At 66.0% G+C, this 227,638-nt stretch carries 201 protein-coding genes, 4 tRNA genes, 1 other RNA gene and 1 riboswitch (2 of these 207 running past the window's edge); of the genes, 100 read left to right on the forward strand and 106 right to left on the reverse strand.

Annotated elements, in window-relative coordinates; all coding sequences use genetic code 11:
* On the forward strand, positions 1-420 hold the 3' portion of the coding sequence (locus AC6BOR_RS03235; RefSeq protein WP_498059774.1) for a glycoside hydrolase family 68 protein. 699 nt of this gene lie to the left of the window's left edge; only the last 420 of its 1,119 coding nucleotides appear in the window; its start codon lies beyond the left edge, outside the window; it ends in the stop codon at positions 418-420.
* The gene (locus AC6BOR_RS03240) at positions 417-1,292 is read left to right on the forward strand and encodes an ROK family protein (RefSeq protein WP_498059775.1); all 876 of its coding nucleotides are present in this window, start codon (positions 417-419) and stop codon (positions 1,290-1,292) included. Before AC6BOR_RS03235 ends, AC6BOR_RS03240 begins: the two co-directional genes overlap by 4 nt.
* Here the strand turns inward: AC6BOR_RS03240 and AC6BOR_RS03245 are convergent.
* The gene (locus tag AC6BOR_RS03245; RefSeq protein WP_498059776.1) at positions 1,289-2,986 is read right to left on the reverse strand and encodes a class I adenylate-forming enzyme family protein; all 1,698 of its coding nucleotides are present in this window, start codon (positions 2,984-2,986) and stop codon (positions 1,289-1,291) included. The genes AC6BOR_RS03240 and AC6BOR_RS03245 overlap by 4 nt on opposite strands.
* Before the next feature lie 132 nt (positions 2,987-3,118).
* The gene (locus AC6BOR_RS03250; RefSeq protein WP_498059777.1) at positions 3,119-3,853 is read right to left on the reverse strand and encodes a response regulator; all 735 of its coding nucleotides are present in this window, start codon (positions 3,851-3,853) and stop codon (positions 3,119-3,121) included.
* Positions 3,854-4,207: 354 nt separating this feature from the next.
* On the opposite strand from AC6BOR_RS03250, the gene AC6BOR_RS03255 reads away from it, so the two are divergent.
* From AC6BOR_RS03255 to AC6BOR_RS03275, 5 genes are all read left to right on the forward strand, one after another.
* Positions 4,208-4,783 (forward strand): outer membrane protein, encoded by a 576-nt coding sequence (locus tag AC6BOR_RS03255; RefSeq protein ID WP_498059778.1) that lies wholly within the window; start codon positions 4,208-4,210, stop codon positions 4,781-4,783.
* Positions 4,784-4,840: 57 nt separating this feature from the next.
* Complete coding sequence (locus AC6BOR_RS03260; protein ID WP_498059779.1) at positions 4,841-5,701, forward strand: phosphate/phosphite/phosphonate ABC transporter substrate-binding protein; 861 nt, start codon at positions 4,841-4,843, stop codon at positions 5,699-5,701.
* Between the two features lie 154 nt (positions 5,702-5,855).
* Positions 5,856-8,258 (forward strand): PAS domain S-box protein, encoded by a 2,403-nt coding sequence (locus AC6BOR_RS03265; protein WP_498059780.1) that lies wholly within the window; start codon positions 5,856-5,858, stop codon positions 8,256-8,258.
* Between the two features lie 140 nt (positions 8,259-8,398).
* Positions 8,399-9,292, forward strand: a complete 894-nt coding sequence (locus tag AC6BOR_RS03270) for a haloalkane dehalogenase (RefSeq protein ID WP_498059781.1) — start codon at positions 8,399-8,401, stop codon at positions 9,290-9,292.
* A gap of 2 nt (positions 9,293-9,294) precedes the next feature.
* Positions 9,295-10,071: an alpha/beta fold hydrolase gene (locus AC6BOR_RS03275; protein ID WP_498059782.1), complete on the forward strand. Its 777-nt coding sequence runs from the start codon at positions 9,295-9,297 to the stop codon at positions 10,069-10,071.
* 3 nt (positions 10,072-10,074) lie between these two features.
* On the opposite strand, the gene AC6BOR_RS03280 is transcribed toward AC6BOR_RS03275, so the two are convergent.
* Genes AC6BOR_RS03280 through AC6BOR_RS03290 form a run of 3 tightly spaced genes read right to left on the reverse strand, consistent with a single transcriptional unit; the run spans position 10,075 to position 12,132 of the window.
* The gene (locus tag AC6BOR_RS03280; protein ID WP_498059783.1) at positions 10,075-10,860 is read right to left on the reverse strand and encodes a crotonase/enoyl-CoA hydratase family protein; all 786 of its coding nucleotides are present in this window, start codon (positions 10,858-10,860) and stop codon (positions 10,075-10,077) included.
* 26 nt (positions 10,861-10,886) lie between these two features.
* Positions 10,887-11,345 carry a MaoC family dehydratase gene (locus AC6BOR_RS03285; RefSeq protein ID WP_498059784.1) on the reverse strand — a complete coding sequence of 153 codons (459 nt, stop codon included), beginning with the start codon at positions 11,343-11,345 and terminating at the stop codon, positions 10,887-10,889.
* Positions 11,346-11,361: 16 nt separating this feature from the next.
* A complete protein-coding gene (locus AC6BOR_RS03290) occupies positions 11,362-12,132 on the reverse strand; it encodes an SDR family oxidoreductase (protein ID WP_498059785.1) in 771 nt (256 codons plus the stop codon).
* 215 nt (positions 12,133-12,347) lie between these two features.
* On the opposite strand from AC6BOR_RS03290, the gene AC6BOR_RS03295 reads away from it, so the two are divergent.
* Positions 12,348-12,950 carry a TetR/AcrR family transcriptional regulator gene (locus tag AC6BOR_RS03295; RefSeq protein WP_498059786.1) on the forward strand — a complete coding sequence of 201 codons (603 nt, stop codon included), beginning with the start codon at positions 12,348-12,350 and terminating at the stop codon, positions 12,948-12,950.
* Here AC6BOR_RS03295 and AC6BOR_RS03300 read toward each other — a convergent pair.
* From AC6BOR_RS03300 to AC6BOR_RS03310, 3 genes are read right to left on the reverse strand one after another with little or no spacing between them, the layout of a single operon-like run.
* Positions 12,925-13,299 carry a limonene-1,2-epoxide hydrolase family protein gene (locus AC6BOR_RS03300; protein WP_498059787.1) on the reverse strand — a complete coding sequence of 125 codons (375 nt, stop codon included), beginning with the start codon at positions 13,297-13,299 and terminating at the stop codon, positions 12,925-12,927. The two genes, AC6BOR_RS03295 and AC6BOR_RS03300, sit on opposite strands and share 26 nt — an antisense overlap.
* Before the next feature lie 21 nt (positions 13,300-13,320).
* On the reverse strand, positions 13,321-14,565 hold the full coding sequence (locus AC6BOR_RS03305; protein ID WP_498059788.1) for a cytochrome P450: 1,245 nt from the start codon (positions 14,563-14,565) through the stop codon (positions 13,321-13,323).
* Positions 14,566-14,620: 55 nt separating this feature from the next.
* On the reverse strand, positions 14,621-15,496 hold the full coding sequence (locus tag AC6BOR_RS03310) for a LysR substrate-binding domain-containing protein (protein ID WP_498059789.1): 876 nt from the start codon (positions 15,494-15,496) through the stop codon (positions 14,621-14,623).
* A 97-nt stretch (positions 15,497-15,593) separates the two neighbouring features.
* Between AC6BOR_RS03310 and AC6BOR_RS03315 the strand changes: the two genes are divergently transcribed.
* The gene (locus AC6BOR_RS03315) at positions 15,594-17,513 is read left to right on the forward strand and encodes a TonB-dependent receptor domain-containing protein (RefSeq protein ID WP_498059790.1); all 1,920 of its coding nucleotides are present in this window, start codon (positions 15,594-15,596) and stop codon (positions 17,511-17,513) included.
* Positions 17,514-17,521: 8 nt separating this feature from the next.
* Here AC6BOR_RS03315 and AC6BOR_RS03320 read toward each other — a convergent pair whose 3' ends face one another.
* The 3 genes from AC6BOR_RS03320 to AC6BOR_RS03330 form a co-directional block, all read right to left on the reverse strand.
* On the reverse strand, positions 17,522-18,286 hold the full coding sequence (locus AC6BOR_RS03320) for an enoyl-CoA hydratase-related protein (protein WP_498059791.1): 765 nt from the start codon (positions 18,284-18,286) through the stop codon (positions 17,522-17,524).
* Positions 18,287-18,288: 2 nt separating this feature from the next.
* On the reverse strand, positions 18,289-18,714 hold the full coding sequence (locus AC6BOR_RS03325; RefSeq protein WP_498059792.1) for a MarR family winged helix-turn-helix transcriptional regulator: 426 nt from the start codon (positions 18,712-18,714) through the stop codon (positions 18,289-18,291).
* A 567-nt stretch (positions 18,715-19,281) separates the two neighbouring features.
* Positions 19,282-21,303, reverse strand: a complete 2,022-nt coding sequence (locus AC6BOR_RS03330) for a sensor histidine kinase (protein WP_498059793.1) — start codon at positions 21,301-21,303, stop codon at positions 19,282-19,284.
* A 95-nt stretch (positions 21,304-21,398) separates the two neighbouring features.
* On the opposite strand from AC6BOR_RS03330, the gene AC6BOR_RS03335 reads away from it, so the two are divergent.
* Positions 21,399-21,704 carry an Hpt domain-containing protein gene (locus AC6BOR_RS03335; RefSeq protein ID WP_498059794.1) on the forward strand — a complete coding sequence of 102 codons (306 nt, stop codon included), beginning with the start codon at positions 21,399-21,401 and terminating at the stop codon, positions 21,702-21,704.
* Here AC6BOR_RS03335 and AC6BOR_RS03340 read toward each other — a convergent pair.
* The 9 genes from AC6BOR_RS03340 to AC6BOR_RS03380 all read right to left on the reverse strand — a co-directional run bounded on the left by AC6BOR_RS03340 (position 21,680) and on the right by AC6BOR_RS03380 (position 34,101).
* Complete coding sequence (locus tag AC6BOR_RS03340) at positions 21,680-22,471, reverse strand: response regulator transcription factor (RefSeq protein WP_498059795.1); 792 nt, start codon at positions 22,469-22,471, stop codon at positions 21,680-21,682. The two genes, AC6BOR_RS03335 and AC6BOR_RS03340, sit on opposite strands and share 25 nt — an antisense overlap.
* Complete coding sequence (locus AC6BOR_RS03345; protein WP_498059796.1) at positions 22,458-23,012, reverse strand: acyl-CoA thioesterase; 555 nt, start codon at positions 23,010-23,012, stop codon at positions 22,458-22,460. Before AC6BOR_RS03345 ends, AC6BOR_RS03340 begins: the two co-directional genes overlap by 14 nt.
* A gap of 3 nt (positions 23,013-23,015) precedes the next feature.
* On the reverse strand, positions 23,016-24,200 hold the full coding sequence (locus AC6BOR_RS03350; RefSeq protein ID WP_498059797.1) for a hypothetical protein: 1,185 nt from the start codon (positions 24,198-24,200) through the stop codon (positions 23,016-23,018).
* Between the two features lie 130 nt (positions 24,201-24,330).
* Positions 24,331-27,480: an outer membrane lipoprotein-sorting protein gene (locus AC6BOR_RS03355; protein ID WP_498059798.1), complete on the reverse strand. Its 3,150-nt coding sequence runs from the start codon at positions 27,478-27,480 to the stop codon at positions 24,331-24,333.
* A gap of 453 nt (positions 27,481-27,933) precedes the next feature.
* Positions 27,934-28,983, reverse strand: a complete 1,050-nt coding sequence (locus tag AC6BOR_RS03360) for an NmrA family NAD(P)-binding protein (protein ID WP_498059799.1) — start codon at positions 28,981-28,983, stop codon at positions 27,934-27,936.
* Positions 28,980-29,168 (reverse strand): hypothetical protein, encoded by a 189-nt coding sequence (locus AC6BOR_RS03365; RefSeq protein WP_498059800.1) that lies wholly within the window; start codon positions 29,166-29,168, stop codon positions 28,980-28,982. The genes AC6BOR_RS03360 and AC6BOR_RS03365 overlap by 4 nt, the downstream gene beginning before the upstream one ends.
* A 6-nt stretch (positions 29,169-29,174) precedes the next feature.
* Positions 29,175-32,279 carry an efflux RND transporter permease subunit gene (locus tag AC6BOR_RS03370; RefSeq protein WP_498059801.1) on the reverse strand — a complete coding sequence of 1,035 codons (3,105 nt, stop codon included), beginning with the start codon at positions 32,277-32,279 and terminating at the stop codon, positions 29,175-29,177.
* Positions 32,279-33,259 (reverse strand): efflux RND transporter periplasmic adaptor subunit, encoded by a 981-nt coding sequence (locus tag AC6BOR_RS03375; RefSeq protein WP_498059802.1) that lies wholly within the window; start codon positions 33,257-33,259, stop codon positions 32,279-32,281. The genes AC6BOR_RS03370 and AC6BOR_RS03375 overlap by 1 nt, the downstream gene beginning before the upstream one ends.
* A 203-nt stretch (positions 33,260-33,462) precedes the next feature.
* Positions 33,463-34,101: a TetR/AcrR family transcriptional regulator gene (locus AC6BOR_RS03380; RefSeq protein WP_498059803.1), complete on the reverse strand. Its 639-nt coding sequence runs from the start codon at positions 34,099-34,101 to the stop codon at positions 33,463-33,465.
* A 47-nt stretch (positions 34,102-34,148) separates the two neighbouring features.
* Here AC6BOR_RS03380 and AC6BOR_RS03385 point away from each other — a divergent pair, with 47 nt between their 5' ends.
* The 5 genes from AC6BOR_RS03385 to AC6BOR_RS03405 all read left to right on the forward strand — a co-directional run bounded on the left by AC6BOR_RS03385 (position 34,149) and on the right by AC6BOR_RS03405 (position 40,482).
* On the forward strand, positions 34,149-35,555 hold the full coding sequence (locus AC6BOR_RS03385) for an efflux transporter outer membrane subunit (protein WP_498059804.1): 1,407 nt from the start codon (positions 34,149-34,151) through the stop codon (positions 35,553-35,555).
* 160 nt (positions 35,556-35,715) lie between these two features.
* Entirely contained in the window at positions 35,716-36,330 is a 615-nt protein-coding gene (locus tag AC6BOR_RS03390; protein WP_498059805.1) for a TetR/AcrR family transcriptional regulator, read from the forward strand.
* A gap of 118 nt (positions 36,331-36,448) precedes the next feature.
* Positions 36,449-38,662: a TonB-dependent receptor gene (locus tag AC6BOR_RS03395; protein ID WP_498059806.1), complete on the forward strand. Its 2,214-nt coding sequence runs from the start codon at positions 36,449-36,451 to the stop codon at positions 38,660-38,662.
* 27 nt (positions 38,663-38,689) lie between these two features.
* Entirely contained in the window at positions 38,690-39,565 is an 876-nt protein-coding gene (locus AC6BOR_RS03400; protein WP_498059807.1) for an alpha/beta fold hydrolase, read from the forward strand.
* Entirely contained in the window at positions 39,562-40,482 is a 921-nt protein-coding gene (locus AC6BOR_RS03405; protein ID WP_498059808.1) for an alpha/beta hydrolase family protein, read from the forward strand. Before AC6BOR_RS03400 ends, AC6BOR_RS03405 begins: the two co-directional genes overlap by 4 nt.
* A gap of 170 nt (positions 40,483-40,652) precedes the next feature.
* Here the strand turns inward: AC6BOR_RS03405 and AC6BOR_RS03410 are convergent, their stop codons facing one another.
* Together AC6BOR_RS03410 and AC6BOR_RS03415 are read right to left on the reverse strand one after the other, a co-directional pair.
* Positions 40,653-41,555 (reverse strand): alpha/beta hydrolase fold domain-containing protein, encoded by a 903-nt coding sequence (locus AC6BOR_RS03410; protein WP_498059809.1) that lies wholly within the window; start codon positions 41,553-41,555, stop codon positions 40,653-40,655.
* Positions 41,555-43,648: a TonB-dependent receptor gene (locus AC6BOR_RS03415; protein ID WP_498059810.1), complete on the reverse strand. Its 2,094-nt coding sequence runs from the start codon at positions 43,646-43,648 to the stop codon at positions 41,555-41,557. The genes AC6BOR_RS03410 and AC6BOR_RS03415 overlap by 1 nt, the downstream gene beginning before the upstream one ends.
* A gap of 202 nt (positions 43,649-43,850) precedes the next feature.
* Between AC6BOR_RS03415 and AC6BOR_RS03420 the strand changes: the two genes are divergently transcribed.
* On the forward strand, positions 43,851-44,804 hold the full coding sequence (locus tag AC6BOR_RS03420; protein ID WP_498059811.1) for an AraC family transcriptional regulator: 954 nt from the start codon (positions 43,851-43,853) through the stop codon (positions 44,802-44,804).
* 7 nt (positions 44,805-44,811) lie between these two features.
* Here AC6BOR_RS03420 and AC6BOR_RS03425 read toward each other — a convergent pair whose 3' ends face one another.
* From AC6BOR_RS03425 to AC6BOR_RS03440, 4 genes are all read right to left on the reverse strand, one after another.
* Positions 44,812-45,738: a formylglycine-generating enzyme family protein gene (locus tag AC6BOR_RS03425; protein ID WP_498059812.1), complete on the reverse strand. Its 927-nt coding sequence runs from the start codon at positions 45,736-45,738 to the stop codon at positions 44,812-44,814.
* 72 nt (positions 45,739-45,810) lie between these two features.
* Positions 45,811-46,359, reverse strand: a complete 549-nt coding sequence (locus tag AC6BOR_RS03430) for a DUF1254 domain-containing protein (RefSeq protein ID WP_498059813.1) — start codon at positions 46,357-46,359, stop codon at positions 45,811-45,813.
* Positions 46,356-46,937: a DUF1214 domain-containing protein gene (locus AC6BOR_RS03435; RefSeq protein ID WP_498059814.1), complete on the reverse strand. Its 582-nt coding sequence runs from the start codon at positions 46,935-46,937 to the stop codon at positions 46,356-46,358. The genes AC6BOR_RS03430 and AC6BOR_RS03435 overlap by 4 nt, the downstream gene beginning before the upstream one ends.
* Positions 46,934-49,153 carry a TonB-dependent receptor gene (locus tag AC6BOR_RS03440; RefSeq protein ID WP_498059815.1) on the reverse strand — a complete coding sequence of 740 codons (2,220 nt, stop codon included), beginning with the start codon at positions 49,151-49,153 and terminating at the stop codon, positions 46,934-46,936. Before AC6BOR_RS03440 ends, AC6BOR_RS03435 begins: the two co-directional genes overlap by 4 nt.
* 160 nt (positions 49,154-49,313) lie before the next feature.
* Here AC6BOR_RS03440 and AC6BOR_RS03445 point away from each other — a divergent pair, with 160 nt between their 5' ends.
* Both AC6BOR_RS03445 and AC6BOR_RS03450 read left to right on the forward strand, forming a co-directional pair.
* Positions 49,314-51,305 (forward strand): CRTAC1 family protein, encoded by a 1,992-nt coding sequence (locus tag AC6BOR_RS03445; protein WP_498059816.1) that lies wholly within the window; start codon positions 49,314-49,316, stop codon positions 51,303-51,305.
* Between the two features lie 64 nt (positions 51,306-51,369).
* Complete coding sequence (locus tag AC6BOR_RS03450) at positions 51,370-52,014, forward strand: TetR/AcrR family transcriptional regulator (protein ID WP_498059817.1); 645 nt, start codon at positions 51,370-51,372, stop codon at positions 52,012-52,014.
* 3 nt (positions 52,015-52,017) lie between these two features.
* Here the strand turns inward: AC6BOR_RS03450 and AC6BOR_RS03455 are convergent, their stop codons facing one another.
* A complete protein-coding gene (locus AC6BOR_RS03455) occupies positions 52,018-53,088 on the reverse strand; it encodes a serine hydrolase domain-containing protein (RefSeq protein WP_498059818.1) in 1,071 nt (356 codons plus the stop codon).
* A 49-nt stretch (positions 53,089-53,137) separates the two neighbouring features.
* On the opposite strand from AC6BOR_RS03455, the gene AC6BOR_RS03460 reads away from it, so the two are divergent.
* The 3 genes from AC6BOR_RS03460 to AC6BOR_RS03470 are packed head-to-tail and all read left to right on the forward strand — an operon-like array spanning position 53,138 to position 56,569.
* Positions 53,138-53,818: a GntR family transcriptional regulator gene (locus AC6BOR_RS03460; protein WP_498059819.1), complete on the forward strand. Its 681-nt coding sequence runs from the start codon at positions 53,138-53,140 to the stop codon at positions 53,816-53,818.
* Positions 53,815-55,008: a zinc-binding metallopeptidase family protein gene (locus AC6BOR_RS03465; RefSeq protein ID WP_498059820.1), complete on the forward strand. Its 1,194-nt coding sequence runs from the start codon at positions 53,815-53,817 to the stop codon at positions 55,006-55,008. Before AC6BOR_RS03460 ends, AC6BOR_RS03465 begins: the two co-directional genes overlap by 4 nt.
* Positions 55,009-55,051: 43 nt before the next feature.
* Positions 55,052-56,569, forward strand: coding sequence for a sulfatase-like hydrolase/transferase (locus tag AC6BOR_RS03470; RefSeq protein WP_498059821.1), 1,518 nt, complete (start codon positions 55,052-55,054; stop codon positions 56,567-56,569).
* 55 nt (positions 56,570-56,624) lie between these two features.
* On the opposite strand, the gene AC6BOR_RS03475 is transcribed toward AC6BOR_RS03470, so the two are convergent.
* The 4 genes from AC6BOR_RS03475 to AC6BOR_RS03490 are packed head-to-tail and all read right to left on the reverse strand — an operon-like array spanning position 56,625 to position 59,719.
* Positions 56,625-57,380 (reverse strand): TorF family putative porin, encoded by a 756-nt coding sequence (locus AC6BOR_RS03475; protein WP_498059822.1) that lies wholly within the window; start codon positions 57,378-57,380, stop codon positions 56,625-56,627.
* The gene (locus AC6BOR_RS03480; protein ID WP_498059823.1) at positions 57,319-58,536 is read right to left on the reverse strand and encodes a S8 family peptidase; all 1,218 of its coding nucleotides are present in this window, start codon (positions 58,534-58,536) and stop codon (positions 57,319-57,321) included. The genes AC6BOR_RS03475 and AC6BOR_RS03480 overlap by 62 nt, the downstream gene beginning before the upstream one ends.
* A complete protein-coding gene (locus AC6BOR_RS03485) occupies positions 58,533-59,189 on the reverse strand; it encodes an anti-sigma factor (RefSeq protein ID WP_498059824.1) in 657 nt (218 codons plus the stop codon). The genes AC6BOR_RS03480 and AC6BOR_RS03485 overlap by 4 nt, the downstream gene beginning before the upstream one ends.
* A complete protein-coding gene (locus tag AC6BOR_RS03490) occupies positions 59,186-59,719 on the reverse strand; it encodes an RNA polymerase sigma factor (protein ID WP_498059825.1) in 534 nt (177 codons plus the stop codon). Before AC6BOR_RS03490 ends, AC6BOR_RS03485 begins: the two co-directional genes overlap by 4 nt.
* Positions 59,720-59,862: 143 nt before the next feature.
* Between AC6BOR_RS03490 and AC6BOR_RS03495 the strand changes: the two genes are divergently transcribed.
* Positions 59,863-61,035, forward strand: a complete 1,173-nt coding sequence (locus AC6BOR_RS03495) for a class I SAM-dependent methyltransferase (protein WP_498059826.1) — start codon at positions 59,863-59,865, stop codon at positions 61,033-61,035.
* Positions 61,036-61,043: 8 nt separating this feature from the next.
* Here the strand turns inward: AC6BOR_RS03495 and AC6BOR_RS03500 are convergent, their stop codons facing one another.
* Genes AC6BOR_RS03500 through AC6BOR_RS03510 form a run of 3 tightly spaced genes read right to left on the reverse strand, consistent with a single transcriptional unit; the run spans position 61,044 to position 66,948 of the window.
* On the reverse strand, positions 61,044-63,143 hold the full coding sequence (locus tag AC6BOR_RS03500) for an ATP-binding cassette domain-containing protein (RefSeq protein WP_498059827.1): 2,100 nt from the start codon (positions 63,141-63,143) through the stop codon (positions 61,044-61,046).
* Positions 63,140-65,806 carry a cysteine peptidase family C39 domain-containing protein gene (locus tag AC6BOR_RS03505; protein ID WP_498059828.1) on the reverse strand — a complete coding sequence of 889 codons (2,667 nt, stop codon included), beginning with the start codon at positions 65,804-65,806 and terminating at the stop codon, positions 63,140-63,142. Before AC6BOR_RS03505 ends, AC6BOR_RS03500 begins: the two co-directional genes overlap by 4 nt.
* On the reverse strand, positions 65,803-66,948 hold the full coding sequence (locus AC6BOR_RS03510; RefSeq protein WP_498059829.1) for an HlyD family secretion protein: 1,146 nt from the start codon (positions 66,946-66,948) through the stop codon (positions 65,803-65,805). The genes AC6BOR_RS03505 and AC6BOR_RS03510 overlap by 4 nt, the downstream gene beginning before the upstream one ends.
* Positions 66,949-67,107: 159 nt before the next feature.
* On the opposite strand from AC6BOR_RS03510, the gene AC6BOR_RS03515 reads away from it, so the two are divergent.
* From AC6BOR_RS03515 to AC6BOR_RS03525, 3 genes are all read left to right on the forward strand, one after another.
* A complete protein-coding gene (locus AC6BOR_RS03515; protein WP_498059830.1) occupies positions 67,108-68,949 on the forward strand; it encodes a hypothetical protein in 1,842 nt (613 codons plus the stop codon).
* Positions 68,950-68,977: 28 nt separating this feature from the next.
* On the forward strand, positions 68,978-69,115 hold the full coding sequence (locus tag AC6BOR_RS03520; protein ID WP_498059831.1) for a hypothetical protein: 138 nt from the start codon (positions 68,978-68,980) through the stop codon (positions 69,113-69,115).
* 108 nt (positions 69,116-69,223) lie between these two features.
* Positions 69,224-70,561 carry a TolC family protein gene (locus AC6BOR_RS03525; RefSeq protein WP_498059832.1) on the forward strand — a complete coding sequence of 446 codons (1,338 nt, stop codon included), beginning with the start codon at positions 69,224-69,226 and terminating at the stop codon, positions 70,559-70,561.
* A 549-nt stretch (positions 70,562-71,110) separates the two neighbouring features.
* Here the strand turns inward: AC6BOR_RS03525 and AC6BOR_RS03530 are convergent.
* The 5 genes from AC6BOR_RS03530 to AC6BOR_RS03550 form a co-directional block, all read right to left on the reverse strand.
* Entirely contained in the window at positions 71,111-72,526 is a 1,416-nt protein-coding gene (locus AC6BOR_RS03530) for an efflux transporter outer membrane subunit (protein ID WP_498059833.1), read from the reverse strand.
* The gene (locus AC6BOR_RS03535; protein WP_498059834.1) at positions 72,523-75,681 is read right to left on the reverse strand and encodes an efflux RND transporter permease subunit; all 3,159 of its coding nucleotides are present in this window, start codon (positions 75,679-75,681) and stop codon (positions 72,523-72,525) included. Before AC6BOR_RS03535 ends, AC6BOR_RS03530 begins: the two co-directional genes overlap by 4 nt.
* Complete coding sequence (locus AC6BOR_RS03540) at positions 75,678-76,811, reverse strand: efflux RND transporter periplasmic adaptor subunit (RefSeq protein ID WP_498059835.1); 1,134 nt, start codon at positions 76,809-76,811, stop codon at positions 75,678-75,680. The genes AC6BOR_RS03535 and AC6BOR_RS03540 overlap by 4 nt, the downstream gene beginning before the upstream one ends.
* Before the next feature lie 148 nt (positions 76,812-76,959).
* A complete protein-coding gene (locus AC6BOR_RS03545; protein WP_498059836.1) occupies positions 76,960-77,868 on the reverse strand; it encodes a helix-turn-helix domain-containing protein in 909 nt (302 codons plus the stop codon).
* Positions 77,868-78,809, reverse strand: coding sequence for an AraC family transcriptional regulator (locus AC6BOR_RS03550; protein WP_498059837.1), 942 nt, complete (start codon positions 78,807-78,809; stop codon positions 77,868-77,870). The genes AC6BOR_RS03545 and AC6BOR_RS03550 overlap by 1 nt, the downstream gene beginning before the upstream one ends.
* 215 nt (positions 78,810-79,024) lie before the next feature.
* On the opposite strand from AC6BOR_RS03550, the gene AC6BOR_RS03555 reads away from it, so the two are divergent.
* From AC6BOR_RS03555 to AC6BOR_RS03590, 8 genes are all read left to right on the forward strand, one after another.
* Positions 79,025-79,246: a DUF1427 family protein gene (locus AC6BOR_RS03555; protein WP_498059838.1), complete on the forward strand. Its 222-nt coding sequence runs from the start codon at positions 79,025-79,027 to the stop codon at positions 79,244-79,246.
* Positions 79,243-81,087 carry an amidohydrolase gene (locus AC6BOR_RS03560; protein WP_498059839.1) on the forward strand — a complete coding sequence of 615 codons (1,845 nt, stop codon included), beginning with the start codon at positions 79,243-79,245 and terminating at the stop codon, positions 81,085-81,087. Before AC6BOR_RS03555 ends, AC6BOR_RS03560 begins: the two co-directional genes overlap by 4 nt.
* Entirely contained in the window at positions 81,084-81,506 is a 423-nt protein-coding gene (locus AC6BOR_RS03565) for a DoxX family protein (RefSeq protein WP_498059840.1), read from the forward strand. Before AC6BOR_RS03560 ends, AC6BOR_RS03565 begins: the two co-directional genes overlap by 4 nt.
* Positions 81,506-82,483 (forward strand): SLAC1 family transporter, encoded by a 978-nt coding sequence (locus AC6BOR_RS03570; RefSeq protein WP_498059841.1) that lies wholly within the window; start codon positions 81,506-81,508, stop codon positions 82,481-82,483. Before AC6BOR_RS03565 ends, AC6BOR_RS03570 begins: the two co-directional genes overlap by 1 nt.
* 102 nt (positions 82,484-82,585) lie before the next feature.
* Positions 82,586-83,242: a hydrolase gene (locus AC6BOR_RS03575; RefSeq protein WP_498059842.1), complete on the forward strand. Its 657-nt coding sequence runs from the start codon at positions 82,586-82,588 to the stop codon at positions 83,240-83,242.
* Positions 83,243-83,274: 32 nt separating this feature from the next.
* Positions 83,275-83,754: a DNA starvation/stationary phase protection protein Dps gene (gene dps / locus AC6BOR_RS03580; RefSeq protein WP_498059843.1), complete on the forward strand. Its 480-nt coding sequence runs from the start codon at positions 83,275-83,277 to the stop codon at positions 83,752-83,754.
* Between the two features lie 13 nt (positions 83,755-83,767).
* Positions 83,768-85,159: an alginate export family protein gene (locus AC6BOR_RS03585; RefSeq protein WP_498059844.1), complete on the forward strand. Its 1,392-nt coding sequence runs from the start codon at positions 83,768-83,770 to the stop codon at positions 85,157-85,159.
* Between the two features lie 462 nt (positions 85,160-85,621).
* Entirely contained in the window at positions 85,622-85,993 is a 372-nt protein-coding gene (locus AC6BOR_RS03590; protein ID WP_498059845.1) for a MobC domain-containing protein, read from the forward strand.
* A 212-nt stretch (positions 85,994-86,205) separates the two neighbouring features.
* Here AC6BOR_RS03590 and AC6BOR_RS03595 read toward each other — a convergent pair.
* A protein-coding gene (locus tag AC6BOR_RS03595) for an IS3 family transposase (protein ID WP_498059846.1) occupies positions 86,206-87,356 on the reverse strand; the annotation gives its coding sequence in 2 pieces (ribosomal slippage) (positions 86,206-87,098 and positions 87,098-87,356; 1,152 coding nt in all).
* A 368-nt stretch (positions 87,357-87,724) separates the two neighbouring features.
* Here AC6BOR_RS03595 and AC6BOR_RS03600 point away from each other — a divergent pair.
* The 3 genes from AC6BOR_RS03600 to AC6BOR_RS03610 are packed head-to-tail and all read left to right on the forward strand — an operon-like array spanning position 87,725 to position 89,665.
* A complete protein-coding gene (locus AC6BOR_RS03600; RefSeq protein ID WP_498059847.1) occupies positions 87,725-88,069 on the forward strand; it encodes a hypothetical protein in 345 nt (114 codons plus the stop codon).
* Positions 88,070-88,079: 10 nt separating this feature from the next.
* Positions 88,080-89,402 carry a recombinase family protein gene (locus AC6BOR_RS03605; RefSeq protein ID WP_498059848.1) on the forward strand — a complete coding sequence of 441 codons (1,323 nt, stop codon included), beginning with the start codon at positions 88,080-88,082 and terminating at the stop codon, positions 89,400-89,402.
* Positions 89,399-89,665, forward strand: coding sequence for a hypothetical protein (locus AC6BOR_RS03610; protein WP_498059849.1), 267 nt, complete (start codon positions 89,399-89,401; stop codon positions 89,663-89,665). Before AC6BOR_RS03605 ends, AC6BOR_RS03610 begins: the two co-directional genes overlap by 4 nt.
* A gap of 314 nt (positions 89,666-89,979) precedes the next feature.
* Here the strand turns inward: AC6BOR_RS03610 and AC6BOR_RS03615 are convergent, their stop codons facing one another.
* Positions 89,980-90,450 (reverse strand): PRC-barrel domain-containing protein, encoded by a 471-nt coding sequence (locus tag AC6BOR_RS03615; protein WP_498059850.1) that lies wholly within the window; start codon positions 90,448-90,450, stop codon positions 89,980-89,982.
* Between the two features lie 325 nt (positions 90,451-90,775).
* Between AC6BOR_RS03615 and AC6BOR_RS03620 the strand changes: the two genes are divergently transcribed.
* The 3 genes from AC6BOR_RS03620 (at position 90,776) to AC6BOR_RS03630 (ending at position 93,528) form a co-directional block, all read left to right on the forward strand.
* Entirely contained in the window at positions 90,776-91,933 is a 1,158-nt protein-coding gene (locus AC6BOR_RS03620) for an OmpA family protein (protein ID WP_498059851.1), read from the forward strand.
* A 246-nt stretch (positions 91,934-92,179) separates the two neighbouring features.
* On the forward strand, positions 92,180-92,725 hold the full coding sequence (locus tag AC6BOR_RS03625; protein WP_498059852.1) for a hypothetical protein: 546 nt from the start codon (positions 92,180-92,182) through the stop codon (positions 92,723-92,725).
* On the forward strand, positions 92,722-93,528 hold the full coding sequence (locus AC6BOR_RS03630) for a sigma-70 family RNA polymerase sigma factor (RefSeq protein ID WP_498059853.1): 807 nt from the start codon (positions 92,722-92,724) through the stop codon (positions 93,526-93,528). The genes AC6BOR_RS03625 and AC6BOR_RS03630 overlap by 4 nt, the downstream gene beginning before the upstream one ends.
* 70 nt (positions 93,529-93,598) lie before the next feature.
* Here the strand turns inward: AC6BOR_RS03630 and AC6BOR_RS03635 are convergent, their stop codons facing one another.
* The gene (locus AC6BOR_RS03635) at positions 93,599-93,979 is read right to left on the reverse strand and encodes a hypothetical protein (protein WP_498059854.1); all 381 of its coding nucleotides are present in this window, start codon (positions 93,977-93,979) and stop codon (positions 93,599-93,601) included.
* A 215-nt stretch (positions 93,980-94,194) separates the two neighbouring features.
* Here AC6BOR_RS03635 and AC6BOR_RS03640 point away from each other — a divergent pair, with 215 nt between their 5' ends.
* Complete coding sequence (locus AC6BOR_RS03640; protein ID WP_498059855.1) at positions 94,195-94,872, forward strand: PEPxxWA-CTERM sorting domain-containing protein; 678 nt, start codon at positions 94,195-94,197, stop codon at positions 94,870-94,872.
* 57 nt (positions 94,873-94,929) lie between these two features.
* Here AC6BOR_RS03640 and AC6BOR_RS03645 read toward each other — a convergent pair whose 3' ends face one another.
* The 3 genes from AC6BOR_RS03645 to AC6BOR_RS03655 form a co-directional block, all read right to left on the reverse strand.
* Positions 94,930-98,844, reverse strand: coding sequence for a CheR family methyltransferase (locus AC6BOR_RS03645; protein ID WP_498059856.1), 3,915 nt, complete (start codon positions 98,842-98,844; stop codon positions 94,930-94,932).
* A 219-nt stretch (positions 98,845-99,063) separates the two neighbouring features.
* The gene (locus AC6BOR_RS03650; RefSeq protein WP_498059857.1) at positions 99,064-99,222 is read right to left on the reverse strand and encodes a DUF3309 family protein; all 159 of its coding nucleotides are present in this window, start codon (positions 99,220-99,222) and stop codon (positions 99,064-99,066) included.
* A 58-nt stretch (positions 99,223-99,280) separates the two neighbouring features.
* Positions 99,281-99,682, reverse strand: a complete 402-nt coding sequence (locus tag AC6BOR_RS03655; protein WP_498059858.1) for a CsbD family protein — start codon at positions 99,680-99,682, stop codon at positions 99,281-99,283.
* A gap of 90 nt (positions 99,683-99,772) precedes the next feature.
* Here AC6BOR_RS03655 and AC6BOR_RS03660 point away from each other — a divergent pair, with 90 nt between their 5' ends.
* From AC6BOR_RS03660 to AC6BOR_RS03680, 5 genes are all read left to right on the forward strand, one after another.
* Entirely contained in the window at positions 99,773-100,174 is a 402-nt protein-coding gene (locus tag AC6BOR_RS03660; RefSeq protein ID WP_498059859.1) for a glycine zipper 2TM domain-containing protein, read from the forward strand.
* A gap of 74 nt (positions 100,175-100,248) precedes the next feature.
* Positions 100,249-101,436 carry an SH3 domain-containing protein gene (locus tag AC6BOR_RS03665; RefSeq protein WP_498059860.1) on the forward strand — a complete coding sequence of 396 codons (1,188 nt, stop codon included), beginning with the start codon at positions 100,249-100,251 and terminating at the stop codon, positions 101,434-101,436.
* A gap of 34 nt (positions 101,437-101,470) precedes the next feature.
* Positions 101,471-101,617 (forward strand): lmo0937 family membrane protein, encoded by a 147-nt coding sequence (locus tag AC6BOR_RS03670; protein WP_498059861.1) that lies wholly within the window; start codon positions 101,471-101,473, stop codon positions 101,615-101,617.
* 80 nt (positions 101,618-101,697) lie between these two features.
* Positions 101,698-101,979: a hypothetical protein gene (locus AC6BOR_RS03675; protein ID WP_498059862.1), complete on the forward strand. Its 282-nt coding sequence runs from the start codon at positions 101,698-101,700 to the stop codon at positions 101,977-101,979.
* Positions 101,925-102,845, forward strand: a complete 921-nt coding sequence (locus tag AC6BOR_RS03680; protein WP_498059863.1) for a transglutaminase-like domain-containing protein — start codon at positions 101,925-101,927, stop codon at positions 102,843-102,845. The genes AC6BOR_RS03675 and AC6BOR_RS03680 overlap by 55 nt, the downstream gene beginning before the upstream one ends.
* A gap of 576 nt (positions 102,846-103,421) precedes the next feature.
* Here the strand turns inward: AC6BOR_RS03680 and AC6BOR_RS03685 are convergent.
* Positions 103,422-103,506, reverse strand: a tRNA-Leu gene (locus AC6BOR_RS03685).
* A 181-nt stretch (positions 103,507-103,687) separates the two neighbouring features.
* Here AC6BOR_RS03685 and AC6BOR_RS03690 point away from each other — a divergent pair.
* The 3 genes from AC6BOR_RS03690 (at position 103,688) to rsmD (ending at position 108,455) form a co-directional block, all read left to right on the forward strand.
* Complete coding sequence (locus tag AC6BOR_RS03690) at positions 103,688-106,810, forward strand: TonB-dependent receptor domain-containing protein (RefSeq protein WP_498059864.1); 3,123 nt, start codon at positions 103,688-103,690, stop codon at positions 106,808-106,810.
* 92 nt (positions 106,811-106,902) lie between these two features.
* Positions 106,903-107,922, forward strand: a complete 1,020-nt coding sequence (locus AC6BOR_RS03695; protein ID WP_498059865.1) for a pseudouridine synthase — start codon at positions 106,903-106,905, stop codon at positions 107,920-107,922.
* On the forward strand, positions 107,922-108,455 hold the full coding sequence (gene rsmD / locus AC6BOR_RS03700) for a 16S rRNA (guanine(966)-N(2))-methyltransferase RsmD (protein WP_498059866.1): 534 nt from the start codon (positions 107,922-107,924) through the stop codon (positions 108,453-108,455). Before AC6BOR_RS03695 ends, rsmD begins: the two co-directional genes overlap by 1 nt.
* Before the next feature lie 58 nt (positions 108,456-108,513).
* Here the strand turns inward: rsmD and AC6BOR_RS03705 are convergent, their stop codons facing one another.
* A complete protein-coding gene (locus tag AC6BOR_RS03705; protein WP_498059867.1) occupies positions 108,514-109,410 on the reverse strand; it encodes a prephenate dehydratase in 897 nt (298 codons plus the stop codon).
* 125 nt (positions 109,411-109,535) lie between these two features.
* On the opposite strand from AC6BOR_RS03705, the gene AC6BOR_RS03710 reads away from it, so the two are divergent.
* Positions 109,536-110,147 (forward strand): c-type cytochrome, encoded by a 612-nt coding sequence (locus AC6BOR_RS03710; RefSeq protein ID WP_498059868.1) that lies wholly within the window; start codon positions 109,536-109,538, stop codon positions 110,145-110,147.
* Positions 110,148-110,231: 84 nt separating this feature from the next.
* Here AC6BOR_RS03710 and AC6BOR_RS03715 read toward each other — a convergent pair whose 3' ends face one another.
* The 4 genes from AC6BOR_RS03715 to AC6BOR_RS03730 form a co-directional block, all read right to left on the reverse strand.
* Complete coding sequence (locus AC6BOR_RS03715; protein WP_498059869.1) at positions 110,232-110,537, reverse strand: hypothetical protein; 306 nt, start codon at positions 110,535-110,537, stop codon at positions 110,232-110,234.
* A gap of 109 nt (positions 110,538-110,646) precedes the next feature.
* Entirely contained in the window at positions 110,647-111,525 is an 879-nt protein-coding gene (locus AC6BOR_RS03720; protein WP_498059870.1) for an amidohydrolase family protein, read from the reverse strand.
* A 45-nt stretch (positions 111,526-111,570) separates the two neighbouring features.
* Positions 111,571-112,422: an LOG family protein gene (locus tag AC6BOR_RS03725; protein WP_498059871.1), complete on the reverse strand. Its 852-nt coding sequence runs from the start codon at positions 112,420-112,422 to the stop codon at positions 111,571-111,573.
* A 55-nt stretch (positions 112,423-112,477) separates the two neighbouring features.
* Entirely contained in the window at positions 112,478-113,278 is an 801-nt protein-coding gene (locus AC6BOR_RS03730; RefSeq protein ID WP_498059872.1) for an SDR family NAD(P)-dependent oxidoreductase, read from the reverse strand.
* Positions 113,279-113,338: 60 nt separating this feature from the next.
* On the opposite strand from AC6BOR_RS03730, the gene AC6BOR_RS03735 reads away from it, so the two are divergent.
* From AC6BOR_RS03735 to AC6BOR_RS03760, 6 genes are all read left to right on the forward strand, one after another.
* Complete coding sequence (locus AC6BOR_RS03735; protein ID WP_498059873.1) at positions 113,339-114,673, forward strand: APC family permease; 1,335 nt, start codon at positions 113,339-113,341, stop codon at positions 114,671-114,673.
* Positions 114,666-115,520 carry a class A beta-lactamase gene (bla, locus tag AC6BOR_RS03740; RefSeq protein WP_498059874.1) on the forward strand — a complete coding sequence of 285 codons (855 nt, stop codon included), beginning with the start codon at positions 114,666-114,668 and terminating at the stop codon, positions 115,518-115,520. Before AC6BOR_RS03735 ends, bla begins: the two co-directional genes overlap by 8 nt.
* Before the next feature lie 117 nt (positions 115,521-115,637).
* Entirely contained in the window at positions 115,638-116,759 is a 1,122-nt protein-coding gene (locus tag AC6BOR_RS03745; RefSeq protein WP_498059875.1) for a phosphoserine transaminase, read from the forward strand.
* Positions 116,760-116,882: 123 nt separating this feature from the next.
* On the forward strand, positions 116,883-118,463 hold the full coding sequence (serA, locus tag AC6BOR_RS03750) for a phosphoglycerate dehydrogenase (protein ID WP_094473785.1): 1,581 nt from the start codon (positions 116,883-116,885) through the stop codon (positions 118,461-118,463).
* Positions 118,464-118,665: 202 nt separating this feature from the next.
* Positions 118,666-119,763: an ATP phosphoribosyltransferase regulatory subunit gene (locus AC6BOR_RS03755; RefSeq protein WP_498059876.1), complete on the forward strand. Its 1,098-nt coding sequence runs from the start codon at positions 118,666-118,668 to the stop codon at positions 119,761-119,763.
* Positions 119,760-120,650: a 50S ribosomal protein L11 methyltransferase gene (locus AC6BOR_RS03760; protein ID WP_498059877.1), complete on the forward strand. Its 891-nt coding sequence runs from the start codon at positions 119,760-119,762 to the stop codon at positions 120,648-120,650. Before AC6BOR_RS03755 ends, AC6BOR_RS03760 begins: the two co-directional genes overlap by 4 nt.
* A gap of 29 nt (positions 120,651-120,679) precedes the next feature.
* On the opposite strand, the gene AC6BOR_RS03765 is transcribed toward AC6BOR_RS03760, so the two are convergent.
* The 3 genes from AC6BOR_RS03765 to ligA form a co-directional block, all read right to left on the reverse strand.
* Positions 120,680-120,829, reverse strand: a complete 150-nt coding sequence (locus tag AC6BOR_RS03765; protein WP_165768675.1) for a hypothetical protein — start codon at positions 120,827-120,829, stop codon at positions 120,680-120,682.
* Between the two features lie 130 nt (positions 120,830-120,959).
* On the reverse strand, positions 120,960-121,160 hold the full coding sequence (locus AC6BOR_RS03770) for a hypothetical protein (RefSeq protein WP_498059878.1): 201 nt from the start codon (positions 121,158-121,160) through the stop codon (positions 120,960-120,962).
* 123 nt (positions 121,161-121,283) lie between these two features.
* Positions 121,284-123,350 (reverse strand): NAD-dependent DNA ligase LigA, encoded by a 2,067-nt coding sequence (gene ligA / locus AC6BOR_RS03775; RefSeq protein WP_498059879.1) that lies wholly within the window; start codon positions 123,348-123,350, stop codon positions 121,284-121,286.
* Between the two features lie 79 nt (positions 123,351-123,429).
* Between ligA and AC6BOR_RS03780 the strand changes: the two genes are divergently transcribed.
* The 3 genes from AC6BOR_RS03780 to AC6BOR_RS03790 are packed head-to-tail and all read left to right on the forward strand — an operon-like array spanning position 123,430 to position 125,701.
* Positions 123,430-124,149: a J domain-containing protein gene (locus AC6BOR_RS03780; protein WP_086116656.1), complete on the forward strand. Its 720-nt coding sequence runs from the start codon at positions 123,430-123,432 to the stop codon at positions 124,147-124,149.
* A complete protein-coding gene (locus tag AC6BOR_RS03785; RefSeq protein ID WP_498059880.1) occupies positions 124,146-125,030 on the forward strand; it encodes a DMT family transporter in 885 nt (294 codons plus the stop codon). The genes AC6BOR_RS03780 and AC6BOR_RS03785 overlap by 4 nt, the downstream gene beginning before the upstream one ends.
* Positions 125,027-125,701 carry an N-acetylmuramoyl-L-alanine amidase gene (locus tag AC6BOR_RS03790; protein WP_498059881.1) on the forward strand — a complete coding sequence of 225 codons (675 nt, stop codon included), beginning with the start codon at positions 125,027-125,029 and terminating at the stop codon, positions 125,699-125,701. The genes AC6BOR_RS03785 and AC6BOR_RS03790 overlap by 4 nt, the downstream gene beginning before the upstream one ends.
* A 217-nt stretch (positions 125,702-125,918) precedes the next feature.
* Here AC6BOR_RS03790 and AC6BOR_RS03795 read toward each other — a convergent pair whose 3' ends face one another.
* Positions 125,919-126,212 (reverse strand): DUF6522 family protein, encoded by a 294-nt coding sequence (locus AC6BOR_RS03795; RefSeq protein WP_498059882.1) that lies wholly within the window; start codon positions 126,210-126,212, stop codon positions 125,919-125,921.
* A 49-nt stretch (positions 126,213-126,261) separates the two neighbouring features.
* On the opposite strand from AC6BOR_RS03795, the gene rnpB reads away from it, so the two are divergent.
* An RNA gene (gene rnpB / locus AC6BOR_RS03800) (RNase P RNA component class A) lies at positions 126,262-126,668 on the forward strand.
* A gap of 198 nt (positions 126,669-126,866) precedes the next feature.
* On the opposite strand, the gene AC6BOR_RS03805 is transcribed toward rnpB, so the two are convergent.
* The gene (locus AC6BOR_RS03805) at positions 126,867-128,672 is read right to left on the reverse strand and encodes a 2OG-Fe(II) oxygenase family protein (RefSeq protein WP_498059883.1); all 1,806 of its coding nucleotides are present in this window, start codon (positions 128,670-128,672) and stop codon (positions 126,867-126,869) included.
* Between the two features lie 11 nt (positions 128,673-128,683).
* Positions 128,684-130,741 (reverse strand): ATP-dependent DNA helicase RecG, encoded by a 2,058-nt coding sequence (gene recG / locus AC6BOR_RS03810; protein WP_498059884.1) that lies wholly within the window; start codon positions 130,739-130,741, stop codon positions 128,684-128,686.
* An 80-nt stretch (positions 130,742-130,821) separates the two neighbouring features.
* Here recG and AC6BOR_RS03815 point away from each other — a divergent pair, with 80 nt between their 5' ends.
* Together AC6BOR_RS03815 and mfd are read left to right on the forward strand one after the other, a co-directional pair.
* Positions 130,822-131,106: an FAD assembly factor SdhE gene (locus AC6BOR_RS03815; protein ID WP_498060607.1), complete on the forward strand. Its 285-nt coding sequence runs from the start codon at positions 130,822-130,824 to the stop codon at positions 131,104-131,106.
* A gap of 4 nt (positions 131,107-131,110) precedes the next feature.
* A complete protein-coding gene (gene mfd, locus AC6BOR_RS03820) occupies positions 131,111-134,722 on the forward strand; it encodes a transcription-repair coupling factor (protein ID WP_498059885.1) in 3,612 nt (1,203 codons plus the stop codon).
* A 122-nt stretch (positions 134,723-134,844) separates the two neighbouring features.
* On the opposite strand, the gene AC6BOR_RS03825 is transcribed toward mfd, so the two are convergent.
* The gene (locus AC6BOR_RS03825) at positions 134,845-136,548 is read right to left on the reverse strand and encodes a putative bifunctional diguanylate cyclase/phosphodiesterase (protein WP_498059886.1); all 1,704 of its coding nucleotides are present in this window, start codon (positions 136,546-136,548) and stop codon (positions 134,845-134,847) included.
* A 169-nt stretch (positions 136,549-136,717) separates the two neighbouring features.
* On the opposite strand from AC6BOR_RS03825, the gene moaA reads away from it, so the two are divergent.
* The 4 genes from moaA (at position 136,718) to AC6BOR_RS03845 (ending at position 140,182) form a co-directional block, all read left to right on the forward strand.
* The gene (gene moaA, locus AC6BOR_RS03830; RefSeq protein WP_498059887.1) at positions 136,718-137,767 is read left to right on the forward strand and encodes a GTP 3',8-cyclase MoaA; all 1,050 of its coding nucleotides are present in this window, start codon (positions 136,718-136,720) and stop codon (positions 137,765-137,767) included.
* Positions 137,768-137,794: 27 nt separating this feature from the next.
* Positions 137,795-138,559, forward strand: coding sequence for an NAD kinase (locus tag AC6BOR_RS03835; protein ID WP_498059888.1), 765 nt, complete (start codon positions 137,795-137,797; stop codon positions 138,557-138,559).
* 65 nt (positions 138,560-138,624) lie between these two features.
* A tRNA-Asn gene (locus tag AC6BOR_RS03840) sits at positions 138,625-138,699 on the forward strand.
* A gap of 106 nt (positions 138,700-138,805) precedes the next feature.
* Positions 138,806-140,182 carry a DUF6600 domain-containing protein gene (locus AC6BOR_RS03845; protein WP_498059889.1) on the forward strand — a complete coding sequence of 459 codons (1,377 nt, stop codon included), beginning with the start codon at positions 138,806-138,808 and terminating at the stop codon, positions 140,180-140,182.
* Here AC6BOR_RS03845 and AC6BOR_RS03850 read toward each other — a convergent pair.
* Positions 140,176-140,541: a ribose-phosphate pyrophosphokinase gene (locus AC6BOR_RS03850; RefSeq protein ID WP_498059890.1), complete on the reverse strand. Its 366-nt coding sequence runs from the start codon at positions 140,539-140,541 to the stop codon at positions 140,176-140,178. The genes AC6BOR_RS03845 and AC6BOR_RS03850 overlap by 7 nt on opposite strands.
* Positions 140,542-140,595: 54 nt before the next feature.
* Here AC6BOR_RS03850 and AC6BOR_RS03855 point away from each other — a divergent pair, with 54 nt between their 5' ends.
* From AC6BOR_RS03855 to lptA, 3 genes are read left to right on the forward strand one after another with little or no spacing between them, the layout of a single operon-like run.
* Positions 140,596-141,210 (forward strand): ribonuclease D, encoded by a 615-nt coding sequence (locus AC6BOR_RS03855; RefSeq protein WP_498059891.1) that lies wholly within the window; start codon positions 140,596-140,598, stop codon positions 141,208-141,210.
* An 18-nt stretch (positions 141,211-141,228) separates the two neighbouring features.
* Complete coding sequence (gene lptC / locus AC6BOR_RS03860) at positions 141,229-141,879, forward strand: LPS export ABC transporter periplasmic protein LptC (RefSeq protein ID WP_498059892.1); 651 nt, start codon at positions 141,229-141,231, stop codon at positions 141,877-141,879.
* Positions 141,876-142,367: a lipopolysaccharide transport periplasmic protein LptA gene (lptA, locus tag AC6BOR_RS03865; RefSeq protein ID WP_498059893.1), complete on the forward strand. Its 492-nt coding sequence runs from the start codon at positions 141,876-141,878 to the stop codon at positions 142,365-142,367. The genes lptC and lptA overlap by 4 nt, the downstream gene beginning before the upstream one ends.
* Here the strand turns inward: lptA and AC6BOR_RS03870 are convergent.
* The 3 genes from AC6BOR_RS03870 to AC6BOR_RS03880 are packed head-to-tail and all read right to left on the reverse strand — an operon-like array spanning position 142,342 to position 145,185.
* Entirely contained in the window at positions 142,342-143,202 is an 861-nt protein-coding gene (locus AC6BOR_RS03870) for an alpha/beta fold hydrolase (RefSeq protein ID WP_498059894.1), read from the reverse strand. The two genes, lptA and AC6BOR_RS03870, sit on opposite strands and share 26 nt — an antisense overlap.
* Positions 143,203-143,230: 28 nt before the next feature.
* On the reverse strand, positions 143,231-144,106 hold the full coding sequence (mtnP, locus tag AC6BOR_RS03875; protein ID WP_498059895.1) for an S-methyl-5'-thioadenosine phosphorylase: 876 nt from the start codon (positions 144,104-144,106) through the stop codon (positions 143,231-143,233).
* Positions 144,103-145,185, reverse strand: coding sequence for an alanine racemase (locus AC6BOR_RS03880; protein ID WP_498059896.1), 1,083 nt, complete (start codon positions 145,183-145,185; stop codon positions 144,103-144,105). Before AC6BOR_RS03880 ends, mtnP begins: the two co-directional genes overlap by 4 nt.
* 75 nt (positions 145,186-145,260) lie before the next feature.
* Here AC6BOR_RS03880 and AC6BOR_RS03885 point away from each other — a divergent pair, with 75 nt between their 5' ends.
* Entirely contained in the window at positions 145,261-146,232 is a 972-nt protein-coding gene (locus tag AC6BOR_RS03885; RefSeq protein WP_498059897.1) for a protochlorophyllide reductase, read from the forward strand.
* Between the two features lie 1,148 nt (positions 146,233-147,380).
* A complete protein-coding gene (locus AC6BOR_RS03890) occupies positions 147,381-147,968 on the forward strand; it encodes a hypothetical protein (protein ID WP_498059898.1) in 588 nt (195 codons plus the stop codon).
* Between the two features lie 380 nt (positions 147,969-148,348).
* Here the strand turns inward: AC6BOR_RS03890 and AC6BOR_RS03895 are convergent, their stop codons facing one another.
* The 6 genes from AC6BOR_RS03895 to AC6BOR_RS03920 all read right to left on the reverse strand — a co-directional run bounded on the left by AC6BOR_RS03895 (position 148,349) and on the right by AC6BOR_RS03920 (position 154,968).
* On the reverse strand, positions 148,349-149,587 hold the full coding sequence (locus AC6BOR_RS03895; protein ID WP_498059899.1) for a Coenzyme F420 hydrogenase/dehydrogenase, beta subunit C-terminal domain: 1,239 nt from the start codon (positions 149,585-149,587) through the stop codon (positions 148,349-148,351).
* A gap of 59 nt (positions 149,588-149,646) precedes the next feature.
* Entirely contained in the window at positions 149,647-150,693 is a 1,047-nt protein-coding gene (locus AC6BOR_RS03900) for a lipocalin-like domain-containing protein (protein WP_498059900.1), read from the reverse strand.
* Positions 150,693-153,245 (reverse strand): FtsX-like permease family protein, encoded by a 2,553-nt coding sequence (locus AC6BOR_RS03905; protein WP_498059901.1) that lies wholly within the window; start codon positions 153,243-153,245, stop codon positions 150,693-150,695. Before AC6BOR_RS03905 ends, AC6BOR_RS03900 begins: the two co-directional genes overlap by 1 nt.
* 12 nt (positions 153,246-153,257) lie before the next feature.
* Complete coding sequence (locus tag AC6BOR_RS03910; RefSeq protein ID WP_498059902.1) at positions 153,258-153,998, reverse strand: ABC transporter ATP-binding protein; 741 nt, start codon at positions 153,996-153,998, stop codon at positions 153,258-153,260.
* A gap of 152 nt (positions 153,999-154,150) precedes the next feature.
* The gene (locus AC6BOR_RS03915) at positions 154,151-154,564 is read right to left on the reverse strand and encodes a VOC family protein (RefSeq protein WP_086116770.1); all 414 of its coding nucleotides are present in this window, start codon (positions 154,562-154,564) and stop codon (positions 154,151-154,153) included.
* Positions 154,561-154,968, reverse strand: coding sequence for a DUF1465 family protein (locus AC6BOR_RS03920; protein WP_498059903.1), 408 nt, complete (start codon positions 154,966-154,968; stop codon positions 154,561-154,563). The genes AC6BOR_RS03915 and AC6BOR_RS03920 overlap by 4 nt, the downstream gene beginning before the upstream one ends.
* A 100-nt stretch (positions 154,969-155,068) precedes the next feature.
* Here AC6BOR_RS03920 and AC6BOR_RS03925 point away from each other — a divergent pair, with 100 nt between their 5' ends.
* Entirely contained in the window at positions 155,069-155,542 is a 474-nt protein-coding gene (locus AC6BOR_RS03925) for an Hsp20 family protein (RefSeq protein ID WP_498059904.1), read from the forward strand.
* Here the strand turns inward: AC6BOR_RS03925 and AC6BOR_RS03930 are convergent, their stop codons facing one another.
* Positions 155,543-156,097: a hypothetical protein gene (locus AC6BOR_RS03930; protein WP_498059905.1), complete on the reverse strand. Its 555-nt coding sequence runs from the start codon at positions 156,095-156,097 to the stop codon at positions 155,543-155,545.
* Positions 156,094-156,291, reverse strand: coding sequence for a YdcH family protein (locus AC6BOR_RS03935; RefSeq protein WP_498059906.1), 198 nt, complete (start codon positions 156,289-156,291; stop codon positions 156,094-156,096). The genes AC6BOR_RS03930 and AC6BOR_RS03935 overlap by 4 nt, the downstream gene beginning before the upstream one ends.
* Positions 156,292-156,507: 216 nt before the next feature.
* On the opposite strand from AC6BOR_RS03935, the gene AC6BOR_RS03940 reads away from it, so the two are divergent.
* Positions 156,508-156,666 carry a YdcH family protein gene (locus AC6BOR_RS03940; RefSeq protein WP_086116775.1) on the forward strand — a complete coding sequence of 53 codons (159 nt, stop codon included), beginning with the start codon at positions 156,508-156,510 and terminating at the stop codon, positions 156,664-156,666.
* 64 nt (positions 156,667-156,730) lie between these two features.
* Here AC6BOR_RS03940 and dksA read toward each other — a convergent pair whose 3' ends face one another.
* Both dksA and phaR read right to left on the reverse strand, forming a co-directional pair.
* Positions 156,731-157,096, reverse strand: a complete 366-nt coding sequence (gene dksA, locus AC6BOR_RS03945) for an RNA polymerase-binding protein DksA (RefSeq protein WP_498060608.1) — start codon at positions 157,094-157,096, stop codon at positions 156,731-156,733.
* Between the two features lie 293 nt (positions 157,097-157,389).
* On the reverse strand, positions 157,390-157,977 hold the full coding sequence (gene phaR, locus AC6BOR_RS03950; RefSeq protein WP_086116776.1) for a polyhydroxyalkanoate synthesis repressor PhaR: 588 nt from the start codon (positions 157,975-157,977) through the stop codon (positions 157,390-157,392).
* Between the two features lie 80 nt (positions 157,978-158,057).
* Here phaR and AC6BOR_RS03955 point away from each other — a divergent pair, with 80 nt between their 5' ends.
* The 4 genes from AC6BOR_RS03955 (at position 158,058) to AC6BOR_RS03970 (ending at position 161,365) form a co-directional block, all read left to right on the forward strand.
* Complete coding sequence (locus tag AC6BOR_RS03955; protein ID WP_498059907.1) at positions 158,058-159,056, forward strand: alpha/beta hydrolase; 999 nt, start codon at positions 158,058-158,060, stop codon at positions 159,054-159,056.
* 73 nt (positions 159,057-159,129) lie between these two features.
* Positions 159,130-160,305, forward strand: a complete 1,176-nt coding sequence (locus AC6BOR_RS03960) for an acetyl-CoA C-acetyltransferase (protein WP_498059908.1) — start codon at positions 159,130-159,132, stop codon at positions 160,303-160,305.
* A 123-nt stretch (positions 160,306-160,428) separates the two neighbouring features.
* The gene (locus AC6BOR_RS03965; protein WP_094473143.1) at positions 160,429-160,947 is read left to right on the forward strand and encodes a class I SAM-dependent methyltransferase; all 519 of its coding nucleotides are present in this window, start codon (positions 160,429-160,431) and stop codon (positions 160,945-160,947) included.
* Positions 160,948-160,963: 16 nt separating this feature from the next.
* Positions 160,964-161,365 carry a PaaI family thioesterase gene (locus AC6BOR_RS03970; protein WP_498059909.1) on the forward strand — a complete coding sequence of 134 codons (402 nt, stop codon included), beginning with the start codon at positions 160,964-160,966 and terminating at the stop codon, positions 161,363-161,365.
* 121 nt (positions 161,366-161,486) lie between these two features.
* Here AC6BOR_RS03970 and AC6BOR_RS03975 read toward each other — a convergent pair whose 3' ends face one another.
* From AC6BOR_RS03975 to metX, 4 genes are read right to left on the reverse strand one after another with little or no spacing between them, the layout of a single operon-like run.
* A complete protein-coding gene (locus AC6BOR_RS03975; RefSeq protein ID WP_498059910.1) occupies positions 161,487-161,870 on the reverse strand; it encodes a DUF1905 domain-containing protein in 384 nt (127 codons plus the stop codon).
* 15 nt (positions 161,871-161,885) lie between these two features.
* Entirely contained in the window at positions 161,886-162,479 is a 594-nt protein-coding gene (gene metW / locus AC6BOR_RS03980) for a methionine biosynthesis protein MetW (RefSeq protein WP_498059911.1), read from the reverse strand.
* On the reverse strand, positions 162,476-162,910 hold the full coding sequence (locus tag AC6BOR_RS03985) for a GNAT family N-acetyltransferase (protein ID WP_498059912.1): 435 nt from the start codon (positions 162,908-162,910) through the stop codon (positions 162,476-162,478). The genes metW and AC6BOR_RS03985 overlap by 4 nt, the downstream gene beginning before the upstream one ends.
* Complete coding sequence (gene metX / locus AC6BOR_RS03990) at positions 162,907-164,010, reverse strand: homoserine O-acetyltransferase MetX (RefSeq protein WP_498059913.1); 1,104 nt, start codon at positions 164,008-164,010, stop codon at positions 162,907-162,909. Before metX ends, AC6BOR_RS03985 begins: the two co-directional genes overlap by 4 nt.
* 61 nt (positions 164,011-164,071) lie before the next feature.
* Between metX and hisC the strand changes: the two genes are divergently transcribed.
* The gene (hisC, locus tag AC6BOR_RS03995) at positions 164,072-165,205 is read left to right on the forward strand and encodes a histidinol-phosphate transaminase (protein WP_498059914.1); all 1,134 of its coding nucleotides are present in this window, start codon (positions 164,072-164,074) and stop codon (positions 165,203-165,205) included.
* Positions 165,205-166,104, forward strand: a complete 900-nt coding sequence (locus AC6BOR_RS04000; protein ID WP_498059915.1) for a prephenate/arogenate dehydrogenase family protein — start codon at positions 165,205-165,207, stop codon at positions 166,102-166,104. The genes hisC and AC6BOR_RS04000 overlap by 1 nt, the downstream gene beginning before the upstream one ends.
* A 30-nt stretch (positions 166,105-166,134) precedes the next feature.
* Here AC6BOR_RS04000 and AC6BOR_RS04005 read toward each other — a convergent pair whose 3' ends face one another.
* The 9 genes from AC6BOR_RS04005 to fabD form a co-directional block, all read right to left on the reverse strand.
* Entirely contained in the window at positions 166,135-166,989 is an 855-nt protein-coding gene (locus tag AC6BOR_RS04005; protein WP_498059916.1) for an SH3 domain-containing protein, read from the reverse strand.
* 96 nt (positions 166,990-167,085) lie between these two features.
* Positions 167,086-168,048, reverse strand: a complete 963-nt coding sequence (locus tag AC6BOR_RS04010; protein WP_498059917.1) for a hypothetical protein — start codon at positions 168,046-168,048, stop codon at positions 167,086-167,088.
* Positions 168,045-168,806: a lysophospholipid acyltransferase family protein gene (locus tag AC6BOR_RS04015; protein ID WP_498059918.1), complete on the reverse strand. Its 762-nt coding sequence runs from the start codon at positions 168,804-168,806 to the stop codon at positions 168,045-168,047. The genes AC6BOR_RS04010 and AC6BOR_RS04015 overlap by 4 nt, the downstream gene beginning before the upstream one ends.
* Complete coding sequence (locus tag AC6BOR_RS04020; RefSeq protein ID WP_498059919.1) at positions 168,764-169,387, reverse strand: YdcF family protein; 624 nt, start codon at positions 169,385-169,387, stop codon at positions 168,764-168,766. The genes AC6BOR_RS04015 and AC6BOR_RS04020 overlap by 43 nt, the downstream gene beginning before the upstream one ends.
* The gene (gene mltG, locus AC6BOR_RS04025) at positions 169,384-170,346 is read right to left on the reverse strand and encodes an endolytic transglycosylase MltG (protein ID WP_498059920.1); all 963 of its coding nucleotides are present in this window, start codon (positions 170,344-170,346) and stop codon (positions 169,384-169,386) included. Before mltG ends, AC6BOR_RS04020 begins: the two co-directional genes overlap by 4 nt.
* 11 nt (positions 170,347-170,357) lie before the next feature.
* A complete protein-coding gene (fabF, locus tag AC6BOR_RS04030) occupies positions 170,358-171,620 on the reverse strand; it encodes a beta-ketoacyl-ACP synthase II (protein WP_498059921.1) in 1,263 nt (420 codons plus the stop codon).
* A 149-nt stretch (positions 171,621-171,769) separates the two neighbouring features.
* On the reverse strand, positions 171,770-172,006 hold the full coding sequence (locus tag AC6BOR_RS04035) for an acyl carrier protein (protein WP_086116788.1): 237 nt from the start codon (positions 172,004-172,006) through the stop codon (positions 171,770-171,772).
* A 437-nt stretch (positions 172,007-172,443) separates the two neighbouring features.
* Complete coding sequence (gene fabG / locus AC6BOR_RS04040; RefSeq protein WP_498059922.1) at positions 172,444-173,184, reverse strand: 3-oxoacyl-[acyl-carrier-protein] reductase; 741 nt, start codon at positions 173,182-173,184, stop codon at positions 172,444-172,446.
* Positions 173,185-173,210: 26 nt separating this feature from the next.
* On the reverse strand, positions 173,211-174,149 hold the full coding sequence (gene fabD / locus AC6BOR_RS04045; protein WP_498060609.1) for an ACP S-malonyltransferase: 939 nt from the start codon (positions 174,147-174,149) through the stop codon (positions 173,211-173,213).
* A 253-nt stretch (positions 174,150-174,402) separates the two neighbouring features.
* On the opposite strand from fabD, the gene AC6BOR_RS04050 reads away from it, so the two are divergent.
* Entirely contained in the window at positions 174,403-175,497 is a 1,095-nt protein-coding gene (locus AC6BOR_RS04050) for a tetratricopeptide repeat protein (RefSeq protein WP_498059923.1), read from the forward strand.
* 69 nt (positions 175,498-175,566) lie between these two features.
* Here AC6BOR_RS04050 and bfr read toward each other — a convergent pair whose 3' ends face one another.
* From bfr to mutL, 3 genes are all read right to left on the reverse strand, one after another.
* On the reverse strand, positions 175,567-176,046 hold the full coding sequence (gene bfr / locus AC6BOR_RS04055; RefSeq protein WP_498059924.1) for a bacterioferritin: 480 nt from the start codon (positions 176,044-176,046) through the stop codon (positions 175,567-175,569).
* A 104-nt stretch (positions 176,047-176,150) separates the two neighbouring features.
* Positions 176,151-176,324 (reverse strand): (2Fe-2S)-binding protein, encoded by a 174-nt coding sequence (locus tag AC6BOR_RS04060; RefSeq protein WP_086116792.1) that lies wholly within the window; start codon positions 176,322-176,324, stop codon positions 176,151-176,153.
* A 92-nt stretch (positions 176,325-176,416) separates the two neighbouring features.
* Positions 176,417-178,219 (reverse strand): DNA mismatch repair endonuclease MutL, encoded by a 1,803-nt coding sequence (gene mutL / locus AC6BOR_RS04065; RefSeq protein WP_498059925.1) that lies wholly within the window; start codon positions 178,217-178,219, stop codon positions 176,417-176,419.
* Between the two features lie 155 nt (positions 178,220-178,374).
* Here mutL and AC6BOR_RS04070 point away from each other — a divergent pair, with 155 nt between their 5' ends.
* The 10 genes from AC6BOR_RS04070 (at position 178,375) to AC6BOR_RS04115 (ending at position 187,145) form a co-directional block, all read left to right on the forward strand.
* A complete protein-coding gene (locus AC6BOR_RS04070; RefSeq protein WP_086116894.1) occupies positions 178,375-179,415 on the forward strand; it encodes a rod shape-determining protein in 1,041 nt (346 codons plus the stop codon).
* Between the two features lie 28 nt (positions 179,416-179,443).
* Positions 179,444-180,424: a rod shape-determining protein MreC gene (mreC, locus tag AC6BOR_RS04075; protein ID WP_498059926.1), complete on the forward strand. Its 981-nt coding sequence runs from the start codon at positions 179,444-179,446 to the stop codon at positions 180,422-180,424.
* On the forward strand, positions 180,421-180,981 hold the full coding sequence (mreD, locus tag AC6BOR_RS04080; protein ID WP_498059927.1) for a rod shape-determining protein MreD: 561 nt from the start codon (positions 180,421-180,423) through the stop codon (positions 180,979-180,981). The genes mreC and mreD overlap by 4 nt, the downstream gene beginning before the upstream one ends.
* A complete protein-coding gene (gene mrdA, locus AC6BOR_RS04085) occupies positions 180,974-182,962 on the forward strand; it encodes a penicillin-binding protein 2 (protein WP_498059928.1) in 1,989 nt (662 codons plus the stop codon). Before mreD ends, mrdA begins: the two co-directional genes overlap by 8 nt.
* Before the next feature lie 10 nt (positions 182,963-182,972).
* On the forward strand, positions 182,973-184,082 hold the full coding sequence (rodA, locus tag AC6BOR_RS04090; protein WP_498059929.1) for a rod shape-determining protein RodA: 1,110 nt from the start codon (positions 182,973-182,975) through the stop codon (positions 184,080-184,082).
* A gap of 98 nt (positions 184,083-184,180) precedes the next feature.
* Positions 184,181-184,256: transfer RNA gene (locus tag AC6BOR_RS04095), tRNA-Lys, on the forward strand.
* Between the two features lie 254 nt (positions 184,257-184,510).
* Positions 184,511-184,987, forward strand: a complete 477-nt coding sequence (locus tag AC6BOR_RS04100; protein WP_498059930.1) for a tyrosine-type recombinase/integrase — start codon at positions 184,511-184,513, stop codon at positions 184,985-184,987.
* A 253-nt stretch (positions 184,988-185,240) separates the two neighbouring features.
* Positions 185,241-185,618 (forward strand): DUF3768 domain-containing protein, encoded by a 378-nt coding sequence (locus AC6BOR_RS04105; RefSeq protein WP_498059931.1) that lies wholly within the window; start codon positions 185,241-185,243, stop codon positions 185,616-185,618.
* Positions 185,619-185,620: 2 nt separating this feature from the next.
* Positions 185,621-185,947, forward strand: a complete 327-nt coding sequence (locus AC6BOR_RS04110; RefSeq protein ID WP_498059932.1) for a hypothetical protein — start codon at positions 185,621-185,623, stop codon at positions 185,945-185,947.
* Positions 185,948-185,994: 47 nt separating this feature from the next.
* Positions 185,995-187,145, forward strand: a protein-coding gene (locus AC6BOR_RS04115) for an IS3 family transposase (protein ID WP_498058281.1) whose coding sequence is annotated in 2 segments (ribosomal slippage) — positions 185,995-186,247 and positions 186,247-187,145 — 1,152 coding nt in all. Because the reading frame shifts where the segments join, the coding sequence is not laid out codon by codon here.
* A gap of 728 nt (positions 187,146-187,873) precedes the next feature.
* On the opposite strand, the gene AC6BOR_RS04120 is transcribed toward AC6BOR_RS04115, so the two are convergent.
* The gene (locus AC6BOR_RS04120; protein ID WP_498059933.1) at positions 187,874-188,047 is read right to left on the reverse strand and encodes a M48 metallopeptidase family protein; all 174 of its coding nucleotides are present in this window, start codon (positions 188,045-188,047) and stop codon (positions 187,874-187,876) included.
* Between the two features lie 169 nt (positions 188,048-188,216).
* Here AC6BOR_RS04120 and AC6BOR_RS04125 point away from each other — a divergent pair, with 169 nt between their 5' ends.
* The 4 genes from AC6BOR_RS04125 to AC6BOR_RS04140 all read left to right on the forward strand — a co-directional run bounded on the left by AC6BOR_RS04125 (position 188,217) and on the right by AC6BOR_RS04140 (position 193,804).
* Positions 188,217-188,483, forward strand: a complete 267-nt coding sequence (locus AC6BOR_RS04125) for a hypothetical protein (protein WP_498059934.1) — start codon at positions 188,217-188,219, stop codon at positions 188,481-188,483.
* A gap of 689 nt (positions 188,484-189,172) precedes the next feature.
* Positions 189,173-190,306, forward strand: a complete 1,134-nt coding sequence (locus tag AC6BOR_RS04130) for a hypothetical protein (protein WP_498059935.1) — start codon at positions 189,173-189,175, stop codon at positions 190,304-190,306.
* A gap of 4 nt (positions 190,307-190,310) precedes the next feature.
* Positions 190,311-191,453 carry a hypothetical protein gene (locus AC6BOR_RS04135; RefSeq protein ID WP_498059936.1) on the forward strand — a complete coding sequence of 381 codons (1,143 nt, stop codon included), beginning with the start codon at positions 190,311-190,313 and terminating at the stop codon, positions 191,451-191,453.
* Complete coding sequence (locus AC6BOR_RS04140) at positions 191,450-193,804, forward strand: hypothetical protein (protein WP_498059937.1); 2,355 nt, start codon at positions 191,450-191,452, stop codon at positions 193,802-193,804. The genes AC6BOR_RS04135 and AC6BOR_RS04140 overlap by 4 nt, the downstream gene beginning before the upstream one ends.
* Before the next feature lie 132 nt (positions 193,805-193,936).
* Here the strand turns inward: AC6BOR_RS04140 and AC6BOR_RS04145 are convergent, their stop codons facing one another.
* The 5 genes from AC6BOR_RS04145 to AC6BOR_RS04165 form a co-directional block, all read right to left on the reverse strand.
* On the reverse strand, positions 193,937-195,307 hold the full coding sequence (locus AC6BOR_RS04145) for an McrC family protein (protein ID WP_498059938.1): 1,371 nt from the start codon (positions 195,305-195,307) through the stop codon (positions 193,937-193,939).
* Complete coding sequence (locus AC6BOR_RS04150; protein WP_498060610.1) at positions 195,304-198,477, reverse strand: DUF8426 domain-containing protein; 3,174 nt, start codon at positions 198,475-198,477, stop codon at positions 195,304-195,306. Before AC6BOR_RS04150 ends, AC6BOR_RS04145 begins: the two co-directional genes overlap by 4 nt.
* A 6-nt stretch (positions 198,478-198,483) precedes the next feature.
* Positions 198,484-198,891 carry a DUF4268 domain-containing protein gene (locus AC6BOR_RS04155; protein ID WP_498059939.1) on the reverse strand — a complete coding sequence of 136 codons (408 nt, stop codon included), beginning with the start codon at positions 198,889-198,891 and terminating at the stop codon, positions 198,484-198,486.
* Positions 198,888-202,256: a TM0106 family RecB-like putative nuclease gene (locus AC6BOR_RS04160; RefSeq protein ID WP_498059940.1), complete on the reverse strand. Its 3,369-nt coding sequence runs from the start codon at positions 202,254-202,256 to the stop codon at positions 198,888-198,890. Before AC6BOR_RS04160 ends, AC6BOR_RS04155 begins: the two co-directional genes overlap by 4 nt.
* Before the next feature lie 125 nt (positions 202,257-202,381).
* Positions 202,382-203,581, reverse strand: coding sequence for a tyrosine-type recombinase/integrase (locus AC6BOR_RS04165; protein WP_498059941.1), 1,200 nt, complete (start codon positions 203,579-203,581; stop codon positions 202,382-202,384).
* 364 nt (positions 203,582-203,945) lie between these two features.
* Between AC6BOR_RS04165 and AC6BOR_RS04170 the strand changes: the two genes are divergently transcribed.
* Positions 203,946-204,022: transfer RNA gene (locus AC6BOR_RS04170), tRNA-Pro, on the forward strand.
* A gap of 63 nt (positions 204,023-204,085) precedes the next feature.
* Here AC6BOR_RS04170 and AC6BOR_RS04175 read toward each other — a convergent pair.
* The 5 genes from AC6BOR_RS04175 to AC6BOR_RS04195 all read right to left on the reverse strand — a co-directional run bounded on the left by AC6BOR_RS04175 (position 204,086) and on the right by AC6BOR_RS04195 (position 211,184).
* Positions 204,086-204,853 (reverse strand): ABC transporter ATP-binding protein, encoded by a 768-nt coding sequence (locus AC6BOR_RS04175; RefSeq protein ID WP_498059942.1) that lies wholly within the window; start codon positions 204,851-204,853, stop codon positions 204,086-204,088.
* The gene (locus tag AC6BOR_RS04180; RefSeq protein ID WP_498059943.1) at positions 204,853-205,818 is read right to left on the reverse strand and encodes a FecCD family ABC transporter permease; all 966 of its coding nucleotides are present in this window, start codon (positions 205,816-205,818) and stop codon (positions 204,853-204,855) included. The genes AC6BOR_RS04175 and AC6BOR_RS04180 overlap by 1 nt, the downstream gene beginning before the upstream one ends.
* Positions 205,815-206,603 carry an ABC transporter substrate-binding protein gene (locus tag AC6BOR_RS04185; protein WP_498059944.1) on the reverse strand — a complete coding sequence of 263 codons (789 nt, stop codon included), beginning with the start codon at positions 206,601-206,603 and terminating at the stop codon, positions 205,815-205,817. Before AC6BOR_RS04185 ends, AC6BOR_RS04180 begins: the two co-directional genes overlap by 4 nt.
* A gap of 8 nt (positions 206,604-206,611) precedes the next feature.
* A complete protein-coding gene (locus AC6BOR_RS04190; RefSeq protein ID WP_498059945.1) occupies positions 206,612-208,495 on the reverse strand; it encodes a TonB-dependent receptor plug domain-containing protein in 1,884 nt (627 codons plus the stop codon).
* Between the two features lie 142 nt (positions 208,496-208,637).
* A riboswitch (cobalamin riboswitch) is annotated at positions 208,638-208,842 on the reverse strand.
* A gap of 35 nt (positions 208,843-208,877) precedes the next feature.
* Positions 208,878-211,184 carry a thiamine pyrophosphate-binding protein gene (locus AC6BOR_RS04195; protein WP_498059946.1) on the reverse strand — a complete coding sequence of 769 codons (2,307 nt, stop codon included), beginning with the start codon at positions 211,182-211,184 and terminating at the stop codon, positions 208,878-208,880.
* A 59-nt stretch (positions 211,185-211,243) separates the two neighbouring features.
* Between AC6BOR_RS04195 and AC6BOR_RS04200 the strand changes: the two genes are divergently transcribed.
* On the forward strand, positions 211,244-211,849 hold the full coding sequence (locus AC6BOR_RS04200) for a glutathione S-transferase family protein (RefSeq protein ID WP_498059947.1): 606 nt from the start codon (positions 211,244-211,246) through the stop codon (positions 211,847-211,849).
* Positions 211,850-211,977: 128 nt separating this feature from the next.
* Here the strand turns inward: AC6BOR_RS04200 and AC6BOR_RS04205 are convergent, their stop codons facing one another.
* The 7 genes from AC6BOR_RS04205 to tpiA all read right to left on the reverse strand — a co-directional run bounded on the left by AC6BOR_RS04205 (position 211,978) and on the right by tpiA (position 222,077).
* Positions 211,978-214,815 carry a TonB-dependent receptor domain-containing protein gene (locus AC6BOR_RS04205; RefSeq protein ID WP_498059948.1) on the reverse strand — a complete coding sequence of 946 codons (2,838 nt, stop codon included), beginning with the start codon at positions 214,813-214,815 and terminating at the stop codon, positions 211,978-211,980.
* Between the two features lie 120 nt (positions 214,816-214,935).
* Positions 214,936-215,643, reverse strand: a complete 708-nt coding sequence (locus AC6BOR_RS04210; RefSeq protein ID WP_498059949.1) for a type I pantothenate kinase — start codon at positions 215,641-215,643, stop codon at positions 214,936-214,938.
* Positions 215,640-217,268, reverse strand: coding sequence for a CTP synthase (gene pyrG / locus AC6BOR_RS04215; RefSeq protein ID WP_498059950.1), 1,629 nt, complete (start codon positions 217,266-217,268; stop codon positions 215,640-215,642). The genes AC6BOR_RS04210 and pyrG overlap by 4 nt, the downstream gene beginning before the upstream one ends.
* 78 nt (positions 217,269-217,346) lie before the next feature.
* Positions 217,347-219,572 carry a S8 family peptidase gene (locus tag AC6BOR_RS04220; RefSeq protein WP_498059951.1) on the reverse strand — a complete coding sequence of 742 codons (2,226 nt, stop codon included), beginning with the start codon at positions 219,570-219,572 and terminating at the stop codon, positions 217,347-217,349.
* A 43-nt stretch (positions 219,573-219,615) separates the two neighbouring features.
* Positions 219,616-220,881, reverse strand: a complete 1,266-nt coding sequence (locus AC6BOR_RS04225; RefSeq protein WP_498059952.1) for an MFS transporter — start codon at positions 220,879-220,881, stop codon at positions 219,616-219,618.
* Positions 220,882-220,929: 48 nt separating this feature from the next.
* Complete coding sequence (gene secG / locus AC6BOR_RS04230) at positions 220,930-221,277, reverse strand: preprotein translocase subunit SecG (RefSeq protein ID WP_498059953.1); 348 nt, start codon at positions 221,275-221,277, stop codon at positions 220,930-220,932.
* 80 nt (positions 221,278-221,357) lie between these two features.
* A complete protein-coding gene (gene tpiA, locus AC6BOR_RS04235; protein WP_498059954.1) occupies positions 221,358-222,077 on the reverse strand; it encodes a triose-phosphate isomerase in 720 nt (239 codons plus the stop codon).
* A 90-nt stretch (positions 222,078-222,167) separates the two neighbouring features.
* Here tpiA and AC6BOR_RS04240 point away from each other — a divergent pair, with 90 nt between their 5' ends.
* The 5 genes in view from AC6BOR_RS04240 to trpC are tightly spaced (at most 2 nt apart) and all read left to right on the forward strand, a layout consistent with a single transcriptional unit that may run on beyond the window.
* The gene (locus AC6BOR_RS04240) at positions 222,168-224,060 is read left to right on the forward strand and encodes a peptidylprolyl isomerase (RefSeq protein WP_498059955.1); all 1,893 of its coding nucleotides are present in this window, start codon (positions 222,168-222,170) and stop codon (positions 224,058-224,060) included.
* 2 nt (positions 224,061-224,062) lie between these two features.
* Positions 224,063-225,586, forward strand: coding sequence for an anthranilate synthase component I family protein (locus tag AC6BOR_RS04245; RefSeq protein WP_498059956.1), 1,524 nt, complete (start codon positions 224,063-224,065; stop codon positions 225,584-225,586).
* On the forward strand, positions 225,583-226,197 hold the full coding sequence (locus AC6BOR_RS04250; protein ID WP_498059957.1) for an anthranilate synthase component II: 615 nt from the start codon (positions 225,583-225,585) through the stop codon (positions 226,195-226,197). Before AC6BOR_RS04245 ends, AC6BOR_RS04250 begins: the two co-directional genes overlap by 4 nt.
* Positions 226,194-227,177: an anthranilate phosphoribosyltransferase gene (gene trpD, locus AC6BOR_RS04255; RefSeq protein WP_498059958.1), complete on the forward strand. Its 984-nt coding sequence runs from the start codon at positions 226,194-226,196 to the stop codon at positions 227,175-227,177. Before AC6BOR_RS04250 ends, trpD begins: the two co-directional genes overlap by 4 nt.
* A protein-coding gene (gene trpC, locus AC6BOR_RS04260) for an indole-3-glycerol phosphate synthase TrpC (RefSeq protein ID WP_498059959.1) crosses the window boundary here: on the forward strand, positions 227,174-227,638 show its 5' portion. The gene runs 327 nt beyond the window's last position; the window shows 465 of its 792 coding nt (coding positions 1-465); the start codon lies at positions 227,174-227,176; the stop codon falls past the right edge of the window. Before trpD ends, trpC begins: the two co-directional genes overlap by 4 nt.

Below are 227,638 nucleotides of genomic sequence, written 5' to 3' on the forward strand. Positions count from 1 at the left end.
CCGCTGGTCACCGCCGATGGCGTCAACAACGAGCTGGAACGCGCCCATGTCGTGGTTCACGCGGGGCGTTATCATGTCCTCTGGGCCACCCAGTCCAGCACCTTCGCCCCCGGTCTCGGCCATGCGCCGGGCGGGCTTTACGGCATGGTCGCCGATACGCTGTTCGGGCCCTACACGCCGCTGAACGGCTCCGGCCTGGTGCTGTGCAACCCGCCATCGGCGCCGCTGCAAAGCTACAGCTGGATCGTCACGGCCGAACTCACCGTGGCCAGCTTTGTCGATTTCATCGGCCTCGATGGCACGGCCGTCCCGGCCGATCCGGCGACAGCACGGCGCCATTTCGGCGGGGTGCCGGCGCCGCTGCTGCACCTGTCGCTGCTTGGCCACGGCGCCAGCCTGGTGCACACGCAAGCGGCATGACCAATATCCCCCTTCTGGCCGGTATCGAAGCCGGCGGCACCAAATTCGTGCTGGCCGTGGGCCATGCGCCCGATGCCATCACCGCCCGCCATATCATCCCCACCCGCACGCCGGCTGAAACCCTGGCCGAAGCCAGCGCCTGGTTCGCCGCCCAGGGCGCCATTGCGGCCATGGGCATCGCCAGCTTCGGCCCGGTGGCGCTGGATCCCGCCTCGCCGCGCTGGGGCCATATCACCAACACGCCCAAGCCGGGTTGGGCCGATTGCGATCTGGCCGGCCATTTCGCCCGCAGCCTGGGCGTGCCGGTGGGCTTTGACACCGATGTGAACGGCGCCGCGCTGGCCGAAGCCCGCATAGGCGCCGGCCGTGATGCCGGTTCGCTGGCCTATGTCACCATTGGCACGGGGGTGGGCGGCGGCCTCATGCTCGATGGCCAGCTGGTGCATGGTGCCGCCCATCCCGAAATGGGCCACATGCTGCCGCGCCGCCCGGCCAACGATGCCGATTTTCCCGGCATCTGCCCCCACCATGGCGATTGCCTGGAAGGGCTGGTGTGCGGCCCGGCGATCATCGCGCGCTGGGGCCAGCCATTGTCAGGCCTGCCCGCCGATCATCCTGGCCACGCCATCATTGCCGATTATCTGGCGCAACTCTGCCACACGCTGATCGCCACCACGGCGGTGGAAATCATCGTGCTGGGCGGCGGCGTCATGAACACGCCCGGCCTGATCGACCGGGTGCGCGCCCGCACCGACACCCTGGGCAACGCCTATTTCCCCGGCACCGGGCGCCATCGCATCCTGCCCCCTGCCCTGGGCGACAACAGCGGGATCACAGGCGCCCTGCTGCTGGCGCAGGCCGCCGCCCGTTAGGCCGTCGGCAGCGCCGCGCTCAACTGTTCGCGCAGCTCGCGCCGCAGGAATTTGCCACTGGCATTGCGCGGCAGCGGATCGGCCATGAACCAGATGTGGCGTGGCAGCTTGTAATTGGCGATCAGCGCCGCGCAGTGCTGGCGCAGGCCCTCGGCATCCAAAGCCTCGCCGGGTTTCAACACCACGGCCACGCCCACCTCTTCGCCCAGCCGTTCGTCGGCCACGCCGAACACGCAGCATTCGGCCACCGCCGGGTGGCGATAGATGGCGGCCTCCACCTCCGCGCAATAGACATTCTCGCCGCCGCGCAGCACCATGTCCTTCTTGCGGTCGACGATGTAGATGAAGCCATGCTCGTCGATGCGGGCAATGTCGCCGGTGTGCAGCCAGCCATCGGTGATGGAGGCAGCTGTGGCCTCCGGCCGGTTGATATAGCCCTTGATTACCGCCGCGCCGCGCACCCACAGTTCGCCCACCGCTCCCGGCGGCACCATGTTGCCATCATCGTCCACGCACTTCGCCTCATAGGCCGGCATGGCCGGGCCGGCGCTGTCCGGCTTGTCGACAAAGAAATCCCCGGAGCAGGAGGTGATGATCCCGCAGGTTTCGGTCATGCCGTAACCGGTGCTCGGCCGGGCGCTGGCCACCCGGTCCTCGATCTTGTGCACCAGATCGGGCGGCACCTGGGCGCCGCCGCCCGACATTGCGGTCAGGCTCGACACATCGGTGGTGGCAAAATCCGGGTGGTTGATCAGTTCGCGCGCCATCACCGGCACGCCGCCGATGGAGGTCACCCGTTCCTTTTCGATAATGCGCAGCGCTTCGCCGGCATCCCAGCGATACATCAGCACGATGGTGCCGCCCGCCGCCGTGGTGGCATAGGCGCCGCAATTGTTGGCGGTCACGTGGAACAGCGGCGTTGTCAGCAGCGTCACCGGCACGGGCGGCGTGGCCGGCGGCGCCACACCGGTGGCCAGCTGCACCGCCCGCGCCGTGGACGCACCGGCATAGAGCATGTTGAACAAATTGGTGATGCAGCCCCGGTGCGTCAGCTGCGCGCCCTTGGGAAAGCCTGTGGTGCCCGATGTGTAGAAGATGCAGGCATCGGCATCCGGATCGATCGCCACCTCGGGCATCGGCCCGCCATGGGCAATCACCTCGGCAAAGGGCGTCACGCCTGCCACCGGCTCCGCCAGCCGCACGCCCACCAGCTGCAGCCCGGCCGGCGGAACGGCAATGCCCCGGAACCGCGCCAGCCGCTCGGCATCCAGAAACAGCGCCTTGGGCGCCGCATCCGCCAGGCCATAGGCCATTTCCTCCGGCGTCCACCAAGCGTTCATGCCCACCACCGCAATCCCGGTCGACACGCAGGCCCAATAGATCAGCAGCCATTCCGGATAGTTGCGCATGGCAATCGCCACCCGATCGCCCGGCTGCACGCCGGCAGCGGCCAGCCAGGCGGCAATGGCATCCACCCGGGCATGGGCCTCGGCATAGGTCAGCCGCTCACCTTCATACACAAGATAAGGGCGCTCGGCGAACTGGCGTGTTGATTGCCACAGGGCCCGCACATCCGGCAGCGCATGGGCATAAGCCCGCACCGGCACACCGTCCACCTTGATGGTGACAATCTCGAACGCGCCGCCCGGCCCGGTCAACTCGTCGCGCGCCTGCGCCAGTTCCGCGTAGTGCATGGCCCTCCCCAGAGCAGCTTGATTGCTGGCCACGATACACGCACCACGGCCACTGGAAACCTATCTAGGGTCTGAAGCCAGACCCGATTTGCCTATGGCAAAGGCTGCACCCGTCTGGCCGGCATAGCCCGATCAGTTCCGGTCAATCGCCGGGTCATGGCCGTGCGGCACAAAGATATAGCCGGCGCCGCGCACCGTCTTGATAATCTGCGGATAGGCGGGATCGCGCTCGATCTTCTGACGCAGCCGAACGATGCGCGTGTCAACGGATCGATCAAAGGGCTCCATGTCGCGGGCATGGGCCAGGTCGAGAATGCGGTCACGTGACAACACCCGGCCCGGGTTCTGGGCGAACACGCGCAGCATGTCATATTCCATCGCAGTAATCTCCACCGGGCTGCCATCGGCGGCATAAAGCCGGCGGGAATCAAGGTTGAGGACATGGTCGCCAAAGCGTACCTCGTTCCCCATCGTTGCCGGGGCCTGGCCGGGCGCCGCCACCCGGCGCAGCACCGCGCGCACCCGGGCCAGCAACTCGCGCAGGTCAAACGGCTTGGCCACATAATCATCGGCGCCAAGTTCCAGGCCAACCACCCGATCAATGGTGTCGCCATTGGCAGTCAGCATGATGATGCCAATGTCGCCGCGGGCCTTGAGGCTGCGGGCGATGGTCAACCCGTCTTCACCCGGCATGTTGATATCCAGCAGCACCAGGTGGACCGGCCGCTCCGCCATCAGCAACCGCAGGCTGGCGCCACCATCGACCTGGGTGACCAGAAAGCCATGGTCCACCAGATAATCCTGCACCATTTCGCGCACATCGTCCTCATCATCCACGACAACGATGTGAGGGGTGTTCTGAGTCATCACTGGTCCTTCGCAAGCGCAATGCAAGGCTGCATCATCGCACCACCGCGTCATGCCCGCATGGCAAGGCGTCAGCGTTCATGTTGCAACTGTTACCGTCGTCACCTGCCCAGGCCCAACGCAACAGTGCTGCCGCCAGCGCGCCATACGCCGGATCGCCCGTCACCACAGCCGGTCTGAACGCCAACATATGGCGGTTGTAACCGATGCTGACGCTGGAAAACCAGCCAACACCGGCGCCACTGCCACAATTGCAACATACATTACGCCGCGCCGCCATCAGCGCGTGGCACGCCGGGTCTAAAGCGGTGCCGTCAGCACATGCTGCACATCATCACGAAAGGAACACCGATCATGACAATCCGCTCCATCCTGCCCCTCTCCCTGCTGTTGGCGGCCGTTGCGGCCGGCCATTCCGGCACCGCCTGCGCGCAAGGCCTTCGGCTGGAAGCGCACGGCGGCTGGGATCGCGCCCAGTCTGACAGCGTCAAGAGCAACGGCCTCGCCTACGGTCTCGGCATCGGTTACGATGTCAAGCTGGGCAAGGGCCTGTTTGCCGGTCTGGAAGCCAACGCCGATTTCAGCACGGCCCGGGAATGCGCCAGCGGCATCATCGCCGCCGGGGACCGACTGTGCGTGCGGGCCGGACGCGATCTCAGCCTGATCGCCCGCGCCGGTGTTGAGGTGAAGCCCGGCACCAGCCTCTATGCCCTCGCCGGCTGGTCTAATGCCCGGGTACGCGGCGAATACAAGCCTGCAACCGGCGCCCTGGTAAGCGAAGCCCAGAATCTCGACGGCTGGCGCATCGGTGCCGGTGTCCAGCAGGAACTGGGCAGCAGGCTCTATGCCAAGGTCGAGTATCGCTACTCCGACTATGACGCTGGCGACAATCGTCACCAGGTGATGGCGGGCTTCGGCATCCGCTTCTGATGGCAACGGCGGCACGGGTGCAGGCATCCGTGCCGCCGGCTCCTGAGGGAAATTGGCATGAACATCCACGCCTGCCTCGCGGCCGCCCTGCTCTCATCAAGTGCACCGGCGGCCGCCCCCGCGCCGCCGGTGCGCCTCGCAACCTATGCTTATCCAGCCTATGACCGGCGGGCTGCAATTGCGCCACTCGCGCGCCTGGTGGAACGGATCAGCGGCCGGCCGGTGATCATCCTGCTGTTTTCCACACCGGACCTGTTGGCCACGGCCGTGCAGAACGGCGAAATTGATCTGGCCGTCACCAATCTGGCCGTATTTGTCCGCGTTGCGCGCTTGCAGGGCGCCCATGCCGTCGCCGTGCTGGCTCCACCCCCGGCCACACAGGAACGCTATCGCGGCGTGCTGCTGGCACGGCGGGAAACCGGCCCGACAACGCTGACAGCGCTCGGCCCCATGGCGGCGCGGCTCCGCTATGCCGAAGTGTTGCCCGGTTCAACCTCTGGCGCCCTTGTTCAGGCTGAAGCCTTGCGGCGCGCCGGCGTTGGCCGGGGTGCCTTTCGCGAAACCGGCCATGCCGGAACGCACGAAGCCGCCCTCTCCGCCCTGATCAGCGGCGCAGCGGATGTGGCAGCGCTGGCCGAAGGGCCCTGGCTGGCCTTGCAGGCGCAATCACCTGACATTGCCAGCCGGCTTGTGCCGCTCTGGCGCTCGGCCCCGCTGCCGCCTGGTCCCATCGTCTGCATGGCATCCGCCACCCTGAACTGCGGCCGCATTGCCACCGTCCTGACAGCAAATCGCCCTGCCAGCCATGCCGCCGCCCGCATGCTGGCACGCGGCTGGAGCGAAACCAGTGGTGCCCGCCGCTTCGTCCGGGTCGATGCCCGCCGTTATGCCCCGTTCATCGCTGCGGCGACGCCGTGATTGCAATTGTCAAATCCCTCGGCGAGACTGATCAGCAGATCAACACTGCCCGGCAGGCATGCCTGACCGCCCGCGCCTTCGCACCCCTCTGAATCCAAAGGCGACCATGCCCATCCCCCACGGTGACCTGGCTCTTGTGTCAACAGATCGGTTCGTGACTGATCTTGTCGATCAGCTGCGCAGCCTCGCTGATGCAGACGCGATCCTGTCGGTCGCGGCCCAGATGCTGGCCGCACAGACGGGCGCCAATAGGGTCTGCTTCGCCGAACCCGGCTCCGCCATGCCAACACTGGCCCTGCTGCATGAGTGGACGGATGGCAGCTGCGATGCCAGCCCGGCCGACGTGCCGGCCGCGGCGCTGGGCATCGAACCGGCGGGCGCAAGCTTCTGCCATATCCTGGTGGCAAGCGACGTGGCGGCCGACCCGGAATTGCCGCCAAGGACAAAGGCGCTGTGCCGTGCCCGGGAGGCAGCAGCTCTGGTGACGGTGCCGATCATTCGGCACGGTCGTCAGGTGGCGCTGCTGTCGGTCTGCCGCGCGCGGCCCCATGGCTGGAGCCTGGCCGAACAATGGACCATCCGCGAAGTGGCCGAACAGACCTGGTCGCTGGTGGAACTCGCCCGCACGACATCGCGGCTGCAGCGCAGCGAGGAACGCCTGCGCGTCGCCGTCGAAGCCGCCGAAATGGGTACCTGGGATTATGATATTGTCAGGAACGAATGCTGGTGGTCACCCCGCACCTGCGAGATCTGGGGCATCGACTATGCCGAAACCCTGCCCGGAGACATGCGCTATGATTTCGTCCACCCCGATGATCGCGAACATTATCTGCGCGAAGTGGATGATGCGGTGTTCAGCGGCAAGCCGTTCCAGATCGAATATCGCATCATCCGCCCCGATGGCCAGATCCGCTGGGTGCTGCTGCGCGGGGTTTCCAGCTGCGATGCCGATGGCACGCCGGTGCGCGCCACCGGCATTGCGCTGGACAACAGCGATCGGCGCCAGGCCGACGAACGCGCGCGGGAAAGCCAGGCCCTGCTCGATGCCTTCATGCGCAACGCGCCGGTTGGCATGTATCTGAAAGACACCGGCGGCCGCTATGTGATGGTCAACCCGGAAATGGCCAAGGTGCTGGGCGTTCCGGTTGAAGGCGCCATTGGCCGAACGGCGACAGAGGTGCTGGGCACCGAGGAGGCTGCCCGGATCGACGAGGAGGAGCGGCGCGCGATTGCCACTGGCCAGTCCCAGACGCGCAGCCAGTTCTTCCCCGATCGCCAGACAAATTCCTCGGCGCTGCTGATCCGCTTTCCGCTCCTGCTCGATGGCCGCACGCCACAGATCGGCGGCTTTGCCATCGATACCACCGAACAGATGCGGGCCGAGGCAGAGCTCGAACGCTCCCGCGCCGCCCTCTATCATTCGGAAAAAATGTCGGCGCTGGGTTCGCTGCTGGCCGGCCTCAGCCACGAACTCAACAACCCGCTGTCGGTGGTGGTGGGCCAGGCCCTCATCCTCCAGGAAAAAGCTGCAGACGAACGGACATCGGTGCGCGCCGGCAAGATCCGCGCCGCCGCCGAACGCTGTGCCCGCATCGTGCAGACCTTCCTGGCCATGGCACGCCAACGCGCTCCCGAACGCCAACTGGTTGACGTGAACGACCTGATCGAGGCCGCGCTTGACATCACGGTCTATGGCCTGCGGTCAGCCGGGATCAGGGTGCATCGCGATCTGGCCCCCGGCTTGCCGGTGATTGCCGGCGATGCCGGCCAATTGCACCAGCTGTTCGCCAATCTGATCATCAACGCCCAGCATGCCCTCGAAACCATTGCCGGCCCCCGCGATCTGTGGATCTCCACCCGGCTGCAGCACGACCGCTTGGTCATCGACGTGCGCGACAATGGCCCCGGCATTCCGCCCGCCCTGCACGGCCGGATCTTCGAACCGTTCTTCACCACCAAACCCGTCGGCGCCGGCACCGGCCTCGGCCTGTCCTTTGCCTATGGCGTGGTGCAGGCGCATGGCGGCGACCTGTCGCTCGTCAAGACGGCCGCCGGTGCGCAGTTCCGGGTCATCATTCCCGTCAACGCCCATGCCGAAGCCAACGCGCCCGCGGCATCGTCACCGGCATCGCCGTTGGCCGGCCGGGCGCTGGTTGTGGACGATGAACTTGATCTGGCCGAAACCATCTGTGAGCTGCTGGAACAGCAAGGCTGGCAGGCCCAGGCTGCCCGCAGCGGCGCGGATGCCATCCGCCTGCTCGACCAGGCGAAGCCCGACCTGATCATCGCCGACATCAAGATGCCCGGCATGGACGGGCCGGCCCTGCACGACTGGCTGGTGCAGCACAGGCCGGAATTGGCAACCCGTCTGGTCTTCCTCACCGGCGACACGCTGGGCGAAGCCGCCAACGCCTTTCTCCAGCGCTGCGGGCGCCCCTATATCGAAAAGCCCTTCTCGATCGAGACACTGAGCAATCTGCTGCGCCTGCAACAGGGCGAAGGTGTGGCGGCAAGGCCGCCCGGTGACGGCGGATCACCATCTGATAACAGAATGTAAAGCCAGCAGGTCACGCGCAAGTCCAGACATTTGCCCTGCCCCGGAAAGCAGCCAATTTCCGCAAGGCGCACTTGTAGCAGTCGCTACAGATGCTAATCTCTGCCAACGCTGGCTGCCAGCGTCACAACGGGGAGACCGCCATGCACGCATTGCGCACCGATGATGCCCGGTTTCTCGGCTTGCCGGGCTTCGGCTTCAGGCCGCATTATCTTTCTGATTTGCCCGGCCGCCCCGGGTTGCGCATGCATTATCTCGACGAAGGCCCGCGCGACGCCGCCGTGACCTTCCTGTGCCTGCATGGCCAGCCGACCTGGTCGTATCTCTATCGCAAGATGGTGCCCATCTTCGCTGCGGCCGGTCATCGCGTGGTGGCGCCCGATCTCTTCGGCTTCGGCCGCTCCGACAAGCCGGTTGACGAGGCGGTCTACAGCTTTGATTTCCACCGCGAAACGCTGCTCGCCTTCATCATCGCGCTCGATCTGCGCAATGTCGTGCTGGTCTGCCAGGATTGGGGCGGCATCCTGGGCCTCACCCTGCCGCCGGCACTGCCTGAACGTTTCAGCCGATTGCTGGTGATGAACACCACCATCCCGGTGGGCGAACCCGTCAGCGAAGGGTTTGACCGCTGGCGCGCCTTCAACCGCAGCCGGCCGGATCTCGACATTCCGGCCCTGATGAAACGCTCCCAGCCCGACATGACCGATGCCGAAGCCGCCGCCTATGGCGCCCCCTTCCCCGATGCCCGCCACAAGGCCGGAGTGCGGCGCTTTCCGGAACTGGTGATGACCGCGCCCGACATGCCAGGCGTCGCCACCGCCCGCGCCGCGGCGCGCTGGTGGCAGCAGGAATGGCGCGGCCCCAGCTTCATGGCTGTCGGCATGGCCGATCCGGTGCTGGGGCCCGACGTGATGGCCCGCTTGCGCGGCATCATCAACGGCTGCCCAGCGCCACTCGAAATCGCCGATGGCGGCCATTTCGTGCAGGAAAAGGGCGACATCATCGCCCGCGCCGCCCTGCAGGCCTTCGGGCTCTGATCATGGCCAACGGCACCACCAACGGCATTGCCTGGATGGCGGCCGGCACTGCCGATCCGGCGCGGCCCAGCCTTCTCCTCATCCATGGCGCCGGCGGCAACAGCAGCGCCTGGTGGCAGCAGTTCGCCGCCTTCGCCGCCCACCGCCATGTCGTCGCCTATGATCTGGCCGGCTTTGGCCATTCGGCCGCGCTGCCGGCGGGTGCCGATGCCTATCAGGCGCTGGTCGGGGCAGCGGTTGACGTGCTGGCCGCCGCCGGCGCCAGCCATGCCGATGTCGTCTGCCAGTCCCTCGGCGGCTGGACGGGCCTGCGCCTGGCCCTGGCCCGGCCGGATCTGGTCAACCGCCTGGTGCTGTGCTGCACGCTGGCCGGGATCGCCCATCCCCCCGGCCTCGCCACCTTCCAGCAGGCCACCGCCCGCATGGACGCGCGTGGCCCGGCCGCCCTTGGCCTCACGCCGGGCTTTGAAGCCCGCGAACCCGCCAAGACCCTGCTCTACCGCCAGATCGGCGCGGCCAACCCGCCGCTGGACCCGGCGCTGGGCGCCGCAATGTTCGCGCCGACGCTGCTGATCCCGCCGGCAGCGCTGTCGGCCATCAAGCTGCCCGTGCATCTGATCATGGGCGCCGATGATCCGATCTGGCCGCCGGCCAGCCTGTCCGGCATGCTGTCCGCCGTGCCGTCTGTGGCCGAACATGTGATGCCAGGCGCCGGCCACTCGCCCTATTTCGAGCAGCCAGACGATTTCAACCGCCTGCTGGCCACCTGCCTGGCCTGACCATCACCGCCCCTGGAACACGGCCGGGCGGCGCTGCATGAAGCTCATGATGCCCTCGGCGGCATCGGCGCTGGCCATCACCCGGTCGCGGATGCCCGGGATGGCGGCGATGGCCGCCTGCTCGCCCTGCTCGATATAGGTGCGGCCGGCCAGCTTGGTGGCGCGAATGCCCAGCGGCGCGCAGGCGGCAATCTGTTCGGCCAGCGCCATCGCCCGCTCCACCTGCGTGCCGGGCGACACCACTTCTTGCACCAGCCCGATGCGATGCGCCTCGGCCGCACCGAATTCGTCGCACAAGAACAGGTGATACATGGCGTTGCCCCACCCGGCACGGGTGACATAGCGGAAATGCGCACCGCCCAGGGGTGCGATGCCACGCTTGGCCTCCATCTGGCAGAAGCGCGTGTCATCAGCCGCCACGATGATATCCCCGGCCAGCGCGATCTCGATGCCGATGGTGAAGCAGATCCCCTGCACCGCCGTCACGATCGGCTTGCTGCCCTGATTCTTCAGGCCAAATGGGTCGATCTGGCCATCGGCCAGCGGCTTGGCCGTGGCAGTGGGGCCAAAGAATTTCGGCATGTCGAGCCCGGCAGTGAAATGATCACCCACCGCGCACAACACCCCCACCCACAGATCGTCGTCCTCCTCCAGCAGGGTCAAGGCCGCGGCCAGCTGCTCCATCATCGCCGGCACAAAGCTGTTCTTCTTGGCGGCATTGTCGATGATGATCTTGAGGATATGGCCGTGCCGCTCGTGCCGCACCTGGCCTTCGCGGTTCTCGCTCATGATGCTCTCCTTGATGCTGCCCGGGCTCAGGCCAGGTGGGAAATGCCCAGCCATTCGGCGAACAGCGCGGGCTTGTTGCTGCCCTCGATCTCCACCGTGGCCTCGGTCTTCGACAGGAATTCCTTCGGCCCGCGATCAACGATTTCCTTCAGCACGAAGCGGCCACGCACACGGGCACCGGCCTTCACCGGGCTCAACAGGCGCACCCGGTCAAAACCATAATTCACCGCCATCGCCCGGCCGGCGATCTTCGGCTGAGCATCAAAGGCCATGGCGGCCAGCATCGACAGGCTGAAGAAGCCGTGCGCCACCGTGCCGCCAAAGGGCGTCGCCGCCGCCCGCGCCGGATCGACATGGATGAATTGGTGATCCTCCGTCACGTCGGCAAAGGCATCGATGCGGCGCTGGTCGAGCAGGAACCAGCGCGACACCCCAAGCTCCTGCCCCACCAGGGCGCGATAGTCGGCAAGCGAAATCTCGGACATCTGGACTCCCCTCTCGTCAAACCGCCGTCACGCCGCCATCCACGGCCAGCGTCTGCCCGGTGATATGTTTGCCGGCGTCGCCGGCGAACAGCAGCACCGTGCCCTTCAGATCCTGGTCATCGCCGATCCGGCGCAGCGGCGCGGCGTTGGCAAAACGCTCCACACCCAGTCTTTCAAACGTGCCCTTCGTCATCTTCGATGGGAACATCCCCGGCGCGATGGCATTGCAGGTGATGCCATATCGGCCCCAAGAGGCCGCCAGCGACCGGGTGAAATTGATCACGGCCCCCTTGCTGGTGTTATAGGCCACCAGGCCATCGGCGCCGCGCAGGCCCGCCATCGACGACATGTTGATGATACGGCCATAGGCATTCGGGATCATCGATCGCTTGGCGATGCGCTGGGACAGCACGAACAGCGCGCGGATGTTCAGATTCATGATCTTGTCAAACGCGTCGATCGGATGATCCTCCGCCGGCGCGCCCCAACTGGCGCCGGCGTTGTTGACCAATATATCCACCCGGCCCAGCCGTTCGATGGCCGTATCCGCCAGCGCAAAGGCCTGCTCATCCACGGCATTGTCGCAGGCGACATGGCTGACATCGATGCCGCGGGCCGAAAGATGGGCGGTCGCCGCTTCCAGATCAGCCGGCTTACGCGAAGAGATGACCAGCCGGGCACCGAAATCTCCCAGCGCCTCGGCAATCTGAAGCCCCAGCCCGCGCGATCCGCCGGTGATCAGCGCGGTCTTGCCGGAAAGATCAAACAAGGCCCGCGGATCCGTCATGGTGGCACCCCTTTTTCCCGCATCCATCTGACTGTTCATCATGCAGATTGATCGAACAGCCGCACTTCTCCGCCGATCGACACAGCCGAAATCATCGCATCGAGTCCCGAAAATCCATCAAAACATGGACTTTTCTATCGATCGATGCAAAACTTGCGGCCGTTGATGATCAGCATGATGGTCATCATGCAGAGAGTCAAGCGCAAGGATGCAGCATGGGCCATTCACGGGCGGAAAAAGCACAAAGCCGCGAGCGTATCATCACGGCTGCGGCACAGACCATCCGCGAACGCGGCATTGATGCGCTCAGCATCGGTGAGCTGATGCGGTCGGTCGGCCTGACCCACGGCGCCTTCTATGTGCATTTTGAATCGCGCGATGCGCTGGTGGCCGCGGCCCTTGAACGCGCACTGCTGGATGGCGAGGCCGCCGCCGCTGCCGCCCGGCGCGGCGTTGGGAAGCGCACGGTCAAATCCATCCTCAACAATTATCTCAGCCGTGCCCACCGCGATGCGCCGGGTGCCGGCTGCGCCGTGGCAGCGCTGGCCGGCGATGTGGCGCGCAGCGGCCCCGCCACGCGCCGCGCCATGATCCGGAAGATGGACAATTATCTGGCCGCGATGGCTGAAGCTCACGGCAACGGGCCAGACGACGCAGTCGCGGATTTCAGCCTGGCCGCCTGGTCAACCATGGTTGGCGCAATCACCCTGTCGCGGGTGTTCGCCGGCGATCCCCGCTCAGACCAGGTGCTGGCCGCCGCCCGCCAGATGATCTTGGACGCCGAACAGCGGCTCACCCCGCCGGCCACTGGCCCATGATCGTCGCCAGATCGAAATAATCCCGCCAATAGCGGATCAGTCCATCGCGCACCTCGTAAACACCGGTGACCGGCAATTCCACCCATTTGTCCGCAAGGCGGTGGCGGTCCAGCCGCTCCAGCATCACCACCGGGCCTTCGGCCAGCGCGCGGATCACGCGGAACTCGTTTTCCAGGGTCGGCGCAAAAAAGGGCGTCAGCACGGCCCGGATTCCCTCCGGCCCATGGACGGTGCCAAGCGGCGGCGGGTTGGTATAGGCGCAATCGGCGGCTACCAGCCGCAGGGCCCGGTCGTAATCCAGCGATTCCATGGCCTTCATGAAGGCCGTCACGGTTTCAAGCGGAGTCATCGGCCTTGTCCCCTCCGATCCTTAATAATGGGTTAATTCCACCGGCAAATGCTTGTAGCCATGGACGAAACTGGCCGGCACGCGCACGGGCTCAGCAACCGGGTTCACCCGCAGCCGCCGCTTCGCCAACTCCTCCAGCAGGGTGACCAGCTGCAGTTCGGCCACGCGCGCGCCAACGCATCGATGGATGCCATAACCGAACGACAGGTGCCGCCGGGCGTTGGGGCGATCAACGATGATCCGGTCGGCATCATCAAACACGCTCTCGTCGCGGTTGGCCGAGATATACCAGAGCGCCAGCATGTCGTGCTTCTTCAGGCGGTGACCGAACAGCTCGGTGTCCTCCGTCACAGTGCGCCGCATATAGGAAAGCGGCGTCTGCCAGCGGATGATTTCCTGCACGGCATTGGGGATCAACGCCGGATCGGCTTCCAGCCTGGCGCGCTCATCGGGAAACTGGGCCAGACCCCAGGCACAGGCCGTCATCGAATTGCGCGTGGTGTCGTTGCCGCCGACAATCAGCAGGATCAGATTGCCGATGAACTCCACCGGATCCATGTCGCGCATGGCATCGGATTGCAGCATCACCGAAATCAGATCCTTGCCGGGGTCGGCGGCACGGCGCTGCCACAATTCGGCAAAGGCGGCGCCCATGGCCTCCATCTCGCCGTTGAACCAGTCCCAGCCGCCTGGAGCAACAATGGCATCGATATTGCCACCGGCATCCGACCAGGCAGTCAGCTTGTGCCGTTCCTCCCACGGGAAACCGAACAGGCGGGCCAGCATGCCGGTGGTCAACTCGATCGAAACCCGCTCCACCCAGTCAAAGCGTTCGCCCACCGGCAACGCGTCCAGCACCGCGGCGGTGCGCTGTTGCACCTCGGCCCGCATGGCCGCCACCTCTGCCGGGCCAAAGGCCGGCGCCACGGTGCGGCGCTGGCCGGTGTGGCGCGGCGGATCCATGGCGATGAACTGCGGCAGCCGCCGTTCGCCCGGCCGGGCGCGGTCGGCCTCGATGCCCAGCGTGATGCCGCCAAGCTCAAAACTCGATGAAAACAGCTTGGGCAGCGCTTCCACGTGCACGATCGGCTTGTAGCTGCTGATCGACCAATAGGGCCCGAACTTCGATTCCGGCACATACTGGATCGGCGCCTGCGCTCGCAACTGGCGGAACGGCTCCTGCCAGCGGTCTTCGGCAAAAAGCTCCGGTCGGGCAACATCGATTGGGGCCAGTTCGCCCGCCATGGTCAGGGATTCCACGCGCATCCGCACCGCTCCTGTTCTGCCAGAACCGGGGCAGCCTATGCGATTGTAGCAAACGCTACAAGTCTTTGCCTGTGACCGCCAGTTGCTGCCGCGTGACGTCCACCTCTGCCAGCAGCCAGTCGCGAAACTGGCGGACGGCCGCGCCTGGACGCCGCCCGGTGGGCAAAACCAGATGATAATGCCAGCCGCTGGGCCGCGCCGAACCGACCTGCACGATGGCGCCGCTGGCCAGCTGATCGGCGGTGACCAGCAGATCGATCAGGCCCACCCCGCTGCCAGCCAGCACGGCGCTGATCGTCAGATCGCGGTTGGGCACGCTCATCTGGGCCGGGCCGCCCAAGCCTGGCCAATCTTCCCATTCATCGGCCTTGCCCTGCTGCACGATGAGCGGCCAGGGCCCATGGCCCAACCGATCCGCCCTTATGGCCGGCGCGATCGTCTGCGCCAGCAGCCGCTGCGCCGTCACGCCGGGCCAGCCCCCGGGGCCCAGCCGCAACGCGCAATCCACCAGTTCCCGATCCAGATCGACCAGCCGGGCCGTGGCGGCCAACCGCACATCGACATCCGGGCACTGCGCCGCAAACTGGCCGATGCGCGGCAAGAGCCAGTGCGCCGCCAGGCTGTCATGCGCGCTGATCGTCAGCACCGAACGCGCGGCGCGTGCCTCGGCCACAGCCCGATCGATGCTGGCAAAGGGTGCCGCCAATTGCCGGGCGAGCGCCTGGCCCGTGGCCGACGGCCGGACATGGCGGCCATGCCGTTCCAGCAACGGCGCTGGAAAGCCGGCACCCAGTGCCTGCAGCTGATGGCTCACCGCTGACAGCGTCAGCCCCAGCTCGCGCGCAGCCGCCCCCACACTGCCCAGCCGCACCACCGCTTCAAAGGCGCGCAGACCGTTCAACGACACGCTCAACGATGCTCGCGCAGTCATGATTGCAATTCTTTCAACTGTTTTTGCCGATTGATTGATAGTCACAGCGCCCCTGCATTGGCAATCCCGGCACATGTTCCTGCCTCGAAAGCCCCTGATGCGCCTACTCTCCGCTCGCCTTGCCTTGCTGGTTGCAGCCGGCCTGCTGACCGCGCCGGCGTTGGCCCAGCGCGCGGCCGAAAATGCCCTGCAAGCCGCCGACGATGGCTTTGGCACCGCCATCGGGCGGGAAAGTATCGGCCTCTACAGTGCTGATGATATCAGGGGTTTCTCGGCCGTCGATGCCGGCAACGTGCGTCTGGAAGGCCTGTATTTCGATCCCGCCAGCCTGCCGCCCAGTCTGCTGCGCGGCACCACCAGCATCCGGGTTGGCCTCGCGGCGCAGGGCTTTGCCTTTCCGGCGCCCACCGGCGTGGTCGATATCCGCCTGCGCCACGCCGGCACCCGCCCGGCAGCCACGCTGTTCCTGTCGGCCGACAGTTTCGGTTTCCTCACCGGTGAAGCCACATGGGATCAACCGCTGGGCAGCAACATCGGGCTGGCCGTGGGCGCCGGCGCCTATCGCGAAGCCTATCCCAACGGCACCACCGATCAGACCTACACGGCCAATGCCACGCTGGATTGGCAGATCAGCCGCCGGTTGAAGCTCACGGCCCTGGCCAGCGCCACCATGGTGCGCGCCGCCGAACCGCCGCCCGTCTATCTCACGGCCGATGGCCAGCCGCCGCCACGCGTGGACCGCGGGCGCTTCCAGGGTCCCGATGGCCTGTTCAACAGCCGGGATCGCCGGACCCTCGGCCTGATCGGGGACTGGCAGGCCGGGCCGTGGCACCTGCAGGCCGGCCTGTTCCATTCCCAATCCGATGCGCCGCGCACCGTCGCCAATCTTTATCTCGATGTCACAACCACAGGCGCGGCCCAGCAACTGCTGGTGGTTGATCCGCCTGGCCGGAACCGCGTGACCAGCGGCGAGTTGCGGCTGGACCGGTCAATCACTGATGGCCCGCGCACCCACATGATCACCCTTTCGGCCCGCTGGCGCGACCGCCAGCGCCAGTTCGGTGGCAGCGCCCTGGTGGATCTGGGGCCAGTGCAGTTGAACCAGCCGGCGCCGCCGCTGCCCGCCCTGCCCGGCTTTGGCCCCCGCGATGATGACCGCATCCGCCAGGCAACTGTCGGCCTCGCCTATGAACTGCGCTGGCCCGGCATCGCCAACCTGTCGCTGGGCCTGCAGAAAACCCGCTATCGCAAACAGGCGACCCCGGCCGCCAGCCCGCCGGCCACCGAACGGGCCAGCCCCTGGCTCGTCACCGCCGCCGCCGCCGTTCCGATCACGCAGCGGCTGGGCAGCTATGCCAGCTTTGCCCAGGGGCTGGAGGACAGCGGCGCCGCACCGGGCAGCGCCAGCAACCGCAACCAGCCGCTGCCGGCCAGCGCCACCCGCCAGATCGATGCCGGCCTGCGCTGGCAAGTCGCCGGACCGCTGGCCCTGGTTGCCGGTGTGTTCGAACTCACGCGGCCCTACTTCCAGTTCGATGCCACCGGCCGCTTCAGCCGGCTGGGCGACACGCGCAGCCGCGGGCTGGAGCTCAGCCTGTCGGGCCCGCTCAGCCCCCGGCTCGATATTCTGGCTGGCGCCGTGATCGGTCGCACCAGCGTGGTTGGCGCAGCGGTGCGCGATGGCCTGGTGGGCAGCCGGGCCGTGGGCCGGCCCGATGGGCGCGGCAGCGTCGCGCTGGAATGGCGGCCGGCCTTTGCGAGCGGCCTGCGCATCAATGCCGCCGTGAACCACATTTCACCCGTCGTGGCCAGCAACGACAACAAGGCCCGCGCCCCGGCCCGCACCACCATTGACATCGGCGTCCGTCAATCACTCAGCATTGCGGGTGCCCCGGCCCAGTTGCGCTTCGTGGTGACCAACATCGCCAATCACTATGGCGTGGAGGTGCTGGGCAGCGGCGTTTATGACATCAGCGCCGCGCGCGCCGCCCAGTTGAGCCTTGGGGTGGATTTCTGATCGCTCGTTCAGGCAAACACCGGCTTACGTCGTTGCATGAAGGCCATGGCCGCCTCCCGAAACTCTGCCGACTGCAGTTGCTCCCCAAACAGGCGGGCTTCGGCAGCCATCTGATCGGCCACAATGGCGCGCTGGCGGCGGATCAGCCGCTTGGTTCCCTGCACCGCACCCGGCGCCAGATCGGCCAGTTCACGGGCCAATGTCGCCGCCGCGTCGGCCAGCGCCGCCGCCGGCAACAGGCGCGACACCAGGCCGATGGCCAGTGCTTCCGCAGCCGTCACGGTGCGACCGGCAATCAGGATATCATTGGCCCAGGCCGTGCCCACCGCCATTGGCAACAGCAGCGATGATCCGGCTTCCGGCACCAGTCCCAACTGGGCAAAGGGCGCGCGGAAACTGGCTGTGTCCGCCGCTATCGCCACATCGCAATGCAGCAGCATGGTCAACCCCACGCCGATGGCGAGGCCATTGACTGCCGCCACCACCGGCTTGTCGAGATCGCGCAACGTGGCCAGAAAGCGGGTGACCGGCAATTCGCCATCCGGCATGCCGGCGGCAAAATCGCCCATGTCGTTGCCGGCCGTGAAGCAATCGCCAGCACCCGTGATCAACACAGCGCGGACAGCCTGATCGGCCGCCGCCAACGCCAGGCCATCGGCCAGCGCGGCATACATGGCATGGGTCAGGGCATTCTTGCGATCCGGCCGGTTGATCACCAACCGCAGCACCCGGTCCTCGAGGGTGCACAACACCAGGTCGTCACGATCAGCCATGATCAATCCTTTCCGTTCAGCAGCGGGGCGGCCTGCTCGGCCAGATGGTCAAGAAAGCGGGCGACAATGGCCTGTTCGTCGGCTGAAAATCCGGCAAGCAGCGTCCGGTTCATGGCGTTGACATCCGGCAACGCCTGCTCGGCCAGGGAACGACCGGCCGGCTCCAGCCACAGGCGGGCAACCCGGCCATCTTCAGGATCCGCCGCCCGCCGCACCAGCCCGCGCACCACCATGCGATCACACAAGCCCGACATGCTGGCCGGCGCAATGCCCAGGCTGTTACCCAAGCGCGACAGCGGCTGGCCATCATCAGCCAACAGGGCCAACAACACGCCCAGCTGCGTCGCACTGATGCCATGGCGCTGACCCAACCGCCGGTCGGCCGCCCGAAACAACGCCGTATTGGCCCGCTGCACAAGGTGGAACACGCGAATCATTGTTCGTATACGAATATTCTATTTCGGATACGAAGGGAATGGCAACGTATCAAGGTCGCAAACGTGCCCAGCCCAAGCTGTTGATTATTGCCCCGGTCGACAGTTCATTTGTTTCGCTGACATGGCCACCGGCACATCCGTCAAACCAGCAGACCGCCACCGTCCGCATCGAAAACCGCGCCGGTGACATAAGATGAGGCCAGTATGGCACAGGCCAATCCTGCCACACTGTTGGCGTCTCCACATGCCTGGCGTTCGACACGGCTCGGGAAGAAGGAAATGGGCTGAACGATGTTCGAAACTGGCAGCACTGGAATTGCATAGGCCTCCTGCCTGGCCCGGTGCCGGCACCGTTGCCCCGCCTTAAGCAAAATTCCTTATGAGGTCATGATCTTGGTACGGATCTGCCATGGATGCTGCCTGCGGAGGAAGGATTGCAATTGTCCACATGCATCATTGTTCAGGCAGCGAATTGAGGTTCTTTTCGAAATGTTTTGCAATTGGAGTTGCGCAAGGAACGCGAGATCACAATGCTAACGTTGGCCGCGCCGGCAAAGCTCAAACGCCCAGATTCTCGCGCGTGGTGGCGCGGGCCAGCGTTGCGGCGAGCCCGCCCTCCAGCACCAGCGGCTTGACCAGCACGGCATCAAGACCGGCCGCAAGATAATGGGCATGGTCATCGCGCGCAGCGTGTGCCGTGAGCGCCACGAGACTGACCAGACTTATCGGGCCATCGAGCGCCCGAATGCGGCGAACCGCGGCGAGGCCGCCTTCCGCGTCACCATCGATGCTGATATCCATCAGCACCAGATCAGGCGCCACCTGCACCAGCATATCAATGGCACTGCTCGACGTGTCTGCGGTGACGACGTCGTGGCCATGGCTGACGAGCAGGCTTGTGGTGACGGCTGCGGCAATCGGATCATCCTCGACCAACAGGATGCGACGGGGCGGATCAGCGGGCGCGACAGTGGGCGCATCCTTCGCCTTTACAGCCGGCAAAGGCAATTCAATGCGGAATTGACTGCCACCCGTCGGCCGGGCGCGATAGCTGATATTGCCGCCCATCAGTTCCACCAGCCGCCGGCAAATATGCAGACCAAGGCCGAGGCCCGCTGAACGATTGCCCGCCTTTGGCTCCAAGACGAAGGCATCAAACAGATTTGGCACGCGGTCAGGCGCAATGCCGGGGCCCGTGTCGCTGATCTCCATGACCAGCGGCATGAGCGCGCCCTGATGCCATCCGGTCACGATGCTGACCGATCCGTCGTTGCTATAGTTGATGGCATTGGTGACAAGATTGCCGAGCACCTGTTCAAAGCGGGCACGGTCACCCATCACCCATGCGGGCAAGCGGTCCTGCCCAATTGCTGACAGTGTTATGCCCTTGTTGGCAGCCAGCGTTGCAACAATGTCGATGACATCCAAAATGGATTGCGCTGGGCTGAATGGCGCCGGATTGAGCACAATGCGCCCAGCGTCCGCGCGCGCAACATCCAGAATGTCGGTGACCAATGTTGTCAGCACACGGCCGGCGCGCAACCCAAGGCCCGCCAGGCGACGTTGTTCATCATTGAGCGGAGCGCGCTCGAACTGCTGAAGAACCCCCATCATCCCTGCAAGCGGCGTTCGCACATCGTGGCTGATCATCGTCAACAGCCTTATCCGGTCGGACGATGCACGCTCGGCGGCAGCCCGCGCGACCTTCTCGGCACGCACGGTCCTGCGCAAATCCGCAAGGGCAGCGGCCAGCAACATGCCGGCAATGGCTTCGGCGAACAGATAAGAATGGAGCAGCGCGAAACTGTCGTAGAAGCTGTCACGCTTGAACGGACCAACGCCGAGCAGCGTGACGGCAACACCGCCAGATGCCATCAACAACGTGACCGCGGCCGGCCCAGTCAAACCAAAGCGCGCGCCCGCCCACAGGCTGAGCAACAGGGTGAACAGCTTGCACAATTCCACTGCCCAGATTGGATTGTTTATCAGCAAAAGCCCTGCGATTATGCCGATACCGGCCATGGCGAAGGCAGCCGCATCGAAAATGTCGCGAAGGCTGGGTAGCTGCCTCAGATAGCGATCCCATAGCAAGATGGGCGGTCCAACGATGAGAACACCCATGGCATCGCCCATCCACCACACCAGCCAGGCCGATGACGCCGGCCCCGTGCCCGGATCGGCAGCGGCAACGGCAAATGTTCCAACCGTTGCCGATATTGTGGTGCTGCCAAGGGCGGCATACAGAATGAACAGGAGAACCCGCCACAATTCACCCGGTTCCTCGCCTGCGCTGCTGCGCTGTTCGATGCGCGTCCGGAGCATCGTGGTCGCAACCAGGGCCGGCAGGGCATTGCCCACTGCTACCAGCGCAGCGAATGGCAATTGCGCCATCTGGACGGCGTTCACCGCAAAGGCACCGGCAACCACGCCCCACACCAGACGTCGGCCGCCGATCCACATGGCAGCAAATGCGATGCCCGATGGTGGCCAGAACAACGTAACCACGTCACCAACAAAGGCCAGTTTCAGCCCGGCCATGCCAGTGCAGAAATAGGCCAAGGCAACAATGAGGTTGAGCAACAGGGTTTCCGACAGCTTCTGCGGGCGTGCTGGCCATGGCCGAACAGCGAGAAAGGGTTGCATTGTCAGGGATGCCATGGTGCAACTGACTGGAAATGGACGATATTGATGCAGCTCGCCTGGGGCAGTTGCTGGCCCTGATGGGCCACGACAGGCTTGTGGCGCTGGCTTGCGCGCTGGCCGACGGACTTGGCGTGCTGGCGACGGTTTCCGATGGCGAGTTGGCTGATCATCTGCACCGACTGAAGGGCAGTGCGGCCAGCCTTGGATTTACAGCCCTTGCTGCAATGCTGGCTGACGCGGAAGCTGGCGCCTGCGCAGTCGAACATTTGGTTGCAAGCGCACGATCCGTCATGCCGCGGATGGAGGCCGCCCTTCACGGGTTGAACCGCCAGCGATAGCCCTGCCCGGCCACTGTTTGCACCGCAGCGCAGAGCGGGCTGTGAGCGAGCCGGCGCCGGATCCGGCTCACCAACACGTCGATGCTGCGCGCATTGGTGCCGCTGTCGGCAGAGCCGCTCACTTCCAGCAGATATTCGCGCGACAGCACAGCGCCTTCGGCTTGCACCAAAGCCGCGAAGACATCGAATTCCGCACGCGTCAACCGCAGCACGTTTCCTTGTGGATCGGCCAGTTCGCGGCGGACCAGATCGAGCGTCCAACCCGCAAGATTTCGTGTCGAACCGGATGGCATCCCGCGCCGCCAGCGCCGCAGCACGGCACGAACGCGCGCGCGCAGTTCATCCAGTTCGACCGGCTTGATCAGATAATCATCGGCCAGGTCCAGTCCCCGAACACGATCCTGCACACCGCTGAGACCGGTCAGGAAGATCACCGCCGGATTGCCCAGCCTCTGCAGACTTGCGGCGACATCATGGCCTGATCCGTCTGGCAGACGGATATCAATGAGCACCAGGTCTGCAGGCTGTTCAGCAAAGCTTGCGCGCGCTGCGTCGCCGGTTTCAGCCTCGCGCACAAGAAAGCCTGCCGCCCCCAAGGATGCAGTGACAATGCTGCGGACGATGGGATCATCTTCCACGACCAGAATCGATGTTACGTCGGGGCGACCATTCATGATGTGAATTGTTACGCAACTGTGACCAAGAATTTCATATTGCAGGATAATATTCAAAAGAACAGTGGCAGAATGCCGGCTATCCAAGCGCACGCAGCCGGGGCGCCTGACTGGGCTCCAATGGCTCGTCGAAGGTCAGAAGCGGCTGCAGGTGGCCGGGCAACTCCATCGGGCTGAGTGGGTAGGGCAACTGCGCACGCAGGTCGGCAGGATCCACCCAGCGCCCGCGGCTGCGAAAGCCGGCCTTGGCGAACGAGAGCGCCATCGTGCGTCCACTGTGGTTCAGCACCCGGTGCTCGAGAAAGGTCCAGCGATTGTCCCACCCCAACAGACTGGTCTCGATCCGGGCATGATCCCACAGCCTCAGCTCGCGACGATACTGGATGCTGACCGCCCCGAGAATCGGTTTCCAGCGGTTTTGCCGGATCACCGCCCAAATCCCGGTGCGGATCAACCATTCTGCCCGGTTCAGGTCGATGAGTTGCAGGTAACGCCCGTTGTTCAGATGCCGATTGATATCAATGTCGTGCGGCAAGACGCGAAAATTGCTGGCAACGGTCTGGGTGGCTGGAAGGGTTGGCGCGCCGTGCGCCCGGACCAGGACCGGCAGCATCCGTCCAAACAACTTGATCATGGCTCAATACCCCGCCGTGAGTTGCAACCAGCCTGCCGACAGCGAGCGGACACGCCCGAAATAACTGTTGAGCGGGCCGGTGAAGATGTCGGCCCCCACCGCCACACGCAGGCCATCACGGATGCTGGTGGAAAGTCGCGGCCGGATCGCGGTGTCACCCGGTTCGACATAATGGATGATGGCAATCTCGGCTTCAGCGGTGTCATTGGCAAAACGGCGCGCCAGCCGAGCGGTGAAGCCATTCTGCGTGCGATCCAGCTGATTGTTGACTGCTGCCGACAGGGTGGCGATGCTGCGGGCGACGGGATCAAGCAACTGCCGCGGATCGGCATGATTGAAGATCACCCGCAGGCTATATTGCAGATTTATATTCCAACCGCCGGAAAGGTTGAGGTCACCGCCGGCCACGATCCACAGATTGTCATTCTTGATGAACGGCGTGTCGGGCCCCAGCACGCGCGTGTACGCGGCTTCCGCGCGCCAGCCCAAGGCACCAATCGTGCCGGCAGCATCGGCACCCAGCACGCTGATGTCGGGGAATGTCTGTTGCAGGGCGGCAATCGTGCCCGGCCGCGCCGGCCGCGCGGTGAAATCACGATTGCGATCAATGCCCCGAAACCACGAGAGTGACCAATCCACGGCACCGCCGCTGGAATCCAGCTTCAGGGCAAACTGGTTGCTGGCCCGACGCCGTTCATCGGGCAGCACATCGATCCCAGGGCGATTGCGTTCCAACGGAAAGATATTCGGGCGGAACTCTGGCAGCCAGATCGCATCAATTGTAATGTTGCCTCGGCCCCAGCGCGCCTGCACCATGGCTGGGCCCTGGCGCTGATCATCATCATTCGCAGCCAGCAGCGTGTAATCCCGGCCCGCCAGATTGTCGGTGGGGTTAAGCCGGTCGGCCCGGCCCCAGACGATGATCTGGCGACCGCCGCGCAGTTCGATCTCGCCAGCTGCCAGTCGGGCCCAGGCTTCCACAGCGTCAGTGCGCCAGCGGCCCGAACGGTCGATCTGGACATAGGCTTCCGCACGGCCATCAATGTCTCCGGCCCGTGGCGCGATGCGGGCGCGCAGGCCCAGCATCGGCACCACGGTTTTGCCATTCAGGTCGCGGTCATGCGTCCACACGCCGGCCCGGCCCGAAAACTGCAGGCCGAGCATATCCACCAGTCCCTTGCGGGCCATGGTTTCGCCGGCCCCCGCTCCATCAGGGTCATTCGTTGGAACGGGGGCCGGCTGCTCCACGGGTGCGGGGTCAATCGCGCCGGGAGGCTCTGTCAGCAGCGATGCCGCCAACAGCCACAAGGGGGCGATGTCAGCGGGCATTTTCGAGGCTGCGTGGCTGGAGCTGGCCTGGGGGCACCGGCACATCGGTGCGGAAGCTGGAATATTCGATCGTGGTGCTGTGACCGGTGGTGAGATTGCGCATCGTCTGGCGCATGGCCTGGAACCGCCGATTGGCCGGATCCACCATGCGCACATCCTCGGCGATATAGGATTTCACCAGCGTGTCGGCCGCATCATAATATTCGGCCTTCACCAGCACATTGTCGTTGGCACGCAACCAGCTCAGGCGGCGGCCATAACCGGTGGCGGCGGTCACGCCGCCGTCACGCGGGGTCGATTCAATGACGCGGGTGGCCACAGCGTTCAGCGTCTCGCTGCGCAGCACGCGGTGGTTCCATTCCGCCACGGGATGGCCGAGCACATCGCCATAGCTGAAATCCGTGCCGACAAAGGCATCCTTGCGGCTGGAACTTGGCAGGCGGCGCACTTTCTTCAATGCCGGCAGATAAACCCAGATGTCATCATCGGCGCCGGGATTTTCGATGGTGAGCACAGAGGTGCCGGCAATATCGGCGGGCCCGGTGAAGCGCACGACGCGGCGATTGCTCTCGCCATCGGGCCTCGCTTCGCTGACCGAGATCGTCTGGCGAATGCGGCTCTGCCCGGCCTTGTTGGTCAGGATGAAGCGCCCAACAGCCGTGGAACGCAGCGCCTTTCCGGCCTTCAGACTGTCGGCCATCAACTGCGCCGCATCAACCCCCTGGGCCGCCGCCCGGTCGGCCACAGCCTGGCTGCCGAACGCAATGGCCAAAGCCATGCCAGCCAGCGCCGGGCGCAGACGTGTTGCGCCACTACCAAAGATCACCCGCGGACGCACGACCAGCAATGCCGCCACAAACAAGGTGAGGGTGGAAAGCGCCGCCACCAGCATCGAAACCACGGTGAGCGTGCCCAGCCAGATGTGGATGTTGAATCCGGCCGAAGCCATCAGCACTGCATAACCGGCACCGACAGCCGTCGCGACGAACATCACCGCCTTGCCGGCGCTGGCGAAGGTGGCGCGGATGGCGCCGGCTTCATCGGCGCCGCCCCTGAGTTCCTCACGTAACCGCCAGGTCATGTAGATGGCATAATCAGCGCCGATCCCGATCGCGAGCGCCGACACCGTGGCGGTGGCGATCTGCAGCGGAATGCCGGCAAAGCCCATCACGCCAAACACGGCGACGGTCGTGAAAACCAAGGGCAACAGGATCAGCAACGCAAGACTGAGCGAGCGGAACAGCAACGCCGAAACCAGGAACACCATGGCATAGATTTGCAGGATGTTCTTGATCTTGCCGTTCACCATCACCTCGTTCATGGCGGTTGGCGTGGTGATCGAGCCGCCCAGGCGCACCTTGACGCCGGGCGGGAAATTGGCGGCGATCACCGGGCGGATGCGGGCATCAAGATCGGCAACGAACGCGGAACTGTCCGTCTTCACGAACGCCTGGATAATGGCATTGCGGTACCCATAATCCACCAGCCCGTCGAAATCGCCCGGCTCACCCGACATTGAATAGAGCAGAAGATATTGGGCAATCAGCCCGGGGTCCTGTGGCAGCGTGCCCGGGCCCGTGCCACCGGTCATGCCGCGATTGATCTGCTTCAGCATGTCAACCAGGCTCAGCGTGTGCCCAACGCCGGGCTGGCGCGACAGCCAATCCTGGGTCTGCGCCATTGCCGCCAGCACTTTCGGGTCCTTGATCGCGTTGTCCGACGTGCCTTCGACCAGCACATAGAAGCTGTTGGTGCCGGCCAGTCGCGCATTGAGCAGGCGATCATCGACGCGGGCTGGGAGATCGGCGGCGAAAAAGCTGCGCAGGCTGTTGTCGATGCGCACCTGTGTGGCCCCGGCCACCATCAGGGCAGCAAAAACACCGGCGCCGATGAACACGCGCCGGCGATGCGTGCGGTCGATCACCTGTTCGGCCAGCAGGGCGGCGAAGCGATCCCAGACGGTGACGGACTTTTCAGCTCCGACTTCGCGCGCCGCAGGCGGTGGCAGCATGGCGCGCAGCGCCGGCGTGAAGGTGAGTTCCACCACGACGATCGCCAGAATTCCCAGGCAACAGAACACACCAAAGGTGCGGATGGCCTGAATGTCGAACACGATCAGCGACAGGAACGACAGCGCTGCAATCACACAGGCTCCCATCATCACCGGCCCAACGCGCACCATTGATGCCATCACCGCCGCGCGGCTGGCTGCACGCGGATCAACGCGCGGATCAGCGCGGTACCGATCATATTCCTCGTAATAGCGCTTGAGCATCTGGACGGCGTGGCCGGCGGCAACCGCCAGGATCAGGATTGGCGTGACATTGTTGAACGGATCAAGGTGGACGCCAAACAAGGTCATGATGCCAAGCGACCACACCAGCGCCAGAACGGCAGTGACCAGCGGCAGAACAAGGCCCTGCACTGTGCGAAACGCCTCGAAATGCACCAGGCCAATCAACAGGATGGCAATCGGCAACAACCAGCCCATGCGCTTGGAGAAGATCTCAAGATCAGCAAGGAACACCGGCTGGCCGGCAACCGCGATTGAAACATCCGGTCCGCGTGCCGGCGCAATGGCGGCTTCCACCTTGTCCATCACATGGCCGAAGCCCTTCGGGTCCTTGGCGAACTCCACAAAAATGGCCGCGGTGCGTTCGTCCCGGCCCACCAGCACGTCACGATAGGCCGGGTTGGCGGCAAGCCGTTCGCGCAAGGCCCGTGCCTCGGCCAGATTGCCCGGCACATGGTCAAGCAGGCGCGAGACCAGCAGACCATCGGCATTGCCGGCAATATCCTTGGCGCGCGGCGCCGCGAGGCTCTGCAGATTGGCACGTGTCACACCCGGTGTGGCTGCCAGCCGGTCGGTCACCGCCAGCAGCTTGCCGAGCACGGCCGGCTGCCAGACATCGCCCTGCTTCGGCGTGATTCCGATCACCACCGTGTAACGGTTGCCAAAAACCGCCTGCACCCGCTCCGTCACCTCCACGAAGGGATGATCGCGGGGCAGCAGCTCATCTGCATCAACAATCACGGTCAGATTGCGCAGCTGCAGGCCCAGCAGCAACGTGACAAGAAGGGTGCACAACAACACCAGCTTGCGATTGGCAACAACAAGACTGGCAAAGCGTTCCATCATGGTGCCCCCGGCGCATTTGAACCACATGCGATGGAGTCCGTGTCGCCCACCCAACCACAGGCCGCATCGCTGGCACCCATTTGAAAGAACGAGGCCGGGATGGGTCAATCGGCAGGCCGCGTCATGTTAATGGCCATTAAAATCAGAGGGGTTGCCTCAGCCGATCCATCCGTTGAACTGGGGTCCGAAGGGTGGCTTGCGGTCGCTCTGAATGACCAGGCCGGCACATATCGGCATCACCACATGCGCGGGCGCCTGACCCGATCGCCGCGTTGGAGCCGACAAGGCCAAGCGCGACGCCGTTGCGCCAGCGCAATGCTGGCGCTGCGCAATGCAGCGAACACCAGAGCGATCCGGGCCTCGCCGTCATGAACACCTGGCCGGCCTGCTGTCATCGCGCGCCTTCCCAGCTCCTGGCGCATGCGCCGGGCTGAACCGGCGCCTGCGGTTGGATCACGGCTGCGCCACGTCCGCCTGCCAGATCGGGTTCTCCATCGCAAACAGTGAACCGACCGGGCGGCTGATGCCGGCCTGCCGTTCAAATGCTCGCAAATCATAGCCTGGGCTGAATGGCGTGCGCATGAAATCCAACCAGGCCTGCAAAATCCGGCCCGGCGTCCGGACAGCCTTGGGCGATTGAGCGTAGCGGGTGGCGGTCACAGCAAAAGGTTCGGGCGGTTGGCCCGTGACACGCAACACATGGTCGTTCGGCGCCCCCAACGCAAACGCGCCATCGCGATGATCCTTCACATAATAAGACAGGCAATCGAGATCGAAGGCAGGCACGCCCTGCATTCGTGCCGCCTTGAGGAACAACCAGAAGGGTATCGGCACGGCCCTGACGCGCCGGCCCAGCGTCGTACTGACGATCCGTGCCATCTGCGGCACAGTCAGCAATTCCGGTCCGGTCGGGCGATAGCGCTTGCCGATATGATCGGCCGGATTTGCCAGCGCAGCGGCGGCAACCCTTGCGATGTCTTCATCTGAAGGCGGGGCGTTGGCACTACCACCAGTCAGGTTGGGCAGGATGCCGAGCAAGGCGGCGAAATCGATCAGGCGCAGATAATTGTCTGCAAAGTAGCCCGGTGCGATGGTGATCACCGGGGTCCGGCTGCCGGCAAAAATGCTGTCCGCCTCGGCATGAAGCCGCGTCAGCAGGGCCGGATGGTGCGGACTGGCCAGCCACTGGCTCATCACCGCCACGACTTCCAGGCGGTTGGCGGCGGCCGCGTCTGCAAAGCGGCGCGCCTGCTGCGCGATGTTCAAGGCAAAAGGCGGCACGAACCAGGCGCGCTGCACACCGTCGAGCGCATTCAGGACCTGCACATCATCGTTCAGATCGCCAATCGCGATTTCGGCACCGGCCTGTCGCAGGGCGATGGCCCTGTGGTCGAACTGGCGAACCAGGGCCCGGACGCGCAGCCCGCGCGCCAGCAACGCGCGGGCCACAGCGCCACCGGTTTTGCCGGTTGCGCCAGTCACGAGGAACAGCGGCGGGCTCATGCCGGATTGTCCTGACCAATATCTTTGGCTGCCGGGCTGTCACCGTGCTGCAGCTGTCGTGACAACAACGCCTCCAACCGGGCGACGCGCGCGCTCAACACTTCATGTGGTGGTGGAGGGTCAAGGATTTCAACAAGCTCGTTCAGGCGGGCACCAAGCGCGCGCAACCAGGTCGTCATGATCATTCTCCTTCACACAGCAGCCGGGAGCAGCGGGGCATTTGCGGTCGGCGCGGCCCCTGCGGGCGGGCTGTGGCGGCCCATCCACAGCACGAACAATGCCGGCAGAAAGAACAATGTGAGCAGCGTGCCCACAAGCGTGCCGCCAATCAGCACCACGGCCAGCGGCCCCCAAAAGCTGGACAAGGTAAGCGGCAGGAAGGCCAGAACGGCGGCGAGCGCCGTGAGCAGCACCGGCCGGGTACGCCGAACGGTCGCCTCAACGATGGCAGCGTCGCCGGTCATGCCAGCGGCCTGTTCGGTCTCGATCTGGTCAACCAGGATCAAGGTGTTGCGCATCAGGATCCCGGCGAGGCCGATCAGACCCAGAATGGCGTTGAAGCCAAATGGCATCCCAGTGACCAGCAATGCCGGCACCGCACCCAACAGGCCGAGCGGCGCGGTGGCAAACACGAGGCTCATCACGCGGAAGCTGCGCACCTGCAGCATGATCACCGTCAACATCAGCCCGATCATCACGGGGAACCACGGCAACAAGGCGACATTTGCCTTGGCCGACTCCTCAACGGATCCTGCCACCGCGATGCGATAACCATCCGGCAACGCTGCCATGATGGGCCGCAAGCGCGGCACGATCGCCGCCGTCACATCCGGCGGCTGCACACCCCTGCGCACATCCGCACGGACCGTGATCGTGGGAACGCGGTCATACCGCTTCAGGATCGGATCTTCGCTGCCCGGCACGAGCCTTGCCACCTGACCCAGCGTCACGGCACGCCCCTCGCTTGTGGAAATCACGAGGCTGCCGAGGAACCCGAGGGATCGACGCTCGGCCAACGGCGCCCGCACGACAATATCTGTGGTGCGGTCGCCGCTGCGCGATTGCGCCACCGTCACGCCGGAGACGAGCGCCGACACCTGTCGGGCGACGCTGGCCGGATCGAGGCCGAGCAGCCGCAGGCGCTGCTGGTCAAACTGCAGCACCAGATCAGGCGAGCGGTCGCCCCAATCCGTGTTGACGCCGCGCGTGTCAGGGTTGGCCCGCACGACCGCCGCAACCTGGTCGGCAATGCGGCGCAGCACCATGGCATCCGGGCCCATCACCCGAAATGCCACCGGATAAGGCACCGGCGGGCCGAACAGCAGCGTGAGCACCCGCACCCGGCCTTCCGGATAGCGCCCTCTGGCAACCAGCGACTCCAGCCGGCCGCGCAACCGGTCGCGCGCGCCGGCGTCAGCGGTTTGCACGATCAGCTTGGCAAAGCTGGGATCGGCTGGCTCGGGATTGAGCGAAAGGAAGAAGCGCGGCGCACCACCACCAACATAGGCGTCGACAAAGCGAGCGTCCCGTTCCCGCGCCAGGTCATGTTCGAGCCGGCCGACCACGGTCCGCGTCGCAGCGATGCTCGACCCGTGCGGCAGATGGACTTCCACCAGCAGTTCCGGACGGTCGGACGACGGGAAGAACTGCTTGGGAACCGCCAGCGCCAGCAGCGCGCCCGCGGCACCGAACAGCAACAGCACTGCCAGAAGCAGCCGTCGGCGATGGATGACAGCGCTGGTGATCAACGCGCGCAGCCTGGCATAGCGCGGTGTGGCATAGATGGCAGCATGCCCGCCCGGCACCGGCGCAATGGCGGGCAGCAGCTTCACGCCCAGATACGGCGTGAAATAGACCGCGATGAGCCACGACATCACGAGGGCGAAGCCGACGATCCAGAAAATGTTGCCGGCATATTCGCCGGCGGTGGAGCGGGCAAAGCCCACCGGCAGGAAGCCGATGATCGTCACCAGCGTGCCGGTCAGCATCGGCGCCGCAGTGGCGCCCCAGGCGAAGGTGGCGGCCTCAAGACGGCCCATCCCTTCTTCCAGCTTCACCACCATCATCTCGATGGCAATGATCGCATCATCAACCAGCAACCCCAGGCTGAGGATCAGCGCGCCCAGTGTGATGCGATCGAACTGGCGATCGGTCAGCAACATGATGACGAACACGGCAGCCAGCGTCAGCGGCACCGACATCGCAACGACAATGCCCACCCGCCAGCCCAGCGCGATCAGGCTCACCGCCATCACCACGCCAAGGGCCACGGCAAATTTCAGCATGAATTCGCCATAGGCTTCGGCGATGTTGACAGACTGGTCGGCCACCTCGGTAAGGCTGATACCCAGCGGCAGGCCCTGCCGGATTTCGGCGAGAGTCTCGCCGAGCGCGGCGCCGAGCGCGGTGCCATTGTGATTTTCGCGCATCACCACGCCCAGCATCAGCGCCGGCCGGCCATTGTGCCTGACTTCAAAGCTGGCCGGGTCTTCATAGCCGCGATGCACCTCGGCCACGTCGGACAGCCGAAGCACGCGCCCTCCGACAGCCAGTGGCGTCGCACGCACCGCTTCCACATCATCGAACGCGCCGGTTACGCGCAACGGCACCGCGCGGGCTGGGGTCTGCACCTCGGCGCCAGGCTGCAGCAGGTTCTGGTTGGCCAGCGCCGCCAGCAATGCATCTGTCGAAATACCCAGCGTTGCGATCCGGCGTGCAGAGATTTCAACGAAGATCCGTGGCTTTTGCTCACCAATCAACACCACCTTCTTGACCCCGTCGACGTGCAGCAGCGTGCTGCGGATGCGCTCGGCCTCGGTCACCAGTGCGCGGTGCGGCAGGCCGGGTGCCTGCAGGGCGATCAATGAGAAGAAGACATCTGAATATTCATCATTGACCACCGGCCCGATCACGCCGCGCGGCAGGTACAGCGCCTCGTCGCCCATCTTCTTGCGAGCCTGATAGAATTGTTCCGGCACGGCTTCGGGCGGCGTCGTATCCTTGAACGTGACCGTGAGGGTGGCAATCCCGGGCCGCGCCTGGGTTTCGACCCGGTCGTAATAGCGCAACTCCTGCAGCCGCTTTTCCAGCCGGTCGGCCACCTGGTCCTGCATCTCGCGTGCAGTGGCTCCAGGCCAAAAGGCGGTGACCGTCATACCCTTCACCGTGAAGTTGGGGTCCTCGGCGCGGCCAAGTTGAAGGAAGCCAAACAGGCCGGCTGCGATGACGGCGATCAGCAGGAACAGGGTGACGGATTGTTCCCTGACTGCGATTGCGGAAAGATTGGACCCGCGCATCAGGGCATTTCCACTGCCGGCTCAAGGCGCACCGCCAACCCTTCGCGCAGCAGATGACCACCCAGCGCCACCACACGGCTGCCAACCGGCAAACTTCCGGCAGGAAGAACAGCCCGCTCGTCCTCCAGTCGCAGCGGTTTCACCATGCGGAAATGGACCTTGTTGGACCGGTCCAGCAACCACAAGCCCTGGCCATGCCCAAGGTCCACCAGGGCCGATAGAGGCACGGACAGGGCGCTGCGGCCGGCATCCACCAGGTTCAGGCTGATGGTCGCACCCAAAGGCAGTTCAGGGCCGTCCAGCCTATAGCGCACGGCAAAGCTGCGCGTCACAGGATCAGCCGTGCCGGCAACCTCGCGCAGCCGGGCTCGCACCCTTCTGGTGCTGCCATACAGCTGCGCGCTGGCTGTGGCCGGCAGGCCGGCAATGCGTGTTTCCGGCACGGTGATCAGCGCCTCGCGCTGGCCGGCCAATGCCACGCGCAGCACTGGCGCGCCGGCTGCAACAACCTGGCCCGGTTCGGCCAGCGTTTCCATCACCATACCGGCAGCGTCTGCACGCAGCACGGCATAACTGGCCGCATTGGCAGCGTTGGCCGCGCTGGCGCGCGCCGCGGTCAGAGATGCGGCGGCGGCATCGCGGGCGGCACGTGCGCCGTCATAGGCGGACGCCGACACGGATCCGGTGGCCACCAGGCCACGCATGCGTTCTTCATCTGCGGCCGACCGCATGGCATTGGCTTCAGCAGCCCTCACCTGCTCGGCAGCAGCAGCGCGCACCAGGTCAAGGTCATTGGAATCGAGAATGGCCAGCACTTGCCCGCGACGAACCTGCTGCCCGGCGTCCACCAGCCGCGCAGTCACCTTGCCACCAACTCGGAAGCCAAGCGCCGTCTCGTGCCGCGCGCGGACAACGCCCGTCAGCACATCATCGGCGCCAGCAGCGGTAGCCTCCACCGAAGCGGCCCGCACCGTCGGCACCGTCTGTGCGTCTTCTGCGGATGAGCAGCCCCACAAGGCCAGACACGCGGCCGCCAAAGGGGCGCCGGGCGCACGCCGAAGCAAGAATGGAACGGCCACGAAGCAGGTGTGGCCTGCGGAAAGGTTCATCACGGCTTGACCTCGATTGAGTGACAGGACGGATGATAGGTCAGCCTACATTTAATGAAAAGCGTGATTTTTTGTCATTCTTCATTTTTTGAACGCAGGCCACGCAACAGCAGTCGCGCAACAGCGTCGGCCTCGGCGCTCAATCCATCGAGTGTGCGGGCATCGAGCATGACCGGGTGCCACACTGCCATCAGCGCATTCTCGGCGGCCGAACAGGTCGCCTCGAGCGGAAGATCGGCGGCAAAGACGCCCAGCCGCTGTCCTTCCGCCAGCACATGGCGAACGGCACCATGTAAAGTGCCCATGAACCTCAGGACCGGCGGCCACTTCGCCCGCGATGCGGCCAGGCAAAGGTCGCTCATCCGGCCACTTTTCATCAGAATTTCAACAGTTTTGGTAGAAACGCCCACTGTCAGGCCAACAAAAGCGCCGACTGGGTCGATGCTGGCTTTGCGCGCTTCGGCCCAGGCTGTGTCCTCGACCAGCCGCAACCGGCGCTCGACCACCGCCTCGTCAATCGCCTGTCGGTTGGCAAAGAAGCGATAGAGGTTCGCAGGCGACATGCCAAGCGCACCGGCAACGTCGCCAATGGTTGTGCGCTCAAAGCCGACCGTTTCGTACAGTCCCTCGGCGGCGTCGAGAATCTGGTCACGCCGGTCCACGCTGGGACGACCAGGCTTGCGCTTTTCGGCTGCAGAGCCATTGCTTTTCATGAAAAACGACGTATCCTTTCACTATTCATTGGTCAAGGAGCAAAGCCGTGAAGACCCTGTTGGCAGGACTGTCCTCCCTGGTCCTGCTGCCGGCCAGCGCCGTGGCAGCCGGCACCTCTTCCCCCAAGGTGCCAGATTTGCCCGCCCGTTTCCAGAACCAGCCTGCCGAGATGGCGCCGGTGGCTGCGGTTGGCTGGTGGGCTGACTTCAATGATCCCATTCTAAACGGCCTGGTTGCGCAGGCTTTGCAGGGCAACCCCGGTATCCAGCAAGCGTCCGCGCGCCTGCAGCAGGCCGCCGCCGGCGTGAAGGAGGCCCGCGGGCAGCGGCTGCCGCAACTGTCGGTGGGTGCCAGCGGCGCGATCCAGCGCCTGTCGATTGCCGATCAGCAGGGGCGCGTTTTCTCGCGGGTTCCCGGATTTCAGCGGGCGGTGGAACAATATGGGCTGAACGGCGCAGCCAATTGGGAAATTGATCTGTTCGGCCGGTTATCGGCCGGTCAGCGGGCAGCGCTTGCCGTCAGGCAGACGGCAGCAGCCGATCTGTCAGGCGTCCGCCAAACGATCGTGGCCGAGGTTGCGATGGCTTATGTGACGATTCGCGGCCTTCAGGAGCGCCTTTCGCTCCTGGCGAGGCGAGAGGACACCGATGCCAGGGTGGCCAAGCTCACGCGCGAGCGTGTCGCCGTGGGGATCGCTCCAGCCAGCGACGCCGATGCGGCTGATGCGCAACTGGCTGGAACGCGGGCGCAGCGCCTTGCGCTATGCACCGCTCTGGAATCATGGCGCAATCGGCTGGACGTGCTGATCGGGCGGGCGCCTGGTGAGGCAGCAGCCGCATTGGGCGAAGGCTCTATCCCTGATCCCAAGGCGATGCCCGATCCCGGCAGCCCGGCCAGCCTGCTGGCGGCGCGGCCAGACGTGGTTGCTGCCGCTGCGCTGGTCGCCGTTCATGATGCCGGGGTCGCACAGGCGATCGCCGCCCGCTATCCGCGCTTCAGCATAACGGGCTTTGCCGGATTTCTGGCCAACGGATTGGCCAGTCTGCTCACGGCAGGCGGCGTCCAGCTGGGCGCCAGCGCTGGCATTTCGTTGCCCCTCTTCACTGGCGGACGGCTGGTAGCGCAGGAGGCTGCCGCCAAGGCGCGATTGGCAGAGTCCGTCGCCGGTTATCGAAAGGCGACATTGGCGGCGATTGCCGAAGCCGAGGACGCGATGGCAGCACAGCGGAATGATAGGCAACAAGCATTGCTGCTGGTTCAGGCCGCCTCTGCGCTTTCGACCGCCAGACGCCGCGCCAGTGCTGCCGAAGAGGTGGGCATGACCAGTCGGCTCGATGTGCTGATGGTTGTGCGCCAGCAGGAGATTGCCGAGGGCCAGGCGATCGACGCACGCGCCAACGCCGCCCGAGCTGCCATTCAGACAGCACGCACACTCGGGCTGCCCGTCGCATAGCCTGCTGGTGAGACTTACTGGCCAAAATCTGCCACGGCATTTGAGCCAGCATCAACATCTCCCTCTCTGCCTCCAATCAGCAGCGGCTTGAGAAAAGTCACTGATCGGTTACGTTAAACCCATGCAAAAGCCTGCACCATCATCGCCAGCCGCTGCCGATTTGCCGATCGTTCGCCGTCGCGCGCGGATCGATCATGTCCAGCGCCAGGCTGATATCGTCCATGCTGGCGCCGCCGTGTTCCGCGAACGTGGCCTGCGCGATGGCACCATGGACGATGTGGCCGCCCGCGTGGGTGTTTCGAAGGTTATCGTCTATCGAAGCTTTCAATCGAAGGATGCCCTGATCAGCGCAATCTTTGCCGATGTCCTTGATGCATTGAAGGCGTTGAAGGCAGAACCCTGGGGCGGTTACGCCGCTGGCACCGTGGGCACAATTGCAGCCGCGCGGCAGCGGCCTGATGCCTTTCTGCTGCTCTATCGCGATTGCCGCAGCGACCCTCTGTACCGGCATCACTTTGACCGGCTGCAGAATCTCTATGTCGACTGGCTGATGGGCTTTTTCGAATCCGAGCGCGGTCAGACCAGCCTGCGGGCCCAACGCGCCGAAATGGCGGTGCGCGACCTGACCGGCTTCCTGTTCGAGGCGCTGGCCAATTGGTTGCTCACCGGTTCGGCAGCCGAAGATGCCATCTTTGCCGCCTGGATTGGCGACATGATCCGTGGTTGGCGCTGGGCCACCGAGCAACGCTGGGAGATCCCACGCCGCCGCCGCTGACCACTTGCAATTAACGCAACCCATCAGTAACGTCACCTACGAGTAACGTTAAATCAGCCCTGGGGGGAGTTGCGCCGTGGTTCGGCATTGGTTGTTTGCGTGCACCTGTCTTGCCGGCATGCCGGCCATCGCACAAACAAGGCCGGAACCCGTCCCCGGCGCGACATCGGTTGCCGAGCCCGAACTCGTTGTCACGGCCACACGGCGCCAACAAAGCGGCCTGTCGGTCGCCGCGGCGGTGACGGCCCTGTCACCTGAACAGCTGGACCAGGCCGCGGTGCGCGACACCCAGGATCTGGCCCGGGTGGCGCCCGGCCTTGTCATCACCACCGCCGCCTCCGAAGCCACGGCGGCCACCATCCGCCTGCGCGGCATCGGCACCAGCGGCACCAATCTCGGGCTCGAAGGCTCGGTCGGGGTCTTTGTGGACGGTGTGTACCGGGCCCGCTCGGGCATCGCCCTCTCCGAACTGTACGACCTTGCCCAAATCGAGGTGCTGCGCGGGCCGCAAGGCACCTTGTTCGGCAAGAACACCACGGCCGGCGCCCTGCTGGTCCACACCCGGGCGCCCAGCTATGACTGGCAGGGCGAAGCGGGGCTGGCCTACGGCAATTTCGACTTTGTCCGGGTGACAGGCGCGGTGGGCGGCCCGATTGTCGATGAACGCCTCGCCTTTCGTCTGGCCGGCGTGTTCAACCGGCGTGATGGCTATCTGAACGATGTCGGGACGGGCCGGCAGGCGAACGACCGCAACCGCTTCGCGCTGCGGGGCCAACTGCGATTTGATCCCTCCGAGACCGTCTCGATCCGGCTGATTGCCGATTACAGCCGCAAGAACGAGCAATGTTGTGCCGCGACGGTTATAGCCAACGGCACCCGCAGCCCGATCATTGCGGCCATGGGCGGCTTTGTCCCATCCAGGTTCGACGATTATACCATCGCCAGCAATTCGGCCTATCGAGCCAACACGAGCGAATGGGGCGTGTCCGCCCAGGCCGATGTGACATTTGGCGACATCGTGTGGACGAGCATCCTGTCGTGGCGGGATTTTCACTCCGACCGCGCCAGCGACAGCGACTTCACGAACCTGGATCTGCTGAACACACCGTTCGAAGACACCGGCGATCGCTTCTCCACGGCCGAAACGACGCTGAAGGGCAAGGCCGGGCCCGTGGACTGGCTGATCGGCGGCTTCTATTTCGATCAGCGCACACGGCAGGACAGTGCAATCGTCTTCGGCCGCGATCTTCCCGGCTTTTTCCAGCGCAGCTTCCCGGCACAATCAGCGTTGCTGGCCACGCTCTATCCCGTCGGCGGCGGCGACACGCGCCGGAGCTTCGGCCAGGATGCCAATGGCTGGTCATTGTTCACACACAACATCATCGGCATTTCATCAACGCTGAAGGCCACGATCGGCGTGCGCTATCTGGAAGAGGACAAGGTCGGCTTTGGCCAATTTGCCTTTAACAGTCCGGCCTGTGGCCGGGCCGGTGTGCCCGCCGGCGCCCAGCAACTCTGCCCAACGCCCGACTTCACCAGCCGATTCCACGATTCCGCGCTGGTCGGCAGCGCCGCCTTGCAATGGCAACCTTCGTCAAACAGCTTGGTCTATGCCAGCGTCTCGCGTGGCTACAAGGCGGGTGGCCTCAATCTTGATCGCACCGGCGGCCTGGCCGGGGCAGCCGGCTCCACCTTCCTGCCGGAAGAGGTGGACAATTATGAATTCGGCGCCAAGGGGCGTTTCCTGGATGGGCGTGCCCGGCTTGCGCTCACGCTGTTCACGGCCAACATCCGCAATTTCCAGCAAAATGCCTTCAACGGGATCGCCTTCACCATCTCCAACGCGGCCGCCGTGCGCAGCCGTGGCCTGGAACTGGAAGCAACGCTGCGACCGGCCCGCTGGTTCAGCTTCAACACCAGCCTTGTCTACAATGAGGCCACCTATGGCGACGAGACCGAAACCGTGACCTTGCGCGGCCGACAGATCGTCAATGCGCCACGCTGGACCTGGCAAAGCCAGGTGCAGATTGACCAACCCCTTGGATCAGGCGGCTGGACAGCGCAATTTTCCGCCAATGCCCGCCTGCTGTCCGACATCAACACCAGCGTCTCCCTGATCCCGCACGCCGAACAGGATGGCTATGTGTTGCTGGGTGGCCGGCTTGGCCTGCGCAGTCCCGGCGGCCGCTGGGATATTTCCGCCTTTGTGCAGAATCTGACCAACCAATATTATCGCACCATCGTGTTCGCAGGGGTGATCCAGCCCGGCACCTTCAATGCCTATGTTGGTGAGCCGCGAAGCTTCGGCCTCGAAGCACGGATGCGCTTCTGAACGGGGAGGATCGCAGTGATCGGATTGATGCTGGCGCTTGCAATGCTGGGCATGGCCGGCACGGCGCAGGCCGGCTGCCTGGCCCCCACCCAGCCGGTCGCCAATGGCCCGGCCCGGCTGGTGGCCAGCGTGGCCGGCCAGGGCAGCCCGGTTCTGCTCATTCCCTCCCTTGGCCGCGGGCCGGCGGATTTTGATGCGCTCGGGCTGGCCCTGGTCCGGCGCGGCTTCCAGGTCATCCGCTACGAACCGCGCTGGTTCGGCGCGTCCGATGGCCCGGAGGCGGCAACGCTGGTCGATCTTGGCGAAGACGCCGCCGCCGTGGCGTCCACGCTGTGTCCGGGCATCAAGGTGGCCGTGGTTGGCCATGCGCTTGGCAACCGCGTCGCCCGCGCCATGGCCGCTGCGCATCCCGATCGGGTTTCAACGCTCATCCTGTTGGCCGCTGGCGGCCAGGTGCCAATCGCGCCGGATGTGGCCCGCGCCATCGGCATTGCCGCCGCGCAGGGCCAGGCAGGCGCGCCTGAACGGCTGCAAGCGCTGCAACTGGCCTTTTTCGCGCCCGGCCATGATCCGGCCGCCTGGCTGGGTGGCTGGAGCGCCAGGGCCGCCAGCCTGCAAGCGAAGGCCGTGCAGGGAACCAGCGAACATGGTTGGCAGGCGGGCGGGCAGGTTCCCATGCTGGTGGTCCAGCCATCACAGGATCCAGTGGCCCCACTTGCCAATGCCCAGGCGCTGGCGGCAACGCCGGGCCTCAACGTCACCATGGTGCGCCTTGATCGGGCAAGCCACGCCATCCTGCCGGAACAGCCATCGGCCGTGGCAGCCGCGGTTTCGGCATGGCTGTCGGGCGAACGCCGGCAACCGGTCTTGCAGAAACTGGTCGACGAAAGGGTGATCCCGTGAAACTGGCGCTCGCGATGATCCTTGCCATGGCAGCCCCTGCCACGGCGATGGCACAGGCAGAACAGATTTGTAACGGCGTGCTGATCGATTCAGCCCGCGACAACCGGCGCTTGCCAGTGCGGGTCCGGCTCCCGGCCGGAGCCGGCCCCCATCCAGTCATCCTGTTCAGCCATGGCCTTGGCGGCTCGGTGGCGGCCGGCACCCTTTGGGCCACCGCCTGGGCGAAGGCCGGCTTTGCCGTCATCCATATTCAGCATCCCGGCTCCGATGCCAGCCTGCTGGCCGGTGCGACGCGGCCGCTGCTGGCCCTGCGGGCCGGGATGACGCCCGCCCAATATGTGGCGCGTGTGTTCGACATGAAATTCGTGATCGGCAGCGTTGGCGGCCCCCAGTCGATTGGCGCCTGTCCGCTGTCCCGGCTCGATGCCAGCCGCATCGGCATCGCCGGTCACAGCTTTGGCGCCCAAACCGTGCAGGCCGTGGCCGGGCAGCAATTTGCCACGGCCGATGGCCTCGTCAGTCTTGGCGATGCGCGGGTGCGCGCCGCCATCGCACTCAGCCCGGCGCCAGCGGCGGCCCAGGCCGATGATGTCGCCTTTGGCCGGATCACCATGCCGTTTCTATCGGTCACCGGCACGGCCGACGAATTGCCGATGCTGAACAATGTGAAGGCCGCCGATCGCACCAGGCCATATCGCGCCATGCCAGCGGGCGAGAAATATCTGCTGGTTGCCGATGGCGCCGATCACATGCTGTTCAGCGGCGGGGAAATGCGCCGCACCCCAACCCCGGTCGACATGCGCACCCAGGCGCTTGTCATCACCGTCACCACCTGGTTCTGGCAGCGAACCCTCGGTGACAACCGATCGGCCTTGCCACCGATCAACACCGAATACGCCCACTGGGAAAGCAAATAGCCGCGTGCGCCGGCTGGTTCAGCGGGCGCCATGGCCCGCAGGCCGGTCGCAGTTACGCTGGTCCGGGCCTTTGCGGCCGTTGGAGGCATGCCGCCCCCAAGCGGCACAAGATGGAACAGGCACGGCCATCGAACAGGTTCAATCCTCGGCGCCCGTGACAAGCCGCGCGTTCAACCGGCGAGAAAAGCCGCCGCTTCGGCAATTGCCGCATCGGCCTCTGGAATCTGGCCGAGGAATGCGTGCCAGACATGCGGCATGTCGGGCCACAGCGACAACCGCGCCCAGCACCCGGCCGCCCACAGCCGCTGCGCAAACAAGAGTCCCTGCCCGCGCAGGGTTTCGGCAGCACTGGCCTGGATCAGCGTTGGCGGCAGGCCAGCCATATCCGCCGCATCGACATTGAGCGGGCTGATGCGCGGATCATCGCTGGCCATGCCGGGCGCATACAGGCTGGCGACCAGCGCCATCGCGTCCAGCGCCACCACCGGATCATCAACAGGCCCGGCAAAGCCATCCGGTGCCGCAGCCACCGCCAGGAACGGACTGATCAGCAACAGGCGATCAAGAGCCGGCACGGCCGGGCCAAGGCCCAGGGCCAGCACGGCAGCCATGTTGCCGCCGGCCGAATCACCCGCCAGCGCAAGGCATGCCGCTTCCCCCGGCCCATCGGGGCCATAGTCCGCCGCGTGAACCAGCGCCGCGGCGGCATCGGCCAGCCCGGCCGGAAAGACATGCTCCGGCGCCAGCCGATAATCCGGCACCAGCACGGAACGGCCGCTGCGCAGCGCCAGTTCGGCAGCGATGGCCCGGTGGCTGGCCGGAGACCCCGCCACCCAGCCGCCACCATGAAGATAGACCAACCGGGCAGCGCCGGCATCCGGCGGCACCAGCCATTCAGCCGCCATCTGGCCGATCATCACCGGCTGCAACCGGCAGGCGGCAAGGCCCGGCCCGGCACAGCCCATGCCGTAATTGGCAACCAGGGCGCGCATGCCGGCAATCGGGTCAAGCCCGTCCGGTGGCGCTTGTCGCAGATGGGCCAGCACGGCGGCAAGATCGCGGCGCATCGTCATCAGAACCGCCGTTCCAGGCCAATGCCGAAATGGCGCGGCGCTTCCAGCGAGGCCACCCGCACCGATCCCAGCAACGGCGAGACCACCGCCAGTGATGAGAGGACCCGCCGGTCACTGAGGTTGCGGGCAAAGATATTCACCACCCATTTGTCGTCAGCGCTGGTCCAGGCCGCGCCCAGATCAACGCGCACGAAACCGCCTTGGCGGGCATCGGCCGTGTTGAATTCGGTAAAATAATAGTCCGACCGCCATTGCGCCCGTCCATTCAGTTCAAGGCTGCTTTCGCCTGCCATCGGCACCCGCCAGGCTGCCGCCAGCGTGCCCTGCCAGCGCGAGGTGAGCGGCAAGCGGTTGCCCGACACATCGAAACTCTGGAAGCCGCGCCGCTGATCGGAGGAGCGGAAGCGGCCGAAGCCGGCATCCATCCAGCTGCCCGACAGGCTGAGCGTGAGCTGGCTCAGCGGCTTCACACTGGCTTCCACCTCCACCCCGTTGATGCGCGCCGATGCGGCATTGGCGAGGATCTGGCTCAAGGGGCCAACCTGCACGATCTGCAGGCCGCTGTAATCCGATGTGTAGCCCGTCAGATTGAACGTCCAGCCCCGGCCGGAAAGCCTGGTGCCAGCTTCCACCGTCACATTGATTTCCGGCTCCACCGGCGGGGTGAAGGCACCAACATTCAGCGCCCCCGATTTGAAGCCGCGCGCGACCGAGGCATAGACCAGCTGGCCCGCTGCCGGCGTGAAATCGATGCCGGCCTTGCCCGACCATTCGCCCCAACCACGCCGCTGCGTGCCGGTGATAGTCGGCGCCAGGAAGGTGAGAAACTCGCTCGCCCGTTTCAGATCATGGCTGTAACGCCCGCCCAGCCGGATCGCGACGCGATCGCCAATCGCCCATTTGCCGTCGGCATAGCCGGCCAGCGCCTCGGTTGTCACCGTGCCGCCACCATCGAAGGCATAGGGGATCGGGAAGGTCAGCGGCAGCGTCGGATCAAGGAAGGCGCCCGGCAGCAGGCCGTCCACCCGCGTGCTGCGGCTCTGGCGGAAGCGCAGCCAGGTGGCGCCGGCCAGCCAGTCCACCCGGCCCGCCGTGCCCTGCAGATAGGCTTCCAGGCTGGACTGCCGGCTGTCGGTGTCCAGCGTGGTGGTGGCGACGCTGCGCGCCGTGCCATCCTGATCATAGGTGATCAGCCGGCTTGACCCCCGCGTGTCGGCGATCACCACCAGATCGGCCCCGCCCAACGGCTGTTCCAGCCGCGCGGTGACTGACCAGAGGTCGCGGCGGTTGACGGCGCCCTGGCTCTGGAAACTGCGCGGATCGCTGCTCGGCCGCACGCCGAACAGCAACTGGGCTGGCTGCGGGAACGGATCGGCCAGGATCTTCAGGGCCGGCCCGGCATCATCCTGGGTATAGCCGCTGGCACTCAGCAGCAGCCGGCCTTCGCCCAGCGGCGCTGCCAGCTGCAAGCGGCCGCCCAGGCTGTTCTCGGCATCGCCGCGGTTGCGCGCGCCCGGCGTGCCAGCCAGTTCGTTGCGGCTGAACCCGGCCAGCCGGCGATATTGCACGCTGGCCCGGGCCGTCACCCCGCCGCCCAGTGGGCCCGACAGCACGGCATCGCCCTGCACCCGGCCATAATCCCCCAGCGTCAGGCCCAGACGGCCCTGCAACGTGTCGGTTGGCGCCGCCGCCACGAGGTTGACCGCACCGCCAGTGGCGTTGCGCCCATAAAGCGCGCCCTGCGGCCCGCGCAGAACCTCCACCCGTGCCAGATCGAGAAAGGCGACCGCCGTCGCTTCCTGATCCGAAAGATAGACGCCGTCGGCATAGGTGGCGACACCAGGATCGCCGCCGGGCGAAAAGAAGTTGTTGCCGACGCCGCGGATGAAAATCTGCGCAATGCCAAAGCTTTGTGCAAAACTCAGGCTGGGCACCTGCTGCGCCAGTTCTGTGAGGCCCTGGTTGCCGCCACGCCGCAGCGCGTCCCCGGCCAGCACCGACAGCGCCAGCGGCGTTTCCTGCACCCGGGCGCTACGCCGTTCGGCCGTGACGATGATCTCCTCCGCCTCACCGGGCAGCGTGTCAGCCGCCATGGCCGTTCCCGCCGGCCCCACCGCCAGCATTGCCGCTCCCAATCGCCACCAGCCGTGCATTGCCCAACCTCCCCTTTTGTCATTGCGCCAAGGCTAGGCAGCTGGAGCGCGAACCGGGAAGGACAGGACCGGACAGCACAGGCGGACATTTTCGCTCAAAATCGTCATTGCCTGTGCTGCCGCGATGCGGCAGCCTGTGCCCGTGCCGGCCCTGATCCCCTTCGATTTTCTGGCCGCCCTGCTGGGCCATGCGCCGGCACGCCAGATGCTGGCCGATGCCGGCCTGCCCGATGATGGCAGCCCGATCGGCCACCTCGATTTCTGGCGGCTGCTGCGCAACAACATCGAACGCACCGGCGACGAACGCCACGCCATCGGGCCGCAGACGGTTCCCGATGGCAGTTTTCACCTCCTGCTGGCGGCGATGCGGCTTGGGCGCGATCTGGCCGATGGCCTCGCGCGGCTGGCGGCCGCTGCGCGCATTGTCTGGCCTGATCTGCCGCTGGATGTGCGCCACGGCCATGATCTGCGCCTGGCCTTTGGCGGCCTCGGTCACGCCACCGAACAACGCGCGCTCTATGTCGAAATGGTGGTGGTGGTGATCCACACCGCCTGCTGCTGGATGACGGGGCAGCGGTTGCAGCCCAGCCGCCTTGTCGCGCCGCCCACCACGGCGCCGGCCGCCGGCAGCCTCTATGCGCTGCTCGGTTGCCCGCTCCGCTGGCAAGGCGATGCGGCTGTGCTGGCCTATCCCGGCGCCACCGCCGCGCTGGATATCGTGGCTGACCGCTTTGACCTGTGGCCAAGCCTGATGTTCGAAACCTATCGCCAGATCACAGCCGAACCACTGGCGCGCGCCACGACCACCGAACAGGTGCTCGACCTGCTGTGGCAGGCGCCGCTGGATCAGGTGCAGCTGGCTGCCACCTTGGGTCTTTCAGTTGCCACGCTGCGGCGGCGGCTGGCCGATGAAGGCCAGAGCTATCGCGCCCTGATCGCCACTGTCCGCCAGCAACAGGCGCTGGCAGCACTGAAATCCGAAACCGGGCTTGAAGATCTGGCCGCCGGCCTGGGCTATTCCGAAGCGCGCAGCCTGCGACGGGCAACGCGCCGCTGGTTCGGCGCACCACCCAGCCAGTTGCGCAGCCGGGATTGAAGCCCGCTCAGGGGCGCACGACGCAGCGAAAGCCGATATGGCTGGTGGCGGTGTCGATCATTTCGGGATGGCGGGCGGCAGGGCGAAAGCGCTGGCAATGGTTCAACGCGCACAGATGCGATCCGCCCTTCAACACCTTGCGACCAATCTTCACCTGGGGCTGGGCGGGGTCATAACTGCCCCATAAATCGCCGCCGCGCGGGTTTTGGATCGTGCAGCAGGCATCGGGCCGGCGCTTGCGCGGGGGGCGCGCCCGCTCCTGCCACCAATCCGCGGTCCATTCCCACACATTGCCGATCATGTCGTACAGGCCATGGCCGTTCGGCGGAAAACTGCGCACCGGCGATGTGCGCAGCCAGCCATCGTCCAGGCTGTTGTGGTGCGGGAATTCGCCCTGCCAGTAATTGGCCAATATTTGCCCACCGGGCGCCAGTTCGTCACCCCAGGCAAATTCGGCGCCCGCAAGGCCGCCGCGCGCAGCATATTCATGCTCGGCTTCGGTGGGCAGCGCCTTTCCGGCCCAGGCGGCATAGGCCGCCGCATCGGCATGGGCCACCTGCACGACCGGATGGTCCCAAAGGCCCAGCGCTTCCACATCGGCATCGGGCCCCAGCGGGTGCCGCCAATCCGCCCCGGGCACCCAGCGCCACCACCGTTGATATTGATCGAGGGGCACTGGCCCCGGCGGCGGCGTGAACACCAGCGCCCCCGGCACGGCCAGCGCCGGGTCCATGCCAGGGTAATCGCGGGGGTCGGGCGGGATTTCGGCAAGCGTGCGATGGCCGGTCGCCGCCACAAAGGCCGCGAACTGCCGGTTGGTCACCGGCGTCTCGTCAATCCAATAGCCATCAACGGCCACCATCCGCAGCGGCCGCTCTTCGGGATAGAAGCGCTCGCTGCCCATCCGGAACGTGCCGCCCGCGATCCAGCGCATGCCGGGCGGCGGATCAGAAGGCGGCTGCAAACCAGTCATGATCCCGTATTGGCAGGCCGGCCGGGCCGCTGTCTACCGTTCCAGCCGATGATCGGCCAACGCCGCCTGCAGTGCCGCAACGCCAGCCGCATCCTCGCGGTTGATCATCGTGGGCCGCACCAGCAGGAACCCGCGCGGCGATGGCAGCACCACATCCCACACGCCTGCCGGCGGCCGCGGCTGATGCGCCAGCCGCAGTTGCACCCGCACCGGGTGGCCCGCCGGCACCTGGCGATCGTTCAACACGAACAGCGTATCAGTGTTGTGCGCAAACACCGAGACTGACCAATAGGCCGCCTTGTCGCCCGGCGGCGTGCCGGTGAAGCGCAGCGGCCCGGCCGAAAGATCCAGCATCGCACTGCGCGCCAATATGTCGGCGTTGGCCATCGGCACCTTGTTCACCCGCGCGCTGCGCACCACCGCCGGCCCCAGCCGGTTGGGGCGCGCGCCGGCCGCCGCCATCGCCTCGAACAGCCTGTCGGTCGCCAGGATGGGAATGCGATCCAGCATGATCACCCAGCCCGTCACGGCGCCGCCGGCCAAAAGCGCCAGCCGCGCCGCGATCCGCCCAATCCGGCTCATCGCCGGCACTCCAGCCGGGTGACGCTGGGCAACGGCACACGCTCCGGCGCCGCCATCACCAATGGATCGGGGATATAGAGCCGGAACAACAAGGTGATCCGCCCCGCCACATCGCCCAGCGGCAACCAGTTGGCGCCCTGCGCCGGCCCGCCGGCCACCACGGTGTAACCGCCATCTGCATCGCGCCGGATGCTGGATGACGACACGCTGTACCGGTTCAGGCCATTGTCGATCCACTGATAATCCCGATACGCTCCGATCGACCACCAGCGCGCCGCCGGGTCACGGGCCCCGCGCAGACGATAGGCACAGGCCACATCCAGCGGCCGCCCCTCATCATCCTGTTCTGTGTTGAAATAGACGACCTCCTGGCTCGGCAACGCCCAGATGCCGATGCGGGCGACAGTGGCGCGCTGCAACGGTGTGGCGGCCGCGCTGCCGTTGCCGGCCATGGTCTTCCACGGAAACGGCCCGCGCCCGGCGCTGCTGTCCACCTGGCCCGTGGCCAGCCAGGCCGCGCCGGCACCGCCGGCCAACCCGGCCACCAGCATCGCCACGCCCCACGCCAACGGCTTCACCAGCGATACGCCAGCTGGGCGCCATAATTGCGCGGCTGGTTCAACCGGCGGGCGCTGGCGCCACGGAAAATGTCGAACGTCTCGTTGGTCAGGTTGGTGGCAAACAGGCTCACCTCCAGCCCGCCGGTCTGCAGCGCGATGCGGGCGTTCAGCTGGTCGATCCGGTCCATCAGGAACGGCGGCGGCGTGTTCGGCGCCACCAGATCATGCACCCCGCCACGCTGGCCGTTGTAGTTCACGTTGGCAAACAGGCCCAATTTGTCGGTCAGCTTGCGGCGCAGGCTCATGTCCACCGCAAACACCCAGCGCGGGATCTGCGGCAACCGCTGGCCAGCAAACGGGCCCTCGGTCGCCCGCCCTTCCTGGTGGGACGCGCTGGCCGCCAGCCGCAGGCTGCCGCCCTTGATCGCCAAGCGGGCGCTGGTTTCCGCCTCCACCCCGCGCGTGCGCGCCTTGCCGCCGTTGCTGGAAAAGCTGGTGCCATTCACATTGCACACCGGATTGCCCACGAAACAGCCGTTGTTCAGCTGCACGATGATGTCGCTGCCATTGTTCTGATAGGCGGCCAGGCCAAATTCCACCACGCCGCCCAGCCGGCCCTTCAACCCGCTTTCAAAGCTGGTGGTGCGTTCATCGTCATAGGCGGCCGGGATCGCCACCGGCTGCTGCGGCACGCCCAGATCCTGGTTGAAGCCGCCAGCGCGGAAGCTGGTGCCGACCTTGCCATAGAGGAGCACATCCGGCGCCAGCTTCCACGACGCCGTGGCGTTGTAATTGAAATTGCGCGGGCTGGTGCGGAAATCCACCACAAAGCCGGCCCCACCCGATGGCAGGCCGGTGCTCAGGTCAAACCGCTGCGATCGGGCGGCGCGCCGGTCAAATGTCTGCCGGGCCTCCCCGATGATCGACAGGCTGTCGGTCAGCTTCATGTCGAGCGAGCCATAGACAGCCCAGCTGTCCAGATCGATTTCCAGCGGTTGGCGGTTGCCCAGCGAGGGGTTGGCCGTGGTCGGCGTGCGCAGGTTGCGCTGCTCGCTGTTGGCGCGCACGCGCAGATATTCCACCCCGGCCAGCCAGGTCAGCCGATCATCGGCCAGCTTGCCGGTCAGGTTCACATCCTGCGTGAAGAAGGTCGTGTCCTCATTGCGTTGCTGTTCCAGGCCATTGTCCTGGTTGACGGTGATGATGCCCTGCGCGCGCAGCACCAGATAATCGGCCTGGTTGCCGCCATCCTGGTCAAAGGCATAATCGGCCTTGCGCTGGCGCAGGTTGGTGATCGAATGCAGCGTGGCCCAGCCCAGATCATGGGTCACATCCACCAGCCCGCCGTTGATTTCCTGCCGGGAATAGCCATCGGTGGACCAGGGATAGCTGCGCTCCGGCTGGATCAGGCCAAACGGAAAGCCCTGGCGCGGTTCGATGAAGATGCGGAAGCTGATCGCCGGCACCAGCCCCTTCGAATGTTCGGCGCGCACCAATATGTCGGTCTTGTCGTTCTTCCAGCGCAGTTGGGCGCGCAGGCCGGTGCTGTCGTTGCGGTCCAGCCAGTTGTTGCGGAAGCTGTTGCGGATGAAGCCGCCATCCTGGATCACATTGTCCACGCCCAGCCGCATGGCAAAGCCGTCGCCCAGATCAAGATTGACCACGGCCTGCGTCTGCAACTGGTCGTTGCCGCCGGCAAAGCGCACCGTCGCCCAGCCGCTGTTCCGATACTCCGGCCGCGCCGACACCATGTTGACCGCGCCGCCCACCGCGTTGCGGCCATAGAGCGCGCCCTGGGTGCCGCGCAGCACCTCCACCCGGCCAATGTCGAACTGGTCGATGCGGGCAAAGCTGCGGCCCGAAAAACCGGCGCCACCAATATAGGCACCATCGCGGAACAGGCCCACCGCCGGATCGCCCGACGTGCCGCGCGTCGTCGGCGATCCGCGCAGCGAAATCTCGTTGGTCACCGGGCTCGCCGTATCGAGCACCCGCACGCCCGGCTGGCCAGCCAGCAGCTCGGCAATATTGGTGGCGCCGCCACGTTCGGCCAGCACGCCGCTGCCGATCACACTCGCCCCACCCGGCACATCCAACACCCGCTCGGCCCGGCGGCGGGCGGTGACGATGATTTCGGCTGCTTCGCGTTCGGCCGGCGCCGCTGCCTGGGCCAGGGCCATGTCGGGCAACAACGCCGCACCCATCAGGAACATGCTGCGCAATCCGATCGCCATGCGGCCTCTCCCCCTTGTCGTGCGGCGGCTGGCTGCCACGCGCCATTTTTGATTACCGACCGGTAGGTAACTAATTTCGACAGGTCTGTCCAGCGTGGCTGGAGCCGGCCTCGCAAAAATGCTACCGACCGGTCGGTAACTTCATACGGAGGCGCAGCAGATGACGGGATTGGCACAGAATATCAGCATGATGGCGCTTCTGGCTGCACTGGCGGCGACTCCTGCCCTCGCCGCCGATGCGCCCTGCCCCGCCGCCAAGACCAAGGCCAAGGCGCTGTTCGAACGCGTCGCCGTGCCCGGCATCACCGATCTGTCCGATGGCACCGGCAGCGCTGCGCTGGTGGACATGAACCGCGATGGCCGGCTCGACATCCTGGTGGTGGGCGACAACCGCAACCGCGCCGAACGCCGCGCCGGTGGCGAGCTCCGGCTGTTCCTCAACCAGGGCTGCTGGCGCTTTGCCCGCCACCCGATCCTGGTCAGCGGCAGCGGCTTCACCGCCGATGCCATGGGCCTGCGCACCCAGATCGCCAATCTCGTCGATTTCAACGGCGATGGCTGGCTGGATATCTTCCTCACCCGCAACCGCGGGCCGGTGAACGCGCCGTCGGGCGGCAACAATCTGCTGATCAGTGATGGCAGCTGGGATCGGTTCCGCGATGTCGGCAAGGCGATGGGGCTCGCCAATGATCAGGCCTACAACCGGCAATCGGCCATTGCCGATGTCGATGGCGATGGCTGGCTCGATATCGCGGTGGCGGCCGACAATATCGGCAACACCCAGCGCCTCGGCATCCCGCGCCACCGCTTCTACCGCTATGTGCCCGCCGCCTCCGGCCGCTTTGGCGATGGCCGGTTCGAGGATCTGTCCACCAGCGGCCTCATTCCCGGCTTTCCGGGCGAATTCACCTGCAATCCCACCATCGATCGCGCCGGCCCCGGCATCATGCTGCGCGATCTCGACAATGATGGCGATCTCGATCTCGTCCAATCCTATCATATCGACATGAACATGGCGCGGCCCACCGATCCGTGCGCCAGCGGCGAATATCACACCGGCGTGTGGGTGTGGCGCAACCGCCTGAAGGAGGATGGCAAGTTCGGCTTCGAACGGCTGACCGGCAATGGCCTCGCCGAAGCCGGCCGCGCCCGCTGGAACCGGCAGACCGGCCTCTATGAACCCGAGGCCAAGGCCATCAGCCTGCCCTATCTGGCGGCCGGCGATATCGACAATGATGGTCTCGCCGATCTGATCGCCGTTGGCCCCAACGATCTGTCGTGGACAGTGAAGACCGACCGTTCGGTGGCAAGGCTGTGGCGCAACCAGGGCAATTTCCGCTTCGCCGAAGCCACCGATGCCGCCGGGCTCGGCGTGCTCAACCAGCCCTATCGCCACTGGCAGGATTTCTTTGGCAGCAAGATCGGCGTGCCCGGCGTGATCCACGAAAAATGCCCGGACTTCACCCCCAATTACCCGCTGTGCAAGGATTTCACCCGGCTGGATTACAGCATCTATGGTGCCGATGCGCTGTTCGAGGATTTCAACAATGATGGCCTCGTTGATCTGATGGTCGCCGATCGCCACGAGCTTGACGGCGCCTGGGACGAACTGCGCAACATATTGTTCCTCAACAAGGGCGATGGCCGCTTCGAACCGGTGCCGGTGCCGCTGTCTGGGCTCGACCGCAACAGCATCGCCATGGAGGCTGGCGATCTTGATGGTGACGGGTTGATGGACCTGATGTTCATCGCCGATCCAGGCCACTCCTATCCCGAAGGCCAGTTCGGCCTGCCGCCACTGCCGGCGGGGCGGTTTCTGGACACGGTGTGGCGCAACCGCGGCGCCTTTGGCGGGGCGGGCAACCACTGGATTGCACTGGCCTTCAACAACGTCTCCCACGCCCGGCTGGCCGGGGCCCGCGTCATCGCCCGCGCCGATGGCCGCATCATCGGCTCCCGCCAGCTCTCCTCCAGCCAGTCGTACAAAAGCTCGTCGGCCCTGCGCGCCCATTTCGGCCTCGGCCAGCGCCGCCGTGTCGATCTGGAGGTGATCCTGGCCGATGGCACCCGCATCGCCCTCGATGGCCTCGCTGCGGACCGCACGCTCGAACTGGATGTGGGCGCCGGCAGCACCCGCGTGTTGACACCATGAGCATCATGGTCTGGTGTTGCGCGCATGTGGCCGGCCCTGCGCCGGCCGTGCGGAGCCGCAATTCATGTCCTTCGATCCAAACAAGCGCCTGATCGTGGGCGATTTCATCATCGAGCAGCCCCCGGCCGCCGAAGACCGGCGCGAGCAGATCTTCTTCCACGCCGCCCGCCTTTTCGTCGAAAAGGGCATCGGCAACACCTCCATGGCCGATATCGCCAAGGCGGTGGGCATCACCAAGGCCGGCCTCTATTATTTCGTCGAGAGCAAGGAGGACCTGCTCTACACGCTGATGCGCTGGGGCATGGAGGTGCTGGAACGCGACGTTGTCGAACCGGCGCGCCTGATTGACGATCCGGAAGCCCGGCTGGCCGCGATCATCCGCAACCATGTTTACAACATTGGCCGCGTCCAGGGGCCACAGGGCAACCCGATCACCATCCTGGTGGATGAACCCGGCCAGCTGGGCCCCGAACGCCAGGCCGATATCGACGGGCGCAAACGCGCCTATTTCGAATTCGTCCGCGGCACGCTGGCGGCGCTCAGGGCGCAGGGCAAGCTGGCCGATGTCGATCTCAACGTCGCCACCTTCTCCATCCTCGGCATGATCATCTGGATGGGCCGCTGGCGCCGCCCCGGCGGCCCGCTGGAACTGGACGAGATTGCCGATCACATCACCCGGCTCAGCCTCGGCGGCGTGCTGCGGAAATAAGCCTTATTTGCCCAGCAGTGCGGCCAGGAATTCGGCATCGCTCCAGCGCGGCGGCGCGTTGCCGCTCTGGCGCAGCGCCTGGCGGTCAAACCGGGTCAGCTGCACCGCCTGGCGCACCACCACCATGCCGCGCGACGGCAGCACATACAGGCGCTGATCCCCGGCGCCGGCCGCCATCACCAGATCGGGCGCGAGTTTCTGCAGGGCCGCACTCTCGCCGGGATCGCGCGGCCTGCCGGCCGGATCAATGCCATCGGGCCCACCCGCCAACCAGAAGGTGACGCCATAGGCCGGATTGGCCTTGCTGCCGACAAACAGGGATTTGAACGTGGCCGGGTCCACCAGTTGCTTGCCGCCCCAGCGCCCGCCAGCCCGCACGAACTCGCCAAAGCGCGCCCAATCATCCGCCGTCAACGCCGCGCCGGCAGCCAGCATGGCATCGCCCGTTGGCCCCCGCCCCCAGCGCTGCGGCTTGATGCCGAGCGGCGTCAGGATGCGGGCATCCAGATAGGCCAGCGGATCACTGCCCTTGCCCGCCGCCACCAGCTTGCGCCGCATCACCTCGCCAAAAATCTGGAACGGGTTGGGGCCATAGCTGAAGCGGCTGCCCGGCGCCGCCTCAGCCGGGATGGCCACCGCCTCGGCATAGCTGGGCGGCCGGCCCACACGCCCACCGCTGATCCCGCTGGTCAGTGACAAGAGCTGGCGCAGCGTGATGCCGGCGCGGGCGGGATCGGCCTGCCATTCGCTGATGGTCTTTGAAACCGGCTCCTCCAGGCTGAGCAGCCCGTCCTGCGCCGCCGCCGCCGCCATGATGCCGGAGAAGCTTTTGGTGCCCGATGCGAGGCCCCAGGCCACGCCCGGCCCGCCGCCATTGGCATAATCGCGGCACAGCGGCGTGCCGTTGACCAGAGCCAGCACCGATGCGCCGTTGCGCGCCACCGAATAGGCGTTTGCGGCCACGCAATCGGGCGTTGCGGCCACCGCCGGGCCTGCCGCCGCCACGAAAACCGCCAAAATCGCCGCCTGCACCTGCTGCATCTCGTCCTCCAATTTTGCAAGATTGTCAGACAATCTGGCATGAGAGTTGACCGCTGGGCCAGCCCGAGTCAAGCCTTGCGGCATGACCGTGCCACCAACCGGCTTCACAAGCCGCACCCTCACCCAGCAAATGGCCGATACGTTGGTGGGGGAGATTCTCACTCGCCGCATCCCGCCCGGCACGCGCCTGCGCGAAACCGAACTGGCCGCCCGCTTTGGCGCCAGCCGGCCGGCCGTGCGGGAGGCGCTGCACCTGCTGCGCTCGACCGGCCTGGTGGATGATGCCCCGTGGAAGGGCGTCCGCGTGGTGGCGTTGAGCCGCGAGGAACTGATTGATCTCAATGATTTGCGTGGGCTGGTCTTTGGCTTCACCGTGCGCCGCGCTGCCGAACGCGCCCGCCCGGCCGATCATGCCCGTTTGGCCGAAGCGCTGGGCCTGATGGTCGCCTGCGCCGCTGATGCCAGCCCCGATGCCTATGAATGGCGCCGCCGGCAGCTGCACATGCTGCTGGCCGAAGTGGCCGGCGGCGCCAGCGTGCCCGGCCGCCGCCGCAGCTTTGTCGAACGGCTTGATCATGCCTGGGAAATCGAATCCATCCGCACCCCGGCCCAGCGCACCGGCTCGCTGGCGCGCTGGCAGGAACTGCTCGCATTGATCGCCGCTGGTGACGGCCCCGCCGCCGAACGCCTGGCCCACGTCATGAACGATGGCGCTGCCGCCGCCGAACTGGAAGCCTTTGATCGCGAAGGGAAAACGCCATGATCCGCGCCGCCCTCGCCGCAGCCCTGACCTTGGCCACGCCGGCGCAAGCCAACCCATTTGATGGCGAAAGCCTGCACGCCGATGTCCGCACCTACGTCGCCAAGGGCGATCATCTCGCCGGCAGCCCCGGCGCCCGCGCCACCGAGGATTGGCTGGCCAAACGGCTGAAAACACTGGGCTACAGCATCGAACGCCAGCCCGTGCCCATCCGCATCCACCGCCAACGCAGCCAGTTGCTCATCAATAGCCAGCCCGTGCACGCCGCCCCGATGTGGTGGCCACCCGCTGGCCGCCATCACGTCACCGCCCCGCTTGGCCCCGGCGGCATCGCCCTGATCGATGTTGCCGTGAAAGATCAAAGCTACTTGCCCGCCAGCCTGGCCACCCAAGTCCGCGAGGCCGCCGCACAAGGAGCCCGCGCCGTGCTGCTGCGCACCGCCACCAGTCTTGGCGCCGATGGCCCCTATCGCTTCAACGTGAAGGCCGATGATGCCCCCTGGCCGGTGCCGGTCATGGCCATCGGCACCGCCATGGCCAGCGCGGCACAGGCGAGCAAGAAACCCATCACAATCAAGATGATGGGTAATCCGTCCGATGGCATGGCCCACAATGTCATAGCCCGGCTCGATCGCCCCGGCACCGATCGCCTCGTCGTCATCTCCACGCCCTACACCGGTTGGGGCCCGTGCGGCGGCGAACGCGGGCCGGGCATCGCCCTGTTCCTGGCGCTGGCAAATTGGGCCCGCGCCAACCTGCCCTATGATTTGATGTTCATCGCCACCGCCGGCCACGAGATCGGCCACAGCGGCATGGCCCGCATGCTGGAAACCGGCCCCGCGCCGGCCACAACCAGCCTGTGGCTGCACCTGGGCGCCAGCATCGCCACCCACGCCAGCGCCAACAGCCGCGCCCCCAACCGCGCCACCCGCTATGCCCTGTTTTCCGATGGGCTGGCGCCAGCGGTGCAGGCCAGCATGGCTGGCGAATTCACCCTGGTGCCCACCCATGCCGCTGCCTTTGGCGAAATGGCCGATGTGGTGAAGGCCGGCTATCCCGTCCACCTCGGCTTTGCCGGCTATGGCCCGCATCACCATCTGCCCAGCGACGATGCCGATGCGACCGATCCGGCGCTGCTTGCCGACGCGGCTGCGCGGCTGCTGCCAATCCTGTCGCGCTTCACCAGCCCTTGACACTTACCGACCGGTCGGTAATTCTCGCGGTTGGAGGTGCTTGATGATCAGGACTGCGCATCACAGGCTGGCACAGGCCAGCCGCTTGTTCATCGGCGCCTCGGCAGTGGCCCTCGCAATCCTCCCCGCTGCTGCCGGGCCGGCGGTGGCGGCCGAGCGTGACCGGGTGGCACCCGCGCCGGCCGCGGCCGCTGCCCGCCGGCCCAACATCCTTGTCATCATCATGGATGACCTGGGTTATGCCGATGTCTCGGCCTATCACCGCGGCCGCATCCCCACGCCCAACATCGATCGCATCGCCACGGGCGGCGTGCTGTTCCGCCAGGGCTATGTGTCGGCGCCCATCTGTTCGCCGTCCCGCGCCGGCCTGATGACCGGCCGTCACCAGCAACGCTTTGGCTTTGAGTACAACAATGGCCCCGGCCGGCTCGACCAAGCCGAGCATCGCGGCCTCGATCCGCGCGAACGCACGCTGGCCGATGTGCTGAAGGCGGGCGGTTATCGCACCGGCGCCATCGGCAAATGGCACCTGGGCTGGAACGACGAACATTATCCCACCAACCGCGGCTTTGATCATTTCTGGGGCCTGCTCACCGGGCAAACCAACTTCATCCGGCCGGACGCGCCCAACGCCGTCAACGCCTTCCCGCCCTCCAAGCCCGGCGATGGCCGCGAATTGGCCCAGCCTTATCAGGTGGTTGCCCCAACCGAACAGATCGTCACCGGCCCCACCCGCACCGTCGTTGACATGGGCGATCGCCACATGACCGAGGTGATGACGGATCAAGCCCTGCGCTTCATCGATGCCGGCGGCGACAAGCCTTTCTTCCTCTATCTTGCCCACAACGCGCCGCACACGCCGCTGCAAACCACGCGCGAATGGTATGATCGCTTCGCGCACATCCCCAACACCACCCAGCGTGTCTATGCTGCCATGGTCGCCATGGCCGATCACCAGATCGGCCGCGTGCTCGATCATCTGGAAGCCAAGGGACTGGCACAGAACACCATTGTGGTGCTGCTCAGCGACAATGGTTGCGCCGCCTACATCCCCGATTTGTGCAGTGCCGAGCCGCTGGCCGGTGGCAAGCTGACCTATCTGGAAGGCGGCGTGCGCGTGCCGTTCATGCTGCGCTGGCCCGGCAAGGTAAAGCCCGGCCAGACCATCGACCGCCCGGTCTCAAGCCTCGACATTTTCCCGACCGCAGTTGCCGCTGCCGGCCTCAGCCTGCCTGCGGACCGCGCCTATGACGGCATGGATCTCGTCGCCCAACTGAAGACCACAAAGGCGCGTCCGGCCCTGTTTTGGCGCACCAGCCCGATGGCGGCGATCCGCCAGGGCGATTGGAAATATGTTCGCAACGCTGACGGCGAGGAACTGCTCTACAATCTGAAAGCCGACCCAGGCGAAACCCGCAACCGCATCACCACCGACGCCGCACAGGCCGATCTGATGCGCAGCGCCCATGCTGCCTGGTCGGCCACCATGGCGACACCGCTGTGGAAGCCACGCACCACCGAATTCACCTTCGGTGGCCGCAGCTTCAAATTCCTGCCCTGAATCCGACTGATGCTGTTCCTGATGGCTGCTTTTTCGAGTCTGAGCTCGGGGTCGATCAAAAGGCGTGGCTGATCGACAGGAACGGACGCACACGACCATTTCTGGCATAGACCGGATAGCCCGTCGCGCCCATGCCGGCGGTCAGGAAAAGTGGGCCAATCGGACGACCGATCTGCAATCGCCAATCGACAAATGGCCGCATCGGCGCACGGCCGCGGCCATCTGGTTGGGCAATCACGGATAGACCTGCATGCCCTTCCAGATTCCATTGCCCCACAGCCAGCAGCCGGGCGTTCACTTCGCCATAGTAGCTCACACGATTGTCCCGGCGATAGTCGGGCGAAACATAGAGCCGCGCCTTGATCGATTTGTGGGTGATGCCGGCATAGGCCTCGAAAAAGCCACGACGATATTCGATATCCACGATACGGTCGTAACTGCGATGGATCAGCCCGGCCTCGACCGAAAACGTACCAAGCCGTGCAGCATAACCGGCATATTGATTGGCATAGGCAAGGCGTGGCCCGCCACTCGCCGCAGCCAGACTGGCGCCGCCGCCGGCAAAGAAGCCACTCTGATGGTCGAAGCTGAGCGCCAGCGATGCGGTTGGCGCATCGCTGCTGACGCTCTGGCCGCGAAACAGTTCGTTGGATGAAAGCGCCACCGATCCAGCCCACTGCGCCCGGACTGGGATGGCCAGAAGCATTGCCAGTATCGACGCAAGGCGCACGACCGCCAACGGCGACAGCCTAACCCCTGGTTGAGCACCTGTGCTCAAATCGCCCGGCCCGCGCCAGCGCAGCGCAGGCATCGATCAAGCCAGGCGGGCCCAGCAGGCTGCTGGGGCTGGTTGCCCGGGCACTGGTGCCGGCCACCTGGTGCAGCAGTGCCGCGAGACCGCTGACATGCGCGGCGGCGAACGAACTGCCACTTACCATTGCCCATTTTCCATTCGGCTCCGTCGTCGGGACATCGATGCCCGGCGCAATGTAGACAGGGGGTTGACCGCTTGGCAATCGCGCGTCCGCCACCGGCAGCACACCTGCCACAAAGGCAGGGAAGCTGCCGGCCGGCTGCTGCGCATCAACAGCAGCGACCACGATGATGTTGCGACGGACCGCCAACGTCACAAGCATTTCCAGCAGCCGGTCATTCGGGCCGGTCAGGCTGAGATTGATCACGTCGGCGTGATTTTCCAGCGCATAGGTCAATGCCTTGGCCAGAGACAGCGTGTCACAAACGGTGGGCCCGCCAGGCGCACGCTCCCAACATGCGCGCAGGCCCAGCACGCGGGCGCCGGGTGCCACACCGGCAATGCCGATTTCGTTGTTGGGCCGAGCAGCGATGATGCCGGCAACGCCGGTGCCATGGCGCTCGGCATGGGCCGTTCCGCCAGCGGCAAAATCCGGTGCACTGGTGATGCGCCCGGCCAGATCGGGATGCGCGGCATCGATGCGGCTGTCCACGATGGCGATCGTGACGCCGCGGCCGGTGGCCATGCCGTGAAGCGCAGCGAGATCCCAGCTTTTTGCCGCTGGTTGTGCTGGAAACAGGCCGTCGTTGTAGGTTGGCGGGGCCGTCGGGGCCGACTGCATGCGATACTGGTTCAGCGGCTGTGACCAGGCGACGCCCGGCAGCCGCGACAGCGTCGCTGCGACCGCCTCGGGCGGCCGGGCATCATTCACGGCCATGATCACGCAATCCACACCAATGAGCGCCATCGGCCAGGCTTCCAAAACCGTGAGATTATGTTGCCGGGCGATGCGCCTGGCCAAGCGAAGGCGGGCCTTCTCCGCCATGGCATCGCCATAGGGACCACCATAATCCCCGCCCGACCGGAAATGCTCCGCACCCAGCTTCAGCATCACCATCACGCGGCGTTCGTCCGGCGGCTCGGCCGCACGCACGGCCGGAACCGCTGCCAGCAACAGGCCCAGCAGCAGCAGAAGGCGCCCAAGCATCCTCATGATTGCGGCCCATCCAGCGGCTGCGCCAGCCGCACGCGCGCATCGGCACGCAGCGCTGCGAGGGCGGCATCCCGCCGGTCGGCCGGCAGCGCCATCTGCCAGGCACCGGCGGCATTGGGACCGGCCAGCAGGCGGCCGCCTTCCGCCGACACAATGGCATCAGCCGTGGCGGCATCAACGCCGGGGGCAAACATCACCAGGCCATTGGATGCCAGCGGCGCAGAACCATTGCTGAGCGTGCGATAGTTGGCATCAGAACCGGTGCCGGGCATCTGCCAGACGGCCACGACGGTTCCCAGGCCAGCCACCAGCAGGAACTGGGCCGCCATGCGCGCCATCGGCCAGCGAGGGGCACTCGCCGGAGGGGCCATGCGGGCCTCGCGGGCGGCGCGGGCGGCGCGGGCGGCGGCCAGGTCCACCACCGGGGCCGACACGTGGAGGCCCAAGCGTTCCAGAAGTTCGGGCGACACGGCCTCGGCGCGGGGCACGGCCTGGCGCACCAGATCGTCGAGTCGGCGGATGCGTTCGGCATGGGCCGACAGCCCGGGATCATCCGCCACGGCCTTCGCCATGGCGTCAGCTGCCTCGGTCGGCAGTTCGCCATCGATCCAGGCGGCAATGTCGTGATCGCTGTGATGTTGTTCCCGGTTCATGCTGCTGCGATCCTTTCCGGCCCGCCGTGCACGCTGCCATGCACATGGGCCTCCACAAATTGCCGGGCGCGCGACAGCCGGCTCATCACCGTCCCGATCGGGATATCGAGCAGTTCGGCCGCCTCGCGATAGCTTTGGCCGTCGATCACCACGATGGTCAGAACCCGGTTGAGATCGGGCGGCATCGCCGCCAGCGCGCCGCGCACCGCCGCCAGTTCCGACCGATGCTCCAGCCTGGCCAGTTCATCCTCGCCGGCCAGATCATGCGCCTCATCGACATCCACGCTCACACCGCGGGTGCGGCGGCTGCGCAGCTGGTCGATGTTAAGGTTGCTCGCCATGCGGAACATCCAGTTTTCCAAGCTGGTGCCCGGCTGCCAATGTTCGATCCGCGCCAGCGCCCGTTCCACGGTGGCCTGCAACAGATCATCGCCCCGATCACCATCGCCGCCGGCCAGGCCCCGGCAGAAGCGCCGCAGCCGGGGCAAAAAGGCAATGATGCGCGGCCGCACATCCTCGGTATCCGTCAAAGGTGCCGCACCATTCATCATGCCTCCAGCGCATCAACGCGCTTGCCGGCGGATTATTCGCCAAGCCTACAAATAAATCGCTGCCCCCGCAAAGCCGGCACAAATGCGGGAATTTTCGCCAGCGCCAATCGTTGATGCGGGGGATGAGCCACGCTAGCCCGCATGCCCTGTCACCCGCCATGAAACTGGTGGCCTCGCCCGATTTCACGCTGGGCCACAGCGGCGATGGCCGCAGCTTCGTGATGGGGGAGACCGAGCCTTATCCGCAATATTGGCTGGATGATCGCGAACGGCTGCTGCTGGCGCTGTTCGGCAAGCGCGGCGGGCTGCGGGTGAGCGACGGGATCGGCCGCATGCTGGCGCTGAAGCCCGCTGGCGACTGCAGCCGCGAAACCCGGCGGCTGCAACGCGCCATCGCCGGGATGCAGGTCGCTGGCGTGCTGGTGGCGCCAGGCGGCGAACGCTCCCGCTATGGCGCGGAAATGGCCGCCGCCTACCACGCGCACCGGCCTTTCCCCGCTGCCATCATTGCCCACCTGGCGCGGGACGGCGGAATCGGGCCGGGCACACGCCTGCTCGATCTGGCCGCCGGCCCCGGCAGTCTGGCGCTGCAGGCCGCCGCGCTCGGGGCCGAGGTCACGATCATGGAATATTCGCGCGGCTTCGTGGCTGCCGCCAGCGCCGAGGCGGCGCGGCTGGGCCTGCCGCTCACCTGCCTCAACGAAAGCTGCAACCGCCTGCCCCAGCATGATGGGCAATATGATCTGGTCACCATCTCGCAGGCATTGCACTGGCTGGATGACGTGGCGGTGTGCCGGGGCCTGTGCCGCATCCTGGCGCCAGGTGGGCGCTTCGTGGTGATTCACGCCGCCATGAGCCTGCCCGAAACCCATCCGCTGGCCTGGATCCTGGGCGATGGCAGCCCATTGGGTGCCAAGGCTGCCACACCCTTTGCCGATGGGGCGCATGCGCTCCAGCATCGCCTGTCCCTGCTGTTCGCCGGCCTGCAGGCCCCGGTAGACCGGCATGATCCGCAGCCGCCACGGCTCGGTCTGGCTGCGATCGCGCCCGCTGGCCTGCAGCTGTTTCATCAGCCGCGGCCCATTGATGCGGGCTTTGCCCGCGCCTTTTTAAGTGATGCCCATGTCGCCGCTACCGGCATGCCGGCTGGGCAGCTCTGGCAGCGCATCGCCGCCGACTGCGCCGCCGCGCCGACCGCAGCCCTGATGGGATCGATGCAATGGGCGGTGCTGCACTTCGCGCGCGGTGCCGCCAGCGGGGCGGCAACGGATTGGCAGACGATCGCCTGGCCCTGAACCGCCCATCAGGGATGAGCGATCACCACCAGGGTTTCAGCTTCGGCCAGCGCGGTGTCGAGGCAGGTGGCCATTGTCGCCGGATCCAGCGCAGCAAAGCTCTCATCAAGGATCGTCACCGGGGCCTTCTGCAGCAGCGCCCGCGCCAGGAAAATGCGGCTGCGCTCTCCATGCGACAATTGCCAGCCGGTTTCCCCCACCGGCTGGAACAGTCCGCCGGGCATGCGCGCCAGCAACGGGCCCAGCCCCAGCCGCTCGCACAGCGATTGCGCGTCATCGAGGTCCGCCTTGGCCGGCGGCCATTGCCGGCCCATCAACAGGTTGAAGGCCAACGGAGCGGTGAGGATGTGATTGTCGTGAAACTGCGGCGCCAGCGCCACGTGCCGAGGCCAGTCATCGCCGATGCTGTGGCCATCCAGCCCTTCAAGCAGCAGCAGGCCGGCATCGGGCGCATGCTGGCCGGCCAGCAACCCCGCCAAGGTGGATTTGCCGCCGCCCGATGGCCCCTCGATCAGGATGCGGTCGCCGGCGTTAACAGTCAGATCCACCCCCGCCACGGTCGGCCGCTGGCTGCCTTCGTGGGCATGATGCAGGCCAAAGCCTTCGAGCAGAGGGCCCGATGGCGGTGTCGCAACAGATGGGCGCGGCGGCAGGCCGGGCGCCGGACGCCGGCGGCCGCGCGCGAATTCCCCCACCTGGCCCCAGGCAAAGCCGGCGCGTGACAGGCTGGCCAGCCCGTTGCCGATGCCGGCCAGCGCGCGCTGGGCCAGAAGCAGGCCACCCAGGCTTATCGCCAGCGCCGTGGCGGCCGGCGGCATGGGCCGGGCCAGCGCCGGGGCGAGCAGTGCCAGCCCGGCCACCAGCCAGCCAATCGCCAGCCCGGTGCCCAGCGCCAGCGTGGCGGTATCCATCGCCTGCGCCCGCGCCTGATAGGCAACCAGCCTTGCATCCTCATCGACCGCGCGCCGCTCCGCCCGATCCTGCGCCAGCCGCGTGCGGTGGCCGATCATCGCTTCAATCAGGTGGTTGGTCAGGTCCATCCGGCTGGTAGACCAGGCCGCAATGCGGTGGTGATAGCGACTGGCCAGCACCACTGTCAGGATCAGGAACAGGCCGAGCAGCGCCAAGTGTACCATGGCGGCCGCGCCCAGCGACAGCACCCAGCCGGCAAAGCCCAGTTCAACCGCGCCCACCAGGACGGCGAACCCGCCGCCCAGCACCAGGCCATCGAGCGCCTGGGCCTCCATCAGCCGGCCGATCAGACGGCCAACGCCCTGGCGCTTTACAGCATTGGGTGGCAGGGCCAGCGCGCCAGCCAGCAATCGGGATTTTACCAGCCGGCCGACATCGATCGCGAACATCGCCTCGATCCAGTTCGCCAGCAACCGCGCCGGCAATATGGTGAAGCCGAGCAATAGCCAAGCCATCAGCCAGCCCCAGTCCAGCCGGCCCGAAAGCGTGGCACCGCCGATCAGCTGCCAGCTCCACAATTCGCCACCATAAAGCAGCACGAACAGCGCAATGATCTGGGCCAGCCGCCACCCGAGACCGACCGCCGCCGCCTGCTGCACTGCGCCCGCCCCAGCGGGCAGCCGCAGCAGCGTGATGCCAGTCAGCGTTTGATCGGCCAGCCGCTGCGCGACCAGCGCATCGGCCACCGCCACCAGCCGCGCCGACGCGATGCCGGCGCGCCGCAGCAGGCGCTCCACCTCCGGGCGCGCAGCGCTGGCCATGCCACCGGTCAGCCAGCCGGCAAGCTGGCCCGCCTCCACCGCATGGCAGCGGCCATCGCGGCCCAGCAGCAGCGGCCGGCCCCGGCGCTGGCCCACCAGCCCCAGCCAGCCCGCCGGCCCCAGCCGCAGCAATGCTGGCCCGCCCTGCTGCAATAACCCTGGCAGATAGGCGACCGTCGCCACCACCGGCAGCGCCTCGATGCCCAGTTGACGACCGGCCCAGCCCAGCCAGTCATCGTGCGCAACCGCCGGATCGTGCGGGATCAGGCCCGGCGCTTCGCCCGGCACCAATCCCGCGCGCTGCGCCAACGCTGTCAGCAAATCGCCAGCTTCGGCCTGAGGCCACAACAGCCCGTCGGGCGCCACCGCCGTCATGCCCGCGCCTCCACCCGGCCATCGACCACATGCCAGCGCCGCCAACGCCCGGCCTGCCACAATTGGCCGCTCATCTGCTGTTCCGCCGCGATCAGTTCGGCATAGCGCCCGCCAACGCCCAGCAACGCAGCGGGCGCGCCGTCTTCCACCAGCCGCCCGTCCTCGATCACCAGCACGCGGGCAAAATCGCGGGTTTCGGCGATATCGTGCGTCACGCAGATCAGGCTGGTCGTGGCCCAGCGCCGGCGGGCGCTGGCCAGCAGCTGTCGGCGCTGGCCACGGTCAAGCCCGCGAAACGGCTCGTCCAGCAGCACCAGGCGCGGCGTCGCCATCAGATGGGCGCGGCCCAGGCGCACCCGCTGCCCCTCGCCGCCTGAGAGCAAGCCGCCGCCTTCGCCGATCGATGTCTGCAGCCCCTGCGGCAGTCTGCTGGTCAGGCCGATCAGGTCACAATCGGTCAGCGCCGGTCGCACTCGGGCGAGAGCGCCATCGTCGCTGGCATAGGCCAGATTGTCGAGCAGCGACCGGTTCCACAGCTGCACCTGCGGGTCCACCCAGGCCGTCACCAGCCGCAGCGCCGCCAGCGCCGCCGCATCCAGCGGCGCGCCATCCGCCAGCAACTGCCCCTCGGCCAGTTCGTGCCAGCCCAGCAACAGGCCGAGCAGGCTGGATTTTCCGGCGCCGGACCGGCCGACCACCGCCACATGCTCGCCCGCCGACAGTGCCAGATCGAGCCCTTCCAGAATCACATGGCCGCCCGCCACCACCCGCCCGCCGCTGATGCTGATCGCGACCGGGTGCGCACTGGCCGGCGCTCTGACGGCGGACGCAGGCGGGCTGGATGGCGCGTCCAGCGGTTCCAACTGGCGCAGCAGGCTGCTCCGCATCGCCGGATAGGCCCGCGCCAGGCCCGACAGCCGATCGGCAATCGCCGGCAGCCGCAAAGTCCAGAACAACAGCAGCAGATCGGCGCCACTGATGCCACCCTGGGCCGAGAAGTGCCGCACCAGCAACGTCGCGGCCAGCGTGGTCGTCAGCAGCATCTGCACCGCCTCGATCGCCAGCGACCAACGCGCCAGCCCGCGCGCCGCCTGCACCCAATCCACCAGCAGCTCTTCATGCTGGCTGGACACCGCCGCTTCGGCCCGGTGCGCGCGGATCGGCGCCAGCCCCAGCAGCGCATCCAGATAGAAGCCGTGCAGGGCGCCACCATGGTTGCGCACCCTCAGGTCGGCCTCGTTCAGCAGCGGCTGCACCAGCGCCGGCAGGCCAAGCCCCAACGCGGCAAGCGCCAGCGCCCAGCCGATGCTGCCCGGCGCGATGCAGGCGATGGCGATGAGGGTCAGCACCAGCTCGCACACTGCCTGCACGGCCTGGGTCGCCAGCACCGGAATGCCGCGCACCGCCTGGATATTGTGGCTGCGATCAGCCATGTCGGTGATCGGCCGGCTCTGGAAATAACGGTCCCTCAGGCGCGGCAACAGCATCAGCACGGACTGGCGCAGGCGAAGTTCCAGCCGCCGTCCCTGCCCGATTGCGCGGGCTGCCAGCCCCAGTTCCAGCATCCCGGCCAGCAGCAGCAACAAGCACAGCAGGGCGAGCGCCGCCAACCGCTGCCACGGCAGCGCCAGGCTCTGCGCCAGGTCGATCAGGCCACGAAACAGCGCCACCTGCACCAGAAGCGCCAGCCCCTGCACCAGGATCGCCACCGCCAGCCGGCCGGGCTGCAGCGCGCCATCCTGCTGCATCAGCGCCCAGGCCCGCTGCAGCGGGCGCGCCCGGCCTTCCGCCAGCGCCGCGGCAAGTTCGGGCGGTAACCCGGCCGCAACCGGTGCGGCGGCGCCAACCGCCGCCATCAGCACCCCGCCGCTGATCCGCAGCATCTGCCGGCTGGCATCCGTGTTTGCCAGATCGGGTTGAACCGACCAGTATTCGGGCGGAAGCAGCGCGAAGATGTCGTTTTCACTGGCCAATGTGTCGCGAAACAGCGCGAAAACCACGCGTTCCGCTTCGGTGCCGCGCACCAGGCCGCCGGCTTCGCACAGCGTGCCGGCCAGCCGCGCCGCCGCATCCAGCGCGCCAAATCCGAACCAACCTTGATCTGCCGCCGCCTCGGCAAGCGCAGCGGCCACGGCCTCGGCGTCAAGGCCCAGGCCGGCCAGCCGCTGGCCCAGCAGGCCGCGCCACTCCTCGCTGTCGCACCACTCCCGCCAATCCTGCGCCGGCACCGATTGTTGATGGGCGAAGATCGTTTCTGTAAAGCGCTTGCGGCTGATCCAACGCCGGCCGATCGCCGGGTCCATCACCTGCAGCCACGGTCCGTGGCTGGCCCACACCACCACGAAATGCGTCGCCGTGCTGGCATGGCGCACCACCACGATGGCCGGAAACTGGGCCTGATCATCAAGGCCGATGAAATCGCGCGGCAACAGCATCTGTTCGGCCGCCAGGCCCAATTGGCGGGCCACGCTTTCGATGGCGTCGATCGAAGTGCCGTCCACGCTGGTTTGGCAGGCCTCGCGCAGCCGGCCATAGCTGATCGGCACACCATGACCATCCAGCAGGCACTTCAGCGCCGCCGGTCCGCAATCCATCGCCGAGGTCTGCACCACTTCCGGCGCCAGCCACCGCCGGCCGCCGGGCTGCCGCCACCAGGCGCTCACGCCCATTGCCCCAAGCTGCGCAGCAACAGCACCGCCGGCGGCACCTGTTCGGTCAGCACGTCCACCTCGCCCGACATGCCATGGTGCAGCGGCGGCGCGCGCCCGCGCGCCGGCACCAGCCGCAAGTCCACGCGCAGGCCGGCGGCATCAGGTTCGGCCGCCACCCGCTCTACCACCGCCGGCACCGCGCCATATTGCGCCCAGGCAAAGCCATCCAGCCGCAGCCGCGCCGTCTGCCCAGCGTCGAGCCGGCCAAGGCCATGGGCGGCATCGAAGCGGGCGACAATCTGCAACTGCCCGGCCGGCACGATGCTGGCCAGCACCGCCCCGGCCGGCAGGATCGCTCCCAGCCGGTGGACCGCCACCGTGCCGATCACCCCCGCCGCCGGCGCCCGGATCAGCCGAAGCGCCAGCGCGCGCCGGGCCTCAAGCACCGCCTGCAGGCTTGCCGCCGATTGTGCCCGCGCCCCGGCCAGTTCTGCACGGATGGCATCCACCCCGGCATTGGCTTCGGCCGCCACGGCACCGGCGCCGGCAGCCGCTTCGCGCTGCTGTTGCGCAAGGGCCATGCTAGCGGCCCCTGCCTCCTGCGCGTCAGTCGCCGCACGCTGCGCCTCGATCGGCGCCACGCCGCCATCTGTGGCATCCTGCTGTTGGCGTTCGGCCAGTTCCCGGTTGAAGCCGGCGCGCGCCTGCGCGCCATCGGCCCGGGCGCCCGCGGCCGCTGCGGCCGCGCCGGCCGCTGCTGCACGGTTGCGCCCGGCCGCGATAACATCTGCCAGTTGCGCCTCAAGCGCCTTCACCCGCGCCGCATCGCCCGCCAGTCGGGCCTCCGCCGCGGTCAGCGCGAGTTGCTCGCGAAGGTCATCCAGCCGGGCCAGCACGTCCCCCGCTGCCACTGTCTGCCCCACCCGCATCCGCCATTCCACCAACCGCCCACCCGCGTCCGCCGCCACTTGGCGCGGGGCGCTGGTCACCTCGATGCGGGCCTGGCGCGAGACGTCATAGACATTCACCTGCGCCAGGCAAAACCATGCGCCCCACAGGATCAGCAGCACCGTTGCCACCGGCAGGGCCAGGCGGGCTGCATCGCAGCGCTCGGTTTCCAGCGCCCGTGTCGTTCGGGCAAAATCGATGGCCATCCATGTCCCCCGGGCGGCCGCACATGGCCATCTTGCAGCGGGTTCAACGGATCGACGGCCAGCTTATTCGGCCCAGCAAATTTACTTTTTTGTCACGGAATAACCGTCCTGGCGGAAGCGTTTTCCCCAGCAATTCCGACCAAGCGCAGGACCATCACCGTGGCCTATGCCCAGCGTTCCACCTCCCGCAATGACCGCCACTCCGGCCCGGCCGAGGGCGAACGCCTGATGCTCACCAACGCCCGTTCGGCGCTTTTGCAACACGACCGTGCCGCCGATGGCGCCCGCCGCTGCACGCTGTTCGTGCGTGATCAGGAAATCGTGTGGGACGATCCTCGCCATTTCGGTCTGGCCGATCACCTGGCCAGCGGGGCCCCCTTTACCGGCGGGGGCCTGGCCGCCGCCAGTGGGGTGGCTTGGCAAGAGCTGCAGCCGATGCTGCGTGCCCTGATGCGCGCCGGGTTGGTGCAACCCGCCGATGTCGTCGTCCCACCCCCAAGGCACGACAATCAGCCGATGCCCTCGCCGCTGCCGCCGGCACCGATGGCCAGCCCACGCGCCTGGACCGATGCCGCTTGCCTGATGCGGGAATTGACCGGCACGTCGTTGGACCCGCACTGGCTGGAAGCGGTGGTGCCGGTGTTCCGCACCGCCCACATTTTCCAAGATCGCGATGGCCGCCACATCGGCGAAGCCAATGTGTTTCCGGCCGCCGCCCGCACCGACGTGCCAACCGAATGGCGCGGCTGCCCCTATCCCGGCAATCGCTACCAGCCAGACCGGCCGATGAACATGTCGGCATTGCGGGCCATGCGCGCGCACTGGCGGGCGATGATGGGCCTGCTGCTGCAGGTGCGGGACGCCTATCTGAAGCGCTTCCCCGAAGCGCGCAGCGGCTGGACCCTGGCGCACGTCGAGCAATTGACCGTCTGCATCCTGGCGCTGCCCAGCCACCTGCTGCTGAACGCGGCGAACCCCATCGCCAATGGCACCCTGCACCCGGCGCTCTCAAACCTGTTCCGCGTCACCGATGGCGTGCGCATGGCGGTGCACCACATGATGTTCGTGCCGCGCTTCGAACCGATGCACGGCCCCGATGCGCCGATCGACGCCGAAACCCTGCTGGCCTATGCCGAGCGCAACTTCCTGTTCCACTCCGAAACCGGGGTCTGCGCCGGCCCGCGTTTCATGGTGGAGGACATGCTGGCTGCCCTGCTTGATGGTACGCAGCCCCGCAGCGGGCTTGAGGCACAGCCGGATCGTGAAATTTCCTTCACAGCCGACCAGATCGAATCTGCCATCGATTATGCCCTGCTCGGCCTGCAAAGCTTTGGCGCGGTGTTCGCCCTCTGGCCGGCCACCGCCCGCTGCTATGCCCAGCTTCACGAACTGTTGTCAGGTCCGCAGGCGGCTGACGTGCCCGCCGCCACCGCGCTGGCCGCACGTTTTGAGGGCCATTTCGCCGCGCTGAGCCACCGCTCCTTCCTGGCCAGCGAGGCCTGGCGGCAGCACCGCGAGACCGTGTACGACCGCATTGTCGCCAATTGCCGTCGCGGCATGGGCGAAAAGGCCGGCCCCAGCCTGTCACAGCAGTTGGCCGCCGATGCGCGCGATGCCGGCAACGCCCACCGGATGCTGGCCTCGTCCGTGGCGCAGCATCTTGACGGCCACACCGGGCTTGCGGCAGCCGTTGCCGATATTATCATGGACTTCCTCAGCCGTGCCCGCACTGTGCTCGGGCTGGCAACCGCCAGCCAGACCCGGCTGGCAACGCTGCTGGGCAGACAGCCGCCTTCACACGCCCTCAGCCTCGATCATATCAATCTCTACAATCGGTTGCTGGGCGAGGATCAGCGCAGCGTACCCTATCTGCCGGCCGAGCTTGGCCAGCTGTTCGGGCTTCGCATCCAGGTCGACGCTCATCACATCGTCATTGCGCGCGGCCCCGGTCGTGCGCGCCCCCATTCGCTGGCACAGCTGCCGGCGGATCCACGTGCATGATGCACACAGAAGCCAAAGGAGGCTCACTATGAAGATCAAGACCAATCTGCGTGCCGGTGCCAAGAGCGGCACCGTTGCCAGCGGCGGCAAGAGCAGCAGCACCGACAGCAGCAGCAGCACCTACTACCCGCCGGTCGTCACGACCACGCGCTGCGCCGGCCTCTGAGCCGCTGACCAAGGTGGGGACGGTCGCTTTGGGCGCCGTCCCCACCCGTCTGCCATGAAAGTTGCACGTTCGCTCAATCGCCACCGGTGCCTTGCCACCCTTGGTCTGATGCTGCTGGCCGCCAGCGCCACGCACGGCGAAACCATGCCGCTGCCGGCGATCGCGCTGCCGGCCGAATTTGCCAATGCACCCGCCACCTCGGCCCAACCGGCCGACATTGCCCCCTGGTGGCAGCGTTTCGCCGATCAGGCCCTGCCGGGCCTGATCCAGCGCCTCCACGCCGGCAGCCCGCGCCTGGACCAGGCCCGCGCCCGGCTCGCCATCGCACGCGCCGCCACCCGCGCCGGCCGCGCCAACCAACGCCCGCAGCTGGCAGTGGAGGCCGGCGCTGCGACGGCACAGGGCCCGCTGATCAATGCCGCTGGTGGGCAGGGCAGCCTGTTTACCGCCCGCGGCGGCGCGAGTTGGGAGATTGATCTGTTCGGCCGGCTGGCAGGGACCCGCGCTGCCGAGCAACTGGACGCCCGCTCCGCAGCAGATTTGCTGGCCGAAACACAATTGCTGCTGGAAGGCCAGTTGGTACGTCGCTGGCTGGGCTTGCCAATGCTGGTTGCCAGCGTCGATCAGGCAACCCGGATTGCCGTTCTGGCCGATGAAGCCGCTCGCATCACCGAACGCCAACAGGCCTTGGGTGTGCGCACCCGCGCTGCTGTCGATCTTGCCCGCCAAGGCCTTGCCAATGCCCTTGCCCAGCAGGATGAGGCCCGCCTTGCCCGCGATGCTGCCGCCAGCGAGATTGGCACCCTGATCGGCGAAGCTGAGGCCATCGCCTTGCCGCCAGCCGCCACTTCAAGCCCGCCACTGCCCGAAATCCCTGCCGGCCTGCCCGCCGATCTGCTGCTGCGCCGGCCTGATCTGTCCGCCGCGCGTAACCGGGTGCTGGCCGCTGATCAGCGTCTGCGCGCCGAACGCCGCAGTTGGCTGCCGATGCTCAGCCTCACCGGTACCGGCGGCGCTGCCTCAGCCAGTCTTGGCGCGTTGCTGGCAGGCGGGGCGGCCAGCCTGGTGGCCGGCGCCGTCTTTGCCATTCCCGTGCTGGATGGCGGCCGCACCAAGGCACGCGTCGCCGGCCGCCAGGGCGAGCTTGACCTGGCCCGTGCCGAGTATCGTGATCAGGTGCTGATGGCCCTGCGCGACGTGAGCGAGCGGTTGGGCGCTTATCAAGCGTGCCGCAATGGCATTGCCCGCGCTCTCGCCGCAGCTGCCGACGCCGAAACCGCCAATTCCGTCGCACAAACTCGTTTCGCCCGCGGGACCCTCGCCCGCACCGATAGCATCGCCGCCGAAATCCAGGCCCGGCAGCGGCGCTTCGACCTCGCCACCCAGCAAATCGCCTGTGCCGCCACCGCGGTGGACCTCATTGTGGCATTGGGCGGCAATAGCTGAGGCCACACAGCCCTATCTCTTGGTTTCCCTCCACGAGCGGCAGAAGTCCGGCCTCTGGTGCACCGCCGAGCGTCTTCCGGGCCACCTTGCTGACTGCCAGCACTTTCGAGGTGCTGGCCTCACGGTCAACGGAGGATTCAAGCAAAGATAGAAGTCGAAGTTTATGGACATATCTTGAGCCTGCCGGCCCAGCCTGGCGGGCTGCTGCGCTTTGCAGGAAGGTGGTGCCCCAAAGAGGACAAAGCTGGGCACTGGAATCATTGGAAAACCCGTCTACCACTGCCATATGCTGTGGGATCTGGCGCTACTGGACAGCCACTTCGGGGTGGGCACGCTCGGGCGTGTCTGGCGAGCGATGTCGAAACTACATGTTCGTAACGGGATGGGCGACCGCGCGCGTGATCCAGTCGTTTCCACCCCGCGCGCTGCCGCGCCATGGGCAGGCAATTGCTCGCCCTGTCACCAGCGTGAACCCGGCCGCCTCAGGCGTTGACGCCTCTGACAGACCCGGCGCGGTTCAATCAGGCCAACGGCAATTTCGGGATCAGGTCATGGATCACCGCGCTGCCAGCCGGCGCCCAGTGCCTTGTAAATCGCAACGCCCAGTTGGCCGGCATTCACCTGGGCCGCCACCAGCTGGTCCTGGCTTTGCAGCGCCACACGCTCGGCATCCAGCACCGACAGGAAGGGATCGACGCCATTCTGGTAACGCAGGCGGGCGAGGCGGGCGGCGGTGACGGCGGCATCGCGCGAGTTGGTCAATTCCGCCACCCGCTGATATTCCCGCGCCCGGCGCGACAGGGCATTTTCCGTTTCCTCCAGCGCCCGCAGCACCGCCGCCTCATAGCGCGCAGCTGCGCCATCGGCCGACGCGTTGGCTGCCCGGATGCGGGCCCTGATTCGCGGCAGATCGAGGATGTTCCAGCTCAACTGCGGGCCAATCCCGAACGCCAGCGCGTTGGAATTGAACAAGTTTCCTGCCACATTGGCTTGCAGGCCAACACTGCCGGCGATCGACAGCTTGGGAAACAGATCGGCCGTGGCGATGCCGATACGGGCCGTGGCAGCCGCCAGGCCGCGTTCGGCCACGCGGATATCAGGGCGGCGGCGCAACAGTGCGGCCGGATCGCCAACGGCCAGGGCGGCCGGCAGGGCGGGAATGGCCGCGGCCGGCGCCAGCCGTTCGCGCAAGGCGTTGGGGCCAATGCCCACCAGCACGCCCAGCCGATGGATCGCCACATCGATTTCGGCCGCGAGCGGCGCCATGCTGGCCCTGGTCGTCGCCAGCAGCGATTCCGCCCGCGCCACGTCCAGCCGGGTGCCGCGCCCGGCCGTCAGCAGCTTGCTGCTTAGATCAAAGCTGGCCTGCTGGTTGTTCGCTGCCTCCTGCGCCACCTGCAACCGTGCCTGCGCCCCGCGCAACGACAGATAGGCGCTCACCGTTTCGGCGGCGATGCTGACCATCAGATCATTGCGGGTGGCCTCGGCCGAACCGGCTTCGGCCATGGCGTCCTGCCGGCGGCGCGACAGCCGGCCAAAGAGATCGATCTCCCAACTGCTGTCGATGCCCAGGGTGAAATAATCCCGGTCCGGCAGCGCGAAGGCGCTGCCAAAGGCCTGGCCCTGCGCCGAAAAGCGCTGGCGCTGATAGCTGGCACTGGCCTGCGATGATGGCAGGAAATCCGCCGTGCGTTCAGCCAACAGCGCGCGGGATGCCTTGAAGCTGGCTTCGGCCGCCGCCAGATCGCGGTTGTGGGTCAGGGCATCGGCCACCAGCTCATCGAGCAGGGGGTCGCCCATCTGCGTCCACCAGCGCTGTTCGGGCGCATCAGCAACGGCGCCGGCCAGCGCGGCGCGGTCAAAGCCGGGCTGCGCGGCTGCAGCAACCGGCGGCGCGCTGCGGTAATTGGGCCCGACAGCGCACGCACCGAGCAACAGGCTGGCCAGAATGATCGTGCGGTTCATGGCGCCGGCTCCGCAGCAGGGGTGGTTGGGCGCTGGCGTCCTTGCCCGATCGATCGGCACATCACATAGAAGGCCGGGGTGAGCAGCAGGCCGAAGCCGGTGACGCCCAGCATGCCGGCAAACACCGCCGTGCCCAGCGCCTGGCGCATTTCCGCGCCCGCGCCACTGGCAATCACCAGCGGCACCACGCCCAGGATGAAGGCAAAGCTGGTCATCAGGATCGGCCGCAGCCGCAGCCGCGCAGCTTCCACCGCCGCATCCCAGCGGCTGCGGCCTTCGGCTTCCAGCTGGCGGGCAAATTCGACGATCAGGATGGCATTCTTGCAAGCGAGGCCCACCAGCACGACCAGCCCGACCTGGGTGAGGATATTGTTGTCCATGCCCCGCAAACCAACGCCGACGATGGCCGAAAGCAGGCACATCGGCACGATCAGCACGATGGCCAGCGGCAGCAGCCAGCTTTCATATTGCGCGGCCAGCACCAGGAACACCACCAGCACGGCCAGCGCAAACACCACCCCGGCGGTGTTGCCGGCGCTGCGCTCCTGATAGGCGATGCCGGTCCATTCAAAGCCAAAGCCATCGGGCAAGGTGCGCTTGGCAATCCCTTCCATGATGGCCAGCGCCGTGCCGCTGGAAATGCCCGGCGCGGCGTTGCCGTCGATTTCGGCCGCCGGATACAGATTGTAACGCGGCTGCCGCGACGGGCCGGTGATGTTGCGCGTAGTGACCAGCGATCCCATCGGCACCATCTGGCCATTGGCCGGGTTCAGGATGCGCAGCGCCGAAATATTGGCCATCGACATGCGGAACGGCGCATCAGCCTGCGCCGACACCCGGTAGGTGCGGCCAAGATAGTTGAAATCATTCACGAACGCCGAACCCAGGAACACCTCCAGGGTGGAGAAGACCTCGCCCACCGGCACCCCCAGCTTCTGCGCCTTTTCCCGGTCGATATCGAGGAACAGCTGCGGCGTGCCGGTTTCATAAAAGCTGAACATATTGGCCAGCTGCGGTTCCGCCCAGGCCGCCTGCAGCACCTGCTGCGTCACCTCGTTCAGCCGCTGCGGCCCGGCGCCAGACCGGTCCTCGATCATCATGCGGAAACCGCCGCCATTGCCGATCCCGGCCACGGCCGGCGGCGGGATGACGATGATGAAGGCATCATCAATGGCGCCCAGCCGCTGGTTCAGTTCGCCCAGCAACGCCATGGCCGGCGGGCGCTCCCCATAAGGCTTCATCACGGCAAAGATGGCGCCGGCATTGGGGGCATTGGTGAAGGTGGCGCCATTGAAGCCGGCAAAGCCCGCCGTGTTGGCCATCCCCGGCGTGTCGAGGATGATCTTGGTCGCCCGGCGCAGCACATCATCGGTGCGCTGCAACGAGGCGCCGGGCGGCAATTGCATGGCGACGATCAGATAGCCCTGGTCCTGCTGCGGAATGAAGCCGCCCGGCGTCGCGGCAAAGCGCCAGCCGGCGATGCCCAGCAGGGCGGCATAGACCAGCAGCACGACGCCGGTGCGCCGCACGATCTTGCCGGAAAGCCGACCATAGCGTTCCGACAGGCGATCAAAGCCGCTGTTGAACCGGGCAAAAAAGCGATCGAGCACCCCTGGGGCCCGGCCATGATCCGCCCCATGTTCGGCGCTGTGCGGGCGCAGCAGCAGCGTGGCCAGCGCCGGCGACAGGGTGAGCGAGACCAGCGCCGACAGGATGGTGGCGGTCGCGATGGTCAGCGCGAACTGGGTGTAGAACTGGCCAGAAATGCCGCCGATGAAGGCGGTTGGCACGAACACCGCCGTCAACACCAGCGCGATGGCCACCAGCGCGCCGCCCACCTCGTCCATGGTGATATAGGCCGCCTCGCGCGGGGTCTTGCCGGCCGCCAGCTCGCGCTCGACATTCTCCACCACCACGATGGCATCATCCACCACGATGCCGATAGCCAGCACCAGGCCAAACAGGGTCAGGCTGTTGAGCGAAAAGCCCAGCGCCGCCATGACCGCGAAGGTGCCGATCAGGCTGACCGGGATGGCAATGATCGGGATCAGCGCCGCCCGCCAGCTCTGCAGGAAGACGAACACCACGATCACCACCAGCAGGGCGGCTTCAAAGATGGTGCTGTACACCTCGTTCACCGATTCCGCGATGAACTCGGTGGGGTTGTACACCACGGTCTTGGCCAGGCCCTTGGGGAAATCCTGCACCAGTTCGTCCATGGTGGTTTCCACCGCCTTGGCCGTGGCCAGCGCGTTGGAACCCGGCCGCTGGAAGATGGCAATGGCCACCGCCGGATTGGTGCCCAGATAGGCATTGGTCGAATAATCCTGCGCGCCCAGTTCCACCCGGGCGATGTCGCGCACATGGGTGATGCGGCCGGCGGCATCGGTTTTCACGACAATATTGCCGAACTCCTCGGCCGTGCGCAGGCGGCCGGTGGTGCGCACCGCGATCTGCTGCGCCACCGGCCGCGAGGTTGGCGGCTGGCCCAGCACGCCGCTGGCCACCTGTACATTCTCGGCGCGCATCGCCGCCAGCACCTCGCTCGCCGAAATCTTCAGCGTGCCCATGCGTTCGGGATCAAGCCAGATGCGCATCGAATATTCGCGCGCGCCAAACACCAGGATCGATCCCACGCCGTCCAGCCGCGCCAGCCGATCCTTGATCTGCAGCAGCGCATAGTTGGACACATAAAGCTGATCGCGGCTGTTGTCGGGGGAAAACAGGTGCACGACCATCAGCATGTCGGGCGAGGATTTCTGGGTGACCACCCCCAGCCGCCGCACCGCTTCGGGCAGGCGCGGCTCGGCAATGTTGACCCGGTTCTGCACCAGCACCTGCGCGGCATCGAGATCGGTGCCGATCCGGAAGGTGGCGGTGATGGTCAACCGGCCATCATCGGTGGCCTGGCTGGACATGTAGAGCATGCCCTCCACACCGTTCAGCTCCTGCTCGATCGGTGTTGCCACCGTATCGGCGACGGTTTCGGCGCCCGCGCCCGGATAAGTGGCGGTGACCGTGATCGTTGGCGGCGCGATTTCCGGATATTGCGCCACCGGCAGCCCGAAATAGGCGATGAGGCCGGCCAGCGTGATCAGGATCGAGACGACCGCCGCAAAGATCGGCCGGTCGATGAAAAAGCGGGAGAATTTCACTTGCCCGCTCCAGCGCCAGCCGGCTGCGGCGTCACCTTGGCACCCGGCCGTGCACGCACGATGCCGCCCACGATCACCTGGTCTGCCGGGCCGATGCCCGAACGGATCACCCGCATATTGTCAGCCTGCAGCGCTCCCAGCGTGACCGGGCGCGGCTGCACCACATTGTCCTTGCCCACCACCAGCACGATCTTGTTGGACTGGTCAGACAATATGGCCGCCTCCGGCACCAGCAGCGCGCGATAACGGCCAGACCCAAGCAGCTGCAGGCGGCCAAACATCCCCGGCAGGAACAGGCCGTCGCTGTTGCGGAACACCGCCCGCCCGCGCATCGTGCCGGTGGTGGGGTCGATGCGGTTGTCAACAAAGTTCATGCGGCCGTCGTGGACGAAGCCTTGTTCATCCTGCAGGCGCAGCTTCACCGGATTGGCAGCATCGCGCGAGGATGGCCGTTCGCCCTGTGCATTCTGGCGCACATATTTGAGGTAAGCCGCTTCATCGGCGGTGAAGCCGAAATAGATGGGATCGATCGAATAGACGGTGGTGAGCAGCGTGCTGGTCGGGCCGCCGCCGGATACCAGGTTCCCCACCGTGACCAGCCGGGCCCCGACGCGCCCCGCAATGGGCGAGCGCACCTCGGTATAGCCGAGATCAAGCTCGGCCGCGCGCAGCCGGGCGCGGGCGGCGGCGAGCCGGCTTTCGGCTTCGCGCCGGGCCTGCACGCGCGCGTCATAGTCCTCGCGGCTGATCGCCTCTTCCTTCACCAGCGCCTGGCCGCGGCCAAGATCGGCCTGGGTCTGATCGCGGCGGGTGATCGCGGATTCAACATCGGCCCGGGCCGAGGCCAGCGCCGCCTCGAACGGCCGCGGATCGATGCGGGCCAGCAGATCGCCCTTCTTCACGATGGCACCTTCGCGAAAGGCGACGGCATCGAGGTATCCCGACACACGGGCCCGCACGTCCACCGATTCGACCGCTTCGAACTGGCCGCTATATTCGTCCCAGTCGATCACTTCGCGCTGCGTGGGTGGCGCCACCCGCACCGGTGGCGCGCCCTGCCCCTGCCCGTCCGGCGCCGCCGAACAGGCAGCCACCAACAGCAGCATCACCAGCGAAACATTCCGGACCATGATCACGCCCCTCGATCCGGCCAGGCAAAACATGCAGGCCAATCAAAATATACAGGTTTTATTGTGCCGGTTGTTGGCGGGTGCACTCAAGTCCCACTCGCGGCATGACTGCACCGATCTTGCGGCGAAATCCGCTGGACAATGCAATTCACACGCGGTGCTGATGGCGCCAACGCAACGGCGTCACCCCGGTGGATCGCCTGAACACGCGGGCAAAGGCTTGCGGTGCGTGATAACCCACCTGGGCGGCAATCTGGATCACCGGCAGATCACTGTTGGCCAACAGCTGCTGGGCCTTGCGCATGCGGGCCGTGCGCTGGAAAACGCCTGGCGCCTGCCCGGTGCTTGCCCGGAAGGCGCGCGCGAAATGAAAGCAGGAAAGGCCGGCCACCGCGGCCAGTTCGGATATGCTCACCTCGCGGTCCAGATTGGCCATGACATGGTCGATGCACAGCCGCAGGCTGCGCGGCGGCAACCCACCGCGCGCCACCGGCACCGGCGCCTGGGCCGTCTTCAACAATTCGCCCAGCACACACAGGCTGATGCCTTCGGCCGTCAGCAGCGCGCCCGCCGTGCCGTCATCGCTCTCTGCCCACAGCAAATTGAGCCAGTGGTGCAGGCTGGCCGATTGGAGGGGGCGGCCGAACACGCTGGCCAGCACCTCGGCCGGGGCATGGTCATGTTCGACAGACAAGACACTGGCAATCCACTCGAGCGGCCAGCTGAAGCTGCGAACATGGTGGGGCACATGCACGGCCATCTGGTTGGCATAGGTCGGGCGGAAGGCCAGCACCGCTCCGGCCGGATCCACCCGGTCGCGCAGGCCATCGCCCAGATCGGATTTTTGGCGGATGACCCCGCCGACATTCTGCACCAGCACCATGTTGGCGGTGGCCGTCGTCAACACATCAATCGGCGGATGCAGCGAGTCAAAGATGGTGACGAGCGCGCCGCCGGCCTTGCGCTCGGTGATATAAGGGGCGAGCTGGCTGCCGGCCAGCCAGGTCGGGAAATCCATGCCGGCAGCGGCGCCATTCGCCATGGCGGCAGCCTCCATCACGCGCCACCCGGCCGGGCGTGCCGCCGCCGCCAGGCCGACGGGGTGACGCCCACGCTGCGCCGGAAGATGCGGGCAAAGGATTGCGGCGTGTCATAACCAACAGCGGCCGCCACATCGATCACGCCCAGCTCGCTTGTCCGCAGCAGCTCCTTGGCGCGCACCAGGCGCCGCTGACGCTGGAAACTGCCGGGTGCCATGCCCAGGCTCACCTTGAAGGCACGGGCAAAATGGAATGGCGAAAGGTCAACCATCGCCGCCAGTTCGGCAAGGCCGATCTGCCGCGCCAGATTGGCATCGATATACTCGACACAGCGGCGCACCGCCCAGGGCGGCAACCCGCCGCGCGCCACATGAAGCGGGCTGCGGATCATGCGCGACAGCTCCGCCAGCAGATGCAGGCTGATGGCTTCGACGGTCAGCAGTTCGGCAAGGCCACCCTCCTCGGCGGACTGCCAGAGCCGGTCCAGCAGACCGTAGATTGTCTCCGAATGAAAGGCCCGGCCGGCAATGGCATCGCCAAACAACCGCATGGCATGCAATTCATGCCCGGCCAGCACGTTGATCACCCAGTGCGCCGGCCAGCCAAAGGTGCGGATCTCATGGCCGCCATGCACCTCGATATCCGTGGCATAATCGGGGCGCAGCAGGTGGAGCGCGCCCGGCGCATCGACGCGATAGCGCATGCCATCGCCAAGGTCTGAGCGGTGGCGGATCACCCCGCCGATATTCTGCACCATCAGCATGGTGGGCAGCGCCGGATCCGACATGTTGCCGGCCGGCTGGCGGCTCTGGAACATAGACACCAGATTGCCGCCAGACTTGCGCTCGACAACATGCCCCGACAGGCCACCTTTGGTCATCCATTCATCATAGGATGACCATGGGCTGTCATGGGCGAGGCCAGGGGCATAGAGATCCACCGTCCACCATCCTGTCATGCGACCCCAGAGGTCGCTTCAACGCACCATCCGCAGGTGAGTGTAACTCAAATCCGGCAAAATAAAAGCCGGTGGCGGCAGCATAGGCATGGAATCATAAGCATTTCATGACGCCCTGCGCCAATTGCGCAAGATCGGCGCAATTTTGGCAGGAACTGCGGAGACGCTGAACGGCGGCCCATGGCATTGCACACCCATTGGTGGCGGGCGCAGGCATGAAAATCTATCTGCTTTCTCTGGGTGCCGGTGTGCTGGCAGGCTTGCTTTACGGAGTGATTGGCGTGCGCTCTCCCGCGCCGCCACTGGTCGCGCTCGTTGGTCTGCTCGGCATTCTTGTGGGCGAACAATTGCCTGGCTTCGCACGGCGCTGGCTGCACAGCCCGGCCGCGACCAGCAGTGCCGCTACCGCCCCGTCCGAACAGGACAAGGCGCCATGACCAGTCCGATCTTGCTGGTCAACGGCCGCTTCACCTCGCTTGATCCGGCCAATCCGGCCCCAGAGGCGCTGGCGCTGGTCAATGGCCAGATCGCCTGTGCAGGCCGGCTCGCCGATGCCGTTGCGGCGACCGGCCCGGCCGCGCAAATCATCGATTGCAGCGGCCGCCGCGTGATCCCCGGCCTGTCCGACAATCACATCCACGTCATCCGCGGCGGTCTCAACTTCAACCTGGAATTGCGCTGGGATGGCGTGCCCAGCCTTGCCGACGCGATGCGCATGCTCAAAGCCCAGGTGGACCGCACACCGGCCCCGCAATGGGTGCGCGTGGTGGGCGGCTTTTCCGAACAGCAGTTCGCCGAACGCCGGCTGCCAACGCTGGACGAGATCAACGCCGTCGCACCCGACACGCCGGTGTTCATCCTCCACCTTTATGACCGGGCGCTGCTCAACCGGGCCGCGCTGGCGGCGGTCGGCTACACCAGGGACACGCCCGACCCGCCGGGCGGTGTCATCCAGCGCGATGCCGCCGGCAACCCTACCGGCCTGCTGATCGCCAGCCCCAATGCCGGCATCCTCTATTCGACGCTGGCGCGCGGGCCAAAACTGCCGCTGGACTATCAGAAGAATGCCACCAGGCATTTCATGCGCGATCTCAACCGCCTGGGCGTCACCAGCGTGATCGATGCCGGCGGCGGCTTCCAGAATTATCCCGATGATTATGCGGTTATCGAGCAGTTGCACGCCGAAGGCGCGCTCACCCTGCGCATCGCCTATAATCTCTTCACGCAGAAAGCCGGGGAGGAACTGGCCGATTTCCGCCGCTGGACCGACAGCACGCGCATCGGCCAGGGCGATGACTGGTATCGCCTCAACGGCGCCGGCGAGATGTTGGTGTTCTCCGCTGCCGATTTCGAGGATTTCCGCCAGCCCCGCCCCGACCTGCCGGCGAACATGGAGGATGACCTCGAAGCCGTGGTGCGCCTCCTGGCCGAGCGGCGCTGGCCGTGGCGGCTGCACGCGACCTATGACGAGACCATCGCGCGCGCCCTCGACGTGTTCGAAAAGGTCAACCGCGACATTCCCCTGGCCGGCATCAACTGGTTCTTCGATCATGCCGAAACCATCTCGCCGCGCTCGATCGATCGGGTGGCAGCACTGGGCGGCGGCATCGCCTTCCAGCACCGCATGGCCTATCAGGGCGAATATTTCATCGAACGCTATGGCGCCGAAGCCGCTGCCAACACCCCGCCCTTCCGCCGTGTGCTCGAAGCCGGGGTGCGCACCTCCGCCGGCACCGATGCCACCCGCGTTGCCTCCTATGATCCCTGGGTCAGCCTCGCCTGGCTCACCACCGGCAAGACACTGGGCGGCCAGCCGCTCTACCCCGCCGCCAACCTGCTCGATCGGGAAACCGCACTGAAGATGTGGACCAGCCATGGCGGCTGGTTCTCCGGCCAGGATGGCCGCAAGGGCCAGCTCAGGGCCGGCCAGTTTGCCGATGTCGTCGTGTTGTCTCAGGATTATTTCAGCGTGCCCGGCGATGCCATCCGCCAGACCGAGGCGGTGCTCACCATCGTTGGGGGGCGCGTCGTCTATGGTGCGGCAGAGTTTTCCAGCCTGTCGCCGCCGCTGCCACCGCCGATGCCCGACTGGTCACCGGTGGCGCATTTCGGTGGTTACCAGAAACAGCCGGTGCTCAGCCGTGATGCGGCCTGCGGCTGCGCCCAGGCCTGCGGCGTGCATGGCCACAGGCACGCCCGCGCCACGACCGCACCGGTCGCGCCGGCCGATTTCAAGCGCTTCTGGGGCGCGCTGGGCTGCCTGTGCTGGGCGATATGAACAACGACATGCTCTCTCCACCGCAATCGGCCACGGCCAGCCTGCCGTGGCCGTGGCTGCTCTGTGCCTCGGCGCTCGCCCTGCCCTTCATCGTCAGCGGCGTTGCCAAGCTGGCCGATTATGCTGGCGCCATTGCCGAAGTGGCCGCCATCACTGGCCAGCCCGGCCTGGCTTCCCTGCTGGCACCGCTGGTCATCCTGCTGCAACTGGCCGGCAGCGTCTGCCTGTTCGGCCCGCCCGCCGTGCGGGGGCCGGCGGTGCTGGCCTTGAGTGGTTTCACGCTGCTGGCCAGCATCCTCGCGCATGATTTCTGGCAGGCACCGCCCGAGCGCATGGTGCGGGAATTGACCACCTTCTGCGAGCATCTGGGCCTGATCGCCGGCCTGTGCCTGCTGCACCTCAAGCAGCGGCGGGGCTGATGGCCAGCGCCGCCGCCGCCGCTGCTGCCCGCCCATGGTTGGCGCGCCTGCCGATGTCGCTGTTTGCCAGCGTAATGGGTACGGCTGGGACGGGCCTGGCCTGGCGGCGTGCGGTCTCCAGCTTTGGCGCCCCCAGCTGGCCGGGCGAAGCCTTCATGGCGCTGGCCGCCGCCCTCTACGCCCTGCTGCTGGCCTTGCAGCTGGCCCGCGCCGTGCGCTGGCCAAGCAGCCATCTGGCCGAATTTCGCGATCCTCGCACCGCGCCCTTCGTGCCGGCCTTCAGCGTGGCCACCGTGCTGATGGCGGCCGCTGCAGCGCCTTATTCCCTGCCGCTCGCCCGCGCGCTCTGGCCGATTGCCGCCGGGCTGCATGCCTTGTTCGCCTTTCTGCTGCTGCGCCGCTGGTTCGCCCAGAGCCGTCCGCTCACCGAAGCCGGCCCGCCCTGGTTCATCCCGATTGTCGGCAATCTGCTGATGCCAGTGGTGGGCATGCCGTTGGGCTATGAAACCGCCAGTTGGGCCCTGTTCGGCGTCGGCGCGCTGTTCTGGCTGATCCTGGCGCCGATCATGACCTTCCGGCTGTTCTTCGCCGATCCGCTGCCCCACCATTCGGCACCGTCGCTGTTCATCCTGCTGGCACCGCCGGCGGTGGGCTCACTCGCCATCCTGGCGCTCACCGGCGACAGCGTGTCGCCGATCACCCACAGCCTGTTCGGCTTTGGCACCATGGTCGCGGCGCTGATGCTGTCGCTGCTGCCGCGCATGATCGACGGGCATTTTTCCAGCGCCTGGTGGGCGCTCACCTTTCCGTCGGCCGCCTATGCCAGCCTCGCCGTCACCTATGCCGGGCAGATTCTGTCCGTGCCGCTCGCCGTGCTTGGCCTTGCGGCCCTGGCGGTGGTCACCCTGCTGGTGATCATGGTGCTCTTGCGCAGCCTCGCGGCGCTGTTCGCCGGTGATCTGGTGCCGCGTGGTTGAACGCCGGCCCCACCCCGCCCCCGATTGTCGATGCGCGCAGCAGCGCCATCGCCATGCCCCGCCCAACCGGCGGCTTCTTCCCCCCTGAAAGGATAAAGGCCCATGCCCACCGCCACCCCCGTTCCCGGCCCGTCGCTGGTCAGCCCCAGCAACCACGTGCTGATCATGATCGATCACCAGTCGCAGATGGCCTTCGCCACCAAATCGATCGACGCCATCACCCTGCGCAACAATGCCGCCATGGTGGCCAAGGGCGCTGCCGGCTTTGGCGTCGACACGATCCTGACCACGGTGGCAGAGAAAACCTTCTCCGGCCCGATTTTTGACGAGATCAGCAGCACCTTCCCCGGCGCCAACGTGATCGACCGCACCAGCATGAACACCTGGGAAGATGGCCGCATCAGCGATCGCCTCAACGCCATCGGCAAGGGCCGCCTGGTGTTCTGCGGCCTGTGGACCAGCGTCTGCATCGTCGGTCCGGTGATCTCGGCGATTGCGCAGGGCTTTGATGTGCATGTGATTGCCGATGCCTGTGGCGACGTGTCCGACGAAGCCCATGAACGCGCCATGCAGCGCATGCTGCAGGCCGGCGCCATCCCGATGACGTCACTGCAATATCTGCTTGAGCTGCAGCGTGATTGGGCCCGCACCGAAACCTATGATCTCACCACCGGTATCGCCAGGCAGCATGGTGGCGGCTACGGCCTTGGCATCATCTACGCCAAGACCATGTTTGGCGCCGCTGAAGGCAGCCACTGATCCCGGCCATCATCGAGAAAAGGGGCAAGCCCATGTATGTTTCGCGTCTCGATCTGCCCGATCATGTCCGCCACGCCGCCATCACCCTGTTGCAGGGGATGCTGGCCAACGCGGTGGATCTCGTCCGCCAGGCCAAGCAGGCCCACTGGAATGTGAAGGGCCCGAATTTCTTCATGCTGCACCAGCTGTTCGATGCCCTGCACGACGAGGTGGAGGAATTTGAAGACATGATTGCCGAACGCATCACGGCGCTGGGCGGCACCGCCGATGCCCGGGTGCAGACGGTGGCCGCCACCACACGGCTCTATGAATATCCGCTCAACGCCCATGGTGGGGAGGCGCATCTGAAGGCGCTGGCCGGGTCGCTCGCCGAATTCGGCAAGCTTGCCCGCACCGGCATCGATGCTGCCACCCAGGCCGGCGATGCCGATACGGCCGATCTGTTCACCGAATTGTCGCGCGCCTGCGACAAGCAATTGTGGTTCGTCGAAGCGCATCTTCTCCCCGGTTGAGCAGCGCCCGGCCATGATGCCACCGCCCGCATTGCCCCGGCACTTCGGCCACAGCGCCAGCATCGCCGGGGCCCTGCTGGCGGCAACGGCGGCAGCGGCGGGAACCCCCTGCCCGCCGCTGCCTGAACCGCGCCAGATCCGCTATGAGGAACGCTATCCGCTGCAGCCGGATGGCTGCCCAACCTCCCTTGCCGGGCGGCTGAAGAACATCCGCGTTGGCCCGGCGCGGCTCGATATCGGCGGCGAATGGCGGGTGCGGCTGGAAGCCACCGATGTGCCCGATTTCGGCACCGCCGGCGAACGGGACCGGGCCGTGCTCAGCCGCCTGCTGCTGCACGCCAATCTCAGGGCAACGGACGATATCCGCCTGTTCGTCCAGGCCGGTTCCTTCTTGGGCAGCCGCCGGCTCGGCACCGGGCCCACCGATGTCTCCCGCCTTGATCTCGCCCAGGGCTTTGTCGAACTCAAACAGCACCACGGCGCCACCACCGCCACCCTGCGGCTCGGCCGGCAGGAAGTGGCCTTCGGCTCCTCCCGCCTCGTCTCCATCCGCGAAAGCCCCAACATAAGGCGCTCCTTTGATGGGGCCCGCCTCGGCATCGCGCATGGCCGGTTCAGGCTGGATGGAGTCTGGCTCCGGCCGGTCCGTCTCCATCCCGGCATCTTCGATGATGCCAGCGACGGCAATGAACAGCTTTACGGCGTCTATGGCAGCCTCGGGTCCGGCAATGGCCCAGGCCTCGATCTCTACTGGCTCGGCCTCGAACGGCGGTCGGCCCGGTTCGCCGCCGGCACCGGCCGGGAAGTGCGGCACAGCCTGGGCGCCCGCCTGTTCGGGCAGGCCGGCCCGCTGGATTGGGATATCGAACCGGTGCTGCAGTCCGGCCGCTTCGCCAGCGGCCGCATCCGCGCCTGGACGCTGGCCAGCAACCTTGGCTACCGCCTGTCTGCCCTGCCCGGCCAGCCGCGACTGGGCCTGAAGGCCGATCTCGCCAGCGGCGACCGCGACCCCAACGACAGGGTGCTGCAAAGCTTCAACCCGCTCTACCCGCGCCTGCCCTATTTCACCGAAGCCGGGCTGGCGGTGCCGTCCAACATAATGGACCTGCACCCCAGCCTCACGCTCGACATCGCCCCCGGCGGCCGCCTCACGCTGGGCGCCAACCTGCTCTGGCGCCATCGCCGCGAAGACGCCGTCTATGTGCCGCCCTTCCTGCCCGGCCTGCCCGCCACCCCCGGATCGCGCTTCATCGGCACCCAATGGGAAGCCGGCACCGAATGGCGCCTCGCCCGCGGCGTCGAGTTCAAGCTATACCTGGTGCGATTTTCCGCCAGCACCAGCCTGACCAACCTCGGCGCCTCGTCCGGCACCTTCGGCGCCACGTCACTCGGATACCGCTTCTGAACGGGCAATGCATCCGACGGTCCCGCCCGGCAAAAATGCTGCCACAGCCCAGGATTTCATCCTCGCGAATTGGCGTCCAGCCATTCGCTGGCCGCAGCACACGCTTTGCCCGCCCCTTTGCTTGAGGGAAGATCGTGAGATGTGGGCCTGTGATTCAGCGCGCAGCCTGGCCGCTGGTGGTTGCCAAACGGGACGCACGAACACCTGGCCTGCCGGCCTAGCCCCGCGGGTTGCTTCATATTGCAGGAAGGTGGTGCCCCTGAGCGGAGTAAGCTCGAACCATTTGTCATCAATATCTGCCTTCAAAAGCCCTGACGAACTCTTCCAAACCCTGCGCAACTGGACGGTCATTTTGGAAGGCCTTCAAGTCCAGCCGACCAGTCCGCCACCCCTGCCAAAGACCAAACAGCGCAAGCGCAAGATTGCCCCACGCCGTGGCGCGAAGGCGGCAGGAGGTGGGTCATGAGCAAGCTCCCTCCTCTGCACCCCCTGTCGCTACGCGTGACCTTCGAAGAGAAGGCCAACCTGGAGAAGGCCGCAGCCGGCATGTCGCTGTCGGCCTATATGCGTTGGAAGCTCTTCAGTCCGAACTCACCGCCACCCAAGCGGCGCGGCAAGTCGCCGGTGAAGGATCACCGCGCGCTGGCAAAGCTTCTGGCGTTGCTTGGCCAGACACGACTGGCCAACAACATGAACCAACTGGCGAAGGCGGCGAACTCTGGCAGCCTGCCCTTCACCCCTGAAACCGAAGAGGCGATTGTGACGGCTGCGCGTGAAGTAGCCGAGATGCGTGCCCTGCTCATCAAGGCGCTCGATATCGATCTGGTGCCATGATCCTCAAAGGCTCACAGCGCAGCGGCGGCAAGCAGCTCGGGCTTCATCTCCTCAAGACGGAGGAGAATGAGCATGTCGAAGTGCATGAGGTATCAGGGTTCGTTTCCGAGAGCGTGCTCGGTGCGATGAACGAGGCCTACGCCCTATCGCGCGGCACGAAGTGCAAGCAGTATCTCTTCTCACTGTTGACGTGCACCCCTGATTGGTACCGATCAGAAGTAGAGTCCTGTGCTTTGATGGCTGATGGTTGATGTGATGGCAACGGGGTTGGGGGCATGCCCCCAACCCCGTTGGCCGGCGATCTCGGCAGGGGTGCATCCGCCCAGTTTCGAGTGCGGCCTGACGGTGTTGTAGTCGTGCTTCCAGGCCGCGAGGATCGATCTGGCGTGCGCCAGCGATGTGAACAGGGTCTCGTTCAGGCATTCGTCGCGCAGCCGGCCATTGAAGCTCTCCACGAAGGCGTTCTGCGTCGGCTTGCCCGGCATGATGTAGTGCCATTCCACCTGCCGCTCCTGTGCCCAGCGCAGGATGGAGGTCGAGGTCAGTTCGGTGCCATTGTCGCTGACCACCGTCAGCGGCTTGCCGCGGACGGCCGCCAAGCTGTCCAACTCCCGCGCCACCCTTGCACCGGACAGCGACGTGTCGGCCACCAGCGCCAGGCACTCACGCGTGAAGTCGTCGACCACGCACAGGATGCGGAAGCGCCGGCCGCAGGCGAACGCATCACTGACGAAGTCGAGTGACCAGCGCTGGTTCGGCCCCTGCGGCATCGTCATAGGTGCCCTGGTGCCCAACGCCCGCTTGCGGCCGCCACGGCGGCGCACCTTCAACCCTTCTTCCCGGTAGATCCGCAGGAGCTTCTTGTGGTTCGGCGCATGCCCTTCGCGCGCCAGCAGATACCCCAGGCGCCGATAGCCGAACCGCCGCCGTTCGCCAGCCAGCTCACGCAACCTGGTGCGCAAGCCAGCATCATCGGGACGGGTCGGTTCATATCGAACCACCCGCCTCGCGACACCGATCAGACGACACGCCCGCCGCTCGCTCAGCCCGAACGTCTCCCGGGCATGGGCGACCGCATTCCGCTTCGCGTCGGGCGTCACCATTTTTTTGAGCTGATGTCTTTCAACACGGCGATATCCAGCATCGCCTCCGCCAGCAGCTTCTTCAGCTTGGCGTTCTCATCCTCCAGCGACCGAAGCCGCTTGGCCTCGGACACCTCCAGGCCACCGTACTTGGCCTTCCATTTGTAGAACGTCGCCGAACTGATCCCGTGCCGCCGGCAGACCTCGGCAGTCGCCATGCCCGCCTCCTGCTCCTTCACGATCCCAATGATCTGCTCGTCCGAAAACCTGCTCCGCTTCATGCGTCCGTCTCCTCGAGAAACGGACTCTACCCAAAAATGGGACCAATTCAGGGGTGCACGTCACCAAGTATCAGGTCAAGCACGAGCATCAAGCGAGGCTGTCAAAGATAGCGCGCGCGGGAGAGCGGATGATCGGGCGAGGCAACGAAGGGCTTGAACGATAATCTGAGCAAACACTTACAATACATTGAAATTTTTTGACAATTTTGTGTAATATTGTTACAATATAAATAAGGCTGTGGCGAATTATCGAATGGCGATGATTGGACGGAAACCGGCGAGTTTCCCCCACAGATAGAACCCTAAACGATTAGACCAAATCCAGATGTTGCTTTGGTGGCGCGTCGCTGGATTTGGGAAGGCAAACAGTGCACGAGATCAAGCCCGACCGGCTGGCTCATTACCGCAGACACTTTGCGGGCTCCGACATTCCTGTCGAGAAGCAAGATGCACTGATCCGTACGGTGGCAACCTTCCTCAAGTCGTTCATTGATCACGCTTTTGGGACCGACCCGGTGCAGCTTGCAACCAAGGATCGCCTCTCAAAGTCGTTCAAATTGGCGGCCGAATATGATAAGGTTGCTAACGGCCAAGAGCCGGAACGAATTGACCTCGTTTCCGAGGGCGCGACCACCCCAACACAAACGAGAAGGGATGTGCGCGATGGAGCGTATACCAACAACCAAGGCGGTCATTTACTGCCGCATATCTAGCCAGAAGCAATTGCGCGAGGGCGATGGCTTGGAGAGCCAGCGCGTGCGCTGCGAGGAATTCGCGCGCTACCGCAATCTGACTGTTGTTGAGATTTTCCGGGATGAAGCGTCGGGCAGCGCCGTCAATCGGCCCGGCATGAAAGCCATGCTGGCGTTCCTGAAAGCCAAGCGTGAGCCGCACATCGTCATCATCGACGATATCTCGCGGCTGGCGCGCGGCATCCAGGCGCACTTCACCCTGCGAGAGAAGATCAAGGATGCTGGCGGCGTCCTGCAATCGCCTTCGATCGAGTTCGGTGAAGACTCGGACTCCAGCCTGATGGAAAACGTCCTTGCCAGCGTGTCACAGCACGCGCGGCAGAAAAACCGTGAGCAAACCAAGAACCGCATGCGGGGTCGGATGCTGAACGGATATTGGACGTTCCATGCCCCCATCGGGTACAAGTTCCAACGCGTTCAAGGGCATGGCAAACTTCTGGTGCGCGATGAGCCCATCGCCTCCATCATCCAGGAAGTTTTCGAAGGCTATGAAGCTGGTCGCTTCGAGGGGCCGGCGGAGATCGTGCGCTATCTCAGCGCCAATCCCGCATGGCCAACGTCCAAGCGGGACAAGCTAACAGTCGAGCGTGTGCTCGAACTGCTGCGGCGCGTTCACTACGCGGGATACCTAAATCACCCTGAGTGGGACATTCATATGCTGCGTGCAAAGCACGAGCCGATTGTGAGCCTGACCACATTCAGCGCGGTGCAAGACAAGCTGAATGGGAAGAACCGCTGCCAGGCGCGCAAGGATATCGCGTTGGACTTCGTCCTTCGCGGCGCGGTCACCTGCCACGATTGCGGCCAACCGTTTCGTGGCTACTGGGCGAAGGGCCGCAGTGGGCGTTACCCCTACTACCTGTGCCAGACGAAGGGCTGCGCGTCCTACGGGAAGTCCATTCGCCGTGATCAGATGGAAGGCGAGTTCGAAACGCTGCTCGCCGGCATGCGCCCTACCCAAGCCATGTACGATCTGGCGATCGAACTTTTCCGCGATTTGTGGGATGCGCGCGTAGCTGCCTCACACAGCGATCGCGCGCAGCTTCACGCTGAGGTCAAACTGCTGGAACAGCAGATTGAGCAGCTGGTCGATCGCATCATGAAGACCGAGTCTCCAGCGGCCATGACCGCCTACGAAAGCAGGCTCGCAGCGCTGGAAACACAGAAGGCGAAAACCGCCGATATGATTGCCAACTGCGGCCGTCCGTTGGTGGATTTCGACACGGCACATAGAACCGCTCTAGAGTTTCTAGAAATCCTTTTAAGACATGGACTTATGGTAGTCTTGAAGTGAAGCGTGCGGTTATTCGGATGACCTTTGCCTCGCGCTTATCGTATCAACGTGGATCGGGGTTTAGAACCGCCGAAACATCAATTCCGTTCAAGTTTATCAAGGACTTGGGCGATGTTGATCTAGAAGATTCCGAAATGGTGCACCAAACAGGACAAAACTGGGCACTGGAATCATTGGGAATTCTGCCTTCCAACTCCTGGCCAAAGTCGGTTTCATGGCTTCCGACCTGCCGCATGACGGATATTTGGCCTTACTCAGACTGACCGCTGTACGGATGCTCTCACTTGATACCACCACTCGCCCTGAAATAGGTACCATTCCATTGGCACGCGTCACGGCGGTTTGCCGTAGCGCCCTAGCGCGAGGAGCTGCTCCCTGTTTCCGGACCGTCTTTCGGGCTGCTTGCCACCCCCTTGGCCGCCAATGCGATGCGCGAAACCGGCAAGGCCGACGTCCGGAGCGCGGCAGCGGCGTCCAACCCTCGCCACAAATGGCAAACGTCACCTGCGCAGATCGACCAAACTCGCATGGCTGCCGGCGTGGCGGCCGCGTGCTTGCGGCCGCCACGGTTTCGGGTTCAGTCGCGGCGATAAACGCCGGGCATCGCCACATGCACAGCTTCGTCGGGACGACCACCGCCGTTTCGCATGGCCTGCTGCTTCGCGCTGTAGAAGCCGTCCAGCTTGCCATAATAGGCGTCGATCGAGGCGGACTGGCGATCATAATCGAAGCCGGCCAGTTCATCGCGGCTGAAGGCCGGGGCAATCTTCAGATTTTCCCGACTGATGTTCACGACATAGCCCTTGCGTTCCGCATCATAGTCCAGGCCGTGCCAGGGCAGTTGGTGATAGCGTTCGCCAATCCCGAGGAACCCGCCGAACGATATCACGGCAAAGCGAACCTGGCCTGAGCGCTTGTCGATCAGCAAGGCTTCGATGCTGCCCAATTTGTCGCCGTTGCGATTGAAGACATCGGTGCCGGTGACATGTTCGCTGCTGATCAGGCCTTCGCCGATATAGCCGGGAGAAATCGTGCTGGGGATCGTCATGGTCGGTTCCTTCATGGTGGAGGGCGCGAGGGAGGGCAGACGACGGCCGCAGGCGCTGCCAGCGCTGCACACTGGCCCTGCGGAGATGTCGTCTGCTGTTCACAACCCGCCCGCTGCCAGCCGGTTCCATCAACAATTTGTGCAACTGATCCGGGCACCGCCCGCATGGCCGTGGCGCATCGCGGAACCAGCGAGCTTGCGGAACGTTTCCCCCACTCTTCTGAAAGGAAAACCACAAGATGCACAACGAAACAGCCTTCGCTGCCGGCGCGGCAATCCCGCCGACCACCGGCCTTCCCCACGCGGCTGCGACGGACGCAGGCAAATGAGCAGCACCAGCACCCGATTGGCTTCTGCCTGCATCGTCGCCCTGGCGCTCTGCGCCAATGCGGCCGTGGCCCGCGACAACCAATGGTACATCGGCCTGCGCGGCGGCATGGTCTTCCCGACCGACGGCCAATTCCGAAGTTATGGCGGAACGCGGCTTGATCTCAACACCACCGAACATGCCGGTTGGGCGGCAGCGGCCCGGTTGGGTTATGATTTCGGGATGCTGCGGACCGAAGTTGATCTTGGTTACCAGCAGAACCGCTTGCGCTCGATCGACCTGCTGTCGGCCACAACGGAATATCTGCCGGGCCGCTATGAAAACCCCACCGGTCGCATCCGCGAATGGACCTTGATGGCCAACGCCCTTCTGGACGTCATCAACAATCAGAACTTCTCGGCATCGGTTGGTGCTGGTGCCGGTGCGGCCCGCATCAATGCGCACAACCTGCGTCTGTCGCCGGGTGATGCGCTGCTGCTGAACGACAGCCGTCTGGTGTTTGCCTGGAACGCGCTGGCCGGTGCGCGTATGGCCTTGGGCCCTGGGGTCGATCTGGCGGTGGACTATCGCTATCTGCATCCCAGCCGCGCGCGCTTTGGCGATGGTGGCAATGCAAGCTTCAGCACGCACAACGCCTCACACACGATCCTGGTGGGCTTCAACTTCAACCTGGGCAGCGGGCGCGCCGCACCGCCGCCGGAACCGCCGCCGGCCCCACCACCGCCGCCAGTTGCGCAGCCTGCACCGCCGCCAGCGCCCGCAATGGAGCCGTTGCCGTCGCCTGTGCCGATGCAACAGCCGGTTGCCATGCCTGCCCAGCCGCCATTGCTGCTGTTCTTCGATTTCGACCAATCGGTGGTGACGACCGAAGGGCGGCTGGTGGTGGCCGAGGCCGCACAACTCGCCCGCCGCACCGGCAGTGCCACGCTGAGCGTCGACGGGCATGCCGATCGCGCTGGCAGCCAGGGCTATAATCAGGCCCTTGGCGAACGCCGGGCCCAGGCCGTTCAGCAGATGCTGGAATCCATGGGTGTCGAGCGGTCGCGCATCAGCATCCGCTCCGAAGGCGAAGATGCGCCCCGCGTGGACACTGTGGATGGTCAGCGCGAGCCGCAGAACCGCCGCGTCGAAATCATCATCCAGCCGGGCCAGTAAGCATCATCAAGCCGCTGCGTTGGCGCGTGTATTGGCACCGCAGCCGCTGGCGGGACCCCAGATCAGGGTTCCCGCCAGCGGTCCTTCCACCGTGCGCAATTCTACCTGCCTCGGCTTTTGCACCATGGGTAAATGCCGGGAATGGCCACCGGTCACCCCGGCTGCCACTGTTCCTCGCACTGGCAACCCGGTCTCTCGGGTCCAGCGGCGCCCTTGGCGTCCCCGTGCGAAAGGACCCCCGTTCCGATGCCCATCGCCTGCCGGCTTGCCATCCAGATGCCCGACCTGCGCCGTTATGCCCATGCCGTAAGCGGTTCCCAACCGCGTGGAGACGCGTTGGTGGCGCGCGCGCTTGAAACCATCATTGCCGATTCCGGCCTGTTGCCCGCGGGCGAGCCGATGCGCCTGGCCCTGTTCAAGGCGTTTCAGCGTGTGCTGGCAGCCGCGCCAGCGGGCGCCATGATGGGCGCGGCGGCGGATGGCGATGGGCCGGCTGCCATGCTGGGTGCCCAGTTGGCGATGATCGCGCCGCTGGCCCGGCAGGCGCTGCTGCTCACCGCCATGGAGGGTTTTGGCGAGCCGGAGGTCGCCTATCTGATCGACAGGCGCCGGCTGGACGTGCGCGCCCTGATCGACGAGGCGCTGGCCGACATCGCCCACCATTCGGTCCACAAGGCGCCAGTTCCTGAATATGCGGGCCCTTGCACGCTCCAAGCGGAGGATCCCGTGAACGATGGGGTCAATGCTGCAGCGCTGCAGAGCTGGCTCAACGAAGGTGGGGCTTCGGCATGATGCGAACTCCCAGCACTCGAACGCCGCAGCGCGCGGACGCATCGGCGCTGCGTGATATCGGTGTCCTGCTGCGAACGGCTTTTGCTGATGTTACGGCCGCGCCGCTGCCCCCTCAGCTCCGCAGCCTGCTTGACCGGCTTGGCGATGATGACGCCGGCACGGCGGCAGCCCCAGCCCCGCCGACAGGCGATGATGGACATGACGATGCCGGCTTCAAGGCGGCGTTGGCTGCGGCCATGCCCCACTTGCGCGCCTATGGCCGCTCCCTGTCAGGCAGTGCCGATCTTGCCGACGATCTCGTGCAGGAAACCATGGTCAAGGCCTGGGCCGCGCGGCAGCGGTTCGTGGCTGGCAGCAGTCTGCAGGCCTGGACGCACGTCATCCTGCGCAATGTCCATTTTTCCAACATGCGCCGGGAACGCTTCCGGGCACCTTGGGATGCACCCGCGGCCGAGCGCCTGCTGTCGGTACGGCCAGGGCAGGAACATCATGTGGCCTTGTGCGATGTGCAGCGGGCGCTGCTGCAGTTGCCGCCGGTGCAGCGCGAGGCGTTGATCCTGGTTGGGGTCAGCGGCCTCAGTTGCGAAGCCGTGGCCGCAATCAGCCAGTGCGCAGTTGGCACGGTCAAGAGCCGCGTGGCACGCGGCCGCGCGGCGCTGCTGGCATTGCTCGATGGGGGTCAGCTCGCGGTGCCGCGCGCCGAGGTGCCGGCCAACGCGTTGCCGGCCTTTGATCAGATCATGAACATGGCCCAAACGCTGCCAGTCACGCTTTCGGTCACACGTTCGGTCATGGGGCCCTGACCGCACGCAAGGGACACCGGAACCGTCCAGTCCGATGCCCCTTGCAGCCGCCTGCGGCGGATCCGATCGGTTACTTGGGATCGGGTTTGGTGGTTGTTGTCATCCTGTCTGTCTTGGTGGTTGCACCAGAGGTGCCGGCCTCGACCGCATCGGCCTGGCGCTCGCCGCGCGCACGAACGGCGTCGGCCTTGCTGCGCATGGCGTCTGCGCTTGATTCCGCCTGCGTCGCGGTGGCGTCGCCCGACGCCTTGCCCTGGTCTTCGACGCCCGCAGCCTGCTGATCGATGCTGGCGCCTGCTGCCTCGCTGGTGTCGCGGATGGCATCGGCCTGGGCATCCTTGGTCGATTTCTCGCAGGCCGCCAGCGAAGCGGCGCAAGCAAGAACGAGCAACAGCGTTGATGATCGTGATGTCATGATGGGCTTACTCCTGTTTCTGGTCCCGTCGTGCACAACGCCAGGACGGCGCGGCGGTTCCCGGTGCCGGGAACAAAAAGACTGCGGGGGCTGGAAGGCATTTCCGGCCAGGGCAATTTGGGCATTTTCCGCAAGATGGCCGGGCGGTTGCAGCGTAGATTCCGGCGCTGCCGAGGCGCCCTGCACGGGGCCATGGTCGAGCTTCCGGTTCGGCCTATTCCGGCCCGATCCGCAACAAAGGGGCTTCCATCATGAAGACCATCTCCCGATTGGCAGGCACGGCTCTGGGCTGCCTGCTCCTGGCATCACCGGCCATGGCTGTCGACATCATGTCGAAGACCTTCGCCCAATATACGCAGCAATCGAGCAACAAGATCGCGCACTATGGTGCGACTGGCTCCGGCAACACCCTCACCATCGCGGAAGCCCCGGCATTTCTGGTGGTCACCGATTACGGGCCGACAGGCGTGTACAGTTCGACCATGACCATGAACGCCAGCAGCGCCGCGCCGATCACCAGTTTCGGCCCGCAGTATGAGCAGGATGGCTGGAACGGGACGATGACGTTCACCAACGGGATCAACCAGCTGTCCGTCGCTTTTGCCAACGCCATCTTCAGCTATGATGGCAGCGGCGGTTCGGCCAGCCTGATCTCCACCGATCCGACCCACATGATCAGTTACAGCTCTGATCTGATGAGCCTGCCCCTGTTCAATTTCCGCAACTTCTCGTTGGCGTTCACGGGCATCACCCCGCCGTTCAACGTTGCTGGCAATGGCTATGGCTCTGCGTTCAGCGCCAACACCGCCGGCTCTTTTGCCGGTTCGGCCGTTCCAGAGCCGGCGATCTGGGCGACCCTGCTGATGGGTTTTGGCGCCATTGGCGTGGTCGCGCGGCGCCGCACGGCACTGGCTACCGTGGCCTCCTGAACGATCCGCCTTCAGGCGTTTCCCCGCGGGGAGTGATCGCCGGTTCTGGTTCCGCCATCAACGCTTGGCGCCACCGGGATCGGCGATCATCACGAGTCTGGCCAGTTCCGGCAATGATTTGCAGCCGGTGCGGTGCATGACCTCGGCCCGGTGATGTTCCACGGTGCGCTGGCTCAGCTTGAGATCGGCGGCGATGTTCTTGCTGGGGTGCCCCTGCAGGACCCGTTCCATCACGTCGCGCTGGCGCGGCGTCAGCGTGGCGAGCCGGGCCGCAGCAGCCGCGGCAGCGGCGGCAGCCGGCCCGGCGACGGCCCGCTCGCTGCCATTTGCCATCGCAGCACGGATCGCGGTGATGATGGCCTCGCCATGCGCCGGCTTCTCGATGAAATCCAGCGCACCTGCCCGCATTGCCGCCACCGCCATGCCAACATCGCCCTGGCCGGTGATCATGATGCTCGGCGGCAAGCTTGCCGCCTTGTGCAGGCTATCCAGCAGCGCAAGCCCGCTTTCGCCGGGCAGGCAGGCATCGATCAGCAAACAACAATCGCTGTCGCCATCCCATTCAGCCCGGAAGGCCTCGGCCGAGGGGTGGAGCCGGACGGCATGGCCGGCTCCGGTGAGCAGCACGCCCAATTGCTGCAGCACGTCGGCATCATCATCGATCACATGGACGCAACCGCCGCCTGGTGGCGCCGCATTTTGCCCATCCAGTGCCCGCGCAATCGCGGCCTCAAGGTCAACAGCGCGCACCGGTTTGGAGAGGCGCATGACATCATTGGCGGCAAAACGCGCGAGGGCATCGACCGAAATGTCGCCAGTCAACATGATCACCGGCACCTTCCGGCCATGGGACAATTGCACCGACCGTCGCAGCGCCCGCGCCAGTTCGAGGCCATCGCGGCCACCTGCCAGGCGGAAATCGGAAATGATCACGTCGGGCGTATGATGTGCCAGCGCGGCCATTGCCTCGCCTTCATCGCGTGCAGCTGCCACGTCGTGGCCGGCATTCTGCAGCAGATCCTGAAGCAGTTCCCGCACCTGGGCATCATCGTCGACGATGAGGATGCGGGTGCCGTGATCTGGCGGCAGCATCGTCGGCGCAGGCAACACCGCGCCTGTCGGATCATGGGCTTCGTCAACGGCAACGTCGCGCTTTGCCAACGGCACGGTAATGCTGAACACCGAACCATGGCCGGGCCCGTCGCCATGCCGGGACCGCACATCCACCGCATGACCCAGCATCTCGCCCAGGCCGCGCACGATCGACAGGCCCAGGCCCAGACCGCGCCCGCGATCCACCGTGGCCGGGCCCAACTGGCTATAGGGTTCAAAAATTGACTGCCGTGCATCGGCCGGAATGCCGATGCCGCTGTCCCATACTTCGATCCTGACCGTTTCGCCCCGCCTTCGCGCGCCGATCAAAACGCCGCCCTTGACCGTGTATTTGAGGGCGTTGGCCACCAGATTGCGCAGCATGCCGGCCAGCAATTGGCGGTCCGACACGACATGGCAGCTTGAGCGCACGCGGCGCAGCGTCAGCTTGCTGGCGGCGGCCTGCAACGCCAGTCCCTCCACAATTTCGGCGAGCAGCGCATCCAGCGCAAAGCTGCCGGCCGCGATGTCAACCGCATCGGCCTCGATCCGGTTGATGTCGAGCAGGCCATCAAGCATCGCCGCCATCGATTCCAGTGTCTGTGCCTGGCGGCCAATCAACTGCCTTATGTCTGGATCAGCCACCTTTCGGTCCAGCAGTTCCTGCACCAGCACCAGCGATTGCAACGGCTGGCGCAGATCATGGCTGGCAGCCGCCAGAAAGCGCGATTTTGCCAGATTGGCCGCCTCCGCCGATTTGCGGGCGTCCTGCATGACATGTTCGGCCTGCTTGCGATCCGTCACGTCGGTGTAGGTGATGATCACCCCTTCGGCATGGTTGTCGTGAGCCCGATAGGGCAGCACGCGGCGACTGAAGCAGGTGCCCGCGGCGGTGGCGATCTCGCGTTCGGCCGGCTGTTGACCCGCCTGAACGGCCGCAATGTCGCCTGACAGCGACGGATCCGGAACCAATGGCGCCAGATCGCCAAACGGCCGGCCAATGTCGCTCGCCAACATGTTGAACAGCGCGCGCGTGGCCGGTGTGAAGAAGCGGATATGGTTGCCAAGGTCCAGAAAGATGGTGGCAATATCGGTGCTGTTCAGGATGTTCTGCAGATCGTCCGCGGTGGTTCGCTGGCGGTCGATGGTTTCCTGCAACTGGCCGTTCAGCGCGACCAGTTCCTCGTTCAGCGATTGCAACTCCTCCTGGCTGGTGATCAGTTCCTCGTTCGCGCTCTGATATTCCTGATTGCGCGACATGGTGTCGGCATGGATGGCCAACTGTTCGGCATCGATGCTGTCAGGGTGGCGATCGGCCCGTGCCAGTTCCGCGCGGATGCTGGCCAGTTCGGCTTCAAGGGCCTGAAGCCGGGCGGAAGGCATGCTGGGCATGGGCCAGGGCGGCACCCGTGCCGCCCGGCCTTCCACCGACCAGATCTGGCCGCTTTCTGCCGGGATTGCCGGCACCGGCTTGCGGCTGGCGTTGCGCTGATAAAGATGGGCCGAGCGGGAAACGAGGGAAAACGCCGGCGCACTGCCATCGCCGTCCATCACCGCTTCCGCCTTGCCCAGCAGCAGCAGGCCGCCAGGGCGCAGGGCGAAATGGAACAGGCCAATCGCCCGGGCCTGGGCCGGCGGCTGCAAGTAGATGAGGAGGTTGCGGCAGGCAATCAGGTCGATCCGCGAAAAGGGCGGATCGGTAAGCAGATCATGCACCGCAAACACCACGCAGGCCTGCAACGTGGAGCCCACCTGCCAACCGTCCTCGGCCGGGATGAACCAGCGCTGCAGCCGCTCGCGCGAGACATCGCGATCAATGCTGGCCGGATACAGGCCGTGCCGCGCCGCCGAGATCGCATCGGGATCGAGATCGGTGGCGAAGATCTGCAGCTTGAGCTCGGGCCGGACACGGGCCATCTCTTCAAGGAAGAGCATGGCCAGCGACCAGGCTTCCTCGCCGCTGCTGCAACCCGCGCTCCACACCCGGATCGGACGGTTCCCGTCATGGTTGCGCACCATGTCCGGAATGATCTTGGCGGCCAGCGCATCAAACACATCGGTATCGCGGAAGAAGTTGGTGACGTTGATCAGCAGGTCGTTGGCAAGTGCCTGCAATTCCTCGTCGTCGGATTCCAGCCGGCCCACATAATCCGCCAGCGCCAAAGCGCCGGTTCCACCCGGCTGGCCGGCCATGCGGGCACGCCGTTCGATACGGCGCTCCATGGTGCCCGTCTTGTATCCGCTGAAATCATGGCCGCCCTTGCGCAGCCGTTCCAGCACGGGGGCCAGCCAGTTTCTGGTGGTCATCGCCGCCACGGGCAGCGGCAGCCGGTTGCGGCGATCAATGATGGCGGCGCCCATGGCCGCCACCGGCAGGATGGCGTCAACGCAACCGGTGGCGATCGCGGCCGCCGGCATGCTGTCATATCCAGCGTCCAACGGATCCTGGGCGATCACGTAACCCCCGGCCCGGTGGATGGCGCGCACACCCTTGCTGCCATCGGCGCCATTGCCCGACAGCAGCACCGCAACAACTCTGAAGTCTGTCTCGGCCGCAAGCGATTGCAGCAGAAAATCAACCGGCAGCCGCAATCCACGGGCATGGGTGGCGGGCGACAGGCGCAACACACCGCCTGTCACGGCAATGCGCCCACCGGCTGGAATGACATGCAGCCGATCGGGCTGCAGCGCCATGCCGTCGGTCACTTCGGTCACCGGAAACGGCGTGTCCGCAGCCAGCAGATCGGCCAGCATCGAAGGATGATCCGGATCAAGATGCTGGACCAGGATATAAGCGATGCCGCTCTTGGCTGGCAGGCTGGCGATCAGGCCCCGCACCGCTTCCAATGCGCCAGCCGAACCGCCGATCGCCACCACCATCGGGCGCGACGACGGGGCGCCATTGTCATGCCGCGATGCCGTATGGAGGTCAGGCAGCCTGTCTGTCAGCTGGTGTTGCCCTTTTCGTCGGCGTTGCCGATCAGTGCACCCTAAGGCCTGCAATCCGGCCGGACCGCAATCGGTGTTTGTCCTGAAGGAAAAATCCTTGGCGCCTGCCTTGATCGCCAAGGTTGCAATCGTAAACTGCCCTGCGGTCCTTTACAAGCGACCGGTCATAACCAGCACGACCAGCACGATCAGCAGGATGCCAATGCCGCCGCTGGGGAAATACCCCCAGTTTGCGCTGTGCCGCCAGGTTGGCAAGGCGCCAACCAGCAGCAGAAGAAGAATGATGAGCAAGATGGTGCCGGTGGACATGATGCAATTTCCCGCTGAAGGGTGAAACTGGCCGGGCTGATCAGCCCGGCCAATCCCGTCACGGCTTGGTCACAGGCCGCACGTCGTCCTTGGTCTTGCCATCAGCGCTCTGGGCCTTGCCCTCGGCCTTCTGGTTCTTGCCATCGCTGGCCATCTTCTTGTCGCCAGCCATATTGCCGGCCGTTTCCTTCACGCTGCCGGCCATCTGGTTGCCAGCTCCGCTGATGCGGTCCTTGTCGATTGTCATTGCGATGTCCTTTTGCGCCGGAATGGCGCGGTACTGCCCCGGCACCAGGTCCATGAAAGGCACCCGTTGGGAGCTGCCGGGGCAGTGACATTCGCTTAGCCGGAGCCAGTCGCCACCGGGAGAATCGGCTTCTACCCAAACGCCGGTTCGCCGCCGGCGTGTCGACGTGGGGTAGATTCCGGCTCTGCCTGCGATGCGCACGGCGCGCGACATTCTCCTCACACCGGCACCCTGCCGGAAACATGATTGTCGCCGGTAGGGGCCTTGGCACGGCGCCAAGGCGGGCAACCCTGGGAGGAACATATGCGGATTGCAATTCTCGCCGTGGCCACTGCGATGCTGGTCTCTGGCTGTGTATCGGATGATTCCGATTATCGCCCGGAAACGGCGTGGCGCGGTTATGACTATAATCGTCCCGATCCCCGATATGGCAGTTATGATCCCGGCCGCTATTACCGCGAAACGCCGCATCAGCGCGAGATGCGCCTTGGTCAGAATGACCGCGTCTATCGCGGCCAGGACGGGCGCTATTACTGCCGCCGTTCCGATGGCACCACCGGTCTGATCGTTGGCGCCCTTGCTGGCGGCGTGCTGGGCGATGCCATCGCGCCGGGCGGTTCACGGCCGCTGGGCGCCATCCTTGGCGCCGTCGCTGGCGGTGCCGCCGGCCGCCAGATTGATCGACGGAATATCCGCTGCCGCTGAACGCGCAGCGGTCGGCCGGCCCCGGTCTTGCGACCACCGGGGTCGGCCCACCCATGACAAGCAGGAGACCCCCCATGAAACGCACACGCTTGTTGACGGCCGGCCTCATCGCCGCCCTGACGCCCGTTCTCACTGCCATGCTGGCCACGCCGGCAACCGCCCAGTCCCGCGACCATGACGAGGGGCGTGATCACAACGCCGGCCCGCCGGCCCGCGCCGGACGCGACACGATGCTGCGTGCTGGCCCCATGGGCAGCTACCCGGGGTTGCGGCGCATCCAGCAGGGTGAACCGGTGCAGCTTTATGGCTGTCTAAACGACCGCAGCTGGTGTGATGTCCGCTATGGCAATGAACGCGGCTGGATTGCAGCGCCCGATCTCTATGCCGAATATGATGGCCGGCAAGACAGCGTCGTGAACCTGTGGGGCAATCTGAACCCGGGCGGCGCCACTTTCACCATCGGCGATTATTGGGACGATCATTATCGCCAGCAGCCATTCTATGACGATCGCAGCCGCTGGGAGGCGCAATATTTCGACAATTACCAGGACAGTTGGGGCCCGCGGCCAGGCACCCGGCGCTGGTCTGGCGGCGATGGCGTCCAGCTTGCCGTGATGCTGCGCCGTTCCTGGCTGTTTGCCGGGCCTGACTGGCGGTACCCGCGCGCCGGAATTCTCTATCCGCAAGCCACTGTCACCATCACCGGCTGTCTGCGCGACTGGAGCTGGTGCGATGTCGCCTATCGCGGCAACCGCGGCTGGGTGCCCGCCAGCCACATGGCCGGCACCTGGCAGGGCCGCCGCCAGAGCATCAACCTGATCGCACCCCTGCTTGGGATCGGCATCAGGCCATTCCTGTTCCAGACCTATTGGAACGACCATTATCGTGGCCAGCCCTTCTATCGCCAACGCGGGCACTGGGAAGGCCAGTATCGGCAGAACTATCGTCAGGTTTGGGGCCCCGGCCCAAGGGCGACGCCGAACCAGGCCTGGCAGGCGCCGCGCCAGGATAAGCCCGGCATGCAACCCCGCGTTGATGAACGGGCCTATCCCGATGATGTGGCCCCCGACCCCATCCGCCGCCGCGGTGAACCGCAGGCCCGGGCAAACCAGAAGGCCCACATGCGCGGCCAATGGCAGGGCCAGGAACAGGCACGTGAACAGGGCCGTGCCCAGGAGCAGGTGCAGCGGGACCATCCACAACCACAAAAGGTGCCGGGTGGGCCCGAATACAAGAAGCCCGATCCCATCGGTGTCCATTGATGAGTCCGATGGTGATCAATCGGGGAGAGATGACATGATCTTTGGTTTGATTGTGCTGCTGGTGGTGCTGTGGGCTCTGGGTCTTGCCACATCTTATACGGCAGGCGGGCTTATCCACATTCTGCTGGTGGTGGCATTGATCATGCTGGTGGTGAACCTGGTCAGCGGGCGGCGCATCTGATCTGCCGGCACCAGTGCCGGGCTGTTCCCGGTACCGGTTCCCTTCAGTGCCAATCAGCGTTTCGATGGAGTTTCGTTCAGATGCGCTGGCGCACGATGCAATCCACCGTGATGTTCCGCCACCCATTCCGCCTGCCGGGGCTGATGGAGCCGCAGCCGCCTGGCACCTATCGTCTGGTCATCAAGGAGGAGGAGGTGCACGGGCTGTCGTTTGTCACCTACTGCACGGCCGATGCCGTTCTGGAGGTCCCGACCAGCGACGGCAGCGCCGTCTTGCAGATGCCGATCCGGCTGGAACAACTGGATCAGTGCGTGCGCGTCGATCGCCGCATGTCGAAACGGATCGGCCCGCCGCCATGCTGATCCGTTGCGGTTACAGCATCGGCCTGCAGCTGGACCAGCCGGTCACGCTGCTGCAGATGCTGGCCGTCCATCCCAGCCAGCCACATGGCCAACTGCTGTGGGAACGGCACGGCAACAGCCTTGGCCTGCCCATTGCAGAGCTGCGCACAGAAGCAGGCAACCGCTGTCACAGGCTGGCTGCGCCCGCCGGCCCTCTGACCTTGTCGGGCGAGACGATGATGCGTTGCCCCGGCACAGCAGATCACCGCCAGCCATCGGCCCGCGAGGTTCCGGTGGTGAATCTTCCAGCAGATGCATTGATGTATCTGTTGGGGAGCCGCTATTGCGAAACCGATAAACTCGGCGGCTTTGCGTGGGACATGTTCGGCCGCGTCCCGCCCGGATGGTCCCGTGTGCAGGCGATCTGCGACTTCGTGCATCGCCATGTCCGCTTCGGCTATGCCCATGCCAGCGCAACCCGCACCGCCTGGGAGACGCTTCTCGAAGGTGAGGGGGTGTGCCGCGACTATGCACATCTGGCCATCAGCCTGTGCCGCTGCCTCAACATCCCGGCCCGTTACGTGAACGGCCACCTTGGCGACATCGGCGTTCCCTTGGTGGAACCGATGGACTTCAGCGCCTGGATGGAAGTGTATCTGGAAGGCGGCTGGCATGCCTTTGATCCACGCAACAACGCCGCTCGTATCGGTCGCATCATCATCGCCCGTGGCCGCGATGCCGCCGATGTGCCACTCATCCACAGCTTTGGCCCGCACCAATTGCAGCAATTTCGGGTTTGGACGTTCGAGGAACCAGCAACGCCAGCATCAAGCGACGAACGGCGCAAACTGACTTGGGCCTGCCGGGATAGCGCAATCTCGATCTGAACGGCCAACGGCTTCTTGCCGCTCCCGTTCGCGCCTTGACCATCGAAACCGGATCATTCTGATACCATGGCAGCCACGCCCGGCGCGGCCATTGTTCCGCTTCTGCCAGGGCGTCTGGCATCATGCGGGCAACGGCTGCTGCGATGAAACCAGCAGTTACCGGGCTATTCCGCCTGTTTCATCGGAGGCGTGTACGTCGCACCATATCGCCATTTCAGGGTCAAAGTTGGCACTCGACCATGGAGCAGCAGCGGCCAACACAAACGGCGAAGCCCTATTTCAGCCAGTCTCCGGGATTCGACGCGCCCGACACCATTCGAACCTGCGGCTTCTTCCAACGGAGAGCAGCGGCCTTGATGACCATCCTTGTGAACGACCAAGCCAACGATGAATGTCGGTAGAGAGGGCGCAAAATTGCCGCCAAAATTCCTGCGTCAATGATCAAGCGTCTGCCAGCACTTTCGAGTTGCCGGCCTCATGGTCGGCCAAGAGACTGGACTAAAGTGAGATCCAGATAAACCTTAACATCTCACCCTGCTGGCCCTGCCTCGCGGGATGCTGCGCATTGCTGGAATGTGGTGCCCCTGGCCGGACTCGAACCAGCACGGATTGCTCCATCCGATTTTGAGTCGGACGCGTCTACCAATTTCACCACAGGGGCACGGGGGCCGGTTAGCCCAAGCCGCTCCGGTGGGCAATGGGGTAGCACGGTTCGCTGATGCATTTTCGCAACAGTGGGGCGCTCCATTGTCGCAGGATTGTCATGACAGCCATTCTGCCCCTTTCCCTCGGGCGGCAGATTGGCCATTGGATGCGCCACAACCGCCAATGAGGGGGCTCTCATGCGTTCATCCATCCTGGCCGGGGTTTCTGCCCTGGCGATTTTCGCCGCGCCGGCATTTGCCGCTGAAGACCAGACCACCAAGACGGCTGCCGCCGAAGGCAATGCCGAGGAAGCATCTGCCGAGCTGATGATCGTCACCGGCTCGCGTATCGCGCGCCAGAACCTTGACGCCACCGTTCCGGTCAGCTCGATCAGCGCTGGCGAACTGCTCCAGAACGGCCAGGTCAACGTGGGTGACCGCATTGCCCTGCTGCCGCAGTTCCGTCCGACCTTCACCAGCCAGAACTCGGGCCGCTTCATCGGCACCGCCGGTCTGTCGATCCTCGATCTGCGTGGCCAGGGCACCGCCCGCACGCTGGTGCTGCAGAACGGTTTGCGCCACGTCACTTCGCAGCCGGGCGCTGCCACGGTCGACGTGTCGACCATCCCGGTTGACCTGATCGAGCGTGTTGACATCGTCACTGGCGGCAACTCGTCGGTTTACGGCTCGGACGCCGTGGCCGGTGTCGTCAACTTCGTGATGAAGCAGGACTTCCAGGGCCTGTCGGGCCGTGTGCAGGCCGGCACCTCGTCGCGCGGTGACTCCAACCAGTATATCGCCACGCTGACCGCCGGCACCAACTTCTCGGGCGGCCGCGGCAACATCGCCGTGTCGTTTGAGTACAACAAGAGCGACCCGCTCTTCTATTCCGACCGCGAGTATACCGGCGCCGTGATCGGCCGCACCCAGTTCCAGCTGGTACAGGACACCTCGGTCTCGGGCCCGGGTGGCACCGCCGAACCGGCTGCGGGTGACGGCATCTTTGACAACCAGCTGCTCAGCCGCATCAAGAATATCGGTATTTCGACCGGTGGCGCCTTCACCTCGGTCTGCCAGGGCGTCGCTCCGGGGGCCCGCGCCACGCTGAACTGCTCGGGCGTGTTCAACGCGCTTGGCACGTCGCAGTTCGGCAACGTCTTCGTCTTCCTGCCGGATGGCAGCCTGGTGAAGAACGTTGTTGATCGCGATTTCCGCACCTTCGGTTCGGGCAACGGCCAGGGCGGCCTGGGTTCGACTCTGCGTGAAACCGGCCTGATGCAGATCGGCAACACCCGTTACGCCGTCAACATGATTGGCCACTTTGATGTGGCGGACGCGTTCCGCCCCTATTTCGAAGCCAAGTGGGTGCGCACTGAATCGCTGCAGGAAGGCCAGCCGACCTTCTCGTCCGGCGCGCTGAACCCGACCTTCTCCATCAACAACCCGTTCCTCACCCAGCAGGCGCGTGATCTGCTGGTGACCAGCCTGGCGCCTGGCGCCACCGGTTTCCAGACCCAGCGCTTCAACATCGACTTCGGCGGCCGCGGCGAAAACCACAGCCGTGAACTGTTCCGCGCCGTCATCGGCACGCGCGGCACCTTCATGGACACCTGGAACTACAACGTCGCGCTGAACTATGGCCGCACCGAAACCTTCTACCAGACCCGCGGCAACGTCCATCTGCAGCGCTTCACCAACGCGGTGAACGCGGTGCGTGACAGCGCCGGCAACATCGTGTGCTCGATCAACACCGATACCAACACCAGCAACGATGATCCGGCCTGCCGTCCGCTGAACCTGTTCGGCCTCGGCGCGCCGTCGGCCGCTGCGCTCAGCTACATCACCCATGTTTCCAGCCGGAAGCAGTGGGCTGAGCAGATGAACGCGATCGCAACCATCAGCGGCGATTCCGCCAAGCTGTTCGAACTGCCCGGCGGCCCGATCGGCTTCTCGATCGGCGGCGAATGGCGCCAGGAGCGCAGCTACTCGGCGTTCGACGATGTCACCCGCACCGGTCAGACCTTCCTGAACTCCATCGCCACCTTCAACCCGCCCAAGCTGGATGTGTATGAAGCCTTCGGCGAAATCCGTCTGCCGCTGCTGAAGGACATGCCGTTCTTCAAGGAGCTGACCATCGAAGCCGCCAGCCGCGTCTCCAACTACAACAGCGGCAACACCGGCACCGTCGCCTCCTACAACGTGGGTGGCATCTGGCAGCCGGTGAGCGACATCCGCTTCCGGGCCAACTATGGCCGCGCCATCCGCTCGCCGACCCAGGGTGACCTGTACTCGGCCCAGTCGCAGACCTTCCTCAATGGTCTGGCGGACCCCTGCGGTCAGCAGAACATCAACAACAACCCGAACCGCGTCGCCAACTGCCGCGCCGCCGGCGTGCCGACCACCCAGACCTTCGTGGGCGTGACCGAGCCGTTCACCAACCGGCCGGCCTCGGGCATTTCGGGCGTGTCGGGCGGCAACCCGACCCTGTTCGCCGAAAAGTCGGACTCGATCACGGTTGGCGTCGTCCTCACCCCGTCGTTCCTGCCGGGCTTCACTGCCAGCCTCGACTGGTATCGCATCAGCCTGAAGGACGCGATCAACACGGTGGGCGCGCAGACCGTCATCAACCAGTGCTATGACGATCCGGGCGGCATCAACAACATCTTCTGCGCCGCCATCTTCCGCAACCCGGATGGCACCTTCCGCGGCCAGACCAACGTGCTGCACGCTGGCCAGACCGTGAACTTCCCGACCACCGGCAACGGCATCTCGTTCATCCAGGGCGCGTTCAACTATGCCCGCCAGGTCACCAGCGGCATCGATCTTGACATGGCCTATGCCCACAAGTTCGGTGAAGACTGGCGCCTGAACGCCCGCGTGCTGGTGTCGTGGCTGGGCCAGCGCAACATCTACACCTCGCTGACCGAGCCGAACCGCCTGACCCGCGAACGCTCCAGCCTGGGCAACCCGGAATGGAACGGCCAGGCCAACATCACGCTCGGCTACAAGGGCTTCGATCTGCTCTACAGCTTCCGCTATGTCGGCCGTCAGACCGTTGCTGCCTACGCCTCGCAGAATGTCGAGCAGGATCGTCCGCCGACGAACCTCGACGTTGTGCCGCGCGTCTGGTACCCGGCGATCACCTACTCCGACATCCGCTTCACCGCGAAGGTCTACAAGGACATCTCGGTCTATGCGGGTGTGGACAACATCTTCGACCGCCTGCCGCCGCTCGACCTGCTGCTCGGCGACGGCGCCGGCTCGGCGATCTACAGCAACACCGGCCGCTTCTTCTATGGCGGCGTCCAGGTGAAGTTCTGATCGTCTGATCAACGCCGAACAACGGAAGGGCCGGTGGCAACACCGGCCCTTCTTGTTTTGACAATCCGCCGCGCTGGCCGCATGGGGCAGGCATGCGACCACCCCGCAAACCCACTGGCAGCCGCCCGGCCGCACCCGCCGGCCGCTCTGGCCGCCGCCCGCCGCCAGACCGCGGCTTCGATGAACGGACCGAGCGTCCGCAGCGCCCGACCCGCCCGCGCGGCAAGGCCGACGAACGCCCGGCCCGGCCGGATCGCCGGGACGATGCCAGCCCCTCCCGCGATCGCCGCCCACCGCGCGCCGCCACACAGCGCCCAGGGGCCGAAGCACCCCGCCCCAAGCGCCCTCCGCCGCGGGTGCGGCAGACCGAAATCGCCCCCCAGCGCATCGCCAAGGCGCTGGCCCGCGCCGGTGTCGGCTCCCGCCGTGATATCGAGCGGATGATCGCCGAAGGCCGCATCGCCATCGATGGGGAAAAGCTCACCTCGCCCGCCCTCAACATCACCAGTCTGAAGGGCGTGACGGTGGATGGCGAGCCGGTGGCCGGCATTGCGCCTGCCAAGCTCTACCGCTTTCACAAGCCCGCCGGCTTCCTCACCGCCGCGCGCGACCCGGCCGGCCGCCCGACCATCATGGATATCCTGCCCGCCGGCCTGCCCCGCGTCGTCCCCGTCGGCCGGCTCGACATGAACACCGAAGGCCTGCTGTTGCTCACCACCGATGGCGAGTTGAAGCGCGCCCTCGAACTGCCGTCGTCCAACGTGCCGCGCGTCTATCGCGTCCGCGCCTTTGGCGAGGTCAGCCAAAAGGCGCTGGAAAGCCTCGCCGATGGCATCAGCATCGATGGCATCCATTATGGCCCGGTGCTGGCCGATGTCGAACGCAAGACCGGCCACAATGTCTGGCTGATCGTCACCATCCGCGAAGGCAAGAACCGCGAGGTGCGCCGCATCCTCGAACATATCGGGCTGCAGGTGAACCGGCTGATCCGCGTCGCCTATGGCCCCATCGGCCTGGATGATCTGCCGCCGCGCATGGCCGACGAGATCCCCGATGCTGATCTCGCCACGCTCAAGGCCATGCTGAAGGCGCCGAAACCGGGTTCCCGCTGATGCGCATCATTTCCGGGCGCTGGCGCGGCCGGGCGATTGCAGCGCCCGCCGGCCAGGCCACCCGCCCCACCAGCGACCGTGCCCGCGAAGCCATTTTCTCCATGCTCGCCAGCCGGCTGGGCAGCTTTGATGGGCTCGACGTGCTCGACGTGTTTGCCGGCACCGGCGCGCTGGGGCTGGAGGCGCTGTCCCGCGGCGCCGGCAGCGCCTGCTTCATCGACAATGATGCCGCCGCCGTGAAAGCGATCCGGGCCAATCTCGCCACGCTGGGCGCCAGCGCCACTGTGCGGCAGAGCCCGGTCACCAGCCTCGGCCCCGCCCCGCGCGGCCATCATCTCGTCTTCCTCGATCCGCCCTATGGCCAGGGGCTGGCCGGCCCGGCCCTGGCCCATCTCGCCGCCCACGGCTGGCTCGCCCCCGGCGCCATCATCAGCATCGAAACCGCCGCTGCCGACCCGCTTGAAAGCCCGTTCGAACAACTGGTCGAACGCCGCTTCGGCAAGGCCCTCGTCCGCCTGCTGCGCGCCCCCTGATCCGTTCCTCCCCCTCTGGGGGAGGTGCCGACCATCGGGAGGCGGAGGGGGCGGCGCCCTATGCCGCCCGATCCCGCGCGCGGGGATAGGTGCCGATGATCTTCACCCAGTTGGTGAAATAGGCCAGCTCCTCCAGCGCCCGCGCCACCGGCGGCTCGGCCGGCGACCCTTCGATCTCGGCATAAAATTCCGCCTGGGAAAAACTGCCGTCGCGCAAATAGCTTTCCAGCTTGGTCATGTTGACGCCATTGGTGGCAAAGCCGCCCAGCGCCTTGAACAGCGCCGCCGGCACCGAACGCACCTCGAAATGAAAACTGGTCATCGCCGCCACGCCCACTGGCGGCACCGCCGCCGCGCGTGCCAGCACCACGAACCGCGTGGTGTTGTGATCGGCATCCTCCACCCCTTCGGCCAGGATGTTCAGGCCATACAGCTCCGCCGCCAGCCGGCTGGCGATGGCCCCCATGGCAACATCGCCCTCGCCCGCCACCGCCGCGGCCGCCGCCGCCGTGTCGAAAAACTGCACCGGCGCGATGCCCCATTCCCGCAAGTGCCGGCGCACCTGGCCCAGCGCTTGTGGATGGCTCTTCACCTCCTTCAAGGCCGCCATGTCACCCAGCGCCAGCAGGCAGTGGCGCACCCGCACGAAATGTTCGCCGACGATGTGCAGGCCAGATTCGGGCAGCAGGAAATGCATGTCGGCCACCCGGCCGTGCAGGCTGTTCTCGATCGGAATCACCGCACAGCCGGCGCGGCCGGCCTGCACGGCCTCGATCGCATCTTCAAAACTGGCGCAGGGCAGCGGCAGCCGGTCGGGGAAGGTCTCGCGCACCGCCTGGTGGCTATAGGCGCCCGGCGCGCCCTGAAAGGCCACCGCCTGCTCCGGCGCGGCGGCGGCGGCCGCCACCATGCGATCAACCAGGGTCTGGGCCAAGGGCGGATAGCTGCTCGTCATACCCGTCCGTTAGGATAGTGCGCTGCAACAATCAAATGCTTGCGGGGCAGCCCGCAATTGCCTATCCCCTGCGACAGGAAGGCGCAGGCACGAGCTGGGCAGACCCTGCGCGCATGGAGCGACACGTGGACAGTTTCGAGTGGAACAAGATTTTCGGTGGCCTGCTGGCCGGCCTGCTGGCCGTTCTGGGCGTTTCGATCGCCAGCGACATGATGTTCGCCCGCCACCTGCCGGAAAAGCCCGGTTATGAAGTGGCCGGTGTGGAGGAAGGCCCGGCCGAGGGCGCCCCCGCCGCCGAAGCCGAAAAGCCCGCCGCCTTCTATCTCGCCTCTGCCGATGTCGCCAAGGGCGAGGCCGTGTTCAAGAAATGCGCCGCCTGCCACAATGCCGATCCGGCGGGCGCCAACGGCACCGGCCCCGGCCTCTATGGCGTGGTCGGCCGCCCGATCGCCAGCCACCCCGGCTTCTCCTATTCCGACGCGCTGTCGGGAATGAAGGGCGAGAAGTGGGATTGGGATCATCTGTGGGCCTGGCTGAAGAGCCCGAAAAACTTCATGGCCGGCAACAAGATGAGCTTTGCCGGCATCACCAAGCCGGAAGAGCGCGCCGCCGTGATTGCCTATCTCAACAGCAAGAGCGCCAGCCCGCTGCCGCTTCCCGCTGCGCCTGCGGAAGAGGCTCCCGCCGCCGAAGCCGCCGAGGAAGCGCCCGCCCCGGCCGACGCTGCCGCCAAATAAGCGCACAACCAACAAGAAGGGGGCGGTTGCCGATCTGGCAGCCGCCCCCTTCTTGTTGGACATGAACGCGGTGCGACAGCCAGGCTATTGCAGCGCGATCACGACCAGTTCGATGGCCAGCACCGCGACGGCCACCAGCAGAATGATCCGCATCCGGCGATAGCGCTGCTGCAGTTCGGCATCATAGGCCACCACATCCAGCCAATATCGGTCTGCCCCGGCCGCATGGATGATGCCGCGCTCCCGCATCCGTTCAAATTGTCGGCGTTCGATGGGCTTTTCCGGCGCAAAGGCCACCGCGCGATCCGGCCGCACGGCATCGGCGGCAAAGAAATGATGCTGAATATCGCGCCGGGCCTTGGCAACAACGGCAGCAGCAGCAGTGGCCATGGCAGGCGTCCCTCCCTCACCGGAATACGCCGCTGGCCGCATGCGGCAGCAACGTACGGCAAGGCTGGCACAGTCGCCATGCATTGCCAAGCCGCCGCCTGCAGCCGGCTCAACGCGACAGGGCCAGCAGCGCCGCCATATTGTCGTGGAACAACTGGCGCTGCTCCGCCGGTGCAAGCGGCAGCATGCGGGCTGCCATTACGGCGCCGCCCACATCATAAGCCGGCCAGTCCGTGCCAAAGATCATCCGGTCCATGCCGATCTTGCGCATGGTGGCCACCAATTCCGGCGCCACCGGGGTGTCGGCATAGAGGGGCGCGATGGCCGACAGATCGAACCAGACATTGCGCGCGGCGGCACGCTCCTTCAGCAGGCTCCACACCATCGTCTCGCGAAACCGCACATACCCCATGTGGGCAAGGATGAAGCGCGTGCCCGGCTGGCTCATCGTCAACTTCAGGAACTTGCCGATCTGGCCCGGATCGAAGGGATCATAGCTGTCAAACAGCACCGTCATGCCCAGCTTGCCGCAATGCGCGGTGATGCGCGCCACGGCCGGATCAGCCACATCAAATTCCTGGCTGTTGGGGTGCAGCTTGATGAAACGCACCCCCTGAGCGGCCAGCCGATCAAGCTCGGCCACGGCCGCATCACCATCGGCCGGGTGCACCGAAGCAATGGCAAAATAGCGCTGGGGATTGGCCGCCACAGCTTGCAGCAGGGCATCATTCTTGGCCTGCACCGCCGCAGGCCCGCCGCCGGCAATCACGATCAGGGCACTGCGGCTGATCCCGGCGGCGCCCTGCAAACGGCCCAACCCCTCGGTGCCCAGGCTGTGCCCGGGCCCCATGGCATCACTATCCCCGGTGCGCAGATGCGCGTGCCCGTCGATGATCGGCCCCGCATAGGGGGTCGCGTTCTGCGCCGTGCCGGCGCTGGCCTGCAGCAGGGCAGCGGTGATGGCCACAGCCAGCATGATCCTGTTCATGCCAACTGTGTTATATCAATAATGCAGTTGGTCAAGCCCGGCGCGTCACAGCCCGTAGTGCGCCTTCACGATGGCCCAGCCTTCCTCGGCCGTTTCGACGAAATGGAACAGGTCCAGATCGGCCTTGGCGATCACGCCCTCCTCGGCCAGCGCCTCGAAATTGACCACGCGATTCCAGAAGTCCCGGCCATAGAGCAGGATCGGCAGCGGCGCGACCTTGCCGGTCTGCACCAGGGTCAACAGCTCGAAAAACTCGTCGAACGTGCCAAAGCCGCCGGGGAACACCGCCACCGCCTTGGCGCGCATCAGGAAATGCATCTTGCGCAGCGCGAAATAATGGAACTGGAACGAAAGGCCCGGCGTCACATAGGGGTTGGGCACCTGCTCGTGCGGCAACACGATGTTCAGGCCCACCGACGGCGCCCCGCTTTCCCACGCCCCCCGGTTTGCCGCCTCCATGATCGACGGGCCGCCGCCGGAGCACACGGTGAAGCAGCGCTCACCCGCCTTGCAATAGGTGGAAACCTGCACCGCCAATTGGCGCGCCACCTCATAATAATGCGCATTGGCCGCCAGCCGTTCCGCCACCGCCCGCCGCTCTGGCGTTTCGGCGGCATCGATCAGCGCCTGGGCCGTTTCCGGCGATGGAATCCGCGCCGAGCCATAGAAGACAAAGGTCGATTCAATCCCGGCCTCGGTCAGCAGCAGCTCCGGCTTCAACAGCTCCAGCTGGAAACGCACCGGCCGCAGATCCTCGCGCAGCAGGAACTCCGTGTCCTGGAACGCCATGCGATAGGCGGGATGCTCGGTCTGCGGCACGGCGGTGGGCGTGTTGCCCAGCTCGGCATCGGCCTTGGCGGTCGGAAAGATCCGGGGGGGCACCGGCGGTGTCATCATATTGTCATATTCTCCGCAAAACGGCCGAGGGCGATAATCCAGCCCGCCGCGCTTGTCACGCCTGTTTCGTCAGCCCCAAGGCCGCGGTTGCAGCCGCCACACTGCCATGGCGCCAGCCCATGTCGTCAATCAGATGGGCGTGGGTCGGAATATGGAACAGCCCCAGGTCCAGCCCCTTCAGGCACAGTTCGGCCGCCCGTTCCGGCAGGATGATGCCCATGTCCGCCGGCCATTTCGCCGGATCGGGCCCCAGCCCGGCTGCCGTCAGCCCGGTGTAGACCCCACCGGGCAGCAGCACATGCACGTCCAGCGGCTTGCCACCGTTCCGGCATTCGGTCGCCAGCCACTCCGCCAGGATCAGCACGCCATGCTTGGCGGCGGCATAGAGCCCGTTGCCGAAATTCTGGATCGATTGCGGCAAGGACAGGCTGTTTTCCGAACCGGTGATGACCAGCCGCCCGCGCCAGCCGCCGGCCTCCGCCGCCGCCACCAGCGCCTGCGCCAGCCTGGTCGGCCCCAGCATGTTGATTTCCCACAAGCGGGCGAGGCCCGGATCATCCAGATCGGCCTTCAGCAGCCGCCTTGTGTAACCGATGCCGGCATTGGCAAACACCGCGTCCAGCCGGCCATGGCGGGCGACCAGCTGCTCCACGGCGCGGGGGCCAGCGGCGCCATCGGCCAGATCGATCACCAGTGCCTCGCCGCCGCACAGCCGGGCGGTTTCGGTCACCCCGTCGGCATTGATGTCGGCGGCAGCCACCTGCGCCCCGCGCTGCGCCAACTGCACCGCCAGCGCCCGGCCAATGCCACTCGCCGCCCCGGTGATCAGCACCCGCTGCCCGTTCCAGTCGATCATCCCCAGCTTCCTTTTCGTGTCCGCATTGACGAGAGCGCGTTCCCGGTGCCACGTCAACCGATGGACACAGCTGGTCTGGAACGGGCATTGAAGCCCGGCGGCGTGTTGCTGCTGGTGCTGTCGGCGGTGTCGCCGGTGCTCTCGGTGTTTGTTGGCGGCTCCGCCGTGCTGCACCTGGCTGGCAGCGGCGCAGCGCTGGCGTTTCTCACCGGCGGCCTCATCGCAGCGCTGTTTGCCCTGCTCTATGCCGAACTGGGCGCGCGCGTGCCGGGCGCCGGTGGCGTCTATCCCGGCCTCGCCGCCCTGATCGGCCCTGGCGTCGCCCACGGCTATATGTTCATGACCCTGGTCACCGCCATGCCGCTGATCGCCTTTTCGGCGCTCGGTCTGGCCGGTTACCTCAAGATCCTCTGGCCGTCCCTCCCCACCCTGCCGGTCGCGCTGGCCGGGCTGGCGGCGGCGGCGGCCATCGCCATGCTCAATATCCGCACCTCGGCTCTGGTCACCGGCCTGTTCCTCGGGGTGGAACTGCTGGCACTCGCCATCCTCACCTGGGTTGCCGCCACCGCGCCGCACGCCGCGCTCACCACCGTGCTGATGCCGCCCGAATTCCACTGGAACAATTTCGGAATCGCCGCCTTGGGCGGCCTGTTCTGGTGTGGCGGGGCCGTCTATGCGCTCTATTTCGTTGAGGAAATGGAGGGCGGCCAGCGCGCGCTTGGCCCGGTGGTGGCGCAGGCCGGGGCCATCTCGGCGCTGGTCATCGCCGCCCCCATGCTGGTGCTGGTGCCAGCGATGGACGTGGTGCCCGGCCTCTATGCCGCCGAAACGCCGATCGCCGCCTTTCTGGAACGCCAGGCCAGTCCGGCGGTGGCCCAGGCGGTGTCCGCCGGTGTCATCGCCGCGGTGTTCAACGCCCTCATCGCCACCATCATGGCCTTTGCCCGGCTGGTGCTGGGCATGGGCCGCGATGGCGTGCTGCCCGGCGCGCTCGGCCGGCTCGCCACTTTCGTCTCCGCCCGCCAGCGTGCGCCCTGGGGGGCCACGCTCATCGTCACCCTCGCTGCTGCCGCCGCCATCGGCCTTGGCGAACGCTGGCTGCTCATCCTCACCAGCGGCAATGTCGCCGATTATATCCTGATCGCCCTCGCCTTGCTGCTCGCCCGCCGCCGCGCCGAACCCACGGTGTGGGCCGCCCCCGCCCATCCGGCGCTGCCACTGCTCGCCATCCTCGTCACCCTGTGGGCCATCCAGAGCTTCTGGTTCGATGCCGAAACCGGCCGGCCGTCGCTGCTGCTGATCGGCGGCACCTTCCTCGCCGCCTGGGCCGCCTGGCACCTGCGCGCCGCCGCCGGCACCGCCCCCGCCTTCAACCGGAGCCTGCCAGATGCTTGACCGCCGCCAGTTCGTCGCCGCCCTGCCGCTGCTTGCCGCCGCTGCACCCGATCGCTTCGCCCCCTTGCGCCGCGCCATCGCAACAATCGAGCATGATGCCGGCGGCCCCATCGGCGTCGCCCTGCTCGACACCCACACGGGCGCCCGCTTCAGCCACCGCGCCAGTAGCCGCTTCCCCCTGTGCTCCACCTTCAAGCTGCTGCTCGCCGCCCGGCTGCTGCACGGCGCCGAAACGGGCCTCTGGCAGCTCGGCGAACGCCTGCCCATCCACCGGGAGGATATGCTCAACAACGCCCCGTTCAGCGAAACCCGCATCGGCGGCAGCGCGTCGCTGCTGGAAATGGCCGAGGCGATGTGCGTCCTGTCCGACAATCCGGCCGCCAATCTCGCGCTGGCCCGGCAAGGCGGCCCTGCCGCGCTCACCGCCTGGCTGCGCAGCATCGGCGACACCACCACAAGGCTCGACCGCAACGAGCCCGAAATGAACAACGAAACCCCCGGTGACCCGCGCGACACCACCACGCCGGCCGCCATGCTCGCCACGTCGCGCGCGCTGGTCGAAGGCCGCATCTTGTCCGCCGCCGGCCGCGCCCGCCTGCTTGGCTGGATGCAGGCCAGCCGCACCGCCGACACCATGATCCGCGCCGCGCTGCCACCGGGCTGGGCGGAGGCGAACAAGACCGGCGCCGGTTCCTGGCGCGCCCGCAACATCGTTTCGCGCATCACGCCACTCGGCCGGCGCCCGATCTGGGTCGCCGCCTATCTGTTCGCCGCCAAGTCTGAATTGGCCGAACGCAACCGCCACTTCGTCCCGCTCGGCCGCGCCATCGTCGAGTCGCTGGCCTGAACCACCGCTGCGCTCCACGGTAAATCCGAAACCGCTTGACCCCCGCTGCCAAACCACTAAGGCCGGCGGCGGGCCACGCCGTCCCAACGCGGCGCGCGCTCTCTGAAAGGAGAGAACATGACTGCCAAACCGACCACGCTGCCACAGCGTGCGCATTTCTCGTCCGGGCCTTGTGCAAAAAGGCCTGGCTGGAGCCCCGAACAACTCGACACCGCCTCGCTTGGCCGCTCGCACCGCTCCAAGCTGGGCAAGGCGCGCCTGAAGCACGCCATCGATCTCACCCGCAAGATTTTGGGCGTGCCCGACACGCACCGCATCGGCATCGTGCCCGCCAGCGACACCGGCGCCTATGAAATGGCGATGTGGACCATGCTGGGCGCCCGCCCGGTCACGGCGCTGGCCTGGGAGTCGTTCGGTGAAGGCTGGGTCACCGATGCCGCCAAGCAGCTGAAATTGAACCCCACGGTCATCACCGCCCCCTATGGCGAGCTGCCCGATCTGGCCGCTGTCGATTTCGCGGGCGACGTGCTGTTCACGGCCAACGGCACAACATCGGGCGTGCGCGTGCCCAATTATGACTGGATCCCCGCCACCCGCGAAGGCCTGACCTTTGCCGATGCCACCTCCGCCGTGTTCGCGCAGGACGTGGATTGGGACAAGGTCGATGTCCTCACCTACAGCTGGCAGAAGGTGCTGGGCGGCGAAGGCGGCCACGGCGTCCTCATCCTCGGCCCCCGCGCCGTCGAGCGCCTCGAAACCCACACCCCGGCCTGGCCGTTGCCCAAGATCTTCCGCCTCGTCTCCAAGGGCAAGCTGACCGAAGGCATCTTCGTCGGCGAAACCATCAACACCCCCTCCATGCTGGCGGTCGAGGATTATATCGACGCGCTGGAATGGGCCGAAAGCCTGGGCGGCCTCGATGCCCTCAAGGCCCGCGCCAACGCCAACGCCGCCGCGCTCGACGCCTGGGTGCAGACGACGGCCTATGTCGAGCATCTGGCCAAGGACCCAGCCTCGCGCTCCAACACCAGCGTCTGCCTCGTCCTCCCCGGGCTCGCCGAAGACAAGGTGAAGGCGATCGTGTCGCTCCTCGAAAGGGAAAACGCCGCCTACGACATCGGCGCCTATCGCGACGCGCCCGCCGGCTTGCGCATCTGGTGCGGCGCCACCGTCGACACCGCCGACATCGTGGCGCTGACCCACTGGCTCGACTGGGCCTACGCGCAAGTCAACCAATAACCTCCCCTCCCGCTTGCGGGAGGGGTCGGGGGTGGGCTTGTTCGCCCACACCGCCGTTCCTGCATGACACCATTCCCACCCCCAGCCCCTCCCGCAAGCGGGAGGGGAGCAGGAGTATCCCCCATGCCTCGCGTTCTCATTTCCGATCAAATGTCCCCCAAGGCCGCCGAAATCTTCCGCGCCCGCGGTATCGAGGTCGATGAAATCACCGGCCTGTCGAAGGACGAGCTGATCAAGATCATCGGCCAATATGACGGCCTCGCCATCCGCTCCTCCACCAAGGTGACCAAGGATGTGCTCGCCGCCGCCACCAATCTGAAGGTTGTCGGCCGCGCCGGCATCGGGGTGGACAATGTCGATATCCCCGCCGCCTCGTCGCGCGGTGTCGTCGTGATGAACACGCCCTTCGGCAACTCGATCACCACCGCCGAACATGCCATCGCCCTGATGTTTGCGCTGGCCCGCCAGCTGCCCGAAGCCGATGCCTCCACCCAGGCCGGCAAGTGGGAAAAGAACCGCTTCATGGGCGTTGAAGTGACGGCCAAGACGCTGGGCCTGATCGGCGCCGGCAACATCGGCAGCATCGTTGCCGATCGCGCCCTGGGCCTCAAGATGAAGGTGATCGCCTATGATCCCTTCCTCACCCCGGAACGCGCCGAGCATATGGGCGTGACCAAGGTGACGCTCGATGAACTGCTCGCGCAAGCCGATTTCATCAGCCTGCACACGCCGCTGACCGACAGCACGCGCAACATCCTGTCCCGCGAAAATCTGCTGAAGTGCAAGCCCGGCATCCGAATCGTCAACTGCGCGCGTGGCGGCCTGATCGACGAAGCGGCGCTGAAGGAACTGCTCGACAGCGGCCACATCGCCGGCGCCGCACTCGACGTGTTTGCCGAGGAACCGGCCAAGTCGAGCCCGCTGTTCGGCACCCCCAATTTCGTTTCCACCCCGCACCTCGGCGCCAGCACCGACGAAGCCCAAGTCAATGTCGCCATCCAGGTCGCCGAGCAGCTGTCGGACTTCCTGCTCACAGGCGGCGTCACCAACGCGCTCAACATGCCGTCGCTCAGCGCCGAAGAGGCCCCGCGCCTCAAGCCCTACATGGCGCTGGCCGAACGGCTGGGCAGCCTCGTCGGCCAGCTCGACAAGGATGGCATCAAGTCCGTCCGCATCGAGGTGGAAGGCGCCGCCGCCCAGCTCAACATCAAGCCGATCACGGCAGCCGTCCTCGCCGGCCTGATGCGCGTGCACAGCGACACGGTGAACATGGTCAACGCGCCTTATTTGGCCCGCGAGCGCGAGATCGAGATCGCCGAAGTGCGCCACGAGCGTGACACCGATTACAACACGCTGCTGCGCGTGACGGTGCACACCGCCAACGGCCCGCGCACGGTGGCGGGCACCCTGTTCGGCATGTCGAAGCCGCGCCTGACCGAGATTTTCGGCATCACCGTCGAAGCCGATCTCGCCGGCGACATGCTCTACATCGTCAACGAAGACAAACCCGGCTTCATCGGCCGCCTCGGCAGCGCGCTGGGCAGCGCCGGCGTCAACATCGGCACCTTCCACCTCGGCCGCCGCGACGCCGGCGGCGAGGCGGTGCTGCTGCTCTCGGTCGACAACGCCATCCCCGACGCGCTGCTCACCGACATCCGCGCCCTGCCCGGCGTGAAGGTCGCCAGCGCCCTGCACTTCGTCTGAACGAACATCCTCCCCCTCTGGGGGAGGTGGCAGACCCGGCGAAGGCCGGGGCTGACGGAGGGGCCTGGCGCACGCACCGCCGGCCCCCTCCGCTCTGGGGGAGGTGCCGAGCAGCGCGAGGCGGAGGGGGCCGCACCCGTGCCGCCACACCAGCCGCGCCCCCATCTTGCCCCCCCTCCCCCAACCGGCTAACCCCCACCCCATGAACATCCCCGGTCTCCTTCCCGAAGGCCTGCGCGATCGGCTGCCGCCGCAGGCGCAGGCGCTGGCCAGCCTGGTGCGCACCCTCACCGATGTCTGCGGCGCCCATGGCTATGAACGGGTGGCGCCGCCGCTGATCGAATATGAAAGCAGCCTCGCCAGCGGCAGCAGCCGCGAACGGCTGCGCTTCACCGATCCGGTCAGCCAGCAAACGCTGGCGCTGCGCTCCGACATCACCGGCCAGGTCGGCCGCATCGCCGTCACCCGCCTCGCCCAGCAGGCACGGCCGCTGCGACTGATGTATGCCGGCCAGGTGCTGCGCGTGCGCGGTGATCAGCTTTCCCCCGAACGCGAACGCACCCAGGCCGGCGCCGAACTCATCGGCAGCGATGGCCCCGCAGCGGCCGCCGAACTGCTGCAACTGGCCATCGCCGCGCTTGCCACTGCTGGCGTCACCGGCCTCAGCGTCGATCTCACCATGCCGACGCTGGTCGCCGATCTCGCCGCTGCCGGCTGGCCGCTGGGCCGCGCCAGCCTCGCCCAGGTGCAGGCGCTGCTCGATGGCAAGGATGTCGGCGCGCTGAAGCTGCTGGGTGCCGATGCCTTCGTGCCGCTGATCGCCGCCGCCGGCCCGGCCCCGGCCGCCATCATCGCCTTGCGCCAGCTTGATCTGCCCGATGCCATATTGGCCCGCCTTGATGCCATCGCCGCGCTGGCCGCCGGGCTGGATGGCGTGGCCGTCACCCTCGATCCCACCGAACGCCACGGCTTTGAATATCAGACCTGGCTCGGCTTCTCGCTGTTCGGCGCCGGTCTTGCCGCCGAACTCGGCCGCGGCGGCGCCTATCTCGTGCCCCGCCCCGATGGCGCCCAGGAACCCGCCATCGGCTTCTCGCTCTATGTTGATGGTCTGGTTGATCTCGGCCTCGGTGTCGAGCCGCAGCGCCGCATCCTGCTGCCGCTTGGCACGCCGGCCGCCGATGCTGCGGCCTTGCGCGGGCTAGGCTGGATCACGGTCGCCGCGCTTGATGCCGAAACCGGCGCCGCCGCGCTCCACTGCAGCCACATCTGGCAATCCGGCCAGGCGGTCCCGGCATGAGCTGGACGCTCCAGTTCCGCGTCAACCGCGCCGAGGCCGAAAATCTGCCCGATCTCTTTGATCTGATGGATGATCCCCCCACGCTGAACGTGGAGGAACCCGATCCGGCCAAACCCGACGATTGGCTGCTCACCGCCTATTTCGCCGATCAGCCTGAGGCCGCGACGGTTGACCGGATCGTGGCGCTCTTCCCGTCGGCCAGCGATGTTGCCCTCACCGAACTGGCGGAGGCGGACTGGACAACCCTGTCCCAGCGCGGGCTGGAGCCGGTGCGCGCCGGCCGCTTCATCGTCCACACCGCCGATCATGCCGATGCCGTGCGCCTGGGCGATTGGGGTCTCAGGATCGAAGCCGGTCTCGCCTTTGGCACCGGCCAGCATGCCACCACCCACGGCTGCCTCAAGGCACTGGTGCGGCTGGGCAAGCAGCGGCGCTTTCACAACATCGCCGATATCGGCACCGGCACCGGTGTGCTGGCCATGGCCGCCCAGCGCCAGCACCGCAGCGCCCGCTGCATCGCCAGCGACATTGATCCCATTGCCATCGACGTCACCCGCGAGAATATGGCGCTGAACCATTTTGTCGCAGGTACATGCGCTGCACGCATGGCAACGGCCACAGCGCCGGGCCTTTCGGCGCCGGCGCTGCGGTCACGTGCTGCATATGATCTCGTGCTCGCCAACATATTGGCGCCGCCGCTGATTGCGCTTGCGCGCGATCTGTCGGCGGTGATTGCGCCCGGCGGGGTGCTGGTGATGGCGGGGCTGCTCTTGCCTCAGCAACGCGCCGTCGCCAACGCCTATCGCCGGCACGGGTTGGTGCCGGCGGGCGCTGTGGACTGGCAGGCCGAATGGCCCACACTGGTCCTGACGAAAAAACGGGTGTGATGCCCGCAGCTTCGCCGTTCCAACGCTGATTACAGCGCGTGGAACAGACGGGCTTCCACCACAGCCGGCGTCAACACAACGCGACGCTTGCGGATGGGCAGGGGGCGAACCGGGGCCAGAACATCCGACACCGGGACAGCGCGCACCTGCGGTTCAAATTCAGTCGATACGACCTTCATTGGTACGCTCCTGTTTCATCAACCGGGCCAATTCCCGGCTGACAGGAGCTGTAATAAGACTGTCACACGCCTTTGTGCAGTGCAGCAGATTCGGCATCAGCCATGCATTCAATGCATGGATTACAGAACGTCAGGGTCTTGGCGGTAACGTCAGGTCGATCACCTCTTCCAACTGACTGTGAAGATGCGGCACGGCCGGTGCTGGCACGGTGCCATGCAGGGCGTGGAACGGCCGCGCGTCAGCCACTACCGGGGTCAATTCGGCATGAAGCCCGGGTTCGGCCGCCTTGCGGTGTGCCGTCCGGTCAGGTCCAGGCAAAGGATTCTTCATGATGGCGCTCCTGTCCGTCAGCGGGGCGAACCCCGGCCACCGGGAGCTGCGGTGCGTGCGTCTCAAACCGATTTCCGCGACGCGGCAAACTCGACGACAGCGTATGGAGCTTACCACAATCGGTCAGGCTGAACCATCGGCCTGTGCCTCTGCCACCAGCGCAAGCCAGCCATCCTCATCCACCACCTGAATTCCAAGCGCTTGCGCCTTGGCCAGCTTTGAACCCGCCCCCGGCCCCGCCACCAGCAGGCTGGTCTTTGACGACACACTGCCCGATGTCTTCGCCCCCAACAGCTCGGCCTGCGCCTCGGCTTCCTCACGGGTGAATTTCTCCAGGCTGCCGGTGAACACGATGGTCTTGCCGGAAAGCCCGGTCTGCTTCACCTCCGGCAACGGCTGCGGCGACACCTCGGCCAGCAGCGCCGCCAGCGTCTCCTGGTTGTGCGGCTCGGCAAAGAAATCGATCAGCGCCTCGGCCACCACCGCGCCGATGCCGTTCACCGCGGTCAGCCGGTTCACCGCCTCCGCGCCCATCGCCGCCGCCTGCACCGCTTCGGCTGATTTGAATGCCCGCGCCAGATCGCGCGCCGTCACCTCCCCCACATGCCGGATGCCGAGCGCGAACAGGAAGCGGTCCAGGCTCACCTGCCGGCGTTCGTCAATGGCCGCCAGCAGCTTGTCGACCGATTTGTCCTTGAACCCCGGCAATGCCAGCAGCCGCTCCCGCTCCAGCCGGAACAAAGATGCCGGCCCATCGATCAACCCTGCGGCTGCGAACAGCTCCAACCGCTCCGTGCCCAGCCCCTCGATGTCAAAGGCATTGCGGCTCACGAAATGCCGCAACCGCTCGTGCCGCTGCGCCGGGCAGGTCAACCCGCCGGTGCAGCGCCGCACAGCCTCATCCTCCTCACGCACCGCCGTCGATCCGCACGCCGGGCAATGATCGGGAAACACGAAGGCCGGCCCGCGCGGAGTGTCACCGGGCACCACCCCCAGCACCTGCGGGATCACGTCGCCGGCGCGCTGCACCCGCACCCGGTCGCCCACCCGCACGTCCAGCCGGGCAATCTCATCCTCATTGTGCAGCGTGGCGTTGGTCACCACCACACCGCCCACCGTCACCGCCGCCAGCCGCGCCACCGGAGTCAGCGCGCCGGTGCGGCCCACCTGGATGTCGATCGCCTCCAACGTGGTTTCCGCCTGTTCGGCCGGGAATTTGTGCGCCACCGCCCAGCGCGGGGAGCGCGCCACCTGGCCCAGCCGCTCCTGCCAGTCCAGCCGCTCCACCTTGTAGACAACGCCGTCGATGTCGAACGGCAACTCGGCCCGCCGCCGCTCCAGATCGGCAGTGAAGGCGAGACACTGCGCCATGCTGGCATCGCCCAGCGCATAGGCGCCGGTGTCAAAGCCCCAATCGCCAATCGCTGCCATCACCGCGCTCTGGGTCGCGCCCGGCAGGCTGGTCATCTCGCCCCAGCCGTGCACGATGAAAGCCAAGGGCCGCGCCGCTGACACGGCCGGATCGAGCTGCCGCAGGCTGCCCGCCGCCGCGTTCCTGGGGTTGGCAAAGATCTTCGCCCCGGCCTGCGCCTGCCGTTCGTTCAGCGCGGCAAAGCCGGCCTTGGTCATATAGACCTCGCCGCGGATTTCGGTCACCGCCGGCGCGGTTTCGGGCACGCGGTGCGCAAGGCCGGTCACCGCGGCCAGGTTGGCGGTCACCTCCTCGCCCACCGCGCCATCACCGCGGGTCGCCCCGTGCACCAGCCGCCCGCCTTCAAACCGCAGCGCGCAGCTCAGCCCGTCAATCTTGGCCTCCGCCCGGAAGCGCACATCCGCATCATCGGGCAGGTTCAGGAACCGCCGCACGCGGGCGGCAAATTCCATCGCTTCGGCATCGCTGAACACATTGTCCAGGCTCAGCATCGGCCGGCTGTGGCTGATCTTGCCAAAGCCCGCCGCCGGCTTGGCGCCCACCCGGAAACTCGGCGAATCCGCCCGCACCAGATTGGGAAAGGCCGCCTCAATCGCCGCATTGCGCTGCACCAACGCATCATAGTCGGCGTCTGAAATCTTCGGCGCATCCTCTTGATAATAGGCCGCACTGTGCTGCGCGATGGCCTCGGCCAGGCGGGCCAGTTCGGCAGCGGCCTCAGCCTCGGTCAAGGCGGCAACGGGCAGATCGTGCGTCATGCCGCATCCTTATCAGCCCGGCGATGTGGCTGCATCCCCCCTTTCGCCGCTGCCGCTTATTGCCTAAGCGGTTGGGGTCATGAGTATCTGGGCAACCCTGGCCGGCACGGCGCTGGGCCTGATCGTCGGCGGCCCGCTGGGCGCGCTGGCCGGGGCAGCGGCTGGTGGCGCCGTGGACGGCCTGCGCGCCCGCCGGCCGGAACGGGTGCAGGAACGCCGCCGCGTCGCCTTCACCATCGCCGCCATTGCCCTCGCTGCCAAGATGGCCCGCGCAGATGGCGAAGCCACCGCCGCCGAATTCGCCACCTTCCAGCGCCTGTTCCATGTCGAGCCCAAGGAGGCGACGAACGCCCGCCGTTTCTATGACATGGCCAAGGCCTCCATCGCCGGATTCGAAGCCTATGCCGCGCAGGCCGCCGATCTGCTCGGCCCCGGCTCGCCAACGCTGGAAGATCTGCTCGATGCGCTCTGGCTGATCGCGGCCGTCGATGGCTATCACGACGCCGAACTCGAATTTCTCGACACGGTCGGCCAGCGGTTGGGCTTTGACGATGCCGCCCGCGCCCGCATCCGCCGCCGCCATGTCAGCCCGGCCGCCGATGATCCCTGGGCCATCCTGGGCATTGAACCGGGCGTCGATGCCGCCGCCATCCGCGCGGCCTACCACGGCCTCGTCAAACGCTATCACCCCGATCGCGCGCTCGCCGAAGGGGTGCCCAACGAGTTCATCCGGGTCGCCGAAACCCGCATGGCCGAAATCAACGCCGCCTATGATCAACTCACCGGGAGGCGCCGGTGAAGCCCCTGCATCTGTTCATGATTCTCGCCATCGATGTGGTGTGGGGCTTCAATGTGGTCGCCGTGAAGGAAGGCGTGATGTCGGCCGGGCCGATGGTGGCGGTGCTGCTGCGCTACACGGTGGCAACGCTCGTCTGCCTGCCCTTCATCCGCTGGCTGCCAGGGCGCATGCTGCTGATCCTGGCCACCGGCTTCATCGCCGGCGCGCTGTTCATGTCGCTGGGTGCGCTCTCCTTCGCCATGGCCGACAATCTGTCCGCCCTGTCCATCGTCGGCCAATTGGGCGTGCCGTTCAGCCTGATCCTGGCGGTGATCTTCATGAAAGAGGAAATCCGCTGGCCGCGCGTCACCGCCATCGCCATCTGCTTCCTCGGCGTCGTGGTGATGGGCTTTGATCCGGCCATCGCCCATGAACGCCTTGGCATCCTGCTCACGGCCGGTGCCTCGCTGTGCTGGGCGGTGGGCAATCTCCTGTTCCGCCGGCTGCAGGGCGTGCCGGTGCTCACCATCCATGGCTGGCTTGGCCTCGTCTCCATCCCCGTGATGGCGGCCCTGGCGCAGACATTCGAACCGGAAAAACTCGCCGCCATCCCGCAGCTGCCGCTCAGCACCTGGGGCTGGGTCGCCTATTCCGGCATCATGTCCAGCCTGGTTGGCCATGGGGGCATGACCTGGCTGTTTCAGCGCTATCCGGTCGCCGTCGTCTCGCCGCTCACCCTGCCCACGCCGCTGATCTCGGTGATGATCGCCATCGCTGTCTATGATACGCCGATCACCGGACAGATGCTCGTCGGCGGCCTCCTCACGCTGGTGGGCGTCACCATCATCACCATCCGCACCGCCCAGCGGCGCGACAGCGACATGCCAGCCGAACCGCTATGACCATCATCGAACGCCCCAGCCCCAATTTCGGCGACCGGCTGCTGCCCACCGGCATCATCGTGCTGCATTATACCGGCATGCGCAGCGCCGCCGAAGCCATCGACTGGCTGGCCAACCCGGCCTCCGGCGTTTCGGCCCATTATGTCGTCGCCGAAGACGGCACGGTGCTGCGCATGGTCGATGAAGCCAAGCGCGCCTGGCACGCCGGGCGCAGCTGGTGGCGCGGCATCACCGACGTCAACAGCGCCAGCATCGGGATCGAGATCGTCAACCCCGGCCATGAATTCGGCTATGTGCCCTTCCCCGCCGCCCAGATGGACGCGGTCCATGCCCTGGTGGCCGACATTGCCGCGCGCCACGCCATCGCGCCCGCCAACGTGATCGGCCACAGCGACATCGCCCCCACCCGCAAGGAGGATCCGGGCGAGCTGTTCGACTGGCCGCGCCTCGCCCGCGCCGGGCTGGTGGCCGCGCCCAGACCGTGCATGGACCCCAACTGGACCGATCCCGGCTTCCTCGCCGCGCTTGGCCGCTATGGCTATGACATCACGGCACCGCAGGAGGCCGTGATTGCCTTCCAGCGCCACCACCGTCCGGCCCGGTTTGACGGCGTGATCGACGCCGAAACACGCACCATCCTCAAGGGCTTGCTGCTGGCGGAGGGCCTCTAAACAAAAATCGGCCGGTGCCCGAGGGGGTGCACCGGCCGGAGTTGTCCGCGGGTGGCCCAACAGGGGGGAAGGCCACCGCAATCTGCGGGATGCCGGCGGGTCAGCCGGCCGGCGAGACGGCAAAATGGGGGACCGCCTCGACCAGTTCCCAATGGCAAGCCGCCCTCAACATTGCAAGTCCGTAATGTTTGCTGCGACAAATCTCGCACGACAAATCTCAATGGGCGCCGGGCCGCCGCGCCCCCAACGGCAGGTCATGGCCGCCGAAATCCAGGGTCGATTTCGAAATCACCTCGCCCAGCGCATCGACAATCACCCGCAGCCGCCGCTTGTCGGTGGCGAAGGTCAGGCGGAAGGTGCCGAAATCCTCGTCCACCCCGGCCTCCACCCAGCTGGTGATCAGCCGGCCGGCCAGCATCGGCTGCACCTGTTCCGGCAGCAGCTTCAGGCCTTCTGCTATCACTTCGGCCGGCACGGTGAAGGCCTGACCATTGGCTTCAATCTCGATCATGCCGCGGCGATGGCGCGAATCGCCGGGAAATGCCATGGGGCAAATGCGATCACGTCGTCGGGCGGCCGCGTCGGGAGCAATCCCGCCGAGGAAAGTCCGGGCTCCACGGAACGCGGTGCCGGGTAACACCCGGCGGTTCTGGCCTTCGGGCCGGGATCAGGGACAGTGCCACAGAGAAGAGACCGCCGATGGGCCCGGATCATCTCCGGGAGACAGGCAAGGGTGAAACGGTGCGGCAAGAGCGCACCGCGCGATGGGCAACCAAAGCGGCACGGCAAACCCCACCGGGAGCAAGACCGAATAGGGATGGCGCGCGGGGTTTGCCCCGCAGGGCAGGAACCGGCCCAGCCATCCGGGTTGGTTGCTGGAGGCGGCGGGCAACCGCCGTCCGAGAGGAATGGTCGCCCAAGGGCGCAAGCCCTGGACAGAACCCGGCTTACAGGCGTCGCTGATCGGCTGCCCGCAACGCGCAAGCGTTGCGGGCAGACTCGATCAAGACCGGCCGGGCTGGCTGCCGGCATCAAGCCGGCAGAGCAGCTTCGACGGCGTGGCTCCGCCACGCCCCTTCCTTCCTGCATTATTGAACAGCTGAAGCGGACTCGGCGGCTTCGCCGCCGGCCGCGCCTACAGGCATATGTGAAGGTACCGGGCGCGCTACACGGGCAACGCGTCAAATGCCGCCGTCAACCGCGCCTCATTGCTCTGGAACGGCACCGTGCCATGCCAGGCATAGCTGGGGAAAATCGCCAGCCGGCCCGGCGCCGGCGTGATCACCCGGCGGGGCGGCAAATCCAGCCCCAGCTTGGCATCGGGCACCCCGAACACCAGCTTGCCCTCGTCGCCGACCAGCCCGATCTCCGGCGGCAGAGACACGTAAAAGGCCGAGCTCAACCAGCCGCGCGGGTGGATATGGTTGACATGGAACCCCTGCCCCTTCAGCCGCACGCTCCAGGCGCCCTGCATCTTCACCCGGCCGGTCAGGCGGCCCAGAAACGGATGGCCGGGCTGGTGCGGCAGGCCGGCGATGGCGGCCTCCACCGTGGCCTTCAGCGCGGATCGGAACGCCACCAGCACCGGATCGGTGGTGGCAAACAGATCGCCCGGCGTCTGGGTGCCGCCGCGCAGCGTCTGCTCGGCCGGCTGGTTCTGCATGACGTGCCGGGCCTCCAGCACCATTTTCAGATCGGCCAGAAAGGCCGCAGTGCTGGGCCAGCCCTTGGGTGTCACCAGATCGCTGGCAATCACCATCCGCTCATAGTCCAGCAGCTGATGCTCGCGCGGGTCGCTCTTCAGGCGCCAGGCCGTGCCCAGCATCGCCCAGCCGGTCTGTTCCAGCGGCCGTGCCTGGGCATAATGGCCGGCGGCCACCTCCGCTTCGTCCACTGCGCCCAGCCGCAACGCCGCCCAGGCGCGGTGGCTGGCAAAGCCCGGCTCATCGGGGAAGCGCGCCTGCTCTGCCCGGGCTTCATCCAGGCAGGCGGCAAATTCGCCCAGCTGGCGCAAACCGGTCAGCCGCGACAGCCGCCACGCCGGCTGCAGCCCGGTCGCCGCCTCCGCCGCCTGTGCCCAGGCCAGCACCTGCTCGCCATCGCCCAGCCCGCTCGCAGCCGTGATCGCCGCCTGCCACAAATCGGCCCCGGCGCCGGCCGACAGCGCCCGCGCAAAAGGTGCCAGCGCCGCGCGCGGGCTGGCGTTGCGGTCGGCCTGCATGGTCAGGAATGTCATCGCCGTCAGCACCTGGTGATGCTGCGGCCAGCGCTCTGCCACCCGGGCATAAACCGCCTGCGCCTCTTCCAGCCGGCCCATTTCCACCAGCAGGTCGCCACGTTCGGCCGCCAGTTCCGGCTCATCATCGGGCCCGGCATCCAGCACGGCCAGCGCCGCCACATGATCGCCCTGCTGGCCCAGCGCGCGCGCCAGCCGGCGCCAGGCGCCGCGATCCTGCGGCGCGGCATCGCGCGCCCGCGTCAACAACTGCCGTGCCGCTGGTGCATCGCCGCGCGCCTGCGCCAAGGCGCCTGCGGCTGACAGGATGCGCGGGCTGTCGCCTTCCAGCGCCCTTGCCCGATCCAGCGCGGCACCGGCCGCGTCCAGCGCGTCGCGGTCCTGTTCCAGCAGCGCCAGATTATACCATGCCTCGGCATGCCCGGGGGCCACGGCCACCGCCCGCCGCAGATGCGCCACCGCTTCCGCCTCCTGCCCCTGGCGCGCAAGAAACAGCGCAAAACTGTTCAGATAATAGGCATTTCTTGGCGCACCCTCGATCGCGGCACGGAAACATTGCTCGGCCGCATCGGCCCGGCCCAGCTGATCGGATGCCAGCGCGGCGAGATACAGGCCATCGGGATGCTGCTGCCCAGCCGGCGACAATTTTGCCAGCCATTGCCCGGCCACCGCCGGCTGCCCGGCCCGCAACGCCGCCAGCGCCTGCTGCATCGTTGCGCCATCATTCGGATGCATCGTCAAATCCCTCAACCACCGCGCAACATGGCGACGCCGGCATCCCGGTCAAACAGATAGAGCAACAATCGCGCCGCCTGCCCGCGCGCGCCATCCAGCCCGCCATCGCGATCCAGCAGCAGCCGCGCATCGGCCCGCGCCATGCCCACATATTGTTGCACCCGGGCCGGATCGGCAAAGCGGAACGCCTCCTCCCCCGATTGGCGCGTGCCCAGAATTTCGCCCGCCCCGCGCAGCTTCAGATCCTCCTCGGCAATGCGAAATCCGTCATTGGTCTCCCGCATCAGCTTCAGCCGGCTGCGCGCCGTCTCCGACAATTCGTCCCCGCGCAGCAGCAGGCAGCGCGACAGGCCGCTGCCCCGCCCCACCCGGCCGCGCAGCTGGTGCAACTGTGCCAGGCCAAAGCGCTCCGCCGCCTCGATGATCATCAACGTGGCATTGGGCACATCCACCCCCACTTCGATCACCGTCGTCGCCACCAGCAGCGCGAGGCGCCCGGCGGCGAAATCGGCCATCACCGCGTCCTTCTCCGGCCCCTTCATCTGGCCGTGCACCAGCCCCACGCGCGCTTCGCCCAGCCGCGCCTTCAGGAACGCCGCCCGCGTGGTCGCCGCCGCCTCGTCCGCATCCTCGCTGCCTTCCACCAGCGGGCACACCCAATAGGCCTGGCCGCCACCCTCCACATGCCGCGCCAGCCCAGCGATCAGCTCCTCCAGCCGCTCCGGCCCCATCACCCGCGTCTCGATCGGCTGCCGGCCGGGCGGGCGCTCGTCGATCATGCTCTGGTCCATCTCGCCAAAGCGGGTCAGCGCCAGACTGCGCGGGATTGGCGTTGCCGTCATCGCCAGCACATGCGGCGGGGTGCGCCCCTTGGCCGCCAGCGTCAGCCGCTGCGCCACGCCAAAGCGGTGCTGTTCGTCCACCACCACCAGGCCAAGATCATGATAATCCACCGCCTCCTGGAAAATGGCGTGGGTGCCGACCAGCAGGTTGATGCGCCCGACCGCCAGATCGGCCAGCAACTGCTCGCGCACCTTGCCCTTGTCCCGCCCGGTCAGCAGCGCGATGCGAATGCCCAAATCAGCGCCCAGCTTCATCAGCGTCGCATGATGCTGGCGGGCCAATATCTCGGTCGGCGCCAGCAGCGCCGCCTGCGCGCCCGACTCAATCGCGGCCAGGCAGGCAAACAGCGCCACCAGCGTCTTGCCCGATCCCACATCGCCCTGCACCAGCCGCAGCATCGGCTCGGCCTGTGCCATGTCGCCCAAAATCTCGCCGATCACCCGGGTCTGCGCCCCGGTCAGCGGCCAGGGCAGGCGGCTGCGCAGGGCATCGGCCAGCTGCCCGGTGCCCGGCAGCGCGCGGCCCTTGCGGCTGCGCGCCCGCTGGCGCACCAGCATCAACGCCAGCTGGTTGGCCAGCAACTCGTCATAGGCCAGGCGGTCGCGGCCCCTTTCCATCCGGTGCGCCGCAGCCAGGCTCTCGGCAAAACCGGCCCAGCTCTGCCGCGCCAGCACGCTGGGTTCGATCCATTCCGGCAACGGCGGCACCCGGCCCAGCGCCTCGGCCACCAATTGGCCCATGCGCCGGTTGGTCACCCCTTCGGTCAGCGGATAGACCGGCTCGCGCGTCTGCCCCGGCGGGCCGGCCTCCATCGCCGCCACCTCGGGATGGGCGATCTGCAACTTCTGGCCATACCGGTCGAGCTTGCCGGTGATGCGCTTTTCGACACCGATCGGCAGCCGCGTCTGCGCCCAACTCGCCGTCTGCCCGAAATAAACCAGATCCACCCATTGCCCGCCCCGGTCCACCGCCGCGACGCGCAGCGGGCTCCTGGGCCCGCCCCGGTCGTGCCGCGCCGGGGTCAGCGGCACGATCACCGGCTGGCCCACCAGCGTCTCGTCCAGCCGCTCCACCGCCTGGCGCTCGATCATCATCGTCGGCAGGTGAAAGGCCAGATCGATCACCCGGGCGATCTTCAGCCGCGCCAATTGCCGCACCTGCGCCGATCCAACGCCCTTTAGGGCGCTGACTTCGGCGAACAATGGGTTGAGCATATCCGGGCGCATGGCTATGCCCCACCAGATAGCACCGCGCTGGCCATTTGAAACGCCCGCGCGGCATTATCGTTTGTGAAGAGGCCAGTGCCATGAACGACAATCTGCCCGATGATCTGGCCCTGCGCCTTCGCCGCGCCAAATATCGCGCCTGGCACCGCGGCACCAAGGAAGCCGATCTGGTGGTCGGCGGCTTTTTTGATCGCCACCACGCCAGTTGGGACGAAGCCGCCATGGCCTGGTTCGAAATCATCCTGCAGGAACAGGATGTCGATATCCTTGCCTGGGCCTTTGGCACCACGCCGCCGCCGGCCCATCTCGATGGCCCGTGGATGCAGGCGCTGATGAAGCTGGATTTCGTCGAGATCAGCCGTTGAAGCGATGATCGATCCTGCCCGCCTTGCCACGGCGCCACGGGCGCTCACGCTCGCCCGCTGCGGCGAAGGCTATCTGCCCTGGCTGATGGCCGATCTGGCGCGTGCCGCCAAGGGCCGGGCCTGGTTCATCGCCGCCGACGAGGCCCAGGCCCGCAGCCTTGCCGAAGCCGCCGGCTATTTCGCGCCGGAAATCGAGGTGGTGCTGCTGCCGGCCTGGGATTGCCTGCCCTATGACCGCGCCTCACCCTCGCTGAAAACCGCGTCAGACCGGGTCGCCGCCTTTGCCGCGCTGGCCGATGCGCCAACAGGCGCACAGCTGGTGGTCACCACCGTCAACGCCATCACCCAGCGCTGCCTGCCCAAGGCGCGCATCGCCAGCCTCTCGGCCCGGCTGAAGCCTGGCAGCCGCATCGACCGCAACGCGCTGGCGCTGAAACTCGCCGCCAACGGTTATGTCCGCGTCGATACGGTGGTGGAACCCGGCGAATATGCTCTGCGCGGCGGCCTTGTCGATGTGATGCCCTCGGGTGCCGATTTCGGCCTGCGGCTCGATTTCTTCGGCGACGAGATTGAAAGCATCCGGCGCTTTGACCCCGCCAGCCAGCGCAGCCTCGGCCCCGCCGATGCCTTCACCCTGCTGCCTGTTTCAGAAGTCCTGCTCGACGAAGCCCGCATCAAGGCCTTCCGCGCCGGCTGGCTTGAGCGGTTCGGCGCCACCGCCACCGCCGATCCGCTTTATGAAGCGGTCAGCGACGGGCGCCGGCTCGCCGGCATGGAACATTGGCTGCCGCTGTTTGAACCCGGCCTTGTCACCCTGTTCGACTGGCTGGGCGAAGCCGATGTGCTGGTGAAAAGCGGTGGGGCCGACAAGGCCGCCGCCGACCGGTTCGACGCCATCGCCGATTATCACGACAACCGCGTCGCCGCCTTGAGCGCCAAGAAGGGCAGCTATCGCCCGCTGGCCGCCGACGCGCTCTATCTCGCCCCGGCCGAATGGGCGGAACGTCTGGCCGCTGCCCATGTCCACGCCGCCAGCCCGCACGCCGTGCCTGATGGCACGCTGAACGCCGTTGATTGCGATGCCGTGCCCGCCCGCGATTTCGCCCCCGAACGTGTCGCCCAGGCCAATGGCGGCCCGCCGGTCTATGCCGCGATCCGGGCGCATGTCGAACAATCCCGCGCCGCCGGCGACCGGGTGATCCTCGCCAGCTATTCCGCCGGCGCCCGCGAACGCCTGTCGGGCCTGCTGATCGACGAAGGCGTCGCCCGCATTGCCCAGGCCGATCATTGGCAGGAGGCGCTGGGCCTTGCCGCCGCCGGCAACATCGTCCTCACCGTGCTGCCGCTTGATCATGGGTTCACCAAGACGGAGCCGCGCGGCCGAATCCTGGTACTGACCGAGCAGGACATGCTGGGCGACCGCCTGGTCCGCAAGGCGCGGTCGGCGCGCAAGGCCGATGCCTTCATGGCCGAACTGGCCATGCTCACCCCCGGAGATCTCATCGTCCACCGCGATCATGGCATCGGCCGTTATGACGGGCTGGTTGCCATCCCCATCGGCGGCAAGCCGCATGATTGCGTCGCGCTCTCCTACGACGGCGGCGACAAGCTCTATGTGCCGGTCGAGAATATCGACGTCCTCTCCCGCTATGGCAGCGATTCGGAAGGCGTCGGCCTCGACAGACTGGGCGGGGTGGCCTGGAGCACGCGCAAGGCGCGGATGAAGAACCGCATCCGCGAAATCGCGGGTGAACTTCTCGCCACTGCCGCCGCCCGGGCCCTGCGCGAAGGCGAGCCGGTCAGCATCGATCCCCATGGCCTGGCGGCGTTCGTTGACCGCTTCCCCTATGCCGAAACCGATGACCAGCTGAAGGCCATTGGCGACGTAATCGACGATCTCACCTCCGGCAAGCCGATGGACCGGCTGGTCTGCGGCGATGTCGGCTTCGGCAAGACCGAGGTTGCCCTGCGCGCCGCCTATGCCGCCGCGCTGTCGGGCATGCAGGTCGCCGTCGTCTGCCCCACCACCCTGCTCGCCCGCCAGCATTTCCAGAATTTCCGCGACCGCTTCCGCGGCCTGCCGGTGGAGGTCAGGCACCTCTCCCGCCTCGTCACCACTGCCGATGCCAAGGCCGCCCGCGACGGCATTGCCGACGGCACGGTGGACATCGTGGTCGGCACCCATGCCATCCTCGCCAAGGGGATCGATTTCAAGCGCCTCGGCCTTGTCATCGTTGACGAGGAACAGCGCTTCGGCGTCGTCCACAAGGAACGGCTGAAGGCGCTGAAGGCCGATGTGCATGTGCTCACCCTCACCGCCACGCCGATCCCGCGCACCCTGCAGATGGCGCTGACGGGTCTTCGCGAAATGTCGATCATCGCCACCCCGCCGGTCGACCGGCTGGCGGTGCGCACCTATGTCATGCCGTTCGATCCGGTGGTGCTGCGCGAGGCGCTGCTGCGCGAACATTATCGCGGCGGCCAGAGTTTCATCGTCGTCCCGCGCATCTCCGACATTCCCGATGTGGAGGAATTCCTGCGCGGCGAAGTGCCGGAGGTGAAGCCCATCGTCGCCCATGGCCAGATGGCGCCATCAGAAGTGGAAGAGCGCATGAGCGCCTTCTATGACAAGCAATATGACGTGCTGCTTTCGACCACCATCATCGAGAGCGGCCTCGACATTCCGTCGGCCAACACGCTGATCGTCCACCGCGCCGATCGTTTCGGCCTCGCCCAGCTCTACCAGATCCGCGGCCGCGTCGGGCGCGGCAAGACCCGCGCCTATGCCTATCTCACCACCGCCGCCGGCCAGACCATCACCGAAGGCGCCGAAAAGCGGCTGCAGGTCCTCTCCCAGCTCGACACGCTCGGCGCCGGCTTCCAGCTCGCCAGCCATGATCTTGATCAGCGCGGCGCCGGCAATCTTCTGGGCGACGAACAATCCGGCCACATCAAGGAAATCGGCTTCGAACTTTATCAATCGATGCTGGAAGAGGCGATCCTGGAGGCCAAGGCCGAAGCCGCCGGCATGAAGCCACCGGCCGAAGCCTTCAGCCCTCAGATCACCGCCGAGGTGCCGATCCTCATCCCCGATCATTATGTGCCCGACTTGAATGTGCGCATGGCGCTCTATCGCCGCCTGAACGAGCTGGAGGGCCGGCCCGGCATCGATGCGCTGGCCGCCGAGATGATCGACCGGTTCGGCAAGCTGCCGATGGAGGTGGAAAATCTCCTCGCCGTCATCGAGATCAAGCTGGCCTGTGTCACCGCCCGTGTCGCCAAGCTGGAAGCCGGCCGCAAGGGCGCGCTGGTCAGCTTTGTTGGCGATGCCTTTGCCAACACCGATGGCCTGATGGCCTGGATTGAGCGGCTGGGCGCCCGCGCCAAGATTCGGCCCGATCAGAAATTGTTCATCGCCGCCGACTGGGGCGACGACCGCACCCGCCTGAAAGGCGCGCTCAGCATCGCCTCCACCCTCGCCAAACTGGCCCAGGGCGCGGTGGTGAAGCCCAAGGAACCGGCAAAACCGGCGGGCAAGCCACTGCCGCCCAAGCCTGTTCCCCCGAGGGTACCCATGCGCCCGGCGGTGTTCAAATCGAAGCTGGGCGGGCGTTAGACCCGCTTGCAATTTGATTGAACCGCTCATGCCGAGCTTGTCGAGGCACCGACCACCCTCGGAACATGCCTCGACAAGCTCGGCATGAGCGGGTTTGGGATTCAATCTTGCCGCAATCGAGCCTAGGCGACGTTGCGCTTGCTGTTATAGTCGCGGCAAAAGGCTTCGAACCCGGCACCGTCGAGTGGCGGCGACAAGAGATAGCCCTGCACCTTCTGGCAGCCCGCCGCGCGCGCCGCCGCCAGTTGCACATCATCCTCGACGCCTTCGGCCACCACCACCATGCCCAGCCGCCGGGCGATCCCGATCACGCCTTCGACCACCACACGCTCCCGATCATTGCCCGTCAGGCTCTGGGTGAAGCTGCGATCCAGCTTCAGCATGTCCACCGGCATGCGCGCCAGCCGCGCCAGCCCGGAATAGCCGGTGCCGAAATCATCCAGTGCCACGCGCACGCCATCGCGGCGCAACACCGAAAGCAGCTCGGCCGCCGCCTCCAGATCGGTGATCATCGCGTCTTCTGTCACCTCCAGCACCAGCCGCTGCGGCGCCAGCCCGGCCTGCACAAGATCCATGGCCAACGTGTCGATGAATTCGGGATCGGCCAGATCGGCCGCGGTGACATTCACCGAAATGCGCAGGCTTGCCATGCTGTCGCGCCAGCCCGCGGCCATGCGGATGGCGCGCCGGCGGATATGCCGGCCCAGCGCCACCGCCAGTTCGGCCGATGCCGCCGTTTCCAGCACGGTCGCCGCCGACAGCCGGCCGTAAACCGGGTGATCCCAGCGCACCAGCGTTTCGGCCCCGGTCAGGCTGCCGTCCTCCAGCCGCGCGATCGGCTGCACCATCAAGGCGATATCCTCGTTGGCCAGCGCCTGGAACAGATCGGATTCCAGCACCGCCTGCCGGGCCAGTGCCGATCCATCGGTTTCGGGTGAATATCGCACCACCACGCCGGGATCGCGGGCCCGGGCATTGGCCAGCGCCAGGCTGGCTTCGCGCAGCAGGGTCAGGCCATCGCCGGCGCCGGGGCTCATCTGGGCAATGCCGGCGCGGCCGGCGACATGGATCAGCCGGTCGTCCACCGCAAAGGGCCGGTCGAGGGCTGACACCAGCTGCTGGGCGAGACCGGCCAGCTGCTGCGCATCGTCCAGCCCGGCAATGCCCAGGGCAAACTCCGTCGCGCCCAGCCGCCCCAGCAGGCGCGGCAGGCGCTCGGGGCCACGTTCGTCGGCAATCGGCACCAGGCGGCGGGCAATCGCCATCAACAGCCGGTCAGCCATGCGGCGGCCATGCACCAGGCTGAACTGCTGCAACCGCGAAATACCCAGCACGATCACCCCGGCCGGCAACCCCGCATCGAACTGGGCATCCAGCCAGGCCTGCAACCGGTCCGCATCGGCCAGCCCGGTCAGCCGGTCGCCTTGCTCAACCGTAACCGCCAGCGGCAAGGCGGCAACGCCGGCCAGTCGATGGGCATAACGATCCGCCAGTTGCAGGGCGTTGGCAAAACTGTCCGCACCAAAGGGGGAAACCAGCACCGATGTCGCGCCGGCCGCCATCGCCGCGTTGGTTGATCCGGCATCGCTGCGCGACAGCAGCACCAGCATGGCGCCGCGCTGGGCCTCCACCGCGCTCCCCAGCGCCTCCGCCACCGCCATGCCGGCCGCCAGTGCGCCGCGGGCATCCACCACCACCACCCGCGCCGGCTCGGCCGCAAAGCGCGCGCCTGCCGCTGCTGCCACCCGCTCGATCCGCGGCAACAGGCCGGCGTTCTGCGCCATCCCGGCCAGATCATCGGCATAACGCGGCGAAATGATCAGCACAGGTTCGTTGGAAACACTTGTTGTCACAAACACACTCTGCCCGAATGTCGACACCAGACAGAAGGGGTTGCCGCCCGCCGTCTTCGCTGTCCAGACAATTTCGCCAAATCGGTCACCAAAGCCCCGAAATGGCTTGCCTTCAGCACGATATTTGCCACAGGCTGCCCACATGTCTGCCACGGCCGCCACCCATCCGGGCACCGAAATGGCCAATCATGCCACGCGCGCGCTGGTCGATCCCTTCGGCCGCGTCATCTCTTATCTGCGAGTCTCGGTCACCGATCGCTGCGATTTCCGCTGCGTCTACTGCATGGCCGAAGACATGACCTTCCTGCCCAAGTCCGAGGTGCTCAGCCTGGAGGAGATTGACCGGTTGGCCAGCGCCTTCATCAGGCGCGGTACCCGCAAGCTCCGGCTCACCGGCGGCGAACCGCTGGTGCGGCGCGGCATCGATGATCTGGTCAAAAGCCTCGGCCGCCACCTGAAAAGCGGTGCGCTGGAAGAACTTACGCTCACCAGCAACGGCAGCCAGATGGCACGCCATGCCGAAATGCTGTTCGCCGCCGGGGTGCGCCGGGTCAACATCAGCCTCGACACGCTTGATGCGGCGCGCTTTGCCCGCATCACCCGCTGGGGCCGCCTACCACAGGTGCTCGACGGCATTGCCGCCGCCACGGCCGCCGGCCTGAAGGTCAAGCTCAACACCGTCGCGCTAAAACATGAAAACGCTGATGAAATCATTGATCTGATGCAGTTCGCCGCCGCCGGTGGCCATGATCTCACGCTCATCGAAACCATGCCACTGGGCGAGATTGACCAGGACCGGGTTGATCAATATCTGCCGCTCTCCACCGTCCGCCGCCAGCTGGCACAGCGCTTCACCCTCACCGATCTGCCCCACCGCACCGGCGGCCCGGCCCGCTATGTCCATGTCGAGGAACTGGGTCTGCAGCTGGGCTTCATCACCCCGCTCACCCACAATTTCTGCGAAAGCTGCAACCGCGTCCGCCTCACCGCCACCGGGCAATTGTTCATGTGCCTGGGCCAGGATGACCAGGCCGATCTGCGCAGCGTGATCCGTCGCAGCCCCGATGATGCCGCGCTCGACGCCGCGTTGGACGAGGCCATTGCCCGCAAGCCCAAGGGCCATGATTTCATGATCGAACGGCGCGGCGCCCGCCCCGCCGTGGCCCGGCACATGAGCCTCACCGGCGGCTGAACCGTCGGCAATTCGGGGGGATATAAGGTGAAGCTCGCACTCCTGGCCTCAGACAGCCATGTTGCCCGCGCCGCGGCCGACACGCTGCGGCAGAAGCATGAATTCGTCGCCGTGCGCGATGCCGATGTCGTGGTGGCGCTGGGCGGTGATGGCTTCCTGCTGCACTGCCTGCACGAAGCCTTGCAGCTGAAGGATCCCAAGCCGATGTTCGGCATGAACCGCGGCACGGTTGGCTTCCTGATGAATGATTTCAAGGCCAACAAGCTGGAGGAGCGGGTGGCCGGCGCCAAGACCTTCGTGCTGCACCCGCTGCAGATGACGGCCACCACCGCATCGGGCCGCAGTGTCGCCTTTCCGGCCATCAACGAAGTCTCGCTGCTCCGCGAAACCCGCCAGGCCGCCAAGATCGGCATCGCCATTGACGGCAAGACCCGCATGGAGGAACTGATCTGCGACGGCGTGCTGGTGTCCACCCCGGCCGGTTCCACCGCCTATAATCTGTCGGCCAACGGCCCCATCCTGCCGCTGGAGGCGGATCTGCTGGCCCTCACCCCCATTTCGCCTTTCCGGCCACGCCGCTGGCGCGGTGCCCTGCTGCCGGCCGCCAGCAAGATCGAGTTCGAAGTGCGGGAAGCACGCAAGCGGCCGGTTTCGGCCGTGGCTGATCAGATGGAGGTGCGCGATGTCGCCCATGTCAGCGTTGCGATGGACCGCAGCATCAGCCTGCAGCTGTTGTTCGATCCCGAATATGCGCTGGACGACCGGATCAGCCTGGAACAATTCGCTAGCTGAATTTTTTGCCGCCAAACCCCTTGGCAAGCCCCGCGCCCCCCGCTAAGGGAGCGCTCCCACGCTGTTCCTCGGTAGCTCAGCGGTAGAGCCCTCGACTGTTAATCGAGTTGTCGCAGGTTCGAATCCTGCCCGGGGAGCCAGCGTGGGATTTTCCCCAGATCAGATTCAGGCAGCCGTTCGTTCATCATGACGACAGGCGTCATGCGGCATGTTGGCAGTATCAATCCGCTGCCAAAGAGTCGCCCGATGCCGATCGCCGCCCGCTTCTTCATCCCCCTGGCCGGGCTGGCCGGTGTCGCCACCGCCCAGCCGGCAATTGTGCCCCCGCCCGACATGGCACCGGCCGCCGAAGCCGCGCCGGTGATTGCCGCACCGCCCAACCCGGGCAGCATGGATCCGGCGGTCGCAGTCCAGATGGCCCAGCCCGGTGACCGCTTCAGCTTTCAGAATGTGGCCGACGTGGCGGCCTTCCAGCAGCCATTGGCGCAATATGGTCGCTGGGTGAACAGCCGCTGGGGCAATGCATTCTTGCCCGATGCGCCCGAAGGCTGGCGGCCGTACCAGAACGGCCAATGGGGCCCCGACCGTTTCTGGCGCAGCGAGGATCCCTGGGGCTGGGCAACCGATCATTATGGCCGCTGGGGCTTTGACGAGACCGTGGGCTGGGTGTGGGTGCCCGGCACCGAATGGGCGCCAAGCTGGGCCGCCTGGCGCGAGGATGATGACGTGATTGGCTGGGCACCGATCCCGCCGCAGGTCAATTATCGCTGGGATGCCGGCTTCGGCAATGATTGGCGCTGGAACGACTGGAACAGCTGGTATGCGCCCAGTTGGGTGTGGGTGCCGCGCACGCAAATCTATGCCGGCAGCTATCGCACCCGTGCGCTGCCGTGGCACAACGGCGCCCGCTATTGGCGCGGCAGCCGCTGGAACTGGGGCGCTGACCTTGGTTGGGGTTTCACCTGGAATGATTGGGGTCGCCGCGGCGGCACCAGCGTTTCGATCGGTATCGGAAACGGCTGGAACAATCGGGGTTGGAACAATTGGAACCGCCCGTGGGGTTATAGCAACTGGAGCCGCCCCTGGGCATCCTACCAGCCCTGGGGCTGGAACAACTGGGGTTGGAGCCGGCCCGGCTGGGGCTGGAACAACCGTGGCTATGACCGCCGGGACGACCGCGGGCGCGACCGCAATTGGGACCGGGGCGGAAGCTGGGGCCGCGATTGGGACCGGGACGGCAACCGCGGCTGGCGCGGGAATGATCCGCGGCGCGGCGCGCCGGGCAGCGTGGGCGACTATATCGGCCGCGGCATGACCGGATCGCCGCCGCCCGGCGCCGGTGACCGCGGCCGTGGTGACTGGGACCGTGGCGAGCGTGGCCGCGGCGAATGGGGCCGTGGCCCGGGCGGGGAGCGGCCGTCCGGCGGCATTGGCCGTGGCGCGTCGTTCCAGGGCGACGGCATCGGCCAGCGGCCGGCACCGCCCGCGAACATGGATGCCGGCCCACGGCGCGATTCAGGTTCGTTCGGGGCCCAGCTGGGCCGCGCCATGGCCCCGCCGCCGCGCCCGGCCGAACCGCCGCCCCGCGAATTCAATGCGGACAGGCACACCCAGCCTCAATAGGCATCCGTCTTGGCCCACCAGGCAAAGGCGGCGGCCTGCAGCCGTTTGACATAGGCCTGCGCTGCCGGCCCGGTCCAGTCGGCCGGCGCATCCCTGCGGCCCACCCACCAGCCCTGCCCCGGCAGCCGATCCGATTCGCGCACCACCAGCACTGCCAGCTCGGGCTGCCCGGCGGCACGCCCTTCGGCGTCGATGGCGTCCAGCAGCTTGCACAGGCTGCGCATCTTTGGCCGGGTGAAACGATGGCCCAGCGCCAGCAGCACTTCGGAATAGGACAGATCGCGCCGGCCACGCGCCGCCGCGATCAACAGGGCGCGCACATCGGGCAGATCGGCCGGGGTCACCATCGCCGCCAGCATAACCGCTTGCAACGCAGGATGACAGGCCATGCGCCCCCTGCTAACGCAGGTGGCATGACGGTTTATCTGCACGAAGGCGATCTGCCTGCTGATGTTCTGGCCCCCGGCCCGGTGGCGGTGGACAGCGAGACCATGGGCCTCAACCCGCACCGCGATCGCCTGTGCCTGCTGCAGATCAGCGACGGGCGCGGGGATGAGCATCTGGTGCGCTTCGCCGCCGGCCAGTATGACGCGCCCAATCTGAAGGCGGTGCTGGCCGATCCGGCGCGCATCAAGCTGATGCATTTTGCCCGCTTTGATGTCGCGGTGATCCGCCAGTTCCTCGGCGTGTGGGCCGCACCGGTGTTCTGCACCAAGATCGCATCGAAACTGGTGCGCACCTACACGGATCGCCACGGCCTGAAGGATCTGCTGCGCGAGACGCTGGGCGTTGAAATTTCCAAGCAGCAGCAATCGAGCGACTGGGGTGCCGCCGTGCTGTCCGAAGCGCAGAAGGAATATGCCGCCAGCGATGTGCGCCACCTGCACCGGGCCTATGACATCCTGGTCGAACGGCTTGCCCGCGAAGGCCGCACCCACATCGCCCAGGCCTGTTTCGATTTCCTGCCCACCCGCGCCGAACTTGATCTGGCCGGCTGGGCGGAAACCGATATCTTCGCCCATATGTGACCGGCGCAGCCGCGGCGCATGGCCTCCCGCCCCACCCCGTCCAGCCTGTCGCCCCGGCAGCGCGCCGCCTTGCCAGGCAGCCGACACGAGGCGTTGATGGGGCAGTTGAAATGGCTGCTGCCCGCTCTCGCCGGCATGCTGGCGCTGGCCATCCTGGTCTGGCCGCTGGTGGCCGCGCAGGAATTCTCCTTCCTGCTCGCCAAGGACCAGGTGGCCGTCGCGCCGGAACGGCTGAAGGTCACCCGCGCCGAATATCGCGGCAAGACCGCCGCCGGCGAGGCCTTCTCGATCATCGCCGGCACTGCCCTGCAACGCTCCAGCGCCGATCCGGTGGTGGAGCTGAGCCGCCTTTCGGCCAGCATCGATGATCGCGACGGCCCCTCGCACGTGACTGCCCCCAAGGGCCGCTATTTCATCGAGGAAGACCGGCTGGAGGTTTCGGGCCCAGTGCAGCTGCGATCGGATGGCGGCTATCGCATCGATGCCGCAACCGTGCAGGTTGACATGAAACGGCGGACGATCCGCACCGACGCGGCGGTGAGCGGCGCCACCCCGATCGGCGATTTCCGCGCCAACAGCCTGAGTGGCGATCTCGCCGGTAAGCGCATCACCATGGTTGGCAATGTCCACTTGCGGATAGACCAGCGACGCGGCAGAGGAAGCGGATGACGCGCGCGATCATGGCCTATCTGCTGCTGGCGGCAGCGCCGGTGCTGGCCCAGGCTTTCGATTCCAAGGCCCCGGTGGACATTGATGCCGCCCGCATGGACCTGTCTGACGATGACCGCGAGGTGATCTTTTCCGGCAGCGTCGTCATCCGCCAGGCCAATCTGACGCTGAACGCCGATCGCGTGCGCGTCACCTATGCCAAGGATGCCAGCGGCAACCCGCAGGTGCAGCGGCTGGATGCGCTGGGCAATGTGCGCATCGCGCAGGACACGATGCGCGCCAGCGCCCGCACCGGTTATTATGATGTCAACGCCCGGCTGATCACCCTCCTGGGCGGCGTCAAGATGGACCGCGCCGGCAACCAGTTGGGCGGCGAGCGCGTGGTGTGGAACTTGAACACCCGCACCTCCAGCTTCGATGCCCGCACCGCCGCCAATCCCGGTGGCCGCGTGACCGGCCGCTTCACGGTTCCCGACAAGAAGAACTGATCCGCCGGATCGCGGCGCGCACCGCATCCGGCTGTTCCAGCGGCAGGAAATGGCTGGTGCCCGGCAGGCGCCGCGCGTCAAGGCACGCCGGATGCGCCCCAAAGATCGCCAGCTCGGGATCGCGCACCGTTGATCCCTCCCCGCCGGCCAAAAGGATGAACGGGCACTGCAGCTGCGCCAGCGCCAGTTCGACATTGGGCGACACCGCACGGAAGGTCGCGGCCTCGAACGCCGGCCGGCACGCCAGTTCCGCCCCGGCCGCGCTGTCGATCATCCCCCCGTCCAGATAGGCATCCAGATCAGCATCGCTCCAGCTGCGGAACACACCGCGGCCATGATAGGCGGCGCGCGCCTCGGCCCGGCTGGCAAAAACACCCCGCCGCCGCGCCGCCTGATCGGCCATCGGATTGGGCACCACGGCGCCGGCCCGCACCGCCTGCGCCACGTCAAAGGGCAGCATCGGCGGGTCGAGCAGCACCAAGCCCGCCACCCGGTCCGGCCGCAGCGCGGCGGCCAGCAGCGAAACGGTCGCCCCCATCGAATGCCCGGCCAGAATCCAGCGGCTGCCGCCATCGATCACATCGATCAGCCGCAGCAGATCATCGGCAAAATCCTCCCACGCGGTCAGCCCGGCCGGATCGGCATCCAGCCCGGTCAGGCCATGGCCGCGCGCATCACTGGCCAGAATCGCAAAGTCATCGGCCAGCGGCGCCAGCAACCCGCGATACAAGGCGGCATTCATCCCGGTGGCATGGGCAAAATGCAGCCGGGGGCCATTGCCGGCCTGCAGGGCAGAAACCGGGCCGGCGGCGGTCGTGATGCTGATGCGATCCATGCCGCCTGCGATAGCAGCCCGCGCCGTTTCAGCCAGTGCGCTGATTTGCCAGCCAGCGCGCCAATATGGCCTCGTTCTTCGCCAGCATGGCGGGGTCGCGGACATCTGGCGACGTCATGATGGCCTGGTCCAGCACCGTGTCGATCGGGCTGGCATCGCGAACCGGCGGCAGCGCCGCGCACAGCGCCTTCACACTGGCCCGGGCCAGGGCGGCATTGCCCTGCATCACTGCCATGATGTTGGTCACATCCACATCATCGCCATCGTGCCAGCAGTCAAAATCGGTGACCATGGCCAGCAAGGCATAGGGCAACTCCGCCTCCCGCGCCAATTTTGCCTCCGGCATGCCGGTCATCCCCACCAGATCACAGCCTTGAGACCGGTGCAGCCGGCTTTCGGCCCGGGTGGAAAAGGCCGGGCCTTCCATGGCCAGATAGGTGCCAGCGCGATGCACCCGCCCACCACACGCCGCCACCGCATCGGCCGCAAAGGCCGAAAGCCGCGGGCAGGTGGGATCGGCCATCGGCACATGGCCCACCAGGCCGGTTTCGAAAAAGGTCGATGGCCGCCCCTTGGTGCGATCGATGAACTGATCCACCACGGTGAAATCACCCGGCTTCATCGCGGCGTTGAGCGACCCCACCGCCGAAATCGCCAGCACATCGGTGCAGCCCAGCCGCTTCAGCACATCGATATTGGCGCGCACGTTGAGCTGGTGCGGCGGAATGCGGTGGCCCCGGCCATGGCGCGGCAGAAAACGCAGCTCGACATGCCCGATGCGCCCGGCCAGCACCGCATCCGATGGCGCGCCCCACGGGCTCTCCACGCTGATCCAGCGCGCGTCCGCCAGCCCGTCGATGGCATAAAGCCCCGATCCGCCGATGATGCCGATGGTCCAGCTCACAGGCTGCTCCGCCGGGCATCGATGGGCCAGCGCTCCAGCCGGCCATCCTCGTCCGCCACGAAATAGGCATCGTGCAACGCCACCGTGGGGTCAACATGGCCGGGCTGCAGCCAGACGAGGCCGCCCTCCGCCGCCCCGTTCGGAGGCAGGATCGCGCCATGCTCATCCCCGGCCGGGCGATACTGGCTGCCCACCGGCCACAGCACGCGTTGCGGCGGGCCATTGGGGTGCAGCGCCTTGTGCCCGGCATCGCAGGTCACATGGCTGTCATGCCGGGCCGAAACCACGCTCGCCGCCAAAAACAGCGCCGGCTGGAACGGCAGATCGCCCAGGTCGCCATATTCCACATCCATCAGGGCGTAACTGCCGGCCTGCAATTCCGTGTAAACGCCCGCCGCCAGGTCCATCGCCGCCGTGCCGGTGCCGCCGCCGGTCACCTGCCCCGGCGCCAGGCCGGCGCCGCGCATATCGGCCAGCAGCGCCCGCAGCCGCCCGGTCCACGCCGCATGCGCCGCCGCCCGCTCCGCCGGCAGCATATGCTGGTGATGCCCGCAATAGGCCTGGATGCCCGCCCAATGGAGCCCCGGCAGCGCCGCAATCGCCCGCACCAGCGCCGGCGCATCGGCCGGTGCCACCCCGGCCCGGCCCATGCCCGGGTCCACATCCACATAGGCATCCAGCACCACGCCCGCCGCCACCGCCGCCGCGCTCGCCGCCTGCGCCTGGGCCGCGCTGTCCATCACCGCGCCCACACGCGCAGCCGCCGCCAGCACCGCCAGCCGCGACCAGCCCCAGGGCGGCACCGGCGCCGTCACCAGCACATCGGGCACGCCGCCGGCGACATAGGCCTCAGCCTCCCCCACCGTCTGGCAGCACAGGCCCACGGCCCCGCGCGCCAGCTGCTCGGCCGCGATCCGGCTGGATTTGTGCATCTTGCCATGGGCCCGCAGCCGCACGCCCTTCGCCGCACATTCGCCCTGCATCAGGGCCAGATTCGCCGCGAACGCCGCGCGGCGGATCACCAGCGCCGGGGTGATCGGCGGCTTCACATTTGCCAGAAAGGCGACGACATCCTGCATTGCGTCGTCTTGCCGCGACCCACGCTTTGAGTCAAAGAGCCACCCGAACAGGGTCTCAGGGCTCAAGGAGTCTCCATGTCGGATCAACCAGTCGTCATCATCACCGGCGCCTCGTCGGGCGTGGGCCTGTGGGCCGCGAAATCGCTCGCCGATCGGGGCTGGATGGTCATCATGGCCTGCCGCGATCTCGCCAAGGCCGAAGCCGCCGCCAACGAGATCGGCGTGAACGCCGCCAACCGCCGCATCCTGCACATCGATCTCGGCGATCAAGCCAGCGTGCGCAAATTTGCCGACGATTTCCACGCCCTCGGCCTGCCATTGGATGCGCTGCTCCTGAACGCCGCCGTCTATCTGCCGCGCCTCGAAGCGCCAATGCGCAGCCCCGAAGGCTATGAAATCAGCGTCGCCACCAATTATTTCGGCCACTTCCTCCTCGCCCACCTGCTGATCGGCGACCTGAAGGCCAGCAACGGCCGCCGCGGGCAACCATCGCGCCTGATCACGCTCGGCACCGTCACCGCCAACAGCGAGGAATTCGGCGGCAAGATCCCCATCCCCGCCCCGGCCGACCTGGGGGACCTCTCCGGCCTCGCCAGCGGTTTCAAGGCCCCCATCGCCATGATCGACGGCAAGGCGTTCAAGCCCGGCAAGGCCTACAAGGACTCCAAACTTGCCTGCATGATCATGAGCCGCGAGTTCCACAAACGCTGGGCCGATACCGGCGTCGTCTTCAACACCCTCTACCCCGGCTGCGTCGCCGACACCCCCCTCTTCCGCCACACCCCACCCGCCTTCCAGCGGATTTTCCCGTGGTTCCAGAAGAACATCACCAAAGGCTATGTCAGCCAGCCGCTGGCCGGCGAACGCACCGCCCAGGTGGTCGCCGATCCCGCCTTCGCCAGCCAATCCGGCGTCCACTGGAGCTGGGGCAACCGCCAGAAAGAAGGCCGCATGCCCTTCGCCCAGCCTCTGTCCGCCCGCGCCACCCTGGAAGCGCGCAACGAGCGGCTGTGGGATCTGACGATGAAGGCGGTGGGGCTGGCCTGAGGGCTTCAAAGAAAAGGGGCCTCCGGCGGGCAGGGGCTGAGCCCCTGCACCCACTTTCATTGGCGCAGCCCTCCCCCACCAACCGTCGCCCCGTGCTCGACACGGGGCTGGGCTGAGTCTTTGACTTGCTAAAGCACGGGTCGGTTTACACCTCGCCAAGGTTCATGGTGAGGTGATTTGCTATTGTGTCCCCGCAAATTTCGGCCATGGCTCTCCCTCATCTAATTCCGTAGAATCAGCACCGATTGCTCAGCGCGGGAGTCTGAGACCAGCGCATTTTCAAACAGGTTCTGACGACGTGGAGCGGAACAAATTCTATACACTTACTTTAAAGAACCGCAAAATCGCGAAAACAATCTGAAAATAGATCGGCGCACATTTCCTACTGATACGCATAAAATATCTTACACATTGCATCCATAACGACCCTCCTACTTTTTCATTTCTCTTGTCGGTATCAAAACAGCAGCGCAATATATGATGAATAACAATACAAATAACACGCCTGACAGATCATCATTCAGCGATCTGATGTCTAAACCTTCACTACGCAAACCATATCCAATCAATCCCATAAGCAAATTTGAACAATAAGCGACCACAAAGCGCAGAAACAAGCCTCTAGCGATACCACGCCTCCTGCATTGCCAGTATACAGCTACAAGAACTGCCATCAAAACAGAGACATAAATGTACAAAGTTGGCTTCGCTATAAGCAACCAAAATGGCAACAGGGCAATAATCATTAAATAGGGGTTATCTCTCACTTGCATGGGCCCATTTTATCATCACCTCGTAGATAAACGATCACCTTTCCTGAGACAAGCTGAGCAAAAGCGCGTGCTGGCGCTTTCCTCGCCGATATACCAATTGTGAAAAAATCGGGACAGAGAAATTCTGGGGACAGTGCACAAATTTGGCTGCTGCCCTGCCGAAAGCACCGCCCTCGCCACCCCTGAGGCAACGAATGAGCGGCTGTGGGTTTGACCATGGAAGCGGTAGGGCTGGCCTAAGATCAGAGGAAAGGACGTGATCCGGCGGGCAGTGCCTGAGGCTCTGCACCCACTTTCGTTCTCAGTTGCTGACGTGAGGGGAGCGGCCTTGTTCCCTCTATTGTGGCTGGTCCTCGAGGCTGACATAATGCGGCAATGATCAAGACTGCTGCCGCCTTGTTTGTTTCAGCTCTACTATGCGGCGCGTGCAACAGCCCCACTCGGGAGCAGTCGCCAAATCTGGTCGGAGCCACCGAACTCCCTTCCGACAAGGATATTTCTCAGGAAATCATCTTTATAATGCGTAAGAAATCCCCTGATTTTCTTACATATGAATTGCGCCCAAATGGCGCGCTGATCTTGGAACATATCTATGAGAGCCCGGTGGACCAGGCGGCAACGACAAAAGGCAAGGCGACTCTACAGGTGTCTCCCAAAGTCGCAGCACAGGTGCGACAGCTGTTGTTACGTGTGCGACCTGCAAGGCTTTTGGGCTTGGACAGAGAAGTTCGCCCCGTGGGATGCAAACCGGTCTATGATCACGACAGAGGCGAAATGGCAGTCGCCTTCATTTACGATAGAGGCACGAGCTCTGAGGTCGATGATGAAATCGGAGTCTTCCTGCTTCCTTCGACCTATAGCTGCAACAATTCTGCCGCATCAAGCGCAAGACAAGTATTGGCACAGGTACTTCATTTGCTGCCGCAAAGCAGTGTGATCTCGCAATTTGAACAGACCACATAAGGGGCGTTCGCGCCAAAACCATCCCTTGAGCGCCGCCAAAGAACGAACGGGTGCAGGGACGAGTCCCTGCCCGCCGGAGGCCTCCTTCCTGGCGCTCTGTCCTGCGCCAAACAGCTTATCATCACGGCGTGGCTGTTGGATTGCGGCATTGAAAGCCAAGGGAAAAAAATCCGGATTCCCGCGATTTTCGTCAATTGTGTCAAATGGGGCCGGGTGGCGTCAAAAACCGGCGAGATGCGGAAAAAGTGGAAAAAGTCACGTCGAATTGCAGCGGGTTCTGGTGTTTGAACGCTGCCGGGCGATCAACTTGGGCTCTTTCTCAGGGAAAATTGGCCAACTTCGGCCGCAATCCGCGACCGGCAGCGCGCTGGCGCGCCCAATCACATGTCCTTCGTCTCGCCCTTGCCCGGCGTGAGGCCATAGCGTGCCACCAGGGTCCACACGTGCGGCGGGATCATGTTCTTCATCATGGCGGGCGCTTCGCGGCGCAGGTGGAGGATGGTTTCGATGGCCTTCATCTCGACGCGGGTGCGGGCGAATTCCTTGCCCTTGGGGCCGACGAGCGGCATCAGCTTGCCAACCAGCGGCCGGATGAATTTCGGCATGCGGCGCAAGGGCAGGCCGCCGGCGGCGCGTTCGGTGTTGGCGAGGAATCCTTTCACCGGCCCGGCGCGCTTGCTGCCATCGGGCTTGCCATTGTCGTCGGGTTCGGTCAGCGAGACTTCATCCCCAAGCAAATCAAGCAGTTCGGCGCCGCGATCATTGCGGATCAGCAGCCACTGGTCCCCGGTGCCGCCCATATAGCCCACGGTGATATCGGCCAGACTGTTGGTGTAATCGACGCAGGTGCGGCAGGTGAGCGGGAAGAAATCCGGCCGCAGGTCTGACAGCGGCAGCATCAGGAACGGGATATCCTTGCGCCGGCCATCGTCAAAGCGCAGTTCGACATGATAATCGGCCTTGAATTCCAGGTAGGTGATGGTCTCCGGCTTGTCGGAGAGCAGGGACAGGAATTCGTGGAAATTCTCGGTCGTGGTGTTGTCGCTGCACGGCGTGCCGATCACGTAGAGCCGTTCAAAGCCCAGCTTGGCCTCCAGCCGCCTGAGGGCGTGGATCTGGCAGGGAATGCCAATGATTCCAATGCGCTTGAAGCCGGCAGCGCGCGCCGGTTCCAGCAGCGCCAGCAGCGGCGCATAGCCCATGCGCATGCCACGCACCTGCGCCATGGCTTCCGCCTTGGTCACCATCACCGGGCGCGGGCGCCACTTGTCATTGGCATCGGGCGCCATGGTCAGAATGGCATCGACCGCGCCGGTTTCGAGCAGGCGCTGGCCCAGCCGGCTGGTGATCCCGGTCCACTGCGCGCCGGCAAGTGGTTGTTTCAACCGGGCTTTTGCCATGCGCTGGAACGGGCCGAAAAACAGCTCGTCTGCCCGGCTTTCGTCGCGGGCCCTGCCGTGGACCTGGGTTTCCATTGCGGCATAATCGGGCTTGATGAACTGGCAGGCGCTGCCGCAGTCGGTGGGTGTGCTGGTGCGCGACACGCCACAATCGGTGCACAGGCCACGCGGGGCGGCAGGCGCAAAATCAGGCGCGATGATGCCAGTGTTTTCAATCACTTGTTTGCCCCGATCCGGTTTGGCGCCCCTGCCTGGCGCTGCTGTTAGCTTGGCCGCCCTCACATCCGCAAGGGGGCAGAATAGCCGGTGAGTTCCAGATAGCCGCGGCCGCCCGGAACCGTGATGGCGCCTTCCCAATAGAGCGGGCCGCCGCCGCTGCGGCTGTCAAGCTCCTGATCCGGCATCAAAGGTTTGATTTCAAGGGCTTGCCACTGGCTGCCCAGGCGATAGCGCACGATCGGCCGCACCGGCCAGCGCGCCCCGCTGCGCGGGGATTGCCACCAGCCGGCGGCCTGCCAATCCACGTCTTGTGGTTGGAATATCTGGGTTTTTCCGGCCCGGTCGCGGTGGCTGCCGCCCGCCCACAGCGCCCGGCCGTTGGTATCACGAACCCGAAACAGGGTGAGGGCGCCGCCATCATCGAGGTTCAGCCCCAACCAATCCCAGCCCACAGCACGCGGGTTGAGCAGGGTGGAAGACCATTCGCGATCCAGCCAGGCGGTGCCCGTCACAGGCTTGCCAGCCAGCGTGCCACTCGTGGCCAGCTGGGGCCAGCTGTAATAATGGCTTGCTTCTGAAGGGTTTGGGCCCTTCTGGCTATAGCCGGCGCGGCCTTGCAGGATGATCGGCTGGCGCGGCGTGAAGGCCAGATCGAGCCGCTGGCCATCGACCACCACCTGCCCGTGCAGCCGGCCATCGGCGCCCCGCCACAGCCGCCAATCGTCCACTGCCACATCCATGTCCCCCACCTTGGCCTGGGCAAGGCCGAAGCCGGAACGGGCGATGCGGGTGGCGTGGCGCAGCCGGCCGGTGGCGGGATCAGCAATGGCGGCGTGGGCGAAAATCACCTGTTCCGTGGCAAAGCGTGACCGGTTTGGGGCCCGGCGTGGCAGGCGGGTGCGGAAAAAGGTGATCTGGATGCCCGCAGCTTGCGCGCTGGTGCCCGATTTCGGCTGCACCCAACCGGTGACATACCACCATTCGGTGCGGAAGGCCGGATGGGCGCCATGATCGGCCGGAAAGCGGAACGGGACGCCGGGTTTCACGGGCGCAAAATCCGCCGCCAGCAGCAGCGGCGCCAGCAACAGGAGAACCAACCGCCGCATCACCAATCCGCCCGCACGGCCAGCAGCGGCCCCTGCCCCAGCGCCCGCCGGCCGGCCAACACGGCAGTGCCGGCGGCGCAGGCGATCAGCGCGGCGGCCAGCCCGGCCAGCAGCGGCCAGGGCAGCGCCAGATCCATCGTCCAATGAAAGCTCTGCGGGTTGACCACCATCACCAGCACGATGGCCAGACCAAGGCCGAGCGCAATGCCGGCAGTCGCGCCGACCAGCCCCAGGCCGGCGCCTTCCAGCGCCAACATGGCCAACACCTGGCCGCGCGCCACGCCGATGTGGCGCAGCATGCCGAATTCGCGCATGCGGGCCAACACCTGGGCAGAAAAACTGGTGGCCACGCCGATCAGGCCGATCAGGATGGCAATGGCTTCGAGCGCATAGGTGACGGCAAAGCTGCGATCGAATATCTGCAGGGCGATGCGGCGCATTTCGCCGGGGCGGCCGAACTGGGCCTGGCCGCGCACTGCCGCTGGCAGCGCGGCGGCCAGCGCCTGCTGCACCGCGTGCGGCTGAGCCCCGGGGGCGAGGTCGAAGGCGGCATCGGTCATCGTCAGGTCGCCGGTCAACCGGCGATAATCGGCCAGCGGCAGGATGATGGCGCCAAATTGCCGGGCATAATCGCGCCACACGCCGGCGACGAACACGGGGCGTGGCCGGCCGGCAATGGCCAGGGTGCGGCGATCCCCGACCTGCCAGCCATAAAGCCAGGCCATGGGTTCGGAAATCAGCACCGGGGTGGTGCCGGCCGGGGCCGGGCCGCCGGCGCGCTGCAGCAGCGGCACGGCGGCGTGCCCACCCTGCGCCATCAGAGCCACGGCCGGCTGGCCGGGGGCGAGGCGGATGCTCATCACCCGCTGCATCCGCACCTGGGCGATGCCCGGCACCGCCATCAGCCGCGCCTGCGCATCGGGGCTGATGCCGCCAGCCTCCGCCGCCTCCAGATGGAGATAGAGATCCGACGGCAGCACGGCGACCAGCCAATCATCGACGCTCTGGCGGAAGCTGGCGACCATCACCGCCATCGCCACCATCAGCGCGGTGGAGGCGACAATGCCCGACAGGGCAAGGCTGGCGGCCTGCGGCGCGCCCCACAGGCGTCGGATGGCAAGATCCAGCGGCAGCCAGCGGCTGCCCACCCGCGCCAGCGGCGCCAGCAGCGCCCGTGCCAGCGCCGGCATCAGGGCAACGCCGCCGGCCAGCAGCAGCGCCATGCCGGCATAGGCAAGGATGGGCAGGCCAGCGACCGGCGGGGCCATGGCCAGCCCGGTGCCGGCAGCGATGAGGACGAGGCCCGGCCAGGCCGCCGGCCGCCGACCGGGATCAATGCCATCGCCCAGCCCCTTCAGGGCAAGGGCTGGCGGCACGCGGGCAGCGGCCAGTGCCGGCACCAGGCTGCCGGCCAGCGCAGTGGCAAGCCCAAGCCCGGCAAAACCGGCAGCAGCCAGCGGCGGAAAGGCCAGCCGCGCCTGCGCACCGTTGAAATAGCCGCCACCCAGATCGCCGCCGAGGCGGGTCACGGCCAGATCGGCCAGGCCATAGCCCAAGGCCAGGCCCAGCCCGGCGCCCGCCACGCCCAGCACCAGGCCTTCGACCAGCAATTGCCCGACCAGCCCGCGCCGCGACAGGCCGAGCACGGCGAGCAGGGCAAATTGCGGCCGGCGGCGCGCCACGCTGAGGGACTGGGCCGACCACACCAGAAAGCCGCCGGTGAGCAGCGCCACCAGCGCGAGCATGCCGAGATTGACGCGATAGGCGCGGCTGAGCGCATCGGCGCGGCTGGCCTCGCCATCCGGGGTGGCAACCAGGGCGTCGGCCGGCAGCAGCGCAGCAATGCGGGCGGCGATGGCGGCGGGATCGGCGCCTTCGGCCAGTTTGAGATCGATGCGCTGCACCCGGCCGAACTGCCCCAGCCGCGCTTGCGCTTCGGCAATGTCGATCACCGCCAGCCGCGCATCCTGGCCGCTGGCGGCCAGCGCGCCGGCCACCACCAGATCATGGCCGCGCCCGGCCGCCGTGAACCGGAAATTCTGGCCGGCGCGGCAGCGGCAGGCCGCCATCAGCGCCGGTGACAGCCAGACGCGCCCTTCCAGCCAGCTGTTGCCCGTTCCGACACCCGACAGGCCGGCGGCCGAAACGCCGATGAGGCCCGGCGTCACCTGCATCGCGCGCAGGAAATCCGTGCCCAAAAGGGTGAAGCGGCCGCCGGTCTTGGCCGGTGCGCCCGGCCGGGCGAGTTCGCCCCAGCTGGCGGGCACCTCCACCACCGGCGAGGCCGCTGCAATACCCTGCAAGCGGGCAAGGCGGGGATAAAGCGCCTCGTCCATGCCGGTGGCGGCGACAGCGCGGACCGACAGATCGGCCCTGCCCTGCACGCTGGCCATGGCGCGGCCGAAACTGCCGAGGGCAGCGCTGTTGACCAGATGCACGGCAAAGCCCAGCGCCACGCCCACGGCGATGGCCAGCACGGCAATGGCCATGCGCACCGGCTGCGCACGCCATTCGCCGGCCAGCAGCCAGCCCGTGGCAACGGGTGCCAGCATCGCCATGGCTGCTCAGGCCTCCGGCAGGCGGGGCGCGAGGCCGCTGGCCGACAGGCTGAGGGCCCGGCCGGCGGCCCGGGCCACCGCCTCGCTGTGGGTGACGATCAGCACGGCGCTGCCGGCCTGCTGTGCACTGGCCAGCAACAGATCAAGGATGCGGCGCGCGGTGTCGGGATCAAGATTGCCGGTGGGTTCATCGGCCAGCACCAGCGGCGGGCGGTGGACAAGGGCGCGGGCGATGGCGACCCGCTGCAACTCGCCGCCTGACAGCACGGCCGGGTGATCGCTGCCACGGCCACCAAGGCCAACCTGGTCCAGCATGGCGCGGGCGGCCTCCAGCGCCTGGCCTTGCGCAGCGCCCGCCAGTACCAGCGGCAGTGCAACGTTGCGGGCAAGATCAAGGTGCGGCAGCACGTGGAAGGCCTGGAACACAAAGCCGATGTGGCGGCACCTGAGCGCCGTGGTCGCAGCTTCGTTCAGGCCCGACAGCGCCTGGCCGCCGATGGTGACGCTGCCGGCATCGGGCTGATCCAGCCCGGCCAGCACGTTGAGCAGGGTGGATTTGCCGACGCCCGATTCGCCGGTGATGGCGGCGACATCGCCGGCATGAAGATCAAGATCGACGTGGGCGAACAGCTGCCGGCGCTGGCCAGCGGCGGTGGGCACGGATTTGGCCAGACCCCGGGCCGTGAGCACGGCAGGCGCCGTGGTCACCGCCGGGGCAGTGGGAGCAAAGGGCGTTTCGGGACGCATGGGCAGCGGTGTAGCCCAGCCGGGGCGGATTGGCAGGCGGGTGTGGCACCATGGCGCGTGGGGTGGGGCGGGCGGTGGTTGCGGTGATGGCGCGGCCCCTCCGTCACCCTGCGGGTGACAACTCCCCATGCAAGCATCGGGAGGATCGGTTTTCAGGCCTGTTTGGCAAAGAGGTTGGCGGGGTTGCGCATGGCCTTGAATTCCAGCGCGTTGCCGGCCGGATCGAACAGGAAGAAGGTGCCCTGCTCGCCCGGCTTGCCGGCAAAGCGCACATGGGGTTCCAGTTCGAAGGCGACGCCGGCCGCCTTGATGCGTTCGCCCAGCGCTTCCCAGCCGGCCCAATCCAGCACCAGGCCGAAATGCGGCACCGGCACCTGGTCACCATCGACGGGGTTGCGGTGGATGGCGCTTTTCGGCGCCTTGTGCACCACCAGCTGATGGCCGTGGAAATCGAAATCGATCCAGGTTTCCGAGCTGCGGCCTTCGGGGCAGCCCAGCACCGTGCCATAAAAATGGCGCGCAGCGGCCAGATCATCGACCGGGATGGCAAGGTGGAACGGGTTCATGGCTCATGTCCTTCTGGCGGGGCGTTGAGGGCCGACAGCGCTTCGGCGCGGGCGAGGATCTGGCGGGTGGCGGTGGCGATTGCGTGGCCGGGTGTGCCGGTCAAGGGATGATCGGCGGCGAGCGGCGGCGGATCATCGAAGCGGAATGGCTGCAACTGCTGCGGCTGGCCCTGATGTTCGGGGCGGAGCAGCCAATTCATCACCGCCAGCAGGCCGGCGGTGATGGCCAGCGATTCGGTGCCGACGGCCAGCGCGGCATCGGGCGGCAGCATGGCGCGCCAGGCCAGGCACGGCCCGTCAAACCAGCCGCGCGCCGCATCGCCAACGGCGAGCACATCGCGGAACAGGGCATCAAGCTGCGGCCGCAGCGGCGGCCCACCCCCTCTTGAAAGCGGACGGACCATGCCCAGATTGAGATTGCCGGCGGGGCCAGGAGGCACGGCGGCAACCCCCGGCCCAGGATGGGCGGGACCAGACGCACCTTTGCTTGAAGAGGAATGTGCCATGCGTGGATTTGATATTTCGCCGTTGCTGCGTTCGTCCATCGGATTCGAGAATCTGAACCGATTGGTCGATTATGCCAGCCGGATCGACACCGGGGATGCCTTTCCCCCCTACAACATCGAAAAGCTGGGCGATGGCGCCTATCGCATCCAGATGGCGGTTGCCGGTTTCGCCCGTGGCGAGCTGGACATCACCGTGCAGGAAAACACGCTGATCGTGGTGGGCCAGGCCGCGCCCGAGGTTGACGGCAAGGAGCGCCAGTTCCTCCACCGCGGCATCGCCAAGCGCGCCTTTGAGCGCCGCTTCCAGCTGGCAGACACCATCAAGGTGACCGGTGCCAGCTTTGAAAATGGCCTGCTCAACATCGAACTGGTGCGCGAGATCCCCGAACACAAGAAGCCGCGCAAGGTGGACATCGGCACCGGGCTGGACGCGCTGCCGGTTGCCGGTGAGACGCGGCTGGCGGCCGAATGATCAGGCCTTGAGCACCTTCCGGCGCTCGACGTGGAAGCGTTTCAGCTCCTCGGCGGGCGCCGGCCAATCCGGGTCGGCCCGGGCGGCGGCGGCATAATCTTCCATCGCCGCCTTCAGATTGCCGGCCACTTCCTGGGCCTGGGCCCGCGCGAAATAGGCACGGGCCGGGCTTTTCGGGCCGATCTCCAGACCATGGCTGATCAGCGCGACCGCCTCGGCGGCACGGCCATCAAGCCGGGTCAGCGCGATGCCCTTGTTGATCCAAGCCTCGGCCAGGCCCGGCGCGGCCTGAATGGCGAGATCGAAATCGGCCACCGCCTCCACCAGCTTGCCGGCCTTAACCCGCGCGATGCCGCGGTTGAGCAGCATGGCCAGCCGCACGGACGGTGGGATGCCCGGTTGGCGGATGTCCTTGTCGCAGCGGGACAGATCGCGGCGGCCGGGATGTTCGGCGGCAGCAGCCGCGCTGCAGGCCCGGGCGATGGGCAGTTCGGGCGCCGTTTCGGCTGCCGCATCCGGGCCAGTGGCGGCCAGCAGCAGCAACAGCGCGATCATGCGATGATGTCGGGGATCAGCTGATCTTCGAGGAGGCTGATCTCATCCTTCAGGCGCAGCTTGCGCTTCTTGAAGCGTTGCAGCTGGATCATGTCGGGCATCGGCAGCTGGCGTAGGGCATCGATGGCGGCATCCAGATCGCGATGCTCCATCCTCAGATATTCGATGCGGGCGCGGATTTCCGCTTCGTCCACGGCTGGGCAGGCTCCGTTGTTGCGCGCGGCAAGAGACTATCGGTTAACCAAAAGGCCGGGCCGGCTCAAGGGTGGCCAAGGCCCTGGCGGCGAATGCTGCCAATATGGCGGTGAATCGCCGCATGGGTGATGGACTCGCGGTGCGAAGCATGATGCACTCGTCAGTCCCGACGCTGCCCAATCCGGGCAGCGCCTGTGAGCGAAGGGAGAGTATGAATGCCCAACAGCCACCGGGACATGCTGGCCGCCCGCCATGCCAGGCTGGACGCCAGACTGGGTGCCGAATTGAAGCGACCCGTGCCTGATGCCGCCATCCTGCGGCAACTGAAGGCCGAAAAACTGAAAGTGAAGGACGAATTGTCCCGCATTCATTGAGCGGGATGATGCCGCGCCGACCGGCCTGCGCTGATGGCGCAGCCCGGCGGCGCCAGGCACCAAACTATTCGTCGCGGCTGATCTTCTCGTCGCGCTCGTGGCGCTCCTGGGCATCGATCGTCATGGTGGCGATCGGGCGGGCTTCCAGCCGGGCGAGGCTGATCGGCTCACCGGTGATCTCGCACCAGCCATAATCGCCGGTTTCGATGCGGCGCAGCGCGGCATCGATCTTGGAAATCAGCTTGCGCTGGCGGTCGCGGGTGCGCAGTTCGATGCCCCAATCGGTTTCGCTGGCGGCACGGTCGGTCAGATCAGGCTCGCGCAGCGGCTCGGCCTTCAGCGCTTCCAGCGTGCTTTCCGATTCCTTCAGGATCTCGTCTTTCCACGCCAGCAGCTTCTTGCGGAAATAGGCCAGCTGCAGCGGGTTCATGAACTCTTCGTCGGCCGAAGGCCGATAGCCGGCCGGCAGATCATCGCCGGGGGCCGGCACGATCAGAGGCCCGTCGTCACTGTTGCTGTCTGGCCCGGAAAATACACCTTGAGACCCACTCTTCATCGCCAGCATCCCACCAATCGTGCCGGCAATGCCCCCCAAGGCGGGTGGCAGTGCCAAACCCGAACCATCTGCCTGATCAGACCCCTCCGATCAGGCTTTCTCCCACCGCCGCCCATATAGACAAGCCGCGGCAGCAGCAAGGGCCGATGCAGCGGTGCAGGGCAAAATCAGCCCTTGATGCCGTCCAGTCGGGCCTGGAGGGCGGCGAGCTGTTCCTTGAGCAGCGCCAGTTCCTCGGCGCTGGCGGCCGGCTTTTCGGCCGGCGGCGGGGTCGGCTGCGGCGGCGGCGCACGTTCGGTGGTGCGGAAGCGGCCGCCGGTCATCATGTCGGTCGCGGCCTGGAACATCGCGAGATTCTGCTTGGCCAGCTGTTCGAACGGCTTCATCGCCGCGTCGCGGAACTTGGCGTGATTCTCGGCAAAGGCCGCCATCGAGGCTTCGAGATAGTGGGGCACCATCGCCTGCATCGAATCGCCATACATGGCGATGATCTGGCGCAGGAACGACACCGGCAGCATGGTCTGGCCGCCGGCTTCCCCTTCCATCACGATCTGGGTGAGCACGGAGCGGGTGATATCCTCCCCGGTGCGGGCGTCGAACACCTGGAAATCACGGCCGTCACGCGTCATCTCCGCCAGATGTTCCAGCGTGATGTAGCTTGACGTTTCGGTGTTGTAGAGCCGACGGTTGGCGTATTTCTTGATGACGATGGGCGCTTTGCCCGCCTTGGCGTCGGAGGAGGAAGCAGCGGCCATGAGGACTCCCGGAACGGTCTCTGTCATTATCGCTAGCACGGTCATGTGTTGCGGTGCAATGCCGCAGGTGCAGCACCGCCATGGCTGAGCGCCGGCGGGATCGCGGCCCGCACCCGCTGCCGCTGTTCCTGGGCACGGTGCAGGCGGTGTGCGGGGATGACCGGGCGCGGCTGGCGCGGGTGCTGGCCGGGCTGGCGCGCTATCAGCAGGCGCCGGCCCCGCCGCCGCGCGCCGCCTGGCCCGAGGTGGCGCGCGTGGGCAGCGTTGCCTTGCGCGCCGGGGCGGAACGCGGCCGGCCGCTGGTGCTGGTGCCATCACTGATCAACGCGCCCGATGTGCTGGATCTGGGGCCGGGGCAGAGCCTGGCGGCGCACCTGGCCGCAGCCGGGTTCCGGCCGTTGCTGGTGGATTGGGGGCCGCAGCCGGAAGCGCTGGGGCTGGCAGCGCTGGTGGACGAGCGGTTGGTGCCGTTGATCGCGGCGCTGGGCGAAGCGGTGCCGATGCTGGGTTATTGCCTGGGCGGCACGCTGGCGCTGGCGGCGGCGCGCGCCGGGGTGGCCAGCCAGCTGGCGTTGCTGGCGGCGCCCTGGCGCTTTGTCGGCTATGGCGATGCTGGGCGGGCGGCGCTGGGCCAATGGTGGCAACAGGCACGGCCGCTGGCCGAACCGCTGGGCGCCGTGCCGATGGACCTGTTGCAACCGGCCTTCTGGTCCCTGGATCCGGCCAGCCTGGTGGCGAAATATGAGCGGCTGGCGGCGGCCGATGATGCGGCGGTGGCCGGCTTTGCCCGGCTGGAGGATTGGGCCAACGGCGGCGCGCCGATCAGCCTGGCCGCCGCCGCCGATCTGGCCGGCCTGTTCGAGGCCGGGGCGCACGGGCTGGGCGGCGATGCGCTGCCAGCTATCCCGCTGCTGGATGTGGTGGCGATGGCCGATCGCATCGTGCCGGCCGCCGCCGCGCTGACCGACCCGGGCGATGCCCGCCGGCTGGAGATCATGGGCGGCCATGTCGGCATGGTGGTGGGCGGCCGGGCGCCGGAGCGGTTTTGGGCGCCGTTGACCCGGTGGCTGCAGGCTTGATCCAAAGGGCCATGGTGCAGCGCGGCAAACTTGCCTAGGCTTTGGACTGCGACTCGAAACCAGGGGAGACCCCATGAGCAACATCGTCATCACCGCCGCCCGCCGCACCGCCGTGGGCAGTTTCCTGGGCAGCTTTGCCAGCACGCCGGCCCATCTGCTGGGCAAGGCGGCGATCGAGGCTGCGCTGGCCGATGCCGGCGTGGCCGCCGACGAGGTGAGCGAGGTGATCCTGGGCCAGGTGTTGACCGCCGGCCACGGCCAGAACCCGGCGCGGCAGGCGTCGCTGGCCGCGGGCATCACGCAGGATGCGCCGGCCTATGGTGTCAACCAGGTCTGTGGATCGGGCCTGCGCGCGGTGGCGATGGCGGCCCAGGCGATTGCCAATGGCGATGCCGGCATCGTGGTCGCCGGCGGCCAGGAATCGATGAGCCTTTCCATGCATGCCCAGGCCCTGCGCGCCGGGCAGAAGATGGGCCACATGGAATTTGTGGACACCATGATCAAGGATGGCCTGTGGGATGCCTTCAACGGCTATCACATGGGCATCACCGCGGAAAACGTGGCTGAAATGTATCAGATCAGCCGCGCCGCCCAGGATGAATTTGCCGTGGCCAGCCAGAACAAGGCCAGCGCGGCGCGCGCCGCCGGCCGCTTTGCCGCCGAAATCGCGCCCGTCACTGTGAAGGGCCGCAAGGGCGATACCATCATCGACACCGATGAATATATCCGCGACGGCGTGACCATCGATGGCGTGTCGGGCCTGAAGGGCGCGTTCAAGAAGGACGGCACAGTGACGGCCGCCAACGCCAGCGGCATCAACGATGGCGCCGCCGCGCTGGTGCTGATGAGCGAGGCCGAGGCGCTGCGCCGCGGCGCGCCCATCCTCGCCCGCATTGCCGGCTTTGCCAGCGTGGGCGTCGATCCGAAGATCATGGGCATCGGCCCGGTGCCGGCCAGCCGCAAGGCGCTGGCCAAGGCGGGCTGGAGCGTGGCCGATCTGGATCTGGTGGAAGCCAACGAGGCATTCGCCGCGCAGGCGCTGGCCGTGGGCCAGGAACTGGGGCTGGACCCGGCCAAGCTGAACGTCAACGGCGGTGCCATCGCCATCGGCCACCCGATCGGCGCATCGGGCGCGCGCGTGCTGGTGACGCTGCTGCACGAAATGGGCCGGCGAGATGCGAAGAAGGGCCTGGCGACATTGTGCATTGGCGGCGGCATGGGCATTGCGATGGCCGTTGAGCGGGGCTGAGGCGCGGCGGCCGGTGCCGGCAGCGCCCCTCCGTCGGCCTGCGGCCGCCACCTCCCCAAACAAGTTTGGAGAGGATCTGAAGGCCCTTCCCGCCTCGGCCATTCCGCGCCATAACCCCGGGCCATGATCCGCGACGCCACTCCGCTGGAACGCCTGTTTGCCGGGAAGGGCCATGGCCGCTTGCTGGTGCTGGGCCGCCCGCCGGAGCGGGTGCCGCTCAACCTGGAGGGGTGGGAGCGGCTGGCCTGCGTGGCGGCGCGAGATGAGGATATCAGGCCCGGCACGGTGCGCGCCGATCCCCACCATCTGCCGTTTCACGAAGCCCTGTTCGACAAGGCGCTGCTGTCGGCCCCCTTGCTGCAGCCGCGGCTGATGCTGCGCGAACTGTGGCGGGTCTTGTCACCGGCGGGGCTGGCCGTGCTGATCGTGCGGGCGCGGCGGCCCTGGCACCAGAAGGATATCGGCTGGCTGCGCGAGCCGCTGCAGCTGCGGCTGGACGAGGCGATGTTCGAGGTGATCGACTGGCGGGTGGAAACCCTGCCCGAGCGTTATCATGTCGTGCTGGTCGCCAAGACGGATTGGCAAAAGCCGGTGCTGGTGGGCGCCGCCGATCCGGCGATGGTGCCCCGACTGATCAACTAAGGATTGGGGACCCGCAATGGATGACGCCGCCCTTGCCGCCGTGGTGAAGATGGTGCCGTTTTCGGCGCACCTCGGCTTTGAGATCAAGGAAATGGGGCCGGAACAAGTGGTGGTGCACGCCCTCATCCGGCCGGAATACTGCACATCGGGCGGCACCGCCCATGGCGGCTTTCTGATGGCGCTGGCCGATTTCACCGGTGCGGTGGGGGCCTTCCAGGTGCTGCCCGAAGGCGCGAAGGGCACGACGACGATCGAATCCAAGACCAACATGATGGGGGCCATCCCGGTTGGAACCACGCTGGTGGCCACCGCGACGCCGCTGCATGTTGGCCGGCGCACCAGCGTGTGGGTGACGCGGGTGGAAAGCGCCGAAGGCAAGCTGGCAAGCGTGACGACGCAGACGCAGATGGCGTTGTGATCTGGCGGTCCTCCCCCTTTTGGGGGAGGTGCCCGAAGGGCGGAGGGGGCTGCCTCGCGTGGTCCTTGCAGCCCCCTCCGTCGCCTTTGGCGCCACCTCCCCCAGAGGGGGAGGATTGTGCTCAGAGACTGAGCTCCACCGTCACCGTGTCGCCCTCGCCTACGCCTTCCTTTTTCCGCACGGCGGCCTTGACCGGCAGCAGATAGCCGCCAGCCTCTTTCGACGGGAACACGGAGGTCGCCCATGAGGTGTTGCCCAACCGGACCTTCACATAGACGCTGCCCCAGGCCGCCGACCGGCCCGGCGCGCCGGCGCGGATGCCATCGGCCACCGGGCCGGTGATGGTGAGGAAATGCCAGCTCATCGGGCTGGGCTTGCCATCCGCCGATTTGCCCTTCCAGATCCACAGCGGGCCGGTGAAGGTCCATGCGCCGCCGGCGGGCAGATCATGGCCCAGTTCCTCGCGCAGGAAGCGGATCAGTTCGGGATCGAGATCGGGGTCCACGCGGGAGATGATAGCCTATCGCCGCAGGACGAACACCCCGGTATCGGCCAGCAGATTGGGCCAAAGGCTGACCGGTCGGCCGGCGGACAAGCCGGTGGCGCGTTCCACCGTCAGCCCCATTTCGGCGGCCAGCGCCTCGAAATCGGCGATGGTGCAGAAATGGATGTTGGGCGTTTCGTGCCAGCTGACGGGCAGCGAGCGGGTGACCGGCATGCGGCCGCCGAGCGTGAGGCTGAGCCGCACCCGCCAATGGCCGAAATTGGGGAAGGACACGATGGCGCTGCGGCCGATGCGCACCAGTTCGGCCAGGACGGCGGCTGGCCGCTGCATCGCCTGCAGCGTGTTGGAGAGGATGACGACATCAAAGGCGGCATCGGGATAATCGGCCAGATCGGTATCGGCATCGCCCTGCACCACGGCAAGGCCCCGGCCGACGGCGCTCGCCACGTCTGCAGCGTCCAGTTCGATGCCTCGGCCCTCCACCCCTTTGGTGTCGCGCAGCCAGGCCAAAAGCTGGCCATTGCCGCAGCCGATATCGAGCACGCGCGCGCCTTCCGGCACGGCGGCGGCCACGGCGGCCAGATCGGGACGCAACGGAACCGGTGTCATGCCGGATCCCCGCCATAGGCGTTGGCGACCACGCGCTCCATCAACCGTTCGGGGTGCGCGGCCGCTTGCCAGCCGTGACGCCGATAGAGCGGATGCGCATCGTGGGTGACAAGCAGCCAGCGCCGCAGACCGGCCAGTTCGGGCAGGCCGTCAAGATGGGTGAGCATGGCCGACGCGACCCCCTGGCCGCGCGCGGCATCATCGACAATCACGTCGCACAGATAGGCAAAGGTGGCGCGATCGGTTACCAGCCGGGCAAAGCCGATCTGGCGGCCATCGGGGGCAAAGGCGCCGACGCACAGCGAGCCGGCCATGGCGCGCGCCACCAGATCGCGGCTGATCCCGCGCGACCAATAGGCGTTGGTGAGCCAGCCATGGATGCGGTCAAGCTGCTGATCATCGACGCTGGTGCTGAGGCGAAGGCCGGTCATGCCGCGAGGAACCCATGGACAACGCGGTTCATTTCCGGCGCGTCGAGCAGGAAGGCATCATGGCCGAACGGGCTTTCCAGCTCGACGAAGGATACCGGTGCCCCGGCGGCGTTGAGCGCGCGCACGATGCGGCGGCTTTCGGCGGTGGGATAAAGCCAGTCGGAGGTGAAGGAGACGAGCGCAAAGCGGCAGGGGCTGCCGGCAAAGGCACGGGCAAGATTGCCGCCAAAGGGCTCGGCCAGATCGAAATAATCCATGGCGCGGGTGATGTAGAGATAGGAATTGGCGTCGAACCGCTCCACGAACGACAGGCCCTGGTGCCGCAGATAGGATTCGACCTGGAAATCGGCATCGAAGCCGAACGACACGGCATCGCGGTTCTGCAGTCGGCGGCCGAATTTTTCGGTGAGACCGGCTTCGGACAAATAGGTGATGTGCGCGGCCATGCGGGCGACGGCAAGGCCATCGGCCGGCGGTGCATCGGGGGCGTAGAGCCCGCCCTGCCACTTGGGATCGGCCATGATCGCCTGGCGGCCGACTTCGTGGAAGGCGATGTTCTGCGCCGAATGGCGGGCAGCGGTGGCGATGGCGACGACCTTTTGCACGCGGGTCGGGTGGTTCACCGCCAGCGTGAGCGCCTGCATGCCGCCCATCGAGCCGCCGATCACGGCGTGCAGCTGCGCAATGCCGAGATGATCGAGCAGGCGCACATGGGCGGCCACCATGTCGGAAATGGTGATGACGGGAAAGCGCATGGCATAGGGCTGGCCATCGCGGGGATCGGCCGTCGAGGGCCCGGTGGACCCCATGCAGCCACCCAGCACATTGGCGCAGATGACGAACCAATGTTCGGGATCGACCGGCTTGCCGGGGCCGACCAGCCGCGTCCACCAGCCCGGCTTGCCGGTGCGCGGGTGGGTGGAGGCAAGATATTGATCGCCGGTGAGCGCGTGGCAGATCAGGATGGCGTTGCTGGCGTTGGCGTTCAGCCGGCCATAGGTTTCATAGGCGATGGTGAGTTCGGGCAGCACACCGCCACCCGCCAGCGCGAAATCGCCGGGCAGGGTGATGCTGCGGTCAAGGCCGAAACGTTGGTCCATCGGGTGCCCAGATAAAGGCGTGGGGGTGACGGGGGAAGCGATATTCGCTAACGCCGCTGGCATGACGACATCCGCGCCCCCGAACGCCCCGGTGATGAAGCCCTGGATCGAGGCCATGCACGCCTATGTGCCCGGCAAGGCCAAGGCCGACGGCGCGCCGGTGGTGGCGAAATTGTCGAGCAACGAGAATCCGTGGGGCCCCTCCCCCAAGGCGGTAGCGGCGATGCAGGCGGTGCTGGCCGAAGGCCATCGCTATCCCGATCCGGCCTCAACCCAGCTCCGCAGCGCACTGGGCGCCAAATATGGCGTGGACCCGGCCCACATCATCTGCGGCACCGGCAGCGACGAGATTTTGCACATGATCGCTTCCGCCTTTGCCGGGCCGGGGGACGAGATCATCCACGTGCGCCATGGTTTTGCGGTTTATGAAGGCGCGACGCGCCGGGTGGGGGCGACGCCTGTGGTGGTGCCCGATGTGGATTATACCGGCGATGTGGATGCGATCCTGGCGGCCATCACGCCGGCGACCCGGGTGATCTATGTCGCCAATCCAAACAACCCCACCGGCACGCTGCTGCCGGCGGCCGATATCCGCCGCCTGATTGCCGGGGTGCCGGCGAACGTGGTGCTGGTGCTGGATTGCGCCTATGCCGAGTTTGTGGAGGATGAGTATGAGGATGGGCTGGCGCTGGCGCAGACGCTGCCCAACCTGATTGTCACCCGCACCTTTTCCAAGATCCATGGCCTCGCGGCGCAGCGCATTGGCTGGGCGGTGGCGGCGCTGCCGCTGATCGCCGCGATGGACCGGGTGCGCGGGCCGTTCAACGTGACCAGCACCGGCCAGGCCGGCGCGGTGGCCAGCCTGGCCGACGATGCCCATATCGCCATGGTGCGGGCCGAAACCATCCGCCTGCGCGGCTGGCTGGCCGGCGAAATCGCGGCACTGGGCAATGCCGGCCTGCGCGCCATTCCATCGGCCTGCAACTTCATCCTGGTGGAGTTTCCGGAGGACGGACCGGTGACAGCGGCGGCGTGCAACCAGTATCTTCTGGATCACGGCATCATCTGCCGATACCTCGCTGTGCAGAACATGCCGCGGGCCCTGCGCATTTCGATCGGCACCGAAACCGAAACCCGCACAGTGGCCGCGGCGCTGCGCGATTATGTTGAAGGCGCGACGGGAGCGCCGGCCTGATGCTGCCGTTTGCGCGGGTGGCCATCATTGGCATGGGCCTGATCGGCTCGTCGCTGGCGCGTGCCATCCGCGCCGCCATGCCGACCGTGCAGCTGGTGGTGAGCGATGCCGACGAGGATGTGCGCGAACGGGTGATCCAGCTGGGCCTGGCCGATGATGTTGCCGATGGCGCCGGCGCGGCCGTGGTGGATGCCGATCTCGTCATCCTGTGTGTGCCGGTGGGGGCGATGGCGGCAGTGGCGGCCGAGATTGGCCCGGAATTGAGCCCGGACACGGTGGTGAGTGACGTGGGCAGCGTGAAGGAAAGCGTGGCCAAGGTGCTGGGCGCTGCTCTGCCCGGCGTGCATGTGATCCCGGCGCACCCGGTGGCGGGCACCGAGAAGTCCGGGCCGGATGCCGGCTTTGCCAGCCTGTTCCAGGGCCGCTGGTGCATCATCACGCCGCCGCCGCGCGCCGATGCCATGATGGTGGAGAAGCTGGCGGAATTCTGGCGCCGGCTGGGGGCCAAGGTGGAGTTGATGGACGCCGCCCATCATGACCGGGTGCTGGCGGTGACCAGCCACCTGCCGCACCTGATCGCCTATTCGATCGTGGGCACGGCCAGCGATCTGGAAGCGGTGACCAAGGCCGAGGTGATCAAATATTCGGCCGGCGGTTTCCGTGATTTCACCCGCATCGCTGCATCCGATCCGGTGATGTGGCGCGACGTGTTCCTGAACAACCGCGAGGCGGTGCTGGAACTGTTGGGCCGTTTCACCGAGGATCTGGTGGCGCTGCAGCGCGCCATCCGCTGGGGCGAGGGCGACACGCTGGAGGCGCTGTTCACCCGCACCCGCGCCATCCGCCGCAGCATCATCGATGAAGGCCAGGACACCGAAAAGGCCGATTTCGGCCGGTGAGGGCGGCCCGGCGGACCGCCCTGCCCCCGCCTATTTCAGATCCTCGACATTCACCCAGCCGCTGGTGCCGAAGCTGTCGGCCAGTTCGACAAACTTGCCCTCGCGCTTGCCGGTGGGCTTGAGGCTGGTGCCGGCGCGCAGGGTGCGCACCACGGCGCCATCCATCGCCGGGGTGGCGCGCATCGATGTGTCCACCGCCACTGTGGCACCGGGCGCGGCGGCCGGCGCACTGGCCGCCACCTGCATTGCCCCGGCCTGTAGCGCGCCGCCTTGCGCCACCACGGCGTTGAACGCCTTGATGAAGGCTTCGGTGAGCATCTGGCCGTCCTTGGTGGCATAGCCGGCCTGGGCCATGCCGGCGGCCACGCCCGCCATGCCGCCCAGCGTGACGCTGTTGCTTTGCGAGCTGCCGCTGCCGCTGGCCAGGGCCATGCCGGTGGCCGGGCTCATCACCCGGATGGCGGCGGCGATGGTCTTTTTCTTGCCGCCAAAGCCGCCGAACATGCCCATCATGCCGCCCACCCCAGGCACGCGGCCCAGGGCGCCGGATCGCACCAGTGCTTCGGTGGCAACGCTTTTTGCCATCTCCACGCCCTTGTCGATGTCCTCCTGGCTGCCGGCGATGGCGCTCATCAGGAAATTGGCCGGCTTGCCGCTGGCCGGATCATGGATCGCAAAACAGCCCGATTCATTGGCCAGCGCCGCCAGCAGCGGGCGGGGCGAGCCGAGACCGAACTTGGTCCAGCCCTGGGTGTCGCCATCCACCACGGCCACGGTGCCGAGCGAGGCCTGGCACTTGGTGAGCGTGGGCGGTGGATCCTTGGCCGCAGCCGGCATGGCCAGAAGGGCAGTGGCCAGGGCGGCGGCGATGGTCTTGCTTGTCATGAGTCCCCCAATCTGTGGCGCGGTCGCGCGCGCGGGGGAATGCTGCGCCTGGTCGGGCCGGCAGGATTGTAAAAAACGGACAGTTTGGGGCGGAATTCAGCGCAAATGCGGGCATGGCGGCAGCTGGCCGCGCCGCGACCGACCCGCCAGATCGGCCGGAAGGCCCGACAGTGCCACCGGGCCACCGGCGGGCAAGGCGGTTTCCACCGCCAGCCGCACGGGCGCGCGCAGCCGGGCTTCGGCCGGCGCGGCGGTGCCGGCCAGCAGCGCCTGCACCGCCAGCGGGCAAACGGTGGTGATCGTGCCAGCCAGCCGCATCCCGGTGCCCAGCGGCACGATGCTGGCATCCAGTTTCAACACTTCGCCCGTGGCGTCGCGCAGCGTGGCGCTGGCATCGATGACGCCATCGCCGGCCCAGGCGCGATAATCGGTCAACCGGGCCCGGCCGCGCGCCACCAAATCGGCATCCAGCGACAAGGCTGCGCCCTGCCCCAGGCGCAGGCCGGTGGCGCCGATGACCAATTGCCCGCGCGGTTGCGGCTGGGCGGCATCGGTAGCGGCGCCGGGCTGGCGTTCGCGCAGGTGGAGTTCCAGCGCGCTGGTGGTGAAATCCGGGCCGAAGCCGGCGTTGCCTTTGGCGGCGGGCAGCACCAGCGACAGGCGACGCAGCCGGCCATCGACAAGGTGCAGGCTGGCATTGCCGCTGCCGGCGGCCACCCGCGCCGCCAGCGGTCCAAGCGCTGTGGCAAGCGCCACGCCCTGGCCCTGGAACACCGTGAGTTCCGGCCGCCATGGCCCGCGGTTGAGGCGCAAGCGCTCCGCCCGCAGCACCAGCTGCACCGGGCCATCATGGCGACGCTCCACCCCGGCCAGTTCCGCCTCCAACCGATAAGGGAAGCCGGTCGCCACCAGCGTGCGGCCGGGGAACCAGCCGGCCAGCGTGGTTTCAAAATCCACCGCCCAGCCGCGCCAGGCCCAGGCATAGGCCGCCAGCCCCAGCAGCAGCGGCAGCAGCGAGAGCAGCAACGTCGCTCTTTGGGGCCAGCGGCGGCGCATCATGGCCGGGTTCCCTGCAACAGATTGATGGCGGCGTGCACGCGGGCTTCCACCTCGTCCCGCTTCAGGCCGGGTGGAATGGGCGCGCCAACCAACAGACGCACGGTGCCGGGATATTTGATGAAGCTCTTCGGCCAGACGCTGCCGCTGTCGAGCGCGATCGGCACCACCGGCAGCTTCAGCATCTTGTAGAGGCCGGCAAAACCGGCGGCGAGTTCTGGCGTCTGCCCGACCTCCACCCGCGTGCCTTCGGGGAAGATCACCACCGGCCGGCCCAGCGCCACGGCGGCCTGGGCCTGGCGCATCATTTCGCGCAGCATGGCGGCCGAACCGGCGCGATCAACGAAGATGGAGCCGTGCCGGGCCGAGGCGAGGCCCCAGATCGGGATCCGGCGCAATTCCTGCTTCATCACCACCGCCGGGCGTTCGAACCACCAGAGGGTGAGGATGGCTTCCAGCGCGCTTTCATGTTTGAGCGCAAACAGATGCGGGCCGGCGGGGATTTCGCCGTCAATCTCGATCCGGATGCCGGTGATCACCCGGCTGGTGAGGCGGAACCAGCCGGCCCACAGCTTGGGCCCGATGTAGAGCAAGGGGCCCTGGCCGGAGAGCAGGCCGAGCAGCAGCGCCAGCGGCACCAGCACCAGCGAGCCGCCAAGAAAGGCGATCTGGAAGATGATGGTGCGGATCAGCGCCAGCACCAGCCGAGCCACGCCCATCAGGCCGCCCCCGCCAGAAGCGCGGCGCGGCGCAGCAGCCATTTCGAATATTCCACCGCCAGGCTGGGGGCCTTGGGTTCGGATGGCACCGCATCGGGCAGCACGGCGATGCCGGCCGGCAGCACGCGCGCCAGTTCGAGCCGGGCGCGGCGCATGTGGCCGGCGCTGGTGACCAGCCGGATGGAGGCGAATTTGTTGGCCGCCACCCAGCGCGCCGTTTCCTCGGCATTCGATCGTGTGTCGATGGCTTCATAACCCAAATCGGTGGTGCGCAGCCGGCGCGTGCCGATGTGATAGGCCGCCGCCAGCTGCCGCCGCGTTGTGGTGCGGCCAACGCCGGAAATCAGCATGCGCCGGGCAGCACCGATTTCCACCACCTTCAGCCCACGCTGGAAGCGACCGACCCCACCGGTGAGCACCACCACGCCATCGGATTTGACCGAAAGTGGCGCGGCGCCTGGCAGCGTGAGGCTGAACCACAACAGGCCCAGCATCCAGGCCAGCACCGGCATCGCCAGCAGGCGCGCCGCCCACAGTCCGATCACGGCCAGCCGGCTGCGCCGCTGCGCGCGCGTGCGGGTGGAAGGCTTCACCGCCGGCCGCGAGGCGGGCCTGCGGCTCACATCTCGCCCCGCTGCCGGCGCAGGGCAAACCAGCGCGCCACATTGGCATTTTGTTCGGCGAGCGTTTTGGCAAAGACATGGCCGCCGCTGCCATCGGCGACGAAATAGAGCGCATCGGTGTCGGCCGGATCGAGCACGGCCATGAGGCTCTCCCGCCCCGGATTGGCGATGGGGCCCTTGGGCAGGCCGGGCTTCAGATAGGTGTTGTAGCCGGTGTCGCGATTGAGTTCGGACCGGCGGATGCGCCGGCCGAGCGGGCGCCCTTGCGTGATCGGGTAGATCACGGTGGGATCGGCATCCAGCTTCATGGCGATGCGCAGCCGGTTGGAATAGACGCCCGCAATGGTGCGGCGCTCTCCGGCCTTGCCGGTTTCCTTTTCGACGATGCTGGCCAGGATCACGGCCTCCTGCGGACTTTTGACCACGGTTTTGGCGGAGCGCCTGGGCCAGAGATCTGCCAGCGCCTTGTCCATCGCAGCCTGCATGCGCTTCAGCACGGCGGCGCGGGGTTCGCCGGGCTGATAGTCATAGGTGTCGGGCAACACGCTGCCTTCGGGCGGGGCGGCGACCTGTCCCTTCAGATCGGGGATGGCATTCAGCCGTTCGGCCACCAGCACCGCCGGCCAGCCTTCGGGGATGGTAACGGTGAAGCGCTGCACCTCGCCCTTCTGCAGGGCCGCCAGGATGCTGGCCCAGCTCTGGCCGGGGCGGAGGCGATAATTGCCGGCCTGCACCGCCGCATCGCCACCCAGCAGCCGCGCCGCCAGCCGGAAACGGCCGCCGTCGGCGATGATGCCCTGCGCCTCGAGATCGCGGGCAACGCGATTGAGGCTGGCGCCCTTGGCCACCGCAAAGGCCTGCGGCTTGGCCGGGTTTGCCCCCCAGCCATACCAGGGGGCCAGCAGATACAGGCCGGCCATCACCCCAACGGCCAGGATCAGAAGGCCAAGGCGGCGCACGGCGTGGCCGATCAGACGCCGCGCATCACCAGCGTCGCGTTGGTGCCGCCGAAGCCGAAGCTGTTGTTAAGCACCGCGCGGATGCGCCGCTGCTTGGCAACATGGGGCACCAGATCAACGCCGATGCAGCTGTCGGACGGATTGTCGAGGTTGAGGGTGGGCGGGGCGACCTGATCGCGCAGAGCGAGCAGACAGAAGATCGCCTCCACCGCGCCGGCGCCGCCGAGCAGGTGGCCGATGGCCGATTTGGTCGACGACATCGAGACATTGTCGATGGCCGCGCCGAACAGCCGCTTGACCGCGCCCAGTTCCAGCTCGTCCCCCATCGGGGTGGAGGTGCCATGGGCGTTGATATAATCGATGTCGGCGGGCGTCAGGCCGGCGCGCTTCAGCGCCATTTCCATGGAGCGGAACGCGCCGGAGCCTTCCGGGTGCGGCGCCGTCACGTGATAGGCATCGCCCGACAGGCCATAGCCGATGACTTCACCATAGATTTTCGCGCCGCGGGCCTTGGCCTTCTCATATTCCTCGAGGCAGACGACACCGGCGCCTTCGCCCATCACGAAACCGTCGCGATCCTTGTCATAAGGGCGGCTGGCGCGGGTGGGATCATCGTTGAAGGCGGTGGAGAGCGCACGCGCCTGGGCAAAGCCGGCGATGCCCAACGGGCACAGCGCGCTTTCGGAACCACCGGCCAGCATCACATCGGCATCGCCCAGCGCGATCATGCGCGCGGCATCGCCAATGGCATGGGCGCCGGTGGAGCAGGCAGTGACCACGGCATGATTGGGGCCCATCAGGCCATATTTGATCGAAACCTGGCCGGAGATGAGGTTGATCAGACGGCCGTGCACGAAGTGCGGCGAGACGCGGCGCGGGCCCTTTTCGTGGCAGATGATCGATTCGGAGGCGATGCCCGGCAGGCCGCCAATGCCCGACCCGATCGAGCAGCCGGCGCGGAAACGTTCCTCCTCCGTCATATCGGTCAGGCCGGCGTCTTCGATGGCCTGGCCGGCGGCATCGATGCCATAGACGATGAAAGGATCGACCTGGCGCTGCACCTTGTAGTCAACGCGCTGGTTGGCATCGAAGGTCATGCCGCTGCCATCGCCGGCCTTCACCTCGCAAGCGATGCGACAGGCCTGGTTGCTGGCATCAAAGCGGGTGATCGGCCCGGCGCCAGAGCGCGAGGCGAGGATATTGGCCCAGGTGGTTTCGACACTGCCACCCAGCGGCGTGACGAGGCCCAGACCGGTAACAACAACACGGCGCATATGCGCTCCATTCATCCCTTGCCGGCCCTGCCGCGGCCGCGTGGTTCAATTTCGCAGTTCAAAATGCGAACGGCCCTTCGCCCGTGCTGGACGAAAGGCCGTTCCGGCAAAGCGCACCGGCACAGCCGGGCGGCCTTTCGCGCCTGAGATCAGTTGCCGTTGGCGGCGATGAAATCGATGGCGTCCTTGACGGTGAGGATCTTTTCGGCGGCATCGTCCGGGATTTCGACGCCAAATTCTTCTTCAAAGGCCATCACCAGCTCGACGGTGTCGAGGCTGTCAGCGCCCAGATCGTCGATGAAGCTGGCGGTGTCGGTCACCTTGTCGGCTTCTACGCCCAGATGCTCCACCACGATCTTCTTCACGCGCTCGGCAACGTCGCTCATTTGCATGTCCCCTTGGGTTGCGGCGCCGGGGCGCCATTCAGCTTGCTCTGGCGCGATAGCCTGATGGCGGAATTGTGGCAAGAGCGCAGCGCCGCGTGCGCGCAGCAATGCGCGCCGACAGGCGCAAGCTCGGCCGGGCTGGCTGCCGGCAGCAGGCCGGCAGAACAGCTTCGACGGCGTGGCTTCGCCGCGCTCTTTCTTTCTTCCTTGATTTCGCCAGCCAAGCAGACTCGGCGGCTCCGCCCGACCTTGCACGAAGAGCGCCCGCCGCCCCCTCCGTCGCCTTGGCCTACCACAGGCCTAGGATCAGGTGCGGCGTGGCAGAGCCACGCCGTCGGACGACACACGAAAATGGCGGCCAGAGCGCCGCCATTTTTGGTCGCCGGCCGGGCTTGCGCCTGTCGGCGTGCAGTGCTGCGCACTGCGCGCTCGCGGCGTTACGCCAGGTACATCCCGCCGTTGATGTGCAGCGTCTGCCCGGTCACGTACGACGCCTCCTTCGACGCCAGATAGACGACACCGGCGGCAATATCCTCACCCGCCCCAAGACGGCCGGCGGGGATGCGGCCGGTCAGTGCCTCCTTCTGGGCGTCTGGCAGCGCATCGGTCATCGCCGAGACGATGAAGCCCGGCGCCACGGCGTTGACGGTGATGTTGCGGCTGGCCAGTTCCTGGGCCAGCGCCTTGGTCATGCCGATCAGGCCAGCCTTGGAGGCGGCATAATTGGCCTGGCCAGGGTTGCCGGTGGCCCCCACCACGCTGGTGATGGAGATCAGCCGGCCGAACCGCTGCTTCATCATCGGCTTGGCCGCGGCGCGATAGAGGCGGAAGGTGGCTTCAAGGTTGATGCGGATCACGTCTGCCCACTCCTCGTCCTTCATGCGCATGGCGAGGTTGTCGCGGGTGATGCCGGCGTTGGACACGAGAATGTCGAGCCGGCCGCCCAGCGCTTCGACGGCCTGGGGCACCAGCGCATCGACAGCAGCGCTGTCGGACAGGTTGCAGGGCAGGATCACCGCATCGGGGCCACATTCGGCGGCCACGGCGGCAAGCGCTTCAGCGCGGGTGCCAGACAGGGCAACACGGGCGCCGCGGGCGGCCAGCGCCTTTGCGATGGCGCTGCCGATGCCGCCAGAGGCACCGGTGACAAGCGCGGTCATGCCGGAAAGATCAAACATGCTGGGTCTCCTCGGGCGATGGCCCCTCAGGCAATTGATTTCGCAATGGCTTCCACACCGCTCATGTCGGATGCGGTGATGGTGGGCACATCAGGCGTGATGCGGCGGATCATGGGGCCGAGCACCTTGCCGCCAAGTTCGACAAATTGTTCGACGCCAAGGCCCGCCATGGCCAGCACGGATTCGCGCCAGCGCACGGTGCCGCAAACCTGTTCGATGAGCAGCGTGCGAATCATGTCGACATCGCTGACCGGGGCAGCCGTGACATTGGCGACGAGCGGCACGGTGGGCGCCACGATCGGTGCGGCGGCCAGCGCGGCGGCCATGGCATCGGCAGCCGGCTGCATCAGCGGACAGTGGAAGGGGGCCGAGACCGGCAGCAGCACGGAGTGGCGGGCGCCCTTGGCCTTGGCCAGGTTCATGGCACGGGCCACCGCCTCGACATGGCCGGAGACGACGACCTGGCCGTTGGCATTGTCGTTGGCGGCGGCGCACACCTGCGTTCCGGCGGCTTCGGCGGCGATGGCCTGAACCGTTTCGAAATCAAGGCCGAGCAGCGCGGCCATGGCGCCGACGCCGGGCGGCACGGCGGCCTGCATGGCCTCCCCACGCCGCCGCAGCAGGCGGGCGGTGTCCGCAAGGCTGAGCGAGCCAGCAGCGCAAAGCGCCGTATATTCCCCAAGGCTATGGCCGGCGACAAAGCCGGCCTTGTCGGCCAGGCGGATGCCGGCTTCGTTTTCCAGCACGCGGAGCGCCGCGATGCCGACAGCCATGATGGCCGGCTGGGCATTGGCGGTGAGGGTGAGCTCGTCTTCCGGACCCTCCCACATCAGACGGGTGAGATGCTGGCCCAGCGCCTCGTCCACCTCTTCAAACACGGCGCGGGCGTGCGGGCTGGCATCGGCCAGGCCCTTGCCCATGCCCACCGATTGGCTGCCCTGTCCGGGGAAAATGAAGGCGCGAATGGTCCCTCTCCTCATGTCGCTGCTGTGTGGGCGCGATTAGGCGCTTCGCCGCTGCCGTGCAACCATCGCCCGCAGTTGGGGCCATTTGCCCCGTTGCGCGGGCGCAACTTTGCTTTATGGGCTGCCCCTCGCGCTCAGGGAGGGAGCGGGAGGGATTCGCCACGGCCATTCCCTTTTGGTTCGCCTGTGTGTGGGGCCGGCGTGACAACGGGCCGGCTGACAGGGTTTGGAACAAGAAGACCAAGGAGAGCCAATGTCGATCAATGCCCGTCTGCTGATCGCCGCCAGCCTGATTGTTGCCGCCATGCCTGCGCACGCGGCTGTTTCCAAGGCGGTTGGCAATGCGCTGAATGCGGCGGCCTCTGCCGCCAAGTCGCGCAACGCTGCCGGCGTGGCCGCTGCCATTGCCCAGGCCCGCGCCGCGGCCAGCACGGCCGAAGAAAAGCAGAAGACGGCGGAAATGGCCGGCTTTGCCTTCACCGCGGTGGGCCAGTATGGCCAGGCCGCTGCCGCGCTGGAACAGGTCGGCGCCCCTTGCGGCCAGTTGGGTCCGCTCTATTATCGCGCCGGCCAGCTCGACAAGGCGGTCGCCATTGCCCGGAACTGCCCGGGTGAGGCCAGCCAGATCCTGGTCGCCCAGTCGATGTCGCGCCAGGGCAATCACAAGGCCGCTGTTGCCGCCTACAACAAGCTGATCGCCAGCAACGGCGCCAAGAGCGTCTATCTGGAAAATCTGGCCGGCGCCCAGTTCAAGGCCGGCGACAAGGCCGGTTATCTCGCCACCACCACCCGCCTGATCAAGTCTGACCCGTCGCCGGCGCGCTGGAAGGTGCTGCTGACCGAGATGCAGGGCCAAAACATGCGCAGCGAAGCCAAGCTGGCGCTCTATCATCTGATGATGACCACCGGGAACTTGAACCGCCCGCAGGATCTGACCGATTTCGCCAAGCTGGCGCTGATCAATGGCCAGGCCGCCGCCGCCAAGGCCGCGCTGGACAAGGCCGGCTCTGGCAGCGACACGATGAGCCAGAAGCTGGCGGCTGCCGCTGCCAGTGGCGTCGCCAAGGAAGCCGCCGAAGCCGTGAAGCTCTCGGCCGCGCCCACCACCGCCTTCAAGGGTGGCAACGCCTATCTGGGCCTGAATGATTATGCCAAGGCGATGGCCGCCTATGACAAGGCGATTGCCGCCAACGGCCCGGATGCCGATTTTGCCCGCGTGTTCAAGGGCATTGCTGCTGTGAAGGGCGGCCAGAAGGCCGCTGCGCTGGCTGCGTTCAAGGCCGTTGATGAAAAGGGCGGCATGAAGGATATCGCCAATCTGTGGAGCCTCTACGCCAGCACCCGCTGAGCGGTTGGCCGCATGTAAAAAGGGCCGCCGTGGGATGCCACGGCGGCCCTTTTCATGTGTGGCGCGCGCTTATTCGCCGGCAGGGCGCGACTGCAGCTGGATATAGTTGCCCAGGCCCATCTGCTTGATCATTGTCTGCTGCGTCTCGATGAAATCGACATGTTCTTCCTCGGCGCTGAGGATTTCGGCGAACAGGTCGCGGCTGGCGAAGTCGCGCACGGCCTCGCAATGCTGGATGGCATCCTTCAGCAGGGCGATGGCTTCGAACTCCAGTTCGAGATCGGCCTGCAACACCTCTTCCACCGTCTCGCCGATGCGCAGGCGATTGAGCGCCTGCATGCCCGGCAGACCTTCCAGGAAGAAGATCCGTTCCATCAGCTTGTCGGCGTGGCGCATCTCATCGATGGATTCGTGCCGTTCATAATCGGCCAACCGCTTGATCCCGAGATTGTCGAGCAAGCGATAATGCAGCCAATATTGGTTGACCGCCGTCAGCTCACCCTTGAGCACGGCGTTCAGAAATTCGATCACCTTGGCATCGCCACGCATGGCACCATCTCCTCACTGTTGCCGAGAAGATGCCTGCAAATTTGACAGCGGTCAAGAAAAAGCGTGATTTTTCTGATACTTATTACTGCAACGCACTTGCAGTATCAACGGCACGCGTGGGCGTCTTCCACGACTTCGCGGGCGAACGGCAGGCACTGCCCACACTTGGGCTTGCAACCCAGCTGGGCAAAGGCGGCCTTGGGGCAGGATTTGCCAGCGGCGCGCGCGGCTTCACGCACATCCCGTTCCTTCAGCGCATTGCACACACAAACGAACACAGACGGCCTCTCGAATCGCCAGAGCCTTGCTCTTGCGAGACGTTATCAACGATCTGCGTCACTAATGCAAGTGGTTCGCAGTAACAGCGCGGTCACCGCCGCCCGAACAATTTCTCGATGTCGGTCTTGGCCAGGCGCACCCAGGTCGGGCGGCCGTGGTTGCACTGGCCACTGTGCGGGGTCACCTCCATCTCGCGCAGCAGGGCGTTCATTTCGGCGATCGAAAGATGCCGGCCAGCGCGCACGCTGCCGTGGCAGGCCATGGTGGCGGCCACGGCGTCGAGCCTTTCCTTGAGCGTGAGCGCCTTGCCGAAGGCGGCCAGATCATCGGCCAGATCGATGATCAGCCCCTTCACATCGCACGTCCCCAGCAGCGCCGGCGTGCCGCGCACCAGCACGGCGGCAGGGCCAAAGGCCTCGATCTCCAGCCCCAGTTCGGCCAGTTCCCCTGCGCGGGCGGTGATGCGGGCTGCGGCAATATCATCAAGGTCGATGACCTCGGGCACCAGCAGCGCCTGGGTGGCGACCCGGCCGCCGGCCAGGGCCCGGTTCATGCGCTCGAGCGTCAGGCGTTCGTGGGCGGCATGCTGATCGACCAGCACCAGCGCGTCATCGGTTTCGGCAATGATATAGGTGGCGGCAACCTGGCCGCGTGCGGCACCAAGCGGGAAGCGGGTGGCCGGCGGCGGCGGCGCGGGCGGCGCGGTCTGCCCGGCGGTGCTGTTGGGGGCAAAGGCTGGTGGCAGTTCGGTGAACAGGCGGGGTGGCTCTGCGAGGCTGGGGGGCTCTGCGCGGCTGGGTGGCTGCATGGCAGGCGCACCCCAGTTGGACGGCGCCAGGGCCGGTTCGCTGACGAAGGCCGCCAGTGCCGCATCGGCCACGGTGGTGGCCGCGCGGTGACCGGCGGCATCCAGCGCCCGGCGCACGCCCGACACGATCAGGCCGCGCACCAGGGCGGCATCGCGGAAGCGCACCTCAGTCTTGGCCGGGTGCACGTTCACATCGACAAAATCGCCCGGCACATCAAGGAACAGTGCCACCACCGGGTGGCGATCGCGGGCCAGCATATCCTGATAGGCCCCGCGCAGCGCCCCCAGCAGCAGCCGGTCGCGCACGGGTCGGCGGCCAACGAAGAGATATTGGTGATCGGCCACCCCGCGATTGTAGGTGGGCAGGCCCGCCAGGCCGCCAAGGTGCAGCCCCTCCCGCTCCAGATCGACAGCCACCGCATTGTCGGCAAAATCACTGCCGATGATCGCCGCCAGCCGTGCGAGCAGCGAGGCCGGGGTGGCATCGGGAAGCGGCGGCAGATTGAGCAGGCGCCGGCCTTCCGACTCCAGACTGAAGCCGACATCGGGGTTGGCCATGGCCAGCCGGCGGACATGATCGAGACAGGCCGCCAGTTCGGACCGCGGCGATTTCAGGAATTTGCGCCGGGCCGGCACCGCCGCGAACAGACCATCAACCCTGACCAACGTGCCGGGTGCGGCGGCGGCCGGGCCGTCGTGGGTGATGCGGCCATTGTCCACCACCAGCCGCCAGCCCTCCTGCCCCCCGGCCCGGCTGGTCAGGGCGAGGGTGGCGACCGAGCCGATCGACGGCAACGCCTCACCACGGAAGCCCATGGTGGCAATCGCCGACAGATCATCATCGGGCAGTTTCGAGGTGGCGTGGCGTTCAACGGCAAGGCGCAGCTGATCGGGCGCCATGCCATGGCCATCATCGGCGACCTCAAGCCCGTCGATGCCGCCGTTGGCCAGCCGGATGGCGATGCGGGCGGCGCCGGCATCCAGCGCATTTTCCACCAGTTCCTTGAGCGCACTGGCAGGCCGTTCCACCACCTCGCCGGCGGCGATCTGGTTGATCAGGGTTTCGGGCAGGCGGCGAATGGGCACTGGCCTGTTTTAGGGGCAGATGGGCGTGTTGTCAGCCATCGGTGCTGCCGAAATGGCCTTCGCGCTTGCAAAAACCGTGGCGGCGGGACTATGGCGGCCAGTCCGTCGCGCCCGTTCGCGAATCCCTTTCTCATGCCCTGATGGTAACCACCGCCATGTCGCCCTTTTCCCGGATGTTTTCCTTCCTTGCCCAGGATATGGCCATTGATCTGGGCACCGCCAACACGCTGGTTTATGTGCGCGGCCGCGGCATCGTGCTGAACGAGCCGAGCGTGGTCGCCATCGAAACCATCCGCGGCAACAAGATCGTCAAGGCGGTGGGCAATGAGGCCAAGGTGATGATGGGCCGCACGCCGGGCAATGTGGAGTGCATCCGCCCGTTGCGCGATGGCGTGATTGCCGACATCGATGTGGCCGAACAGATGATCAAGCACTTCATCAAGAAGGTGCAGTCCAGCCGGTTCGGCCGTTATCCGGAAATCGTCATCTGCGTGCCGTCGGGTTCGACCAGCGTTGAAAAGCGCGCCATCCGCGATGCCGCCAACAATGCCGGCGCCACCCAGGTCTATCTGATCGAGGAGCCGATGGCCGCCGCGATCGGCGCCGGGATGCCGGTGACCGAACCCATTGGTTCTATGGTGGTGGATATCGGCGGCGGCACCACCGAAGTTGCCGTGCTGTCGCTGAAGGGTCTCGCCTATACCACCAGCGTGCGCGTGGGCGGGGACAAGATGGACGAAGCCATCATCAACTATGTCCGCCGCAACCACAACATGCTGATCGGTGAAGCCACCGCCGAGCGCATCAAGAAGGAAATCGGCACCGCCAAGCGGCCGGCCGATGGCGTGGGCGAAACCATAGACATCAAGGGCCGCGACCTGATGAATGGCGTGCCCAACGAGATCCAGATCAACCAGGCCCAGGTTGCGGAAGCACTGGCCGAACCGGTGGCCACCATTGTGGAAGGCGTGCGCGCCGCGCTGGAGAACACCCAGCCGGAACTCGCCGCCGACATCGTGGACCAGGGCATCGTGCTGACCGGCGGCGGCGCGCTGCTGCGCGATCTGGATGTGGTGCTGCGCGAGGCCACTGGCCTTCCGGTGACCGTGGCCGAAGAGCCGTTGACCTGTGTCGCCATCGGCACCGGCCGTGCGCTGGAAGATCCGATGTACCGCGGTGTGCTGATCACCGCCTGAGGCCCACGCCTGTCGGGAGTCGAGCTGCGTGCTGGACTGGAGCCAATCCCCGCGCCGACCGACCGCCATCCGGCGGGAGCAGAATCTCGCGCTGGTGTCGGCCGTGGTGTCTGGCGCTGTGGTGGCCGCCGGCCTGATCCTGTTGCTGGTGGCGCGCGTGAACCCCGAAACCGGGGCCGGCGTGCGCGCGGCGGCTGGCGATATCGTGGCGCCGGTGTGGGATGTGGTGCGCGCACCCATTGATGGTGCAGCCCGGGTGGCGGGCCACGTCGGGGATTATTTCGGCGCCGTCTCCCGCGCCGACGCGCTGGAGGCCGAACTGGACAAGGCCAATGCCCGGCTGCGCCTGGCCCAGGCGCAAAGCCGTGAACTGGCCCAGCTGAAACGCCTGATGGCGGTGCGGGAGCCGAACCGCCAGGCGATCACCACGGCCCGCATCGCGGCGGCCACCTCCGGCAGCGTGGTGCGCAGCGCCATGATCGCCGCTGGCATGGCCGATGGGGTGACCCGCGATTTGCCGGTGATCGGCGCCGATGGCCTGATCGGCCGCACCATCGAAGTCGGAACCAACAGCGCGCGTGTGCTGCTGCTGACCGATGCCAAGAGCCGCGTGCCGGTGATTGTCCAGCGCACCGGCCAGGCCGGCCTTGCCGCCGGGCGCGGACTGCCCAGCATCATCCTGGTCGACAGGATCGGCCCGGATGTGCCGCTGGTGGCGGGGGACCGCATTGTCACATCGGGCGATGGCGGCGTGTTCCCCCCCGGCGTGCTGGTTGGCGTGGTGACCGATCCTGCCGCCGCCCAGCCGGTAATCCGCCTGGGCGCCAGCCCGCTGGGCGCTGCCTTTGTGACCGTGGAGAGGGCCTGGCTGCCGATCCCGGATGATGCCCCCAAGGGCCCGGTGTTCGATGCACCGGTGCCGGTGGAAGCGCGCCGCAAGGGCGCGCCGCCACCGCGCCTGCGCGATGCGCCAGCCGCGCCGGCCACAGTGCCGGCCACCGTGCCATGATCGCACCGCAGCCGCCCCCTGCCCTGCTGATGACGCCGGATGAGCGGCGGCGCTGGCTGCTCAGCCTGTGGCGCTATGGCGTGCCGGCGGCGCTGTGTGCGCTGATGCTGATCCTGATGCTGGCGCCGCTGCCGCTGCCGGTGCCGGCGATGCCCAATCTGGTTCTGATGGCGATCCTGGCCTGGGCCATGCTGCAACCGGCCCTGATGCCGCCATGGCTCGCCTTTCTGATCGGGGCGCTGGCCGATCTGCTGTTCGGCCTGCCCATTGGGGTGAATGCCACTCTGTTTGCCGTGGCGGCGGGTTCCATTCGCCTGCTCGATCTGTTGCTGGTGGACCGCAGCCATCTTGTCGACTGGCTGGGCGTCAGCCTGCTGGTCCTCGCCTGCACGCTGGCCAGTGGGCCGCTGTTGGCGCTGGCAGGGCGCCCAGAGCCGGTGCTGCCGATGCTGTGGCAGGTGTTGACCAGCATGATTGCCTGGCCGCTGCTGCTCAGCCTGTGTGTGGCGGTGCAGCGCCGGCTGGCGCGCAGTGTGCCCAGTTGGTCCCATGGATGATCCCGTCCGCCGGGCGAGTTTCACGCGGCGGGCGCTGCTGCTGGGCGCCGGCATGGCGGGCACCGGCGCGCTGCTGGCCGGGCGCATGGCGTTTCTGTCGCTGTTCGAAGGCGACGAGTATCGGCTGAAGGCCGAAGGCAACCGGGTGCAGAACCGCCTGGTGCCGCCGCGCCGCGGCTGGATCGTCGATCGCCACGGCAAGCCGATTGCCATGAACCGCCCGGATTACCGGCTGGAGCTGCGTCCGGCCGATATGGGCGATCTCGATGCGACACTGATCGCCATCCGCCAGGTTATCGACATCAGCCCGGATGACGAACTTCGTATCCGCGACGACATCGCCAGCCAGCCGCGCTTCATGCCGGTGGTGGTGCGCCAAGGGCTGACCTGGCCCGAGTTTTCGGCGTGCAACGTGCGGCTGGCCACCGTGCCAGGTGTGGAACCGGTGCAGAGCTTTTCGCGCCACTATCCCGAAGGCGAGCGTTTGGCGCATCTGATCGGCTATGTCGGCGCACCGACGCCGGAGCAGTATCGCGCGGAGAAAAACCCGCTGCTGATCTACCCTGGCTATCGCATCGGGAAGGACGGGATCGAACGCCACGAAGACCGGCGGCTGCGCGGGGCTGCCGGTGCCGCCCGGGTGGAGGTGACGGCGCGCGGCGAACTGGTGCGCGAACTGGGCACAAGGCCCGACAAGCCAGGCGATACGCTGAAGCTGACCATCGATCGCGACCTGCAAAGCTATGCCGCCCGCCGGTTGGGCGACAATTCGGCCAGCGTGATCGTGATGGATTGCCAGACCGGCGATGTGCTGGCGATGGTTTCCATGCCGGCCTATGATCCCAATATCTTTTCCACCCGCGTGCCGGCGAAATTGTGGAACGCCCTGCAAAAGGATGACCACACGCCGCTGTTGAACAAGAGCGCGATGGGCCTGTATCCGCCCGGCTCCACCTTCAAGATGGTGAGCACGCTGGCCGCGCTGGAGGCCGGGATTGATCCCGATGAGGCGGTGTTGTGCACCGGTGCCTATCGGCTGGGCAGCAACACCTGGCACTGCCACGCGCGGCGCGGCCATGGCGGCGTCAACATGCACCGCGCCCTGCCCCTGAGCTGCGACACCTATTTCTATGCCATGGGCCGCCGCGTGGGCGTGGATGCCATCGCCGCCATGGCCCGTCGGCTGGGCCTGGGGCAGGAATATCCCCTGCCCATCCCCGGCCAGGCCGGCGGCATCGTGCCCGACAAGGCGTGGAAGCAGAAGCGATATGGCAAGGGCTGGCGCGAGGGCGAAACGCTGAACGCGTCCATCGGCCAGGGCTATATCATCACCAATCCGCTGCAGCTGGCGGTGATGACGGCGCGGCTGGCCAGCGGCAAGGCGGTGCTGCCGCGCCTGATCGATGATGGGCGCACGCCGGACTTCCCCCCATTGGGCATCCCGGAATCGCATCTGGCCATCGTGCGCCAGGGCATGGTGGATGTGGTGAACGCCGGTTACGGCACCGCCCGCGCCGCACGCAGCCCGGTGCCCGATGTGCTGATCGCCGGCAAGACCGGCACGGCCCAGGTGCGCCGCATCAGCATGGCCGAGCGCAAGCGCGGCGTGATCCGCAACGAAGCGCTGCCGTGGAAACAGCGCGACCATGCGCTGTTTGTCGCCTTTGCCCCGGCCGGCGCACCCCGCTATGCCGTGTCGGTGATCCTGGAACATGGCATTGCCGGCGGCCGCTATGCCGCGCCAATCGCGCGCGATGTCCTCACCTATCTGTTCGAACCGGAACGCGCACTCGCCGTGTTGCCGTCAATCGAGGCCGAGGCAGCAGAGCGCCGCGCCAGCCGTGCCAGCATGGAGCAGGCAGACAGCATTGCCGAGGAAAACCGCCGCCTGATGCCCAGCTGGCTCAAGCTGGACATCAAGCCGCCGGTTTTCGAAATCGCCGATCCCGACGCGCCGCAACCGCCGCGCGAACCGGAATAGGGGCCGGGCGATGGATCTGCTCAACGGCCCCTGGCGCCGCGAACTGGCACGTCTGCCCTGGGGCGTGGTGCTCCTGATCAGCGCCATCGCCGGCTTTGGCACGATGGTGCTCTATTCCGCTGGCGGCGGCTCGCTCGATCCCTGGGCGCTGAAACATGGGGTGCGCTTTGCCATCCTGCTGGTCGGCGCGCTGGCGCTGGCGATGCTGCCGCCCGAACGCTGGCTGGCATGGGCCTGGCCGATCTATTTCACCTTGCTGGTGGCGTTGGTGGGGGTGGAGCTGGTGGGCGCCGTGAAGGGCGGCAGCCAGCGCTGGCTCAACCTGGGCTTCATGGAATTCCAGCCATCGGAAATGATGAAACTGGCCATCATCCTGGCGCTGGCCCGATATTTCCAATATGTGCCAAAGGGTTACGAAAGCAAACCGGATGTCTTGCTGCCAGCCCTGGCCATCATTGCCATGCCGGTTGGGCTGGTGATGCTGCAACCCGATCTGGGCACCGCGCTGTCGATCATGTTTGGCGGCGTGGTGGTGATGTTTCTGGCCGGCGTCAGGCTGTGGCTGTTCGGTACGGCGCTGGCCGGCGTGGCTGCCATGCTACCGGTGGCGTGGAACCTGCTGCATGATTACCAACGCAAGCGTGTGCTGATCTTCCTCGATCCCGAAAGCGATCCGCGCGGCGCCGGCTATCACATCACGCAAAGCAAGATCGCCATCGGTTCGGGCGGCCTGTCCGGCAAGGGCTTCCTGCAGGGCACGCAAAGCCATCTCGATTATCTGCCCGAACTGCACACCGATTTCGCCTTTGCCACCATGGCGGAGGAATGGGGCCTGTTCGGCGGCCTGTTCGTCATCATCCTCTATGGCCTGGTGCTGGCCTGGGGCGTCCGCACGGCCATCAACGCCAGCAGCCAGTTCCAGCGATTGCTGGCGCTGGGCCTGATGGCCACCCTGTTCTTCTATCTGGCGATCAACATGATGATGGTGATGGGCCTCGCTCCCGTCGTCGGCATCCCGCTGCCGTTGATCAGTTGGGGCGGCAGCTCGATGATGACGGTGATGATCCTGCTGGGCCTGGTGATGGGCGTCGCCCGCGCCAATCGCCCGAACCTTGATTGAACACGCAAAAACCGGTTTACAACCCCCAAGCCCCTTGTTAAAGGCGCGCTCCCGAACGGCGGCACACCCGCCGGCTCCGGTGCCTGAAACGGCAGCGTGGACGCATAGCTCAGTCGGTAGAGCAGCTGACTCTTAATCAGCGGGTCCTAGGTTCGAGCCCTAGTGCGTCCACCATTTTTTCAAAGACTTAGTGAGCTCTCTCGTACTTCGCTACAGGGGTCAGCAACCACATAGCAACCACCGTGCAGGGTCATCAGTAGTAACTGAGGGCAACGCCTCGTCGTGCCTGGTCAGCAGGCACGCACGCCAGGCGCGCTCTATCTAATATACTGATATTATTCATTTATCTTGACTTTCGCGCCGCTTTGTGGCACAATGATGATGCTGGCCGATACGGTCGAGCCATTCCCAAAAATTAGGAACCTCCAATGAGTAAGCACGCCAAGGTGCTGACTTCGGCCGACCTGCGCCGTGTTCTCCACCACATTTCAAACTGCCGCCACCCAGAGCGTAACCGAGTCATGGTCCTGCTGAGCTTCAAAGCGGGACTGAGAGCGGCCGAGATTGCCGGTCTAGAGTGGTCCATGGTGTTAGGCCCTAACGGGCGGATGACACATGAGCTCGACGTCTCAGGTCTAATCGCGAAAAATGGCCGCAGCCGTCGGGTTCCGATCAACCATGAGCTGAGAGCCGGCCTTCTCACGCTTTGGGCGGCGATGGGCAGACCTGAGAATGGACCCGTCATTCGCTCAGAGCGGGACCGACAGATGACGCCCCGGTCGGTCGTAAACTGGTTTTCGGCGTTGTATCGTGAGCTTCAATTTGAAGGGTGTTCGTCCCACTCTGGACGCAGGACCTTCATCACCAGGCAGCACGACTTCTGGCAAAGACTGGCGGCTCATTGAGAGACGTGCAGGAGCTCGCTGGCCACCGTGCGCTCACTACGACCGAGCGCTACATCGAGGGCGATCGGGACGCTCAGCGAAAACTGGTTCAGCTGCTTTGACCACCCTCAAGATCGTCATCAGCCTCATTCAGTACGATCGAAAGCGCCAGCGTGAAACGCTAGGCGAGCAGCCAGTCTGGCCACATCCCCAACAGCGCTCTTACTGCTGAACAGTCTCCCAACAGCCCATTTCAGTCGAAAGGAACGATGCCATGGTTGGCAGCGATGAGAACAGCTGCGCCCCCCGCAGCCCTACAGAGGCAGCAAATAGGACCCAGCGAATTGCTCAGCTAAATGACAAGCTGCGGTGCCATGGCCGCGGCGGGCGATGGCTGATCACGGCGGGCGTTGCGGCCCTGGATCCAGAGACGGTTCAGGCCATCGTGTTTGCTGTCCGCACGTTTGATGCCTTCTCCGACGACAATTGCCCGTATGGCGAGCGCGACTTTGGCGCGCTTACGGTGATGGCTCAGCGCCTTCTGTGGAAGATAGATTACTACGACAGCAGCCTGGAGTTCGGGTCGCCCGACCCTTCTGATCCCAACGTCACCACGCGCCTGCTGACAGTCATGCTTGCCCAGGAATATTGATCATGGCGCCTCGGAATCAGCTTGTTGAAGCCGCTGCTCAACTGGGCGCGTCCGAGCAAGGTCATCTCGACTCACTGTGTGGTCTGTACTCGATCCTCAACGCCATCAAGTTGGCCACATGGCCGTCGGTGAAACAGCACGCACAGCAGTCGAACCGGTTGTTCAAAGTCGGCGTCGCACACCTGGATGATGCCGGTCTTACCCGAGACGTGCTCCAGAGCGGCATGGATGAGGACACTTGGGTCTGGCTTTGCGAGCTGCTGACTGCCGAAGCTGTCAGCATCAGCGGCATTCCACTTCGCCGCGTTCCGGTTGACGTGCACCCCTGAATTGGTCCCATTTTTGGGTAGAGTCCGTTTCTCGAGGAGACGGACGCATGAAGCGGAGCAGGTTTTCGGACGAGCAGATCATTGGGATCGTGAAGGAGCAGGAGGCGGGCATGGCGACTGCCGAGGTCTGCCGGCGGCACGGGATCAGTTCGGCGACGTTCTACAAATGGAAGGCCAAGTACGGTGGCCTGGAGGTGTCCGAGGCCAAGCGGCTTCGGTCGCTGGAGGATGAGAACGCCAAGCTGAAGAAGCTGCTGGCGGAGGCGATGCTGGATATCGCCGTGTTGAAAGACATCAGCTCAAAAAAATGGTGACGCCCGACGCGAAGCGGAATGCGGTCGCACATGCCCGGGAGACGTTCGGGCTGAGCGAGCGGCGGGCGTGTCGTCTGATCGGTGTCGCGAGGCGGGTGGTTCGATATGAACCGACCCGTCCCGATGATGCTGGCTTGCGCACCAGGTTGCGTGAGCTGGCTGGCGAACGGCGGCGGTTCGGCTATCGGCGCCTGGGGTATCTGCTGGCGCGCGAAGGGCATGCGCCGAACCACAAGAAGCTCCTGCGGATCTACCGGGAAGAAGGGTTGAAGGTGCGCCGCCGTGGCGGCCGCAAGCGGGCGTTGGGCACCAGGGCACCTATGACGATGCCGCAGGGGCCGAACCAGCGCTGGTCACTCGACTTCGTCAGTGATGCGTTCGCCTGCGGCCGGCGCTTCCGCATCCTGTGCGTGGTCGACGACTTCACGCGTGAGTGCCTGGCGCTGGTGGCCGACACGTCGCTGTCCGGTGCAAGGGTGGCGCGGGAGTTGGACAGCTTGGCGGCCGTCCGCGGCAAGCCGCTGACGGTGGTCAGCGACAATGGCACCGAACTGACCTCGACCTCCATCCTGCGCTGGGCACAGGAGCGGCAGGTGGAATGGCACTACATCATGCCGGGCAAGCCGACGCAGAACGCCTTCGTGGAGAGCTTCAATGGCCGGCTGCGCGACGAATGCCTGAACGAGACCCTGTTCACATCGCTGGCGCACGCCAGATCGATCCTCGCGGCCTGGAAGCACGACTACAACACCGTCAGGCCGCACTCGAAACTGGGCGGATGCACCCCTGCCGAGATCGCCGGCCAACGGGGTTGGGGGCATGCCCCCAACCCCGTTGCCATCACATCAACCATCAGCCATCAAAGCACAGGACTCTACTTCTGATCGGTACCAATCAGGGGTGCACGTCAAGCAGGCCAAGCCAAAGGCACTGGAAGCCGCACTGTGCAGGTCAAAGACCCTAAGGGTTGTCGGTCTCAATGTAAGGACCGTCAACGTCCGTCGCATAGAGACGCCAGAAGCCTTAGCGAGGACCAGTGCCTATTTGTTTAAGGCGCCCGACGCGGCAAAGTTCATCGCCCCGACCAGCAACGGTGGGTGGGAACTACGGAAGGTGAAACCCTTCAAGCTCTTGCACGTCAGGCTGATCGAGTGTCTGTCGTTGATGCAGCTTCCCAAGCTAATTTGGGGCGTCGCTGAGGGTGCTGAGATTGCTCGAGTGACGAAGCGGCGTCTAAAAGCGTGGCACGCCCGTCAAGAGCAGGTACGGACAGGCGACCTTCAGTCGGAATGGGCTGTGTATTGGCAAAAATCGGAAGCTCGTAAGGCAAGGGCACCGATCGATTTCGCGTATCCCGCCCCAGGAGAGGATCTGACCGATTGGGAGAAGCTTGCGACAGCTTGGCAGAAGGCAGCTAACAAAGCCTAGAGCGCCACTTTGTAAGTAGCCTAGCCAAACACGCGATGACCTGTATGGCTAGGCTACCAAGCGCCGGTTTAGATGACAGCGGCATCGCGTTTAGGTCGGCCCTGACTAGGCGCCAGGATGGCATGAACCGATCAAGGATTGCCCGAAACAGTTGGTCATGTTTGTTCGATACCAGGTGAGCGAGCTAATGTGGGACGACATAGTCGAGGCCTAGCAGCGACTTCTTGGCAAGGTCCAGGTTAAGCCAGATTGTACCGCTTTCTGGCTTGCAGCTTCCCCACTTTGTGCGCATTCGCTTGATGCCCAAGCGCGAAGTAGCCAAGCTCAACTGCTGTGCCTCGACTCGCCACGCAAACAACTCAACCTAGCGAATCGACCCGCCAACTGGGCTCCCCGTTTGGCCAATGTCACCGTGCTCCACGGGCAAACCGTAGGAAGCCGCAGCATCATATGGGAAACACAACCTACTGTTTTTAAATATTTATCTTCTCTATAATCGTCTCGGATATCAGCACCCAGGACGATCGATGATCAAGCATTACGACACACATTTGGCTCTCAAGAATCTACTGGCGAGTTTGGGGGTCTGTGGAGCATGGCGGAAGCTCACCGGCGGGCACTATCAGTTTCGAACAGCTGAGGGCGCCATTCTCAACTGGTGGCGTTCGACCAAGACCGTCAGCTTCCAGGGCCCCAAGTCCGAAGCTGATTGGCTGAAGCAAGCGTTTCTGCGCCAGCAGCGCGCAGCCAGGCGCTTCTCCACGCGCCTGCCGGCTACCACTCGCCACCCATGACACTTTCACGCTTTTGTCATGAGTTGCGGTAGCGATCATGGTGCAATGTAGCACTGAGCTCAACGCATCCGACCAGTGCGCCAGAGTAGCCACGGGAATTCTGTTATGAAGCTGTTGGGCGAGGCTATCCGCTTGAGTTCACGCGATCTGACAGGTCACGTGAACTGTTCGCATTTAACGCAACTCGAACTCCTGGTGGCAAGAGGGGGCACGAAGCGGCCGAAGCCTTGGGATCCGTCACTGGAACCATTGTGGGAATGCGGCATGAGCAAGAGTTTATCCAAGTGATTTCGAGCTAGGGCTTGCTGCGCATACCCGCCTCCAAAGAGCCCTTGAGCTCGGCGACATCAGTGACATAAGCGACGAAGAACTACAAACAGTCGAAAGCTACAAACGTAACGATTGTCTCTCCGCGCGCCATCTTCACCTGTACCCGCAGATCTTAGGTCAGGCTCCTCCGATTGTCACGGGAGGTCGATGAGGCATGAGACCACATTTCGTCGGGGACCAGAAGTCGACCTCTCTGCCGAGCGGCCTGCCTCCATCCTCATCATTAACATCCCGCTAGCCATGACAATCTAGGCTAGACGGCTTGAGCAGCTTGGAGCTCGTTGCAATTATAGGGAATTTTACGCTTGATCCGCCCAAATTCATCAATATTGTGGATGAATATTCTGGGGGGCGCTTGATTGGCACGTTACACCTTCGCGCGCGTGCCGCGCGACATTCCTTACATTTCTCGATCCCACGTGGACGCCGCACTGCACGACACTGCAAACGGCGCTGATCGGTTGTTGATGCTGCTTGGGGATCCAGCTGGCGCTGGTGTCACTCGCTCTACTAAGAACTACATCATTGACGAAATGCCGGACTGCAGGTTTGACAACCGGCGCGAACGCCTCCCTGTGCTGCTCGACCTATGCGACCGTGGACTTGCCTGCCTAACTGCCTGCGAAATGCTTGCCGTTTTACGCAACGACATTGTAACGCGCATCAACAGCGCGAAGGGGATAAGCAGACTGGGTCAGCACCTTGCCGCATTCGACTCATTCTATGCGATCTGGACGGCGGAGACCCGTCGCAAGCATTCGGCACCGAAACTAGTCCGAACGTCAGCCGAGAAAGCTGGCACCGCTTTCTTTAAACTCACGGTAAGCTTCGCCGGCCTTGCTGCTTTCCATTACGCGGGGGATGCGGCAGAGGCCGCCGGCATTTTGGAGGACTTCGGATGGGCAACTGACGGTGCCATCGACATGGCTCGCGACAAGGCAACCGACAGCGCCTTCGAGCGAACCGTTGACAACGTTGAGAACTTTATCAACGAGGTTATCGCGCCTAGGTTAAACGGGCGACTAAGGAATGCGATCGCCGACAGGAATACACTACAGCGCGAAGCCTCTTCGATCATGCACGACCTTCTGCTGGACGCCATCGCGCGCATTCAGCGATCACTGCTGACGGAAGCGAACCTAGTCCTTTACGTCGACGCGATCGACCTAGTTGAAGATGATGCACTTGAAACGATCGGGGTGCGTTTTGCCATAGCCGGCGTAGCCGACAACTCGAGGCAGAACGGCGTCGGCTCGGTCCTCGGCGGCCGCGGACCGGCCACCCGCTGGCGCCGCGCAATCTCCACGGTGACGCCCGTGCGGGTCGGACCACTGCCCGCGGATGAAGTCCACCAGCGGCTCCGCAGCACGGATTTAACGGCGGAAGAACAGGACTGGCTCATGAAGTCCGTAGGGGCACCGGCACCGGTTTTGGCTGCCACCCTGAACGATGCCTATGCCCGCCTCCTGGCTAGCAGGAAGCCACGAGCATGAGCGTATGAGCCCGACAACATCGCTCGCCGCGGCGACGCGCTTCTCCCGCCTACTGCGGCTGGCTGACCGGCGCCCCGACGTCGCCATTCGCATAGGCATTAAGTGGCTAAAGAGCGACGCCTCCCCGCCGATGCTTGAGGTTTTCTATCGCGCAGTCTCAAGATTGGTGGAGACAGTCGAGACAGGCGGTGTTGGCCAATCGAACACAGTATCTTCCTTGATCAAAGACGCCAGGCTTACCCTTGCCGCCGTCGAACCGGCGATCAGGCGGGACATGGACCTCAGACTGAGCTTTTCGATAAGGAGCGCCGGGCCAGGATCGCGGACGATAGCCGTCCGTCTGACTGACGCAGACGACTTGGAACGCGTCGCCGTTGCTTGGGACGACTTTGAATGGTGCGACTGGCTCCTGAAGGGGTTCAATGCCCTAGCGGATGGTGATTACGAAGCGCATCTCGCGTTTCCGCCACTGAGGCTCTACCCAGTAGGAAACTACATTGTGCAGCTCGCCGACGCCCTCACGCGCGGGCAGTCGCCTTCTTCGTTCGTACCAGAAAGAGTCGCCAAGGCGCTGCGACACCATCTTTCCGGAGAGGGTCTCGTGAATGGTCAGGATGCCTCGTTCTGGCATCTTTTCCGACTGCTGGGCGGCACGGACCCGAACGCGTTCGTCGCGCGCAGTTTCGTTCCTCGCCTGTCCGAACTCGACCCTCGGTCCAGGGTGGCGACGGTTCATGAGATCTGTGCTTACGCTTGGGACCATTGCGCGACAGAAGCCGCCAGAGCGGAATTCATGGAGCAGCTGTTTACAGCGCTGCCCGGTGATGTCGCCGGCTGGAAGAGCGCCGCCTTGCTCGAGGATGCCTGCAGCTGGCCTTCAGACTGGATAAATGGGACCTCGGAGGTAGCAATCAGCGTTGGCAAGGAAATGGATGCCAATCCGTCCATGAAGATTTTCCTAGAAGACATGCTCGCTGCCGGCAAGTTGCCGAAGCTCTCAGCATTAGTGGGGGGCGCTAGTCGCAACGGCGTGCGTGGGATGGTTGAGCAGCTTGGCCAGCGGCGCCGGGCCATGGTGGAGGAATACCAGATGCCTGACCCGATAGACGCAGACGAGCTCCTTCTCGTGCTGGAGTCTGCACGATGAGTGCTGGCGGATATTCAGCGGCATCTCAACGCCTCTTGGACTTCGCTATCCTCAACAAGGAGGACAGCGACTTCCGCAAGGAGGGCGAGATCGTATACGTGTTCGATACTAGCGTGCTCGAGTCCTATTGGCGCCGCGACCCTACAGGCACCGCCGGCCGCCTAGGCATGGACGAACTGCTAGACCCGAAGGTCGCCACTTATAGCGGCTGGCTCGCGCTGAAGTTCCTGATGGAACACCGATTGCCGGGACAGAAGCAGTCCGCCTACGTAAGTCCCTCGCACTGGAACGAGGCGATTGACAGGACGTTAAAACTCGAGCGCGACGCCCGCGGGAGCCTGCAGCGGGCAGCCTGGCGGGACGCCGCGAAGAACGGTTCGAAATCTACAGAGCCTGCAATCCCGCCCGACCCGACGAAGCTTGATGCCGCGCTAAGGCAAGTAATGGCGGTGGGGCCTGCTGAAAGACTTCAGGCAGCGCATCAAATTGGCGTCGGCGAGACATTTGTTGCATTCATGAGCACGGTCTCCCAAGAGGAACGAATCAGGCGCACGTTCCAGGATGGCCGGGCTTCCCAAGACGGGCGCGAGAAGGAGGCCGGCGTACGAGACCTCAGCCGCTGCGAGTTTTACTCCAACCTCGGCAGCGCGTCTGTCAACTATGGCGACTTCCGGCGCTGGCAGGGTCCGATCGCACGTGAGCGCAAGCGGCTGCAGCAGGCACGAGGCAAGCTGTTGGAGTCACCAAAGAACGTCGACAACGACGCCCGCACGCTCGCGGCGATTCAGGCGATGTACCGTGGCAACCTCGCAGCTTTGGGCACCAACCCTAAGGTCAAGTTTGTGTTCGTGACTGCTGACATTGCCATACATGAGGCGTATCGGGAGCTTGAAGCGCGTCTCTCGGAGGAAGGCATCCCTTACTTCTTGCGGCATCCACACGTTTACGCGCCACTCCTTAACTTTGCCAACATGTCCAGAAGCGTCCGGCCAGATGATCTCGAGACGCTCCGTACGGTATTCGATCGAGTGGAGGAGGCACTCGGCCCGCTCTATGACGGCTACAACCTCCGCTCTCGGTTAGTACAGCAATACGATACTCGACTTCGCTACAATGTTGACGCTTGGTCACGGCACGTCATGACCATATGCCTTGCTAATAGTGACTACGTGCTTAGCGACATTTCTGGAGACTATATTAGCGCAAGATCGTTGGCACAATTACTGTCGAGCCCAGATATGCGCGAGGCGGCCGCTAGGTCGGTTTCAGCGGGGATGGGGCATATTCGCGACGACCACCTCCGGGTTGCAGCGCTGGAGTGGCTAGAGGCTGCGCACGACGGCGCCGAGAACGGCATGGTCGACCACCGCGCACCAGTCAAACTGATCGGCGTGGACCCGGCCCGCGAACTCGGCTTCGCAAGCGCATCCGGCCACCATTCAACGACCTGGCTCAATGCGCTTCTGAGGAACTTCCGCGCCGCAGGTGGGGGCACCGCGGGGGTCACCGCCCGCCTGCGCGAACTTTGGGACGATCCGAAGTCCGCGTTCGCCGCCAAGCTTCTCGCCAGCTGCATCTTTTTTGCCGTCGACAAGTGGCAACACGCGCAGCTGTGCGCGCAGCTGGCCCTCAAGGACCGCCGACGCGGCGGTCCTACAGCGCAGTGGATCCGCGAGGCTAGATATTGCGAGGCGCTCGCCATGCGCATGCAGCTCATCACCGCAGACGATTTTGTCCGTGCACGGGGTTTACTCGACCGGAACCTAGCGGACAGCACCGATCACCTGGCCGAATTGCGAGACCGAGTAGAGCGCTCGACGCTCGTGCTTTCGGTGATCATCGTGCAGATGGCAGAGGAACGGCTTCCGATTGACGGCCAGGACACCGAACTAATGAGGATCGTGCCAGAAGCTGACCTGCAATCGGAGTTTGACGATGCAGTCTGTGAGCTGGAACGTGCGGTCTCTAAACTGGAAGGAAAGAATGACTGGAGTGATCCGGACATCGCGAAACGCGTCCAACTCCAGGGGTTGATTAATCTCCTCGGAGCGCGGGTGTTCTCTCACATGTTCGGCGACGACGCGCTATACGAGGAAACTAGTACGCAGTCCCTATCGGATGCGCGGGCAAGGCTTGAGGACTTACTCGTGGACCAGAGCCTCCCGCATTCCACGACTGCACAGTTCTATATAATCACCGCCCGCGCCTTGGAGACCGGTGACGCGGCCGCGGCGGGGGAAGCGCGCACTGCCCTAGATGGGATAATGAGGAAACAGCCCTCGCTCTCAGCGATGGACCGCGTCGAGGTGGACTTCGTCACCTCTTGGTTGGACAAAGCCGCCAGAGGATAGTGGAGGCGCACGGTCGCTTTCAGCACATGATAAAATTTCATTTTCGTCATCCGTGGGCCGTGGCCATACGGCCAACTTCAACATTCACAGCAGCATGCTTTGAGCGGTCTCCGCGTGGCCACAGCCGCTGCATCAAGCTGGCAAAGGCTCAGCCGCCGCCGTTGCTGCCTGTGGGCCTGCAGCAACGCACTGCATGATCATGGTGCGTAGCGCCGTTTCCAACTGAAGCCGCGGCTCAGCCACGTTGGTTGTGGCCGTGATCAACTGCTCATCACAGCCATCAAGCGCCAAGCGGTGGAGGGCGGTGGGGCCTGGATCGCGGCCCAATTGCGCGTGCCATGGATAGAGAAGCATGAGCCGCGGACACTTATAGAGTCTGCCATACGCCATCATTTGATAAACATCAGCCTGGCTGATGCCCTGCTTCGGATCTTCGATGCGCGCGCTCAGTCGCTTCCATTTGGTATCGATGATGAGTGCCGTGGCGCCGTCACGCTTGACGAGAATGTCTGGTTTCGTTTGGAAGCGCTGTGCCCCGGCGCGGCCATCCACAATCTCCTCCAGGCAGTAGCGGCGCCCAGCTTGTGCATGAACCGACAAGTCCGTCCCTCGCAGCGCACCTGCCAGTGTGCGCGCCACATACTCCTCAAACAGCGTGTTCATTTCAAACAACAGCGAAAAGCCCTTTCCACTTCCGCTTGACGTTGTCTGGAAGCGGCCGCCCAGCAACAGCCGCGCCAAGCTGATGAGTTCACGCCATCGTGCGTTGGTTCGATCCAGGACCACATCATCCCAGCGCAGCGCTGAAACCGCCACATCCTGAATGTCAGCATAGGCAAACGCAGTTTCCCGCAAGCACCGCTGGTTTGCCGCATTTTGGGAGATGCGGCCCAAACGCAGCACAGCTGCCTTCATGATCTGGTTGATGGCAATGTCAGGAGACAGCGCGTCGAATCTGCATGCCAGCCTTTGTGGGCTGGCAGCCAAGGTTGTGAACTGGCGTGTGACATTCAAGCGCCCACGCAGCGCCGGCAGATCGTCCGCATGCTCAGTGTAACGCCGCGGGATCCCCTGCCGCACGGCATCTGCCAGCTTGCGTGCAAACAGTCCGATCAGGATTTCCAGGAGGTTTTCGCGCTGCCAGCCCAGATCGGTGATGATGCCGCTGGCAATTTCCAAGTCCAGCACGGTCGCAAGCATGTGCACAAGTTTTCTCCGAATGCGCCCCCTGGAAACGTCATCCTCGCCGTCACCACTGCCCAGACCATCGATCTTGGGGAGGATTTCGAGTGCGCAGCCATCAGCCGCAATGACGCCAACCACTTGGGCCGCCCGCAGCTCCTTGCGGCCATGACTCAAAATGCGAGTGCCGCCGTCACCGCCAAGCGGCGAGGCACTGGCGACAGCGGCGATCCGGCTGGCCGCCCAGTCAGGAATAAAGCCCTCGGTATCCGCGTCGCCGTAGCGAAGCGACTTCCACTCCATGACGGTGCGGCGGATCATACAAACTGACTATAAGCACTGGCAGCAAATGGGCACTTCACAGTCCACCTGTAGCGCGGCTCACTGCCTCCGTCCGCATCCAAGCCAGCGGGTGGCTGAAGCTGTTGGCGCTCCAGGAAGCGTCCCTCCCCCGCCGCATCACCCAGAACAGCAGCCACTTTGCCCCAATCCTCGTAAAAATATTCAGCCAGCAGCGGGATGACCTTGTCGCGCATCACGTCATCGATCGCCTCACGCGTGTCGGCACCCATGAAATAGGCATGGCCGATCTGGTGCTCACGGTCGAACAGATACTCTATCCGGGCATTGATGGAGGTGAGCAACGCTTGCACGTTTATGCCGTCCACATCGGTGGGCAACAGCGTTGGGTCCGGCATGATTTCCTTGAACGAGAAGCGCCGCCGCAGTGCCGTGTCGAGTAGCGCAATCGAGCGGTCTGCCGTGTTCATTGTGCCAATTATGTGCAAGTTTGACGGTACGCCAAAGGGCTCCCCGGAATATGGCAGTTTGACGCTCAACTCGTTGGGTTGTCCGATACGCTTGTCTGGTTCCAGCAGAGTGATCAGCTCACCAAACACCTTGGAAATGTTGGCGCGATTAATCTCGTCGATGATGAGCACAAACTGCTCGGGCGGCAGCTCAGGAGCACCCACAGGCCGCTGGCTGTTCATATAGGCTTCCAGCGTCGGTATGTTCACCAGATCGTCGTAAAGCTGATAAATGGTGCGCATGCTGAACTTGCGCTGATAGATTTCACCAACTGGAACGCCGGCGCGGTCTACCCACAACCAGTCCACTGCACGACGATGAGCATAACCCCCTTCCGGTCGAGGGTGAAATTCATAGCTGCCCGTCACCACTCCGATTGCGCGGAACAGACCGATGCCCTTCGACACGATGATGATGTCGCCCGGTTTCACCCAGTTGCGAAAGATGAAGGGCATCTGCACCCGGGCATGCATGGCGTTCAGCGTCGTACTGCTGCCTTCCGCCTCCTGGCATGCTGCGATAATGGCTTCTCGCTTGGCGTACTCTTCATCGCTCCAGTCAATGTCGTCAAAGCCCAGCAGAGTATATCCACCAGCAATCGCCTCTTCGAAAAGATATTCGTCAGCCGGATCGGTCGCGTCACCAATGGACGATTTGAAAATGTGGCGCCCCTCTAGCGCAATGGCCAGCGGCCCGGCCACCTTGGTTCGCCGTCTTGCAGCTCGGCCCGCGAACTCTCGGAAAATGCCCGCCTTGGTTACAAGCCTAAAGCCTGTGCCCCCTTCCCCGTCGCCATCGCTGGTTGTCGGCTCCTTACCCTCGATAAAGTCTTCATAACTCATCGACTGGTGGAAAGTGACGAACGCGATCTGCCCCTCCTGCTGCAGCCGGCGATAGACGTTCATCAATTCGGTCCGGTCTTCCGGCACGGCCTCGCCGCACAGCCGCACGGCTTCAGCAGCTGTGGAGAAGGTCTTGCCGGTGCCGGGCGGCCCAAACAGAATCAAGTTGGTTGGCGGGTGTGCGGGAACCACGGCATCGATCCCTTCAATACGAGCAGCTTCTGTTGGTTGATCGGAACGGTTGACGGCCCAGATGAAGCCTTGGACGTCCCACAGATCCTGTGGTGCCCAGCCCCATTCGTCCGCCATGACAGTCTTTAGTTTATGCGCCAGCGCTAGTATCTCGGCGTACTCATCCTCGGTGAGTGGATTGGAGCCCGTGATCCAACTGCCCGTCAGCGCGCGGGCGGTGCGCCACAGTGGATCGGTATTGATGCCAAAGGCCACGTCCGGTTGGAGTAACGCTGCCAGCATCGAGGGGATGCTTCGGGACTCGCTATAGGGCTTGCTGTTCTGGCCCTCGCTCAGCAATGGCCAGCTTTCGGTCACGAATGCGGCGATCCCGGCATTGATGTTGTCTACCCTGGCCAGTCGTCCCGCCAGTGCCTCCAGAACACCAGGATGGCTGACCCGCAACTTTTTGATGTGCGCATCTGTGCGCCATCCCAGCAGGCCGCACGGCACACCGGCGAGGCCCGTCAGTAGATCAAGCAATCGCCCGCCCAAAACCTCGTCTGGCTGACCAGCACAATCAACCACAGCCGCAGACGCACGCTCAATCAAAACATTCTTATAGCGGCGTTCTTCATCAAAATACCCGCCGGTCGTAGCCGGGAAGCCATCCAACTCAAAATCTGGATAGCGCGCCAGAAATGTCGCTTTCAGTTGCTGCAACGCGTCTCGATTGAGCATCGCGCCGGTGTTCTCATACCAGTCGAGAACAGCACGAAGCATTGGCGCATTATCAATCGTGACCATCACCACACGCCGCGCTGGCACCCCGCCAGATGGCGAGTGTTTCAACCGTTGTGGAAGGTTTGAATGGCGCGGCTGCTCGGGCAAATAGTGACGCAGTTTGGCAGCGGGTGCCGCGCTCGCCGTCTCAGAATCCTCGATCCAAATCTGGACACCAGAAACATCACGTTGGCAAGCAATCTGCCTACCATCTCCGAGCGCAAACGCGATGATCTTTTCGTTATCAGTTATCGGGCTTTTAAATCGGCGACGAAGCTCAGCCTCAACGTAGGCCCTGCCAAAGGCCGGTTCGTCAAATTTGAACGTGAACCGGACAGTAGAGCTGTTGGCTGGCCCTTGCCGCTCAGCGAGCGAAACGCCAGCTTCCATGCTAAACTTTCGACTGTCGAGCGCGCTGCAAACATTTGGCATGGCATTTGACAAGCCCATGGCGCGGTGCACGTCACCAGATATGACGTCGAATGTGGTAGAACCACTGACTTGGGCCGGCTTGACATACTGCTCGATCACGAAGCGGCGGATCTGATCAGCTTGGCTAGACGGGGAACTAGCATCCTTCAGCCGAAAGTCTCGGTACTTCTCGACCCAGGCGCGCGCCAGCGGCACACGCTCCACATAATTTTCCGACACCGGCACCAATGCCTCCGGCGGCTTGCTGCCTGCCGCTATCTCGGTTTCCAAACGCCGAAGCCTATCGATGACGCCATTAAGCCCGTCAGCATCAAACGCGGAATCTAGGTCCGCATGGGCAATACCCAGATCAGAAAATGCGCGTTCAACGCGCTTCAGTCGCGCGATATGGTTGCTGATCGTCTTTGGGCTGTATTCAGCCTCTAACCAGCGTCTGAAGCCCTCCTCCCGCATTGCCAATCAAACAGACTGTAGCCGCGCGCCAAACTCGCGCATGAAGGCTTTCATTTTCTCGATCGCCCACTCGTGCTGCGCACGCCAGTCACCATCTTCAATACCTTGATCCAGCGTCGCACGGATTGCGGACTTCTTGACGCCTGGCTTCTGCTCCCAACTAAGCCCTTCACCGACCGCCTTCTCGATCGCAGCGCGGTCCTTTGCTAGCGCATTATACCGGTGGCGGTCTGTATCTCGCTCATTGTTCAAGTTCACTTGAATCTGATGACGCGCGACGCTGAGGCTGATGTGCGATCCGGGTACAAGTGGTCGCATTGGCGCCCAGTTTTGGCCAGGCTTTGCCATATCTAAACCGGCAGCAATTGCCGCTTGGGTAAACTCCTCAAGATAGCGCTTGCTGTCGACGCTCATGTCGCTCCTCCAACCTCCGATTCCAGCCATGCTAGCGTATTGACCAAACGCAAATGCTCAACTGTCTTTGCATTGAGCTCCAACAGCCTCGGGTTGGATAGCACGATGGCGAGCGTTCGCGCCCGGCTGATGGCCACGTTCAAACGGTTCTTCGAGTAGAAAAAATCCACTTGGCGCGGCAGATCATCAGGCGATGAGGAGGTGAGGCTTACGATGACCACCTCGGCCTCCTGGCCCTGAAACTTGTCGACCGTTCCGACCCGCGCCCCAGCCGGCAACCGCGACTTCAGCGCGTTGACCTGCATGTTGTACGGTGCCACGACGAGAATGTTTTCGAGGCCTAGAACACCTTCCTTGCCCGCTCGGTCGATGTAAGCCGCACCAAGCAACTCGGCAAAAAGGGCTTCGACCTCTTCCACCTCCGCGGCACTGGCTTGACTGCATCCCGCGTGGTTCATGGCCAGGAGGCGAATGCCATGCGGCTTCAAAACAGGGCTGTTCGGATCCCGAAGTTTGAGTGTTTGCCGCGCACAGTCGGGATGTGCCTTCAGCCGCCCATCATAAACCACGGTAGAGATGAAGTTGCAGATGTCGGGATGCATGCGCCAGCTGGTGTCGAGAAGGATCCCCCGGTCCGGGGCGATCGTGGCCGCGCCCTCAAGTAGGTAATCCAGCACGGACAAGCCGCTCTCCCCAGGGTGAGCGCCTTGGATCGGTTGGCCAAGCTGCATCTGATCACCAACCAAAATGATATTGCGTGCCGCCGCACCCATGGCCACCAAATGGCCAAGCGAAACTTGCCCGGCCTCATCGATGAACAGATAGTCGAGTGTTTGGTCCATTGCGTCCCGCGCAAACAACCACGCTGTGCCCCCGATGAGGTCATAGTCGCCGTCTTCAACCGTCTCGTTATCGGGGACGTCCTCGATGATTGACCCGTACAGGTAGGTTTCGGGATCGGCTCTCGTGACTTTTTTCGCGCCCTTAAACGAAACCCCGCGTTCAGCTGCCACCACTTCGACTTTGGCCAACAAGTTATTGATCGCCTTATGGCTGTTGGACGAAACACCAACCCGCTTGCCAGCCGCAATCAGTCCAATGATGACATGCGCGCTGGTGTACGTCTTGCCCGTACCTGGCGGCCCCTGAATGAACAACGTTGAGCCATCAAGCGCCAACGCCCGCCCTGTCGCTGCATCAATCAAAGTCTCGCCCGGAAGTACAAGATCCCCGCCTGACCAGTCATTCATTCGTGGCGGCGCACGCTCCAGCAGGTCGACGAGCGCCTGATAGGCCGTAGACCCGGCACTTCTCGCTAAATGCGCTGCGACGCGTTCAACGGCCAGTTCGAGGGCTTCGGTGGACAAAGGCCATCCTGGGATCAGTGCGCCGGCTTGAGGCCACGGCTCTGGCGACTTTGCGCCGCGACGGACCTCCACCCAACCCGCGTCGCGATCCATGGCGTGGACCGCGCCCAACTTGGCCAGCGTCGGCGCGTGCAGGACATCGCTGCCTTCGCGCAGTTTGGTTTCCTGGTCGGGAAATCGATAACGCGCGATGATTGACCTCTTGTCTGGCCGCAGCCAATCTTCACCGTCTGGAACCAAGCCCCCGATGCATTCTGCGTCGTCAATGAGTTCATCCTCATCGCGACCGCAGCGGTCATAGACAGCCCACTGCGCCGGCTTGTTTGCGCGCGCATGGAAGTCGATCAGATAGGCAACAAGTTCACGCGCCCGTGGCGAAAGTCGAACCGCATTAGCCCTTACAGCGAGCCTCAAAGCCTCGCGCCGGGCTTCTCGCTCTGCGGCAAGCGCGCTCTTCTCAGGATCCGGCGCTGGCCCCGGCTTGGTCCACCAATCGAGGGCCACAGGTCGAAGCGACAACAACCAGTCGCGCAACCCCTCGGTGTTTTCACAATCCACTTTGTTGTAAGCGAGAATGTCGTCCAACAGCGCTTGGTCGCGCGTTTCCTTCCAGCGGTGATAATAGACGATCGATTGATCGGCTTGCTTGACGGCGGCATTCCGCCTCTCGGCAAAGAATATTTCCAAAGCCTTCAGGCTGAGCGACGGCTCTGATGTCCGTACAGCCTGGCGTGTGATGGCATATAGATCGACGAATTTTTCAGCACGAAGCAGTGCGTCGAGCGCAGCTTCACGCGTGGCATAAGCGGTGGAGAGTTTGCGCAGCGCCGTGATCTCATAGGCTGCGTAGTGATAAATGTGCGCGCCGGGATTCTCAGCGAGATACTCCGTCAGGAAGTCGATTGTTCCTTGGAACGCTATACGCTCTTGCTCATGGTCATGAGCCCATTCGGCACGAAACATGGCATAGCCCGCCTCCCGCCAATGGAGACCCCAGAGATACTCAAGGCCATCGGGATGAAGCGGGTCCCCTTCCAGGTCGAAAAACAAGTCGGCGGGGTCGGGCTTGGGCAAGCGCAGAAACCCTCGACCGTGCTCAAGTTCCAGCAATTCGACCGCAGGCTCACCTGACCGCCGCGCGACCTGCAACACGGCTTGCGCGCGCAAACGCTCGAATGTCGCCGGCGCAAGTTTCGGCAACTTTGTCCCCGGCGCCGTGTTTGCCAATGCAGCAACGCTGTCGATGCCTGCGGCACGGAGCTTCAGAATCTGACTGCGCGCCATACCAGCAACCTGGGACAGATGGTCTTCGGCTTCCCAGATCTCTCCGCAATAGTCGCGCCAGCCACAAAGCGTGCACGCTGCGCACGGCTCTGGCCTGGTGCCTCTGGCGCCGCTTTCGATGAAGCGCAGATAGCGCGTCTCAGCGGCCTGGAGCGTGTATGCAAATTCGCTCCGCCGAAAGCTTTCTTCGCGGCCGTCGCCCAACACAAGATGCATTTCGTGCGGCGGCGTCCCCTGCACGCGCGCAATCAGATCAGAATAAAGTCCGAGCTGAAGCACATGCTTCGGGCTCGCCGTTCGCGCGAGTTTGGTATCGATCACCTCATAGGACCAGGGGCCCAAGTCCGAAGGGTGGTCCACTCTGCGGATGAAGTCGGCAAAGCCATGCCATGGCGGCGCCAGGAACGTCGCTTGGTATATGATGGGCATCCCGGCGCACATGGCGGCAAGTGTTGCACCTGCACGTTCCTCTAGGCTGCCAGCACTGGAGACGCTTTCTACCTCAGTTATCGCGCGCAACTGCGCCAGATACGAAGCTTCGTGCTCATGGCCAGCATCTTGAATAAGCTTGGCGCTGTCATCATCAACGGCAGTGTCTGGCAAGCTGTCGGGCTTGAGCAGCTTTTGAAGGTAGAGCGCTGTGGCGTGAGCACAACCAAGATATGCGTTCAGATCCGACGCAGAGTGTAACAAAAGATTGTTATGCCAGCGCATTTCAAAAATTACGCCGACAATGCAGGATTAGAGCAGCGCATCTGTCTACGATAACGCCAAAAACTGGCAAAGCTAGCTGCTTTTGTTGCCCAAACAGGACTAACGCAGCTTCTCGGTATCCAAGACTAAGCAGACTTGGTTTCACTTAAGCCCAATGCAACCGAAACCACATTTCCAATTAGGTTTGCAGCTAGCAGCGCAGGGTCTGTGTCGACATGGGCATAGCGCAGAGTGGTTTGGGCCTGTGTGTGACCGAGCAGGCGCCCAACAATGGCCAAACTGGCCCCTTGCCCTACGGCAACGCTCGCCGCCGTATGCCGCAAGTCGTGCAATCTCACACCGGAAATGCCGGCATGCTGGCAAACACGCATCCATGGCTTACGCAAGTTGATCATATACTTGCCGGCCGACCGCCCGGGGAAAATGTAGGCGCTGGGACAAGCCAGCTGCATTTCACGTTGCGCGCGCAGAATCTCTAACGCCGCCTCACTTAGGAAGACAGGTTTCTCACCAGTTTTGCTGTCAGGCAACAGGATGATCCGCCGTTCCCAATCGACCCAGCTCCACTCAGTCTGCAAAATCTCATTGAGCCGCGCTCCGGAGAACAGCAGGAGCTTGATGGCATTTGCCGCACTAGGCTGAACGTCACCGATCGCAACCAGATGTTTGAGTGACTCACCAAGCCTGGATAACTCAATGCCTGAGAGGTAGCGGGTTCTCGACTTTTCTTTGAACCGCTCGACGTATCGGCACGGATTGGTGCCTTGCTGACGCCACTCTATGGCCTCAGCCACGTTCATCAAGCGCGAGCAAAGTGCGAGCACGCGGTTCGCTCGATATGGCGTGGCAGAAAGACTTTTGTGCAGCCGATCCATGTCGGCGCGCGTTATATCTACCACGAGTTGTTTGCCGAAATGCGGCCTTATGATGTCCCGCCACTGGCTCTCATACTCCCGTCGCGTCACAGGCTTTCGCCGAACGAGATAGTCGGTCTCAAATTTTGTCCAGAGATCGTCGAGCCTAGGCGCTGCGCGCAGCTTCAACTTGCTACCTTGAGGGTCTTCGCCTCTTGCGATTGCAGCCAGCACTTGCTGCGCTTGAGCGCGTGCCTGGTCGCAGGTCAACTGCCCGAAGGAACCAAGCGCAATCCATCGCTGCTTCGCCAGCCGCCCACCAGCACCAGCGCGGTACTTCACGAAGAACTTCTTCGCTCCGGACGGCAGCGCCTTCACTCCAAATCCAGGTAGCTGGTCGTCCCACAGGAATGCAGGAGCAGTGCCAATGCATGTCAGACTATCAACAACTGATTTGGTCAGCTTCGGCATTCGCCCGCCCTCTTGTGACCAATGATCGCTACGCGATCACAGCGGTTTCAGCAACCACATAGCAACCACCGGAACGAGCATGAAGGCGGAAACGGGAGCAATGACGGTCATCAGGAATATCACTTAACACACTCATTTCATGTATTTTATGCCGAGATATAGCAACCGGGCGGAAGATGGAGAAATGGCGCGCGCAGCGACTCTTAATCAGCGGGTCCTAGGTTCGAGCCCTAGTGCGTCCACCATTTTCCTCAGAAACATGCTTGAGCAGCAATTGACCCCTAACCGTTTGGGACCGCGCCACGATTCATCCGGCGGGACAGCCTTGCGCTTTTCAGGGGCTTCACCTAGGGCAAAGGCCAGTCGGGGAGTGGCGCAGTCTGGTAGCGCATCTGCTTTGGGAGCAGAGGGCCGCAGGTTCGAATCCTGTCTCCCCGACCATATGACGCCGCGCAGCGGCTCAGCGACACAGGAATGGCGCAGCCAATCCTGTCTCCCCGACCATCAGCCGCGTTGGCTGCGGCCCTTCACCATGAGTTGCAAGCGGCCGTCGGGCTGGTTCTGAACCTCGACATCGATGCCATAAACATTTGCAACATTGGCCCGGGTCAGCACCTGGGCGGCCGTGCCATTGGCGGCGACCTGGCCGTTGTGGAGCAGCACGAGTTGATCGGCGATCTGGGCAGCGAGGGCGAGATCGTGGAGGACGATGGCAACGCCAGTGCCGGCATCGGCCGCGGCGCGCAGGCAGGCGATCGTGTCGAGCTGGTGGCCCGGATCGAGATTGGCGAGCGGTTCATCGGCGAGCAGATAATCGGGCTGGCCGGCGAGCACACGGGCCAGCAGAACACGGGCGCGTTCGCCGCCGGACAGGCTGCTGACCACCCGGCCGGCAAGGCCGGCGCAATCGGTGGCGGCCATGGCGGCGGTGATGGCGGCGGCATCGGCGGCTGGCTCGCTCTGATGCGGCAGGCGCCCGAGTGCCACCAGCGTTTCGACATCAATGTCCCAATTCACTTCGGCCACCTGCGGCAGGAAGCCGATGCGGCGGGCACGCTGGCGGGGATCGAGGCCCAGGACTGGCGCATCATCCAGCGTCACCTGGCCGGCGGCCGGGCGCTGCAGGCCGGCCAAGCAGGCGAGCAGGCTGGATTTGCCGGCGCCGTTTGGGCCGATGATGGCGGTGATCTGCCCCGGCGCAATCGCCGCCGAGACGCCGGCCAGCACCGGCGCGCCGCCAAGCTTGAGGACGAGATCCCGCGCCGCCAGCATCAGGCCAGTTTCCGGCGCAGGCGCAGCAGCAGCGCCAGGAAGAAGGGTCCGCCCAGCAACGACATGGCGATGCCGACACGCAGTTCGCTCACCGTGGGCGCGGCGCGCACGGCGGCATCGGCGACCACCAGCAGCAGCGCTCCACACATCGCGGAGGGCAGCAACACGCTGCTGGGGCTGCGGCGGGTGAAGGGGCGCACCAGGTGGGGAACGATCAGGCCGATGAAGCCGATCACGCCCGCCGCCGCCACGCTGGCGCCAACGATCAGGCCAACGCCGATGATCACCTGCCATTGCAGGCGGCTGGCGTTGACGCCGAGAGAGCGCGCCGCCGCTTCGCCGAGGGTGAGGGCATCGAGCGCGCGGGCGGTGCCGGCGAGGATGATGGCGCCCAGCGCCATCAACGGCGCGGCCACAAGCACATCATTCCAGCTGCGATCGGTGAGCGCGCCCATCAGCCAGTTGACGATCTGGCCGGTGGCAAAGGGCGTGGGCGCCAGGCTGATCACCAGCGCCGTGAGAGCGCCGGCCAGGCTGGAAATGACAACGCCGCCCAAGGTGAAGACGATGATGCTGCCGCTATGCCCGGCCAGCGCCGCCAGCAGCGCCATCGCAGCCCCGGCCCCGGCCAGCGCACAGGCCGACAAGACATAGGGCGTGGCCGACAGGCCAAAGAAGATCGCCAGCACCGCCCCCAGCGCCGCCCCGGCCGACACGCCGAACAGGCCAGGATCGGCGAGCGGATTGCGCAGATAGCCTTGCATCGCAGCCCCGGCCAGCCCCAGCCCGCCGCCAACGATCACCGCCAGCAGCGTGCGCGGCAGCCGCAATTCGGCGATGATGGCCCAGCGTTCATCGCCAGCCAGCACGGCGGCGGGCGCGATCCACACCTTGCCGGCGATCAGCGACAACAGGCTGGCCAGCAGCAGCGCCGCCAGCAACAAGGGGATGAGGCGGCGGCTCACACGCGCGCCCGTGCGGCGGCCAGCCGGGCCAGCGCCGGCACGATCGTGGGCCCGGCACAACTGATCAGCCGTTCGTGAAAGGGTGCTATCACCACCCGGCCGGCCAGCCGGCGCAGGATGGGGTGGCGGCTCATCCGATCGTCGTTGCGGGCATCGGCAAACAGCACGCGCGGCGGCCGGGCGGCGAGATATTCCAGCGGCAGCACATCCCACATCTTGAGGCCATAGGCGGCGCTGGCGTTGCGGAAACCGGCCACGCGCAGCAGTTCATCGGCGAGCGTGCCCTGCCCCGGCACCAGGCCATCGCCCTGCCAGATCAGCGCTGGCACCGCCGGGCCCGGCCGGCGGGCCGCAGCCACGGCAGCATCGATGCGCGCCGCCAACGCGGCCCCACGCTGCGGCTGGCCGGCGGCACGGGCGATGGCATTCACCTGGGCGCGGCTGGCCGCAACCGTGTCGGCAACACCGAACATTTCCACCCGCACACCCAGCCGTTTCAGGGCAGCGATGGTGGCCGGCGCTTCGTGGGCGCCGGCCAGCACCAGATCGGGACGCAGCGCCACAATCTCCTCCGCCGTGCCGGATGTGGCGCGGAAACGCCGGGCCTGGGCCAGCGGGATCGAGGTGGCAGCGGGATCTTGGGAATAATGGCTGATGGCGGCGATCTGCCGGGCATCGGCCACCTGCAGCAGCACTGCATCGATGCAGGGATTGGTGGAAACGATGCGCTGTGGCCGTGCCAGCGCCGGTGTTGCCACCAGCGCCAACACAGCCAACAGGCGCATCGTCGCCATCACAGGGTCACGCGCAGGCCGGCATAGGCAGCGCGGCCGGGCTGGCCGAAGTTCAACGCCGTCTCGTAAACGGCGTTGAACAGATTTTCGATCCGCGCCGTCAGTTCCAGACGGCGGCCGATCGGCAGCGACGCACGCAGATCGACCAGCGTATAACCGGGCAGCACCACGGTGTTGGCGGCATTTTCAAAGCTGCGGCCGATATTGGTCACCGTGGCGCCGGTCGTCAGCCCGAAGCCCCAGCGATAATCCACCAACAGGCTGGTGCTCATCTCCGGCCGGCGGGCGAGGCGGCGGTTCTGGTTGGCATTGCCGGCCGTGGTGTTGCGGGCATCCACCGTGCCGTGGGTGACCTGCAGGGTCAGCGCATCGGTTGGCCGCATGGTCAGCGCCAGTTCCAACCCCTGCGCGCGGGCGCGGGCGACATTGTCATAGGTGCCGAACGGCCGGTTCACGCAGATGCCGGTTTGCGCGGGGCAGCCGATGAAGATGATCAGATCGCTGGACACGCGCCGGAACCAGGTGGCGCTGATCTCCAGCCGGCCATCGGCCAGACTTTGCGTCACCCCGGCGTCCCAACCGGTCGAGCGTTCCGGCTTCAGCTGCTGGTTGCCGAAATTGCTGAACAGCTGGAACAGCGATGGTGCCTTGAAGCCTTCGCTGTGGCTGGCGCGCAGGGTGGTGCCGGTGGCGCTGAGCACATAGATGCCGCTGGCGCCAAAGGTGGTCGCCCCGCCAAAGCGGTTGTGATCATCATGGCGGAGCCCGGCGGTGAGAGTGAGGCCCTCCACCGGGCTGGTAACGCCCTGGGCATAGACGCTCTGGATGCGGGCCCGGGCCGAGGTGGGCGCCCCGCCAAAGCTGGCCGTGGTGTAGCGGGAGATTTCCTGTTCGGCCCCGAACGTTGCCTGCCAACCGGTTGCGACATCGACAACGCCCTGATATTCCAGCCGCTCGTTGCGGCCCTGGCCGTCGAAGGTGACGAAGGGCGCGCCATCCAGCGCCGTGTTGCGGCGATCGGTATCGGTATAGGCAAAGCCGAGCCGGTTCTTCCAGCGGCCACCCAGCAGGGCGGCGTTGAGCCCGGTGTAGGCGACGATCTCGCGGGTGATATTCTCCTCGTTCACGTCGCCAAAGCTGAAACTGGGCGGGGCAAAGCCATCGGCGTTGAAGCGGCCCCGCGAATACCAGCCGCGCGCATCGATGGAGACATCGTCGCCCAGCGCCAGGTTGAAATTGGCGTTGGCGCCGAAATTCTCATAGCCGTCGCGCTCCCGGCCGCCGCGACGTTCCGAAAAATTGGAAATCCCGTCGCTGCGCAGCCAGCCGCCGCCAACACTGGCCGACAGCGGGCCAAACTTGCCCGAGACATTGGTCACCAGATTGGCAGTGTTGCGCCAGCCAGCCTCGCCACGCACATTGACACGCAGATCCTCGGTCGGCGGGCGGGTGACCATGTTGACCACGCCGCCGATCGCCTGGCTGCCCCACAGCACCGATTGCGAGCCCCGCAGCACCTCGATCCGTTCGATATTGCCCACCAGCAGATTGCCGAAGTTGAAGCCGCCACCCACGGTGGACGGGTCGTTCAGCTTGACGCCGTCGATCAGCGCCACGGTCTGATCGCTTTCGGCGCCGCGGATGAACACGCTGGTCACCCCGCCCAGGCTGCCGTTGCGAGCGATGGTGACGCCGGGCAGCGTGCGCAGCACGTCTGACACGGTCTGGCTCTGCCGGCGGTCCAGCTCGGGCCGGTCAACCACGCTGATCGACTGGCCAACCCGGTTCAGCGGCTGCGGCGTGCGGTTGGCGGTGACGACGATGGTTTCTGCGGCGGCAGGGGCAGCGGCGGCCCCGGCCAGGATGATGGATGCGATGATCATGTGACCTCCTGTGGTTGAGACAGGAGGAGACGCCCGCCAAGGCAGGTCATGGTGAGACAAGGCCATCGTGGCACGCGTCACCTCCCTTCGTGTCGTCACGCGGAGGCGATGCTCCGATCACGCGGATGGTCCCGTCCGCACGAAGGATCGACCGTGAAAGGCAGGTCTCCTGGCTCCCGGGTCACCATGGTCGCCCCGCCTTCCCAGCGCCTTGCGGCACCAGTGGCAAATTCGGGCGACCACTCACCGGTCACAGTTGCGGGCACAGCCCCGGCCTCATGGCGTCACGCCATCTTCCGGGTTCCCTGTTAGGCCCCTCGCGGGGCACCCTTCACAGGATCCGCCATGGCGGCATTTGCCGGGATTGGCAAGGGCCGAAGGTTCAGCGCGGCACCAGCGCCCGGGCCATGGCAGCGGTGACGGCATCGGCATCAAGGCCATATTCGCCAAACAGATCAACCAGATCGCCGGTCTGGCCAAAACGCTCGACACCAAGCGGCACCACCCGCTGCCCGCGCACACCGCCCAGCCACGACAGGCTGGCCGGAGCGGCGTCGCACACAGTGACCAGGCGCGCACCGGGGGCAAGCGCGGCCAACAACCCTTCCACATGGGCGGTGCCGTCACCGGCCAGCGCGGCGCGCCAGCCCCGGTGCAGCAGATCGGGGCTGGTGACGGCGAGCAGGCCGAGGCCCGGCACCTCGTCGCGCAGGGCCTCCCACGCTGCCAGCGCCTCCGGCATCAGCGCGCCCATGGCGACGATGGCGGCCTCTGCCCCCGGTGCCGGCGGGCGCAGCCAGTAACCGCCGGCAATCGCGCCGGCCTGCCAATTGGAATCGGCGCGGACCGGCTGCGCGATGCTGCGGGTGGAGAGGCGGAAATAGACGCTTTCCCCCGCCGGGTCCTGACAATGGCCAAAGGCGTGATGCAGCAGCAGCGCCAGTTCGTCGGCATAGGCCGGCTCGTAATGCACCAGCCCCGGCTGACCCATGGCGATCAGCGGCGGGTTAATCGATTGGTGGGCGCCGCCCTCTGGCCCCAAGGTCAGGCCCGACGGCGTGGCGACAAGAATGAAGCGGGCATCCTGGTAACAGGCATAATTCAGCGCATCGAGGCCGCGGGCAATGAAGGGATCATAGACGGTGCCAATCGGGATCAGCCGGCTGCCGAACAGCAGCGCGGCCAGGCCGGCGGCGGCCAGCACCAGAAACAGATTATGCTCGGCAATGCCCAGCTCCACATGCTGGCCGGCGCTGCCGCCCTGCCATTTCTGGGGTGAGGGGATTTTGGCCTGCCGGAACACATCGGGCATCTGCTGCCGCCGGAACAGGCCGCGGGCATTGACCCACGGGCCAAGGCCGGTTGACACGGTGACATCGGGCGAGGTGGTGACGATGCGCTCGCTCAATGGCCCGCCGGCCTTGGCCAGATCGAACAGGATGCGGCCAAAGGCGGATTGGGTGGATTGTTCCTCGCCCTGCGGCACCGGGATCGCGGGCACCGGCACGGCATCAAACGGCCGGTTGTGCGGCAGGCGGGCAGCCGGGCTGGCCGCGACAAAGGCCTTGAGCGCGGCGGCCTGATTGTCCCCCAGCCCGGCCCAGGGCTCCCATTCGGCGCCCGGCGCAATCCCCAGGCTGTCGCGCAGCCCTTCGATCTGGGTCGGCGTCATCAGGCCGGCGTGATTGTCCTTGTGGCCGGCAAATGGCAGGCCCCTGCCCTTCACCGTATAGGCGATGATCAGGCAGGGCCGGTCATCGCGGGCAGCCTCGGCATAGGCATCGAGCAGGCTGGCGATACAATGGCCGCCAAGATCGTTCATCAGCAAGGCCAGCGCCGCATCGTCATGGCCGGCGAGCACGGGGGCAATCGCATCGCCCAGATCAGCCGCCAGCCGTGCCCGCCAGGCCGCCCCGCCCTGGTAGGTGAGCGCGGCATAATCGGCGTTGGGGCAGGCATCGATCCACGCCTCGAGCGCGGCGCCGCCGGGCGCGGCAAAGGCCGCCTGCAACCGCTTGCCATGCTTCAGCGTGATCACCCGCCAGCCGCAGGTTTCGAACATGTCGTCAAAGCGGCGGAACATGCGGTCGGCCGTGGTGTGGTCAAGGCTCTGGCGGTTGTAGTCGACAATCCACCAGACATTCCGGATGTCGTGCTTGTAGCCTTCGATCAGCGCCTCATAGATATTGCCTTCATCCAGCTCGGCATCGCCCATCAGCGCGATCATGCGGCCCATCTGTTCCGGCGCCAGCCGGCCATGGGCAACAAGATAATCCTGAAACAGGCTGGCGAAGGCCGTCACCGCCACGCCAAGGCCAACCGAGCCGGTGGAGAAATCGACCGGGATCACATCCTTGGTGCGGCTGGGATAGGACTGCGCCCCGCCAAAGGCGCGGAAGGCCTTCAGTTTTTCGAGGCTCTGGTTGCCCAGCAGATAATGGATGGCGTGCAGCAGCGGGCCGGCGTGCGGCTTCACCGCCACCCGGTCATTGGGGCCAAGCGCGGCGAAATAGAGGCTGGCCATGATGCTGGTCATGCTGGCGCAGCTGGCCTGGTGGCCGCCCACCTTCAGCCCGTCGCGGCTCTCGCGCAGATGGTTGGCGTTGTGGATGGTCCAGCTCGACAGCCAGCGCAGGCGGGTGTCGAGCGATTCCAGATGGGCGATGGTTTCGGGCGTGGGGGGCAGCATGCGCTCGCCCTTGCCGCGAAACGGCCGGGCGTGCAACGTGGGGTCCAGGAGAACCGCCGATGCTGCTCTGGTCTGCCCCCGATCCCGCTCCCAACCCGCGCCGGGTGCGGCTGTTCCTGAAGGCCAAGGGGCTGGAGATCGAGGAGCGCATGGTCGCGCTGATGGCGCGGGAGCACAAGTCAGACGCGGTGCTGGCCCGCAATCCGCGCGGCCAGGTGCCGTTTCTGGAGCTGGACGATGGCCGGGTGATATCCGAAACCATCAGCATCTGCCGCTACCTCGACGAGCTTCACCCCGAGCCGCCACTGATCGGCAGCACAGCCTTTGAGCGAGCCGAGACGGACATGTGGATCCGGCGGGTGGAAACCGGGCTGGGCACGCCGGTTGGCCTGTTCTGGCAGCATGGCCATCCGCTGACCGCCCGGCTGGTCAACCAGGTGCCGGGCATGGGCGATGTCGCCCGGGCGCAGGCGCTGGCCATGCTGGGCTGGTTCGATGGCCAGTTGGCGGCGCGCGACTGGCTGGCCGGTAGCCGCTTCACCCTGGCCGACATCGCGCTTGTCAGCATCATCGACTTTGCCGGGTGGATCGGCATCGAAATGCCCGAAAATGCCGCGTCCTTGCGGGCCTGGCATGCCCGATTGCGCCAACATCTCGGGCTTTAGAGCTCGATTGCCCACAGGCACGCGTCATGCTGAACTTGTTTCAGCATACACACGCGTGCGCCGCCACGCATTCACCCTGCGGGACGTGATCCCATGGATGCTGAAACAAGTTCAACATGACCTGATTCTCAGAAGAACAATTTCCGGAACGACAAGGTCACCGTGCGGCCCAGCGGGTCGAGCTGGTCGCGCAGATAGCCCAGCGGCTCGGCACCGCTGCGGTTGCGCACGTTGATGCGGTCGTTGAAGAGATTGTCCACATTCAGGCTGACCCGGCTGCCACGCAGCCAGGGAACCTTCGTCAACACCTCCTGCCGCTGGCCCAGATCGACGAACAGCCGCAGGTTGGCGGTGGTGCGCGACGAGAAGAACAGATCGTTGGGCGACTGGGTCGCGCCCGACGGATCAACCAGCACGCTGGTGCCCGATTGCCAGTTGACGCTCAGCCGCCCGCCAAAGCCGCGCCGGCCGGCACCGGCGCGCAGTTCGACCTGGTGACGCGGCGCGCCGCCCTGGTTGCTGATCGCCGAACCATTCAGCAGGTCCAGCACCGGCAGGCCGGGGCGGATACCGATCTCGTTCTGGAAGGTCCAGGTGTGGAACAGCGCCACCTGCAGCCGGCCATCAAGGAAGCCACGCGGCGGGCCGCCGCCACCACCACGGAAGCCGCCGGGCGGGCCGCCAAAGCCGCCACCGGGCGGTGGGCCGCCGGCCGCGGCCGGGGGTGCACCCGCAGGCCCACCCGCCGGCGGCGGTGCCACCCCACTGGGCGCGCCGGGCGGCGGACCGGCCGCACCGGGTGGGCGCTGGCCAGGGGTGAAGCCATAGGGGTTGCGCGCCAGGTTGCGGATTTCCTGCGGCAGGCCCTTGCCGGCGCGGAAGCTTTCAACCGCCTTGGCGCGCAGTTCGGCGATGCGCTTTTCCGCCGCCGCGCGTTCGCTGGCCGAGGGTTTCAGCGCCGTGGTGAAGGTGAAGCCCCAGCGCAATTCGCTGCGCTGCGAATATTCGAAATTCAGCGGCCGGTTGTCGATCTGCAGCAGACGTCCGCCGGCATCGCGGGTGAAGCGATTGGGGAAGGCCGCTTCCAGTTCGGCGGTCGCGGTCGGGAAGGCCGCGATCGGATCATCGATGCGGGTGTTGGTGTAATTGATGTTGAACACCAGGTCGGTTTCTTCGAGCGGCTTGATGTTCAGGCCCAGTTTCCACACCTTGCGCGTGTCATTCTGCAGGGCGCGGTTGCCGCCATCCAGCCGGGTGATGTCCACCGTTTCGCCGCGCACGAAATCGAACACCCGCACATTGGGGGTGAGGATGTTGGGATCGCCCAGCTGGCCCACGGTGGGCGGGCCCTGCTCGCGGGTGAAGCTGGCGATGATCGCCCAGCCATCCTTGGGTTCCCAGTTCAGGCCGGCGCCCCAGGTGATCAGCGTGCCAAAATCCGACATCGTGTCGAGGGCGATATTGCCGTTCAGAGTCAGCTTGTTGAGGCCGGCCAGCACATCATCCTTGGCCGATGCGATGGGCAGATCGAAATTGGCCTGGAAATTGCCCTGGGTGCGCGACAGATCGGCTGCAGCAACAATGCCCGACCGCACGCTGGTGGCGTTGAGGCCGAGATATTGCACCTGCGCCTTCAGCGCCGCCCCCACCTCGCCGGCCGGCAGGCGCAGCGGGCTGCCGTTCAGCAGCAGATCAAGGCTGGCGGTGTCGGAGACGCTGCTCGCCCGGTCGGTCAGGCGTGCGCCGGTGAACAGGCCGCCACCATAGGGCGACAGGCTGCCCAGATTGATCGCGCCTTGGGCAAACGACACATCGATGCCGCGTTCGATGCTGGTTTCGCTTTCGGCATGGTTCCAGGTGCCGGTGAGGTTCCAGCGCCATTTGCCGATCATGCCATCCAGCACGGTGCCCAGCCGGCTTGACCAATTGTCGCCATAACGGCCGAGCGCATCGGGGGCATAGCGGTTGACCAGCACGGCATTGCCAAAGGGCGAAAAGGGCGAGCCGGCCGGCAGATTGAAGCTGGCCGAGGCCAGGCCCTGCATGGATTCGGTCAGAGTCCGCTCCAGCCCGCCGGTAAGGGTGGCGCCCACCGCCTTCGAAAGATTGCCGGCGATGGTGCCATTCAGGCTGATGGTGCGCGTATCGGGCAGCAGGGTGCGGAACGGGCGGATATCAGTTTCGTTCACCGGTGCCGCACCAAATTGCGCCAGGGTGGGATTGGTCACGCCAGCCGGCACGCCCAGCACGGTGCGGCCCGGCAGGCCGGCATCCACCTGCGCGCCGGGCAGCAGCGCCGATACATTGCCAGCCAGCGCGAACGGCCGGCTCTGCGGCGGGGTGGCGATGCGGCGCTCCGCCTCGGTCACCATCGTGTCGATGCTGTATTTGGCTTCGATGCTGGTGCGGCTGCCGTTGCGCAAGCGCAGCAGATTGGCCTCGATCTCGGTGGAGAAGCGGCCGCCGTCGGTGGGGCCGCCGATATCATATTCGCCGGTCCACGCCTGGAAGCGCGGGCGCAGCACGAAGTTGATCACCCGCTGATCGGCGCGGAAACCATATTTCAGGCTGACCTCTTCGGGCAGCACCTCAACCCGGGCAATGGCTTCGGGCGGGATGTTGCGGATCTCCTGAAAGCCGGATGTGCGCTTGCCGTTCAGCAGCACCGCCGGCATGCCGCCACCGCGCCCGCGGTTCGAGCGCAATTGCGGCGCCAGTTCGGCCATGAGATCGGTAATCGAACCGGCACCAATGGCCCGCAGTTCCTGCGCGCCCAGCACCAGTTCCGGCTTGATGTCCCCCACCACCTGGCCGGGCAGCTTGGTGGTGGTGACGGTGATGGTCTCCTCCTCCTCCGGCCCGACCTGGGCGACCCGCTGGGGCGGCGCGGCGGGCGCGGTCTGGGCCGTGGCAACAGCGGCAGGAGCGGCGGCCAGCAAAAGGGCCAGTCGGGCACGGACGATCACTTATATTTCCCTGTTGGGAGCCGGGGGCTGGCTCCAATCGGCCGCACCCCTAACCTGTTCAGGGCGAAGGGAACAACCGGTGCGGCAATCACTACGGCCGCACCCGGCATTTCCCCCGCGTCAGGCCAGCATCAGGCTGTGATCGAGCGCCTTCTTCACCACCACATCCGCAACAGCGCGGGCGCGGACAATATGCTGCTGCCAGTTGGGCAGGTTCACGCCTTCCCAGACGGTCACCGCAAAGGCCCGTGCCTCGGCCTCAGTCATGCTGCGGAAGCGGGCATAGAAGCTGGTGGGATCGTCCGCCGCAGCGGCCCACAGGCCGATGAAGCGCTCGACAAACCAGTGGCGCACATCGGGTTCATCGGCATCAATGTAGAGCAGCAGGTCCAGCGGCGGCCGGCTGCCATCATCGGCCGGCGCCAGGCCCAGCCCTTCGACCAGCACCACATCGGCCGTCGCAAGCGGGCGGGCGCCGGCCCGATCAATATCATAGAGCGCGTGCGAATAGGCCGGCACCATCACCGGCGGGCCACCGGCCGCCAGCCGCTTCAGCCCGGTGATGGCGGCAGCCATGCCCTGATGGTCATAGCTTTCGGGAAAGCCCTTGCGCATCAACAGCCCGGCTGGCTCCAGCACGGCGTTCGGCAACAAAAAACCATCGGTGGACACGATCTCCACCCGGCCCGGCAGATGTTCGGCGATCTGGCGGGCCAGCGTCGTCTTGCCCACCGCCACCGAACCGGTGATGCCCGCCACCAATGTTTCACCCGGCCGAGACAAGGCGGCCAGCCGGGAGGCGAGAGCGACGGGCGTGATCGGCGTCACACCAGCCGGCTCTGGTTGATCGCCGCGGCGATGAAGCCGGCGAACAGCGGGTGGGGATCAAACGGCTTGGATTTCAGTTCGGGGTGGAACTGCACGCCAATGAACCAGGGATGGTCTGGTCGTTCCACCACTTCGGGCAGCAGGCCATCGGGCGACATGCCAGAAAAGATCAGACCTTCCGCCTCCAGCCGCTCGCGGTAGGCGGCGTTGACCTCATAGCGGTGGCGGTGGCGCTCCTCGATCTGGGTGCTGCCATAAACGCTGGCCGCCACGCTGTTGTGCGCCAGTTCGGCCGGGAAGGCACCCAGCCGCATGGTGCCGCCCAGATCGCCGCCGGCCTCGCGGGTCTGCAGGCCTTCATCGCTCATCCATTCGGTGATGAGGCCAACAATGGGTTCCGCGGTCTCGCCAAATTCGGTGGTGGATGCGGCCTTGATGCCGGCCTGGTTGCGGGCCGCCTCGATGCAGGCCATCTGCATGCCAAGGCAGATGCCAAAGAAGGGCACGCGCCGCTCGCGGGCAAAGCGCACGGATGCGATCTTGCCCTCGCTGCCGCGCTCGCCAAAGCCGCCGGGCACCAGGATGCCGTGCATCGGCTCCAGCCGGGCGGCCACATCGGCGCCCTCGAACTCCTCGGCGTCCAGCCACTTGATGTTGACCTTGACCCGGTTGGCCAGGCCGCCATGCACCAACGCCTCGGTCAACGACTTATAGGCATCCTTCATCCCGGTATATTTGCCGACCACGCCGATGGTCACCTCGCCTTCCGGGTTGTGGATGCGGGCGGAAATATCGGTCCAGCGGGTCAGCACCGGGGCCGGCGCATCGGTGATGCCAAAGGCGCGCAGCACCTCATCATCCAGCCCTTCGGCATGATATTGCAACGGCACCTCATAGATGGAGGCGGCGTCGAGCGCGGCAATCACCGCTTCCTTGCGCACATTGCAGAACAGCGCGATCTTGGCGCGGTCCCCATCGGGCAGCGGATGTTCGGACCGGCAGACCAGCACATCGGGCTGGATCCCGATGCCGCGCAGTTCGGCGACGCTGTGCTGGGTCGGCTTGGTCTTCAACTCGCCCGCCGCCGCGATGAACGGCACCAGCGTCACATGGATATAGCAGACATTGGCGCGCCCCACGTCGGCCGCCATCTGGCGGATCGCCTCCATGAACGGCAGGCCCTCGATGTCACCCACGGTGCCGCCGATTTCGCAGATGACGAAATCCAGGCCATCCACATCGGCGCGGGCAAAGGCCTTGATGGCATCGGTGACGTGCGGGATCACCTGCACGGTGCCGCCCAGGAACTCGCCGCGCCGTTCGCGGGCGATGATGTCCTGATAAATGCGGCCCGAGGTGATATTGTCGGTTTTCCGCGCCGCCACGCCGGTGAAGCGCTCATAATGGCCCAGATCAAGGTCGGTCTCGGCGCCGTCGTCGGTCACATAGACTTCGCCGTGCTGATAGGGGCTCATCGTGCCCGGATCGACATTCAAATAGGGATCGAACTTGCGAATGCGGACCTTGTAGCCACGCGCCTGGAGCAGGGCCGCAAGTGATGCGCCCATGAGACCCTTGCCAAGCGAGGAGACCACGCCGCCGGTGATGAAAATAAACCGCGTCATGGGAGAAAAGCCCTAAGCCGATTTGGGCAGCCGGCGCCAGCCCCGAAACGCCGGGCGCGGCAAATAGGTTGTGGACAGCTACCAGCGCCAGCCCAGTTGCAGGGCGGCGCCATCATCATCGGGGCTGGCAGCGATGTGGCCGGGATTGTCACGGTGAAACAGGCTGAACTGCAACCGCCCGCCGGCCACCAGCGGCAGGGCATAGCCGGCCTCCAGCGCGGTTTCGCGCGCCTGCGGCCCGGCCCAGACCGGCGCCGGGAAGCCAGCCAGTTGCAACGGCCCGGCCAGGGCCAGCGGGCGGGTGACGGTGAAGACAAGCGAATCACCGGCCCGCCACAGGCCGGCAGCCTGCGCCGAAACGCTGGCCGCCGTGCCCGACAGGCCGTCGCTGCCGCGGATCAGGCCGCTGCCCAGCCGCAGCCGGCTTTGGGCACGCCGCCAATCGCCGGCCAGTTCAAGCCGCCCCAGCGCCAGCCGGGCGCTGAAGCCCAGGCTGCTGGTGGTGGCACCGGCCAGGCCAAAGCCGGCGGCAAGCCGCGATCCGGCCAGGCTGCCGCGCTCATCATCGAACCGGGCCTCCCCCGCCAGGGTCAGCCCGCCGAACTGGCGCGACAGGCGCAGCACGGCGGTGGTCGACAGGCCGCGCGCCAGCGCCGCGCCGGCGCTGCGCTCCACCGGCAGCAGGGCCTGGCCAAAGGCCAGCGCCAGGCGGAAATCGCCGAGCGGCGTTGACAGCGGCTGGGCCAGCGCCGCCGCGCCCAGCGGCCGGCTGCCCAGCGGCTGGGCCGGATCGGCGGTGATGGCCAGTGGCGGCACCACGCCCGGATCGGCCAGCGCCAGCAGGCTTGCCACTCCCTCGCCATGGCCAGCCGCCAGCCGCTGCCCGCCCGGCAGTGCCAGCAGCATATGGCCGGAAATGGCGCCGGTGGGCGCACCGGGGGCGAGTGCCGCCATGGTCGCACGATCGCCAGCCCACTGGTTGCGGTTGTCGCCATTCAGGGCAAAGGCAGCGGCGCTGCTGCCCGCCTCCACCACGGCCTGCGCCACCGGCTGCGCCAGCAACCGCGCCGCCAGCCGGCCGGTGGGGACCTGCCCAATGCTGCCCGACAGATTGGCGGTGTAGGGCCGGCGATATTCATCAACCACTGGCACGGCGGCCAGCGCACCGCGCAGCGGCCCGCCATCGCCAAGCGGGCCGCCAATCACGCCGCCAAAGCTGATCACCGCGCCATCAATGCCGGTCAGCCCGCCGATTGGCGAAAAGGCCCGCGCGATGTTGAGCATGCCGCGGCCATAGATTTCGTCGGTTCCCGTCGCGCCCAGATCATCGGCGGTGCGCAGCAGGATATCGACAATCTGAGCCCCGGTCAGGGTCGGGAAGCCGTTGGCCAGCAGGGCCACCGCGCCGGCCACCACCGGGCTGGCGATCGACGTGCCGCTGTAGAGAAAGGCGGTGCCATCCTGGTTGAAGCTGCGCACCGAAACGCCTGGCGCCACCAGATAATTGGCCGCCAGCAGGCCGGCCCGGTTGGAAAAATCGGCGATGGCGCCGGCACTGTCCACCGCGCCGACGATCAGCGTGGTGGCTGCGGCTGATGCCACCAACTGGTTGGCAAAGCCGGAGGGCGAGGCGGTGCTTTCGTTGCCAGCAGCAATCACCGTCACCACACCGGCCGCACCGGCCCGCGCGGCGGCGGCGCGGACCGAACTGCTGGTGCTGTCACCGCCCAATGACAGGTTGACCACCCGCGCCCCACCCGCAACCGCGGCATCGAGGCCGGCGGCAATCGCCGTGCTGCCATAGGAACAGCCATCGGCCGTGCAACTGCCCGGAATATCGGCCCGCAACGCCAGCAGAGTCGCCAGCGGTGCGACACCGTGGATGCCGCTGTTGTTGCGCGCCGCCAGTGCCACGCCGGCCACCGATGTGCCATGGCCGCGCTCATCGGCCAGCGCCCGATCGGATGCGACATCGCGGCTGGCCGAAGAAATGCGGCCGGAAAATTCGCTGAGCGCCGGGTTCACGCCCGAATCGATGACCGCGATGGTCACACCCTGGCCCGAGACGCCGCGATCATAGGCCACCAGCGCCTGCACCTGCACGGCGGCCGATCGGCGATATTCGCCCGTGTCAAAGGCGCTGGGGGTCGGGGTGGGCGTTGGGGTTGGGGTTGGCGTTGGGGTCGGCGAAGGCGTCGGCACCGGCACGGTTGCGACGCCGCCGCCCGCACCGCCGCAGGCCACGAGGCCCAGCGCCAGTGCCAGTGCCGCCCCTGCCCGCCATTGCATATTGCGCCTGCTCATGATCGGCAGAGTGCGGCAGCCGGCGGCCGTGCGCAAGCGCGCCTCAGTCCGTTTCGATGCGGCTGTTTGCCCGTGTGTCGGGCAGGGCGAGCGCCGCCACCAGCGCCACGCCGGCCATCACCGTCACATACCAGAAGAAACCGGTTTCCTGCCCCGCGTCCTTGAAGGCCAGCGCCACATATTCAGCCGATCCGCCAAAGATGGCGACGCCCAGCGCATAGGGCAGGCCAACGCCCAGCGCGCGCACATGCGCCGGGAACATCTCCGCCTTCACCACGCCGGAAATGGCGGTGTAGCACGACAAGATGGCCAGACAGCCAATCAGCAGCAGCAGCCCGCTGCCATCCGGCCGGGCCTGACCCAGCGCCGTGAGCGCCGGCACCGTCGCCAGCGTTGCCCCCACGCCAAAGCCCAGCAGCAAGGTGCGCCGGCCCAAAAGATCCGACGCCGCGCCAAAGATCGGCTGCATCGCGGCATAGACCAGCAGCGCGATGGCCGAGGCGCTGGTGGCTTCCTGCTTGGTCCAGCCGGCCGACAGCACCAGATATTTCTGCATGTAGGTGGTGAAGGTATAAAACCACAGGCTGCCGCCGGCGGTGAGTGCCAGCACAATCAGCAGTTCACGCGGATGGGCCAGCAGCCGGCTGAGCAGGCTGCCGGGGGGCTTGTTCGCCTGCGCCTGGGCAAAGGCTTCGGTTTCAACGAGCCCGGTGCGCAGCCAGAACACCAGCACGGCGCACAGCGCGCCCACCACGAACGGGATGCGCCAGCCCCAGGCCTTCAGGGCGGCATCGTCCATCTGCGCCTGCAGCAGCACCAGCAGCGCCAGCGCCAGCAACTGCCCGCCCACCAGCGTCACATATTGGAAGCTGGCGAGGAAACCGCGCCATTTGGCCCGCGCCACCTCGCTCATGAAGGTGGCCGACGCGCCATATTCGCCACCGACCGACAGCCCCTGCACCAGCCGGGCAAACAGCAGGATGGCCGGCGCCAGCAGCCCGGCCTGATCATAGGTGGGCGCCACCGCGATCAGCAGCGAGCCCGAACACATCATCGCAACCGACAGCGTGAGCGCGGATTTGCGCCCCCGCTTGTCGGCCCAGGCCCCCAGCAACCAGCTGCCGATCGGGCGCATCAGAAAGCCGACAGCGAAAATGGCCGCGCTGTTCAGCGCGGCCGCCAGATCATCGCCGGGCGGGAAGAAGCGCGGGCCGAAATAGAGCGCGAAGGCCGAATAGGCATACCAGTCATACCATTCGACCAGGTTGCCGGCGGCTCCGCCAAAAATCTGGCGGATCTGCCCGGCCATGCCTGGCCCGGCGTTGGCGCTGGTGCCCCCCCGGCTCAACCGCGCCGCTTATTGCGCGACAGGCACGCCCGGCAGGGCGGGGGTGGTGGCCGGCGCAGCGGGCACAGGCGCCGGGGCACGGGCCGGCGCGGCCTTGGCCGCGATGGTCGGATCGATCACCCGCTGCTTGTTGGCACCGGCCGACAGCACGGCCAGCAGGATCGACATGACGATGAACAGGCTGGCCAGGATCGTGGTCGAACGGGTCAGCAGGTTGGCGGCACCGCGCGCCGTCATCAGGCCGCCGCCACCGCCGCCACCAATGCCCAGCGCCCCGCCTTCCGACCGCTGCAGCAGGATCACGCCCACCAGCGCAAGGGTGATGAGGCCATGGATGACAAGCAGGAAGGTGATCACGGGGTGATGGTCTTTCGAACGCGACGTTTGGATGCGGCCTTACATGGCTTCGCCCGGCCTTGCAATCAAGGTGCGCGCCCTCACGGCGCCGCAGCGGCAATCGCCAGCAGGCTGGATGCCGTCAGGCTGGCCCCACCCACCAGCACGCCGCCCACATCGGCCACGCGCAGCAGATCGGCGGCGTTGGCCGGCGTGACCGAGCCGCCATAAAGGATGCGCACGCCGTGGCCAGCCGCACCATAGCGGGCGACCAGCTGGCTGCGGATATGGGCATGGGCGGCGGCGACATCGTCCAGCGTCGGCACCAGCCCGGTGCCGATGGCCCACACCGGTTCGTAGGCGATGATCAGCGCTTCGGCATCATCAGGCAGCGATCCGGCCAGCTGGGCAGACAGCACGGCGTTGGTCTGCCCGGCATCGCGCTCGTCCCGTGTTTCGCCGATGCACAGGATCACCTCCAGCCCGGCCGCCTTGCCGGCCATCGCCTTGGCGCGCACGGCATCGTTGGTCTCGCCATTGTCGCGCCGGCGCTCGCTGTGGCCCACGATCACGAAACCGGCGCCCAGATCGGCCAGCATCGCCGCCGAGACACAGCCGGTGTGGGCGCCGCTGTCCTTGTGGTGGCAATCCTGTCCGCCGATCTTCACGCTGCCGGCCGATACGATCACCGCCCGGTCAATCAGGGTGAAGGGCGGCGCGATCCAGATACCGCGCGCGCCGCTGCCGGCCATTTCGGCGATTTCGGCGACTGCCTCGCCCAGGCCGTTCATTTTCCAGTTGCCAACGATCAGGGCAGGCATCGCTCTCTCCGCATCGGGTGCCACGGCGGCGCTTGTGGCAAGCAGAGTGCGCCGTTACAAGCGGCGCGTTTCATCTGTCACGGAATTTCGATGATCAGTTTCTTTCGCCGCTATCTCACCAGCTGGCCGGTGCTCGCGCTGTTCGGCGTCATCCTCGTTGCCTTTGCGGTGACCGGGGTGAATGATCCGCTGGGCGGATCGTCGGGCGGCAAGACCATCGCCACGGTTGGCAAGACCAGCGTGACCGAACCCGATGTGCTGGACGCGGTGGAACGTTACGTCCGCGAACTGCGCCAGCGTGACCCGTCGGTCACCCAGGCGATGGCGGCGCGCAACGGCGTGGTGGAAGGCATTGCCACCCAGCTGATCGGCCAGACCGCCATGGAAGAACTGGCCCGCCAGGATGGCCTTGGCGTGTCGGACGAAGCCGCAGACGAAGCCATCGTAGCCATTCCCGCCTTCCAGAGCGGCGGCAAGTTCGATCAGGCCACTTATGAACGCCTGCTGGGCCAGCAGGGGATGACCGACCGCAAGTTCCGCGAATCCCTGCATGGCGATCTGCTGCGCGAACAGCTGATCAAGCCTATCACCGGCGCGCTGGCGGTGCCCGATGGTGTTGCCGAAACCTATGCCCGCCTGCTGGTGGACCGGCACGAAGGCGGTGTGACGCTGGTGCCGGCCACCCCCGTGGGCCAGGCCACCCCGGCCGAAGCCGAAGCCTGGTTCAAGGCCAACGCCGCCCGCTTCACCATCCCGGAACGCCGCGGCTTCCGCTATGCCTTCATCGACAGCGCCGCGCTGCGCGCCGGCATCACGGTGAGCGACAAGCAGATCGCCGATGCCTTTGCCAAGGATCCGGCCAAATATGGCGCTGCCGCCACCCGCGTGCTCGAACAGGTGGTGGTGCCCGACGAGGCCAAGGCCAAGGCGCTGGCCGCCGCTGCTGCGAAACAAGGCTTTGCCGCCGCGGCCCAGACCATCGCCGGCTTTGGTGCCGCCGATATCGCCGTCGGCACGTTGACCGAGGCGGCCTTTGCCAGGGCCACCAGCGCCGATGTCGCCAAGGCAGCCTTTGCGCTGCCGGCCGGCGGGGTCAGTGCGCCGATCAAGTCGCCGCTGGGCTGGCATGTCGTGCGCGTCGCCAGCCTGGGCAGCGCCGGCAAGACGCTGGCCCAGGCCCGCGCCGCCGTGGCAGCCGATCTGAAGGCGCAACTGGCCAATGATGCGTTGGCCGATCTGGTGAACGGCATCGAGGATGGGGTGGAGGCCGGCAAGAGCTTTGCCGACATCGCCAAGGAACAGAAGCTGACGATCCAGACCCAGGCCCCGGTGAGCGACAAGGGCATCGGCGCCGGGCAGCCGACCCTGACCGGCGATCTGGCGACCATGGCCGCCCGCGCCTTTAAGCATGAGAGCGCCGATGGCCCGGTGGTGGAAGATCTGGGCGGCGGCAAGCTGGTGGTGATGGAAACCACCACCGTGCTACCGGCCGCGCCGCCACCACTGAAAGAGGTTATGCCGCTGGCCATCGCGGGCGCCACGCATGACAAGGCAATGAAGGCCGCCAAGACCAAGGCCGATGCCGTGCTGGCCGCCGTGAAGAAGGGCACGGTGTTTGCCAAGGCGCTGGCCGATGCGGGCCTGCCCTCCCCGCGCCCGCTGGTGGCCCGCCGCATCGACCTGGCCAACAATCCCAACGTGCCCGAAGCCGCCCGCGCCTTCATGAACGGTGCGCCGGGCAGCACCCAGGCCATCGCCATCCCCGGCGGCTGGGCGCTGGTGCATGTGGATCGCATCGTGCCCGGCGATCCGCGCAGCCAGCCCGGCCTGATCGAGCAGATGCGCCGCGAAGTGGGCAGCGCCCTGCCCGCCGAAATGGCCGAGGCCATCGCCAAGGCCAGCATCGCCGCCGTGAAGGCCACGCGCAACGATGCCGCCATCCGCACCCTGCGCCAGCGCCTGAGCGGCGAGGGCGCGCAATAAGCATGGCCACCAGCGCCACCATCGCGCCGGATCGCGCCACCGCTGTTGCCGCACTGGCCGCCGGCCGGCCGCAATTGCTGTGGACGCGCATCGTTGCGGACACCGAAACCCCGGTTTCGGCCATGCTCAAATTGGGCAGCGAGGGGTCGGGCGCCTTTCTGCTGGAATCAGTGGAAGGCGGCCAGGTGCGCGGCCGCCACTCGCTGCTGGGCCTTGATCCCGATCTGGTGTGGCGGGCGCATGGCAACGCTTCCGAAATCAACCGCCACTGGCAGCAGGATCGCAGCGCCTTCACCGCCATGCCCGGCGACACGCTGGCCAATCTGCGCACCCTGGTGGCCGAAGCTCGCGCCGATGTGCCGCCCGAACTTCCCGCCGCGCTGGCCTGCCTGGTGGGCTATATGGGCTATGAAAGCGTGCGGCTGGTGGAACCCAGCGTGCCCGATGCCGGCGCCTCCGCGCTGGGCCTGCCCGACATGGTGTTCGTGCGCCCCACCCTGCTGCTGGTGTTTGACCGGTTGAAGGATGATCTGTTCATCGTCGCGCCGATCTTTGATGCCGCCGATCCCGATGCCGCCTATGCCCGCGCGGCCGAACGCATCATCGAAGCCGAGCGCCGGCTTGGCCAGGCCCTGCCGGCGGCGGCGCGCGCCCCCGAAGATCTGCCCACGGCGGTGCCCCACCACCACACGCCCCGCGCCCGCTTTGCCGCCATGGTGGACCGGGCGCGCGACTATATCCTGGCTGGCGACATCTTCCAGGTCGTGCTGTCCCAACGCTTTTCGGTGGATTTCCCGCTGCCGGCCTTCGCGCTCTATCGCGCGCTCAGGCGCATCAACCCGTCCCCCTTCCTCTATTTCCTCGATCTGCCGGGCTTTGCGCTGGTGGGTTCTTCCCCGGAAATCCTGGTGCGGGCGCGTGATGGCAATGTCACCATCCGGCCGATCGCCGGCACCCGCCCGCGCGGGAAGGATGCCGCCGAAGACGCCGCCAACCGGGAAAGCCTGCTCGCCGATCCCAAGGAATTGTCGGAACATCTGATGCTGCTCGATCTGGGCCGGCACGACACCGCCCGCGTGTCGGTGCCCGGCACGGTGACGGTGACCGACAAGTTCTTCGTCGAATTCTACAGCCATGTCATGCACATCGTGTCGAACGTGCAGGGCCGCATGGCCGATGGCATTGATGCGGTGGCGGCCTTCCTGGCCGGCTTCCCGGCCGGCACGGTGTCGGGTGCGCCCAAGGTGCGCGCCATGCAGATCATCGCCGAACTGGAGGGCGAAGCGCGCGGGCCCTATGCTGGCGGGGTCGGCTATTTCAGCCCCAATGGCGATATGGACAGCTGCATCGTGCTGCGCACCGCCGTGGTGAAGGACGGCGTGATGCATGTGCAGGCCGGCGCCGGGATCGTCGCCGACAGCGTCGCCGATTATGAACAGCGCGAATGCGAAGCCAAGGCCGGCGCCCTGATCGCCGCCGCCCGCGAGGCCATCGCCACCGCCGCAGAGGCCGGGTTCGGACAATGAAGAATTCTGGGAGCATCCTTGTCATCGACAATTATGACAGCTTCACCTTCAACCTCGTCCATTATCTGGCCGAGTTGGGGGCCGAAACCATCGTGGTGCGCAACGATGCGCTGACGACGCAAGACGCCATGGGCATGAACCCGCAGGCCATCCTGCTCTCCCCCGGGCCGTGCACGCCCAATGAGGCCGGCATCTGCCTCAGCCTGATTGCGGCCGCCGCCGAAACCCGGACGCCGCTGTTTGGCGTCTGCCTGGGCCATCAGGCGCTGGGCCAGGCCTTTGGCGGCATTGTCGAACGGGCGCCGCAGGTGATGCACGGCAAGGTCAGCGCCATCACCCACACGGGCACCGGCGTGTTTGCCGGCATCCCTTCCCCCTTCGAGGCGACGCGCTATCACAGCCTGGTGGTGCGGGAGGACGGGCTGCCCCGCGATCTGGTGGTCAACGCCCACAGCCCGGATGGCCTGATCATGGGCCTGCACCACCGCGAACTGCCGCTGCACGGCGTGCAATTCCACCCCGAATCCATCGCCACCCAGCATGGCCACCGGCTGCTGGCCAATTTCATGACGCTGGCTGGCCTGAAGCCCGATCTCTCGGTTGCGGCATGAGCCTGTTGCCCGATCCGTCTGCCCCGCTTGAGGCGCAAGCGGCGGCCGAGGCCTTTGCCGCGATCTTTGACGGCAAGGTCAGCGACGAGGCGCTGGCCGGCTTCCTCACCACGCTGGCGGATCGCGGCGAAACCGTAACCGAAGTGGTCGCGGCTGCCCGCGCCCTGCGCGCCCGCGCCATCCAGCCGTTCCGCGCCGCTGATGCGCTGGATGTCTGCGGCACCGGCGGCGATGGCATGCACAGCCTCAACATCTCCACGGCGGTCTCCCTTGTCGTCGCCGCCTGCGGGGTGAAGCTGGCCAAGCATGGCAACCGCGCCGCCTCCTCCACATCCGGCGCGGCCGACGTGCTGATGGTGCTGGGCGTTCCGGAATTGCCGATGGACCGGCTGGGGCCCTGCCTGGACCAGGTGGGCATCACCTTCCTGCACGCCGCCCGCCATCATCCGGCGATGGCGCGGGTGGCCCCGGTGCGCCGCGCGCTGGGCCGCCGCACCATCTTCAACCTGCTGGGGCCCTTGTGCAATCCGGCCGGGGTGGACCAGCAGTTGATGGGTGTGTTCGCCCCCCAGCCGGTGCCGCTGATGGCAGAGGCGCTGGCCGCCCTGGGCAGCCGCGCCGCGCTGGTGGTGCACGGCCAGGGCTTTGACGAGGTGGCGATTTCGGGCGAAACCACCGCCGTGGCGCTGGCCGGCGGCAGCTTGACGACGCAGACCATCACGCCGGAAGCCGCCGGCCTGCCCCGCCACCCGAATGCAGCGCTGAAGGGCGGAACGCCCGACTATAACGCCCAGCGCCTGCGCGATCTGCTCGCCGGCCAAACGGATGCCTATCGCGACATGGTGCTGCTCAACGCCGCCGCCGCCCTGACAGTCGTGCGCCCGGCCCTGACATTGCCGCAGGCCGTGGCCCAGGCCGCCACCGCCATTGACAGCGGCGCTGCGGCTGACATCCTCGCCCGCTGGATCGCCTTCCGATGACCGACACGCTCAGCACCATCGTCGCCCACAAGCGCGACCTCTATGCCGCCCGCACGGCCACGACCCCGCTGGCCGAGGTGGAGGCCGCCGCCCGCGCCGCCGATGCCCCACGCGGCTTCATCCGCGCCATCCACACCGCCCATGCCGCCGGCCGCTTCGCCCTGATTGCCGAGTGCAAGAAGGCCAGCCCGTCCAAGGGCCTGATCCGCGCCGATTTCGATCCGGCCGCACTTGCCCGCGCCTATGCAGAGGGCGGCGCCACCTGCCTGTCCGTATTGACCGAAGAACGCTGGTTCCTGGGGCATGACGATTATCTGGTGGCGGCGCGCGCCGCCTGCGCCCTGCCGGTGATCCGCAAGGATTTCATCGTCGATCCCTATCAGGTGGTCGAAGCCCGGGCATTGGGCGCTGACGCGATATTGCTGATCATGGCCGCCCTGTCCGATGCGCAGGCCGCCGAG

Source organism: Sandarakinorhabdus sp. FBCC-B8862 (genome assembly GCF_059745315.1).

What these genes read in the sequence shown, in the direction of transcription:
- AC6BOR_RS03240 (WP_498059775.1), top strand. Translation starts at nt 417, where the DNA reads ATGACCAATATCCCCCTTCTGGCCGGTATCGAAGCCGGCGGCACCAAA.
- AC6BOR_RS03245 (WP_498059776.1), bottom strand. Translation starts at nt 2,986, where the DNA reads ATGCACTACGCGGAACTGGCGCAGGCGCGCGACGAGTTGACCGGGCCG.
- AC6BOR_RS03250 (WP_498059777.1), bottom strand. Translation starts at nt 3,853, where the DNA reads ATGACTCAGAACACCCCTCACATCGTTGTCGTGGATGATGAGGACGAT.
- AC6BOR_RS03255 (WP_498059778.1), top strand. Translation starts at nt 4,208, where the DNA reads ATGACAATCCGCTCCATCCTGCCCCTCTCCCTGCTGTTGGCGGCCGTT.
- AC6BOR_RS03260 (WP_498059779.1), top strand. Translation starts at nt 4,841, where the DNA reads ATGAACATCCACGCCTGCCTCGCGGCCGCCCTGCTCTCATCAAGTGCA.
- AC6BOR_RS03270 (WP_498059781.1), top strand. Translation starts at nt 8,399, where the DNA reads ATGCACGCATTGCGCACCGATGATGCCCGGTTTCTCGGCTTGCCGGGC.
- AC6BOR_RS03275 (WP_498059782.1), top strand. Translation starts at nt 9,295, where the DNA reads ATGGCCAACGGCACCACCAACGGCATTGCCTGGATGGCGGCCGGCACT.
- AC6BOR_RS03280 (WP_498059783.1), bottom strand. Translation starts at nt 10,860, where the DNA reads ATGAGCGAGAACCGCGAAGGCCAGGTGCGGCACGAGCGGCACGGCCAT.
- AC6BOR_RS03285 (WP_498059784.1), bottom strand. Translation starts at nt 11,345, where the DNA reads ATGTCCGAGATTTCGCTTGCCGACTATCGCGCCCTGGTGGGGCAGGAG.
- AC6BOR_RS03290 (WP_498059785.1), bottom strand. Translation starts at nt 12,132, where the DNA reads ATGACGGATCCGCGGGCCTTGTTTGATCTTTCCGGCAAGACCGCGCTG.
- AC6BOR_RS03295 (WP_498059786.1), top strand. Translation starts at nt 12,348, where the DNA reads ATGGGCCATTCACGGGCGGAAAAAGCACAAAGCCGCGAGCGTATCATC.
- AC6BOR_RS03300 (WP_498059787.1), bottom strand. Translation starts at nt 13,299, where the DNA reads ATGACTCCGCTTGAAACCGTGACGGCCTTCATGAAGGCCATGGAATCG.
- AC6BOR_RS03305 (WP_498059788.1), bottom strand. Translation starts at nt 14,565, where the DNA reads ATGCGCGTGGAATCCCTGACCATGGCGGGCGAACTGGCCCCAATCGAT.
- AC6BOR_RS03310 (WP_498059789.1), bottom strand. Translation starts at nt 15,496, where the DNA reads ATGACTGCGCGAGCATCGTTGAGCGTGTCGTTGAACGGTCTGCGCGCC.
- AC6BOR_RS03315 (WP_498059790.1), top strand. Translation starts at nt 15,594, where the DNA reads ATGCGCCTACTCTCCGCTCGCCTTGCCTTGCTGGTTGCAGCCGGCCTG.
- AC6BOR_RS03320 (WP_498059791.1), bottom strand. Translation starts at nt 18,286, where the DNA reads ATGGCTGATCGTGACGACCTGGTGTTGTGCACCCTCGAGGACCGGGTG.
- AC6BOR_RS03335 (WP_498059794.1), top strand. Translation starts at nt 21,399, where the DNA reads ATGGACGATATTGATGCAGCTCGCCTGGGGCAGTTGCTGGCCCTGATG.
- AC6BOR_RS03345 (WP_498059796.1), bottom strand. Translation starts at nt 23,012, where the DNA reads ATGATCAAGTTGTTTGGACGGATGCTGCCGGTCCTGGTCCGGGCGCAC.
- AC6BOR_RS03350 (WP_498059797.1), bottom strand. Translation starts at nt 24,200, where the DNA reads ATGGCCCGCAAGGGACTGGTGGATATGCTCGGCCTGCAGTTTTCGGGC.
- AC6BOR_RS03355 (WP_498059798.1), bottom strand. Translation starts at nt 27,480, where the DNA reads ATGATGGAACGCTTTGCCAGTCTTGTTGTTGCCAATCGCAAGCTGGTG.
- AC6BOR_RS03360 (WP_498059799.1), bottom strand. Translation starts at nt 28,983, where the DNA reads ATGAGCCCGCCGCTGTTCCTCGTGACTGGCGCAACCGGCAAAACCGGT.
- AC6BOR_RS03365 (WP_498059800.1), bottom strand. Translation starts at nt 29,168, where the DNA reads ATGATCATGACGACCTGGTTGCGCGCGCTTGGTGCCCGCCTGAACGAG.
- AC6BOR_RS03370 (WP_498059801.1), bottom strand. Translation starts at nt 32,279, where the DNA reads ATGCGCGGGTCCAATCTTTCCGCAATCGCAGTCAGGGAACAATCCGTC.
- AC6BOR_RS03380 (WP_498059803.1), bottom strand. Translation starts at nt 34,101, where the DNA reads ATGAAAAGCAATGGCTCTGCAGCCGAAAAGCGCAAGCCTGGTCGTCCC.
- AC6BOR_RS03395 (WP_498059806.1), top strand. Translation starts at nt 36,449, where the DNA reads ATGCCGGCCATCGCACAAACAAGGCCGGAACCCGTCCCCGGCGCGACA.
- AC6BOR_RS03400 (WP_498059807.1), top strand. Translation starts at nt 38,690, where the DNA reads ATGCTGGCGCTTGCAATGCTGGGCATGGCCGGCACGGCGCAGGCCGGC.
- AC6BOR_RS03410 (WP_498059809.1), bottom strand. Translation starts at nt 41,555, where the DNA reads ATGACGATGCGCCGCGATCTTGCCGCCGTGCTGGCCCATCTGCGACAA.
- AC6BOR_RS03415 (WP_498059810.1), bottom strand. Translation starts at nt 43,648, where the DNA reads ATGGCGGCTGACACGCTGCCCGGTGAGGCGGAGGAGATCATCGTCACG.
- AC6BOR_RS03425 (WP_498059812.1), bottom strand. Translation starts at nt 45,738, where the DNA reads ATGCGCTGGATCGCGGGCGGCACGTTCCGGATGGGCAGCGAGCGCTTC.
- AC6BOR_RS03430 (WP_498059813.1), bottom strand. Translation starts at nt 46,359, where the DNA reads ATGAGCCGGATTGGGCGGATCGCGGCGCGGCTGGCGCTTTTGGCCGGC.
- AC6BOR_RS03440 (WP_498059815.1), bottom strand. Translation starts at nt 49,153, where the DNA reads ATGGCGATCGGATTGCGCAGCATGTTCCTGATGGGTGCGGCGTTGTTG.
- AC6BOR_RS03445 (WP_498059816.1), top strand. Translation starts at nt 49,314, where the DNA reads ATGACGGGATTGGCACAGAATATCAGCATGATGGCGCTTCTGGCTGCA.
- AC6BOR_RS03450 (WP_498059817.1), top strand. Translation starts at nt 51,370, where the DNA reads ATGTCCTTCGATCCAAACAAGCGCCTGATCGTGGGCGATTTCATCATC.
- AC6BOR_RS03460 (WP_498059819.1), top strand. Translation starts at nt 53,138, where the DNA reads ATGACCGTGCCACCAACCGGCTTCACAAGCCGCACCCTCACCCAGCAA.
- AC6BOR_RS03465 (WP_498059820.1), top strand. Translation starts at nt 53,815, where the DNA reads ATGATCCGCGCCGCCCTCGCCGCAGCCCTGACCTTGGCCACGCCGGCG.
- AC6BOR_RS03470 (WP_498059821.1), top strand. Translation starts at nt 55,052, where the DNA reads ATGATCAGGACTGCGCATCACAGGCTGGCACAGGCCAGCCGCTTGTTC.
- AC6BOR_RS03475 (WP_498059822.1), bottom strand. Translation starts at nt 57,380, where the DNA reads ATGCCTGCGCTGCGCTGGCGCGGGCCGGGCGATTTGAGCACAGGTGCT.
- AC6BOR_RS03480 (WP_498059823.1), bottom strand. Translation starts at nt 58,536, where the DNA reads ATGAGGATGCTTGGGCGCCTTCTGCTGCTGCTGGGCCTGTTGCTGGCA.
- AC6BOR_RS03485 (WP_498059824.1), bottom strand. Translation starts at nt 59,189, where the DNA reads ATGAACCGGGAACAACATCACAGCGATCACGACATTGCCGCCTGGATC.
- AC6BOR_RS03495 (WP_498059826.1), top strand. Translation starts at nt 59,863, where the DNA reads ATGAGCCACGCTAGCCCGCATGCCCTGTCACCCGCCATGAAACTGGTG.
- AC6BOR_RS03500 (WP_498059827.1), bottom strand. Translation starts at nt 63,143, where the DNA reads ATGACGGCGGTGGCGCCCGACGGGCTGTTGTGGCCTCAGGCCGAAGCT.
- AC6BOR_RS03510 (WP_498059829.1), bottom strand. Translation starts at nt 66,948, where the DNA reads ATGGCCATCGATTTTGCCCGAACGACACGGGCGCTGGAAACCGAGCGC.
- AC6BOR_RS03520 (WP_498059831.1), top strand. Translation starts at nt 68,978, where the DNA reads ATGAAGATCAAGACCAATCTGCGTGCCGGTGCCAAGAGCGGCACCGTT.
- AC6BOR_RS03525 (WP_498059832.1), top strand. Translation starts at nt 69,224, where the DNA reads ATGCTGCTGGCCGCCAGCGCCACGCACGGCGAAACCATGCCGCTGCCG.
- AC6BOR_RS03530 (WP_498059833.1), bottom strand. Translation starts at nt 72,526, where the DNA reads ATGAACCGCACGATCATTCTGGCCAGCCTGTTGCTCGGTGCGTGCGCT.
- AC6BOR_RS03540 (WP_498059835.1), bottom strand. Translation starts at nt 76,811, where the DNA reads ATGGTCCGGAATGTTTCGCTGGTGATGCTGCTGTTGGTGGCTGCCTGT.
- AC6BOR_RS03545 (WP_498059836.1), bottom strand. Translation starts at nt 77,868, where the DNA reads ATGGAGGCTGCCGCCATGGCGAATGGCGCCGCTGCCGGCATGGATTTC.
- AC6BOR_RS03550 (WP_498059837.1), bottom strand. Translation starts at nt 78,809, where the DNA reads ATGACAGGATGGTGGACGGTGGATCTCTATGCCCCTGGCCTCGCCCAT.
- AC6BOR_RS03555 (WP_498059838.1), top strand. Translation starts at nt 79,025, where the DNA reads ATGAAAATCTATCTGCTTTCTCTGGGTGCCGGTGTGCTGGCAGGCTTG.
- AC6BOR_RS03560 (WP_498059839.1), top strand. Translation starts at nt 79,243, where the DNA reads ATGACCAGTCCGATCTTGCTGGTCAACGGCCGCTTCACCTCGCTTGAT.
- AC6BOR_RS03565 (WP_498059840.1), top strand. Translation starts at nt 81,084, where the DNA reads ATGAACAACGACATGCTCTCTCCACCGCAATCGGCCACGGCCAGCCTG.
- AC6BOR_RS03570 (WP_498059841.1), top strand. Translation starts at nt 81,506, where the DNA reads ATGGCCAGCGCCGCCGCCGCCGCTGCTGCCCGCCCATGGTTGGCGCGC.
- AC6BOR_RS03575 (WP_498059842.1), top strand. Translation starts at nt 82,586, where the DNA reads ATGCCCACCGCCACCCCCGTTCCCGGCCCGTCGCTGGTCAGCCCCAGC.
- dps (WP_498059843.1), top strand. Translation starts at nt 83,275, where the DNA reads ATGTATGTTTCGCGTCTCGATCTGCCCGATCATGTCCGCCACGCCGCC.
- AC6BOR_RS03585 (WP_498059844.1), top strand. Translation starts at nt 83,768, where the DNA reads ATGATGCCACCGCCCGCATTGCCCCGGCACTTCGGCCACAGCGCCAGC.
- AC6BOR_RS03590 (WP_498059845.1), top strand. Translation starts at nt 85,622, where the DNA reads ATGAGCAAGCTCCCTCCTCTGCACCCCCTGTCGCTACGCGTGACCTTC.
- AC6BOR_RS03615 (WP_498059850.1), bottom strand. Translation starts at nt 90,450, where the DNA reads ATGACGATCCCCAGCACGATTTCTCCCGGCTATATCGGCGAAGGCCTG.
- AC6BOR_RS03620 (WP_498059851.1), top strand. Translation starts at nt 90,776, where the DNA reads ATGAGCAGCACCAGCACCCGATTGGCTTCTGCCTGCATCGTCGCCCTG.
- AC6BOR_RS03625 (WP_498059852.1), top strand. Translation starts at nt 92,180, where the DNA reads ATGCCCATCGCCTGCCGGCTTGCCATCCAGATGCCCGACCTGCGCCGT.
- AC6BOR_RS03630 (WP_498059853.1), top strand. Translation starts at nt 92,722, where the DNA reads ATGATGCGAACTCCCAGCACTCGAACGCCGCAGCGCGCGGACGCATCG.
- AC6BOR_RS03640 (WP_498059855.1), top strand. Translation starts at nt 94,195, where the DNA reads ATGAAGACCATCTCCCGATTGGCAGGCACGGCTCTGGGCTGCCTGCTC.
- AC6BOR_RS03645 (WP_498059856.1), bottom strand. Translation starts at nt 98,844, where the DNA reads ATGGTGGTGGCGATCGGCGGTTCGGCTGGCGCATTGGAAGCGGTGCGG.
- AC6BOR_RS03650 (WP_498059857.1), bottom strand. Translation starts at nt 99,222, where the DNA reads ATGTCCACCGGCACCATCTTGCTCATCATTCTTCTTCTGCTGCTGGTT.
- AC6BOR_RS03655 (WP_498059858.1), bottom strand. Translation starts at nt 99,682, where the DNA reads ATGTCGCGCGCCGTGCGCATCGCAGGCAGAGCCGGAATCTACCCCACG.
- AC6BOR_RS03660 (WP_498059859.1), top strand. Translation starts at nt 99,773, where the DNA reads ATGCGGATTGCAATTCTCGCCGTGGCCACTGCGATGCTGGTCTCTGGC.
- AC6BOR_RS03665 (WP_498059860.1), top strand. Translation starts at nt 100,249, where the DNA reads ATGAAACGCACACGCTTGTTGACGGCCGGCCTCATCGCCGCCCTGACG.
- AC6BOR_RS03670 (WP_498059861.1), top strand. Translation starts at nt 101,471, where the DNA reads ATGATCTTTGGTTTGATTGTGCTGCTGGTGGTGCTGTGGGCTCTGGGT.
- AC6BOR_RS03675 (WP_498059862.1), top strand. Translation starts at nt 101,698, where the DNA reads ATGCGCTGGCGCACGATGCAATCCACCGTGATGTTCCGCCACCCATTC.
- AC6BOR_RS03690 (WP_498059864.1), top strand. Translation starts at nt 103,688, where the DNA reads ATGCGTTCATCCATCCTGGCCGGGGTTTCTGCCCTGGCGATTTTCGCC.
- AC6BOR_RS03695 (WP_498059865.1), top strand. Translation starts at nt 106,903, where the DNA reads ATGCGACCACCCCGCAAACCCACTGGCAGCCGCCCGGCCGCACCCGCC.
- rsmD (WP_498059866.1), top strand. Translation starts at nt 107,922, where the DNA reads ATGCGCATCATTTCCGGGCGCTGGCGCGGCCGGGCGATTGCAGCGCCC.
- AC6BOR_RS03705 (WP_498059867.1), bottom strand. Translation starts at nt 109,410, where the DNA reads ATGACGAGCAGCTATCCGCCCTTGGCCCAGACCCTGGTTGATCGCATG.
- AC6BOR_RS03715 (WP_498059869.1), bottom strand. Translation starts at nt 110,537, where the DNA reads ATGGCCACTGCTGCTGCTGCCGTTGTTGCCAAGGCCCGGCGCGATATT.
- AC6BOR_RS03720 (WP_498059870.1), bottom strand. Translation starts at nt 111,525, where the DNA reads ATGAACAGGATCATGCTGGCTGTGGCCATCACCGCTGCCCTGCTGCAG.
- AC6BOR_RS03725 (WP_498059871.1), bottom strand. Translation starts at nt 112,422, where the DNA reads ATGATGACACCGCCGGTGCCCCCCCGGATCTTTCCGACCGCCAAGGCC.
- AC6BOR_RS03730 (WP_498059872.1), bottom strand. Translation starts at nt 113,278, where the DNA reads ATGATCGACTGGAACGGGCAGCGGGTGCTGATCACCGGGGCGGCGAGT.
- AC6BOR_RS03735 (WP_498059873.1), top strand. Translation starts at nt 113,339, where the DNA reads ATGGACACAGCTGGTCTGGAACGGGCATTGAAGCCCGGCGGCGTGTTG.
- bla (WP_498059874.1), top strand. Translation starts at nt 114,666, where the DNA reads ATGCTTGACCGCCGCCAGTTCGTCGCCGCCCTGCCGCTGCTTGCCGCC.
- AC6BOR_RS03745 (WP_498059875.1), top strand. Translation starts at nt 115,638, where the DNA reads ATGACTGCCAAACCGACCACGCTGCCACAGCGTGCGCATTTCTCGTCC.
- serA (WP_094473785.1), top strand. Translation starts at nt 116,883, where the DNA reads ATGCCTCGCGTTCTCATTTCCGATCAAATGTCCCCCAAGGCCGCCGAA.
- AC6BOR_RS03755 (WP_498059876.1), top strand. Translation starts at nt 118,666, where the DNA reads ATGAACATCCCCGGTCTCCTTCCCGAAGGCCTGCGCGATCGGCTGCCG.
- AC6BOR_RS03760 (WP_498059877.1), top strand. Translation starts at nt 119,760, where the DNA reads ATGAGCTGGACGCTCCAGTTCCGCGTCAACCGCGCCGAGGCCGAAAAT.
- AC6BOR_RS03765 (WP_165768675.1), bottom strand. Translation starts at nt 120,829, where the DNA reads ATGAAGGTCGTATCGACTGAATTTGAACCGCAGGTGCGCGCTGTCCCG.
- AC6BOR_RS03770 (WP_498059878.1), bottom strand. Translation starts at nt 121,160, where the DNA reads ATGAAGAATCCTTTGCCTGGACCTGACCGGACGGCACACCGCAAGGCG.
- ligA (WP_498059879.1), bottom strand. Translation starts at nt 123,350, where the DNA reads ATGACGCACGATCTGCCCGTTGCCGCCTTGACCGAGGCTGAGGCCGCT.
- AC6BOR_RS03780 (WP_086116656.1), top strand. Translation starts at nt 123,430, where the DNA reads ATGAGTATCTGGGCAACCCTGGCCGGCACGGCGCTGGGCCTGATCGTC.
- AC6BOR_RS03790 (WP_498059881.1), top strand. Translation starts at nt 125,027, where the DNA reads ATGACCATCATCGAACGCCCCAGCCCCAATTTCGGCGACCGGCTGCTG.
- AC6BOR_RS03795 (WP_498059882.1), bottom strand. Translation starts at nt 126,212, where the DNA reads ATGATCGAGATTGAAGCCAATGGTCAGGCCTTCACCGTGCCGGCCGAA.
- AC6BOR_RS03805 (WP_498059883.1), bottom strand. Translation starts at nt 128,672, where the DNA reads ATGCATCCGAATGATGGCGCAACGATGCAGCAGGCGCTGGCGGCGTTG.
- recG (WP_498059884.1), bottom strand. Translation starts at nt 130,741, where the DNA reads ATGCGCCCGGATATGCTCAACCCATTGTTCGCCGAAGTCAGCGCCCTA.
- AC6BOR_RS03815 (WP_498060607.1), top strand. Translation starts at nt 130,822, where the DNA reads ATGAACGACAATCTGCCCGATGATCTGGCCCTGCGCCTTCGCCGCGCC.
- mfd (WP_498059885.1), top strand. Translation starts at nt 131,111, where the DNA reads ATGATCGATCCTGCCCGCCTTGCCACGGCGCCACGGGCGCTCACGCTC.
- moaA (WP_498059887.1), top strand. Translation starts at nt 136,718, where the DNA reads ATGTCTGCCACGGCCGCCACCCATCCGGGCACCGAAATGGCCAATCAT.
- AC6BOR_RS03845 (WP_498059889.1), top strand. Translation starts at nt 138,806, where the DNA reads ATGCCGATCGCCGCCCGCTTCTTCATCCCCCTGGCCGGGCTGGCCGGT.
- AC6BOR_RS03850 (WP_498059890.1), bottom strand. Translation starts at nt 140,541, where the DNA reads ATGCTGGCGGCGATGGTGACCCCGGCCGATCTGCCCGATGTGCGCGCC.
- AC6BOR_RS03855 (WP_498059891.1), top strand. Translation starts at nt 140,596, where the DNA reads ATGACGGTTTATCTGCACGAAGGCGATCTGCCTGCTGATGTTCTGGCC.
- lptC (WP_498059892.1), top strand. Translation starts at nt 141,229, where the DNA reads ATGGCCTCCCGCCCCACCCCGTCCAGCCTGTCGCCCCGGCAGCGCGCC.
- lptA (WP_498059893.1), top strand. Translation starts at nt 141,876, where the DNA reads ATGACGCGCGCGATCATGGCCTATCTGCTGCTGGCGGCAGCGCCGGTG.
- AC6BOR_RS03870 (WP_498059894.1), bottom strand. Translation starts at nt 143,202, where the DNA reads ATGGATCGCATCAGCATCACGACCGCCGCCGGCCCGGTTTCTGCCCTG.
- AC6BOR_RS03880 (WP_498059896.1), bottom strand. Translation starts at nt 145,185, where the DNA reads ATGCAGGATGTCGTCGCCTTTCTGGCAAATGTGAAGCCGCCGATCACC.
- AC6BOR_RS03885 (WP_498059897.1), top strand. Translation starts at nt 145,261, where the DNA reads ATGTCGGATCAACCAGTCGTCATCATCACCGGCGCCTCGTCGGGCGTG.
- AC6BOR_RS03890 (WP_498059898.1), top strand. Translation starts at nt 147,381, where the DNA reads ATGATCAAGACTGCTGCCGCCTTGTTTGTTTCAGCTCTACTATGCGGC.
- AC6BOR_RS03900 (WP_498059900.1), bottom strand. Translation starts at nt 150,693, where the DNA reads ATGCGGCGGTTGGTTCTCCTGTTGCTGGCGCCGCTGCTGCTGGCGGCG.
- AC6BOR_RS03905 (WP_498059901.1), bottom strand. Translation starts at nt 153,245, where the DNA reads ATGCTGGCACCCGTTGCCACGGGCTGGCTGCTGGCCGGCGAATGGCGT.
- AC6BOR_RS03910 (WP_498059902.1), bottom strand. Translation starts at nt 153,998, where the DNA reads ATGCGTCCCGAAACGCCCTTTGCTCCCACTGCCCCGGCGGTGACCACG.
- AC6BOR_RS03915 (WP_086116770.1), bottom strand. Translation starts at nt 154,564, where the DNA reads ATGAACCCGTTCCACCTTGCCATCCCGGTCGATGATCTGGCCGCTGCG.
- AC6BOR_RS03920 (WP_498059903.1), bottom strand. Translation starts at nt 154,968, where the DNA reads ATGGTCCGTCCGCTTTCAAGAGGGGGTGGGCCGCCGCTGCGGCCGCAG.
- AC6BOR_RS03925 (WP_498059904.1), top strand. Translation starts at nt 155,069, where the DNA reads ATGCGTGGATTTGATATTTCGCCGTTGCTGCGTTCGTCCATCGGATTC.
- AC6BOR_RS03930 (WP_498059905.1), bottom strand. Translation starts at nt 156,097, where the DNA reads ATGATCGCGCTGTTGCTGCTGCTGGCCGCCACTGGCCCGGATGCGGCA.
- AC6BOR_RS03940 (WP_086116775.1), top strand. Translation starts at nt 156,508, where the DNA reads ATGCCCAACAGCCACCGGGACATGCTGGCCGCCCGCCATGCCAGGCTG.
- dksA (WP_498060608.1), bottom strand. Translation starts at nt 157,096, where the DNA reads ATGAACCCGCTGCAGCTGGCCTATTTCCGCAAGAAGCTGCTGGCGTGG.
- phaR (WP_086116776.1), bottom strand. Translation starts at nt 157,977, where the DNA reads ATGGCCGCTGCTTCCTCCTCCGACGCCAAGGCGGGCAAAGCGCCCATC.
- AC6BOR_RS03955 (WP_498059907.1), top strand. Translation starts at nt 158,058, where the DNA reads ATGGCTGAGCGCCGGCGGGATCGCGGCCCGCACCCGCTGCCGCTGTTC.
- AC6BOR_RS03960 (WP_498059908.1), top strand. Translation starts at nt 159,130, where the DNA reads ATGAGCAACATCGTCATCACCGCCGCCCGCCGCACCGCCGTGGGCAGT.
- AC6BOR_RS03965 (WP_094473143.1), top strand. Translation starts at nt 160,429, where the DNA reads ATGATCCGCGACGCCACTCCGCTGGAACGCCTGTTTGCCGGGAAGGGC.
- AC6BOR_RS03970 (WP_498059909.1), top strand. Translation starts at nt 160,964, where the DNA reads ATGGATGACGCCGCCCTTGCCGCCGTGGTGAAGATGGTGCCGTTTTCG.
- metW (WP_498059911.1), bottom strand. Translation starts at nt 162,479, where the DNA reads ATGACACCGGTTCCGTTGCGTCCCGATCTGGCCGCCGTGGCCGCCGCC.
- AC6BOR_RS03985 (WP_498059912.1), bottom strand. Translation starts at nt 162,910, where the DNA reads ATGACCGGCCTTCGCCTCAGCACCAGCGTCGATGATCAGCAGCTTGAC.
- metX (WP_498059913.1), bottom strand. Translation starts at nt 164,010, where the DNA reads ATGGACCAACGTTTCGGCCTTGACCGCAGCATCACCCTGCCCGGCGAT.
- hisC (WP_498059914.1), top strand. Translation starts at nt 164,072, where the DNA reads ATGACGACATCCGCGCCCCCGAACGCCCCGGTGATGAAGCCCTGGATC.
- AC6BOR_RS04000 (WP_498059915.1), top strand. Translation starts at nt 165,205, where the DNA reads ATGCTGCCGTTTGCGCGGGTGGCCATCATTGGCATGGGCCTGATCGGC.
- AC6BOR_RS04005 (WP_498059916.1), bottom strand. Translation starts at nt 166,989, where the DNA reads ATGACAAGCAAGACCATCGCCGCCGCCCTGGCCACTGCCCTTCTGGCC.
- AC6BOR_RS04010 (WP_498059917.1), bottom strand. Translation starts at nt 168,048, where the DNA reads ATGATGCGCCGCCGCTGGCCCCAAAGAGCGACGTTGCTGCTCTCGCTG.
- AC6BOR_RS04015 (WP_498059918.1), bottom strand. Translation starts at nt 168,806, where the DNA reads ATGGCTGCTGCGCCGCGCCGCGCTTCTGGCGGGGGCGGCCTGATGGGC.
- fabF (WP_498059921.1), bottom strand. Translation starts at nt 171,620, where the DNA reads ATGCGCCGTGTTGTTGTTACCGGTCTGGGCCTCGTCACGCCGCTGGGT.
- AC6BOR_RS04035 (WP_086116788.1), bottom strand. Translation starts at nt 172,006, where the DNA reads ATGAGCGACGTTGCCGAGCGCGTGAAGAAGATCGTGGTGGAGCATCTG.
- fabG (WP_498059922.1), bottom strand. Translation starts at nt 173,184, where the DNA reads ATGTTTGATCTTTCCGGCATGACCGCGCTTGTCACCGGTGCCTCTGGC.
- AC6BOR_RS04050 (WP_498059923.1), top strand. Translation starts at nt 174,403, where the DNA reads ATGTCGATCAATGCCCGTCTGCTGATCGCCGCCAGCCTGATTGTTGCC.
- bfr (WP_498059924.1), bottom strand. Translation starts at nt 176,046, where the DNA reads ATGCGTGGCGATGCCAAGGTGATCGAATTTCTGAACGCCGTGCTCAAG.
- AC6BOR_RS04070 (WP_086116894.1), top strand. Translation starts at nt 178,375, where the DNA reads ATGTCGCCCTTTTCCCGGATGTTTTCCTTCCTTGCCCAGGATATGGCC.
- mreD (WP_498059927.1), top strand. Translation starts at nt 180,421, where the DNA reads ATGATCGCACCGCAGCCGCCCCCTGCCCTGCTGATGACGCCGGATGAG.
- mrdA (WP_498059928.1), top strand. Translation starts at nt 180,974, where the DNA reads ATGGATGATCCCGTCCGCCGGGCGAGTTTCACGCGGCGGGCGCTGCTG.
- rodA (WP_498059929.1), top strand. Translation starts at nt 182,973, where the DNA reads ATGGATCTGCTCAACGGCCCCTGGCGCCGCGAACTGGCACGTCTGCCC.
- AC6BOR_RS04100 (WP_498059930.1), top strand. Translation starts at nt 184,511, where the DNA reads ATGAGTAAGCACGCCAAGGTGCTGACTTCGGCCGACCTGCGCCGTGTT.
- AC6BOR_RS04105 (WP_498059931.1), top strand. Translation starts at nt 185,241, where the DNA reads ATGGTTGGCAGCGATGAGAACAGCTGCGCCCCCCGCAGCCCTACAGAG.
- AC6BOR_RS04110 (WP_498059932.1), top strand. Translation starts at nt 185,621, where the DNA reads ATGGCGCCTCGGAATCAGCTTGTTGAAGCCGCTGCTCAACTGGGCGCG.
- AC6BOR_RS04125 (WP_498059934.1), top strand. Translation starts at nt 188,217, where the DNA reads ATGATCAAGCATTACGACACACATTTGGCTCTCAAGAATCTACTGGCG.
- AC6BOR_RS04135 (WP_498059936.1), top strand. Translation starts at nt 190,311, where the DNA reads ATGAGCCCGACAACATCGCTCGCCGCGGCGACGCGCTTCTCCCGCCTA.
- AC6BOR_RS04140 (WP_498059937.1), top strand. Translation starts at nt 191,450, where the DNA reads ATGAGTGCTGGCGGATATTCAGCGGCATCTCAACGCCTCTTGGACTTC.
- AC6BOR_RS04145 (WP_498059938.1), bottom strand. Translation starts at nt 195,307, where the DNA reads ATGATCCGCCGCACCGTCATGGAGTGGAAGTCGCTTCGCTACGGCGAC.
- AC6BOR_RS04150 (WP_498060610.1), bottom strand. Translation starts at nt 198,477, where the DNA reads ATGCGGGAGGAGGGCTTCAGACGCTGGTTAGAGGCTGAATACAGCCCA.
- AC6BOR_RS04155 (WP_498059939.1), bottom strand. Translation starts at nt 198,891, where the DNA reads ATGAGCGTCGACAGCAAGCGCTATCTTGAGGAGTTTACCCAAGCGGCA.
- AC6BOR_RS04160 (WP_498059940.1), bottom strand. Translation starts at nt 202,256, where the DNA reads ATGCGCTGGCATAACAATCTTTTGTTACACTCTGCGTCGGATCTGAAC.
- AC6BOR_RS04165 (WP_498059941.1), bottom strand. Translation starts at nt 203,581, where the DNA reads ATGCCGAAGCTGACCAAATCAGTTGTTGATAGTCTGACATGCATTGGC.
- AC6BOR_RS04175 (WP_498059942.1), bottom strand. Translation starts at nt 204,853, where the DNA reads ATGCTGGCGGCGCGGGATCTCGTCCTCAAGCTTGGCGGCGCGCCGGTG.
- AC6BOR_RS04185 (WP_498059944.1), bottom strand. Translation starts at nt 206,603, where the DNA reads ATGCGCCTGTTGGCTGTGTTGGCGCTGGTGGCAACACCGGCGCTGGCA.
- AC6BOR_RS04190 (WP_498059945.1), bottom strand. Translation starts at nt 208,495, where the DNA reads ATGATCATCGCATCCATCATCCTGGCCGGGGCCGCCGCTGCCCCTGCC.
- AC6BOR_RS04195 (WP_498059946.1), bottom strand. Translation starts at nt 211,184, where the DNA reads ATGCTGCCCCCCACGCCCGAAACCATCGCCCATCTGGAATCGCTCGAC.
- AC6BOR_RS04200 (WP_498059947.1), top strand. Translation starts at nt 211,244, where the DNA reads ATGCTGCTCTGGTCTGCCCCCGATCCCGCTCCCAACCCGCGCCGGGTG.
- pyrG (WP_498059950.1), bottom strand. Translation starts at nt 217,268, where the DNA reads ATGACGCGGTTTATTTTCATCACCGGCGGCGTGGTCTCCTCGCTTGGC.
- AC6BOR_RS04220 (WP_498059951.1), bottom strand. Translation starts at nt 219,572, where the DNA reads ATGAGCAGGCGCAATATGCAATGGCGGGCAGGGGCGGCACTGGCACTG.
- AC6BOR_RS04225 (WP_498059952.1), bottom strand. Translation starts at nt 220,881, where the DNA reads ATGGCCGGGCAGATCCGCCAGATTTTTGGCGGAGCCGCCGGCAACCTG.
- tpiA (WP_498059954.1), bottom strand. Translation starts at nt 222,077, where the DNA reads ATGCCTGCCCTGATCGTTGGCAACTGGAAAATGAACGGCCTGGGCGAG.
- AC6BOR_RS04240 (WP_498059955.1), top strand. Translation starts at nt 222,168, where the DNA reads ATGATCAGTTTCTTTCGCCGCTATCTCACCAGCTGGCCGGTGCTCGCG.
- AC6BOR_RS04245 (WP_498059956.1), top strand. Translation starts at nt 224,063, where the DNA reads ATGGCCACCAGCGCCACCATCGCGCCGGATCGCGCCACCGCTGTTGCC.
- AC6BOR_RS04250 (WP_498059957.1), top strand. Translation starts at nt 225,583, where the DNA reads ATGAAGAATTCTGGGAGCATCCTTGTCATCGACAATTATGACAGCTTC.
- trpD (WP_498059958.1), top strand. Translation starts at nt 226,194, where the DNA reads ATGAGCCTGTTGCCCGATCCGTCTGCCCCGCTTGAGGCGCAAGCGGCG.